The sequence below is a fragment of the Kribbella sp. NPDC049584 genome (genome assembly GCF_040675555.1).
Taxonomy (GTDB): Bacteria; Actinomycetota; Actinomycetes; order Propionibacteriales; family Kribbellaceae; genus Kribbella.
In genome coordinates, this window is record NZ_JBFAPF010000001.1 from 427,523 (window position 1) to 650,834 (window position 223,312).

234 protein-coding genes and 1 tRNA gene (2 of these 235 cut by a window edge) are annotated in these 223,312 nt (G+C 67.8%); 110 read left to right on the forward strand and 125 right to left on the reverse strand.

The window, feature by feature from the left end; all coding sequences use genetic code 11:
* On the reverse strand, positions 1-193 hold the start of the coding sequence (locus tag AB0J62_RS02070) for a sugar ABC transporter permease (RefSeq protein WP_363863217.1). The gene continues 695 nt to the left of window position 1, outside the view; only the first 193 of its 888 coding nucleotides appear in the window; the start codon lies at positions 191-193; the stop codon falls past the left edge of the window.
* 65 nt (positions 194-258) lie between these two features.
* Positions 259-1,620: a sugar ABC transporter substrate-binding protein gene (locus AB0J62_RS02075; RefSeq protein ID WP_363863220.1), complete on the reverse strand. Its 1,362-nt coding sequence runs from the start codon at positions 1,618-1,620 to the stop codon at positions 259-261.
* A gap of 236 nt (positions 1,621-1,856) precedes the next feature.
* Between AB0J62_RS02075 and AB0J62_RS02080 the strand changes: the two genes are divergently transcribed.
* From AB0J62_RS02080 to AB0J62_RS02090, 3 genes are all read left to right on the forward strand, one after another.
* Complete coding sequence (locus AB0J62_RS02080) at positions 1,857-2,519, forward strand: SIS domain-containing protein (RefSeq protein ID WP_363863223.1); 663 nt, start codon at positions 1,857-1,859, stop codon at positions 2,517-2,519.
* A complete protein-coding gene (locus tag AB0J62_RS02085; protein WP_363863226.1) occupies positions 2,516-3,448 on the forward strand; it encodes a ribokinase in 933 nt (310 codons plus the stop codon). The genes AB0J62_RS02080 and AB0J62_RS02085 overlap by 4 nt, the downstream gene beginning before the upstream one ends.
* A gap of 111 nt (positions 3,449-3,559) precedes the next feature.
* Positions 3,560-4,561 carry a LacI family DNA-binding transcriptional regulator gene (locus tag AB0J62_RS02090; RefSeq protein WP_363863229.1) on the forward strand — a complete coding sequence of 334 codons (1,002 nt, stop codon included), beginning with the start codon at positions 3,560-3,562 and terminating at the stop codon, positions 4,559-4,561.
* Between the two features lie 398 nt (positions 4,562-4,959).
* Here AB0J62_RS02090 and AB0J62_RS02095 read toward each other — a convergent pair whose 3' ends face one another.
* From AB0J62_RS02095 to AB0J62_RS02120, 6 genes are all read right to left on the reverse strand, one after another.
* Complete coding sequence (locus AB0J62_RS02095; protein ID WP_363863232.1) at positions 4,960-5,490, reverse strand: hypothetical protein; 531 nt, start codon at positions 5,488-5,490, stop codon at positions 4,960-4,962.
* The gene (locus AB0J62_RS02100) at positions 5,487-14,828 is read right to left on the reverse strand and encodes an RHS repeat-associated core domain-containing protein (protein WP_363863235.1); all 9,342 of its coding nucleotides are present in this window, start codon (positions 14,826-14,828) and stop codon (positions 5,487-5,489) included. The genes AB0J62_RS02095 and AB0J62_RS02100 overlap by 4 nt, the downstream gene beginning before the upstream one ends.
* Before the next feature lie 204 nt (positions 14,829-15,032).
* Positions 15,033-15,422, reverse strand: a complete 390-nt coding sequence (locus tag AB0J62_RS02105; protein ID WP_363863238.1) for a hypothetical protein — start codon at positions 15,420-15,422, stop codon at positions 15,033-15,035.
* Positions 15,423-15,481: 59 nt separating this feature from the next.
* Entirely contained in the window at positions 15,482-15,946 is a 465-nt protein-coding gene (locus AB0J62_RS02110; protein ID WP_363863241.1) for a hypothetical protein, read from the reverse strand.
* A gap of 656 nt (positions 15,947-16,602) precedes the next feature.
* Complete coding sequence (locus AB0J62_RS02115; RefSeq protein WP_363863244.1) at positions 16,603-16,905, reverse strand: hypothetical protein; 303 nt, start codon at positions 16,903-16,905, stop codon at positions 16,603-16,605.
* Positions 16,889-17,506 carry a hypothetical protein gene (locus AB0J62_RS02120; protein WP_363863247.1) on the reverse strand — a complete coding sequence of 206 codons (618 nt, stop codon included), beginning with the start codon at positions 17,504-17,506 and terminating at the stop codon, positions 16,889-16,891. The genes AB0J62_RS02115 and AB0J62_RS02120 overlap by 17 nt, the downstream gene beginning before the upstream one ends.
* A 293-nt stretch (positions 17,507-17,799) precedes the next feature.
* Here AB0J62_RS02120 and AB0J62_RS02125 point away from each other — a divergent pair, with 293 nt between their 5' ends.
* Positions 17,800-18,255: an acyltransferase domain-containing protein gene (locus tag AB0J62_RS02125; protein WP_363863250.1), complete on the forward strand. Its 456-nt coding sequence runs from the start codon at positions 17,800-17,802 to the stop codon at positions 18,253-18,255.
* 42 nt (positions 18,256-18,297) lie between these two features.
* Positions 18,298-18,624, forward strand: a complete 327-nt coding sequence (locus AB0J62_RS02130) for a hypothetical protein (RefSeq protein ID WP_363865130.1) — start codon at positions 18,298-18,300, stop codon at positions 18,622-18,624.
* Here the strand turns inward: AB0J62_RS02130 and AB0J62_RS02135 are convergent.
* Genes AB0J62_RS02135 through AB0J62_RS02145 form a run of 3 tightly spaced genes read right to left on the reverse strand, consistent with a single transcriptional unit; the run spans position 18,621 to position 23,459 of the window.
* Positions 18,621-21,704 (reverse strand): GH92 family glycosyl hydrolase, encoded by a 3,084-nt coding sequence (locus AB0J62_RS02135; RefSeq protein ID WP_363863253.1) that lies wholly within the window; start codon positions 21,702-21,704, stop codon positions 18,621-18,623. The two genes, AB0J62_RS02130 and AB0J62_RS02135, sit on opposite strands and share 4 nt — an antisense overlap.
* Before the next feature lie 16 nt (positions 21,705-21,720).
* Positions 21,721-22,614: an NAD-dependent dehydratase gene (locus tag AB0J62_RS02140; protein WP_363863256.1), complete on the reverse strand. Its 894-nt coding sequence runs from the start codon at positions 22,612-22,614 to the stop codon at positions 21,721-21,723.
* Positions 22,611-23,459, reverse strand: coding sequence for a phosphotransferase (locus AB0J62_RS02145; protein ID WP_363863259.1), 849 nt, complete (start codon positions 23,457-23,459; stop codon positions 22,611-22,613). The genes AB0J62_RS02140 and AB0J62_RS02145 overlap by 4 nt, the downstream gene beginning before the upstream one ends.
* A gap of 53 nt (positions 23,460-23,512) precedes the next feature.
* Between AB0J62_RS02145 and dapD the strand changes: the two genes are divergently transcribed.
* A complete protein-coding gene (gene dapD / locus AB0J62_RS02150; protein ID WP_363863262.1) occupies positions 23,513-24,451 on the forward strand; it encodes a 2,3,4,5-tetrahydropyridine-2,6-dicarboxylate N-succinyltransferase in 939 nt (312 codons plus the stop codon).
* Between the two features lie 137 nt (positions 24,452-24,588).
* Entirely contained in the window at positions 24,589-25,536 is a 948-nt protein-coding gene (locus tag AB0J62_RS02155) for a hypothetical protein (protein WP_363863265.1), read from the forward strand.
* Positions 25,537-25,601: 65 nt separating this feature from the next.
* Here AB0J62_RS02155 and fdxA read toward each other — a convergent pair whose 3' ends face one another.
* Positions 25,602-25,928 (reverse strand): ferredoxin, encoded by a 327-nt coding sequence (fdxA, locus tag AB0J62_RS02160; RefSeq protein ID WP_012923087.1) that lies wholly within the window; start codon positions 25,926-25,928, stop codon positions 25,602-25,604.
* A gap of 117 nt (positions 25,929-26,045) precedes the next feature.
* Between fdxA and AB0J62_RS02165 the strand changes: the two genes are divergently transcribed.
* Positions 26,046-26,972, forward strand: a complete 927-nt coding sequence (locus tag AB0J62_RS02165; protein ID WP_363863268.1) for a GNAT family N-acetyltransferase — start codon at positions 26,046-26,048, stop codon at positions 26,970-26,972.
* On the opposite strand, the gene AB0J62_RS02170 is transcribed toward AB0J62_RS02165, so the two are convergent.
* Entirely contained in the window at positions 26,954-28,330 is a 1,377-nt protein-coding gene (locus AB0J62_RS02170) for an MFS transporter (RefSeq protein ID WP_363863271.1), read from the reverse strand. The genes AB0J62_RS02165 and AB0J62_RS02170 overlap by 19 nt on opposite strands.
* 61 nt (positions 28,331-28,391) lie before the next feature.
* Between AB0J62_RS02170 and AB0J62_RS02175 the strand changes: the two genes are divergently transcribed.
* A complete protein-coding gene (locus AB0J62_RS02175) occupies positions 28,392-28,829 on the forward strand; it encodes a type II toxin-antitoxin system PemK/MazF family toxin (RefSeq protein ID WP_363863274.1) in 438 nt (145 codons plus the stop codon).
* Between the two features lie 24 nt (positions 28,830-28,853).
* Here the strand turns inward: AB0J62_RS02175 and AB0J62_RS02180 are convergent, their stop codons facing one another.
* A complete protein-coding gene (locus AB0J62_RS02180; protein ID WP_363863277.1) occupies positions 28,854-30,626 on the reverse strand; it encodes a VanW family protein in 1,773 nt (590 codons plus the stop codon).
* 111 nt (positions 30,627-30,737) lie between these two features.
* Positions 30,738-31,256 (reverse strand): flavin reductase family protein, encoded by a 519-nt coding sequence (locus AB0J62_RS02185; RefSeq protein ID WP_363863280.1) that lies wholly within the window; start codon positions 31,254-31,256, stop codon positions 30,738-30,740.
* A gap of 82 nt (positions 31,257-31,338) precedes the next feature.
* Between AB0J62_RS02185 and AB0J62_RS02190 the strand changes: the two genes are divergently transcribed.
* A complete protein-coding gene (locus tag AB0J62_RS02190; RefSeq protein ID WP_363863283.1) occupies positions 31,339-32,271 on the forward strand; it encodes a DMT family transporter in 933 nt (310 codons plus the stop codon).
* Here the strand turns inward: AB0J62_RS02190 and mshB are convergent.
* From mshB to AB0J62_RS02205, 3 genes are all read right to left on the reverse strand, one after another.
* Positions 32,210-33,121, reverse strand: a complete 912-nt coding sequence (mshB, locus tag AB0J62_RS02195; protein WP_363863286.1) for an N-acetyl-1-D-myo-inositol-2-amino-2-deoxy-alpha-D-glucopyranoside deacetylase — start codon at positions 33,119-33,121, stop codon at positions 32,210-32,212. The genes AB0J62_RS02190 and mshB overlap by 62 nt on opposite strands.
* A 34-nt stretch (positions 33,122-33,155) precedes the next feature.
* Complete coding sequence (locus AB0J62_RS02200) at positions 33,156-33,452, reverse strand: LuxR C-terminal-related transcriptional regulator (RefSeq protein ID WP_363863289.1); 297 nt, start codon at positions 33,450-33,452, stop codon at positions 33,156-33,158.
* Between the two features lie 141 nt (positions 33,453-33,593).
* On the reverse strand, positions 33,594-33,956 hold the full coding sequence (locus AB0J62_RS02205; protein ID WP_363863292.1) for a (deoxy)nucleoside triphosphate pyrophosphohydrolase: 363 nt from the start codon (positions 33,954-33,956) through the stop codon (positions 33,594-33,596).
* Positions 33,957-34,005: 49 nt separating this feature from the next.
* Between AB0J62_RS02205 and AB0J62_RS02210 the strand changes: the two genes are divergently transcribed.
* The 12 genes from AB0J62_RS02210 to AB0J62_RS02265 all read left to right on the forward strand — a co-directional run bounded on the left by AB0J62_RS02210 (position 34,006) and on the right by AB0J62_RS02265 (position 45,005).
* Positions 34,006-34,638 (forward strand): hypothetical protein, encoded by a 633-nt coding sequence (locus AB0J62_RS02210; RefSeq protein WP_363863295.1) that lies wholly within the window; start codon positions 34,006-34,008, stop codon positions 34,636-34,638.
* Positions 34,639-34,740: 102 nt separating this feature from the next.
* Positions 34,741-35,043 (forward strand): hypothetical protein, encoded by a 303-nt coding sequence (locus AB0J62_RS02215; protein ID WP_134108432.1) that lies wholly within the window; start codon positions 34,741-34,743, stop codon positions 35,041-35,043.
* A complete protein-coding gene (locus AB0J62_RS02220; RefSeq protein ID WP_363863299.1) occupies positions 35,043-35,843 on the forward strand; it encodes a hypothetical protein in 801 nt (266 codons plus the stop codon). The genes AB0J62_RS02215 and AB0J62_RS02220 overlap by 1 nt, the downstream gene beginning before the upstream one ends.
* A 15-nt stretch (positions 35,844-35,858) precedes the next feature.
* Positions 35,859-37,736 carry a fumarate reductase/succinate dehydrogenase flavoprotein subunit gene (locus AB0J62_RS02225; RefSeq protein WP_363863302.1) on the forward strand — a complete coding sequence of 626 codons (1,878 nt, stop codon included), beginning with the start codon at positions 35,859-35,861 and terminating at the stop codon, positions 37,734-37,736.
* Positions 37,733-38,485: a succinate dehydrogenase/fumarate reductase iron-sulfur subunit gene (locus AB0J62_RS02230; protein ID WP_134108425.1), complete on the forward strand. Its 753-nt coding sequence runs from the start codon at positions 37,733-37,735 to the stop codon at positions 38,483-38,485. Before AB0J62_RS02225 ends, AB0J62_RS02230 begins: the two co-directional genes overlap by 4 nt.
* 118 nt (positions 38,486-38,603) lie before the next feature.
* Entirely contained in the window at positions 38,604-39,323 is a 720-nt protein-coding gene (locus AB0J62_RS02235) for a hypothetical protein (RefSeq protein ID WP_363863306.1), read from the forward strand.
* Complete coding sequence (locus tag AB0J62_RS02240; RefSeq protein WP_363865132.1) at positions 39,205-40,575, forward strand: AarF/ABC1/UbiB kinase family protein; 1,371 nt, start codon at positions 39,205-39,207, stop codon at positions 40,573-40,575. The genes AB0J62_RS02235 and AB0J62_RS02240 overlap by 119 nt, the downstream gene beginning before the upstream one ends.
* A gap of 29 nt (positions 40,576-40,604) precedes the next feature.
* On the forward strand, positions 40,605-42,032 hold the full coding sequence (locus tag AB0J62_RS02245; RefSeq protein ID WP_363863309.1) for an MFS transporter: 1,428 nt from the start codon (positions 40,605-40,607) through the stop codon (positions 42,030-42,032).
* Between the two features lie 9 nt (positions 42,033-42,041).
* Positions 42,042-42,329, forward strand: a complete 288-nt coding sequence (locus tag AB0J62_RS02250) for a 4a-hydroxytetrahydrobiopterin dehydratase (protein ID WP_363863312.1) — start codon at positions 42,042-42,044, stop codon at positions 42,327-42,329.
* A gap of 76 nt (positions 42,330-42,405) precedes the next feature.
* Positions 42,406-43,455 (forward strand): hypothetical protein, encoded by a 1,050-nt coding sequence (locus tag AB0J62_RS02255; RefSeq protein ID WP_363863315.1) that lies wholly within the window; start codon positions 42,406-42,408, stop codon positions 43,453-43,455.
* Positions 43,456-43,521: 66 nt separating this feature from the next.
* Complete coding sequence (locus AB0J62_RS02260; protein ID WP_363863318.1) at positions 43,522-44,355, forward strand: helix-turn-helix domain-containing protein; 834 nt, start codon at positions 43,522-43,524, stop codon at positions 44,353-44,355.
* A 68-nt stretch (positions 44,356-44,423) separates the two neighbouring features.
* Positions 44,424-45,005, forward strand: coding sequence for a dihydrofolate reductase family protein (locus AB0J62_RS02265; protein ID WP_363863321.1), 582 nt, complete (start codon positions 44,424-44,426; stop codon positions 45,003-45,005).
* Positions 45,006-45,032: 27 nt separating this feature from the next.
* Here AB0J62_RS02265 and AB0J62_RS02270 read toward each other — a convergent pair whose 3' ends face one another.
* The 3 genes from AB0J62_RS02270 to AB0J62_RS02280 form a co-directional block, all read right to left on the reverse strand.
* A complete protein-coding gene (locus tag AB0J62_RS02270; protein ID WP_363863324.1) occupies positions 45,033-45,659 on the reverse strand; it encodes a VOC family protein in 627 nt (208 codons plus the stop codon).
* A gap of 156 nt (positions 45,660-45,815) precedes the next feature.
* Positions 45,816-46,181, reverse strand: a complete 366-nt coding sequence (locus AB0J62_RS02275) for a VOC family protein (RefSeq protein ID WP_363863327.1) — start codon at positions 46,179-46,181, stop codon at positions 45,816-45,818.
* 11 nt (positions 46,182-46,192) lie between these two features.
* Complete coding sequence (locus AB0J62_RS02280; protein ID WP_363863330.1) at positions 46,193-47,026, reverse strand: AraC family transcriptional regulator; 834 nt, start codon at positions 47,024-47,026, stop codon at positions 46,193-46,195.
* A gap of 49 nt (positions 47,027-47,075) precedes the next feature.
* On the opposite strand from AB0J62_RS02280, the gene AB0J62_RS02285 reads away from it, so the two are divergent.
* Positions 47,076-47,900, forward strand: coding sequence for an acyltransferase domain-containing protein (locus AB0J62_RS02285; protein ID WP_363863333.1), 825 nt, complete (start codon positions 47,076-47,078; stop codon positions 47,898-47,900).
* On the opposite strand, the gene AB0J62_RS02290 is transcribed toward AB0J62_RS02285, so the two are convergent.
* The 4 genes from AB0J62_RS02290 to AB0J62_RS02305 form a co-directional block, all read right to left on the reverse strand.
* Positions 47,895-48,869 carry a hypothetical protein gene (locus AB0J62_RS02290; protein ID WP_363863336.1) on the reverse strand — a complete coding sequence of 325 codons (975 nt, stop codon included), beginning with the start codon at positions 48,867-48,869 and terminating at the stop codon, positions 47,895-47,897. The two genes, AB0J62_RS02285 and AB0J62_RS02290, sit on opposite strands and share 6 nt — an antisense overlap.
* 267 nt (positions 48,870-49,136) lie before the next feature.
* The gene (locus AB0J62_RS02295) at positions 49,137-49,766 is read right to left on the reverse strand and encodes a DedA family protein (protein ID WP_363863339.1); all 630 of its coding nucleotides are present in this window, start codon (positions 49,764-49,766) and stop codon (positions 49,137-49,139) included.
* Between the two features lie 74 nt (positions 49,767-49,840).
* Complete coding sequence (locus tag AB0J62_RS02300) at positions 49,841-51,022, reverse strand: cytochrome P450 (RefSeq protein ID WP_363863342.1); 1,182 nt, start codon at positions 51,020-51,022, stop codon at positions 49,841-49,843.
* 10 nt (positions 51,023-51,032) lie between these two features.
* Positions 51,033-53,726, reverse strand: a complete 2,694-nt coding sequence (locus tag AB0J62_RS02305; RefSeq protein ID WP_363863345.1) for an AAA family ATPase — start codon at positions 53,724-53,726, stop codon at positions 51,033-51,035.
* Positions 53,727-53,822: 96 nt separating this feature from the next.
* Here AB0J62_RS02305 and AB0J62_RS02310 point away from each other — a divergent pair, with 96 nt between their 5' ends.
* The 3 genes from AB0J62_RS02310 to AB0J62_RS02320 are packed head-to-tail and all read left to right on the forward strand — an operon-like array spanning position 53,823 to position 55,676.
* Positions 53,823-54,887: a class I SAM-dependent methyltransferase gene (locus AB0J62_RS02310; protein WP_363863348.1), complete on the forward strand. Its 1,065-nt coding sequence runs from the start codon at positions 53,823-53,825 to the stop codon at positions 54,885-54,887.
* Positions 54,888-54,919: 32 nt separating this feature from the next.
* Positions 54,920-55,237 carry a metalloregulator ArsR/SmtB family transcription factor gene (locus AB0J62_RS02315; protein WP_363863351.1) on the forward strand — a complete coding sequence of 106 codons (318 nt, stop codon included), beginning with the start codon at positions 54,920-54,922 and terminating at the stop codon, positions 55,235-55,237.
* On the forward strand, positions 55,227-55,676 hold the full coding sequence (locus AB0J62_RS02320) for an SRPBCC domain-containing protein (RefSeq protein WP_363863354.1): 450 nt from the start codon (positions 55,227-55,229) through the stop codon (positions 55,674-55,676). Before AB0J62_RS02315 ends, AB0J62_RS02320 begins: the two co-directional genes overlap by 11 nt.
* Here AB0J62_RS02320 and AB0J62_RS02325 read toward each other — a convergent pair.
* The 8 genes from AB0J62_RS02325 to AB0J62_RS02360 form a co-directional block, all read right to left on the reverse strand.
* Positions 55,636-56,427, reverse strand: a complete 792-nt coding sequence (locus AB0J62_RS02325; RefSeq protein ID WP_363863357.1) for an ABC transporter permease subunit — start codon at positions 56,425-56,427, stop codon at positions 55,636-55,638. The two genes, AB0J62_RS02320 and AB0J62_RS02325, sit on opposite strands and share 41 nt — an antisense overlap.
* Positions 56,411-57,226 (reverse strand): 2-aminoethylphosphonate ABC transporter permease subunit, encoded by an 816-nt coding sequence (locus AB0J62_RS02330; RefSeq protein WP_363863360.1) that lies wholly within the window; start codon positions 57,224-57,226, stop codon positions 56,411-56,413. The genes AB0J62_RS02325 and AB0J62_RS02330 overlap by 17 nt, the downstream gene beginning before the upstream one ends.
* Positions 57,226-58,293: an ABC transporter ATP-binding protein gene (locus AB0J62_RS02335; protein WP_363863363.1), complete on the reverse strand. Its 1,068-nt coding sequence runs from the start codon at positions 58,291-58,293 to the stop codon at positions 57,226-57,228. The genes AB0J62_RS02330 and AB0J62_RS02335 overlap by 1 nt, the downstream gene beginning before the upstream one ends.
* Positions 58,290-59,324, reverse strand: a complete 1,035-nt coding sequence (locus AB0J62_RS02340) for a 2-aminoethylphosphonate ABC transporter substrate-binding protein (protein ID WP_363863366.1) — start codon at positions 59,322-59,324, stop codon at positions 58,290-58,292. The genes AB0J62_RS02335 and AB0J62_RS02340 overlap by 4 nt, the downstream gene beginning before the upstream one ends.
* A complete protein-coding gene (locus AB0J62_RS02345; protein ID WP_363863369.1) occupies positions 59,321-59,998 on the reverse strand; it encodes a phosphonatase-like hydrolase in 678 nt (225 codons plus the stop codon). The genes AB0J62_RS02340 and AB0J62_RS02345 overlap by 4 nt, the downstream gene beginning before the upstream one ends.
* Positions 59,995-61,080 (reverse strand): TIGR03364 family FAD-dependent oxidoreductase, encoded by a 1,086-nt coding sequence (locus tag AB0J62_RS02350; RefSeq protein WP_363863372.1) that lies wholly within the window; start codon positions 61,078-61,080, stop codon positions 59,995-59,997. Before AB0J62_RS02350 ends, AB0J62_RS02345 begins: the two co-directional genes overlap by 4 nt.
* Positions 61,081-61,176: 96 nt before the next feature.
* A complete protein-coding gene (locus tag AB0J62_RS02355) occupies positions 61,177-61,878 on the reverse strand; it encodes a GntR family transcriptional regulator (RefSeq protein ID WP_363863375.1) in 702 nt (233 codons plus the stop codon).
* 104 nt (positions 61,879-61,982) lie between these two features.
* Positions 61,983-62,159, reverse strand: a complete 177-nt coding sequence (locus AB0J62_RS02360) for a DUF5302 domain-containing protein (RefSeq protein ID WP_157996243.1) — start codon at positions 62,157-62,159, stop codon at positions 61,983-61,985.
* Positions 62,160-62,316: 157 nt separating this feature from the next.
* Between AB0J62_RS02360 and AB0J62_RS02365 the strand changes: the two genes are divergently transcribed.
* Complete coding sequence (locus tag AB0J62_RS02365; protein ID WP_202871923.1) at positions 62,317-62,967, forward strand: LysE family translocator; 651 nt, start codon at positions 62,317-62,319, stop codon at positions 62,965-62,967.
* A gap of 85 nt (positions 62,968-63,052) precedes the next feature.
* Here the strand turns inward: AB0J62_RS02365 and AB0J62_RS02370 are convergent, their stop codons facing one another.
* From AB0J62_RS02370 to AB0J62_RS02385, 4 genes are read right to left on the reverse strand one after another with little or no spacing between them, the layout of a single operon-like run.
* Positions 63,053-63,778 carry a class I SAM-dependent methyltransferase gene (locus AB0J62_RS02370; protein WP_363863380.1) on the reverse strand — a complete coding sequence of 242 codons (726 nt, stop codon included), beginning with the start codon at positions 63,776-63,778 and terminating at the stop codon, positions 63,053-63,055.
* A 44-nt stretch (positions 63,779-63,822) separates the two neighbouring features.
* On the reverse strand, positions 63,823-64,602 hold the full coding sequence (locus AB0J62_RS02375; RefSeq protein ID WP_363863383.1) for an ABC-2 family transporter protein: 780 nt from the start codon (positions 64,600-64,602) through the stop codon (positions 63,823-63,825).
* Complete coding sequence (locus tag AB0J62_RS02380) at positions 64,599-65,348, reverse strand: ABC-2 family transporter protein (RefSeq protein WP_363863386.1); 750 nt, start codon at positions 65,346-65,348, stop codon at positions 64,599-64,601. The genes AB0J62_RS02375 and AB0J62_RS02380 overlap by 4 nt, the downstream gene beginning before the upstream one ends.
* Positions 65,345-66,313 (reverse strand): ATP-binding cassette domain-containing protein, encoded by a 969-nt coding sequence (locus tag AB0J62_RS02385; RefSeq protein WP_363863389.1) that lies wholly within the window; start codon positions 66,311-66,313, stop codon positions 65,345-65,347. The genes AB0J62_RS02380 and AB0J62_RS02385 overlap by 4 nt, the downstream gene beginning before the upstream one ends.
* A gap of 62 nt (positions 66,314-66,375) precedes the next feature.
* On the opposite strand from AB0J62_RS02385, the gene AB0J62_RS02390 reads away from it, so the two are divergent.
* A complete protein-coding gene (locus tag AB0J62_RS02390) occupies positions 66,376-67,362 on the forward strand; it encodes a WYL domain-containing protein (protein ID WP_363863392.1) in 987 nt (328 codons plus the stop codon).
* Positions 67,363-67,515: 153 nt separating this feature from the next.
* On the opposite strand, the gene AB0J62_RS02395 is transcribed toward AB0J62_RS02390, so the two are convergent.
* The 3 genes from AB0J62_RS02395 to AB0J62_RS02405 are packed head-to-tail and all read right to left on the reverse strand — an operon-like array spanning position 67,516 to position 69,443.
* Positions 67,516-67,782 carry a hypothetical protein gene (locus tag AB0J62_RS02395; RefSeq protein ID WP_363863395.1) on the reverse strand — a complete coding sequence of 89 codons (267 nt, stop codon included), beginning with the start codon at positions 67,780-67,782 and terminating at the stop codon, positions 67,516-67,518.
* Positions 67,783-67,793: 11 nt separating this feature from the next.
* Complete coding sequence (ychF, locus tag AB0J62_RS02400; RefSeq protein WP_363863398.1) at positions 67,794-68,870, reverse strand: redox-regulated ATPase YchF; 1,077 nt, start codon at positions 68,868-68,870, stop codon at positions 67,794-67,796.
* A 42-nt stretch (positions 68,871-68,912) separates the two neighbouring features.
* Complete coding sequence (locus AB0J62_RS02405; RefSeq protein WP_363863401.1) at positions 68,913-69,443, reverse strand: GNAT family N-acetyltransferase; 531 nt, start codon at positions 69,441-69,443, stop codon at positions 68,913-68,915.
* A 67-nt stretch (positions 69,444-69,510) separates the two neighbouring features.
* Here AB0J62_RS02405 and AB0J62_RS02410 point away from each other — a divergent pair, with 67 nt between their 5' ends.
* The 8 genes from AB0J62_RS02410 to AB0J62_RS02445 all read left to right on the forward strand — a co-directional run bounded on the left by AB0J62_RS02410 (position 69,511) and on the right by AB0J62_RS02445 (position 77,437).
* Positions 69,511-70,377 carry a DUF817 domain-containing protein gene (locus AB0J62_RS02410; protein WP_363863404.1) on the forward strand — a complete coding sequence of 289 codons (867 nt, stop codon included), beginning with the start codon at positions 69,511-69,513 and terminating at the stop codon, positions 70,375-70,377.
* A gap of 243 nt (positions 70,378-70,620) precedes the next feature.
* Positions 70,621-71,394: a polysaccharide deacetylase family protein gene (locus tag AB0J62_RS02415; protein WP_363863407.1), complete on the forward strand. Its 774-nt coding sequence runs from the start codon at positions 70,621-70,623 to the stop codon at positions 71,392-71,394.
* Positions 71,395-71,417: 23 nt separating this feature from the next.
* Positions 71,418-72,422 (forward strand): methyltransferase, encoded by a 1,005-nt coding sequence (locus AB0J62_RS02420; protein WP_363863410.1) that lies wholly within the window; start codon positions 71,418-71,420, stop codon positions 72,420-72,422.
* Between the two features lie 40 nt (positions 72,423-72,462).
* Positions 72,463-73,632, forward strand: a complete 1,170-nt coding sequence (locus AB0J62_RS02425) for a DNA recombination protein RmuC (RefSeq protein ID WP_363863413.1) — start codon at positions 72,463-72,465, stop codon at positions 73,630-73,632.
* Between the two features lie 46 nt (positions 73,633-73,678).
* Entirely contained in the window at positions 73,679-74,218 is a 540-nt protein-coding gene (locus AB0J62_RS02430) for a DinB family protein (protein ID WP_363863416.1), read from the forward strand.
* A gap of 97 nt (positions 74,219-74,315) precedes the next feature.
* Entirely contained in the window at positions 74,316-75,488 is a 1,173-nt protein-coding gene (locus tag AB0J62_RS02435; protein ID WP_363863419.1) for a glycoside hydrolase family 64 protein, read from the forward strand.
* A 39-nt stretch (positions 75,489-75,527) separates the two neighbouring features.
* Complete coding sequence (locus AB0J62_RS02440) at positions 75,528-75,866, forward strand: metalloregulator ArsR/SmtB family transcription factor (RefSeq protein WP_363863422.1); 339 nt, start codon at positions 75,528-75,530, stop codon at positions 75,864-75,866.
* Entirely contained in the window at positions 75,863-77,437 is a 1,575-nt protein-coding gene (locus AB0J62_RS02445; protein ID WP_363863425.1) for an SRPBCC family protein, read from the forward strand. Before AB0J62_RS02440 ends, AB0J62_RS02445 begins: the two co-directional genes overlap by 4 nt.
* Here the strand turns inward: AB0J62_RS02445 and AB0J62_RS02450 are convergent.
* Entirely contained in the window at positions 77,421-78,029 is a 609-nt protein-coding gene (locus AB0J62_RS02450; protein WP_363863428.1) for an NAD(P)H-binding protein, read from the reverse strand. The genes AB0J62_RS02445 and AB0J62_RS02450 overlap by 17 nt on opposite strands.
* Positions 78,030-78,104: 75 nt before the next feature.
* On the opposite strand from AB0J62_RS02450, the gene AB0J62_RS02455 reads away from it, so the two are divergent.
* The 3 genes from AB0J62_RS02455 to AB0J62_RS02465 all read left to right on the forward strand — a co-directional run bounded on the left by AB0J62_RS02455 (position 78,105) and on the right by AB0J62_RS02465 (position 79,992).
* The gene (locus AB0J62_RS02455) at positions 78,105-78,464 is read left to right on the forward strand and encodes a helix-turn-helix domain-containing protein (RefSeq protein ID WP_363863431.1); all 360 of its coding nucleotides are present in this window, start codon (positions 78,105-78,107) and stop codon (positions 78,462-78,464) included.
* Between the two features lie 211 nt (positions 78,465-78,675).
* A complete protein-coding gene (locus AB0J62_RS02460; RefSeq protein WP_363863434.1) occupies positions 78,676-79,194 on the forward strand; it encodes a SigE family RNA polymerase sigma factor in 519 nt (172 codons plus the stop codon).
* A 3-nt stretch (positions 79,195-79,197) separates the two neighbouring features.
* Positions 79,198-79,992, forward strand: a complete 795-nt coding sequence (locus tag AB0J62_RS02465) for a hypothetical protein (protein ID WP_363863437.1) — start codon at positions 79,198-79,200, stop codon at positions 79,990-79,992.
* Here the strand turns inward: AB0J62_RS02465 and AB0J62_RS02470 are convergent.
* Both AB0J62_RS02470 and AB0J62_RS02475 read right to left on the reverse strand, forming a co-directional pair.
* Positions 79,985-81,016, reverse strand: coding sequence for a 4-hydroxy-3-methylbut-2-enyl diphosphate reductase (locus AB0J62_RS02470; RefSeq protein ID WP_363863440.1), 1,032 nt, complete (start codon positions 81,014-81,016; stop codon positions 79,985-79,987). The genes AB0J62_RS02465 and AB0J62_RS02470 overlap by 8 nt on opposite strands.
* A 148-nt stretch (positions 81,017-81,164) precedes the next feature.
* Positions 81,165-81,662, reverse strand: a complete 498-nt coding sequence (locus AB0J62_RS02475) for an HAD domain-containing protein (protein ID WP_363863443.1) — start codon at positions 81,660-81,662, stop codon at positions 81,165-81,167.
* Positions 81,663-81,708: 46 nt separating this feature from the next.
* Between AB0J62_RS02475 and xseA the strand changes: the two genes are divergently transcribed.
* From xseA to AB0J62_RS02490, 3 genes are all read left to right on the forward strand, one after another.
* The gene (gene xseA, locus AB0J62_RS02480) at positions 81,709-82,923 is read left to right on the forward strand and encodes an exodeoxyribonuclease VII large subunit (RefSeq protein WP_350862356.1); all 1,215 of its coding nucleotides are present in this window, start codon (positions 81,709-81,711) and stop codon (positions 82,921-82,923) included.
* 17 nt (positions 82,924-82,940) lie between these two features.
* On the forward strand, positions 82,941-83,135 hold the full coding sequence (locus AB0J62_RS02485; RefSeq protein ID WP_238160646.1) for an exodeoxyribonuclease VII small subunit: 195 nt from the start codon (positions 82,941-82,943) through the stop codon (positions 83,133-83,135).
* 62 nt (positions 83,136-83,197) lie between these two features.
* A complete protein-coding gene (locus AB0J62_RS02490; protein WP_363863447.1) occupies positions 83,198-83,692 on the forward strand; it encodes a GNAT family N-acetyltransferase in 495 nt (164 codons plus the stop codon).
* Here the strand turns inward: AB0J62_RS02490 and AB0J62_RS02495 are convergent.
* Entirely contained in the window at positions 83,670-84,296 is a 627-nt protein-coding gene (locus AB0J62_RS02495; protein ID WP_363863450.1) for a TetR/AcrR family transcriptional regulator, read from the reverse strand. The two genes, AB0J62_RS02490 and AB0J62_RS02495, sit on opposite strands and share 23 nt — an antisense overlap.
* Positions 84,297-84,336: 40 nt before the next feature.
* Between AB0J62_RS02495 and AB0J62_RS02500 the strand changes: the two genes are divergently transcribed.
* Positions 84,337-84,942, forward strand: coding sequence for a flavodoxin domain-containing protein (locus tag AB0J62_RS02500; protein ID WP_363863453.1), 606 nt, complete (start codon positions 84,337-84,339; stop codon positions 84,940-84,942).
* Between the two features lie 25 nt (positions 84,943-84,967).
* Positions 84,968-85,288 (forward strand): multidrug efflux SMR transporter, encoded by a 321-nt coding sequence (locus tag AB0J62_RS02505; RefSeq protein WP_134108325.1) that lies wholly within the window; start codon positions 84,968-84,970, stop codon positions 85,286-85,288.
* Positions 85,289-85,310: 22 nt separating this feature from the next.
* On the opposite strand, the gene AB0J62_RS02510 is transcribed toward AB0J62_RS02505, so the two are convergent.
* Together AB0J62_RS02510 and AB0J62_RS02515 are read right to left on the reverse strand one after the other, a co-directional pair.
* Positions 85,311-85,964 carry an NTP transferase domain-containing protein gene (locus AB0J62_RS02510; RefSeq protein ID WP_363863457.1) on the reverse strand — a complete coding sequence of 218 codons (654 nt, stop codon included), beginning with the start codon at positions 85,962-85,964 and terminating at the stop codon, positions 85,311-85,313.
* Positions 85,965-86,130: 166 nt separating this feature from the next.
* The gene (locus tag AB0J62_RS02515; protein WP_363863460.1) at positions 86,131-86,745 is read right to left on the reverse strand and encodes a DUF4245 domain-containing protein; all 615 of its coding nucleotides are present in this window, start codon (positions 86,743-86,745) and stop codon (positions 86,131-86,133) included.
* Between the two features lie 69 nt (positions 86,746-86,814).
* Here AB0J62_RS02515 and glpX point away from each other — a divergent pair, with 69 nt between their 5' ends.
* The 3 genes from glpX to AB0J62_RS02530 are packed head-to-tail and all read left to right on the forward strand — an operon-like array spanning position 86,815 to position 89,274.
* Entirely contained in the window at positions 86,815-87,849 is a 1,035-nt protein-coding gene (gene glpX, locus AB0J62_RS02520; protein ID WP_363863463.1) for a class II fructose-bisphosphatase, read from the forward strand.
* 5 nt (positions 87,850-87,854) lie between these two features.
* Complete coding sequence (locus tag AB0J62_RS02525) at positions 87,855-88,802, forward strand: carbohydrate kinase (RefSeq protein WP_363863466.1); 948 nt, start codon at positions 87,855-87,857, stop codon at positions 88,800-88,802.
* A gap of 1 nt (position 88,803) precedes the next feature.
* Positions 88,804-89,274 carry a hypothetical protein gene (locus tag AB0J62_RS02530; protein WP_363863469.1) on the forward strand — a complete coding sequence of 157 codons (471 nt, stop codon included), beginning with the start codon at positions 88,804-88,806 and terminating at the stop codon, positions 89,272-89,274.
* Here the strand turns inward: AB0J62_RS02530 and AB0J62_RS02535 are convergent.
* Entirely contained in the window at positions 89,271-89,939 is a 669-nt protein-coding gene (locus AB0J62_RS02535; RefSeq protein ID WP_363863472.1) for an FCD domain-containing protein, read from the reverse strand. The genes AB0J62_RS02530 and AB0J62_RS02535 overlap by 4 nt on opposite strands.
* A 182-nt stretch (positions 89,940-90,121) precedes the next feature.
* Here AB0J62_RS02535 and AB0J62_RS02540 point away from each other — a divergent pair, with 182 nt between their 5' ends.
* Genes AB0J62_RS02540 through AB0J62_RS02555 form a run of 4 tightly spaced genes read left to right on the forward strand, consistent with a single transcriptional unit; the run spans position 90,122 to position 93,271 of the window.
* Positions 90,122-91,450, forward strand: a complete 1,329-nt coding sequence (locus AB0J62_RS02540; RefSeq protein WP_363863475.1) for a 2-isopropylmalate synthase — start codon at positions 90,122-90,124, stop codon at positions 91,448-91,450.
* Positions 91,438-92,214: an ATP-binding cassette domain-containing protein gene (locus tag AB0J62_RS02545; protein ID WP_363863478.1), complete on the forward strand. Its 777-nt coding sequence runs from the start codon at positions 91,438-91,440 to the stop codon at positions 92,212-92,214. Before AB0J62_RS02540 ends, AB0J62_RS02545 begins: the two co-directional genes overlap by 13 nt.
* 57 nt (positions 92,215-92,271) lie before the next feature.
* Positions 92,272-92,802: a hypothetical protein gene (locus AB0J62_RS02550; RefSeq protein ID WP_363863481.1), complete on the forward strand. Its 531-nt coding sequence runs from the start codon at positions 92,272-92,274 to the stop codon at positions 92,800-92,802.
* Complete coding sequence (locus tag AB0J62_RS02555) at positions 92,774-93,271, forward strand: hypothetical protein (RefSeq protein ID WP_363863484.1); 498 nt, start codon at positions 92,774-92,776, stop codon at positions 93,269-93,271. Before AB0J62_RS02550 ends, AB0J62_RS02555 begins: the two co-directional genes overlap by 29 nt.
* Here AB0J62_RS02555 and AB0J62_RS02560 read toward each other — a convergent pair.
* Positions 93,264-93,944 carry a DUF1707 domain-containing protein gene (locus AB0J62_RS02560; protein WP_363863487.1) on the reverse strand — a complete coding sequence of 227 codons (681 nt, stop codon included), beginning with the start codon at positions 93,942-93,944 and terminating at the stop codon, positions 93,264-93,266. The two genes, AB0J62_RS02555 and AB0J62_RS02560, sit on opposite strands and share 8 nt — an antisense overlap.
* 120 nt (positions 93,945-94,064) lie before the next feature.
* On the opposite strand from AB0J62_RS02560, the gene AB0J62_RS02565 reads away from it, so the two are divergent.
* Both AB0J62_RS02565 and AB0J62_RS02570 read left to right on the forward strand, forming a co-directional pair.
* The gene (locus AB0J62_RS02565) at positions 94,065-94,388 is read left to right on the forward strand and encodes a hypothetical protein (protein ID WP_363863490.1); all 324 of its coding nucleotides are present in this window, start codon (positions 94,065-94,067) and stop codon (positions 94,386-94,388) included.
* Positions 94,389-94,478: 90 nt separating this feature from the next.
* Positions 94,479-96,143, forward strand: a complete 1,665-nt coding sequence (locus AB0J62_RS02570) for a fumarate hydratase (RefSeq protein WP_363863493.1) — start codon at positions 94,479-94,481, stop codon at positions 96,141-96,143.
* A gap of 211 nt (positions 96,144-96,354) precedes the next feature.
* Here AB0J62_RS02570 and AB0J62_RS02575 read toward each other — a convergent pair whose 3' ends face one another.
* The 5 genes from AB0J62_RS02575 to AB0J62_RS02595 form a co-directional block, all read right to left on the reverse strand.
* Entirely contained in the window at positions 96,355-96,513 is a 159-nt protein-coding gene (locus AB0J62_RS02575) for a hypothetical protein (protein WP_166679636.1), read from the reverse strand.
* A 57-nt stretch (positions 96,514-96,570) separates the two neighbouring features.
* A complete protein-coding gene (locus tag AB0J62_RS02580; protein WP_363863496.1) occupies positions 96,571-97,089 on the reverse strand; it encodes a hypothetical protein in 519 nt (172 codons plus the stop codon).
* Positions 97,089-97,754: a DUF402 domain-containing protein gene (locus AB0J62_RS02585; RefSeq protein ID WP_363863499.1), complete on the reverse strand. Its 666-nt coding sequence runs from the start codon at positions 97,752-97,754 to the stop codon at positions 97,089-97,091. The genes AB0J62_RS02580 and AB0J62_RS02585 overlap by 1 nt, the downstream gene beginning before the upstream one ends.
* 8 nt (positions 97,755-97,762) lie before the next feature.
* Positions 97,763-99,166 (reverse strand): class II fumarate hydratase, encoded by a 1,404-nt coding sequence (locus tag AB0J62_RS02590; protein WP_363863502.1) that lies wholly within the window; start codon positions 99,164-99,166, stop codon positions 97,763-97,765.
* An 82-nt stretch (positions 99,167-99,248) separates the two neighbouring features.
* On the reverse strand, positions 99,249-99,893 hold the full coding sequence (locus AB0J62_RS02595; protein ID WP_363863505.1) for a hypothetical protein: 645 nt from the start codon (positions 99,891-99,893) through the stop codon (positions 99,249-99,251).
* Positions 99,894-99,985: 92 nt separating this feature from the next.
* On the opposite strand from AB0J62_RS02595, the gene AB0J62_RS02600 reads away from it, so the two are divergent.
* Positions 99,986-100,708, forward strand: coding sequence for an SDR family oxidoreductase (locus AB0J62_RS02600; protein WP_363863508.1), 723 nt, complete (start codon positions 99,986-99,988; stop codon positions 100,706-100,708).
* A 1-nt stretch (position 100,709) separates the two neighbouring features.
* Here AB0J62_RS02600 and AB0J62_RS02605 read toward each other — a convergent pair whose 3' ends face one another.
* The 3 genes from AB0J62_RS02605 to AB0J62_RS02615 all read right to left on the reverse strand — a co-directional run bounded on the left by AB0J62_RS02605 (position 100,710) and on the right by AB0J62_RS02615 (position 104,143).
* On the reverse strand, positions 100,710-101,408 hold the full coding sequence (locus AB0J62_RS02605; RefSeq protein ID WP_363863511.1) for a hypothetical protein: 699 nt from the start codon (positions 101,406-101,408) through the stop codon (positions 100,710-100,712).
* 182 nt (positions 101,409-101,590) lie between these two features.
* The gene (locus AB0J62_RS02610; RefSeq protein ID WP_130440316.1) at positions 101,591-102,922 is read right to left on the reverse strand and encodes a PhoH family protein; all 1,332 of its coding nucleotides are present in this window, start codon (positions 102,920-102,922) and stop codon (positions 101,591-101,593) included.
* Positions 102,923-103,363: 441 nt separating this feature from the next.
* Positions 103,364-104,143, reverse strand: coding sequence for an isoprenyl transferase (locus AB0J62_RS02615; RefSeq protein WP_350862406.1), 780 nt, complete (start codon positions 104,141-104,143; stop codon positions 103,364-103,366).
* Positions 104,144-104,403: 260 nt separating this feature from the next.
* Between AB0J62_RS02615 and AB0J62_RS02620 the strand changes: the two genes are divergently transcribed.
* Complete coding sequence (locus tag AB0J62_RS02620; protein ID WP_363863516.1) at positions 104,404-105,099, forward strand: hemolysin III family protein; 696 nt, start codon at positions 104,404-104,406, stop codon at positions 105,097-105,099.
* A gap of 505 nt (positions 105,100-105,604) precedes the next feature.
* Here the strand turns inward: AB0J62_RS02620 and AB0J62_RS02625 are convergent.
* The 3 genes from AB0J62_RS02625 to AB0J62_RS02635 form a co-directional block, all read right to left on the reverse strand.
* On the reverse strand, positions 105,605-105,934 hold the full coding sequence (locus tag AB0J62_RS02625) for a hypothetical protein (RefSeq protein ID WP_363863519.1): 330 nt from the start codon (positions 105,932-105,934) through the stop codon (positions 105,605-105,607).
* A 41-nt stretch (positions 105,935-105,975) separates the two neighbouring features.
* On the reverse strand, positions 105,976-106,899 hold the full coding sequence (locus AB0J62_RS02630) for a phosphotransferase (RefSeq protein ID WP_363863523.1): 924 nt from the start codon (positions 106,897-106,899) through the stop codon (positions 105,976-105,978).
* Positions 106,900-107,770: 871 nt separating this feature from the next.
* Positions 107,771-108,220 (reverse strand): MarR family winged helix-turn-helix transcriptional regulator, encoded by a 450-nt coding sequence (locus AB0J62_RS02635; protein WP_363863526.1) that lies wholly within the window; start codon positions 108,218-108,220, stop codon positions 107,771-107,773.
* Between the two features lie 54 nt (positions 108,221-108,274).
* On the opposite strand from AB0J62_RS02635, the gene AB0J62_RS02640 reads away from it, so the two are divergent.
* Together AB0J62_RS02640 and AB0J62_RS02645 are read left to right on the forward strand one after the other, a co-directional pair.
* Positions 108,275-109,426 carry a phosphotransferase gene (locus AB0J62_RS02640; RefSeq protein WP_363863529.1) on the forward strand — a complete coding sequence of 384 codons (1,152 nt, stop codon included), beginning with the start codon at positions 108,275-108,277 and terminating at the stop codon, positions 109,424-109,426.
* Between the two features lie 100 nt (positions 109,427-109,526).
* Positions 109,527-110,015, forward strand: a complete 489-nt coding sequence (locus AB0J62_RS02645) for a hypothetical protein (protein WP_363863532.1) — start codon at positions 109,527-109,529, stop codon at positions 110,013-110,015.
* Here the strand turns inward: AB0J62_RS02645 and AB0J62_RS02650 are convergent.
* The 3 genes from AB0J62_RS02650 to AB0J62_RS02660 all read right to left on the reverse strand — a co-directional run bounded on the left by AB0J62_RS02650 (position 110,012) and on the right by AB0J62_RS02660 (position 115,762).
* Entirely contained in the window at positions 110,012-111,427 is a 1,416-nt protein-coding gene (locus tag AB0J62_RS02650) for a M28 family peptidase (protein WP_363863535.1), read from the reverse strand. The two genes, AB0J62_RS02645 and AB0J62_RS02650, sit on opposite strands and share 4 nt — an antisense overlap.
* A gap of 75 nt (positions 111,428-111,502) precedes the next feature.
* The gene (locus AB0J62_RS02655; RefSeq protein WP_363863538.1) at positions 111,503-113,557 is read right to left on the reverse strand and encodes a M4 family metallopeptidase; all 2,055 of its coding nucleotides are present in this window, start codon (positions 113,555-113,557) and stop codon (positions 111,503-111,505) included.
* A 252-nt stretch (positions 113,558-113,809) separates the two neighbouring features.
* On the reverse strand, positions 113,810-115,762 hold the full coding sequence (locus AB0J62_RS02660) for a thioredoxin domain-containing protein (protein WP_363863541.1): 1,953 nt from the start codon (positions 115,760-115,762) through the stop codon (positions 113,810-113,812).
* Positions 115,763-115,811: 49 nt separating this feature from the next.
* Here AB0J62_RS02660 and AB0J62_RS02665 point away from each other — a divergent pair, with 49 nt between their 5' ends.
* Positions 115,812-116,339, forward strand: coding sequence for a nitroreductase family protein (locus AB0J62_RS02665; protein WP_363863544.1), 528 nt, complete (start codon positions 115,812-115,814; stop codon positions 116,337-116,339).
* Here the strand turns inward: AB0J62_RS02665 and AB0J62_RS02670 are convergent.
* The 3 genes from AB0J62_RS02670 to mca form a co-directional block, all read right to left on the reverse strand.
* Entirely contained in the window at positions 116,336-117,370 is a 1,035-nt protein-coding gene (locus tag AB0J62_RS02670) for a CopD family protein (protein WP_363863547.1), read from the reverse strand. The two genes, AB0J62_RS02665 and AB0J62_RS02670, sit on opposite strands and share 4 nt — an antisense overlap.
* 138 nt (positions 117,371-117,508) lie before the next feature.
* The gene (locus tag AB0J62_RS02675; protein WP_363863550.1) at positions 117,509-117,874 is read right to left on the reverse strand and encodes a hypothetical protein; all 366 of its coding nucleotides are present in this window, start codon (positions 117,872-117,874) and stop codon (positions 117,509-117,511) included.
* Between the two features lie 31 nt (positions 117,875-117,905).
* Positions 117,906-118,769 carry a mycothiol conjugate amidase Mca gene (gene mca / locus AB0J62_RS02680; protein WP_130440344.1) on the reverse strand — a complete coding sequence of 288 codons (864 nt, stop codon included), beginning with the start codon at positions 118,767-118,769 and terminating at the stop codon, positions 117,906-117,908.
* Between the two features lie 58 nt (positions 118,770-118,827).
* Here mca and AB0J62_RS02685 point away from each other — a divergent pair, with 58 nt between their 5' ends.
* Entirely contained in the window at positions 118,828-119,256 is a 429-nt protein-coding gene (locus AB0J62_RS02685; RefSeq protein WP_363863554.1) for a DUF4307 domain-containing protein, read from the forward strand.
* Between the two features lie 229 nt (positions 119,257-119,485).
* Positions 119,486-119,998, forward strand: a complete 513-nt coding sequence (gene greA / locus AB0J62_RS02690) for a transcription elongation factor GreA (RefSeq protein WP_134108254.1) — start codon at positions 119,486-119,488, stop codon at positions 119,996-119,998.
* Between the two features lie 117 nt (positions 119,999-120,115).
* Here the strand turns inward: greA and AB0J62_RS02695 are convergent, their stop codons facing one another.
* Positions 120,116-120,952, reverse strand: a complete 837-nt coding sequence (locus tag AB0J62_RS02695) for an ABC transporter permease (RefSeq protein ID WP_363863558.1) — start codon at positions 120,950-120,952, stop codon at positions 120,116-120,118.
* Positions 120,949-121,926, reverse strand: a complete 978-nt coding sequence (locus tag AB0J62_RS02700; RefSeq protein WP_363863561.1) for an ATP-binding cassette domain-containing protein — start codon at positions 121,924-121,926, stop codon at positions 120,949-120,951. The genes AB0J62_RS02695 and AB0J62_RS02700 overlap by 4 nt, the downstream gene beginning before the upstream one ends.
* A gap of 148 nt (positions 121,927-122,074) precedes the next feature.
* Here AB0J62_RS02700 and AB0J62_RS02705 point away from each other — a divergent pair, with 148 nt between their 5' ends.
* Entirely contained in the window at positions 122,075-123,310 is a 1,236-nt protein-coding gene (locus AB0J62_RS02705; RefSeq protein WP_363863564.1) for an MFS transporter, read from the forward strand.
* Here the strand turns inward: AB0J62_RS02705 and AB0J62_RS02710 are convergent.
* Together AB0J62_RS02710 and AB0J62_RS02715 are read right to left on the reverse strand one after the other, a co-directional pair.
* Positions 123,292-124,335 (reverse strand): hypothetical protein, encoded by a 1,044-nt coding sequence (locus tag AB0J62_RS02710; RefSeq protein ID WP_363863567.1) that lies wholly within the window; start codon positions 124,333-124,335, stop codon positions 123,292-123,294. The two genes, AB0J62_RS02705 and AB0J62_RS02710, sit on opposite strands and share 19 nt — an antisense overlap.
* 131 nt (positions 124,336-124,466) lie before the next feature.
* Positions 124,467-125,960 (reverse strand): MFS transporter, encoded by a 1,494-nt coding sequence (locus tag AB0J62_RS02715; RefSeq protein ID WP_363863570.1) that lies wholly within the window; start codon positions 125,958-125,960, stop codon positions 124,467-124,469.
* Positions 125,961-126,048: 88 nt separating this feature from the next.
* On the opposite strand from AB0J62_RS02715, the gene AB0J62_RS02720 reads away from it, so the two are divergent.
* Both AB0J62_RS02720 and AB0J62_RS02725 read left to right on the forward strand, forming a co-directional pair.
* Positions 126,049-126,492 (forward strand): MarR family transcriptional regulator, encoded by a 444-nt coding sequence (locus tag AB0J62_RS02720; protein ID WP_363863573.1) that lies wholly within the window; start codon positions 126,049-126,051, stop codon positions 126,490-126,492.
* Positions 126,485-127,504, forward strand: coding sequence for an alpha/beta hydrolase (locus AB0J62_RS02725; protein WP_363863577.1), 1,020 nt, complete (start codon positions 126,485-126,487; stop codon positions 127,502-127,504). The genes AB0J62_RS02720 and AB0J62_RS02725 overlap by 8 nt, the downstream gene beginning before the upstream one ends.
* Here AB0J62_RS02725 and ilvA read toward each other — a convergent pair.
* The gene (gene ilvA / locus AB0J62_RS02730; RefSeq protein WP_363863581.1) at positions 127,489-128,691 is read right to left on the reverse strand and encodes a threonine ammonia-lyase; all 1,203 of its coding nucleotides are present in this window, start codon (positions 128,689-128,691) and stop codon (positions 127,489-127,491) included. The two genes, AB0J62_RS02725 and ilvA, sit on opposite strands and share 16 nt — an antisense overlap.
* Before the next feature lie 43 nt (positions 128,692-128,734).
* Between ilvA and AB0J62_RS02735 the strand changes: the two genes are divergently transcribed.
* Positions 128,735-129,883, forward strand: a complete 1,149-nt coding sequence (locus tag AB0J62_RS02735; protein ID WP_363863584.1) for an aminoglycoside phosphotransferase family protein — start codon at positions 128,735-128,737, stop codon at positions 129,881-129,883.
* Here the strand turns inward: AB0J62_RS02735 and AB0J62_RS02740 are convergent.
* The 7 genes from AB0J62_RS02740 to AB0J62_RS02770 form a co-directional block, all read right to left on the reverse strand.
* Positions 129,880-130,635: a hypothetical protein gene (locus AB0J62_RS02740; RefSeq protein ID WP_363863587.1), complete on the reverse strand. Its 756-nt coding sequence runs from the start codon at positions 130,633-130,635 to the stop codon at positions 129,880-129,882. The two genes, AB0J62_RS02735 and AB0J62_RS02740, sit on opposite strands and share 4 nt — an antisense overlap.
* 68 nt (positions 130,636-130,703) lie before the next feature.
* On the reverse strand, positions 130,704-131,747 hold the full coding sequence (locus AB0J62_RS02745; protein ID WP_363863590.1) for a hypothetical protein: 1,044 nt from the start codon (positions 131,745-131,747) through the stop codon (positions 130,704-130,706).
* A gap of 127 nt (positions 131,748-131,874) precedes the next feature.
* Entirely contained in the window at positions 131,875-132,678 is an 804-nt protein-coding gene (locus tag AB0J62_RS02750; RefSeq protein WP_363863593.1) for an ABC transporter permease, read from the reverse strand.
* A 118-nt stretch (positions 132,679-132,796) separates the two neighbouring features.
* Entirely contained in the window at positions 132,797-133,579 is a 783-nt protein-coding gene (locus tag AB0J62_RS02755; protein WP_363863596.1) for an ABC transporter permease, read from the reverse strand.
* Positions 133,579-134,526 carry an ATP-binding cassette domain-containing protein gene (locus AB0J62_RS02760; RefSeq protein ID WP_363863599.1) on the reverse strand — a complete coding sequence of 316 codons (948 nt, stop codon included), beginning with the start codon at positions 134,524-134,526 and terminating at the stop codon, positions 133,579-133,581. Before AB0J62_RS02760 ends, AB0J62_RS02755 begins: the two co-directional genes overlap by 1 nt.
* 90 nt (positions 134,527-134,616) lie before the next feature.
* Positions 134,617-135,345 (reverse strand): SDR family oxidoreductase, encoded by a 729-nt coding sequence (locus AB0J62_RS02765; protein WP_363863602.1) that lies wholly within the window; start codon positions 135,343-135,345, stop codon positions 134,617-134,619.
* Positions 135,342-136,142, reverse strand: coding sequence for a CPBP family intramembrane glutamic endopeptidase (locus AB0J62_RS02770; protein ID WP_363863605.1), 801 nt, complete (start codon positions 136,140-136,142; stop codon positions 135,342-135,344). The genes AB0J62_RS02765 and AB0J62_RS02770 overlap by 4 nt, the downstream gene beginning before the upstream one ends.
* A 212-nt stretch (positions 136,143-136,354) precedes the next feature.
* Here AB0J62_RS02770 and AB0J62_RS02775 point away from each other — a divergent pair, with 212 nt between their 5' ends.
* The 9 genes from AB0J62_RS02775 (at position 136,355) to AB0J62_RS02815 (ending at position 143,081) form a co-directional block, all read left to right on the forward strand.
* Positions 136,355-136,954, forward strand: coding sequence for a MarR family transcriptional regulator (locus tag AB0J62_RS02775; protein WP_363863608.1), 600 nt, complete (start codon positions 136,355-136,357; stop codon positions 136,952-136,954).
* Positions 136,951-138,564 carry an MDR family MFS transporter gene (locus AB0J62_RS02780; protein ID WP_363863611.1) on the forward strand — a complete coding sequence of 538 codons (1,614 nt, stop codon included), beginning with the start codon at positions 136,951-136,953 and terminating at the stop codon, positions 138,562-138,564. The genes AB0J62_RS02775 and AB0J62_RS02780 overlap by 4 nt, the downstream gene beginning before the upstream one ends.
* A 200-nt stretch (positions 138,565-138,764) precedes the next feature.
* Entirely contained in the window at positions 138,765-139,358 is a 594-nt protein-coding gene (locus AB0J62_RS02785; RefSeq protein WP_363863614.1) for a hypothetical protein, read from the forward strand.
* Complete coding sequence (locus tag AB0J62_RS02790; RefSeq protein WP_363863617.1) at positions 139,355-139,660, forward strand: hypothetical protein; 306 nt, start codon at positions 139,355-139,357, stop codon at positions 139,658-139,660. Before AB0J62_RS02785 ends, AB0J62_RS02790 begins: the two co-directional genes overlap by 4 nt.
* Positions 139,661-139,767: 107 nt before the next feature.
* Positions 139,768-140,349 (forward strand): hypothetical protein, encoded by a 582-nt coding sequence (locus tag AB0J62_RS02795; RefSeq protein WP_363863620.1) that lies wholly within the window; start codon positions 139,768-139,770, stop codon positions 140,347-140,349.
* Between the two features lie 11 nt (positions 140,350-140,360).
* Complete coding sequence (locus AB0J62_RS02800; protein WP_363863622.1) at positions 140,361-141,215, forward strand: hypothetical protein; 855 nt, start codon at positions 140,361-140,363, stop codon at positions 141,213-141,215.
* Positions 141,216-141,300: 85 nt separating this feature from the next.
* The gene (locus AB0J62_RS02805; RefSeq protein WP_363863625.1) at positions 141,301-141,951 is read left to right on the forward strand and encodes a nucleotidyl transferase AbiEii/AbiGii toxin family protein; all 651 of its coding nucleotides are present in this window, start codon (positions 141,301-141,303) and stop codon (positions 141,949-141,951) included.
* A 12-nt stretch (positions 141,952-141,963) separates the two neighbouring features.
* Positions 141,964-142,302: a hypothetical protein gene (locus tag AB0J62_RS02810; RefSeq protein WP_363863628.1), complete on the forward strand. Its 339-nt coding sequence runs from the start codon at positions 141,964-141,966 to the stop codon at positions 142,300-142,302.
* Entirely contained in the window at positions 142,299-143,081 is a 783-nt protein-coding gene (locus tag AB0J62_RS02815) for a nucleotidyl transferase AbiEii/AbiGii toxin family protein (protein WP_363863631.1), read from the forward strand. Before AB0J62_RS02810 ends, AB0J62_RS02815 begins: the two co-directional genes overlap by 4 nt.
* On the opposite strand, the gene AB0J62_RS02820 is transcribed toward AB0J62_RS02815, so the two are convergent.
* The 3 genes from AB0J62_RS02820 to AB0J62_RS02830 are packed head-to-tail and all read right to left on the reverse strand — an operon-like array spanning position 143,078 to position 146,859.
* Positions 143,078-144,307 (reverse strand): AI-2E family transporter, encoded by a 1,230-nt coding sequence (locus tag AB0J62_RS02820; protein ID WP_363863634.1) that lies wholly within the window; start codon positions 144,305-144,307, stop codon positions 143,078-143,080. The genes AB0J62_RS02815 and AB0J62_RS02820 overlap by 4 nt on opposite strands.
* Positions 144,308-144,337: 30 nt before the next feature.
* The gene (locus tag AB0J62_RS02825) at positions 144,338-145,708 is read right to left on the reverse strand and encodes a glutamate mutase L (RefSeq protein WP_363863637.1); all 1,371 of its coding nucleotides are present in this window, start codon (positions 145,706-145,708) and stop codon (positions 144,338-144,340) included.
* Positions 145,705-146,859 carry a cystathionine gamma-synthase gene (locus AB0J62_RS02830; protein WP_363863640.1) on the reverse strand — a complete coding sequence of 385 codons (1,155 nt, stop codon included), beginning with the start codon at positions 146,857-146,859 and terminating at the stop codon, positions 145,705-145,707. Before AB0J62_RS02830 ends, AB0J62_RS02825 begins: the two co-directional genes overlap by 4 nt.
* Positions 146,860-147,053: 194 nt before the next feature.
* Between AB0J62_RS02830 and AB0J62_RS02835 the strand changes: the two genes are divergently transcribed.
* From AB0J62_RS02835 to AB0J62_RS02845, 3 genes are all read left to right on the forward strand, one after another.
* Entirely contained in the window at positions 147,054-147,635 is a 582-nt protein-coding gene (locus AB0J62_RS02835; protein ID WP_363863643.1) for a hypothetical protein, read from the forward strand.
* A gap of 81 nt (positions 147,636-147,716) precedes the next feature.
* Positions 147,717-149,534, forward strand: a complete 1,818-nt coding sequence (locus AB0J62_RS02840) for a hypothetical protein (RefSeq protein WP_363863647.1) — start codon at positions 147,717-147,719, stop codon at positions 149,532-149,534.
* 185 nt (positions 149,535-149,719) lie between these two features.
* Positions 149,720-150,295: a hypothetical protein gene (locus AB0J62_RS02845; protein ID WP_363863650.1), complete on the forward strand. Its 576-nt coding sequence runs from the start codon at positions 149,720-149,722 to the stop codon at positions 150,293-150,295.
* A gap of 165 nt (positions 150,296-150,460) precedes the next feature.
* Here the strand turns inward: AB0J62_RS02845 and AB0J62_RS02850 are convergent, their stop codons facing one another.
* Together AB0J62_RS02850 and AB0J62_RS02855 are read right to left on the reverse strand one after the other, a co-directional pair.
* Positions 150,461-150,757: a DUF1905 domain-containing protein gene (locus tag AB0J62_RS02850; RefSeq protein WP_363863653.1), complete on the reverse strand. Its 297-nt coding sequence runs from the start codon at positions 150,755-150,757 to the stop codon at positions 150,461-150,463.
* Between the two features lie 3 nt (positions 150,758-150,760).
* Positions 150,761-151,417, reverse strand: a complete 657-nt coding sequence (locus tag AB0J62_RS02855) for a hypothetical protein (protein WP_363863656.1) — start codon at positions 151,415-151,417, stop codon at positions 150,761-150,763.
* 63 nt (positions 151,418-151,480) lie between these two features.
* Here AB0J62_RS02855 and AB0J62_RS02860 point away from each other — a divergent pair, with 63 nt between their 5' ends.
* From AB0J62_RS02860 to AB0J62_RS02870, 3 genes are all read left to right on the forward strand, one after another.
* Positions 151,481-152,923: a PLP-dependent aminotransferase family protein gene (locus tag AB0J62_RS02860; RefSeq protein WP_363863659.1), complete on the forward strand. Its 1,443-nt coding sequence runs from the start codon at positions 151,481-151,483 to the stop codon at positions 152,921-152,923.
* 88 nt (positions 152,924-153,011) lie between these two features.
* Positions 153,012-153,650 carry a peptide-methionine (S)-S-oxide reductase MsrA gene (msrA, locus tag AB0J62_RS02865; protein ID WP_363863662.1) on the forward strand — a complete coding sequence of 213 codons (639 nt, stop codon included), beginning with the start codon at positions 153,012-153,014 and terminating at the stop codon, positions 153,648-153,650.
* A gap of 163 nt (positions 153,651-153,813) precedes the next feature.
* On the forward strand, positions 153,814-155,037 hold the full coding sequence (locus AB0J62_RS02870; RefSeq protein ID WP_363863665.1) for a nucleotidyl transferase AbiEii/AbiGii toxin family protein: 1,224 nt from the start codon (positions 153,814-153,816) through the stop codon (positions 155,035-155,037).
* A gap of 279 nt (positions 155,038-155,316) precedes the next feature.
* On the opposite strand, the gene AB0J62_RS02875 is transcribed toward AB0J62_RS02870, so the two are convergent.
* Together AB0J62_RS02875 and AB0J62_RS02880 are read right to left on the reverse strand one after the other, a co-directional pair.
* A complete protein-coding gene (locus tag AB0J62_RS02875) occupies positions 155,317-156,246 on the reverse strand; it encodes a lysylphosphatidylglycerol synthase transmembrane domain-containing protein (protein ID WP_363863668.1) in 930 nt (309 codons plus the stop codon).
* A 91-nt stretch (positions 156,247-156,337) separates the two neighbouring features.
* Positions 156,338-157,372 (reverse strand): glycosyltransferase family 4 protein, encoded by a 1,035-nt coding sequence (locus tag AB0J62_RS02880; RefSeq protein WP_363863672.1) that lies wholly within the window; start codon positions 157,370-157,372, stop codon positions 156,338-156,340.
* A gap of 137 nt (positions 157,373-157,509) precedes the next feature.
* On the opposite strand from AB0J62_RS02880, the gene AB0J62_RS02885 reads away from it, so the two are divergent.
* Positions 157,510-159,807, forward strand: a complete 2,298-nt coding sequence (locus AB0J62_RS02885; protein WP_363863675.1) for a CDP-alcohol phosphatidyltransferase family protein — start codon at positions 157,510-157,512, stop codon at positions 159,805-159,807.
* An 82-nt stretch (positions 159,808-159,889) separates the two neighbouring features.
* On the forward strand, positions 159,890-160,807 hold the full coding sequence (locus tag AB0J62_RS02890) for a hypothetical protein (RefSeq protein WP_363865135.1): 918 nt from the start codon (positions 159,890-159,892) through the stop codon (positions 160,805-160,807).
* 7 nt (positions 160,808-160,814) lie between these two features.
* Here the strand turns inward: AB0J62_RS02890 and bfr are convergent, their stop codons facing one another.
* The 3 genes from bfr to AB0J62_RS02905 are packed head-to-tail and all read right to left on the reverse strand — an operon-like array spanning position 160,815 to position 161,864.
* On the reverse strand, positions 160,815-161,291 hold the full coding sequence (bfr, locus tag AB0J62_RS02895; protein ID WP_363863678.1) for a bacterioferritin: 477 nt from the start codon (positions 161,289-161,291) through the stop codon (positions 160,815-160,817).
* Complete coding sequence (locus AB0J62_RS02900; protein WP_134108188.1) at positions 161,278-161,487, reverse strand: (2Fe-2S)-binding protein; 210 nt, start codon at positions 161,485-161,487, stop codon at positions 161,278-161,280. Before AB0J62_RS02900 ends, bfr begins: the two co-directional genes overlap by 14 nt.
* Before the next feature lie 59 nt (positions 161,488-161,546).
* On the reverse strand, positions 161,547-161,864 hold the full coding sequence (locus AB0J62_RS02905) for a nucleoside triphosphate pyrophosphohydrolase (protein ID WP_363863682.1): 318 nt from the start codon (positions 161,862-161,864) through the stop codon (positions 161,547-161,549).
* 202 nt (positions 161,865-162,066) lie between these two features.
* Here AB0J62_RS02905 and AB0J62_RS02910 point away from each other — a divergent pair, with 202 nt between their 5' ends.
* Complete coding sequence (locus tag AB0J62_RS02910; RefSeq protein ID WP_363863684.1) at positions 162,067-162,447, forward strand: hypothetical protein; 381 nt, start codon at positions 162,067-162,069, stop codon at positions 162,445-162,447.
* 39 nt (positions 162,448-162,486) lie between these two features.
* On the opposite strand, the gene AB0J62_RS02915 is transcribed toward AB0J62_RS02910, so the two are convergent.
* Complete coding sequence (locus AB0J62_RS02915; RefSeq protein ID WP_363863686.1) at positions 162,487-164,445, reverse strand: heparinase II/III family protein; 1,959 nt, start codon at positions 164,443-164,445, stop codon at positions 162,487-162,489.
* 182 nt (positions 164,446-164,627) lie between these two features.
* A complete protein-coding gene (locus AB0J62_RS02920) occupies positions 164,628-165,140 on the reverse strand; it encodes a DinB family protein (protein ID WP_363863689.1) in 513 nt (170 codons plus the stop codon).
* Positions 165,141-165,306: 166 nt separating this feature from the next.
* Between AB0J62_RS02920 and AB0J62_RS02925 the strand changes: the two genes are divergently transcribed.
* From AB0J62_RS02925 to AB0J62_RS02945, 5 genes are all read left to right on the forward strand, one after another.
* On the forward strand, positions 165,307-166,131 hold the full coding sequence (locus AB0J62_RS02925; RefSeq protein WP_363863692.1) for an alpha/beta hydrolase: 825 nt from the start codon (positions 165,307-165,309) through the stop codon (positions 166,129-166,131).
* 81 nt (positions 166,132-166,212) lie between these two features.
* A complete protein-coding gene (locus AB0J62_RS02930; protein ID WP_363863695.1) occupies positions 166,213-167,028 on the forward strand; it encodes an alpha/beta hydrolase in 816 nt (271 codons plus the stop codon).
* Between the two features lie 162 nt (positions 167,029-167,190).
* The gene (locus AB0J62_RS02935) at positions 167,191-168,927 is read left to right on the forward strand and encodes a hypothetical protein (protein ID WP_363863698.1); all 1,737 of its coding nucleotides are present in this window, start codon (positions 167,191-167,193) and stop codon (positions 168,925-168,927) included.
* Positions 168,928-169,011: 84 nt separating this feature from the next.
* Entirely contained in the window at positions 169,012-169,509 is a 498-nt protein-coding gene (locus AB0J62_RS02940) for a GNAT family N-acetyltransferase (protein ID WP_363863701.1), read from the forward strand.
* Positions 169,510-169,519: 10 nt separating this feature from the next.
* Positions 169,520-170,542 carry an NADPH:quinone reductase gene (locus tag AB0J62_RS02945; protein ID WP_363863704.1) on the forward strand — a complete coding sequence of 341 codons (1,023 nt, stop codon included), beginning with the start codon at positions 169,520-169,522 and terminating at the stop codon, positions 170,540-170,542.
* Positions 170,543-170,558: 16 nt separating this feature from the next.
* Here the strand turns inward: AB0J62_RS02945 and AB0J62_RS02950 are convergent, their stop codons facing one another.
* Positions 170,559-171,386, reverse strand: coding sequence for an AAC(3) family N-acetyltransferase (locus AB0J62_RS02950; protein WP_363863707.1), 828 nt, complete (start codon positions 171,384-171,386; stop codon positions 170,559-170,561).
* Positions 171,387-171,561: 175 nt separating this feature from the next.
* Between AB0J62_RS02950 and AB0J62_RS02955 the strand changes: the two genes are divergently transcribed.
* Together AB0J62_RS02955 and AB0J62_RS02960 are read left to right on the forward strand one after the other, a co-directional pair.
* The gene (locus tag AB0J62_RS02955; protein ID WP_363863710.1) at positions 171,562-172,455 is read left to right on the forward strand and encodes an NAD(P)H-binding protein; all 894 of its coding nucleotides are present in this window, start codon (positions 171,562-171,564) and stop codon (positions 172,453-172,455) included.
* Between the two features lie 54 nt (positions 172,456-172,509).
* Positions 172,510-173,259 (forward strand): hypothetical protein, encoded by a 750-nt coding sequence (locus tag AB0J62_RS02960; protein WP_363863713.1) that lies wholly within the window; start codon positions 172,510-172,512, stop codon positions 173,257-173,259.
* On the opposite strand, the gene AB0J62_RS02965 is transcribed toward AB0J62_RS02960, so the two are convergent.
* Positions 173,228-174,580, reverse strand: coding sequence for an FAD-binding oxidoreductase (locus tag AB0J62_RS02965; RefSeq protein ID WP_363863716.1), 1,353 nt, complete (start codon positions 174,578-174,580; stop codon positions 173,228-173,230). The genes AB0J62_RS02960 and AB0J62_RS02965 overlap by 32 nt on opposite strands.
* Positions 174,581-174,659: 79 nt before the next feature.
* On the opposite strand from AB0J62_RS02965, the gene AB0J62_RS02970 reads away from it, so the two are divergent.
* On the forward strand, positions 174,660-175,883 hold the full coding sequence (locus AB0J62_RS02970; RefSeq protein WP_363863719.1) for a lactate racemase domain-containing protein: 1,224 nt from the start codon (positions 174,660-174,662) through the stop codon (positions 175,881-175,883).
* A gap of 22 nt (positions 175,884-175,905) precedes the next feature.
* Positions 175,906-177,357 (forward strand): NAD(P)/FAD-dependent oxidoreductase, encoded by a 1,452-nt coding sequence (locus tag AB0J62_RS02975; RefSeq protein WP_363863722.1) that lies wholly within the window; start codon positions 175,906-175,908, stop codon positions 177,355-177,357.
* 245 nt (positions 177,358-177,602) lie between these two features.
* On the opposite strand, the gene AB0J62_RS02980 is transcribed toward AB0J62_RS02975, so the two are convergent.
* On the reverse strand, positions 177,603-178,976 hold the full coding sequence (locus tag AB0J62_RS02980) for a cystathionine beta-synthase (RefSeq protein ID WP_363863725.1): 1,374 nt from the start codon (positions 178,974-178,976) through the stop codon (positions 177,603-177,605).
* A 78-nt stretch (positions 178,977-179,054) separates the two neighbouring features.
* Here AB0J62_RS02980 and AB0J62_RS02985 point away from each other — a divergent pair, with 78 nt between their 5' ends.
* The gene (locus AB0J62_RS02985; protein ID WP_363863728.1) at positions 179,055-180,083 is read left to right on the forward strand and encodes an SGNH/GDSL hydrolase family protein; all 1,029 of its coding nucleotides are present in this window, start codon (positions 179,055-179,057) and stop codon (positions 180,081-180,083) included.
* Between the two features lie 114 nt (positions 180,084-180,197).
* On the forward strand, positions 180,198-180,428 hold the full coding sequence (locus AB0J62_RS02990) for a DUF4287 domain-containing protein (RefSeq protein WP_134108161.1): 231 nt from the start codon (positions 180,198-180,200) through the stop codon (positions 180,426-180,428).
* Positions 180,429-180,527: 99 nt separating this feature from the next.
* On the opposite strand, the gene AB0J62_RS02995 is transcribed toward AB0J62_RS02990, so the two are convergent.
* From AB0J62_RS02995 to AB0J62_RS03010, 4 genes are all read right to left on the reverse strand, one after another.
* Positions 180,528-181,367: an LLM class F420-dependent oxidoreductase gene (locus AB0J62_RS02995; protein WP_363863732.1), complete on the reverse strand. Its 840-nt coding sequence runs from the start codon at positions 181,365-181,367 to the stop codon at positions 180,528-180,530.
* Between the two features lie 20 nt (positions 181,368-181,387).
* Positions 181,388-182,536, reverse strand: a complete 1,149-nt coding sequence (locus AB0J62_RS03000; RefSeq protein WP_363863735.1) for a VOC family protein — start codon at positions 182,534-182,536, stop codon at positions 181,388-181,390.
* Between the two features lie 109 nt (positions 182,537-182,645).
* Entirely contained in the window at positions 182,646-183,470 is an 825-nt protein-coding gene (locus AB0J62_RS03005) for a Bax inhibitor-1/YccA family protein (RefSeq protein ID WP_363863738.1), read from the reverse strand.
* Positions 183,471-183,611: 141 nt separating this feature from the next.
* Positions 183,612-184,361 (reverse strand): DUF4118 domain-containing protein, encoded by a 750-nt coding sequence (locus tag AB0J62_RS03010; protein WP_363863741.1) that lies wholly within the window; start codon positions 184,359-184,361, stop codon positions 183,612-183,614.
* Between the two features lie 74 nt (positions 184,362-184,435).
* Here AB0J62_RS03010 and AB0J62_RS03015 point away from each other — a divergent pair, with 74 nt between their 5' ends.
* The 3 genes from AB0J62_RS03015 to AB0J62_RS03025 all read left to right on the forward strand — a co-directional run bounded on the left by AB0J62_RS03015 (position 184,436) and on the right by AB0J62_RS03025 (position 187,567).
* On the forward strand, positions 184,436-184,936 hold the full coding sequence (locus AB0J62_RS03015; RefSeq protein ID WP_363863744.1) for a DinB family protein: 501 nt from the start codon (positions 184,436-184,438) through the stop codon (positions 184,934-184,936).
* Positions 184,933-186,132, forward strand: a complete 1,200-nt coding sequence (locus AB0J62_RS03020) for a bifunctional GNAT family N-acetyltransferase/class I SAM-dependent methyltransferase (RefSeq protein WP_363863747.1) — start codon at positions 184,933-184,935, stop codon at positions 186,130-186,132. Before AB0J62_RS03015 ends, AB0J62_RS03020 begins: the two co-directional genes overlap by 4 nt.
* 127 nt (positions 186,133-186,259) lie before the next feature.
* The gene (locus AB0J62_RS03025) at positions 186,260-187,567 is read left to right on the forward strand and encodes an NAD(P)/FAD-dependent oxidoreductase (protein ID WP_363863750.1); all 1,308 of its coding nucleotides are present in this window, start codon (positions 186,260-186,262) and stop codon (positions 187,565-187,567) included.
* A gap of 56 nt (positions 187,568-187,623) precedes the next feature.
* Here AB0J62_RS03025 and AB0J62_RS03030 read toward each other — a convergent pair whose 3' ends face one another.
* Positions 187,624-188,280: a response regulator transcription factor gene (locus AB0J62_RS03030; protein WP_363863753.1), complete on the reverse strand. Its 657-nt coding sequence runs from the start codon at positions 188,278-188,280 to the stop codon at positions 187,624-187,626.
* Complete coding sequence (locus AB0J62_RS03035) at positions 188,277-189,395, reverse strand: histidine kinase (protein ID WP_363863756.1); 1,119 nt, start codon at positions 189,393-189,395, stop codon at positions 188,277-188,279. The genes AB0J62_RS03030 and AB0J62_RS03035 overlap by 4 nt, the downstream gene beginning before the upstream one ends.
* Positions 189,396-189,499: 104 nt before the next feature.
* On the opposite strand from AB0J62_RS03035, the gene AB0J62_RS03040 reads away from it, so the two are divergent.
* The 3 genes from AB0J62_RS03040 (at position 189,500) to AB0J62_RS03050 (ending at position 190,813) form a co-directional block, all read left to right on the forward strand.
* Positions 189,500-190,006, forward strand: a complete 507-nt coding sequence (locus AB0J62_RS03040) for an ACT domain-containing protein (RefSeq protein ID WP_363863759.1) — start codon at positions 189,500-189,502, stop codon at positions 190,004-190,006.
* Between the two features lie 20 nt (positions 190,007-190,026).
* Positions 190,027-190,545: a peptide deformylase gene (locus AB0J62_RS03045; protein WP_363863762.1), complete on the forward strand. Its 519-nt coding sequence runs from the start codon at positions 190,027-190,029 to the stop codon at positions 190,543-190,545.
* 185 nt (positions 190,546-190,730) lie between these two features.
* A tRNA-Leu gene (locus tag AB0J62_RS03050) sits at positions 190,731-190,813 on the forward strand.
* Between the two features lie 52 nt (positions 190,814-190,865).
* Here the strand turns inward: AB0J62_RS03050 and AB0J62_RS03055 are convergent.
* Positions 190,866-191,615, reverse strand: coding sequence for a hypothetical protein (locus tag AB0J62_RS03055; protein ID WP_363863765.1), 750 nt, complete (start codon positions 191,613-191,615; stop codon positions 190,866-190,868).
* 55 nt (positions 191,616-191,670) lie between these two features.
* A complete protein-coding gene (locus AB0J62_RS03060; protein ID WP_363863768.1) occupies positions 191,671-192,525 on the reverse strand; it encodes a uracil-DNA glycosylase in 855 nt (284 codons plus the stop codon).
* Between the two features lie 17 nt (positions 192,526-192,542).
* Here AB0J62_RS03060 and AB0J62_RS03065 point away from each other — a divergent pair, with 17 nt between their 5' ends.
* Positions 192,543-193,067, forward strand: coding sequence for a flavoprotein (locus tag AB0J62_RS03065; protein ID WP_363863771.1), 525 nt, complete (start codon positions 192,543-192,545; stop codon positions 193,065-193,067).
* Here AB0J62_RS03065 and AB0J62_RS03070 read toward each other — a convergent pair.
* Positions 193,056-194,486 (reverse strand): MFS transporter, encoded by a 1,431-nt coding sequence (locus AB0J62_RS03070; protein ID WP_363863774.1) that lies wholly within the window; start codon positions 194,484-194,486, stop codon positions 193,056-193,058. The two genes, AB0J62_RS03065 and AB0J62_RS03070, sit on opposite strands and share 12 nt — an antisense overlap.
* Before the next feature lie 129 nt (positions 194,487-194,615).
* Between AB0J62_RS03070 and AB0J62_RS03075 the strand changes: the two genes are divergently transcribed.
* Positions 194,616-195,191 (forward strand): helix-turn-helix domain-containing protein, encoded by a 576-nt coding sequence (locus AB0J62_RS03075; RefSeq protein ID WP_363863777.1) that lies wholly within the window; start codon positions 194,616-194,618, stop codon positions 195,189-195,191.
* A gap of 9 nt (positions 195,192-195,200) precedes the next feature.
* Here AB0J62_RS03075 and AB0J62_RS03080 read toward each other — a convergent pair whose 3' ends face one another.
* From AB0J62_RS03080 to AB0J62_RS03115, 8 genes are all read right to left on the reverse strand, one after another.
* Positions 195,201-195,602, reverse strand: a complete 402-nt coding sequence (locus AB0J62_RS03080) for a type II toxin-antitoxin system VapC family toxin (RefSeq protein WP_363863780.1) — start codon at positions 195,600-195,602, stop codon at positions 195,201-195,203.
* On the reverse strand, positions 195,599-195,895 hold the full coding sequence (locus tag AB0J62_RS03085; RefSeq protein ID WP_363863783.1) for a type II toxin-antitoxin system prevent-host-death family antitoxin: 297 nt from the start codon (positions 195,893-195,895) through the stop codon (positions 195,599-195,601). The genes AB0J62_RS03080 and AB0J62_RS03085 overlap by 4 nt, the downstream gene beginning before the upstream one ends.
* A 40-nt stretch (positions 195,896-195,935) precedes the next feature.
* Positions 195,936-196,844 carry a Ppx/GppA phosphatase family protein gene (locus tag AB0J62_RS03090; RefSeq protein ID WP_363863786.1) on the reverse strand — a complete coding sequence of 303 codons (909 nt, stop codon included), beginning with the start codon at positions 196,842-196,844 and terminating at the stop codon, positions 195,936-195,938.
* A complete protein-coding gene (locus tag AB0J62_RS03095) occupies positions 196,837-197,319 on the reverse strand; it encodes a DUF501 domain-containing protein (RefSeq protein WP_363863790.1) in 483 nt (160 codons plus the stop codon). The genes AB0J62_RS03090 and AB0J62_RS03095 overlap by 8 nt, the downstream gene beginning before the upstream one ends.
* Positions 197,316-197,921, reverse strand: coding sequence for a septum formation initiator family protein (locus tag AB0J62_RS03100; RefSeq protein WP_363863793.1), 606 nt, complete (start codon positions 197,919-197,921; stop codon positions 197,316-197,318). Before AB0J62_RS03100 ends, AB0J62_RS03095 begins: the two co-directional genes overlap by 4 nt.
* An 18-nt stretch (positions 197,922-197,939) precedes the next feature.
* Entirely contained in the window at positions 197,940-199,220 is a 1,281-nt protein-coding gene (gene eno / locus AB0J62_RS03105) for a phosphopyruvate hydratase (RefSeq protein ID WP_363863796.1), read from the reverse strand.
* Between the two features lie 73 nt (positions 199,221-199,293).
* Entirely contained in the window at positions 199,294-199,839 is a 546-nt protein-coding gene (locus AB0J62_RS03110) for an RNA 2'-phosphotransferase (protein ID WP_363863799.1), read from the reverse strand.
* On the reverse strand, positions 199,836-200,678 hold the full coding sequence (locus AB0J62_RS03115) for a LysR family transcriptional regulator (RefSeq protein WP_363863802.1): 843 nt from the start codon (positions 200,676-200,678) through the stop codon (positions 199,836-199,838). Before AB0J62_RS03115 ends, AB0J62_RS03110 begins: the two co-directional genes overlap by 4 nt.
* 70 nt (positions 200,679-200,748) lie before the next feature.
* Here AB0J62_RS03115 and AB0J62_RS03120 point away from each other — a divergent pair, with 70 nt between their 5' ends.
* Positions 200,749-201,213 carry a hypothetical protein gene (locus AB0J62_RS03120; protein WP_363863805.1) on the forward strand — a complete coding sequence of 155 codons (465 nt, stop codon included), beginning with the start codon at positions 200,749-200,751 and terminating at the stop codon, positions 201,211-201,213.
* 200 nt (positions 201,214-201,413) lie between these two features.
* Here AB0J62_RS03120 and AB0J62_RS03125 read toward each other — a convergent pair whose 3' ends face one another.
* The 9 genes from AB0J62_RS03125 to AB0J62_RS03165 form a co-directional block, all read right to left on the reverse strand.
* Positions 201,414-202,247 carry a phosphotransferase gene (locus tag AB0J62_RS03125; protein WP_363863808.1) on the reverse strand — a complete coding sequence of 278 codons (834 nt, stop codon included), beginning with the start codon at positions 202,245-202,247 and terminating at the stop codon, positions 201,414-201,416.
* Positions 202,248-202,292: 45 nt separating this feature from the next.
* Positions 202,293-203,267, reverse strand: a complete 975-nt coding sequence (locus tag AB0J62_RS03130; RefSeq protein WP_363863811.1) for a MazG family protein — start codon at positions 203,265-203,267, stop codon at positions 202,293-202,295.
* 6 nt (positions 203,268-203,273) lie between these two features.
* Positions 203,274-203,897, reverse strand: a complete 624-nt coding sequence (locus tag AB0J62_RS03135) for a hypothetical protein (protein WP_363863814.1) — start codon at positions 203,895-203,897, stop codon at positions 203,274-203,276.
* 29 nt (positions 203,898-203,926) lie between these two features.
* The gene (mfd, locus tag AB0J62_RS03140) at positions 203,927-207,556 is read right to left on the reverse strand and encodes a transcription-repair coupling factor (RefSeq protein ID WP_363863817.1); all 3,630 of its coding nucleotides are present in this window, start codon (positions 207,554-207,556) and stop codon (positions 203,927-203,929) included.
* A complete protein-coding gene (gene pth, locus AB0J62_RS03145; protein WP_363863820.1) occupies positions 207,553-208,128 on the reverse strand; it encodes an aminoacyl-tRNA hydrolase in 576 nt (191 codons plus the stop codon). Before pth ends, mfd begins: the two co-directional genes overlap by 4 nt.
* Positions 208,129-208,173: 45 nt before the next feature.
* Complete coding sequence (locus AB0J62_RS03150; protein ID WP_134108103.1) at positions 208,174-208,818, reverse strand: 50S ribosomal protein L25/general stress protein Ctc; 645 nt, start codon at positions 208,816-208,818, stop codon at positions 208,174-208,176.
* 336 nt (positions 208,819-209,154) lie between these two features.
* The gene (locus tag AB0J62_RS03155; RefSeq protein WP_363863824.1) at positions 209,155-209,916 is read right to left on the reverse strand and encodes an NAD(P)-binding domain-containing protein; all 762 of its coding nucleotides are present in this window, start codon (positions 209,914-209,916) and stop codon (positions 209,155-209,157) included.
* A gap of 24 nt (positions 209,917-209,940) precedes the next feature.
* On the reverse strand, positions 209,941-210,582 hold the full coding sequence (locus AB0J62_RS03160; RefSeq protein WP_363863827.1) for a response regulator transcription factor: 642 nt from the start codon (positions 210,580-210,582) through the stop codon (positions 209,941-209,943).
* The gene (locus AB0J62_RS03165) at positions 210,570-212,534 is read right to left on the reverse strand and encodes a histidine kinase (protein WP_363863830.1); all 1,965 of its coding nucleotides are present in this window, start codon (positions 212,532-212,534) and stop codon (positions 210,570-210,572) included. Before AB0J62_RS03165 ends, AB0J62_RS03160 begins: the two co-directional genes overlap by 13 nt.
* A 136-nt stretch (positions 212,535-212,670) precedes the next feature.
* Here AB0J62_RS03165 and AB0J62_RS03170 point away from each other — a divergent pair, with 136 nt between their 5' ends.
* Entirely contained in the window at positions 212,671-213,336 is a 666-nt protein-coding gene (locus tag AB0J62_RS03170; RefSeq protein WP_363863833.1) for a hypothetical protein, read from the forward strand.
* 3 nt (positions 213,337-213,339) lie between these two features.
* Here AB0J62_RS03170 and AB0J62_RS03175 read toward each other — a convergent pair whose 3' ends face one another.
* Together AB0J62_RS03175 and glmU are read right to left on the reverse strand one after the other, a co-directional pair.
* A complete protein-coding gene (locus tag AB0J62_RS03175; RefSeq protein ID WP_363863836.1) occupies positions 213,340-214,320 on the reverse strand; it encodes a ribose-phosphate diphosphokinase in 981 nt (326 codons plus the stop codon).
* 26 nt (positions 214,321-214,346) lie between these two features.
* Positions 214,347-215,798 (reverse strand): bifunctional UDP-N-acetylglucosamine diphosphorylase/glucosamine-1-phosphate N-acetyltransferase GlmU, encoded by a 1,452-nt coding sequence (glmU, locus tag AB0J62_RS03180; RefSeq protein ID WP_363863839.1) that lies wholly within the window; start codon positions 215,796-215,798, stop codon positions 214,347-214,349.
* Positions 215,799-216,009: 211 nt separating this feature from the next.
* Between glmU and AB0J62_RS03185 the strand changes: the two genes are divergently transcribed.
* Positions 216,010-216,342 carry a VOC family protein gene (locus AB0J62_RS03185; protein WP_363863842.1) on the forward strand — a complete coding sequence of 111 codons (333 nt, stop codon included), beginning with the start codon at positions 216,010-216,012 and terminating at the stop codon, positions 216,340-216,342.
* Between the two features lie 42 nt (positions 216,343-216,384).
* On the opposite strand, the gene AB0J62_RS03190 is transcribed toward AB0J62_RS03185, so the two are convergent.
* Positions 216,385-216,852, reverse strand: coding sequence for a hypothetical protein (locus AB0J62_RS03190; RefSeq protein ID WP_363863845.1), 468 nt, complete (start codon positions 216,850-216,852; stop codon positions 216,385-216,387).
* A 38-nt stretch (positions 216,853-216,890) separates the two neighbouring features.
* Here AB0J62_RS03190 and AB0J62_RS03195 point away from each other — a divergent pair, with 38 nt between their 5' ends.
* Genes AB0J62_RS03195 through AB0J62_RS03210 form a run of 4 tightly spaced genes read left to right on the forward strand, consistent with a single transcriptional unit; the run spans position 216,891 to position 219,076 of the window.
* On the forward strand, positions 216,891-217,733 hold the full coding sequence (locus AB0J62_RS03195) for an alpha/beta hydrolase (protein WP_363863848.1): 843 nt from the start codon (positions 216,891-216,893) through the stop codon (positions 217,731-217,733).
* Positions 217,734-217,738: 5 nt separating this feature from the next.
* A complete protein-coding gene (locus AB0J62_RS03200) occupies positions 217,739-218,065 on the forward strand; it encodes a hypothetical protein (protein ID WP_363863851.1) in 327 nt (108 codons plus the stop codon).
* Between the two features lie 47 nt (positions 218,066-218,112).
* On the forward strand, positions 218,113-218,562 hold the full coding sequence (locus AB0J62_RS03205) for an NUDIX domain-containing protein (protein WP_363863854.1): 450 nt from the start codon (positions 218,113-218,115) through the stop codon (positions 218,560-218,562).
* Positions 218,552-219,076, forward strand: coding sequence for a DinB family protein (locus AB0J62_RS03210; RefSeq protein WP_363863857.1), 525 nt, complete (start codon positions 218,552-218,554; stop codon positions 219,074-219,076). Before AB0J62_RS03205 ends, AB0J62_RS03210 begins: the two co-directional genes overlap by 11 nt.
* Here the strand turns inward: AB0J62_RS03210 and AB0J62_RS03215 are convergent.
* The 4 genes from AB0J62_RS03215 to AB0J62_RS03230 all read right to left on the reverse strand — a co-directional run bounded on the left by AB0J62_RS03215 (position 219,067) and on the right by AB0J62_RS03230 (position 222,303).
* Entirely contained in the window at positions 219,067-219,507 is a 441-nt protein-coding gene (locus AB0J62_RS03215; RefSeq protein WP_363863859.1) for an AAA family ATPase, read from the reverse strand. The genes AB0J62_RS03210 and AB0J62_RS03215 overlap by 10 nt on opposite strands.
* 72 nt (positions 219,508-219,579) lie before the next feature.
* The gene (locus AB0J62_RS03220) at positions 219,580-220,368 is read right to left on the reverse strand and encodes a hypothetical protein (RefSeq protein ID WP_363863862.1); all 789 of its coding nucleotides are present in this window, start codon (positions 220,366-220,368) and stop codon (positions 219,580-219,582) included.
* 254 nt (positions 220,369-220,622) lie between these two features.
* Positions 220,623-221,801 (reverse strand): sialidase family protein, encoded by a 1,179-nt coding sequence (locus tag AB0J62_RS03225; RefSeq protein WP_363863865.1) that lies wholly within the window; start codon positions 221,799-221,801, stop codon positions 220,623-220,625.
* A complete protein-coding gene (locus AB0J62_RS03230; protein WP_363863868.1) occupies positions 221,794-222,303 on the reverse strand; it encodes an RNA polymerase sigma factor in 510 nt (169 codons plus the stop codon). The genes AB0J62_RS03225 and AB0J62_RS03230 overlap by 8 nt, the downstream gene beginning before the upstream one ends.
* Positions 222,304-222,534: 231 nt before the next feature.
* On the opposite strand from AB0J62_RS03230, the gene AB0J62_RS03235 reads away from it, so the two are divergent.
* Complete coding sequence (locus AB0J62_RS03235; protein ID WP_363863871.1) at positions 222,535-222,846, forward strand: hypothetical protein; 312 nt, start codon at positions 222,535-222,537, stop codon at positions 222,844-222,846.
* Positions 222,847-222,934: 88 nt separating this feature from the next.
* A protein-coding gene (locus AB0J62_RS03240; protein ID WP_363863877.1) for a HEAT repeat domain-containing protein crosses the window boundary here: on the forward strand, positions 222,935-223,312 show its 5' portion. It continues 87 nt past the right edge of the window; the window shows 378 of its 465 coding nt (coding positions 1-378); it begins with the start codon at positions 222,935-222,937; its stop codon lies beyond the right edge, outside the window.

A 223,312-nucleotide genomic window follows, 5' to 3' on the forward strand; every position in this document is an offset into this window, starting at 1 on the left:
AGAGTTGATCGTCCCCGGCCATCAGCTTGTAGTTGGCCAGGCCGACGTACTGATAGTTGCCGAAGCCATCGACCTTGAAGAACGCGACACCGAACGCCAGCACCATCGGGATCGCGACGAAGATCAGCAGACCGATCGTGTCCGGCGCGAGGAAGGCGTACGCCGCCAGCGCCTCGCGCCGTTTCCGCGTCATACCGGCCTTCGGCTTCGCTCGCGCTTTCACGGCGGGCTTGGACGGAGGGGCTGTTGTCGTCACCATCAGCTGATCGGCGCGCCCTGGTAGGTCTTCAGGAACGTGTCGATCTTCTCCGCCGCGTCGGCCGCCGCCTTGGCCGGATCGGCCGCGTTCAACTGGCAGGCCTGGATCGCGTCGGCGATCGGCTGGTACACCTCCGGTGGGAACCGCGGCTCGGGCTTACCGGTCGGGGCGATCTCGCTGACGAACTTCTTCAGCGCGCCGTCGGCGAACGCGCCCTTGGCATCCGCGGCCTCCTGCACCGACTTGCGCGGCGGCAGGTTGGTCTTCACCACGGTGTTCCACTGCCGCTGCCGCTCGACGCCGGCCGCATCGGTCGAGCCGAGCGCCCACGCGATGAACTTCGCCGCGGCCTCAGGATTCTTGCCCTTCGAGTTGGCAACGAACGCCCAGCCGCCGAGGTCGGTGGCCGCCTTTCCGCCGTCCGGAGTGGGCAGCGGGATGATCCCGTACTTGAAGGTCTTCGCCTTGGTCCGCATGTCCGCGACCGCCCAGATCCCGCTCTGCTGCATCGCGGCCGCGCCGGACCCGAGGTTCGAGACGACGTCACCACCGCCGTCACCGAGCGCTTTGCGCGGGGCAACCTTGTTCTTGATCGTGTCGCCCCAGAACTTCAGTGCCTGCACGGCGGCGGGCGAGTCGAACGCGGACTTGCCGTCCTTGATCGCGTTGCCGTCGCCCTGCCACATGAAGGGGTACCAGGTGAAGTTCTGGTAGTAGCCGGGCAGCGTCTCGAACATCACGCCGTACCGCTTGCTGTTGGTCAGCTTCTGCGCGACCGCGATGGTCTGGTCCCAGGTCTTGGGCAGGTCGGCCTCGGACAGGCCGGCCGACTCGAACGCGGCCTCGCTGTAGTACATCGCGAGGGGCTCGATCTCCATCGGCAGGCCGTACACCTTGCCGTCCACGCTGCGCGCCTCGAGCAGACCGGGCAGGTAGTCCTTCTTGGACTCGTCCGGCAGCGCGGAGCCGAGATCCTGCAGTACGCCGCCGTTGTAGTAGCGGAGGAAGTCGCCGGGGCTGATCAGGAAGATGTCGGGGCCCTGTCCCGACTGGAACGCAGTCTGCAGGGTCGTCCCGTTCAGGTAGTCCTTCCCGGGGATGTAGCGCAGCTTGACCTTGACGTCGTTGTTCTTGTTCCACTCCGCGACGGTGTCGACGAACCACTTGCTCTGCGGTCCCTGATCGTCGGACGGGCCGTAGAAGTTCCAGAACGACATCTCCTTGGCGTTGCCGCCGGAGTCGTTGCCGCCACAGGCGGACAGCAGCGGTACGCCGGCAGCCGTCGCGGCGAACGCGCCCAGACCGCCGCGCAGGACGGACCGGCGGCTGAGCTGTCTGGCAGGGAAGGGTGTTGCGGCCATCAGGTGCTCCAGGGTGGTGTGTTTCGGGCGGGGGTTCGGGCGGCCGAGGGGCAATCGATTTCTCGCAATCTACGATCGGCGGCGTGGTCGGTCAAGAGCCGACGGGATGACGATGTGATCAACCGTGCCGATTTCCTACGCCCTGACAAGGGTTTCGACCTGCATGTAGGCGTTGACACGGATCGGCCACGCTGCCTAATCTGCGGAAATCGATTTCTGAGATGAGAGGCGCTGGGATGCCAGTTGTGCCGAACCGTGCGTCCGCCCACCGCACGGCCGACGAGCTGTCCAGGGACCTGGTCGCACGAGGACTACAGGCGGCGCGCGACGCCATCGAGACCGAGGCCGCAGCCGTCTCGGCACTCGCGGACCGCCTGGACGGCGTGTTCCTCGACGTACTGCTCGCGGTCGCCCAATGCGAAGGTCACCTAGTGGTGACCGGTCTCGGGAAGTCCGGTCTGGTCGGCCGGAAGATCGCCGCCACCCTGGCGAGCACGGGTACGCCGGCCACGTTCATCCACTCCGGCGATGCACTGCACGGGGACTCCGGGGCGGTGACGTCGCGCGACATCGTTCTGGCACTCTCTGCCTCGGGCGAGACCGCTGAGGTGTGCGCATTCGCGCGGATGCTGCGGGAGCGGACGATCCCGGTGATCGCGATGACCGGTCGTGAAGAGTCGACCTTGGCTCAGTTGGCGACGTACACGCTCGACACGATGGTGCTGCGCGAGGCGGATCCGTTGAATCTGGCGCCGACCGCGTCGACCACGGCCTCGCTCGCGATGGGCGATGCGTTGGCGTGCGCTCTCGTCGTACTGCGGTCGTTCAGTCATCACGACTTCGCGCAGTTTCATCCATCTGGTGCCTTGGGCAAGCGTCTGGCAGAGGACCAGGCATGAACGATGTCTGCGTGCTGGGATCGTTCATGAAGGATCTGGTCGCGTCGGCGGAGCGGCGGCCGTTGCCGGGTGAGACGTTGCACGGCACCGGGTTCGCGGAGTTCCTCGGCGGCAAGGGCGTGAACCAGGCGATCGCGGCGGCGCGGATGGGTGCGCGGACGGCGATCGTCGGCACGATCGGCGAGGACCGGTACGGCGAGGAGTTCCTTGAACTGCTCTCGTCGAACGGCGTTAACACGTCGTGGATCGTGCGGCATCCGTCTTTGGGAACTGGTGTCGGCCTGCCGCTGGTGCTGCCGGACGGCGGGAACTCGATCATCATCGTCTCGCGTGCCAATGCTGCGATCACCGCGGCGGATGTCGAGGCGGCGGCGGAGGTGCTCGTTTCCAGCAAGGTGCTCAGCGTCCAGCTCGAGCTCCCGGTCGAGGCGAGCCACACCGCCCTCCGGCTCGCCTCGACCGCGGGCGTCACCACGATCCTCACCCCGGCTCCGGTCGGGCCGGTCGATCCGGGATTGGCGTCGTACGTCGACATCCTGGTGCCGAACGAGGTCGAGGCGGCGGCGCTCACCGGGCTGGACTGCGACGACGAATCGCAGGTGCCGATGATCGCGCGCAAGCTCGCCGAGGACTGGGATCTGCGTGGTTGCGTCGTGACGCTCGGCTCGCGGGGTGCTTATGTCCTGGACCGGGCCGCGGGCTACGAGGAACGTGTCGATGCTTATGAAGTTGCGACCGTCGACACCGTCGGTGCGGGCGACGCGTTCTGCGGAACACTGGCCGCATCGCTGGCCGACGGGGCGGGGTTGGTTGACGCCGTACGGCTCGCGAATGCTGCCGGAGCGCTCTCGACCACTGTGAATGGGGCCGCCGATTCGGCCCCGGTTCGTGCCGCTGCCCTGGCCCTGCTGGACTCCGCCGCATCATGAGATCCTTTGGGTCCGCGGGGCGCCGTTGCTCGGAGGTCCGTGGACGCAGCTGTGGGGATCGGAGTTAGAGTGCGATCCAGACGACCATCGGATCTCCAGCGGGGAGCGGGTATGACGACGATCTACGACGTCGCGCGTAGGTCGGGGGTATCTCCGGCGACGGTGTCGCGGGTCCTGAGCGGCCGGCGCAACGTCGACCCCGAGCTGTCCGAGAAGGTGCGGGCCGCAGTTGCGGAGCTCGGCTACCGTCCGAACGGCGTCGCCCGGAATCTGCGCAAGTCGTCCACGAACCTGTGGGCCGTCGTCATCTCCGACATCGAGAACCCGTTCTTCACCTCTTTGGTACGCGGCCTGGAGGATGTTGCGCAGACCGAGGGGTATCACGTCGTACTGTGCAATTCGGACGAGGATCCGGCGAAGGAAGCGGCGTACGCGTCGGCTGTTTTGACCGATCAGATGGCGGGTGTGGTGATCTCGCCTACGTCGACCGCGGAGGGTGTGCAGCTGCTCGCGGACGCCAAGATCCCGCTGGTGATGATCGACCGACGGGTTGAGGGGGTCGAGGCGGACACGGTTCTGGTCGACAACGAGCACGGCGCGTTTGAGGGCGTCAAACACTTGATCGACGGCGGGTATCGGCGGATTGCCTGTATTACCGGGCCGCGCAAGGTGTCGACGGCGATGGATCGGCTCGGTGGGTATCGGTCCGCGTTGCGTGCAGGTGGGATCGGCTATGACAAGGATCTGGTGCGGCATGCGGACTTCCGCGAGGCCGGCGGGTACGCCGCGATGGAGAGCCTGCTCGAACTGGCCGATCCGCCTGAAGCGCTCTTCGCCACCAACAACCTGATGACCGTCGGCGCGCTGGAATGCCTGGCGCGCAAGGGCCTCCGGGCGCCTGACGACATCGCTGTCGTGGGCTTCGACGACATCCCCTGGGCAGACCTCGTCGTACCCAGCCTCACCACCGTCGCCCAACCCACCTACGAACTGGGCCGCACCGCCGGCCAACTCCTCAAAGACCGCACCACCTCCCCCGGCCGCCCACCCTCCACAGTCACCCTCCGCACCGAACTCCACATCCGAGCCACCTCAGCCCCCAAGAAGAAGTAGCCGCACACCACCGAAAACGACACCGCTCCGCGGCGGCAGATTTGTTGGCCGTCTCCGGCGGACAGCAAGATCGATCGTCGAGCGCGCCCCGGCGACCAGCAACTCCGACGAGCGAGTACGCAAATCGGACACCGCTCCGCGACTGTTCTTTGGCCGCCTACGGCGGCGAGCAGACCGACCGCCGAGCGAATGCCCTGCCGCCAGCAACCGCGGTGAAGCGAGGACTGCAGGTCGGACACCGATCCGTGGCGGAGGCCCGGCGATCAGTGAGTGTGGCGAGGTGACGAGCCCAAATCGGACGTCGCTTCGCGGCGCCTGACCGATACGCACTTCCGGCAGCGTGCGGACTGCCCCACCGGGCAAACGCGCTCCCGCAGCAAACTGCAATGAAGATCTCGTCAGCCATCGATTGGCGCTGCGTCGAGGAATACCGCGCTAACAGGCTCGAATATCGATCCCCAACTGGCCACCTCACCGACAACAGCCTCGCGGTCACGACCGGCATAGTCGGGCGGCGCCGCCGACAATCCTGGCACCTCCCCGACGAAGAAGGCAGCGGTCTCGGCCGTTAGCGACAGCTGAGCGCCGGGATGCGGCCACATAACGAGATTCAGGCTGAACAGCTGATTGTCTGCACGCGGAACAGAACTCCCGACGGACCACGCAGTCAGTGCTCTATTCCGAACTGGCCCACGCCAGCTCAGCTCACGGACTCCGTGAGCAACGAGAACTCCCGTGGTCGCCTCCTGAAGCTGAAGTGCTTGCCGGAGCTCAAACAAGATTCCGGCGATCCCCGCGATCACGTCGAAACGGACGTCAAGGACCTGAGCCTCTTGCAGCGCGTCATCCTCGGTCAAGGGGTCCATCTCCGGAAGCGAGGCGTGCTTCCGGAGATCAGGATCCAGGCCAAGGAGATCATCGATCTTCATTGCGACAGAGGAATGTGAGCGAACGGATCTGAGTTCGGGACTGTTTGCCCCGTCAACGGGTTGACGGTCTGCCCGGAAGCGTTCATGTAGACCGCATACCCCCGTGGATATTGGTACTTGCCTGAAGTCACGGGATCCATGATACGGACGCTGGCGACTCTCTCCGAGATCTCGGGCGTTCCTCGCGGGATGGCGTACTCCATCCCCTTTCCCGTATGCGTCAAAGTACCGATCGCACCCTGTGGGACCGCCGGCAACTTGAAGCCGCCGACCCGCAAGACCTGAGGTGTCTTGAGTTCGCTTCCCACAGCAACACGACCCGCGAGGGCGGCGGCCCATTGACCACCAGCTTCGGTTGCTGCAAGTCCCTCGGCGGTTCTCACTCCGATGCCGACGGCCTCGCCGCCACCTGAGAAGCCTAGGGCCGTTAGTGCGAGGCCCGTCTTGCAGTTCTGCAAGTTCGTGGAGTAGTCGCCCTCCGTGTTGACTACGGCCGCACATGCCTTAGCGGTATCAACCACGGGATCGACGAAGAGTTCGTCGCCGACCTTTTGCTGGATCGGCTTGCCGCCTCCGAACCAACCCGCAATCTTCGCTCCAAGTGACGAACCATCTCCACCGTCCCCTGACAGGCTCATGGTGAACGGGTTGTAGCTGCTCGTGACAGAGACGCTGGAGATGACTGAGCCGTACTGGTTAAGGGCGTTCTGGTATTGCTGGTTGGACCAGGCTGTGGTTTCGGTGGTCAGGTCTCCTTGAGCCCCCACGACGGTCGCCGGAGTGGTGGGATCGCCTGGGCAGAGTGGGTTGCCGGTCGCGCAGACCGGATTGCCTGGAGGAGGTTGCTTGTTGGTTTTGGCATCCTGCTCCAGTTGGTCCTTTTCCTTCTTGATCTTCTTGTTGAGCTGGCACTGGGCGTCGCACACCGGCGGGGGTGGTGGCTTGGGCCCGCAATGCGTCTTGCAGATTGTGGGCGGCGTTGGACCACAGTTCCTCTTGCAACCGCCGAGGTCGCCACCACCACCGCCACCACCGCCACCACCGCCGTCAGTGGGCTTCACCGGTGGCTTGACCGGAGGCTTCGGACAGGTATTGGTCAGTGTGCATGGTTTGACGCAGATCATCACCTGGATCGGAATCTCCGGACCCTTGAATCCGATCGTTTTCATGTAGCAATTCCCGCCACCGCCTGGGTCCTTGGAACTGTGGCCGTCGGGGTCGTTGTTGGTGAGGGGATTGCCGCCGGCGTAGGCGTAGAGGTTGAGGACGGAGCTGGCTGCGCCGGCGGCGGTGGTGACTGAGTCCTCGGAGTTGAAGGTGCCGGTTCCGGGGTTGTACCAGCGGGCCCCCTCGTTTACGTCGCCGGAGCGGGGGTCGGTCCAGTCGCCTTGGTAGCCGACTCGGTATTTCAGGCCGGTGGCGCTGGTGGAGTTGCCGAAGGGGTCGTAGGTGCGGGAGTCGGACAGGCCGGCGGACAGGGTGGTGTCGGTGGGGTCGAAGCCGGCGAAGACATCGCCGTGGCGGTCGGCCAGGACGAGGCGTTTGGTGGTGTCGTAACCGACCGACAGCAGGCCGTCGGATGCTGAGCGGCCGAAGAACTGGGTGCCGTCGGACACTGGCTCGTCGCTGAAGCCGTCGTAGCGCATCCGGGCGGTGCCGGCCTGGACGGGGCGGTCGAGAGCGTCATAGGTGAAGTCGCGGGCCGAGCGGGTGATCATCCGGTCGAACGCGTCGAAGGAGAACGCTTCGGTCGTCGTTGTGCCGGCCGTGGTTGTTGCCTGGGTGAGCAGGGCTCCGCGGGGTGAGTAGGTGTAGGTGGAGGTGCCGTCGTCCAGCAGCCTGTTGCGCTCGTCGTACGACGCGAGCTTGGTGCCGACCTTGGTGCGGTTGGAGTTGGCGTCCCACCCGTAGGTTGTGGTGGTTGTTCCCTTCGTCCAGGAGGTGAGTCGGCCGAGTTGGTCGTAGGCGTAGGTGTTGTTTCCGGCGCCCGCGACGCCGGTGGTGTTCTTGGAGGTGATGTTGTTGTCGGCGTCGTACCCGTACGTGATCGACGACACGGTGGTCCCAGGCGTCGTGCCGGCCTTGAGTACGTCGGAGTTCATCCGCCCGTACGCGTCGTACCCGATGGTCCGCACCCGCGAGGAACCGTAGTCGATGGTGGACAGCTGACCGGCGGCGTTGTAGCCGAGGGTCTGCAGGACACGGGTGACTGGATCGGTGACGGTTGTGGGGCGGCCGTTCGTGTAGGTGAAGTCGGCCGTTCCAGCGGCGTCGATGCGCTGCGTCAACTGTCCGTCGGGGTCGTAGCCCTGGGTCGACGTGCCGGACGGGCCGTCGGCGCGCAGGAGCATGCCGCGGTCGTTGTAGCTGTAGGTATTGACGCCATCCAGCGCGCTCGAGGTCGCGAGTCGTCCGTCGAGGTCGTAGGTCAGGTTGCGGGTCGTGGTCGGCGCCTCCGCGTTGGCACCGGTCTCGGTCTGAAGCCGCCCGGCCGCGTCGAACGTACGGGTCCGCTGGACTCCGCCCGGGGACAGCAGCGACACGGCGTTCCCGGCCGCGTCGTACGACGCCGTCCAGGTCCGATCGGCCGGCGCCGGATGAGCCGTGGTCGACGGCTCGATGACCTTCTCCGGCAACCCCAGAACGTTCACCGTGTACGTGGTCGAGTTGCCGCGACCATCGGTGTAGCGGGTCCGGTTGCCCGCCGCGTCGTATCCGTAAGAAACGCCCACCTGATCGGTGGCCGACACCGGATCCACCTGCGCGATCAGCCGGCCGAGAGCGTCGTAGGTGTACGTCGATGCGCGGTTCCCCGACGCGGGCGTCGACGAGACCAGATCGCCGTCCAGGTCATACCCGAGCGCGGTCGTCCCGAGCGCGACGTTCGACGCATTCAGCGTCTTCGAAGAGACCAGCTGCCCAGCCTTGTCGTACGCCGCGACGCTGCTCCGGTTCATCCCGTCGGTCGAAACCACCTGCCGGCCCGCGTAGTCGTAGCCCAGCTGCGTGACCACGTTGTTCGGATCCGTGGACTGGGTCAGCTGACCGAGCGAGTCGTAGCTGCTCAGCGCAACCGCGCCAGATGGCGACTGCGCGCTCGTGACGTTGTCCATGTCGTCGTAGGTCAACCGGGTGACGAAGTTCCCCGCGGTCGGCTTTCGCTCGACATCGGTCGACGTCACGACCCGATCGAGGTCGTCGTAGGTGTACTTCTTGACCGCGCCCAGCGGATCCGTGGTCGACTCGACATCGCCGTTCGGGGTGTAGGTGATCTTGGTGACCGCCCGCTCGTCGTTCGTCGTGCCCAGGGCGTCGACCTGCACCTGCTGGTTCAGGTGGTCGTAGGTGAAGTTGGTCGCGTTGCCGCGCTCGTCGATCTGCTGCAGCAGGTTCCCGACCGCATCGTAGCTGAAGCTGGTCTTCGGCGTCACCGCGCTGCCGCCCGGCGGCGTGTACGATGGCGCACTCACCTCAACCGTGCGACCGAGGTTGTCGAAGCTCGACTTCGTCACGTTCCCGAGTGCGTCCTTCGACGAGGTCGCCTGACCGAACGCGCCGTACCCGACCATCGCAGTCGGCTGCACGTCAGCCGGCGTACCGCCGTCGTGCTCGGCCTTCACCTTCGGAGCGACCGTCTTGATGAGACGTCCGATCTCGTCGTTCACGTACGTCGTCGTGAAGTCCGTCTTCACCGCGCCGCTGGCGTTGCCGCGCGGAGTCGTCATCGACGTCTCCAGCCCCCGCTGGTCGTAGGTCCACGACGTCGTCATCGCACCCGACGTGTTCTGCACGGTCTGCGACACCCGCCGCCCGGCCGCGTCGAACACGAAGTCGGTCACGTCGGTAACCGTCGTCGGCCCGGCCAGGAGCGCATTGGACCAGCCGCCCGTGTCCTGCTCCTGGGTGACGTTACCCGCGAGGTCGTGGGTGTAGGTCGTCGTGCGCTTCAACCCAGCCGGATCGACGATCTGGGTCGCCACCCGTCCCACGGCATCAATCGTGTACTTGGTGATCGACTTGAGGTTGTCCGTGTCCGCCTCGATGCGGTTCCCGGCGCCGTCGTAGGTGTCCTGCTCCAGCACGTAAGGGCGCGTGGACCCGTCGGGGTTGTGGAAACCCTCGAGCTTCTTGGTTTTCAGCGTGTCGTCGAGGTTGTAGTCGTACGTGACCAGTCGGCCCATCGCGTCGACCTCGGCGCGTTTCCGCCCGGCGTCGTCGTATTGCGTCTTCGACCGGACCGCGTAATCGATCCCCTCGCGCGGACCGTCGACCGGTGGGTTGTCCGGATCGGCCGGGAGGTTCATGTCCCAGACCTCGGTCAGCATGTTCAGATCGGAGTACTTGTACTCGAACCGGTTGCCGTTCGCATCTTCCGACCAGGTCCGGTTACCTTGATCGTCGTACCCCTGCTGCGACTCCTTGCCATCGGCATCAACTGTCGACGCCAGCCGGTTCCGGTCGTCGTAGGTCATCGTCGTGACCCGCGGATCATCCGTGGTCTTCAGATCTCGCGCGGTCGTCTTGTTGACGTTGCCGTCGGCGTCGTATTCCAGCTCCGCCTTCTGCTGGTGCTGATCCCCCGTCACGGCGTCGGTGGTCACCGGGCCGGTGATCGCAGCGACACGTGACATGTTGTCGTAGTCGTACGACGTCGTCACGCCACTTGGATAGGTGTCTGAGATCTGGGTCTCGGTCTTCTTCCGGCCGATCTCGTCATAGGTGTACTTCATCACCAGCCCCGACGGGGCCGTCGTCTGCACCAGATCGCCGTACTGGTCATACAGGTACTGCGTCACCGCCGTCGTCGACGCGTTCACCTTGACCGTCTGCGTCTTCAACAGACCCGGCGGCATCACCGTCCCGTCCGGACCGGTCTGCTGACCATCGGTATAGGAGTACGTCTTCAAGCCACCGTCCGGGCTGAACTCCGACGCCACATCGCCGGAAACAGTCAAGTTCCGATTGACCTTGTACGTGTTGTCTGTCGGCCCCGAGGAACGACCGTCCCGGGTCTCCCAGATCTTGTCCCACCGCGGATCCAGCGCCGGCCACGCCGTGTTCGCGAAATAGGTCGTGTACGCCGTGTGGCAGTCGGTCCCGGCACCGTTCGCATCGGAGCCGCGGCAGGTCTTCGTCGACGTCACGTTGCCGCGATCGTCGTACGTCATGCTGACCTCGCCACCCACCTCACTGGTGACCTTCGTCAGCTGACCGGTCTTGTCATGGGTGTAGCTACGAATCGCGTACCCGTCGCCGGTGTCCCAGTTTTGTGTGGTGCCTGCCGTCGGAGGCTGAGCCGTATCCTCGCCGACCGGCCGACCGGTGCGTAGCAGTGCGCCGTTGAGTGCGTCGTACTCATAGGCGTAGTCGGTGTTGTTGGGTGCAGTCACATGGACGGTGCGAAGTGAAGGAGCCCGCAACATGCCGCCTCCGAGCACGGTCTGCGGCGTGCCGACCGTCCAGGCACCTCCGTTTTCGTCGACGTACCGCTGGACCCGGTCGCTGGCCGGGTTGTACTCGACCTCTGCAGTTGTACGGCCGCCCGCCGACGTGATCGACGACAGCTGATCCGCAGCGCTGCGACCCTGCTGGTAGTGCGCGACAACGTCCCTGGTGGTCAGCGGATGCGAGTACAGCGCGACCTCGTCGATCTGACCCGTGAAGTGCGTCAGCGCCTGCGTCCCGTACGACGGCCACGCGGTCGGTGCCGCCGCAACCGCCGAGCCGATCTCGTTCACCACGAACTGCGCGTGGTCTACAACGCTCTGCGTGATCGTCCCGATCGCGGCGCCGTCCAGATACAGCGACTGTCGTGTGCCCATCGAGCTCAGAACGACGTGGTGCCACTGATTGTCGTTCACCAGAGCCGACGAGGACATCGGCGCCGCCGAGCCGTGCCAGAACTGACCACGCAGCTTGCCGTCGGCCCCGACGTACAACACCGGCATGCCGCCGGTCGTCGTACTGCCCAGCCTCTCCTTCTGATAGCCGAGCAGCGGCTGACTGGTCCCACCGCTCGTCTTGAACCACATCTCGACGGCCTCGTCGCGGCTGCGGGTCGCCAGACCATTCGGCAATGAGACCCACGAGTTGCCCGTGAACGAGACCGACTTGTCCGCGTCGCCGACGCCGGCCAACGGACTGCTCTGGTTGTACTGGACGTTCGCATAGGTACCGAAAGCGTCGTTCCGTGCGATGTCGATCTCGTTCGTCGCGTCGTCGTCGCTGCCGTCGTCGGACATCCGGAAGTAGCCGTCTGGCTTGCTGTCGAGAACCGCGCTGCGGTAGTGCGAGCCTTGCGCGGAGCCGTAGGTCGTGCACTTCTGCTCCGCGTCGCACGACTTCGTCAACACGTCGTTGGAGTACTCATACGTCCACGTCAGCGGTGTGCCGTTGACCGGCTGGGTGCTGACCGACGCGACATGCTTGTTGTCGGCGGTCCAGGTGAAGGTCAGCTTGCGGCCCGCACCGTTGAGACTCGCCGCCGACTCCAATGTGCCGTCCGCGCGATAGGCCAGCGCCAGCGGTGGGCCCTGAGTGCCGGAGATCTTGCTCAGCTTGCCGGTGCCCTGGGCGAACTCGTATGTCGTGCCCGGCGCGATCTGCAGTGTCCACGGCCCGGTGGCGGAAGTTGCCGTCAGCACCGACTTGGTTCCGCGCGGCGCCGCGAAAGTCCCGTCCGCGTTGGCCCCGAACCGTACCTGGCGACCGTCCGGATACGTCACCAGCGCGTTGCCGTCGTTCTCGATGATCAGCCGCATGTCGTAGCGACTGGTCCACCCGGCGCCGAACAGGCCGTCGCGCCGCGGATCGAGGCTGTTGTAGGTCCGCGAGACATTCAGCTCCGGGCCAGCGACAGGTACGACGATGTCGAGTGCCGAGGCGGTGTAGTTGCCGACCGCCGGGTCGTACGGCTTGTCCTGGGACTTGCCGTCGTTGTTGGCGATATGACCGGTGATCGCCGGCTGGGAAACGTCGGTGAACATCGTGATCGGCTCGCCGATCGTGTGCTGCCCGTCGTTGTCCTGGACATAGATCTGCCACTGGTACTCGCGGTTCCAGGCGAGCTTCCCCGCAGGCACCACCCACGTCTTCGACGACGAGTACGCGCCGCTGAAGAAGCATCCGACGAGCGGGTTGTCGTCGACGACCTCACACACCCGGAAGCTGTACTGGAGTGTGCTCGGCGGGGCATCCGGGTCGATCCCCGCCGCCCAGACCTGAGGCGTCAGCGTGTTCGCCTCCGCACCGTTCAACGGCCACACGTTGGCCAGATCCACCACAGGTGGAACGTTCTGGATCGTGATCAGCCGCGCGGCCGGTATGACACCCCAATCGGTGTACCAGCGATTGACCGTCGTATCTCGATGCACCATCGAGAACTCGATCTGATAGTCGACCCCGTCCGCCGACCCCGGCAACGCGCCGACGGCGACATCCAGGTTGATCTTGCCGCCATGGGGCACCGACGTAGTCACCGGTGTTGTCAGCACCGCCCAGTTCTGCAGCTTGTTGTCCTTGTAGATCCGGTAGCTCATGTAGTCGTTGCCCGGCTGCCACGTGAACCCGCCGAGGTTCGTGATCGTCATCGGGAACTTGCCGGCTTTGTCCTGCGTGACATAGTCCGCCGACGGCTGCGCCCGGAAGGCGTACGCCGCGTGGTACGGCGAATGCGTGACCGCCAGCTTCGGGGGGTTCGCGGTGCTGATGCCCGCGAGCTTCTTCCACGAATAACGGTCGGTGCGCTGGTTCGCGAACAGCGCGAACCCGAAGTTCGACCGTTGTCCGTCGACGAGACTCTGCAGCCAGGACACGCCCGCTGAGTTGAACGGGAGCGCGTCGTACATCGGCTGGCACGCCGTTGTACCCGTCGTGTTCGACACGTAGCCGCGGGAGAAGCTCTTCGAGGCGACCACCGATGGCGTCGTCTGCGGACCCGGATACTTCAAGCTCGGTAACGGCGTCGACTGCCAGCCGGCCATCACGCCGTACACATCCAGGCCGCGCGACGAGCAGGTGTCGGCCTGGTAGTTGTAGACCTCCAGCTGCGCAGCGACGATCGTGTCGTACCGGAAGGCATCCACCAAGCTCGGGAACGACAGCAGCGACGTGTACGCGTTCCATCCGCTGGTTGACGAGCAGTTCGTCGTACCCGCCGCCGGACGGCACCCGACCTGCAGATCGCTAGCACCACTGATCGAGCCGTCCACGCCTGCGCTCACCGCGTAGTTCGGCGTCACCCGGTCCGTCGGAATGACCGTGGGGTCGATCCGTACCGGGAACACGCGCGCCGGGTCATCGAGCCACGCGCTGTCCGCGGTGACCTTCAGCGCCTGCCGGCCGTCGACCGTGACGAGCTCGTAGGTGACAGCGCTCGAGGTCGCCTGCACCTCGACGGTGTTCGAATCCTCCATCGTGCCGGCGGGGATCCGAGCACGCTCGGTGCCGTGTTCATCGGTCAGGACGACGTCGCGACCCACCAGCGACGCAGTCAGGTTGTCGCTCAGGTCGAGCGGGAACACGAACGAGCGAGGCGCCGTCGCAGACTTGAGAACCAGCGTCTCCTTGATACCGCGCGGCTGCGAGTCCAACTCCAGATCCGTACTCGACAAGGCGTCCGGGAAGACCACCTTGCTGCCTGCCATCTGGCCGTCGACGGCCGCTGCGCCGGCAACACCCCAAGCGATGTTGTGGTCGTCGCCCAGCTGGACGCCCGCGACCGGATCCGCGTTCGCCTGAGCCGCGATCCAGGAGTAGATCTCGGTCGAGATCGTCTCCCAGCCGCCACCGTCCCGCGGCTGCAGGTTCGCGTCGATCTCCGCCCATGAACCATCGGGTTTCTGGAAGTTCAGCGGCGCAGGAGACAGCATGCTGGTCTCGGTACCGTCCGCGTTCGCGAAGGTCTGCGAGAACCGATCCCGCTTCTCCGGCAGCTCACGACTTGTCTGCTTGTCGAACCCCTTCACCGCAGTCGACGTCGATGGCAAGGCCTTCACCGGCTTCGGAGCCGGTTGCTCCGCCGCGGCATTCGCAGGCTTCGCCGCCGTCACCGGGAACATGTCACGCAACGACGGCGGCTGCACCTTGTTCAGACGCGGCGGGAGCGGCGCAGGCAGCTTCCCGGCGCCGACACGCTGCGCCGGAGCTTTCGCCTGGCCCTTTCCCGACATCGCCGCCGGAGGGATCGGTGGCGGCGTACCAGCGGCAGCTGCCGACGTGACCGGCAGGCCCGGCCCAACACCTGCCAGTGGCACCGCCAACGCCACGAAGATCGCCGCCAACTTCGCGATGCGACCGCGACGACGACGTGCACGAGAAGACAGCCCGGACACGGCCATGAAGATCCCCCTGGGGCGTGGATGACCTGATCTGGACTCTGGGGTCCCCCGACCCCACCAGCGCCGAACGGGAAAGTATCAGTCACCAATGCATCCCGGCCACAAAACTGCAGCAACCTGCAACTTCCCGAAATCCTGTAACGCCGCACCACCCCGGCACACCTCGCCGACTCCTTCGGCCGACGTCGATGCGGCGAGTTCGGATTACGGCTGCGGCATGGCCCAGGTGCGGATCGTGGCCGCGAGTGCGAGTGCTGCGATGCGGCCGACTTCTGGCCACCGTGGATCGGCCATGTAGACGCTTGCGCTCACGTCGCCATGTTCGGCCAGCAAGGCGTCCAGGAGTTGCCCGAGACTCCGAAGCCGCTCGATCTCATCTCCCGCTACGAGCACGGTCCCTATCGACTCCGCCGGATCAGGCAGGACGGCGGCATCGTCGTACAGGACGTGAACGTGGTAGCCGAAATCGTCGTACTGCCCGGGCTGGAATCCCTCCCCGCGGATCCATGCCCGTTCCTGATACTCGACGTCAGACAAGACAGCAAGCGAGTCCAGCACATCGCGCCGCATCCGCGGATACCGCACCACATCCATTTCCGACTCCAACAGTTCTCCTCGGCCCCGACCTGGGCCGGATCGAGTAGAGCATGAGTTCAGAAGATGAGTCGTCTGAGGGTGAAGGTACTGGGGAGCTCGCCGGTGTCGTAGTAGTGCGCGAACACGTCGGCTGCCTCCGCGGCGGAGAACACCTCGGATGGGGACACCCGTGCCTCGTGGCCATCCCATGGAATCACGACTTCGTCCGGCGATGCCGACGCCTCGCTTGGCATTCGACCCACGACGTAGTGACCCCACCCTGACTGTTCTGCGCGACGAATCTCGACGGTCATACCGTCTGCTGAGCCAGCCACCTGGACATACTCCTGCGACCAGGTAGCCAGATTGACTCGGTCGAACGGAACCCCTGCGGGGAGCCTCCAGAGGCTCAGCGAGTACCGAACAGTCCCGTCGAGAAGCTCAAGCCGCTGCTCGATCAGCTCGCGTGGCGACAGGTCCGGATCCTTGACTTCGCCATGAAACCGGCCGTTAAGTGTCAGCGCATGGGTGACCTGCTTCACGGGACCCTCACTAGCGTGGTGGATGTGATCGATATAGGGACGCCGTCAAGGCTCGAGGATGCTCCACCAGCCCCATCGTGGGACAGCCCACGCTACGCACACAGACCGCCCAGAGTTCCGAGAACCGACGACGAGGTCGAGCGTCCTCATCCGATTGCTACTCCGACACCTGCGCCAGCCACCCCTGCCACTCCCAGCCGCTGCTCGGTGCGCCTAGTTTTAGACCAGGATCTCGGAGCGGTCAGCGCGAGGTAATCCGTGCAGCACCACCTCCGACCCGGAAACCACCTCGGAAACGCCCGTTGAAACACAATCGATGAATTCTGGGCCGGCAGAAAGGATGTCCAGATTAGATATCGAAAACCTCACCGAGCGGCGTTCCGGGGCGCAACACACGGACGAGGCAATCGCGATGGACAACAAATTCCTGCTTAGCGTCAGTGTCTCTTCGCGACAACGTGAGTAAGAGATAGTCATCTCCTGATGTCATCGTTCCGCTGCATATCGCGTCAGTATAAGTAACCTCTTCGGCCACCCGTCATCCTCCTTGAAGGTCGCACCAACGCGGTTCGCGGTCTGCCTTTCAACCCAGCCGGTCCACAGAATATTCGATGCCGACACCATCGGCTCTCCTGAACATTCTGGTGGCGGTCAGATCAGTCGCCCAGGAAGCGCAACCGCGAGCTGGTGCCCGTGCCGCCCTCGTCGCACAGACCGGCGAGCTTCTCCAAGAAGGTCCCAACACGCACTGGCACCCGAGGTATGAGGTGCCGAACCTCACCTGCCAGTGCGCCAAGCTCCTCCTTCTCGAACACCACATCCCCGTAAGGGTCCACACGCCTCAGCATCGGGAACCCGCCGCCGTCTTCGTCGTCCAAGGAGGCCTCGATGTCGTCCCACCACTCCTCAGCCCCGTCGACCAGCCGGCCGTCCACCCAAAGCTCAATCCTGATAGCCATCGCGGTCATCTCTTGGAGTTGGGACATCCACACCAAGCCGCGTCAACCGATCGGCCATATGGAACCGCCAGTTCGTCCAGGCCGGCGCGAGCAGCTCTGGTTGCTTGGTGGCTGTCAATTCGTACGGAAGGTCTCTACGTCGCTCCACTCCCATTGCAAGCGGTTGGCGGCTTCTTCGCTTTCGAAATAGTCGATCATTCCGCATCGGCGCCTGCAGGCACATCGATCGCCACATGCCGATCGCCACTCTACTCGAACAGCAGTCCCGATTGAGAGATCCTTGCGTCGATTTCTGCTTTGTCGTCTTGATCTGCTCGGCTGTCGCCTCCACAGACAGAGCTCTCAGAGCTCGGTTCCGCGACGGCTTGACGAGTGCAATCACGTAGTCCTCAGCGGAGATCCGAACCGTGTCGCGCAGGCCAAGGCCGTAAGCACGGAACGGAATGCAGCACAGCATGGCGTCGCCGCCAGTCGTCTTACTGAGCCACACCTGCTCGACCTGTCCGTCGAACTCAAAGGGCGCAAGACCAATCCGCGCAATGTAGTTGCACTCGCTGCGGAGAGCGGGCTCAGGATGCACGATGAAGCTCAGCGCGTCCACCGCAGTACCTTAGCGCCTCGGATCGCGGTCGGAGGGTCGAGTGCCCGGGTCTGCTGCGTTTTGAAGGGAAACCCTTAGGATCCCCCCGTTCGAGATGAGTCTGTTGAAGACTCTCGGGTGAGGGAGGCAGGGTTGATGGCTGTTGGTTCAACTGGCGGCTGGCGTGGATTGGGTGCCGCGGAGGTTGGGCGGCGGCTGGAATTGGCTCGCGGCGGGGTGGAGCGGCTTGCGCCTGTTTGTGGGGTGGGTGGGCCGTAGGCGGTGCTGCCGTCTGATGAGGTTGTGGGGCGGCTGTGTGGGAGGTGGCGATCGGGCGGGATGATCGCGACTCGTTGCTGGCTGCTCGGCCAAACGCAGTACGTGAGCCTGAGCTCTGGTGGGTGCTGAATTGCTCCGATCGGCTGTTGCTGGCGCAGATGGGGCAGCGGCGGCGTGGGGATCCTGCTTGGGCGCCGTTGCCGGATGGGACTGGGACGGTCGGGCGGCATTTGTTTGTGTGGGCGTTCCTGGCGGTCGTGCCACATGTGCGGGACTATCACGCGACGATCGGGCTCAGCGACGACGAGTCGTGGGATTCGTTGCAGACGCTCGGCGAGGAGTTGGCGTTGTCGCGGCGGCTCACGCGACGTGTGCCGGCCGGTCGGGAGCCGTTGAGCGAAGCGGCCTCCGATGCGTCGTTCGATCGTGGTGTCGAGGTTGTCGAGCAGTTCCCTGAGCGGGCGACCGCGTCGCGTGTCACTCGTGGCTGATGGATACCCAACTGGCGGATTACCTGCCGGCGTCCTCTAAACATCAGGCGGTTCCAGCGGCGCTTCGGCGGTTTCAGCCAGCGGGTGGAGGCGGACTGGGGGCCGCTCGAGCACGTGTTGCACAGGCGGTACGACGAACCAGTCGTACCGCCGTCGCTACTGGACGAGCTACCTCAGCGGACCACTCTTGAGCGCGCGATCGTCACGCATCTCAAGCGGGGCGGCCACTTGTACAACCAGACCGGCTGGATCCGCCGTCCACGCCCATCGAGTCGTGGCAAATGGCTCGGGGCTCGAATCGCGAGTCGTGGAATGGGGTCGATTTTGGGAGCCAGATTCCACGACTCGGCGAATGGGGGCCGGGGTTAGGACAGGAGCTCGACCTGGGCGAGGGGGGCTTCTTGGGCGAGAGTCAGGCGGTAGTGCTGAAACTCTGCGGGGGTTGGGATGGTGAAGGGGCGGGTTTGGCGGGGCCAGGGGAAGGTTTGGTTGGTGCGGGTGTCGAGGAGGGTCCAGGTGGAGCCGTCTGTTGAGCCTTCGAGGCGCCAGGAGGTGGGAGCGGGTTCGGAGCGGGAGGAGGTCAGGGTGTAGAGGGTTGGGGTGGCGGGGGTCGGGAGGGACCACGTGACTGTGCCGGGTACGACGGTCTCGGTGGTGGAGGTGTCGTCGAAGAGGGGGTTGTCGGGTTGGCGTGGGATCAGGTCGACGAGCGGGGTGGGGACGGCGTCGTCGAGGGTCAGGGCGGGTGGGGAGTCGAGAGTTGCCCAGTCCGAGGGACTAGCGCCGAGGGTGAAGTCGAGTTGGTGGGCGGCGTGAAGGTCGGCAGCGGTTATGGATGCTGTAGGCAACGGTTTGCCATCGACGAGCACATCCTGAACGTAGGGATGGCCAACGTCTGAGGCTGTCACAACCAGCGGCTCCCCGCCCAGAGGCGTGACGACGACGCGGGGGAAGAGCGGTGAACCGATGGCGTACTCCGGAGCACCGACACGCAGCGGATAGATGCCCAAGGCAGCGAACAGGTACCAGGCGGACATCTCGCCGTTGTCCTCGTCGCCGGGATAGCCCTGGCCGATCTGTTCGCCCACGTACAACCGTTCCAACACCTCGCGCACGATGGCTTGAGTCTTGTGCGGGGCGCCGGCGTAGTTGTACATCCAGGCGATGTGGTGGGCGGGCTGGTTGCTGAAACCGAACTGGCCCATCCGGACGGCCTGCGCCTCGAGCATCTCGTGGATGACGATCGAGTACGTGCCCTTCTTCACGGCCAGTTCGGGTGTGGAGAAGAACGCGTCGAGTTTCGCCTCGAGGCCGCGCGGGCCGCCGTACAGGTTGGCCAGACCACGTGGGTCGTGGGCGACGTGGAACGCGAAGTTCCACCCGTCGGTCTCGGTGAAGTCGCCGCCCCACTCCTCCGGGTCGAACTCAGCAGGCCGCTTGGCGAAGGTCCCGTCCGCCAGACGACCCTGGAAGAAGTTCGCCTCAGGGTCGAAGAGCAGGACGTAGTTCAGTGAGCGACGGCGCAGGTACTCCGCCTCCTCCAGCAGTTGCGCCCGACGTTCCCCTGAAGCCTCAGAAGCCAGCTGGGTAGCCATCGCGGCGAGCCCGAAGTCGTTCAGGTACGCCTCGAGCGACCACGACACGCTCTCCTCGGTGTCCGTACTCACGTACCCGGCGAAGAACCCGGTCTCCACGCCCTTCCGCCCGACCTCGGTCGCTTCCGGCGCGACGGTCGCGTTTCGGAGCCCGGCGTCGTACGTCGCCAGCGGGTCCGGCAGCTCGACGCCCTTCAGATAAGCGTCGGCGAACGACACGTCCGAGCTAGTCCCGGTCATGCAGTCGGCGTATCCCGGCGAGGACCACCGCGCGATCCACCCACCGTCGCGGTACTGCTGCACGAACCCGTCGATCAGCTCGCCGGTCAACGCGGGATAGAAGAAGGCGTACGCCGGCCACGCGGTCCGGTACGTGTCCCAGAAGCCACTGTTCACGTACATCTTTCCCGGCTTCACGATCGCATTCGACAAGCGCTCGGTCGCCGCACCCTCAGTTGGCAGCACCGGGCTCGCATACACATAGGACGGCTCGTCAGCAGTCCCCGCGTTCTCGAAGTGCGAGTTCGGGTAGAGGTTGAGCCGGTAGAGGTTGCCGTACACGGTCCGCAGTTGCGGCGGCGTCGCACCCTCCGGCCGGATGACCGCGAGGCGCTCGTTCCACGCGGCGTTGGCCGCGGCCTGGATCTCCTCGAACGTCCCGCCGAGCTCCAACGAGAGGTTGTGCCGCGCCTGGTCGACCCCGATGAAGGACGTTGCCATCCGCAACGTCACCTCAGGTACGTCGAAGCTCGCCGCCCGCGCGTTCGCGCGCCCGCCGGACGCAGGCCCGAAACCGATCGGTGCAGCCGAGAACTCGCCGTAGCAGAACATCCGCGTCCGCCCGAACTCGGACCCGTTCTCGACCCAGCCCGTGAGCGCGGTCCCGTCGTACGAGAAGGCTCCGTTCTCGTCGATCGTGTCGAAGACCAGGTGGCGCCCCGCAGCGTCGGCCGGGAACGTGAAGCGGAAGATCGCGCCATGGTCGGTCGGTGCGAGCTCCGCGCGTACGCCGTTCGCGAGCGCGACCGCGTAGAGATCGGGTCGCGCGACCTCGTCGTCATGGCTGAACGCGACCGCGCGCTCGGCCGGATCACCCAGCGGCGAAGCCGCCGCGACCGGCATGATCGTCAGCTGATCGCGGTCGCCCATCCATGGGCTCGGCTGGTGTGAGAACGTGAGGCCCTGGAGCTCGGGGCGGTTGTCCGCGTTGTTGGCGCGGTGGTACTCGTACGGCCAGCGGTACGTCGACGCATTGGTCACCGGGGTGAGGAAGTTGAACCCGTTCGGCCAGGCGGTGATGGGCAGCGTGTTGCCGCGGGAGAAGTCGTGGCTCGCGTTCGTACCGCGACGGGTGTCGACGTACGCCGCGAGGTCCGTGCCGTCCGGCTCCGCCGGCGCCGGGCCGACCTCCACGTCGTCGATCCACCCGACGAACTCATGTCCCGGCTCAGGCGCATCCACCACGAGCAGCACGTCCGCGATCGTCTTCCCGGCGTACACGGTCAGATCGACCTGTACGTCGTTCCACTGGTCGGCGTACAGAATCTTCGCCGCGCCCTGCCCCGCCGCATCAGCCGGCTTCCCGTACTGATCTAACGCCCCGGCAAGCCGCGTTCCATCAGAGAAGACCAGCTCCACCGCCACATACGTAGCCGAGTAGCTCAGCCCCGCATCAAGCTCCGGATACACCTTGTACCGCAACCGATCACCGGCCTGGACCACTCCCCCAACCCCCGGCAGCCCGACCTCCTGCCTCCCGCCGGAAGTCCCGGAGTACCGAGTCCCCTCCACACTGCTGAACCCAGCCCGCGCACTCGTCGGTCCACCTGGCCCACCACCGGTCTCAATGATCACGGCGCAATGTTACGTATCAGTGCGGCGGGGCGGGAGGAACGTTTCCATCGTGGACCCAGGTGATGTAGTCGCGGGCGGTTTCGGTGGGTGGGCGGAGGTGGAGGCCGGCGGTTAGGGCTCGGGTGTTGGTTAGTTGGAAGGTGCCGTCGTTGGTGCCGTCGTGGGGGAGGTGGAAGCGGTCTTCGGTGGGGTGCCAGTCCATGGGTGGGGGCGTGGGTACGGCGGCGCGCCAGGCGTCGGCCAGGTCCGTCATCGTGTGGGTGGGGCCGACGGCGTTGTAGGGGCCGCTCACGCCCTCGACGGTGAGGTGGAGGAGGAAGGCGGCCAGGTCTCGGGCATCGATGTATTGGATGGGCTGATCGGGGCGGGCCGCGCTTTCCATCGGAAGTCCGTGGGCGAGGGCCCAGCCCCAGTTGCCGAAGTCGGGGTTGTAGGGGCCGACGACGAAGCCGGACCGTACGGCGGCCGTCCGGTCGCCGAAGGTGGCTGCGAGCAACGATTCGCAGCGGACCTTCGACGGACCGTAGAGATCCATCGTGAACTGGTCCTCCGGCGCACCGTCCGGCCACGGCAACAGTTCGGCGTACTCCGTCATCCCGGCCGTCGTCTTGCTGGCATAGACCGCGATCGACGACATGTACGTGTAGAAGCCGCACCGATCCCGCAGTACCGAAGCGCTCAGCGCGACGTCGCGGACCAGGAAGCCGGACATGTCGATCACGCCGTCCCACTCGCCCGTTGCCAGCACATCAGGCGCCGCGCGTTCGCCGACAAGGCGGCGTACAGAAGGAAACAGCTGCGGGTTCGTCCGCCCACGGTTGAACAGTGTGACCTCGTGGCCGGAGGCAAGGGCTGCCTCGACGACGTGACGGCCGAGGTTCTTCGTGCCGCCCAGGACGAGGAGTTTCACGACAGGGCTCCGACGATGTCCGCGAGTTCGGCGAGCAGCCCGTCGATCCAGTTCACCGAGTCGGGGATCGTCCGCAAACCCTCCTCGACGATGAATCGCAATGCCACCAGGTAGAAGCATCCACCACCGACCAGGAGCTGACGTTCGACCAAGGACAGATTGGTGCCTGCAGCATCGATGTAGTGGGCAACGATCGGAGCGCGGTCGTGCCCGAGGGACTCGGCGTCGCGAAGCAGGGTGTAGAGGTCGCTGAGATGCGGCGCCAGATAAGTCCCGGGCCAGTCGATCGCGGTCCAGCGCACCCCGTCGGTCACCAGATTCTTCGGCACGAAGTCGCCATGGACGACCCCCGCAGGAGCATCCCGATGCAGTGCAGCCAGCGCCTCGGTCAGCGGGCTCAGATCGAAGTCGATCCGTCCGATCCGATCCGCCATCTCCTTCACCCGCTCCGGCGGGAACTCACTGGGCTGCGACACCTCCCGCGACCGGATCATCGCCGCCAGCTCCGCAGCCGCAAGAAAGCCCTCCGCACTCGGTTCCTGCTCCAACGTCACCCGGCCGACGTCGGCCAGGACGAGCACGCCCGCTTCCGCCGAGCGATGCCGGTGCAGCAGCGCGGGTGCCGGCAGCTCCAGCGGTACGACGAAACGCTCGTACGCCGCCGCCTCGTCGGCCTGCCCGTCGGTCCCTCTCTTCACGATCACGCTGCGAAGCCCGTACGACAACCGCCACACCTCGGACGACCCCCACTGCCGCAGCAGCTCCCCGTGCAGCTCGCCGATACCCGGCGCCTTCGTAGCCTCGAGAACCGGATCCGACACGACCTCAAGCCAGGCAGGAAGCATCCGAAGAGTAGACCACGCCACGCGCCAGGCCGCCGCCGAATTAGGGTGTAGCCATGACCGAGAACGCCGTGCATGCCTGGGGCTTCGGCCTTGCGACCGTGACGACTGCTGGAGACGTCCTGGACGTCTGGTACCCGGCACCCGCGCTCGGAGCGCGGCCCGAGGACGCCAAGGCGCCGGCCGAGCTGATCGCCGCCGAGGGCCACGACGACCTGCGCCAGGTGCGGCGTGAGGTCGTAGCGATCCAGATCGTGCTGGACGAGGCACCGAACGGTACTGCGGACGCGTATCTCCGCCTGCACCTGCTCAGCCACCGCCTGGTCCGCCCGCACGGGGTCAACCTCGACGGCATCTTCGCCGCCCTGCCGAACAACGCGTGGACGTCTCTCGGCCCCGTCCCGGTCGAGGAGATCGCAAACGTCCGGCTGCGGGCGCGCGCCGCGGGGCAGCACCTCGGCGTGGCCAGCGTGGACAAGTTCCCGCGGATGACGGACTACGTCGTACCGTCGGGTGTCCGGATCGGCGACGCGGACCGCGTCCGGCTGGGTGCGCACCTCGCCGAGGGCACCACGGTCATGCACGAGGGCTTCGTGAACTTCAACGCCGGCACGCTCGGTACGTCGATGGTCGAGGGCCGGATTGTGGCCGGGGTCGTGGTCGACGACGGCAGCGACATCGGTGCGGGGGCGTCGATCATGGGCACGCTGTCCGGCGGCGGCAAGCAGGTCATCTCGATCGGCAAGCGCTGCCTGCTCGGCGCGAACGGCGGGACCGGCATCTCGCTCGGCGACGACTGCGTGGTCGAGGCAGGTCTGTACGTGACCGCCGGCACCAAGGTCACGCTCCCGGACGGCACCACGGTGAAGGCCCGCGACCTGTCCGGCCAGCCCGGCCTGCTCTTCATCCGCAACTCGGTCACCGGCGCGGTCGAGGCCCGGCCGCGCAAGGGCGAGGGCATCACGCTCAACGAGGCGCTGCACGCCAACGCCTGACCTGTACGAAAGTATGACTTTGCCAACAAACGTGAGGCTGCACACGTCAACCAGTTCGTGATGGGCGAACTGGAACCTGTCCCCCGCCCTCGGACGTTGGGAGCGGTATGCCGGTGAAGCGTGGTGCCCTCGTGGCCGTGGGTGCCATTGGCGTGCTCAGCCTTGCCGTCGGCGTCGGCATCGCCTGGCTGGGCGGCAAGCACGTGGGCAACCTTCTGCCGCCGCGCGAGCAGTGCACGGCCACGGTGAACGGCCAGATGGTCGTGCTCGACTTCGAGCAGGCCGAGTCGGCGGCGATCATCGCGGGCACCGCCGTACGCCGCGGGCTGCCGGCACGCGCGGCCACGATCGCGCTGGCCACGGCGTACCAGGAGTCAGACCTGCGCAACCTGGCGCACGGCGACCGCGACTCGCTCGGACTGTTCCAGCAGCGTCCGTCACAGGGCTGGGGTACGGCGACGCAGGTCCAGGACCCGTACTACGCGACCGGGAAGTTCTACGACGCGCTGGTGAAGATCAAGAACTACCAGAAGCTCGCGATCACGGTCGCCGCGGACAAGGTGCAGCGCAGCGCGTTCCCGACGGCGTACGCCGATCACGAGGCGGACGCTCGCGTCCTGGCGTCCGCACTGACCGGACAGTCGAAGAGCGTGTTCAGCTGCACTGTGAACACCGACTCGGCGCCTGCGGAGAAGGTGGGCGCCAACGGGCTGACGCCGCGCGCGGACGCCGTACGGAAGGATCTGGTCCGGACGTTCGGAAAGCTGTCGACCGGTGGGTACGCCGCGGGCGGGGTCTCGACCGGGCACATGGAAGGGTCGGCGCACTACGACGGGCGGGCCGTGGACGTGTTCGTCCGGCCGATCTCGACGGCGAACACGACCAAGGGCTGGGCGATGGCGCAGTACCTGGTCGCGCGGGCCGACCTGCTGAAGATCAAGACGGTGATCTTCAGCGACAAGATCTGGACCGCCGGCGGGCGGTCGGACAGCGGCTGGCGGGACTACACGCCGCCGGAGCGCTCGGGCGACCCCAAGATCCTCCGCCACCTCGACCACGTCCACGTGGACGTGCTGGACCAATAGAAAGCCTGGCCGGACCTACAGAAATGGGACGCCTACTCCAGGCGTCCCACTCTGTATTCAGCTGGTTACTCGTCGTGTTCCTGCGGGGGCAGGGCGGCGATGAACGGGTGGTCCTTGTCGATCTTGCCGAGCTTGGACGCACCTCCGGGCGAGCCGAGGTCGTTGAAGAAGTCGACGTTCGCGGTGTAGTAGTCCTTCCATTGCTCCGGGGTGTCGTCTTCGTAGTAGATCGCCTCTACCGGGCAGACCGGCTCGCACGCTCCGCAGTCGACGCACTCGTCGGGGTGGATGTACAGCATCCGGTTGCCCTCGTAGATGCAGTCGACGGGGCACTCCTCGACACAAGCGAGGTCCTTCAGGTCAACACACGGCTGCGCGATGACGTAGGTCACTGCTACTCCTCCTATGGCAGGCAAGCGCAGCGTCGGATTCGGGGTGCTGCGATGCGGTGATGCTCGTGTCTCTAGTATCACGGTAGTACTTCGCCCACTTTGCCAGGAGTCCGGATCGTGTCAGGCCTCGGCGCCCGTGATATCGGCCACCGTGTCGTCGTCCGGCACCGGATACCGGGCGGTCTGACCGATGTGATCGGCGTACTGCAGGCCTGGGACCCTCACGGCCTGGCCGTCCGGCACGTGGACAGCACGGTGCACGAGATCGCCGCCGTCGACATCACGGCAGCCAAGACCATCCCTGAGATGCCGCTCCGTCCGGTGGACGTCGACCAACTGTTCCTGACCGCGGCGCTGGGTCGCCCGGCGGCGGAGACGGCGTACGTCGGCCACTGGTTGCTGCGGGCATCCTCGGGCTGGACCGGCCGGGCCAATTCGCTTCTCCCGACAGGCAGCCCCGGGATGCCCGTCCCCGATGTCCTCAGACAAGCGGAGAACTTCTACGCCGAGCGCGGCCTTCCTCCGCAGGCCCAGGTCCGCCTCGGCAGTCCAGCAGACGAGGAGATTCGTGCCTGCGGGTGGGTCGACGCGCGGCCGCAACAGTCCGACGTCCTGGTCATGCACACCACGCTCGATCACGTGAACGCCGAGCCGGGGTACGCCGTCGAGCTGACTGAGCGGCCGAATGCCCAGTGGTATGCGGCTGCTTTCGATGGCCCGGTTCCGGAGATAGCACCGAAGGTCCTCGAGGGAGCCGCGAAGGCGATGTTTGCGTCGATCACGCTCGATGCACAGGTCGTGGCGATCGGACGCGGGTCGATGACTGGACACTGGCTCGGTGTGGACGCGATCCGCGTGTGTGACGGCTATCGGCGCCGAGGACTCGGCACGGCGATCGTGCAGGGGCTCGCACGCTGGGCGGGGCCGAACGGCGGGCGGCGTACCTACCTCGAGGTGCTGCTCGAGAACGCCGCCGCCATGGCGACGTACACGCGGCTCGGCTACCGCGAGGCGTACCGGTACCGCTATCTGACCAGTCGGTGAGCCGCAGTGGCCCCGATGAGCGTCAGTACGACGAAGCCCGCCAGCACAACCTCCAGCGCCCGGCTGGGATCCGCAGCCAGCGCAGCGTAGGTAGAGCCGGCCAGCGCGACACCTAGCGCTCCCGAGAGCTGTGCGTTCGTCGCGACCACTCCGGACAGATCCGCGGCGTACTCCGAGGACATCCGCGACGTGACCGCTCCGATGAGCGTGTTGGCGCTGATACCGAGCCCCAGGCCGCCAATTCCCAGCAGCGCGAAGAGGAGCGGACCGGTGTGGCCGCCGAGGAACAGGTAGGCCAGCACAGACAAGTAGCCGGTAGTCAGGACCAGGCAGCCGACCACTGGCATCCAGCGCACTCCCCTGCGCAGCCTCGGCAAGATGGGTCCAGCCAGGCCGAACGCACCGACCCAGACCACCATGGCGAAGCCGGAGTACGCCGGACCCTTGTGCAAACCGCCCTGGAGGTAGAGGGCCAACACGAAGAGCAGAGCGAAGTACGTGCCGCTGGTGCACCCGTGGGCGAGCAGACCGGCGCGGACGGAGCGGTCGGCCAGTACCTGTCGCGCGACGAGCGGCCGCCCACCACGAGCAGCCGTACGCCGTTCGCCGTACTCGAAGAGGGCTAGAGCAGGCAGGCTGAGCAGGAGGCACAGCCAGGACCACGTGGGCCAGCCGCGCTCGGAGCCGAGCAGGAGCGGCACTATGACAAGCAGAACCGTTGTGGACAGTGCGAGTACGCCGGAGAGGTCCAAGCGGTCCCGGCGCGCGACGGAATCGGCAGGCAACAAACGACGACCTGCTACAGCCAGAGCGATGCCGATGGGCACGTTGACCAGGAAGATTGGCCGCCAGCCAGTGCCGAGGATGTCCGCAGCGATCAGCACACCACCGAGCAGTTGGCCGGCCACTGCGCCACCGGACAGCGCGATCGAGAAGTAGCCGAGCGCCTTGAGCCGGTCGCGGCCCTGGAAGTGCAGTTGGATACCGCTGAGCACCTGCGGCACCATCAGCGCCGCACCGGCCCCCTGGACGAAGCGAGCAACCACCAACGGGGCAATGCCGGGAGCGAGGCCGCACAGGGCCGATGCCACGGTGAAGACGGTCAGCCCGAGCAGGAACGTCCGCCGGTACCCGAGCGACGAGCCAAGCCGCGCACCGGTGATCAGCAGTACGGCGAACGCGACGACGTACCCGGAGACGACCAGGCCGACCGCGCCTTCGGAGGCGTGCAGATCGGCGCCGATCGAGGGTCCGGCGACGTTAGCCACCGCGGTGTCGATATTGGCCATGAACTGGCCGGTGAGCAGCACGGCGAGGATCGCGCCGCGGTTGACGGTTCGGGTCTCTGTGGTGAGCACGATGATGGAACGCTGCGAGACCACCGTGATGTGAGGCAGGCATGCTCTAGGCTCCCGTGCCATGGCGGATCACGTGGTGGAGCGTCCGGAGTACCCCGGGGACTTCGAGGGGACCGTGCACGTCGAGTACAAGCCGCACCCGGACGACGGGGTTGCCGACCCGGGCGAGATCGTCTGGACCTGGGTGCCGTTCGAGGAGGACTACCACCGGGGCAAGGACCGGCCCGTGCTCGTGGTCGGCTCCGACGACGTCTACCTGCTGGCGCTGATCCTGACCAGCAAGGACCACGACCGCGACGCCGCCGACGAGGCGCGCTGGGGCCGGGTCTGGCTGGACATCGGCAGCGGGTCCTGGGACAAGGAGCACCGGCGCAGCGAGGTCCGGCTCGACCGGGTGCTACGCATCGACCCACACCAGGTACGCCGCGAAGGCGCCGTGATCGACGAGGAGCTCTTCAACCAGGTGGCCGCCGAGCTCCACCAACTGCACCGAAGCTAGCTCGCCGGACGCATCGACGAGGAGCTAGCTCGCGGGACGCGTCGGCGGCTTGACCCGGCCCGGCGGCGTCGTGGTGCCGGGTGGCGGCGGCGTGGGGGTGGTGCCGGGCTTCGGGCCGCAGCGGATGTCGTTGGCGGCGTTGTACTTCGTGGTGAACTGCTCGGTCTTGACCCGTGCGCCGTTCTTCGCGAAGTACCGGTAGATGGTGATGTCGAAGCCGGGGGTCGGCGCCTGGGCCTCGCAGCCCGGGGCCGGGTTGTACTGGACGACCGGCTGCTTGAAGTTCGACTTCTCCGACTGCCCGGCGGTGACGTCCCAGACCTTGGTGCCCCAGATGATCACCCTGATGCTGCCCGAGTTCCCCGGGGTGGACGGCTTGAAGATCGTCTGCACCAGCACGCCGTGGCCCGAGTCGTTCAGGAACTTCAGGTCGACGTTCGGCCACGCGACGGTCGCCTCCCGCCCGACCGGGTAGCGCGAGATGTAGACGCTGTGCGCCTTGTGCTCGAGGATCTTCAGCCCGGCGAAGAAGGCCGCGTTGAAGGTGGTGGTCGCCGACTGCGAGACACCGCCGCCGAGGTCCTTCTCGAACTTCCCGCCGCTGATGATGTAGCCCTCGGTGAAGCCGTTCTCCTTGGTCCGCTCGCCGACGATCTTGTTCAGACTGAACGTCTCGTTCGGCTTCAGCAGCGTCCCGTTGATCTTGCGCGCGGCCGTCCCGATGTTGGTGTTGCGGTACGGCGCGTGCGGGAACTGGGTGCTGAAATCACCCATCTTCTCGGTGATCCCGAGCGCCGTCGCCTGCTCGGTCGTGAACGCCGCCTTGACCGGCGTCAGCGGTACGGCGGCCCGCCGCTCCCCGGTCGGCTTCGGCAGGATCGCCAGGATCGCCGCCCCGACCTTCGCCCGGTCCACGACCATGCCGTCGACCGCCGGGATCACCTTCGGCCCGGCGCCGACGATCTGCACCGTCGCATCCTTGGGCAGCGTCTCCAGGGTCTTGAACCGCTGCTGGAACAACGGCTCCAGCGACTTCGTCCGCAAGCTCGGGATGACCTGGCCCTCCTGCGCGGTCAGCGTCAGCGCCGGCGCGATCTCGGCCGGTTGCAGCTCGACCGACTTCGAGCCGACCGAGAGCCGGACCGGGCCGGACATGGCCGGCTCGGCGAAGTCCGTGAGCGCCTTCTTGATCGCGTCGTTCCCGGCCTTCGGCTGGGTCACGCCGACCGGAAGGTCCTTCGGGTTCCCGTCCGAGGGGTACGCCGCCACCACGGCCGCGGGCGCCTTCGCGGCGTCCAACTGCAGCCCGGGGGCCGGCTGATGCGTGACCGGCGTGGTGCCCTTGAACGTGATCGTGCCCTCGGTGGCCGGCCGGTTCACCTGGGCCGAGAGCTTGTCGATGGCGGCCTTGAGTCGCGCGTCGTCCTTCTCGACGACCGGCTTGACCGCGTCCCCACCGGTGAGCGCGTGCCAGATCCGGGCCGGGGACAGGCTGCGGCCGGCTCCCGCGGCGGCGACGGTGGCATCCACGTCGACCGTCAGCCCGGCGTCAGCCGGCGCTACGGTGAACTTCGACTCGCCCGCCTTCAGCGCGATCGGAGCCGCGATCCGGTCCTTCAGACCGGCGTCGAGCTTGGACTTCGCGTCGTCCTTGGAGAGACCGCCGATCGGGATCCCGAGCACGGTCGTGTCACCGGGAACCTTGTCGCCGGCGAACGCGAACGCCGCTCCGTACCCCACGACGAGCACACCGAGCCCCGCGGCGGCGATGATCCCCGCGAGCTGCTTTCTCCCCACCGGACAGAGTCCTCCTGCTCGAGCCGTGGTCAAGGCACAAGCGCACATCTTACGGGACGCGAAAGGGTCATCCGACCGCCGGGGCAGCCCCTGAATGCCCCGCGGTAACGCTCAGTTTCCCGGGAGATTCCGGTAGTGACTGGAGTGGTAGATCAGCGCACTCGGGTCGGCCGTCTCGCCGGTGCCGAGGCTCAGCACCTCACCCACCACGATCGTATGGTCGCCCCCGTCGTACGTCGCCCAGGTGCGGCATTCGAGCCAGGACAGCGAGTCGTCGACCACCGGGCACCCCGTCTTCGGGCCGGCCGTCGTACCGATGCCGTCGAACTGGCTGTACAGGTCCCGGCCGGACCGCGCGAACCGCTCCGCGATCTCCCGCTGCGCGCCGGACAGCACCGACGCCGCCCAATACCCGCAGTCGAGTACGGCGGCATGCATCCGCACGCCCTTGTCGACGCAGACGAGCACGAGCGGCGGGTCGAGCGACACCGAGGTGAACGCGTTCGCGGTCATCGCATGCGCCACGCCGTCCTGCAGCGTGCTCATGATCGTGATCCCCGACGCGAACCGCCCGAGCGCAGTACGGAACTCCGCAGGCGGGACGCTCCCACTCGGCTCGGATGAGGACACCCCAGCAGGTTATGCCTGCCGGAAGGTTGATGCCTCAACCGAGCGTGTGGGTCCCATCACGCTCCTGGGTACCGGACGGCCGATGACACCTGACAACGCGCCACCGAGAGCGGCCGCCTGGCTCGCGGCCGGAGCCCTGTTCGTCTCGGTCTCCTCGGTCCTCCTCGACCTCGCGGGTACGACGCCCGGCACCGCGAGCTTCTACCGCTGCGTGCTCTCCGTCCCGTTCCTCGCCGTCGCCGCCTACCTCGAGCGCCGCCGTCGCCGCACCTTGCGGCGGGACGAACTCCTTCTCGGTCTGCTGGCCGGAGCGTTCTTCGCCGGCGACATGCTGCTGTGGACGCGGGCGATCGAGGAGGTGGGCGCCGGGCTTTCGACAGTGGTGGTGAACGTACAGGTGATCGGCGTCCCGCTGCTGGCCTGGGCAATCGACCGTGAGACCGTCCCACGGCGCTTCCTCGCCTGGGTGCCGGTGATGATCCTCGGCGTCGCGCTGACCGCCGGTCTGGTCGACGGCGGTGCGGCCGGCACGGATCCCGTCTGGGGCACCATCCACGCCGTCCTGGCGGCTGCTTTCTACTCGGTGTTCCTCTACCTTCTCCGCCGGACAGGGATGGGCGGACGACCGCTCCAGAACTACTTCGTCGTGATCGCCTCGGCCGGCCTGGTCTCGCTCATCGCCGGCTGGCTGTGGCGAGGGGTCGACCTCGCGCCCGGCTTCCGCGTGATCGGATGGCTGATCGGGGTTGCTCTCGCAGGGACGGTGGTGGGCTGGCTGCTGGTGGCGACATACTCACCGCATCTGCCGAGCCACGTCGGCGCCGCGCTGTTGATGCTGACGCCGGTCGGCGCGCTCGTGCTGAGCTCTGTGGTGCTGCACGAGCGGCCGACCTTGCTCCAACTGTCGGGGTGCGTGCTGATCCTGGTCGGCGCCTACCTGTCCGGGAACCGGCTCAGAGGCCGGCGAACAGGTCGTGCTCCAGGCCGTCGGCGTCCGGCGCGGGAGTGCCCTTGACCAGGCGGTACGGCTCGGAGCTCCAGATCTGGTTGCCGACGTTGTTCGACAGGGCGAAGAACGGGCCGTCGACGGTGATCTGGGTGGCGTGCGCCTTCATCGCGCTCATCTTGCGGTCGACGAACTGCTCGCCGTCGATGATGCAGTCGATCAGCCGGTCGGGGGTGATCATCGGCGGCATCGGGCCGTCGGGGTCCATCCCCTCGAACGTGGTGGTGTCGCCGGCCTCGCGGAGCAGCCGCAACTGCGAGCGCATCCGGGACTCGGCCATCGCGGTCCAGTAGATCTTCGGGATGTCCCACGCCGGGCCGAAGTCCTCCCGGTACGACCGCGCGGCGGCGAGGTCGGCGGCGTAGGTCGCGACGCGGTGGGCCTTGATGTGATCGGGGTGGCCGTAGTTGCCCCACTGGTCGTAGGTCACCAGGACCTGCGGACGGAGCTCGCGGATCAGCGGGACCAGATCATTCGCCGCGGTGACCAGGTCGGCCTGCCAGAAGCTGTCCTTGCGGGTCTCGTGCGGGACGTCGGCGTTGCCCTCGTCGTTGTAGATCATGCCGGTGTCGCGGTACTTGCCCGCGCCGCCGAGGAAGCGGTGGTCGGTGACTCCGAGCTCGGCCATCGCGTTGGCGAGCTCACCGATGCGGTGCTCGCCGAGGGCGTCGTCCTGGTCGGAGGCCAGGTGCGCGAGCTCGGGGACGAGGACCTCACCCTCCTCACCGAGCGTGCACGTGATCAGCGTGACGTGGGCCCCTTCGGCCACGTAGCGCGCCATCGTGGCGCCGTTGTTGATGGTTTCGTCGTCCGGGTGCGCGTGCACCAGCATCAGCCGGCGCTCAGCAAGCTCAACCATGCCGAAAGCCTACGTCGGCCCTCGGACAGTTCGGTCAGCCGAACCGGCGGACGAGCAGGCAACCCGCCTGGAAACGGGACTTCGCGCCGAGCCCGGCGATGAGTGCGCTGATCTCGGCGCGCACGGTCCGCAGCGACAGACCCAGCTCGCGGGCGATCGCGGCGTCCTTCGCGCCGGTCGACATCATCCGGCCGATCGTGACCTGCCGGGTGGACAGCTCCCTGACCGCCACGGGCGTCCGCCGGTGCGACCCGAGCTCGTACACCTCGCAGACGATCTCCGGTGCGAAGTCTTCCCTCCGCACCACCGGAACTGCCGGAAACACCGACATACGTCACTCCTCCCCAGAAGTCCTCAGGGAAGGATTCTCGTTGCCGGATCAGACCACTCACCAGGTACAACCCATACAAACCACCCATACAGTTCCGGTGCGTGAGGTTTCGGTGGCGGACAGCGGTGTGACTTCTGCCACTCAGAATCGGTCGCGCAGCGCCCGGACGAACGGCCGATCCGGCTCCAGCCAGTCCTGCTCGTCGAGCTCGGCCGGCCCGAACCAGCGCAGTTCGGAGTGCTCCCGCAGTACCGGATCTCCGGCGACAGCCGTGGCCAGGTAGACGTGCAGCCGGTAGTCCGGCGAGATGTCCACGCCCGGGCCGAGCGAGTCGCCGACCTTGATCTCCAGGTCGAGTTCCTCGCGGATCTCCCGCACCGCCGCCTGTTCGTCGGTCTCCCCCGGCTCGACCTTCCCGCCCGGGAACTCCCAGCCGCCGCCCACCCGGTACGCCGCCAGCACCAGACCGTCCCGGACGACGGCGACTCCAACAACTGTCTGCATTGTCGCGACTCTGCCAGAAACTGTCCGCCGAGTCCGACATGATGCCCGTATGCCGTTGCAGAACAGGGTTCTGCCCACCCAGGAGATCGTCGCCGACCCGGGCCGCGGTCTGTTGATGGGCAACCGCGGCAGCCTGCACTCGCCCGACCGCCGCCTGGGCACGACCCGCTGGCGCTCGAAGGCGTGGATCTGCTGCGTCCTTGACTGGAAGGGGATCCGGCGCGATCCGATGCCGCCGGGACGCTGGACGGCACTGTTCTTCTTCGACGAGGCCGTCGCTCTCGCCGCGGGACATCGACCGTGTCATTACTGCCGACGCAGGGATTTCCTGCTGTACGCCGGGGCCTGGGCGCGCGGACGCGACCTGCCCGAGCGTCCACGCGCCGCGGAGCTGGACGCAGTACTGCACAGCGAACGGGTCGAATCCCGGACCCGGCGGCAGCGAACGACCATCCAGGACCTCGCCGAACTGCCTGACGGGGCGATGGTCCGGTTCGACGGCCGCCCGGCGCTGGTGCTCGAGCAGCAGGTGCTGCCGTGGACCTGGGAGGGGTACGAACGGCCGCGGCGACCTGCTGGACTGGTGCAGGTCGAGACGCTTACTCCCCCGGCGAATCTTCTTGTGCTGAAGGCCGGATTCGCTCCATTACTCCACCCGTCGGCACGGTCGCAACTGAGGTGACCCTAACCGGAAACACGCCGTACCGATGGGTCTTCCGTTGGGCGCTTCGCGGGGGCAAAGTGTGCCCATACTGACAGCTACATAACCATCACTGGAGTCGGCATGAGTGAAGGCAACAGCGGCCGTGATGCTACCGCCGCAGTCGCTCGCGCGCTCGAGGGGCTACACGGTGCCGTCGGCAAATTGAGCCAGGAGTACGGTGACACCCTCGGCATTCGCCGCCTGGTGTCCGACGTGGCCCGGCTGAACGACGATCTCGCAGAGCTCGGCCCGCCCGACCCCAGGCACAGGCCCGGACCCGTTCCGGAGGAACTCGAGGAGATTCCCGACGTGGAGTATGACGCGTCCATGTGGACAGACGCGGAGCATGAAGGCTTCGGCGCGCCCGACAGGCACGCTCCCTGATGGCTACCGGAGTAGACAGCCCGGGCCGCGCACAGGTCGGCCTCAAGACCGCGAGATCGGATCGATGGTGGCTCGCGCCGTTGCGGATCGGCGTGATCCTGCTGTTCTTCATCGTCTACGCGACGATCCGGATCTTCATGAACAAGTGGTACTGGGTCGGTGACTTCCACTACCTGACACCGCTGTACTCGCCCTGTCTCACCAGCAGCTGTGTCGAAGGCTCCAGCCATCTCGGCACCTGGTTCGGTGCCTTCCCGCGGTTCCTGCCGTTCAGCCTGATCACGTTCGTGATCCTGGCCGGCTTCCGCGGCACCTGCTACTACTACCGCAAGGCGGGCTACCGGTCGCTGTTCTTCGCGCCGGCCGCGTGCGCGGTGCCCGAGCCGCACAAGACCTACACCGGTGAGCGCAAGTTCCCGCTGGTCGCGCTGAACCTGCACCGCTATTTCTTCTACGGCGCGCTGATCTTCGGCCTGCTCAACGTCTACGACGGCATCCAGGCCTTCCACGGCAAGGACGGCGGTTTCGGTATCGGCCTCGGCACGGTGATCATCTGGGTCAACCTGGTCTGCCTGTGGCTGTACACGCTGTCCTGCCACGCCTGCCGGCACATCGTCGGCGGCCGGCTGAAGAACTTCTCCAAACACCCGCTGCGCTACCGGTACTGGACCTTCGTGTCCAAGCTGAACCCGAAGCACGGCACGTTCGCGATGACGTCGCTGTTCACCGTGATCCTGACCGACTTCTACATCATGGCCCTCGCGGCCGGATGGTTCTCCGACCTGCGCATCATCAACTGACCGGGATTTCTGGATATGACTGAGCTGGAACGACACTCCTACGACGTCGTCGTGATCGGGGCCGGCGGCGCCGGCCTGCGCGCGGCGATCGAGGCCCGTGAACAGGGCAAGAAGACCGCGATCATCTGCAAGTCGCTGTTCGGCAAGGCGCACACGGTGATGGCCGAGGGCGGTTGCGCGGCCGCGATGGGCAACGCGAACTCCAACGACAACTGGCAGGTCCACTACCGCGACACGATGCGCGGCGGGAAGTTCCTGAACAACTGGCGGATGGCCGAGCTGCACGCGCAGGAGGCTCCCGACCGGGTCTGGGAGCTGGAGACGTACGGCGCGCTGTTCGACCGCACGCCCGACGGCCGGATCAGCCAGCGCAACTTCGGCGGCCACACCTATCCGCGGCTCGCGCACGTCGGCGACCGCACCGGCCTGGAACTGATCCGCACCCTGCAGCAGAAGATCGTCTCGCTGCAGCAGGAGGACTTCGAGGCCACCGGCGACTACGAGGCCAACCTCAAGGTGTACGCCGAGTGCACGATCACCGAGCTGATGAAGGACGGCGACGCCATCTCCGGTGCCTTCGGGTACTGGCGTGAGTCCGGCCGGTTCATCCTGTTCGACGCGCCGGCCGTCGTGCTGGCGACCGGCGGTGTCGGCAAGTCCTTCAAGGTCACCTCGAACTCCTGGGAGTACACCGGTGACGGGCACGCGCTGGCGATGCGGGCCGGCGCGACCCTGATCAACATGGAGTTCATCCAGTTCCACCCGACCGGGATGGTCTGGCCGCCGTCGGTGAAGGGGATCCTGGTCACGGAGTCGGTCCGCGGCGACGGCGGCGTACTGAAGAACTCCGAGGGCAAGCGGTTCATGTTCGACTACGTGCCGGACGTGTTCCGGGCGCAGTATGCGGACAACGAGGAAGAGGCCGACCGCTGGTACAAGGACGCCGACAACAACCGGCGCCCACCGGAGCTGCTGCCGCGGGACGAGGTCGCGCGCGCGATCAACTCCGAGGTGAAGGCCGGCCGGGGTACGCCGCACGGCGGCGTGTTCCTGGACGTGTCGTCCCGGCTGCCCGCCGAGGAGATCACCCGGCGGCTGCCGTCGATGCACCACCAGTTCAAGGAACTGGCCGACGTCGACATCACCAAGGAGCCGATGGAGGTCGGTCCGACCTGCCACTACGTGATGGGCGGCGTCGAGGTCGACCCGGACACCGCGTCGTCGACGGTGCCCGGTCTGTTCGCGGCCGGTGAGGTTGCCGGCGGCATGCACGGCTCGAACCGGCTCGGCGGCAACTCGCTGTCCGACCTGCTCGTGTTCGGACGCCGGGCCGGCATGGGCGCCGCGACGTACGTCGACCAGCTGCAGGAGCGGCCGAAGATCGACGAGGCCGATGTGGACGCGGCCGCGGCCGAGGCGCTGGCGCCGTTCGAGCTCGAGGGCGGCGAGAACCCGTACTCGATCCACCAGGACCTGCAGCAGTCGATGAACGACCTGGTCGGCATCATCCGCAAGGAAGAGGAGATGGAGCGCGCGCTCGGCCGGCTGGCCGAGTTCCGCGGCCGGATCGCGAAGATGACGGTGGAGGGTCACCGGCAGTTCAACCCGGGCTGGCACCTGGCGCTCGACCTGCGGAACATGCTGACCGTGTCCGAGTGCGTGGCCGGTGCGGCGCTGCTGCGGCAGGAGTCGCGCGGCGGTCACACCCGCGACGACTTCCCGGAGATGTCGCCGGAGTGGCGCAAGAAGCTGCTGGTCTGCAAGCTCGACGCCGAGGGCCACGTGAACGTGACCGAGAAGCAGCAGATCCCGATGCGCGAGGACCTGCTCGAGCTGTTCGAGATCGACGAACTGAAGAAGTACCTGACGGATGAGGAGCTGCCGACCGCATGAGTTACCAGGGCAAATTCCGCGTCTGGCGCGGGGACTCCGAGGGCGGCGAGCTCAAGGACTACGAGGTCGAGGTGAACGAGGGCGAGGTCGTCCTCGACGTCATCCACCGGCTGCAGGCGACCCAGACGCCGGACATGGCGGTCCGGTGGAACTGCAAGGCCGGCAAGTGCGGCTCCTGCAGCGCCGAGATCAACGGCATGCCGAAGCTGATGTGCATGTGCCGGATGAACACGTTCGCCGAGGACGAGGTCGTCACGGTCACGCCGATGCGCACGTTCCCGGTGATCCGGGACCTGGTCACCGACGTCTCGTTCAACTACCAGAAGGCCCGGGAAGTCCCGGCCTTCAAGCCGCCGGCAGACCTCAAGCCGGGCGAGTACCGCATGCAGCAGGTCGACGTGGAACGCTCGCAGGAGTTCCGCAAGTGCATCGAGTGCTTCCTGTGCCAGGACACCTGCCACGTGATCCGGGACCACGAGGAGAACAAGGAGTCGTTCTCCGGTCCCCGGTTCCTGATGCGGGTGGCCGAGCTGGACATGCACCCGCTCGACGCCGCCGACCGGCAGCACGCGGCCCAGGACCAGCACGGCCTCGGCTTCTGCAACATCACCAAGTGCTGCACCGAGGTGTGCCCCGAGCACATCAAGATCACCGACAACGCGCTGATCCCGATGAAGGAGCGCGTCGCCGACCGCAAGTACGACCCGATCGTCTGGCTCGGCAACAAGATCCGCCGCCGCCCGGCCTGAGGTAGCTGACAGCCGGCCCCGGAACCGCATCCTGGTTCCGGGGCCGTTGTCTTTACCGGGGCGGCGTCCCCCATGCGGGGGGGCCGGGCGCCCTGGTCCAGCCCCTATCGTTCCCGGCATGGACGTTGTGGTTGCGGGGTTGTTCAGCCTGGGTGTGTTCCTGGTGGTCTTCGTGCCGGTCGCGCAGCGGTTGCTGGGAGTCCGGTTCGGCGTGGTGCGGATGGTGCTGGCCGCCGCCATCACGCTGAGCCTGTTCAGCCCGATCGCCAACGCGCTGGTCGGCAAACCGCCGTACACCGGGTCGAACGGCGTGGCGATCGCGTTCCTGGTGCTGACGACGCTGTTCTCGATGCTGGCCGGGCTGGTGTTCCTGGTCCTGGCAGAAGCGCTGGTGCCGACCGGATCGTTGCCACGGGCCCGCGATCTGCGCCGGGACCTGAGCGGCCGGATCGCCCGCACCCGGCGGTATCTGCAGATCCTGCGGATCGCGATCAAGCACGGCCTCGCGCCGTACCTGCGCGGCCGCCGGCGCCCCGGCCGGGAGAACGCCGCCGGGCAGGCCGATCTGGCCCGTTCGCTGCGGCTCGCGCTCGACGAGGCCGGCGTCACGTTCGTGAAGCTCGGCCAGGTGCTGTCCACCCGCAGCGACATCATTCCCAGCGCGGTCGCCGCCGAGCTCAGCCGGCTTCAGGACCAGGTCTCCCCAGCTCCCTGGCGGGATAGAGCAGGTCCTCACCGAGGAGCTCGGCGCCCCACCGCGCGAGTTATACGCCGACTTCGACAGCGAGCCGCTGGCCGCCGCCTCGGTCGCGCAGGTCTACACCGCCCGCCTACCTGAAGGCCCGCGCGTTGTGGTGAAGGTCCAGCGCCCCGGTATCGCCGGGATCGTCGACCGGGACCTCGACATCGTCCGCCGCCTCGCCCGCCTGCTCGAGCGGAACACCGACTGGGGCCGTTCGATGGGCGTCCGCGCTCTCGCCGACGGGTTCGCCGATGCGATGCGCGAGGAGCTCGACTTCACCGTCGAGGCCGGCAACATGACCACGGTCGCCGCCGGCCATTCCGTTGCGTCCAGCAACGACCTCGTCGTGCCGCAGTTGTACCCCAACCGGTCCACGCGGCGCGTCCTCACCATGGAGCGGCTGGACGGCATCGGTCTCGGCCACGCACGGCAGGCGATCGCGGAGCGTGGTCTCGATCCCGTCCGTCTCGGCCGCGCGCTCTTCGACTGCCTGCTCGGGCAGGTGGCGATCGACGGCGTCTTCCACGCCGACCCGCACCCCGGCAACTTCCTGCTGCTCACCGACGGCCGGATCGGCATGCTCGATCTCGGTTCGGTCGGCCGTCTCGATCCCGCCACGCGCGATGCCTTGCAGCGCTTCCTGCTGGCGATCGATCACGGCGATCCGGTCTCCGCGACCGATGCGCTGCTCGAGATCGTCGACCGGCCCGACGTCATCGACGAGCGCGCGCTCGAGCGTGCCGTCGGCCAGTTCATGACCCGGCACCTCGCGGCCGGGGTCACGCTCGGGCCGGCCATGTTCAACGACCTGTTCAAGATCATCACGTCGCACGAGCTCGGCGTACCGCCTGAGGTCGCCGCCGTGTTCCGGGCGCTGGCGACGATCGAGGGGACGATCTCGCGCATCTCCCCCGGGTTCGATCTGGTTGCCGCGTCGCGCCAGTTCGCCGCGGGCCACGTCACGGATCGGCTTGCGCCGGAGGCATTACGCCGTACGGCGACCGAGGAACTGGCGACGTTGTTGCCGATGTTGCGACGGCTGCCGCGGCGGATCGACCGGATCGCGGCCGCCGCGGAGAGCGGACGGCTCGGCGTCAACGTCAGGCTCCTCGCCGACGACCGCGACCGCCGGCACATCACCGGCCTGCTCCACCAGGCCTTGCTGGCGATCCTCGGCGCGACCGCCGGCCTGATGGCGGTGCTGCTGCTCGGTACGCCGGGCGGGCCGCAGGTCACGGCCACGATGACGCTCTACCAACTCATCGGCTACAACCTGCTGGTGATCTGCGCGGTGCTCGTGCTCCGCGTGCTGGTGCTGATCTTCCGCCTGCCACGCCACTTGACTTAAACCTAACTTGAACTTCGACCATATCCTTCATGCCCTCCACCACTGAGACCCGTCCCCGGCTGTTCACCGGACAACACCTGCCGCTGGTGCTCGGCGTGATCGGGCTGGTCACGCTCGGCGCGTTCGAGAATCGCGCGGTCGGTACGGCGCTGCCGACGATGGTTCGCGAGTTCGATGCGCTCGGCAGCTTCGGTCTCGCGAACGCGGCGCCGAACGCGAGCTACCTGATCTCGCTCGCGATCGCGGGCCTCTGGTCGGATCGTCGCGGGCCGATCCCGACCCTGCGCGCGGGCGCGATCTCGTTCGCGCTCGCCCAGATCCTGGTCGGGACCGCGACCGCGATGCCGATGGTTATCGCCGGGCGTCTGCTCAGCGGCCTGGCCGAAGGGCTGCTCGACGTGTCGCTGGTCGTGCTCGTGGCCCGCGCGCTTCCCGCCGTACTGCGGCCGCGCATGTTCTCGCTGTTCGCTGCGATGTGGATCCTGCCGTCGGTACTCGGACCTGTGCTGACCGGCGTGGTCACTGAGCAGTTCGGCTGGCGGTGGGTCTTCCTCGGCGCGATCGTCCTACTCGTCCCGAGCTGGCTGCTGCTCGGCCCGGCAATGCGCCAGTCGGCGACCGCAGAGGCACCCGAACGCACCGCTGAAGACGTCGCCGAGCTCGAGGCATGGCGAGCCGCTCTCCCCTGGGCCCTCGCCGCATCCGTCGCGCTCTTCTCCATGACCCTGGCCGGTGACCACCTGCAAGCCCATCCGATCATCTGCGGTACGACGGTCGTCGTGGCGCTCGCCGTTCTCGCGCGAGCCGCCGTCCGTGTGATGCCCGCGGGCACGTTCGTCGCCCGGCGCGGTTTCCCGGCCGTGGTCGCAGTACGCGCACTGGGAGGAGCCGCCTTCGCCGTCTCCGGTGCGTATCTCCCGCTGTTGCTGACGCTGCAGCACCACTTCAGCCCGTCCAAGGCCGGCGTGACGTTGTCGATCACCGGAGTGTGCTGGGCATTCGGCTCGTGGCTGCAGGGCCGCGATCACGGGATCGAGCGAGTCACCGTACTACGTGCCGGCCTGGCCTTCATGGCGATCGGACTGCTCGTCACCTCGTTGCTGGCCTGGACGGACGGGACGACCTGTATCGGCCTGATCGGCTGGGGACTCGCAGGCATCGGCATGGGCCTCAGCTCGTCCAGCCTGTCCGTCCTCACACTGGACCTGTCCGACCACAGCAACTCGGGCCGCAACAGCAGCGCCGGCCAGATGGCCGCGACGATGAGCATCGCGACCGGACTGGCTATCAGCGGGACGCTGCTGGCGTTCAACTCCGACAACCCGCGCCCGTGGGTCTTCGGCTCGATCGTCACCGCCGGCGGCGTACTGGCGCTGCTCGGCTTCCTGGCCGCGCCGCGGTGCCGGCGTGCCCGCGCCCTGGAGTCCAGCGGTCCCAGTGCGGTCGGGCAGGGCTAGAGTGAGCGCATGGCTGAGCTCCTGACCGACGACCAGATCGATCTGGCGATCCGCGACCACCTGCCGCAGTGGAAGGTCGTGGACAAGGAACTGGTCCGCGAGGTCAAGGCGCCTTCCTTCCTGGACGGCATCCGGCTGGTGGCGACCGTCGCACAGTTGGCCGAGTCGATGAACCACCACCCGGACATCGACATCCGCTACACGACGATCACGTTCCGGGTCACCACCCACGACGCGGGTGGCATCACCGACGACGACCTGGTGCTGGCCCGGCACATCGACACCGCCGCCGGCTGACTTGTTCCCGTCATGACGCTTGTCCGCCAGGCCAAGCGCTGGTCCGGCCTGCCTGGAAACGCCTTCAATCTAAGGCATGACCGCCCTAGGTAGTGCTCTCACCGTCCTGCTTGCACTCGTCCCGTCCCAGGCGGACCCCGGCTGGTTCTGGAACGCTCCGCACTGCGACACCGTGTACGGCGACGGCTCCGTGACGATCACCCAGTCCGACGGCGAGACCCTCGCGCCGACGACCGGCACGCTGCGGCCGGTCACGTACGCGAAGGTCGCCGCCCTCGAAGAGCCGAACACGCTGATCACCATCGGCCAGAAGTCCATCCAGCGGTCCAGCGACGCCGGCTGCAGCTGGCAGTTGCTGGACAAGGCACCCGACGACCTCAGCACGTACGACGTACAGCCCGGGCCGGGGGACGCGGCGTACATCTACAGCGTCAACGACCAGCCGATCCATCGCGTGCACGGAGCGAAGGTCAGCACCGTGCTCGGACCGGTCGACGGAGGCGGTCTCGCCGCTCTGGACGCACGGCCTGGTCGGCTGCGCGTTGTTGCCGGTGACGGGCAGTTGTACGACTCGTCGGACGACGGCGTGACGTGGCGGCGCAGCGGCGTACTGCCTGCTCGCGATCTCTTCGTGTACGACGCTGTCGTGGATCCGCACAACCCGGACCACATCGTGGTCGGCGTGATGTCGGACGGCGTTTATAGCACGTACGACGGCGGGCGCAGCTGGATCCGGCCGCGCGCGCTGGAGCGGGTGAATGCGTTCAGTCTGACGATCTCGCCGGCAGATCCGTCGAAGGTCTGGATGGAGGGGTACGACCCGGACCGGGCGACGCGTTTCATCTGGGAGTCGACCGACGGCGGACTGAAGTTCCGCGAGGTCCTGGACCAGAGCCGGGCCGACCTGATCAACGGCAACAAGATGTGGGCGTCGCCGGTCGACCCGGACCTCGTCTACTTCAGCTACGGCACGTCCTTCGCCAACTTCGGGGCCGACCTCTACCGCTTCCGTCCGTCCACCGGCGAACTCACCAAACACCACAACCGCCACGACGGCATCCCGTCCCTCGCCTTCAACCCCTCCGACCCGAAGATCCTCTACCTCGGCCTCGCAGAAGAGCGCTGACAAGATCTTCGGCAAACCAGCGGCGCCGGCGTGCGATGCCGGAGGGAGGTCGGCGATGCTGGGGACGTGGAGTATGTGTCCAGAGTGCCGCGGCCGCCGCTGGACGGGCTGATCGACGACCTCTACTACCTGGAGGGTGCGCCGCCGTACGCCCGGTTCATGCTGCCGCCGGCGCCGGCGGCGCTGCTCATCGTCAACCTCGGAGCGCCGTTCCGCATTCGCGCCGGCAGAGAGACGGCCGAGTACGTCGACGGCTGCGTGGTCACCGTGCCTACCCGCGCGTGGGAGTTCGGCTACCCACCGCGGACCCGGTCCGTCGGCGTGCACGCCAAGCCGTGGGGGCTGGCGCCGTTCCTGCCGATGCCCGCGGCCGAGCTGTGTGACCGGCCGGTGACGGTGGAGCAGGTTTGGGGCCGGGCCGCCGTTGCTGAGCTGCGAGACCGGCTGGCCACGGCGGACGGACCGCACGAGATGCTGACGCTGCTCGAGGAGGAGCTGGTGCGACGGCTGTGCGAGACCGCCGGCCTGGGGCTGGTCCGCCATACGAGCAGCGTCATCTCGGCTACCGGCGGCACGGTGCCAGTCGGCGATCTGAGCGTGGCAGCCGGTGTCAGCAACACTCATCTGGCACAGCAGTTCAAGGCTCTCATCGGCGTCACGCCGAAACGGCTGGCCCGCTCCCAACGCTTCGCCTCGACCATGCTGGCGATCGACCCCGCCGAACCGATCGACTGGGGCGACGTCGCCGCCGGCGCAGGCTACTTCGACCAGGCCCACTTCGGTCATGAGTTCCGGGAGTTCACCGGGCTCACACCGACCCGGTACATCGAAGTCCGGCGGCGGTTCCTGCGTGAGCATCCCGGCAGCGCGCTGGACGGTTGGTCGCTGCCGGCCGATTGATTTCTTACAAGACCGACGGCTCACGAAACCTCACACTTGGAGCCACACCCCGAGTAGAGGAGCACCCTTTGAGCAAAGTAGTCATGAACGCCTCCGTGTCGGTCGACGGCTTCATCGCGGACGAGAACGACGACCCCGGACCGTTGTTCGAGTGGTTGGTCACCGGTGACGTGGCGTTGGACGGCAGCGGCGTGCTGAAGGTGTCGCAGGCGTCCTATGACCACATCCGGCCCTACTGGGACCAGATCGGGGCGACGATCGCCGGTCGCCACGTCTTCGACATCACGGACGGCTGGGACGGGACGCCTCCCGCTGGGGTCGACCACGTCGTCGTCGTGACCCACCGCCCGGCGCCCGAGGGCTGGGACCCCGAGGCGCCGTTCCACTTCGTCGACGGCATCGAGGCCGCGATGGCCAAGGCACAGGAACTCGCGGGAGACCGCGTCGTCGAGGTCGCCGCCGGCGACGTCGGCGGCCAGGCCCTTGCCGCGGGCCTGGTCGACGAGGTGCGCATGGACGTCGTCCCCGTGGTGTTCGGCTCCGGCAAGCGCTACTTCGGGTCGGTCGACGCGCAGCACCTGCTGGAGGATCCCGACGCGGTGATCAAGGGCAACCGCGTCCTTCACCTGCGCTACCGGGTACGCCGTTGACGAACCGAATTCAAGGCAGCGGAAAGCTCAGCCGACGAAAGCGACTGTGTTGCCGTCCAGGTCGCGCACGATGAAGTCCGTGCCGCCCCAGGCTTGTTTGGTGAGCTTCTGGGCCAGCTCCACGCCCGCCGCGAGATACTCGGCGTACAACTCCTTGATGTTTCGAGCTTCGATGAAGGCCATGATGATCCCTTCCTCGCTCGCGGTGTCTGCAACGAGCACCGGCTCATGCACGAGCCGAAAGTGCAAGGTAGCGCGATCGCGCGACACCGAGCCGTAGAAGGGCGGATGCCCGTGCAGAAAGTCGACACGGAACCCGAGGCGATCGCGATAGAACTCGGCAGCCGCCCGTACATTGCGAACGAACAGGACCGGCCGCGCGGCGTCGAGCAGAACGGGCTTCGGAGCCTCGGGTGGCCGTGGCGCGGTGTCCTCGTGGGCCGCCTTCAGCGCGGCCCAACTGTCGTAGCCCGCCTCGAGCGCAATGATCTCCTGCGCCTCCGTAAGTTTGAAGTTCAGCGCGAGCGATTCGCGATCCGTCAGCTCGCGGTAGCGCGGCAGCTGGCGGATGCGGCCACCGACCGAGTCGTTGCCGTCGCGGTGCCAGCGCAGGAGTTGCTTGGCTTGCTTCTTGTACGTTTCGAGTGTGGGCATGGCGTTCCTCCCAGGTTTGAGCTGGAGTAGGTGGGCCTTGCCCTTTCGGCGTCTTACGCCGTTGCGCCCCGGACCAGAGACTGACCTCGCGCTTTCGGATGAATTTAGCACGGACCCCTTGCCTCGCACACCCGATCGAACGAAGCACCGCGGACTCTAGCTAGGGGTGGCGGAAGCGCTTTGGCGAAGGCCGATCAGCACTCCTTCGCTGTCCCGGAGGTAGGTGAGGCGGCCGATGCCGGGTAGTTCCTGGATCTCGCCCGCCGGAGCGCCGCCCGCAGCACGGGCGGCCTCCAGGGTTGCTTCGAGATCGTCGACCTCGATCCACGCGATCGTCGGCTGCGTCTGGTAGCGGCTGCTCATGATCGCGCCGTCGATCCCCTCCCCCGGCCCAGTTTCCGCGAGCAGGTACCCGTCCGGCACCGGCGCGGATGTCACCTGCCAGCCGAATACCTTGCTGTAGAACTCCGCGGCCCGATTGTGGTCCTCGGCAACGATCTCGACATGCACAATGCGTCCCATGCCTGCGATCTTCACGCATCAGGATCGCCCGAGTCTTGGACGGATCTTCCGTGCATCAACGCGGCGATCCCGTTCTGTACGGCGAGGAACGACGTCGCGCTCACGCCGGTGTACCGCTTGAAGTCACGTGCCGCGTGCGCCTGGTCGTAGTACCCGTGCAGCGCCGACAACGTCGCGGCCGCATCCGCCGGACCGCCGAGCAGGCCGCCGACGAAGTGGTAGTACCGGATGATCTCGGCGTACTGCTTCGGCCCGATCCCGACGTTCTGCCGGAACACGCGGTACAAGGTGCTGTACGACGTCGCGCACCGGCGTACGACATCGGCGACGGCAACCTGGCCGCGCAACTCGTCGATCGCCCGTACCGCCTCGGCGACGATCGGCGGAGCGGCGGTGGTCGTCATCCTCGCCGCGAGGAAGCCCGCCAACCGGTCAGCCCGTGCCTGGCCGAACGGCACCGACCGCAACTCAGCCGCCAGCCCGGCCGTGGTCTCCGGCCCCACCCAGTCCGCCAGCTGCCGCACCTCGTCAACCAGAGCGGGCAGGCCAAGCGCGGCAAACCCCCACGGCGTGAACTCGACGCCGGCATAACTAGACACACCAACCTGCCCGATCACCTGCGGCCGGGTCATGATGCCGAACACCGACGCCGCGTTCGGCCACTTGGCCCCACTCACCGGATCGTGCCGGGTACCGGGATCGCCGAGTGCGACCGCGAGCCCGGGGCGACCGTTCGGGATCAGGATCTCCTGCCGTAACGACGGCAGCGGTGCGGAGTCGACCAACCACACGTGGTCGATCACGTCGGTCAGAAGGTCGGGTGCCGGGAAGCGCTGGTAGCCCACGACGCGAATCGTAAGTCTCTGGCCCGTTTACATCGGTTACCGTTGAGAAGTGACGACTGCCGAGGAGTACCGCCTGCTGGGTTTCGCCGATGCCGACCGGGAGGCGGCCGAGGCGTTCACGCCGGATGCGGCGGTGGTGAAGGACCTGGCCGACCAGATCCGGGCCGCGATCGGGAAGCTCGGGAGTGAGCCCGAGTTCCGGATGCCGGAGGACCCGCGGAACTCGGTCCAGGCGTTCCTGGACACCGTGCCGGACATCCGCGCGTACCACTCCGGCCGGGGCATCCCCGACGACATCAGCTGGGCCTCGCTGGCCGACCTCGGACAGCAGCTCAAGGTCAGCCGCCGTACTCACGGCGAGTACAGCCTGGAGACGCATTGGTGGTTGACGAACTTCTGGGTCGGCAACCTCTACACGCTGGGACGGCTGCAGTACATGCTGTTCCAGGTCACCGCGGAGCAGCCCGTCCCGGAGACGGAGACCGGTGAGTGGATCATCGGCGTACACATCCCGGAGACCGGCCCGCTGACCCCGGAGCTGGTCGACGACAGCCTCCAGCAGGCGCGTGAGTTCTTCCCGCGCTACTTCCCGGAGTACCCGGTGAAGATTGCGAACCTGTGGTCCTGGTTGCTCGACCCGTACCTGCTCGACAACCTGCCGCAGGACTCGAACATGGTGAAGTTCGGTCGCCGCTTCACGCCGTACGGGACGCCGAACGACAGTCAGGACAGCGCGATCTTCTTCACCTTCCGCACCCACGGCACCGACCACCTTGACGAGCTCCCGCAGGACACCCGCCTGCAGCGGCTCGTCGTCGGCCGCATCAAGGACGGCGGCACCTGGCAGAGCGCTTACGGCTACCTGAAGCTATGACGGCCGGTTCTGGTTGCTCGGTACGCCGTACTTCGCCAGCCAGCTCGCCAGCTCCATGTTGGACACGCACCGTACGTCGGGCTGCGTACACGTCTGTTTGACGAAGTCGGTCAAGGCATCGGAGTACACGCTGTTGTTCCAGCGGTTGAAGTGGTTGCCGAGGAACAACGGCGGGTTGCCGCTCGCCCGGGACTTCGCCAGCGCCTGCTGGTACGTCGCCAGCACCTGCGCTTTCAGCGCGGGCGCCTGAGCTAACGGAGCCTTGCGCGCCTGGGTCTGGGCGAACCACAGGTTGTAGTCCATCGTCAGAGTCTTCTTGCTGGTACCGGCCAGGGTCACCGACTCGAGGGGGAAGTCCCACAGTCCGTTCTGCTTCTTCGGCCAAGAGATGTAGCCAGGCGCGGACGCGTCGTACAGCATGCCGCGCTGGACCATCGCCTGCCGGTATGCGGGCCGATTGCCCTCCAGGCACGGTGTCCGCATGCCTTTGACCGTTGACGGGTCGAACGGCGGTACGACGGTCTTGCCTGCGGCCAACGTCGGACCGGTCCGCACCATCCGGTCGAACGCGCTGAGCTCGGCGGTCCACTGCGCGGTGGTCCAGCGGCCGATGCCGTTCTTGCCGCAGAAGTGACCGTTCGCGTGGGTGCCGATCTCGTGGCCCTCGGCGATCGCCTCCCGCAGTACCTTCGTACGGGCGAGCACGTTGGCGTCGTCGCCCCAGCCGATGTCGGAGGCGCCGGGCTGGTGGTACGGCGGCTTGTAGTCGGCGCGGTGATCTCCTGGGTAGAGATACGGGCCGGAGAGGAAGAAGGTCATCCGCGCGTTGACCTGCTTCGCTACGGCGCGCCAACGAGCCCAGAGCGCCAGGTCGCCGGCGCCGTCGAACGAGACAACTACGAACAGTGGCGGCTTGCCGTTCGGCAGGCGCGCCGGGAACGACCGAAGAAGGTGCGCTGCGGCCGGCAACTTCGAGGTCGGCGTACTGCTCGGCGTTGGCGTGGGTGTAGGCGTGGGCCTCGCCGTGGGCTTTGGCCTTGGCCTGTGAGAGGGCGACGTACTCGCCGATGGAGCGCCTTCCAGCGGTACGTCGGCACATCCGGCCAGGACCGCCGCGACAACGAGCGCGACGCCCACGAGGTTCGCCCCAGGCCTCACCACGCCTCTACTGACGCACAGGACCCCGTCAGGGTTGGTGCGGAACACGCACCCGGCGGGAAACCGGGGTGGGGATCGTTAAGCGCTCGTGATCTTCACGGCGCGGCGCTTCACCACGATCCGGCGGGTCGTCTCGACGACCAGACCGACCGTGGCCGCCAGGCCGAGGCTGAACGCGAGGCCCTTCAACTGGTCGTGCGCGAACGCGTCACCGCCCAGGTAGCCGAGCAGGGCGACGTACGTGTAGGCGATCGTGACGCCGAAGAACGTGAACACGATGAACTTCTTGAACGAGTACCGCGTCGCGCCCGCGGTCAGCGTGGCGACCATCCGGGCGCCGGGGATGTAGCGGACGGTCATGAGGATCAGCCCGCCGCGCGAGTGCAGGGCGGACGAGACCCGCTCGTAGACCTGCTGGCGGCGCTGCTGGCGCTTCATCCAGCGGTGCAGCGCCGGACCGGAACCACGGCCCATCAGGTAGCAGGTGGACTCACCGATGACCGAGCCGACCATCGCGACCGCGATGACGAGCAGCAGGTTCTGGTGGCCGGCGGCCGCGGCCATGCCGGCGGTGATGACCATGCCCTCGCTCGGAACTACCGGGAACACCGCGTCGACCGCCGCGGCGATGAACAGGATGAGCAGCAGCCAGTGCGAGGCCATCGCGATGCCGAGCAGGTGTCGCGCAACCTCCATCAACTCTGTCACCCGGAAAGGATGCCATCTCTGACCAACATCGCCGCAATCCCATCGATGTGATTCAGCTGCGGTTCACCCGATGTTCAGAGCTGTACCGGCAGTTCGCGGATCGCGTTCATCAACAGTCCGGGCGTGCGGACCGGGTCGCGTTCCGGCTCGGCCAGGCGAAGGTCGGGGAAGCGCTCGAACAGCAGGCCGAGTGCGATCCGGCCCTCCAGCCGGGCCAGCGGCGCGCCGAGACAGTGGTGGATCCCGTGCCCGAAAGCCAGGTGCGCGGAGTCCGGCCGGGTGATGTCCAACTCGTCCGGCCGCTCGACCTTCCGCGGGTCGCGGTTCGCCGGCAGCAGCGCGAACACGATCACCTCACCGGCCTCGATCCGGCTCCCGGCGATGTCGATCGGCGCCTGGGCGATGTACGGGATCGCCGCCTGCAGCGGGCCGTCGTACCTGAGTAGCTCCTCGACCGCCGCCGGCAGCCGGTCCGGCTCGGCCTTCAACAGCTCCAGCTGGTCAGGGTGCCGAAGCAGGGCGTGTACGCCGTTCGTGATCAGGCTGACCGTGGTCTCGTGGCCGGCCGCGAGCAGCAGGAAGATCATCGAGGTCAGTTCGTCCTCGCTGAGCCGGTCGCCGCCGTCGCGGGCCGCGATCAGGCCGGAGAGCAGGTCGTCGGTCGGCGCCTGCTGCTTCTGCGCGATGAGCTCGTGCACGAAGTCGAGCATCAGCGTGGTCGCCTCGATGTACTCCTCCGCGGTGTGCATGGTCGCGTTCACGAACACCGAGGACCACTGGCGGAAGTCCTCGCGGCGGACGGCCGGGATGCCGATCAGCTCGCAGATCACCGTGATCGGCAGCGGGTAGCTGTACGCATCGACCAGATCGACGCGATCTCCCGCGGCCGCCATCTCGTCGAGCAGGCCGGTCGCGATCTCGCGGATCCGCGGCTCCAGCGCGTCGATCCGGCGTCGGGTGAACGCCGCAGTGACCAGTTTGCGGAGCCGGGTGTGGTCGGGCGGGTTCGCACCGAGCATGTGCCGCTCGGTGCGGTTGATCAGGTCGTCCATCATCGTGTCGCGGTGCGGCCCGTCGAGTGGCGAGCGCACTACGTCCGGATGAGCCAACAGCTCGCGCGTCTCGGCGTACCCCGTGATCAGGCAGACCGGGACGCCGGTGAACAGCGTGAGCCGCTGGACGGGTCCTTCGGCCGCGAGATCCTCGAAGCCCCAGTGCCGGGCGATTCCGCTGGTCTCCGTGAACGGCTGCCTCATGCCGGCCAGCCTACGTTCGCCGTTCCAGCTGCTCAGCGAGTTCGGTGCGCGAGTGGATGCCCAGCTTCGTGTAGACCTTGCGGAGGTGGTACTCGACGGTCTTCGGGCTCAGGAAGAGCCGGGCCGCCGCCTCCCGGATGCTGTGCCCGTCCGCGAGCAGTACGGCGATCTGCCGCTCTTGCGGAGTCAGGTCGTCCGCCGTGCTCGGCACGCGACGCCTTGCGGTCTCACCGGTCGCCTTGAGCTCCGCAGCGGCCTGGTCAGCCCACCCGAGCGCACCGAGCGCATCAAAGCCCTCCACCGCGAGCCGGAGCTGCGTACGTGCGTCAACCCGCCGCCGTACCCGCCGCAGCCACGCGCCGTACGCAAGACGCGTCCTGGCGAGCTCGAAGGCGTCCAGCGTCACCTCATGCCGGCTGAGCGCCAGCAGAAAGTCCTCCTCGCTGTCACCGGCCACACCACGCGCCCGCGCTGCGCGCGCCAACGACCATGGCTGCCCTTTCGCCTCAGCCAGAGCGGAGTGCTCGTCCGCCACCCGCTGCGCATCGTCAACACGACCCAGCCGCAGGTACACCTCGACCAGCTCGGGCGCCGGCGACAGGTCCGGGTCCTTCAACCCATACTCGGCCAGTACGTCGACCAGCCGCTCGTACTGCGGCAAGGCCGCCGCCGGATCTCCGCGCCCGAGCTCCAGGTCGCCCAGTGCGAACAAGGACCACAGCGTGCCCAGGTGGATCTCATGCTCTGCACAGATCCGCAGACACTCTGCAGCGAGCTCCTGACACTCGGCTCTGCCCTCGTGCGACCACAGCCACGCCAGACCGGCCAGATTCATCGCGAGTTCGGTCGTCTGCCCGGTCTCACGCGACAGCCGGATCCCCTCGTCGTAAGACGTCTCCGCATCGGCCCAGCGATCTGTGGTCGCGTCATCGCGGGCCAGTACGAACAGGAGGCCGGGTAACGTCCCGAGAGCGACCTGCTCCCGCCGTTCGAGCATCGCCTGCTGCAGCATCGCCCGGCCGGTACCGGTCTCGCGAAGGAACAGCGCGGCCAGCACCATCCAGACCTGGCGGCGGCGGTCGCGGTCCAGCTCGTCCGACGGCTCCAACCCGATCGCCGCACGGATCTGATCCATTCCGCCGTCCCCGGCGAGCACTTTCGCCACACCGCTCGCCAGCATGCCCATGATCTTTGGCCCGGGCCGCTCCAACGCCGGGCGGAGGCGATCGAGCTCGTGCGCGATTTCCAGCCCCGCTGCGGCGTCACAGAGCCGGAAGCACGCCGCGACAGCGTCAGCGAGCAGCCCGGTGGCGACCTCTGGATCCGTGCACTCGGCCGCCGCAGCCACGAGGATGTCGCGCGCCCGGCGCGGCGAGCCACACTTCACCTCGATGTCACCACGGATCTCCTGCGCCCGGAGCTTCACCGACAACGGCGGCTGCAGCATCAACGCCTCAGCGAGCAACGCGTCTGCCCGCTCCGCAAGTCCAGCCGACCAGGCTGCCTCCCCAGCGGACACCAACCTGAGCGCGCGGTCCTGGAGCCCCCGACTCAGTCGCCCAGCACGTTCGTAGGCGGTCGCAGCGACTGCGTGCGCCCCGCGAGCAGCAGCGTGCTCGGCCGCGGCGACCAGTCCGGCCGCCACGTCATCGTCGGCGCCTAGTACTGCCTCCGACAGGTGCCAGGCACGCCGGTCCGCGTCCGGAGTGCTGCGGGCGACCGCGCGATGCGCAGTACGTCGCTCTGCTGGATCGGCATTCGTGTAGATGGCGGAGCGGACCAGAGGATGCCGCCAGACGACCTCACCGTCGCGGATCGCGACCAGGCCGACCGCTTCGGCGTCCTCGAGTGCCGCAACGTCGACGCCCAGCTCTGCGCAGGCTCGCGCCACGGCTGCGAGTTCACAGTCGTCGATCGCCGAGACCAGCAGTGCGGTGCGCGCATCCGCGCTGAGTCGGTTTGCCCTGCTGACAAAGGCTTCTGCGAGCATCGTCGGCACTGGGAGTGGTACGCCGGGCGGCGTACGGTGCAGACGATCCGGGTCGTCCGCGAGCTCTAGCAGGGCCAGCGGGTTACCTGCCACGGTTTGGTAGAGCTGCTCGACCAGATCGGCCGGCAGGTGCTGCACGAGCTGCAGCGCGGCCTCGAGCGTGATGCCGTCCAGGTGCAGCCTCGGGAGATCAGCCTCTAGTGGATGCGGCTCGTGCGCGCGGGCGGCGATCAGCATGACGATCGGATCGGCCACTAGTCGTCGGGCGGCGAACAGCAAGGCTTCCGCGGACGGACGGTCGAGCAGATGGGCGTCGTCGATGATGAGGGCGAGCGGGGCGTCTTCGGCGTACCGGCAGATCAGGCTGAGGGTTGCGGCGCCGACGGCGAAGCGATCCGCCGGAGTACCGGTGTCAGGCCTTAAGGCCAGCGCCGATGCGAGTGCGGACTGCTGCGGACCAGGTATGCGGTCGAGGCTGGAGAGGGCTGGTCGTAGTAGTTGGAGCAGTGCTGCGAAGGGCACCTCACGTTCGGCTTCGGCGCCGCGCGCACGCAGGATGCGCAGTCCGCCGGCGAGCGCGGCGGCTTCGTCCAGCAGGCTGGTTTTGCCGATGCCGGGCTCGCCGGTGACGAGCAGCACCCCAGCGGCTCCGACCCGCGCCCCCGCGACCAGTTGCTCGATCACCCGGCGCTCCGCCTCCCGCCCGATGAGCATGTCTCGCAGTGTGCCCTAGGTGGCCCACCTGATGCGACGGGGCGTCCACGCTGCCTACGTTCTCTCGGGTACGCAAACTACTAGGGGGCAAAGCAAATGACTGTTGCAATCGACGCCGACAAACTGATGGGCTTCGTGTTCAAGGCCGTGGACGAGGTGGGGGCGACGCTGAACGCGGCGCTGGTGGTGATGGGTGATCGCCTCGGGTACTACCAGGCGCTCAGCGATCGGGGCCCGGCCACACCGTCCGAGCTCGCCGAGTGGACCAGCACCGACGAGCACTACACCCGCGAGTGGCTGAACGCCCAGGCCGCGGGCGGAATCGTCGAGTACGACGCGAGCACCGGTCGCTACACGTTGCCACCAGAGCACGCCGTCGCCATGACCGACCCGAGCAGCCCGGCGTACCTGCCTGGGTTCTTCCAGATCGCACTGGGCACGCTGCAGCACGCCACGGACACCATCGAGGCCGCACGCAGCGGTGCTGGGGTCGGGTGGCACGAGCACACGTCGGACGTGCACGTCGGGTGTGAGCGGTTCTTCCGGCCGTCGTACAACACCAATCTGCTGCCCAGCTGGCTTCCCGCGCTCGATGGCGTGGTGGAGAAGCTGCAGCGGGGCGCGACGGTGGCCGACATCGGCTGCGGGCACGGCTCGTCGACCATCCTGATGGCCGAGGCATTCCCGCGGTCGACGTTCATCGGCTCGGACTACCACCAGGCATCGATCGAGACGGCCCGGCTGCGGGCGGCGGAGGCCGGTGTCGCCGATCGGGTGTCGTTCGAGATCTCACCGGCCGACAGCTTCAGCGGATCCAGCTTCGACCTGGTGACGACGTTCGATGCTCTGCACGACATGGGTGACCCGGTCGGCGCGGCCCGGCACGTCCGGGAGGCGCTGGCACCTGACGGCACCTGGATGCTGGTCGAGCCGATGGCCGGCGACCACGTCGAGGACAACCTCAACCCGGTCGGGCGGGCGTACTACGGCTTCTCGACGTTGCTCTGCACGCCGGCGTCGCTGTCCCAGCCGGTGGGGCTCGCGCTCGGTACGCAGGCCGGCCCGGCGCGGATCCAGGACGTGACGAAGGCGGCCGGTTTCAGCCGCTTCCGGACGGTGGCGCAGACACCGTTCAACCTGGTGTTCGAGGTGCGCCCTTGACAAATTAGTTCACCATCCGGTGAAGTGTCAGGGTGTTGGCGAAGACGTTCGGAGCGCTCGCGGACCCGACTCGGCTGGCGATCGTGAGCCGGCTGAGTCGGGGCGACGCGACGATGGGCGAGCTCGCCGAGCCGCACCGGATCACCCCACCCGCGATCACCAAGCACGTCGGCGTGCTGGTGGACGCGGGTTTGGTGCGTCGGCGCCGGGTCGGGCGCACGGTGGTGTGCACGCTCCGGCCGGAGGCCCTGTCCGAGATGGAGCAGTGGCTCGGCGACCTCACGACGTACTGGAACAGCACCGTTGACCGGTTGGAAGAACTCCTGCGAGGGGACGACGATGGACGCTGAGATCCGGATCGAAAGGGTGCTTCCGGCAACGATCGCCCGGGTCTACGACGCCTGGACGCGGGTCGAGCTGCTGGCCCGATGGTACTGCCCGAATCCCGAGCTGGACCTGAAGGTGCAGGCCGACGTCCGCGTCGGCGGCGAGTACGTCGTCGAGATGGGGCCGCACGTGGTGCGCGGAAGCTACCTCGAGGTGCAGCCGCCGCGCCGCCTGGTCTTCAGCTGGAAATGGGACGGCACCGAGGACGAGCCGACCCGGGTCGAGGTGGAGCTGACCGAAGTTGCCGATGGCACCCGGATGGTGCTCAGCCACACCGGCTTCGCCGACGCCGAGGACGCCGCCAACCACCAGCTGGCCTGGGCGCCTGAGCTGCGGCGACTGGCCGAACTGCTCGACTCTGTTAGCGCTCGACAGCCCGGCCCCGCAGCCGATCGAGGATGAGGACCAGGACGACGGTTGTCGCGAGCAGCACCACGGCCTCGGCCGCGGCGACGAACGCCTGACCGCGGTCGGTCAGCGCGAAGATGCTCACCGGCAACGTCCGCCATGACGCCGGATACACCATGATCGTGGCGCCGACCTCACCCATCGACAACGCGACGGACAGACCAGCCGCCGAGGAGATCGCGGGCAGCAGCATCGGCAGCCGGACTCGCCACAGCACCCGGGCCGGCGAGGCACCGAGCGACGCGGCGACCTCGGCGTACGACGGATCGACCCGTTGCAGCGCCGCGGCAACCGTTCCGTAGCTGAAGGCAACCATCAGCACGAGATGTGCGATCACCACGATCCATTTGGTCCCGTTGAGCAGCACGGGCTGCCGCGAGAACGCGACCAGCAGGCCGAGCCCGACCACCACCGAAGGCACCGCGATGGGCAGATGATGCATCGCATCCGCGGCCCGGGCGAACCGGGACCCGTGAGCCGCCATCGCGCCCCAGGTCCCGAAGACCACCGCGAGCAATCCACCCATGAACGCGGTCTGCAAGCTCACGGACAGCGAGGCCAGCTCGTCACCCGACAATGCCTGACGGAGGTGCTCGCCGGTCGGGTCTGACGGCAGTACGCCGTTCCACGAGCCGGCGAACGCGGCCGCGATCACCACCAGGAACGGCAGCAACACGAGCAGCCCGAACACGACGGCGAACGCCGTCCAGACGATTGCCTTCCCGGTTCTAGTCCAGACGAGCACGACGACCTCCTAGTGCCATCCGCAGTACGGCGTACAGCCCGAGCGACAGGGCGATCTGGACGACCGCGATCACGCACGCGCCGGGATAGTCGAACATCACGATGCCTTTGGTGTGCACGAGCATCGGCAAGGTGGTCGTGCCCTTCGCACCGAGGAACAGGACGATGCCGAACTCGTTCAGCGTCAGCAGCAAAGTCAGGCCGCCGCCCGCGACGAGCGCCGGGCGTACTTCGGGCAGCACGACCTGCCGCAGCACACGCCACGGCCCGGCACCGAGACTGGCCGCCACGTCGAGCTGTGCCCGCGGCAACCGACTCATTGCTGCCAGCAACGGTCGCATCACGAACGGGGTGTAGAACGTGACCTCGGCGAGTACGACGGCCCACGGCGAGGTGAGGAAACCACCCGCGCGGAGGATCCCGGTCGTGCCGTAGATGAACGTGAACGACAGCGCGACCAGGAACGACGGCAACGCAAGCATCGTGTCGACAAGTCCGGCGACCACGCGCGCGCCCGGGAACGGCACGAAGCTGATCACCACCGCGAGGAACGTTCCGACGATGAGGCACCCAACCGTCGAACTGACGGCGATCTGCACGGTCCGCACCAGCGCATCCCGGAACTCCGCCGAGCCGACCACATCACCCCACGCGGGGATCGACTCGATCGCCACCAACACCAGCGGATAGACGACGAGAACGCCAATCAGCAACAGCGGCGGCAACACCCACAACCACCGGCCATCCCGCCGCCGGTGAGTGCTCACGACAACGGTGGCTCCCAACGCCTCGACTGCCATCAGCCCACCCCCGCCGGCACCAAACTGCACGCCTCGACCGGCAACACCATCACCACAGCCGCCCCCAGCTCCGGCACCCGCCGATCGGCCGGCACATCAACCCGCACCGACACGTCCGCAAGCCCGTCAACCAAACACGTCACCTGACTGGAAGCCCCCCGCCACTGCGCCGCCACAACCCGCCCCACCAACCTCACCGCCTCCCCCACCCCGCCCAGCGCGGCCGTCGGCGGCTCCAGGCGGATTGCATGCGGGCGGATGCACAGCAGGCTCTTGCCGTCCTCCGGTTTCAAGCCCGGGATCACGGTGCCTGCCACCGTCACGCCACCACCGTCTACAGCCACCGGCAGCAAGTTCGCCCCGCCCAGGAACGAGGCGGTGAAGGCCGACGGCGGAACGGCGTACAACTCGGCAGCCGGCGCAATGTCGACAAGTCGAGCATCGCGCATCACCGCGATCCGGTCGGCCAGCGCCAACGCCTCCGACTGATCGTGGGTCACGTAAACGATCGCAATCTCCGGCACCTCACGACGCAACTTCTGCAGCTCACCGAGCATGTCCGCACGCAACTGCGCGTCAAGCGCCGCAAGCGGCTCATCCAGCAGCAACACCGACGGCTGGATCGCCAGCGCCCGCGCAATGGCAACCCGCTGCTGCTGCCCACCGGACAACTCGCGCGGAAAGCGCCGCCCGTACGACGTCATGCCGACCATCTCGAGCATCTCCCCGACCCGCCGCGCCACCTCGGCCTTCGGCTTGCGTGCAGCGCGCAGGCCGAACGCCACGTTGTCCGCAACCCGCAGATGCGGAAACAACGCGTACTGCTGCACGACCACCCCGATCCCCCGCCGAGCAGGCGGAAGATCGGTGACGTCGTTCCCACCCAGCCGGATCCGCCCGCGCGTCGGCCGGACGAACCCGGCCACCGCCTTCAACGCGGTCGACTTCCCCGACCCGGACGGCCCGAGCAGCGCGACCGTTTCACCGGCCGCGACACTCAGGTCGAACCCTTCCAGCGCGCACGTCCGGCCGAAGTGAACCGTGACGTCCTCGAGCTGAACCGTCATCCCACAGCCTTGGTGTACGCCGCGACGTCGCCGTCCAGGTCGCTCAGCACAGTGGACCAGTCGGGCTGCCACACCTCGACGCCGTCCGTCACCTTCTCGACCGTCTGGAAGTTCGCGTCTGTCGGCTTCACATCGTCCCGCGCCGGGATCCCGAAGGCGTCCTTCGAGACCGTCTGCTGCGCGTCGGTGGAGAGCAGGTAATCCATCAGCTGCTTCCCGCCGTCGGCGTTCGGCGCACCAGCCCCGAGCCCCATGACGTACGGCAGCGCCAGTGTGGTCCGCTTCCCGTCCGCAGCCGCCGGGAAGAAGATGCTGAACGCCGACTTGTCGTTCGCGATCGATGCCGCGTTCATCTGTACGTCGCCGTTCGCGACCAGCAGCTCACCCTTGCTCACCTTCGGCTGCAGCTTGCCGGTCGACGCGGACGGGCCGACGTTGTTCGCCTCGAGCTTCTTCAGGTAGTCGAGCGCGCCCTGCTTGCCGAGCAGGTGCTGGAGCAGCAGCAGTACGGCGGTACCGTCACCGGCCTGACCCGGCGTCGAGTACTGCAGCTTGCCCTTGAACTTCGGGTCGAGCAGGTCGTCGAACGTCTTCGGCGTACCCGCCTGCTGGTTCGCGATGAAGCACAGGTAGTTGTCGACGACGGCGACGTAGTCGTCGCCCTTGACGCCCTTCACCTGGTCGGAGCCAGGCACATCGTACTTCTGGAGCAGACCGTCCTTCGACGCCTTCTGGATGAACGGCGGCAGCGTCACGACGACATCGGCCTGCGGGTTCGACTTCTCCTTCTGCAGCCGCGACACCACCTCACCGGAGCCGGCCTCGACGGTCTGTACCTTGATCCCGGTCTTCTGGGTGAACGCGTCGAACCGGGTCTTGTACCAGTCGGCCAAGCCGTCCGCGGTGTACACGGTGACAGTCTTCTTGGCGCCGTCACCGGTCGACGCGACTCCGGTTCCGCCACAAGCTGTCAGGTTTATGGTTGCTGTGAGCAACACGGTGGCGGCGAGCAGGGTCTTGAGTGCCTTCACTTGTCCAGCCTTCGATCGAGGAGCAGGCCGGGCAGTCCCCGGACCGACTCGAGTACGTGGGTCGCACCCGCGGCGTCGAGCTGTTCCTTGCCGTGGGCACCTGTCAGGACGCCGGCCACGATCCCGGCACCGGCCCGGATCCCCGTCGTCATGTCGTAGGCGGTGTCTCCGGCCACGGCGACGCTCGCCACGCTGTCGGCCTTCAGCTCGAGCAGTGCCTTGAGCACCATGTCCGGATACGGTCTGCCACGGCCCGCCTGAGCCGGACAGAGAGTGAGATCGGCCAGCGTCTGCCAGCCGAGTGCGGTCAGGATTCGGTGTTGGGTGGTCTCGGAGAATCCGGTGGTCAGGCAGACTTTGACCCCGGCGTCCTGGAGTTGCCGGATCGCCTCTTCAGCGCCGTCGATCGGCTTGAGCCCGTCGATCAGGCTGCTATAGGCATCTTCGAACGCCTTGTTCGCTTCCTGCGCCGCGTCCTCATGCTTGAGCAGTGCGCGGAAGACGGTGATCTTCGATTCACCCATCGTCGCCCGGACATGCTCGATCATCCGTTCGTACTGCGGGGTCCCGGGATCGATGCCCTGGGCACCGATCGCGGCGGTGAACGCCTGCTCCACCAGGCCGTCGTCCGCGACCGTCGTACCAGCCATGTCGAGTACCGCGAGCTGGATCACGCGCCGATCCCTTCGAAACTTGCCTCGGCGATCGCCGGCGACATCGTCATCCCACGCCCGCCCGGTCCCGTCACCAATTGCACGCCGCGAGCAACTTCCCGCCGTACGACCACCTCGTCACTGGTGGCCTGCGAATACACCCCGGCCCATCGCTGGGTGATCGCCGGCAGTTCGCGTCCGAGAATGCTTTCGACCGTGTCCCGCAGGTACTCGTACGGCTCGCTGCGCACATCGAACGCGAACGGCTCGTCGTACTCATGGGTGTCGCCAATGGTCAGGCCACCGTGCGCGCGCTGGACCATCAACAGCTGCATCTTGTGCTCCTCGGCAAGGGGAGCCTGCGGCGGCAGCTCGTCGGCCTTGTACGCCGGGTAGTAGCGGAAACTGTCTCCATCGGCGACCGCGGTGGTGAGCGTGTCGTCGAGCGGCGCCGTCTGCATCATCTGCAGGCGCACCCGGCGTACCGGAAGGTCGTCGGTCAGCTCGCGGATCAGCCCGCTGTGCCACGCGCCGGTGCAAAGGAAGACGAAGTCGCCCTCATGCGTCACCCCGTGGTCGTCGACGACCCGGCCGTCCTGAACGTTGCGCACTTCCCGTCCCCCGACGAACTGGTAGCGGTTCGACTTCATCAGCTCGGTACGCAGCGCCGGCAACACCTCACGCGGCTCGACGATCGCATCCCGCGCGCACCACAGCGCACCCTGCAGGTCGCCCTTCAACGCCGGGTTGCGTTCCCGGGTCTGTTCCGCGTCGAGCACCTGAAACCCGCGCGCCGCCGCATCCGGCCGGGCCGCCGCCTCCTTGGCAACCGCCAACTCGGCCTCGCTCCGGCAGACGGTCAACGACCCGGACGCCCGTACGCCGATCGCCGGCAGCTCCGCCCACAGATCCCGCGCCCGCTGTGCCAACTCCACCTCGGCGCCGTCAGCCCGTCCGCTGACCCAGACCAGCCCGAAGTTCCGCACGCTGGCGCCGCGGGCCTCGAGCTCGCGCTCGACCTGGACCACCTCGTGACCTCGCCGTACCGCTTCCCAGGCGTGAAACGTGCCCAGGACACCTCCACCGACCACAACCACCCGCACACCCGCTCCTCTCGTCGGACCATAGATTGGTCCGGACCAATGAAGAGGGCGTGCGAACGGATCAACTGCGGGGTGAACCCGCGGCGAACACCTGGGTCAGGGGCGCAGGGTGGCTCGGAAGCCGACTCGGTCGCCGCGGTAGAGGGAGCGGACGGCCTCGATGGGGCGACCGGTGGTGTCCCGGCTGTTGCGGTGGAGCAGGAGCATGGGCAGGGATTGGGTGGCCTTCAGGAGTTCGGCTTCGCGTGGGGTGGCGATCACGGTCTCGACGAGCTCCTCACCCTCGCCGAAGCGCACGCCGAGCTGATCGGTCAGGCACCGGTAGAGCGAGCCTGTCGGGTCCAGCACCTCTTTCAAGGTCGGGAAGCGTTCAACGGCGAGGTATGTCGTCTCGAGCCCGATCGGCTGCCCATCCGCGAACAGAACCCGCTCCAGCCGGTGGACCGGCTCCCCTTCGGCGATGTCGAGTTGCTCCGCGAGTACGGCGTCAGCGGCGAGCTCATCGAACTCCACGACCTCACGCGCCGGCGTGTGCCCCTGCGCCCGGAGCGCCTCCGTGTAGCTCACCAGCGCGAGCGGCTGCACGAGCTTCGGTGTCGCGACGAACGTGCCCTGCCCCTGCCGCGCCCGCAGCCGCCCATCCGCGATCAGCTCGCGGATCGCCTGCCGCATCGTCCACCGGGAGACCCCGAACTCCTTCGCAAGCACCCGCTCCGGCGGCAACGCCGCCCCCTCGCCCAAGCCCTCGACCACTTCAACCAGCCGGGTCTTCACCACGTAATGCAGCGGAACACTCACCCAACCGACTGTAGTCGAGCTCCGGTCTCACTCCCGGCCACGACAAAAGTCGAGCCCCGGGCGGCAACCCGGGGCTCATGCGGATGGATGGACAGTGGCGGTCTTCAGCTGCCGGACTTGCGCCTGAACTGGCGCTTCTGCTTGTCGTTGTGCGCGTCGCCGACGCCCTGCCCACGCACCCCGGATCCCGGATGCGAGTGCTTCCCGGCGTTCTTCTTCTCGAGCGCTTCCCGGAACTTCTTCTGCAGATCGTCCGCCGGCTCGCTGGACTTGTCGCTCATACCGTCTCCTTCACAAACCGTCAGGCGTACGCACCCACGCTAACCGAGGGTGAAGACGAACCGCGAGTGGAATACCGGCGATCTCACCTGTGGAAAACTCCGGCTGCGCTCCGAGCGGCGCTGTTAGGTTCGGTGTACGCCGACGGAGGGACGCGGAATGCTGGTGAGCAACGAGGCACTGCTGGGGATCGCGCTGGTCGAGCTCGGCCTGGTGATCGTGCCGGGTCCGAACATGATCTACCTGGTGTCCCGCTCGATCGCCCAGGGCCGCCGCGCCGGCCTGATCTCGCTCGCCGGGGTCGGCATCGGCTTCCTCGTCTACCTGCTCGCCGCGAGCGCCGGGCTCGCCACGCTGTTCGCGCTCGTCCCCGAGATCTACCTGACGCTGAAGCTCGCCGGCGCGGCGTACCTGCTCTGGCTCGCCTGGAACGCACTCCGCCCCGGCGGTACGTCGGTCTTCGCCACGCAGGAGCTGGAGCCCGACCGCCCGCGCAAGCTGTTCGGCATGGGTCTGCTGACCTGCCTGCTCAACCCGAAGATCGCGATCCTCTACATCTCGCTGCTCCCGCAGTTCCTCGACCCGTCCCGCGGGCATCTCGGTCTGCAGAGCTTGGTCCTCGGCCTCACGCAACTGACGGTCGGCGTCGTCATGAACGCCGTCTTCGTGATCACCGCCGGCTCCGTCGCCGTGTTCCTCTCCCGCCGCCCGACCTGGATGCGCATCCACCGGTACGTCACGGGCACCGCACTCGCCGTCTTCGCCGTCCGCCTGGCCACCGACCGCGCCCGCCCGCTCGCCTCCCACTGAAGACTGCCCAACCCGGTCGTTAGCGTGCTCGACCCGACGGCGCGCGCCGCCTTCCGTACCGCTCACCACACGCTGACGGCGCTGCTCACCGCCGCCTAGCCACGAAGACCCACTCCTTGCCCGGGCGGTCCGGAGCCTCACGGACGTCGTCCACGACGAATCCGGCCGCGGCCAGCGAATCCTCGACCTCGGCCCGCTCCCGGAACCGCAACGTCGAGTCAGATGTGAGCACGGCGCCATCCGACGAGAACACGTACGTCCCCCGGAACGTCACGAACGGCAGCTCGACGCTGACCAGCTCACTCCAGCACTCCACCGTCCCACCGCCCGGGACCGGCTGCACCTGATGCGTGGGCTCCCGCGTCCACTCCTCCCACTGCCGCCGCGCCGGATCCCGCGTCTCGAACACGAACCGCCCGTCCGGCTTCAGCGCCGCATGTACGCCGTCGAGCGTCGCGGCCCACTCCTCGTCGGTGAGGAACACCTGCGCCACGTTCCCCGTCATCACCGCCAGGTCCACCTGCAGCGGCGGCAACGTCGTCGCATCCCCGTGGATCCACCGCACCCGGTCCGCAAACTCCTTGCCCCGAGCAACCTCCAGAGAGGCCTCCGCCGGATCCACCCCGACGACCTCCACGCCGATGCGAGCCAGCCAGCACGCCAGCTCCCCCGTCCCACACCCCACATCCAGCACCTGCCGCGCCCCGAACTCCCCCACCATCGCGACGTAATGCTCCAGATCCCCCCGATCGGCATCCAGCGAGTCGTAGATCGCCACCAACCGAGGCACCCCGAACAAGGCATCAACCATGCCCGCGACGCTAACCTGCCGCCCACCGTCAGGGCGAACAGATTTCAGGACGTCGCTCCCGTATAGCGCCGGAGTCCCCGTCGCCACGCCAGGCCCGCCAACCCGGCTGCGGCGACCGCCGCCAACAGCCCACCGACCAGCACTCCCACTCGCGGCCCGCGCAGCAACGCGGCTGATGGAACCGAGGCGATCAGCGCCATCGGGAACACATAGGTGAGGATGACGCGGATCGGGCGCGCGAAGACGTCGGTCGGGTAGCGTCCCAGCTGCCACGCGGAGTGGAAGAACACGTCCAACTGCAGCTTCGGCGCCCAGAACGCCAGGCACGCCAGCAGCACACTCAGGGCCCACGTCACGACCAGCCCCGCGATGACGAGCACCAACCAACTGAGCACCCCGGCGACGCTCAGCGACTGACCCGCGATCCCCCACCCCAGCACACCGAGGCCCAACACGAACTGGATCAGTGCGAGCGGCGAGGACAACGACAGGCTGGCCAGGAACAGACTCGAGGCCGGCTGCAGCAAATACCCGTCCAGCTTCCCGTTCCGGATGCCGGTCTCCGGGAACCACGACAGGTTCGGATCGATGAACGTCCCCCGCAATCCGGTGATCAGCTGATACGTCCCGATCAGCACCAGGAACTCCGCCTTCGACCAGCCCGCGAGACTGTCGGCGCGCGTGAACACGATCAGCACGGCCGCCACCGCCGTACCAAGGCCCGTAAACGCCAGCAGTACGTCGAACAGCAGGTTGACCCGGAACGCCACGCTCCGCCGCAGCGCCATCGAGAAACCGACACCCGCCAGCCGGAGCAGCTTCACGATCCCACCGCCGTGTACCGCCGTACGCCGATCCGCCACACGACCGTGACCACAGCCACCAGCACCCCCACCCAGATCAGTTGATATCCCAGCGAACCCTTACTTCCAGAGGCGATCTCGGCCGGCAAACCGATCATGCCGTAGAACGGCAGCACCTCGGCGACCCGGCGCCACGCATCCGGCAGCAGTGCGATCGGCGCCGCCGTACCGCCGAGCAGGAACGTCAGCTGACTCCCGAAGCCGACCACCGCATGCACGCGATCGGTCCAGAACGCGGTCAGCGCGAGCAGAAACGTCCACAAGAACACCAGGACCGCGGCGAGCGCGACGTACGGCGTACTGCGCAACACCGCCGACCAGTCGAAGCCGACCTGCAGCGCGATCCCGGCGAGCAGCACGATCGGTGCCCCGAGCAACGTCAGCCACGCGCGGATGGCGAGGTTCATTCCGATCACGCCGATCACGACCGGTTGCGGACGGAGCAGCTCGTGGCTCAGCGTCCCGTCATAGATCCGCTCGGAGAACGTGTGTTGCTCGAACGACTCCGTCATCAGCGTCACCATGATGACCGCGACGTAGTACCGCGCGATGGACGGATCGTCAGGGTAGACGGCCGACCACACGAACAGCCCGATCAGCGGCGCGACCACCGCCTGCACCACGAGCGTCAGCAGGAACCACCACGCGCCGGACCACTCCAGCACCTCTTGGCGCAGCCGGAATCCCAGCAGTACCGCGGTTCTCATCGCAGTCCCTCGCGATACGCCTGGTCGATGACCTTCTCCAACGGCGGCTCCTCGACGGCGAGATCCACGATCTCCATTGCCTGCAGCAACCGTCCTGTCGTCGCCGCCACCTCGTCCCGCGGCACCCGCAGTACCCACTGCCCGTCGGCTTTCTCGATCACCTCGCCGAACGCGGTCGCATCGCCTTGGGTGGAGATCCGGATCAGCTTGTACGGCGACAACCGGGCGGACAGCTCGGCTAGCGGTCCGTCGTACTGGACCTTGCCGTGGTCGATCAGGATCAGGCGCGGACAGAGGGAGGCGACGTCGGCCATGTAGTGGCTGGTCAGGAGTACGGTCGCGCCGGTCTGCTCGACGTACTCCGAGACGAACTCGCGGATCTGGCTCGCGGCGCTGACGTCGAGACCGATCGTCGGCTCGTCGAGGAACAGGACCTCAGGGCGGTAGATCAGCGCCATCGCCAGGCCGACGCGCATCCGTTCCCCGAGGCTCAGCGCGCGGAGTTGGCGTTCGAGTAGGGGTTCGAGGTCGAGGAGCGCTTCGAGGTCGGTGAGCGTACGGCGGAACGTGGGGCGCGCGACGTCGTACAGCAGGCGCTGGTACTCGAGGGAGTCCATCACGGTCAGCTCCTGCGATCCGCCGACCGGCTGGCTGCCGCGGACGAACGCGATCCGCTTGAGGAATGTCGAGCGGCGTTGCCACGGGATCGCGTCGAGGACCCGGACATCGCCGCCGGTCGGGTGCAAAATCCCGGAGAGGATCTTCATCGTCGTGGTCTTGCCGGCGCCGTTCGGACCGATGAACCCGGACACCTGGCCCGGCGCGATCGTGAACGAGACCTGATCGAGGGCCTGGACGGTCTTGTACTCGCGCTTGACCAGCGAGCCGAGCGCAGCGCGGAGGCCGCCTTTGCGGACGGGCGCCCGGTAGGACATCGAGAGGTTTTCGACTTCGACGGCAGACATGGACCCGACGGTAGGAAGAAAAGACGCCCATTGATGGCTTATTTTCCTGCGATGATCGGGGCATGCGTGCCGAACGGCTCCTCCGCCTGCTCCTGCACCTGCAGACCCGCGGGCAGTCGACGGTCGCGCAACTGTCCGCTGCGCTGGGGGTCTCGCCGCGTACGATCCAGCGCGATCTCGAGGTCTTGAGCCTCGCCGGCGTTCCCGTGTATTCGATCCGCGGGCGTGGCGGTGGGTGGACGCTCCTGCCCGACTACCGCACGCGGATCACTGGGCTCACACCGTCGGAAGTCATGTCCGTCTTCGTCGGCGCGACCGCGCACGTGCTGGCCGACCTGGGCCTCGACGCCTCGAGCGATCAGGCCGTGACCAAGCTGATCGCGTCGCTTCCGGAAGGGACGCGCCGCGAAGCGGAGTACGCCCGCCAGCGTCTCCTCATCGACCACGCCGGCTGGGACGACCGCCGCGAAACCCCACGTTGGCTGGACCTGTGCCGCGAGGCCCTGTGGGAAGAACGGCGCCTGAACATCACGTACGGCGACCCCGAGCCCGCCCAGACGGCCGGCGCCCCGCGCGGCCCGTTCGCCGTCGCGCCGCTCGGGCTGGTCGCCAAGGCCCGCACCTGGTACCTGGTCGCAGCCCGCACCGACGGCCGCCTCCGCACCTACCGCCTCTCCCGCCTCACCTCAGCCACCCTCACCAACACCCCCTTCACCAGACCCGCAGACTTCGACCTGGCCAACTACTGGACCCAATCCCAACGAGAGTTCCAAGCCTCCCGCCCCTCCTACCCCATCACCCTGAAAGTCCGCGACCACGCAGTACGCCGCTTTCGCCCCACCCACCCCATGGTCCCCGCCGACGACGGCTGGTGGATCCTCCACACCGACCTCGAATCCCCCCACGAAGCCCGCGCCGCCGTCCTAGCCCAAGCCGGCGCCGCCGTAGTCCTAGAACCCCCAGACCTAATCACCCTGGTCCACGAAGCCGCCCTGGCCATCTATCAGTCCGGCAGCCATTCAGAGAACCTCTCCCGCAACACGTCCTGATCAGGCGCGAGCACATCAGCACCGCCGTCGTACGGCGCGTAGATCCACCCAAGCCCAGGCCCGACTACGATCAGACTGGTTAGGTCATCCGCGGTCGCAACCAACAACCGATCCAACTCAGCATCCGTCAGCCCGCACTTCACCCAGCGACAACTACTGGCCGAGGTAGGCGGTGTGGATGTCGGACCAGAGTTCGGTGAGGGTTTCGGTGAGGTCGGTCAGGCGGTCGAGTTCTTCGCGGTCTTCGCCGGAGGAGGTTTGGAGGCTGCGGAACGCCTGGGTGTTGAACTCCGCGGCGGCGGCCGAGACTGTGCCGGCTAGGCGGGCCAGCTCCGACCTGGGAAGGCTCGCCTGGAGCGCGCGCAGGTACGCGGCTTCAGCTTGGTCGTAGGCGTCTTCGAACTGTGCCAGGTCTGCCATGCCTGTAGGTCCTACACGTTGAATCTGAACTCCACGACGTCGCCGTCCTGCATGATGTAGTCCTTGCCTTCCATGCGGACCTTGCCGGCGGAGCGGGCGGCGGTCATGGAGCCGGCGGACATGAGGTCGTCGAACGAGACGATCTCGGCCTTGATGAAGCCGCGCTGGAAGTCGGTGTGGATGACGCCCGCGGCTTCGGGGGCGGTGGCGCCGCGCTTGATCGTCCAGGCCCGGGATTCCTTCGGGCCGGCCGTCAGGTATGTCTGCAGGCCGAGCGTGTCGAAACCTACCCGCGCCAGCACGTCCAGGCCCGGCTCGGAGATCCCCATCTCGGACAGCATCTCGCGGGCCTCGTCCTCGTCGCCGAGCTCGACCAGCTCGGCCTCGAACTTCGCGTCGAGGAAGATCGCCTCGGCCGGCGCGACCAGGTCCCGCATCTGCTGCTTCAGCGATTCGTCGGCGAGTTCGTCGGCGTCGCAGTTGAAGACGTACAGGTACGGCTTGGCGGTCATCAGCATCAGCTCGCGGATCGCGTCGCGGTCCACGTCGGTCGCGATGATCGGCGTACCGGCCTCGAGGTGCTTCTGCGCCTCGCGGACCGCGTCGAGGACGGCGACCGACTCCTTCTTCAGCCGGGCTTCCTTCTCGAGCCTCGGGATCGCCTTCTCGACGGTCTGCAGGTCGGCGAGGATCAGCTCGGTCTGGATCGTGGAGATGTCGTCGGACGGCGAGACCTTGCCGTCGACGTGGGTGACGTCGTCGTCGCGGAACACCCGGGTGACCTGGCAGATCGCGTCCGACTCGCGGATGTGGCTGAGGAACTTGTTGCCCAGCCCCTCACCCTCCGACGCACCGCGGACGATGCCGGCGATGTCGACGAACTGGACGGTGGCGGGGATCACCTTCGCGGAGTCGTACAGCTCGGCCAGCTTGCCCAGCCGTGCATCCGGTACGCCGACCACCCCGACGTTCGGCTCGATGGTCGCGAACGGGTAGTTCGCGGCGAGCACGTCGTTCTTGGTCAACGCGTTGAACAGGGTGGACTTGCCCGCATTGGGGAGCCCGACGATTCCGATGGTGAGTGCCACGGGCGTCAAGGTTACGCGGCCAACAGCGAACTACCCCAATCGTCAGAGGACGAAGGTCTCCAGTGAGGCGCCGTACCAGCGGTCCAGGCGGCCCAGCGGACGCATCCCCAACCGCCCGCACACGGCCAGCGATGCGACGTTGTCCGGGCGCACCACCGCGTAGATCTCGCTCAGCCCGGCCTTGAACCCGTGGGAGATCGCGCCGCGCGCCGACTCGGTCGCCAGCCCGCGGCCCCACGCGTCGGGGTGGAAATGCCAGCCGACCTCGACCTCGCCGCGGCTCGCGCTGCCGTCCGACGGCTCGGGCAGCGGCATAAGCAACACGGTCCCCGCGACCGTCGCCGTATCCCGCTCCTCGACCGCCCAGACGCCGTACGTCGCATCGCGGTTGCGCTCGTTCCACCGCTCGATCGTGCGACCGGCCGCATCACGGTCCGCCATCACCCGGGGCGAGGCGCCGAGCCAGCGCGACACCTCCCACCGCCGATAGATGTCGAACACCCGGTCCCCGTCCGTGTCCACCCAATCGCGCACCACAAGCCGGTCGGTCTCGAACACAATCTTCGGATCCATCGCCACACCTCCCCAACCGTTCATTTATCGGTCCCAACCAGCGGCAAGCAAGCGACGTCTCCAGTCTGTGACCACTTGGACGGATCGCATCGGCATCCCCTCACGCTTCGTGTTCGCCTGCCTGCAATTCCTGCGCTTCGGCTGCCTGGAACTGGTGTCCTGCCTGTTCCCGGCGTTCCTGTTCGCGGGCCTGGCGATCTCGAAGTACGTCGACCTGCCGATCGCCCGGTACGACGCCTTGCTGATCTACTGCATCGGCCTGACGTTGCTGTTCTGGGTGGTCCGCCTGGAGACGTGGCGCGAGGTCGCGGTGATCTTCGGATTCCACCTGGTCGGCCTCGGGCTGGAGCTCTTCAAGGTGCGCGTCGGCTCGTGGCAGTACCCGGGCGACGCCGTGACGAAGATCGCCGGCGTACCGCTGTTCGCCGGCTTCATGTACGCCGCCGTCGGCAGCTACCTGTGTCAGGCCTGGCGACGGTTCGATCTTCGCGTCAGCAACTACCGCCCGTTCCTGACCACGATCTTCGCGGTCCTGATCTACGCGAACTTCTTCACTCACCAGTGGCTGCCCGACCTGCGCATCCCGATCGCGCTCGGTCTGCTGGTCGTGCTGCGCCGTACCTGGGTCTTCTTCACGGTCGGCGTACGCCGGTACCGCATGCCGCTGGCCGTCTCGTTCGCGCTGATCGGATTCTTCTTGTGGATCGCCGAGAACGCCGGCACGTTCCTCGACGCGTGGAACTACCCGGACCAGGTCAACGTGTGGCATCTCGTGCATCCGGCGAAGTTCGGAGCGTGGTCGTTGCTGGTCAGCATGAGCTTCGTGCTGGTCGCCAGCGTGAAGTCGCTCGAAGGCCGGCTGTACCACCGTGGCACGCCTGCAACAGTCGAGATCGCACCGCAACATCACAACGCCAACCATGCTGACAGGTAAGGCGTCTTCAGGGGTGTGAGGCTCCCAGGGTAGGTCGCCCGAGCCGGCGCCGTAGCGAGGAGGTGCTCGGTGCGGTGCATCGGCGCGCGGGGGCGAAGGGGTCGATGCGGAGCATCGTCACCTTTGCACCCGTGCGGCGAGGTGCCGTGCCGAGTGCCCCGCAGTAGGCGCCGGCTCGGGTGACCTGCCCTCTGGGGGAGCTGTTGCTGGGGAACAACCGCCCGATTTTGCAAGGGGAGCATGATGTCGCGAAAGCTTGCCGCCTTCGTCGCGACCGGTGTGGCGCTGGCCGTCGTCGTCGGGTCGCTACTGGTCCTGGCGCTCAGCCACCAACGCCAGCCGGAACCGACCGCGGCAACCACGCAGACCTCGACGTCCACCACGCCGTCGCCGACACCGACCGACACACCGACGCTCAACGCACCGCCCTCGACGCCGCGCAAGCCGGCGCCGGACCCGACCGCAGCGTTTGCCACAGGCAACAAAAAGGTGCTGTTCTTCAGCTTCGACGACGGCCCGGATCCGGCCTGGACCCCGAAGGTGCTGCAGGTGCTCGCGAAGTACGGCGCCCACGCGACGTTCTTCGAGCTCGGCGCGATGCAGACCGCGCACCCAGGGCTGCGTGAGCAGGTGCTTGCCGCTGGCAACACGATCGGAAGCCACTCGATCACGCACCCGCAGCTGACCGCGATCACACCGGCCCGGCGGCACCACGAGATCTTCGACGGACCGAAGTCGACCTGCTTCCGCCCGCCGTACGGCGCGTCGAACCCGAAGGTGCGCGCCGACATCAAGGCTGCCGGGATGGTCCAGGTGCTCTGGGACGTCGATCCGCGCGACTGGGCCCGCCCCGGGACGACCGCGATCGTGCACAACATCATGACGCACGCGCACAACCACAACATCATCCTGATGCACGACGGCGGCGGCAACCGCGCCCAGACCGTCGCGGCCCTGGACAAGGTCCTCCCGCTACTGAAGGCCCAGGGCTACAGCTTCCCAGCCATGGACTGCTGACAGCTACCGGCGCAGAATGCGCCATGGATGCTTCCCGGGAACTGCAACGTCTGGCCAGCGGGTACCAGGTGACACAGGCGATCCACGTGGCCGCCCGGCTGGGGATCAGCGACCTGCTCGCGACCGGCCCGAAGAGCCTGACGGAGCTCGCCTCGGCGAGCGGCACGGACGAAGAGTCGCTGGCCCGGCTGATGCACGCGCTCACCGCCCTCGGCCTCTACACGGCCGACGGTGACGCATTCGCCAACACGGAACTGGGCGCGGCGCTGCGGGTCGACGCACCGCACTCGGTTGCCGGCTGGGCTCGGTTCATCGGCACCGGGTCGCACTGGGAGGCGTACACCGGGCTCGAACAGAGCATCCGCACCGGCGAGACGGCCTTCCCCGCCGTGCACGGACAGCCGGTGTGGGAGTATCGCGCCAAGCATCCGGACGAGCAGGCGGCATTCGACGCGGCGATGACGTCCAGGTCGGACGCCGTGGCCGACGCTGTCCCTGCGGCGTACGACTTCAGCCGCTACCGCACCGTCGTCGACATCGGCGGAGGTCGCGGGCAGTTGCTGATCAGGATCCTCGAGCGCAACCCGTCGGTCAGTGGGGTGTTGTTCGACCAGCCCGACGTGGTCGCGGGTTCCGACGATCTGCTCGCGGCATCAGGTGTCGCGGCACGCTGCAAAGTAGTCGGAGGCAACTTCTTCGAGAGCGTTCCGGCCGGTGACGCAATGGTCCTGAAGTCGGTGATCCACGACTGGGCGGATGCCGAGTCGATCCAGATCCTCCGCACCTGCCGCCGTGCATTGCCGCCCGACGGCCGCGTACTCCTCGTGGAGCAACTCCTGGACCGCTCCCCCGACCCCGTCGGTACGGCGTTCTCCGACCTCAACATGCTGGTCATGACAGGCGGGCGGGAGCGCACCACCGATCAGTACGAGGCGTTGTTCGCCGCGGCCGGCCTCGGTCTCAGCGACGTCGTTCCCACGGCCGGCCAGTCGTTCATCATCGAGGCGACACCCCGGCAAGAGGCGTAGTTCTCAGAAACTGTCGGTGGGCTTCGGCACTATCAGTGACATGTCCGGTACGACGGTGTTGTTGGTGCTGCTCTTCCTCGCGGTTGGGCTGCTGCTGGGTGCTGCGTTCGGCATCTTGTGGGTGCGCGGGCGCGACGGAGCCAAGCTGGCGCGGATCACGGCCGAGCGGGATGCGGCCGAGGACCGTGTCGTCGAGCTGACGCAGGAGCGGACGTCTGTCGGCCAGCAGATGGGCGGCCAGGCTGTCGTCAAGGATGCGCTCGATCGCCTGCACGCACAGCTGAATCAGCTCGAGAAGGGGCGCGCCGCCTGGCAGAGCCAGCTGCACCAGCAGGTCAACGAGGTGCGGATGAGCGGCGAGGCACTGCGCCGTGAGACGGCATCGCTGTCGACCGCGCTGCGAAAACCTCAGGTGCGCGGACGATGGGGCGAGCTGCACCTGCGGCGTACGGTCGAGCTGGCCGGCATGGTCGCGCACTGCGACTTCACCGAGCAGACGACGACGTTCGGCGAGGACGGCGTACTGCGGCCTGACCTGGTCGTGAGGCTTGCCGAGGGCAAGAACATCGTCGTCGACTCGAAGGTCCCGCTGGCCGCGTTCCTCGATGCGAGCGAGTCCGACGACGCGTCGTACCGCGAGGATCGACTACGGGCGCATGCTCGCCATCTGCGGACACATGTCGACCAACTCGCGTCGAAGGCGTACTGGACGCGGCTCTCGCCGTCGCCGGAGTTCGTCATCCTTTTCGTGCCAGGCGAGTCGTTCCTTTCCGCAGCGCTCGACACGGAGCCGTCCCTGCTCGAGTACGCCGCTGAGCGCCGCGTGATCCTGGCCACGCCGACGACGTTGATCGCGACGCTGCGCGCGGCGGCGTACGCGTGGAACCAGTCGGCGCTGACCGAGTCGGCGCAGCAGGTGTTCGAGCTCGGCCGCGAGCTGTACGAGCGACTCAGCACGATGGGCGAACACCTCGGCCGGGTCGGTCGATCGCTGACGTCCGCGGTCGAGGCCTACAACGGCACGGTCGGTTCGTTCGAGCGCCGCGTCTTCATCACCGCGCGCAAGCTTCGCGACCTGCATGTCACCGAGTCCGAGCTGACCGCGATGGAGTCGATCGAGGCGTCGGTCCGCCCGCTCACCGCGCCCGAGTTCCTGGCCATCGAGGACCCCGAACCCACCAGACGTTGGCCACCCACTCAGGCCGGATAGATGTTCCGGACGGCGATCGTCCGGAACCATCGATACCCTCCTCGCCATGGACATCCTCACCGGACCACCGGTCGCCGGCTCGGAAGCTGACACACTGCTGGGTGCGCTGGAGCGCAATCGCCGTACCTTCGCGTGGAAATGCGGTGGGTTGGACACAGCCGGACTGACCAAGCAGCACCCGCCGTCGACGGTGACGCTGGGCGGACTGCTCAAGCACCTCGCGCTGGTCGAGGACGAGTACTTCACCCGCCGGTTGCTCGGCCGGGAGCTGGGCGCCCCGTGGGACGCGGTCGACTGGGACGCCGATCCCGACTGGGAGTGGCACAGCGCGGCGGACGACTCGCCCGAGGACCTCATGAACTTGTGGGAGGCGTCCGTCGAGCGCTCCCGCGCCGCTGTCGCCGAAGCGCTCGCCAACGACGGCGTCGACCAACTGGCCCGGTGGACCGGGCGCGACGGGACCTCGCCGAGCCTGCGCTACATCCTGGTCGACCTCATCGAGGAGTACGCCCGTCACACCGGCCACGCCGACCTGATCCGGGAATCCATCGACGGACTCACCGGAGAGGGTGTTCCCGCGTCCTAATTGTCGGAAAGCCGACAGTGGTGGGCCGTTGACAGTCGGTGGTTACCTCACGACACGATGAGAGCGCTCTCTCGGGGGGCCGACGTGAGGAGGAACCATGCGATTCACAACGCGAATGCTGGCCACCGTCGCGGCCGCCGCGACCGTGGCCGGCGTTCTGTCGGCGCACGCGGACCGGCCGGCGGATGCCGCAGTGCCGGCGACGATCCCGTTGACCATCACGAACAACTCGGGCCGCGGCGACGCCGTGTACATCTACAACTTGGGCACGAATCTGGCCACCGGCCAGCAAGGCTGGGCGGACGCGAGTGGCACGTTCCACGCCTGGCCGGCTGGCGGCAACCCGCCGACTCCGGCACCGGACGCGTCTATCGCCGGACCACGCAACGGCCAGTCCGTCACGATCCAGATGCCGAAGTTCTCCGGCCGGGTCTACTTCTCGTACGGTCAGAAGCTCGTCTTCAAACTGACCACGGGCGGCCTGGTGCAGCCCGCCGTACAGAACCCCAGCGACCCCAACCGGAACATCCTGTTCAGCTGGTCGGAGTACACGCTCAACGACGGCGGGCTGTGGATCAACAGCACCCAGGTCGACATGTTCTCCGCGCCGTACGCCGTGAGCGTCAACGGGAATACGACCGGCCATCTGAAGGCGGGCGGCTACAACGCGGTCTACAACGCGCTCAACGCCAGCGGTTGGGGCGGCCTGATCCAGCAGGCGCCCGACGGTTCGGTCCTGCGGGCACTCTCCCCGCTGTACGGCGTCGAGACCGGCGCACTGCCGGCGAGCGCGATGGACAACTACATCAACCGCGTCTGGTCGAAGTACAGCTCGCAGACGTTGACGGTCACGCCGTTCGGCGACCAGCCCAACACGAAGTACTTCGGCCGCGTCTCCGGCAACGTCATGAACTTCACCAACGGCTCCGGCGCGATCGTCACCTCGTTCCAGAAGCCCGACTCGGCCAGCGTGTTCGGCTGCTTCAACCTGCTCGACGCACCGAACGACCAGGTTCGCGGTCCGATCTCCCGCACGCTCTGCGCCGGCTACAACCGCTCCACGCTGCTGACGAACCCGAACCAGCCCGATCCGAACGACGCCGGCTTCTACCAGGATGCCGTCACCAACCAGTACTCGAAGAACATCCACGCCCAGATGGCCGACGGCCGCGCGTACGGGTTCGCCTTCGACGACGTCGGCAACCACGAGGCGCTCGTCCATGACGGCAACCCGCAGCAGGCCGGCCTGATCCTCGATCCGTTCAACTGAGGCTTGACTCCATGCTCCGTTAGTGGCAACTTACCGTTCGTGGGGACTTACGGATCACTCGAAGCGGCAGGCCCGGTGCTGGATGCGCTCGGGGACCCGACGCGCCGGGTGATCCTCGAGACACTGCGGACCGGCGGGCCGTGCTCGGTCGGTGTTCTGGCCGAGCGCGTGACCGTCAGCCGTCCCGCGATCTCGCAGCACCTGAAGGTGCTCGGGGCGGTCGGTCTGGTGCGGCACGAGTCGCGCGGCACCCGGAACATCTACCGGGTCCACCAGTCCGGTCTCGACGAACTCCGCAGCTGGCTCGACCGGTTCTGGGGCGACGCCCTGGATGCGTACGCCGAGCACGTCAGGCGGACCGAGGAGGAACGGACATGAGTGTGGAGCAAGAGATCTCGCCGTTGGTGAAGACCGTTGTGGTGCCGGCCGCCGTCGAGCGGGCGTTCGAGGCGTTCACCGCGGAGACGTCGGCGTGGTGGCCGATGTTCAGCCACTCGGTCGGCGAGGCCGCGACCAAGGAGGTCCGGATGGAAGGCGTCGTCGGCGGCCGGATCGTCGAGTACGGCGCCGAGGGCGAGCTCGCGACCTGGGGCACGGTGTCGGACTGGGATCCGCCGACGACGGTCGGCTTCAGCTGGCACCCGGGCGGCGATCCGAGTGAGGCCGGTCAGGTCACCGTACGTTCACCCCGACCGGCGACGGCACCGAAGTACAGCTTGTGCATTCCGGCTGGGAGCGCCGCGGCGACGGAGGGCGCGCACGCCTCAGCTACGACACGGGATGGGACTACGTGCTGGGCAAGTACGTGGAGTTCGCCCGATAGTTGGCACATGACAGCTCCCGTTGACGCTCGCGCCTTGGAAGCTTCGCTGCGGCCGCATGGCGAATCGGTCATGCTGCCGCGCGAGGCGTACACCGATCCCGCCGTGCTCGCCTGGGAACGCCGGCATTTCTTCGCCGGTACGTGGACCTGCCTCGGCCGCGTCGACGAGTTGTCCGACGGTACGACGTACCGCGAGGTGACTGTCGGCGATATCGCGACGATCGTGACGTTCGGCGAGCGACCGCGGGCGTTCGCGAACACCTGCCGGCATCGCGGCCACGAACTGCTCCAGCGCGGCGAGACGAGTGAGCACCGTGCAGTGGTCTGCCCGTATCACGGCTGGTCGTACGAGCTGGACGGCTCGGTGAAGACCGCGCCCCGGATGGGCGACTCCTTCCATACCAAACCGTATGGTCTGGTCGAGCTGCCGGCCGAGGTGTGGCAGGGCTGGCTGTTCGTGAACGCGACCGGTACGGCGACGTCGTTCGCGGATCACGTCGGCGGCCTGACCGACCTGGTCGCGCCGTACGCGCCGGAATCCCTTGTCCTGAAGGCGCGGCACGCGTACGACGTCGCGTCGAACTGGAAGACGATCGTGGAGAACTACCACGAGTGCTATCACTGCCCGCTGATCCATCCCGAGTTGTGCAAGGTTTCGCCGCCGACGTCGGGCGACAACTGGAATCTCCCCGGCGCCTGGGTCGGCGGGCTGATGGACCTGCGACCGGACGCCGAGACGATGTCGCTCGACGGCCGGTCACATGGCGTACCCCTCGAAGGCGTTGACCCGCGACGGGTCAATTACCTCGGCCTGTTCCCCAACCTGCTGATCTCGCTCCACCCCGACTATGTGATGACGCATCGCCTGGAGCCACGTGCGCCGAGCCTGACTGCGATCGAGTGCTCCTGGTACTTCCGGCCCGAGGTCAAGGATCCGTCGTACGCCGTGGAGTTCTGGGACATCACGAACCGCGAGGATTGGGCGGCGTGCGAATCGGTCCAGCGCGGCGCCGAGTCCCCGCACTTCCGGCCGGGTCCGCTGGCGCCCGCCGAGGACGCCGTCTACCAATGGGTGACGATGCTCGCCCGCGGCTACCTCGGCAAATCTCTCAGTACCCCAGCGTGAAGCGCTGCTTGTTGTGGGTCGGCTGCTCGAGTTCGTTGATCAGGGCAACCGCGTAGTCCTCGGCGGAGATGTGCTCGCCGATCGGCTCGTCCTGGCCGAGGCGGAAGACGCCGGTCCGCTCGCCCGGGGCGATCACGAGAGCCGGCGACAGCATGGTCCAGTTCACATCGCTCGCACGCAGGTTCTCCAGCGCCTGCGACACCGTCAGCGACTCAGCCTTGTACTCCGCCGGGAAGTTCGGGCTGTCCACCACACGGTTGCCGTTGACAACCAAGCTGCCGGCGCCGCCGACCACGACCAACCGGGTTGCCGTGCCCTGTACCGCGGCGATCAGGTTGTCGACCGCGTCCAGGTAATCCTGGTGGTCCCCGCCGGTCCGGCTCGGCCCGATCGCCGCAACCAGCGCGTCCGAGTCCGCCGCAAGTTCCTTGGCCGACGCGACGTCCCCGGCGTTCGCCTGCACCGCGCAGACGTCGGCCGGCAACTCACCGCCCGACCGGGTGACGCCGGTCACCTCATGCCCGCGGCTCACTGCCTCGGCCACAATTCGGCTGCCGACCATGCCACTTGCTCCGTACACCGCGATCTTCATCGTTGTCCTTTCGTCTGCGATCGCGCCAACGGTATCTATTGGTAACTGGCTACTTCAACGTGCTATAAGTACCTTGTGGTAACCAAAGGGAACGTGTTCGACCCGAACTGCCCGACCCGGGTGATCCTCGACCGGATCGGCGACAAATGGACGGTGCTCGTCGTCCTGCTGCTGCGCGACGGCCCGCTCCGCTTCACCGAGCTCCGCAACGGCATCGGCCGGGTCGCGCCGAAGGTCCTGACCCAGACCCTGCGCCGGATGGAGCGCGACGGTCTCGTCAGCCGCGAGGTCTTCGCCGAGATCCCGCCCCGCGTCGTCTACACGCTCACCCCGATGGGCGCGTCCCTGATCGACCCGATCAGCGTCCTCACCACCTGGGCCGAAACCCACATGCCCGCCATCACCAAAGCCCAGACGCAGTACGACGCGGTCTGACCTGCATCTGGACAGGTAGTGCACCGCCGGGACGGCGTACGCGCGGGCGCGTTCACGCTCGCGTGCACTACCGGCTGCCGGACACCTCCTGTCCAGACGCAGATCGCTGGCGCAACATCACAAGCTCCGCACTGTCGGATTACAGCTCAACCTTTCGGATGCGCTCAGGCATCACAAGTCTGACCGAATTGAACGAGATGGGGGGCTGGGAATGGACCCAGGACGCGACAACGAATTCGCCGAGTTCGTGGACGGGAGATTCACCGCACTGCAGCGGTTCGGCTACCTGCTGACCGGTGAGTGGCATCTGGCCGAGGATCTGGTGCAGACAGCGCTGACCAAGGTGTGGTTCCACCGGAACTCCTTGCGGAGCGACAACGCGCTGGAGAGTTACACCCGGACCGTGATGGTGAACACCAGCACACAGTGGTGGCGCCGGAAGTGGCGCGGCGAAACACCCACCGAGCAACTACCCGAGCCGCGGGCGCAGGAACAGTACGGCTCTGTCGACGACCGGGACGTGTTGCTGCGAGCACTCGCCACGCTCCCCCGCCGAACGCGCGCAGCACTGGTCCTGCGGTACTTCGAGGACCTGCCCGAGGCCGAGATCGCCCAGATCATGGGCTGCTCGGTCGGCACCGTGAAGTCGAGCGTCTCCCGCGGACTGGCCAAGCTCCGCGAGCACCACCTCGTCGCCGCCGTTTCCGCTCCGGCCCAGAAGGAGGGCTGACCCATGACCAACGATCTCAAGCAGCAGTTCGAGCGGCTCGTCGCCGATCCGCCGCCACCCACCACACTCCCGAGCGAGTCCGTGTTCGCGCGAGTCCGTTCGGTACGGCGTCGTCGTACGGCCGGCGCGCTGACGCTGGCCGCGGCCGCGGTGATCGCCGTCACCGTTGCCACGAGCAACCTCACGGACCTCGGCAGCGGCCCGCCGGTCACCGGCAGCCCGAGCGCACCGGTGACGATCGCCACCGGGCCCCCGACCGGCACGCAGTCGACGGCGGCCCCGACCACGACCGCACCGACCTCGACCGGAACGACCACGACCACGCAAGGGACGACCGGCACGCCGGGCGCCGGGACCACCCGCAGCACCGAGAAGCCGACGGGCACGACGACAACCGGAGCCGGGACCACGAACACGCCACCGCCGACTCGGCCGATCGAGGTCGGTGTCGTGCTCAAGCCGACCGTCACCGGCCGCACAGTCGCGGTCAAGGTGACTCTCTCGGGCACCGTCATCGTGCCCACGGTCGACGGGAAGAACCTGCCCGCCGACACATCGTTCCTCAACCTGTCCGGCGGCACGAACTACTACTGGGGCGATGGCGAGCAAGGCGGTTCGGACGGCGGTTCGGCCGGATGCGGTGGCACCACGCGGAAGACCGGCCGCGAAACGTATTCGATCGATACGCACACCTACGCAAAGCCGGGCACGTACACGCTGCGCTACGAAGTGCGGTACTGCAACGCCAAGGACAGTGCATTCACTATCACCAAGACCATCAAGGTGACAGTCAGATAGTCCAGGCGTGGTCCGAGGTGCCGGTGGTGGGGAGGCCGGCGGCCTTCAGGTCGGTGCGAAGGTCGCGGGGGAGGGCGAACGTGAGGCTCTCCTCCGCGGTGGTGATTTCCCGTACGTCGCCGTAGCCGCGCTCGGCGAGCCAGCGCAGTACGTCGCGGACCAGCACCTCCGGAACGCTCGCACCGCTGCTGACGCCGACCGAGTCGACGCCTTCGAGCCAGGCCTCGTCGATCTCGTCGGCGTAGTCGACCAGATAGCCGGCCTTCGCGCCGTGCTCGACCGCGACCTCGACCAGGCGCACCGAGTTCGACGAGTTGCGGGAGCCGACGACGATCATCAGGTCGGCCTCGGGGGCGAGCTTCTTCACCGCGGCCTGACGGTTCTGCGTGGCGTAGCAGATGTCGTCGCTCGGCGGGTCCTGCAGGCTCGGGAACCGCTCGCGCAGGCGGCGTACCGTCTCCATCGTCTCGTCGACGGACAGCGTGGTCTGCGACAGCCAGACGACCTTCTCCGGGTCGCGGACCGTGACGTTCGGTACGTCGTCAGGCCCGTCGACGAGGTGCACGTGCTCCGGAGCCTCGCCGGACGTGCCGATGACCTCCTCGTGGCCCTCGTGACCGATCAGCAGGATGTCGTAGTCGGTCGCGGCGAACCGCTTCGCCTCGTGGTGGACCTTGGTCACCAGCGGGCAGGTCGCGTCGATCGTCTTCAACTGCCGCGCGGCCGCCTCCTGGTGCACCACCGGGGCGACACCGTGGGCGGAGAAGATGACCGTCTCCCCCTCCGGCACCTCAGCGGTCTCGTCGACGAAGATCGCGCCACGCTTCTGCAGGGTCTCTACGACGTACTTGTTGTGCACGATCTCCTTGCGCACATACACCGGCGGCCCGTACAGATCGAGCGCCTTCTCCACCGCCACCACGGCCCGATCCACGCCCGCGCAGTACCCCCGCGGCGCCGCAAGCAGCACCCGCTTGGTCTCCACAGCGGTCGTCGTACCAGTGTCCTCAGGCTGGGCAGTCACGCCCCCATCGTACGGGCCGGAACTAACGCCCCAGCCGGGCGTCGAACGCCCGCGCTCCACCCTTGTGAGCAGCATCACGACAACAACCCCAGCAAGGAGCCGCCCGCCCTGTCCGGACGGCTCCCCCGTGGGAGGTGTTACCAGCCCGTCAAGTGTCTGCCCTGGAGCCCTTACCCACAAAGGATTTTCTGTCTGCCCAGGACTGGATCGCGGTGAAGTCCGCTATGGTCAGACCGATGCGAGCATCCACTGGATAGACCAGCTGATGGTCAGCCGTGAACTCCGTCGCATCCGCCTCGTCATCCACCCAGACGAACGGCCGATCGCCCGCCCATTCGGCGATGGAGGGCGCCTTCCAGGAGCCGTGCCGTACCGGTCGGCGATCCGGCCAGATGATCGTCGGCAGCTCGGGCAGACCGAGGCGGGGGCCGAGGAGGCGGTTGGCGCCGTGTTCCCAACTGCTGGCCCAGACCAGGTCGAAGGTGCGTGCCAGCGCATTGAGCTCGACGCCGTGCCGGCTGTTGAGGAGCACACGCCACGTCTTCCCACCTTCGACGATCTCGTGCTGCTGATAGCCCGGAGGGATTTCCTCGGCACGGTGTGGGTTGAGGGGGCCGTCGAAATCCAGTAATAGGAGGGGGCGCATTACTCAACGTTAGGGTTTGTCGGTGGGGGGTCGTAGGGTCTGGGGCGTGGCTTTGGAGACGTCGCCGGAAGCGCCTGCGGCCGTTCGCACGATTGCGAACGGTATTGCCGGCTGGATCAACCAGCTCGGCGCCGTGTGGGTCGAGGGGCAGCTGACGGACGTCTCGATCGGGCGCGGTACGACGACGGTGTTCGGCACGCTGCGGGACACCGACGCGGACATCTCGCTCCGGTTCACCTGCAACCGGCGGGTGTTCGAGACGGTCGAGGTCCACGACGGCTCGCGGGTCCTCGTCCACGCCAAGCCGAACTTCTTCGCCCGCCGCGGCACGCTCGCGCTCGCGGTCAGCGAGATCCGCCACGTCGGCATCGGTGAACTGCTGGCCCGGATCGAGCGGCTGAAACAGCTGCTCGCGGCCGAGGGCCTGTTCGAGCCGTACCGGAAGAAGAAGCTGCCGTTCCTCCCCCACACGATCGGCCTGATCTGCGGGCGCGACTCGGCGGCGGAGCGCGACGTACTCGAGAACGCGAAGCGGCGTTGGCCGGCGGTCGCGTTCCGGATCGAATACGCATCGGTGCAAGGCCCGTCGGCGGCCGGCGAGGTGATGACCGCGCTGCGGAAGCTCGACGCGGACGACTCCGTCGAGGTGATTGTGATCGCGCGCGGCGGCGGCTCACTGGAGGATCTGCTGCCGTTCTCCGACGAGGGGCTGATCCGCGCGGTTTCGAAGACGAGTACGCCGGTGGTGAGCGCGATCGGGCACGAGCCGGACTCGCCGCTGCTCGACCTCGTCGCGGACCTGCGCGCTTCGACGCCGACCGACGCGGCGAAGCGGATTGTGCCTGACGTGCGCGAGGAGCTCGACGGCGTGCGACTGCTGCGCGAGCGCGGCCTGCGGGCGATCACGTCGTGGCTGGACCGCGAGACGCACGCGCTGGCCGCGATCCGTTCGCGTCCGGCGTTGGCGGCGCCTGTCACGGATCTGCAGCGACGCTCCGACGAGGTCGCCGCGCTGATCGAGCGCAGCCGCCGTACGCTGACGCATCGGCTGGATCGCGCGAGCGACGACATCGCGCACCGGCTGGCGAGCGTACGGGCGTTGTCCCCGAAGGCGACGCTGGAGCGCGGGTACTCCGTGCTGCAGCTGGCGGATGGCACCGCCGTACGGGAAGTGGCGCAGGTGGCGCCCGGTGACGTGCTGCAGGCACGCGTCACCGACGGCCGCTTCGCGGTCGAAGTCAAGTCCGAGGAGAACAAGTGAGCGCCGACCGACCCGAGATGACCTACGAGCAGGCCCGCGAGGAACTCGTCGACGTAGTCCGCAAACTGGAAGCCGGCGGCACCAGCCTCGAAGAATCCCTGGCCCTGTGGGAACGCGGCGAAGAACTCGCCACCACCTGCCAACGCTGGCTGGACGGCGCCCGCGAACGCCTCGCCAAAGCCCAAGCCACCCACGAAGAAAAACCCAACTGACCACCTCCGGACCGAGCAGCGAACCGCCCTCGCCCAGCGCGCGCACGCCCGGCGACCAGCTCGTGACGCGGCTCGCTCGCCCTGGCGACCTGCTCGGCGCCGCGCATGCGCGCATAGCCAGTTGGCGGGGTGCGTTCACCGGGTTGGTGCCGCAGGACTTCCTGGACGCGATGGATCCCGCCGCGATCGCCGCCTCGTGGACAGAGAGCATCGCAGCCGGACGCTCGCGCCTGTATGTTGCCGCCGTCAACGATTGGATCGTTGGGTACGCCGGGGTCGGGCCTGAGCGTGATCCGTCGGCACCACCGAAGACGGGCGAGTTGTACGCCCTCTTCGTCCACCCCTCCTACTGGGGCGCCGGAGCGGGGCGAGCGCTTGCCGACGCCGCTTGCAGCGACCTCCGTGAGGCCGGCTGCGTGAACGTGTGGCTGTGGGTGCTGGAGGCGAACGCCCGAGCGCGCCGGTTCTACACGACGTACGGCTTCGTCGAAACCGGTGACCGTACCCACTCCTCGCTCAACGACCTGCCGGAAATCAGGCTGGCAGCAAGGCTTTAGCCACCGCGCGGAGGCCGGACTTCAGGCGGTCGAGGTCGAAGCCCTGGGTGCGAAGGGCGTGGTGGAGGTCAGCGGCTAGCGGGGCCAGCAGGACGTGAGCCGTGTAGTCGGCGTCGAGGGTGGGGTGTGCCGCTTCGATCAGGTGGGAAAGATGGCGGTGCCAGAGGTGGTACGAGCCGATTCGGTAGCGGGCGCCGTCTGAGGCGTTCTCGCTGTCCATGAACAGCTCGACATGGCGGTCCAGGAGATCGAGATAGGCGTCGAGGAACGCCATCACGCGGACGAGCGGCGGCGCACCGGGGCCGAGTGGCGGCGGCCCGGTGAGGATCTTCGCCTGGAGCTCCTGTTCGCGTTCGTCCAGCAGCGCGACCGCCAGGCCGGCGCGGTCGCCGAACCGGCGGAAGACCGTGCCCTTCCCCACGCCTGCCTCCGCAGCGATCGCGTCGAGGGAGACGTTCTTCACCCCGTGCTCGGTGAACAGCCGGTCGGCCGCCTCCAGCACGCGCAGCCGATTGCGCCGGGCGTCCGCCCGTTCCGGGCGTGGTTCGCCCACCACCGGCAGACCCCGTTGTGAAGCGGACTGCGGTCCGGTACTGTCGTTCATAAGACGGACTGTAGTCCGCTAAGCCTTCAGGAGGAAGCACATGAGCACGACACCAAGCACCGCGACCGTCGCGATCGCGTACCACTCGGGTTATGGGCACACCGCGAAGCAGGCGGAGGCGGTTGCTGCCGGGGCGGCGTCGGTCCCCGGGACCGTGACCGATCTCGTTCCCCTCGACGAGCTGACCGAGGACGTGTGGGAGCGGCTGACCGCGGCGGACGCGATCATCTTCGGCGCCCCGACGTACATGGGGAGTCCGAGTTGGGTGTTCAAGAAGTTCGCCGAGGAGAGCGTGCGGATCTGGGCGGCCGACCTCGGCTGGCGGGACAAGATCGCGGCCGGGTTCACCAACTCGAAGGCGATGTCCGGTGACAAGCTCAACAGCCTGGTCGACCTGGCCGTGTTCGCGGCGCAGCACGGCATGATCTGGGTCGGCCTGGACATCTACCCGGGCTGGGCGGAGAGCACCGCGAGCATCGAGGACCTCAACCGCCTCGGCAGTTGGATGGGCGCGATGGCGCAATCCGACGCGGACCTGTCAGCCGAGAAGGCACCCCCGGCCACCGATCTCCGTACTGCGGCCGCCCTCGGCGCTCGCGTCGCGCAGGTGACACACCGACACCTCCGAGGAGCCCTGGCCGCGTGACCAACTACCTGAGTGGGGCTGGCTGATGGCGTGGCTTGTGCTGCTCGCGGCAGCGGCGTTCGAGATTGCGTTCGCGCTCAGTCTGAAGCCGAGCGAAGGTTTCAGCCGGTTGTGGCCGACGGCCGGCGTGCTGGTGTTCGGCGTGATCTCGGTCGTGCTGCTCGCGAAGACGCTCGACCGGCTGCCGGTCGGTACGGCGTACGCGATCTGGACCGGGCTCGGATCGGTCGGCGTGGTGACGCTGGGGATCATCCTGTTCGACGAGCCGGCCACCCCGGCGCGACTCGGCTGCATCGCGCTGATCGTCGCCGGCATCATCGGCCTCCGCCTGGCCGGCGCCGAGTAACCCGCAGGGCCTCGCGGAGGGTTCAGCTGGACGCGTGGCGTCGGCGACGCGGGTGGGAGGCGAGGCGGAGCGGGTGGGTGTCGATCGGGAGTTCGTCGGCGGCGGTCCCGCCCGAGATCATCTGGTGGTACGCCGCCCACGTCGTCGCCCGCGGCGGAATGTTGCCGATGGCATCGACCTTGGTGACGGGATGCGTGCTGTCGTGGATCGGCTTCCACAGGTCGGAGTCGCTGCGCAACTCGCGGAGCTCGCCGAACAGTTCCCGCCCGAACCAGCACGGGTAGCTCTCGCCGTCGTCGTACCGGGTGACACCGATCGGGGTAGCCGCCTCGGCGACCAGTGACCACACGGCCGCCGAGGTGATCCCCGGCTGATCACCGAGCAGTACGACGATGCCGTCCGCGCGCCGGTCGACGGCGTCGAGGGCCGGCACGATCGACGAGCTGTCGGTGTCGGAGTGCGGCGACTCGACCACCCGGACCCCGTCGAGGTCGACCCGGTCGCGAATCTGCGCGGAAGCGCTGCCCAGTGTCACGACCAACTGGTCGAATCCGCAGTCCCGTGCGGAATCCAGCGACGAGCCGAAGAGCGTACCGCCCCGATATGCCAATAATTGCCAGGGAGCGCCAAGATGCGGTGAGCTATTTGCGCCCAGCAAAAGGCCGGTCACGAACATCGCCGGATCAACTCCCCGCCCGGAAACGGCGTGAGCATGGTGGGCATGGCTGCTCGGGCCCTCTCGCTAGTCCCCGAGCGTCAGAAGCCGAGCTTCGATCGAACCCTCTGCCGTGGGCGCGTGTCAACGACCGTCCGGAAAGTGGTCGGGAATGCCCGGAAATTGGTCAGCGTAAGACGGAAGCAAACGTTTCCAGTGCGGGATAACCCGCATTGCCGGTAACGATCGTGGTGACTCCGGAACCGACCAGCACCAACGCGTTCTCGCCCTTGCGGTCCAGCAGGATCTTGCGCTGCCAGGTCACGCCGGCCACCGTCGTCGTCCCGTCGTCGGAGGTCCGGCCGAGTTTCTCGGCCTGGAACTTGCCGCCGGTGACATTGGACTGCTCGAGCCCGACGTACTTCTTCTCGGTAGTGACGACGCCCAGATGCCAGGTCATCGGCTCCTGCTCGGGCTTGAGGAACTCGACGCTGGTCGCGGTCCAGCCGGACGGCATCGGCTCCGGGCCGCGGACCCAGGCGGCGGCCGCCTTCGCGTCTTGCAGCTGCGCGGTGTACTCGACCGCCTTGGGCACCTCGGCCGGCTTCGACCTCCAGGTGACCAGGATCAGGAACGCGACCACCACTAGGCAGATGACCAGCGCGAACACCATGTTCCCGACGGTCTGCGACTTCGCCTTGTCCCGTCGGTACGCCTGGCGGTACTCGTTCGCCTCCGCCTGGATCTGCGCCCGCTCGCGCGCCGCAGCCTCGTTGGAAGCACCCTGACCTGTCGAACTCATACGCACAGTGTCTCGCGAGCCGCAATCCGCCCGAACACCGGTCAGACCCGTTGGCTACGATCCGTTGGCATGAGCGACCCGACCAGCCCACCGGCCCACTTGGAGGTCGAGGCGCATGCGCCCGACCGGAACCTCGCCCTCGAACTGGTCCGGGTCACCGAGGCCGCGGCGATGGCGGCGGGGCGCTGGGTCGGCCGCGGTGACAAGAACGGCGCCGACGGCGCGGCGGTGAACGCGATGCGCACGCTGATCGGCACGGTCGGGATGAACGGCGTGGTGGTGATCGGCGAGGGCGAGAAGGACAACGCCCCGATGCTCTTCAACGGGGAGCAGGTCGGCGCCGGCGAGGGCCCGGAGTGCGATGTCGCGGTCGACCCGGTCGACGGTACGACGCTGGTCGCGAAGGGCATGAACAACGGCATCGCGGTGATGGCGGTCTCCGCGCGGAACTCGATGTACGACCCGTCCGCGGTCTTCTACATGGAGAAGCTCGTCGTCGGACCGGAGGCGGCCGAGGTCGTCGACATCCGGCTCCCGGTCGCGGAGAACATCCGCCGCGTCGCGAAGGCCAAGGGTTCCACGGTCGACGACGTCACCGTCGTACTGCTCGACCGTCCGCGGCACGACGAGCTGGCGACGCAGATCCGGGCGACCGGCGCGCGGATCAAGTTCATCTCCGACGGTGATGTGGCCGGCGCGGTCGAGGCGGCGCGGCCGGACACCGGTCTGGACATGCTGCTCGGCATCGGCGGTACGCCGGAGGGCATCATCGCCGCCTGTGCGATGAAATGCCTCGGTGGGAAGATCCAGGGCAAGCTCTGGCCGCGCGACGACGCCGAGCGGCAGAAGGCGCTCGACGCCGGCCACGACCTGGACCGGGTGCTGGACACCGACGATCTGGTCAGCGGTGACGACTGCTTCTTCGTCGCGACCGGGATCACCGACGGCGAACTCCTCCGCGGCGTCCGGTACGGGCGGTCCACTGCGCGGACCCACTCGCTGGTGATGCGATCGCGCAGCGGCACGATCCGCAGCATCGAGAGCGAGCACCAGCTGTCCAAGCTGCGTGCCTACTCCTCCATCGACTTCGAGCACGCCCGGTGAGCCCCGTGACCGCACCTGTCCTCGTCATCGGTGAAGCGCTGGTCGACATCGTCAACGCCGCGGCAAAGACCACTCGCAACGGGAACGGGAAGGGCAAGGCGATCCCGGGCGGGTTCGCGGCGAACGTTGCCGTCGGACTGGCCAGGATGGGCGTGCCGACCGAGTTGGTGGCGCGCTTCGGCACCGACCAGTACGGCGACCTGCTCGGCGCGCACCTGTTCGGCAACGGGGTTCAGCTCGCTCCTGGGACGGTCGATCCCGGGTTCCGGACCAGCACCGCGACCGCAACGCTGGACGCCGAGGGCGTGGCGACGTACCAGTTCGACATGACCTGGGATCCGCCGGCGTTGTCGCTGCGGCGCGGTTGCCCGGCGATCCACACCGGCTCGATCGCGACCATGCTCGAGCCCGGCGCGACGGCGATCCACCGGTTCCTGGAATCGGTGGTCGACCAGCCCGTCACGGTCACGCTGGACCCGAACGCGCGTCCGGCGATCACGCCGGACCCGGTGGTCGCGTGGGCCGCCGTACGGAAGCTGGCCGCGCTGTCCGACCTGGTCAAGCTGAGCGACGAGGACTGCGCGTTCTTCCGCCCCGGGGTGTCGCTCGACGAGATTGCCACGGAGCTGCTGACCGAGGAGCGGACGCAGTGCGTGGTCATCACGCGCGGCGGCGAGGGCGCGATCGGCATCGGCCGCGACGTGCAGGTCGAGGTGAAGGCGCCGGCGATCGAGGTGGTCGACACCGTGGGAGCCGGCGATTCGCTGATGGCGGCGCTCATCACCGGTCTACTCAAGCGTGACTTGCTCGGCGAGCGTCGGCTGGCCGGGCTGACCTCCGAGGCCCTGCACGACGTCGTGGACTATGCGGTGAAGGCTGCCGCGATCACCTGCACGCGGCACGGCGCGGACCCGCCGACCGCGGCCGAGCACGCTGCGCGGTGGGGCGCCTGACATGTCGGCGGAGACGTGGACGTCCGAGCTGGAGTCCAAGGGCAGCGTGGTGTTCCCGCCACGTCGCGGCCGGCTGGCGGTCCGGCTGATCGGGTTCGCGCTGCTGATGGTGCTGTCCGCCTGGACGAACGTCGACCATCTGCGCGCTGACGGCGTGTCCGGGGCGCTCGGCGTACTGCGGCTCACAGCGCTCGCGGCCTTCGTCTACGGTACGGCGCTGACCGCGTGGCAGCTGATCACGAACCGTCCGGTCGTCACGATCGACGCCGAAGGCATCACCCGCGGCCGCAACCTGCCCTGGTCCGGCATCACCAGCATCGACGCGCCGACCGGTCTCCCGCTCGCCCGGACGGTGCAGGTCAACCCGGCGGACCGCCGTACCCGCCCGATCTCGATCCCGCAGGACAACGTCGAGGACCTCGAAGCGCTCACGCCCTGGCTGCGGTCACTCCTGGATCAGCACCGCGACTAGGTGAGGGTGTTGCGGACCGCGCTGAGGTGCGCGCGGGAGCGGGCCGCGGCGAGCTCGGGATCCTGGAGGCGGATGGCTTCGGCGATCGCCGCGTGGGCAGCCTGGTCGTGCCGGTGGCGGTGCTGGTCGTCGAGCTTGAGCATGTCGATCATCGCCCGGCGGATCCGCGGCGCGAACGAGTCGAACAGCTCCGTGAGCACGGCGTTGTGTGCGGCAGCCACGACCGCGCGATGGAACGCCATATCGGCCTCGATGTACCAGTCGTCCGGCGCGCTCAGCGCCGCGCGCTTGCGGTCGGTCAGCGTATAGCGGAAGTTCTTCAGGTCGGCCGGAGTACGACGGGATGCCGCGAGCCGGGCGCCTTCGGTCTCGATCGCGAGCCGGCCCTCGAGTACGTCGGTGATGTCGGCCTTCCGCAGCACCTTGTCCCAGTCCTCAGCAGCCTGTAGCGCGATGACGAACACGCCCGCGCCCTGACGGCTCTCGAGCACACGGCGGCCGGCGAGCTCCCGCACGGCCTCGCGGATCGTCGACCTGCCGACTCCCAGCTGCGCGGCCAGCGTGGTCTCGCCGGGCAGTTTCTCGCCGAGCGTCCACTCACCGCTCCCGATCCGGCGCAACAGCTCCTCGGCGGCCTGCTCGGCCAGCGGGTGACGGCGAATCATTAGGTCATTCTACGAGACCTCAGGTTGTCAGCTTGTCTGAGGAGTTGATAGCGTGCTCGGCATGCGCAAGCTTTCGGGTCTTCTCCTTCTTCGCCGCCACGGCGGGAGCTGAGACGACCGGCGCTCCCTCCGTGGAGTGCACTCGCCTGCCGGTCCTCCCATCGCTCCGGAAGGACCACCCCATGAACCGCCAACAGCCCTCCCCCATGCCGAGCCACCGCTACCGCGACATCTTCGCGAAGGTCCCGGTCGCGCCGGTCGACCGGACCTGGCCGGACCGCCGGATCACCACCGCGCCGCTGTGGGTGCCGGTCGACCTCCGCGACGGCAACCAGGCGCTGGCCGAGCCGATGGATCCGGCCCGCAAGCGGAAGTTCTTCGAGCTGATGGTTGCCATCGGCTACAAAGAGATCGAGGTCGGGTACCCGTCCGCGTCGCAGACCGACTTCGACTTCGTCCGGTTGCTGGCCGAGTCGGATCTCGTGCCCGCTGATGTCACCATCGTCGTATTCACCCCGGCCCGGGCGGATCTGATCACCCGGACGGTCGAGTCCGTCGCCGGAATGCGTGGCGACGTGGTGATCCACATGTACGCCGCGACCGCGCCGACGTGGCGGGACGTCGTACTGCGTCGTACCCGGGACGAACTGGCGTCGATGATCTACGCCGGATCCGAGGAGATCCTGCGGTTGGCCGGCGATTCCGTGCGGTTCCAGTTCTCGCCCGAGGTGTACAACCTGACCGAGCCGGACTACGTGCTCGAGCTGGCGGATCACCTCACCAAGCAGTGGGACGCGACGCCGGAGCGGCCGGTGATCATGAACCTGCCGGCGACGGTCGAGGTTGCGACGCCGAACGTGTACGCCGACCAGATCGAGTACATGCACCAGAACCTGCCTCGGCGCGACGGTGTGATCCTGTCGGTGCATCCGCACAACGACCGCGGCACCGGGATCGCCTGCGCCGAGCTCGCCGTCCTCGCGGGCGCGCAGCGGGTCGAGGGCTGCATCTTCGGGAACGGCGAACGCACCGGGAACGTGGACATCGCGACGCTCGCGCTCAACCTGCACGCGCAGGGCGTGGACCCGATGGTCGACTTCTCGGACATCGACCGGATCCGTTCAGTTGTGGAGCATTGCACGCGGATGCCGATCCACCCTCGACACCCGTACGTCGGGGAGCTCGTCTACACGGCCTTCTCCGGGACGCATCAGGACGCGATCCGGAAGGGTTTCGCCGTACAGGACGATGGCTTCTGGGACGTGCCGTACCTACCGATCGATCCGGCGGATGTCGGGCGCGGCTACGAGGCCGTCGTCCGGGTCAACAGCCAGTCGGGCAAGGGTGGGATCGCCCACGTACTGGAGTCCGTGTACGGCGTACGGCTCTCGGCCGCACAGGAACGGGAGTTCGCGCAGCATGTGCAGCGGCGTACGGACGAGACCGGGCGCGAAGCGAGCGCGGAGGAGCTGAAGGCGTTGTACGAGGAGGTTTACGGGTGCTCGAACTGAAAGATGTCGACTTCGTCCGGGACGGCAAACTGTTGCTGTCCGGGGTCTCGCTGACGGTCGGCGAAGGTGAGCGGTGGGCTCTGCTCGGCCCGAACGGCGCGGGCAAGAGCACGATGCTCAGCCTCTGCGGCGCGGTCACGCACCCCACCCGCGGCACGGTCGAGATCCTCGGGAAGCGACTCGGGACGGTCGACATCCGCACCCTGCGAGAATCCATCGGGCACGTCAACCCGCGGCACCCGCTGCGCTCGCCGCTGTCCATCGTCGACGTCGTCCTCACCGGTCTGACCGGCACAGTCGAACGCATGCCGCGCTGGGAACCGACGCCTGAACAGACGTCCCGTGCTCTCGAGCTGATCGATCTGCTGGGCGTCGGCAACTTGGCCCACTCCCCCTGGACCACCCTCTCCCAAGGCGAACGCGGACGAGCCCTGATCGCCCGAGCTCTGATCGCCGATCCTCGACTGCTGCTCCTGGACGAGCCGTCCACCGGCCTCGACGTAGCCGCACGCGAACAACTCCTCGAAACCCTCAACCACATCCACACCACTCACCCCCACCTGGCCTGGCTCCTGGTAACGCACCACCTGGAGGAACTCCCGACCTGCACCACTCACGCGGCCCTCCTTCGCGAGGGCCGCGTGCTGGCGGCCGGCGACGCTCACGACGTCCTCACCACCTCGCTGATCTCATCGACCTTCAACCACCCAATAGCCATCACCCACCACGCCGGCCGCTGGACGGCAACCGCGGGACGCCGCTGACCGCTTGCACTACAGTGGTTCCGCTCCGGGGGCGGAGGCACGACGCTGGGGGTCGGCATGGCGGTCATGGGTGAGCGGCTGCCAGAGGCATGGATCGTGGAGCTGCACCGGAACGGGCGGGTGGAGTTCCCGCTACGCCGCTGGTCGTTCGTGCAGTTCCCGCTCTCTCTGGCGCTGGGGCCGTCGCTGCTGTTGATGAGCCGGCTGCCGGACATGCTCGACGACGGCGCCTGGCGATACCTCGGCTATTTGGCCATCGTCGGGTATGCAGGCGTCGCGATCGCCCTCACCTGGCAGTTCATCACCCAACGCCCGTACGTCGTCGTGGACCGACGCGGTGTCCGTTCCGGCCGTCGCTTCATGCCGTGGACCGACGTCGGTTCCATCGGCCTGATCCGCGGCCAGAACCCGGTCCGCCAACTACCGATCCATTCGAGGAACGTCTGGGCCAAGGACCTCGTCCTCAGCCGGCAACACATCAACGACCTCCAGTCGTTCCGCGCCTGGCTCGAAGAGGTGCTCGAGGAGCAGCGCCGTACACAAACCACGCAGGACAACGATGGCAGCGATCGGCGACGGGCCGACTGAGGTCTGGACCGCCGAACTGCGGCGGACCGGACGAGTCGTGTTCCCCCTGCGGCGCCAACCGCTGCTCCGGCAGACCCGGTCTGCCTTCATTCTCTTGATCTTGCTGGCGATCGCCGACCTACCCCACGCCCTGAAGACCGGCGGCGCGCTGCGCATCGTGGCCATCGTCGTCACGACCGCGGTCCTGATCGGGCTGTCCGTCAGCGGCTGGAAATTAGTGACCCGCCGCCCGACACTGACAGTCGACACCACCGGCGTCCGGCGCGGACGCAGACGGTTCGTGTCATGGAGCGAGGTCGACACCATCGACGAGTTGGACGGACCACCAGGCGACCGCTCATTCGCCGTCGTATCCAACGCCCGCCGGAGGAAACTCCGCCTCGACCAGCAGCATGTACGCAATGTGGTCGCGTTCCGGAACTGGCTGGTCGACCTGCTCGAGGAACACCGCCGTACGGCGCCTAGGTGAGGCCCAGGCGCTTGCTCAGGCGGGGACCTCGTTTGATTTTGATCTCGCCGAGGATGGCGGTGCCGCGGATGTGGAAGCGTTTCGGGGCGGTGGGCTGCGAGTTCGGGTCCGGAACCGCTTTGAGGCCGGCTTCCTGTTCGGAGACGGAGCCCAGGATCGGGTTGCTGTCGAGCAGGACGATCGCGTTCGCGGGCACGCGGATCTTCACGTCGGCGAGGATCGACTTCACGTCGACCTGGATGTCGTCGTACGGGATCTGCGCCTCGGTGTAGTCCAGCGTGACGTCGCCGAGGACCGCGTTCACCTCCTGCCGCTGCGGGACGAGCCAGTTGCCCATCCGCTTGGTCTCGGACATGAACACGTTGATCACGGGCCCGGTCTCGACCATCGCGCCGCTGTACTGCGGGCTGACCGACGGGACGCCCGCCGTACCCGGAGCGCGCGGACCGTTCGGCAGGTCGGCGGTCAGCTGGACGAGTTCGCCGTACGTCTTGGAGCCGTACAGCGTCTCGAGCCGCTCCTCCAGCTCGCCGTACGACAACCGGCCTTCGCCCGCGGCCTCCCGCAGTACGTCGGCGACCTCCTCCCGCTCGAGGTCGGACACCCGCCGCCGCAACGCCAGTTCGTCACCGGTCGCCGCCTGCGAGGGCACGGCATCCTGCGGTCGGTTCACCTGGGGAACGTCATCCTGAGCCACCCCAAAACCATACGCGCGCAGCGCCCCACCCGCCGCCAGGTTTCTCCCCCGATTCACCCCTGACCAGAACCCTGATCCGGCCTCATACTGACGACCATGACCTGGCCTGAAGGAGCCTTGGGGCGTGCGCTGGCCGCCACGTATCTGATCGCCCTGCCGACGACCTACGTGGGTGTCCTGTGGCTCTTCATCCTGGAATGGACCAGCGACGGGTCCTGGGGCGGCGCTCCCCTCGTCATCTTCGCCGTCGGCATACTCACGATCACCACGCTGTCGCTGGCGCTCCGGGATCGTGTTCCCGAGCAGCCGAACCGACTGACCAAGAACTGGAGCGGATACCAGCGGGCGTATCACCGCCTGGCACTCGGGTTCGAGGTGAAGGGTGCCTGGCGGGTGGTGCGTGGGATAAGGGTTGCCTGACAGCAGGGTGAGACGGAGGTCGCGTCGGCAAGTCGGGCGGGGAGAACTAGGCTTTGGCCGTTCAGTCCACTCCTCCTGGAGGTATGTGCGGTGTCTGCCGACTTCAACTACTCCGATCTGTTGCCGTTGGGTGTTGACGAGACGGAGTATCGGCTGCTGACGACGGAAGGTGTCAGCACTTTCACGGCGGGCGACCGGACGTTCCTGCAGGTGCAGCCCGAGGTGCTGCAGGCGTTGACCGCGGAGGCGATGCACGACATCTCGCACTACCTGCGGACCGCGCACCTGGCCCAGCTGCGGCGGATCATCGACGACCCGGAGGCGTCCGGGAACGACCGGTTCGTCGCGCTCGACCTGTTGAAGAACGCGAACATCTCGGCCGGCGGCGTACTCCCGATGTGTCAGGACACCGGCACCGCGATCGTGATGGGCAAGAAGTCCGAGGGCGTGCTGACCGGCGCGGTCGACGAGGAGTGGATCAGCCGCGGCGTGTACGACGCGTACACCAAGCTGAACCTGCGCTACTCGCAGATGGCTCCGCTGACCATGTGGGACGAGAAGAACACCGGCTCGAACCTGCCGGCCCAGATCGAGCTGTACTCCACGCCGGGCGGCGGCGACCCGGCGTACAAGTTCCTGTTCATGGCCAAGGGCGGCGGCTCGGCCAACAAGTCGTTCCTGTACCAGGAGACGAAAGCGGTCCTGAACCCGTCGCGGATGATGGAGTTCCTGGACGAGAAGATCCGCTCGCTCGGTACGGCGGCCTGCCCGCCGTACCACCTCGCGGTCGTGGTCGGCGGTACGTCGGCGGAGTACGCGCTGAAGACCGCGAAGTACGCCTCCGCGCACTACCTCGACACGCTGCCGACCACGGGATCGCCGCTGGGACACGGGTTCCGGGACGTGGAGCTGGAGGAGGAGGTCTTCAAGCTGACGCAGGAGTTCGGGATCGGCGCGCAGTTCGGCGGGAAGTACTTCTGCCACGACGTCCGCGTGATCCGCCTCCCGCGGCACGGCGCGTCCTGCCCGGTCGCGATCGCGGTGTCGTGCTCGGCGGACCGGCAGGCGCTGGCGAAGATCACGCCGGAGGGTGTGTTCCTGGAGCAGCTCGAGCGCGACCCGGCGCGGTTCCTGCCGGACACCACCGACGAGCACCTCGACGACGCGAGTGACGTCGTACGGATCGATCTGAACCGGCCGATGAGCGAGATCCGCGCGGAGCTGTCCAAGCTGCCGGTGAAGACGCGGCTGTCACTGAGCGGGCCGCTGGTGGTGGCGCGCGACATCGCGCACGCGAAGATCAAAGAGCGGCTGGACGCGGGCGAGGAGATGCCGCAGTACCTGCGCGATCACGCGGTGTACTACGCGGGGCCGGCGAAAACCCCCGAGGGATACGCGTCCGGGTCGTTCGGGCCGACGACGGCGGGGCGGATGGACGCCTACGTCGACCAGTTCCAGGCGGCCGGCGGGTCTTTCGTGATGCTTGCCAAGGGCAACCGGTCGGCGAAGGTGACGGCGGCGTGCAAGGAGCACGGCGGCTTCTACCTCGGCTCCATCGGCGGCCCGGCGGCGCGGTTGGCCCAGGACTGCATCAAGTCCGTCGATGTCTTGGAGTACGCCGAGCTCGGGATGGAAGCCGTGTGGAAGATCCAGGTCGAGGACTTCCCAGCCTTCATCGTGGTCGACGACAAGGGCAACGACTTCTTCACCGACACCCGCAAGCCGATCCCCCTGACCGCGCGTCCCCGCAGCTGAAAGAAACAATCAGTTGGTGGAAGCACACCCGCAAGCCGGACCCGCTGACCGTGCGTCCGCGGAGCTGAGCTACTGAGCTGACCGCTCCACCCTCGGGATCGGGGTGGAGCGGATCTGCGGGTCGGGAATCGGATCCGGGCGCGGGCCGGTTCGCGACGGAGGCACGGCGTACGGGCCCCGTCGCCGTGCTGGAACCGCTGGAGGAGTGACCTCAGCCGGCCTTGGTCTCGATCTGCTCGGGGAGCTTTGCCAGCAGGACGCGGGTGGCTTTGACGAGATCTGCTTCGTTGTGGCCGAACGCCTGCAGGTAGGACCCAAGCGCCGCGCGGACGAGCTGCAGCTCCTCAGCCTCCAATTCGATGGTGTACATACTCCCAAGCTAAGCCCATCCGCCCGAGTTGCAACCGCTCGTGACCCACCTGTGTTGTCAGCCTCCCGGCCAACCCACCAGCCTGAGGATCTCGGCCGCCGTGTCCGCCACCTCGCCGTCGTTGCGGACGGCGAAGTCCTCGATCGGCTGATGGGTCTCGGCAAAGGCAAGGGCCGTGGCGAGATCCCACTCCGGACCGCGGGTACTGCGGGTGCGAGCGTCGATCAGCTCGGGCGCCGTGACGATCCGCACCACCTGCACCGCACAGTCGGGCAGCGCAGCGGTGTAGGCGGCGCGGAGTTGAGCCGAGAAGACCGGGCCGCTGACGATCAGGAAGTCGGCGCCCGCCGCTCGGTACGTTCGCCAGACCGCGGCCAGGTTATCGATGCGCAGGTGGTCGCTGAAGCGCAGGCCGGAATCCGGCGTGGGTCGTCGAGGACCGCCGAACTGCGCGACGGCGTCCAGGTCCAGTACGCCGGTGGTGTGGCCGGCACCCGTCAGCACACCACCGATCGCCTGGGCGGTGGTGGTCTTGCCGACACCACTGCCTCCGGTGAGGAGCAAGGCCCGGGGCATCAGCTGTGTAGCTCCTCCGCGATCAAGGTCGGCTGGTGGGTCGTCGGCGCGGCCGGCACGCGCCAGGTGGGCGGTGGAGTCCAGAACTGCCAGTCGTCGGAGAACGGGGACGTCCAGGCCTCGATGTCGCGGATAGCGGCGTGGGCGTCACCAACGATGCGCTCCGCATCGGCCGCCGTGAAGCGTCCGGCGGTGACCGCTCCCTCCAGCTCGTCCTCGTCCTTCCACTCGATGGTGCGGTCGGGCTTCATCCACAGGTCGAGCACGTGATCGACAGTGCTGATATGGCGGGCTGCCCAGTCGCGGACATGCTTCCGCTCGAGGTTCACGTACCACCCGTGGAACGTCCCGTCGTCGCCCCAGAAGTACCAGACCGACCAGGGCTTCCCGGACGGCGAGACCTTGAGGATCCCGGTGCCGCGCCAGACGTCGAGCTTCAGCACCCGCTCCTCGGTGAACATCCCGACGGGACCGGCGTGCCGTGTCTCGCGCCCGTCGAGGAGGACCGGTTTGAGCAACGGCGTACCCGGCGCGAGCCAGGAGACCAGCCCGTCCGCGTCGTCACGCACGACCGTCATCGGCCGCACGTTCGGCTTGTCCGCGTGCCTCCCGGTCCCTTCGTACACCCACTCGATCGTTGTCCCCGGCTCCCAGAACTGTGTCATCTCCTGGGTCACGACTCGGCCGGGCGGGTCATGGAGAGTACGTCGAGGGCCGCGTCCAGCTGCTCCTCGGTCAGGTCTCCCTTCTCGACGTGACCGTTCTCGATCACGACCTCGCGGATCGTTTTCCCTTGTTTCAAAGCACTCTTGGCCACAGCGGCGGCGTTCTCGTAGCCGATGTAGCGGTTGAGTGGCGTCACGATCGACGGCGACGACTCGGCCAGCGCGCGGGCGTGGTCGACGTTCGCGGTGATGCCGTCGACGCAACGGTCCGCGAGCAGGCGTGAGCTGTTCGCCAGCAGGGTGATGGATTCGAGCAGGTTGCGTGCGATCACCGGGAGCATCACGTTGAGCTCGAAGTTGCCTCCGGCACCGGCCACGGTGATCGCGGTGTCGTTGCCGATCACCTGGGCGGCGACCATCAGCGTCGCCTCGCAGATCACCGGATTCACCTTGCCGGGCATGATGCTCGAGCCCGGCTGCAGGTCGGGCAGCGAGATCTCGCCGAGGCCGGCGCGCGGGCCGGATCCCATCCAGCGCAGGTCGTTGCAGATCTTCGTCAGGCTGACGGCGACCGTCTTCAGTTGCCCTGACAGCTCAACGAGTCCGTCGCGAGCACCCTGCGCCTCGAAGTGGTCCTCGGCCTCGGTCAACTCCAGACCGGTCCGCCGGTTGAGCTCGGTGATGACCGCGGCGGCGAACCCGGGCGGCGTGTTGATGCCGGTGCCGACCGCCGTCCCGCCCAGCGGCAACTCGGCGACCCTCGGCAGGGTCGCCCGCACCCGCGCGGCCCCCCGGCGAATCTGCTGCGCATACCCGTTGAACTCCTGGCCGAGCGTCACCGGCGTCGCGTCCATCAGGTGCGTCCGCCCGGACTTCACCACGTCGGCGAACTCAGATCCCTTACGAGACAGGGAATCCGCGAGGTGTTCGAGCGCCGGCAACAGCTCCTGCACGACGCCTGCGGTCGCGGCGACGTGGATCGCCGACGGGAACGTGTCGTTGCTCGACTGGGACGCATTGACGTCGTCGTTCGGGTGCACGTCGTCGCCGAGCGAGCGGGTGGCGAGGGTGGCCAGGACCTCGTTGGCGTTCATGTTCGTCGACGTACCCGAGCCGGTCTGGAAGACGTCGATCGGGAACTCGTTGTCGAACTCCCCCGCGGCGACCTTGTCCGCCGCGGCAACGATCGCGTCCGCCCGGTCCGCGTCGATCACGCCGAGTGAGGCGTTCACCACCGCGGCCGAAGCCTTGATCTGTGCCAGCGCGTGCACGAGCGCCGGCGCGAGCGGCCGCCCGGAGATCGGGAAGTTCTCCACCGCGCGCTGCGTCTGCGCTCGCCACAACGCGTCGCGAGGAACCTTGACCTCGCCCATCGTGTCGTGCTCGATCCTGAATTCCACGTCATCACCCATACCTGCAGAGTACGTCGCTGAGCGTCGCCGGAACGCCCTGATCGACAAGCTGTGGACAACGACACAGGCGGAATGCGTTGGACTACGAGCTACCCTGATAGACGTAATAGGTCTCGTCCCGGTCCTGCAGGCGGACCGGGACGGCAGTGACCTGACACTTGCCGAAGACCGTTGTGACGGCCGACTCCAAGGCAGCAGATGAGGACGACGACCAGACGGTGAGGACGCCCTCGGCGCGCAGCTTCGCCTGGCAGGTGGCGAGGAAGCCAGAGGTGTAGATGGCCGAATTCTCGTTGTACACAAGGAAGTCCGGCCCGTTGTCGACATCGAGCAGGATCGCGTCGACGGACGCGTCGGGCAGCTCCGTGACGACCGTGCGCACGTCGCCGACCACCACGCCGACCCGAGAGTCATCGAGGACCGACGGGATCAGCCCCGAGCGCATCCAGGACACCAGGTCCGGCTCGATCTCGGCGACGATCACCTGGCCGAGACGCGAGTCCGCCAGCAGCGCGCGGACCGTGTAACCGAGTCCCAGCCCGCCGACGAGCACCCGCTCAGGCCGCCGTACCGCCTCCAGCGCAGCCGAAGCCAGCAATTCCTCGCTGGAGGTCTCCTGGTCGTCCATCACGAAGACGCCATTCACGCGCAACTCCAGCGCCCCGTCGTCACGGCGCCGCAGTACGAGCTCACCCCGCTCACTGCTGGCCCGAGCGATCTCCGCCACCTCAAACACCGTCGCAGTCGATGGTAAAAATGGTGTCCTCCTTCGCGCCGGCCTCCCGGACGCGGACCAACACCCTACGCCGAGGGACGCGCGTGACAGACAGCGGCAAGGTTGCACTGGTTACCGGCGGCAACAAAGGCATCGGCTTCGAGGTCGCCCGGCAGTTGACCCAACTGGATCACTGCGTGGTCCTCGGTTCGCGCGACGAGGACCGCGGCCGTATCGCAGCGGAGAAGCTCCGCTCCGACGGGGCACAGGCGTCGTACGTCGTCATGGACGTCGGCGATCCGGACAGCGTCGCGGCCGGGATCCGCCTGATCGATCAGCAGCACGGACGGCTCGACGTGCTCGTCAACAACGCCGGTATCGCCTTGCCCGAAGGTCCGCCGAGTGAAGTGCCGGTCGACGTACTGCGGCGTGTCTACGAGACCAACGTGTTCGGCCTGGTCGCGGTCACGCAAGCAGCGTTGCCGTTGCTGCGCAGGGCTGAGGCCGGCCGGATCGTGAACCTCTCGTCCGGCGCCGGATCCCTTGCCCTGGTCAGTGGACCGGACTGGCGGCCGGAGTGGAACGGACTCGCATACAACACGTCAAAATCGGCGGTCAACGCTGTGACGGTCGCTTTCGCGAGCGAACTGCGGGAGACACCGATCAAGGTCAACGCAGTCAATCCAGGCTTCACCAAGACCGACATGTCCCCCAGCGCTGAGCGTACGGCGGCGCAGGGCGCTGCCGTCGTCGTCAGGTACGCGACTCTCACCGCCGACGGCCCCACCGGAGGCTTCTACGACGAGAACGGCCCGATCGCCTGGTAGCTCAGTACCAGCCCCTGGCCTGGGAGTGACCCCAAGCGGAGCACGGGGATCCGTAGGTGGCCTCGATGTAGTCCAGGCCCCACTTGATCTGGGTGACCGGGTTGGTGCGCCAGTCCTTGCCGTACGCCGCCATCCGGTTGCCGGGCAACGCCTGCGGAATGCCGTACGCCGTCGACGACGGGTTGTCGGCGTTGACCTTCCAGCGCGACTCCTTGTTCCAGAGCTTCTCCAGGCAGCTGAACTGGCTCTGGCTCCAGCCGTGGTCGGGCAGGAGGTTCATCGCGACCTCCTTGGGCGTGCCCTCGTACTTCTTCCGCTCGGCGTCGCGGCTGGCCCGCTCCTCCTGGACCGAGCGGTCGGCCTTCGCCAGCGCTTCGTACCGGCGCAGTGCGGCGTTCTTGGCCTTCATCTTGACGTCGGCCGCATCCTGGGCTGCGGTGATCAACTCGACCTGGTTCCGCATCCGGATCGCGTCGGCGGCCTCGTCCGCGGCAGAGCTGGTCGACTTCGGGGCGGCCGACGGCGTGGCGGCGCTGGAGAGCACCTTCCCGCTGTTGATGACGGCCATCTCAGCTCGCCCTGAGACCTTCTCCGACGCACTGCTGCTCCCGGGGGAGCTGAAGAGGTCGATACCCGCGACAACGGAGACGACGGCGACTCCTGTTACTGCGAGAGCCGCGACGGAGCGCTTCGCTTTCATCTGTCCTTCCGAGAAAACCCGACCCCCGTCGGCTGCAACGAGAACATACTCTGACGTAAACCGTGCGTGATCACAAGCAGGTCACAAACGAACGGTGCGGCCGCCAGCGTGGCGACCGCACCGAGCGCGGAATCCTTACCTCCGCTTTACAGAAAGTTATGACCCAATAACGCGAACACTCCTTACAGCTGCAGATCGTCGAGCATCTCGGTGACGAGAGCCGCGATCGGCGAGCGCTCCGAGCGGGTCAGGGTGACGTGTGCGAACAGCGGGTGACCCTTCAGCTGCTCGACCACCGCGACCACGCCGTCGTGCCGGCCGACCCGCAGGTTGTCCCGCTGGGCGACGTCGTGGGTCAGCACGACCCGCGAGTTCGCCCCGACCCGCGACAGCACGGTCAGGAGCACGTTCCGCTCCAGCGACTGGGCCTCGTCCACGATCACGAACGCGTCGTGCAGCGACCGGCCACGGATGTGGGTCAGCGGCAGCACCTCGAGCATGCCGCGGTCCATCACCTCGTCGATCACATCACCGCTGGTCAGCGCGCCGAGCGTGTCGTAGACGGCCTGCGCCCACGGCCCCATCTTCTCGGACTCGGTGCCCGGCAGGTACCCGAGCTCCTGCCCGCCGACCGCGAACAGCGGCCGGAACACGATGACCTTCTTGTGCTGCCTGCGCTCCATCACCGACTCCAGGCCGGCGCACAGGGCCAGCGCGGACTTACCGGTACCGGCGCGGCCGCCGAGCGAGATGATCCCGACATCGGGGTCCAGCAGCAGGTCGAGCGCGACCCGCTGCTCGGCGGACCGCCCGCGGATCCCGAACGCCTCCCGGTCGCCGCGGACCAGCCGGATCCGCTTGTCCGGCATCACCCGGCCGAGCGCACTGCCACGGTCTGACAGCATCACCAGACCGGTGTGCGTCGGGAACTCGCCCGCCTGCGGCAGCTCCACGGAGCCGTTCTCGTAAAGGTCGTCCACGACGTGCGTCTCGACCTCGAGCTCGGCCATCCCGGTCCAGCCGGACTCCAGGGTCAGCTCAGCGCGGTACTCCTCGGCCTGCAGCCCGCACGCCGACGCCTTCACCCGCATCGGCAGGTCCTTCGAGACCAGCGTCACATCCTTGCCCTCGGCCATGAAGTTGCAGGCCACGGCCAGGATCCGGCTGTCGTTGTCACCGAGCCGGAAACCGGCCGGCAGCGTCTCCGGGTCGGTGTGGTTCAACTCGACCCGGAGAGTTCCACCCTTCTCCCCCACTGGCAGGGGCGCGTCCAGACGTCCGTGCAGGATCCGGAGCTCGTCGAGCAGTCGCAGCGCGGTGCGGGCGAAGTAGCCGAGTTCCGGGTGATGCCGTTTGGCCTCCAATTCGGTGACAACGACCACCGGAACGACCACTTCGTGCTCGTCGAACCGCAGCATCGCGTGCGGGTCCGACAGAAGCACCGAGGTGTCCAGCACGAAGGTGCGCTGGTCCGGTGTTGATGAGGTACTTGACGCCTTGGCGTGGATGGCCATGTCGCACGTCCTCTTCTAGGCCGTGACGTACACCCTCGCCCCGGCCCGCCAGTGGTTAGGTGATGGGTCGGGTGCCGCCCTCGGGGTCCGGTGTTGACCCCGTCCGCGCCGCCGCAGGAGCGGCAACGGCGATCAGTGAGTTCGAGACCTCAGGTCTCGGGGACTCCGTTCGGCCCCTCATGGGGCAACCGGCTGGAACGAGATTCTCAAACTGATCGGGCCTCCCGTGACAGCCGGCTTCCCCTCCGACCGTCTCTGCCAGAGTAGGAGCCCCCCGCAAACGGCGCAGCCCGACACGCCCGGCCACGGGGTTAACACGGCGTTACACGCCTTCAACCACCCGAGGGAGCACGCTCGGTACATGAGGAGCGGCGCTCGGTACGGCGACGTACGCCTACTTCCGGTGCCGCCGTACGACGTGTGCGGGCTGCGGACGGGGCGTCACGTGCCGAAGCGGCGCTCTCGCTGGGCGTAGCTCCGGATGGCGCGGAGGAAGTCGACGTGCCGGAAGTCCGGCCAGAGCGCTTCGCAGAAGTAGAACTCGCTCAGCGCGCTCTGCCAGAGCAGGAAACCACCGAGACGCTGCTCACCCGACGTACGAATGACCAGGTCCGGGTCCGGCTGACCCTTCGTGTACAGGTGCCGGGCGATGTGCTCGACGTCGACGCGGTCGGCCAGCTCCTCGATCGACATGCCCTTCGCGGCTTCCTCGAGAAGCAGCGAGCGGACGGCGTCAGCGAGCTCGCGACGTCCGCCGTACCCGACGGCGACGTTGACGAACAGGCCCTCGTTGTCGTGCGTCGCGGTCTCGGCGGCCTTCAGGACCTCCGCAGTACTGCCGGGGAGCAGGTCGAGCGCGCCGACCGGGTGGATCCGCCAGCGGCCGATCGCGGTCAGCTCCTCGACGGTCTGCTCGATGATCCGCAGCAGCGGCTCCAGCTCGTCGGCCGGGCGGGTCAGGTTGTCGGTGGACAGCATCCACACCGTGACGACCTTGACGCCGACGTCGTCGCACCACTCGAGGAACTCGGAGATCTTGTTCGCCCCGGCCTCGTGGCCGCGTGACACCGGGTCGCCGACCTGACGGGCCCAGCGGCGGTTGCCGTCGATGATGACGCCGATATGCCGCGGGATCCGGTCCGGCGACAGCGATCGCATCAGCCGGCGTTCATACAGACCGTAGACCGCGTCGCGCAGCTTCTGCTTGCCAGGTGTCCGCATGGGCAGGTTGCTCTCCTCAAAGACTCTCGGTCACGAGGCTAGCCCACATCACGGTGCGGGTGAGAGCCCTCGGAGTGCCTCACAGGAAGCTGTCAGGAAGGCCGAACTATCCTCGCGGTTCGTGCGTCGAACCCCCGGGTACTGGTGCGCCGACGGCGTGACGTCGCCTACATTTCATCCTTCCGACCCATACAACCTACGGTTCCGTAGGTTACGGTTGCGTAGGTACAACCCGCCCGGCAACTCTCGAAAGGACGGCGATGACCGCTACCGGAGCCCAGCCCCAGGAACTCGGTCACCGGCTCTCCGGCCGGCTCGGACCACTCAAACCGAAGCTCCGCGGATGGCTGCACGCCGGAACGTTCCCCGTCGCCACCGCCGCCGGCATCGTCCTGATCTGCCTGGCCCCGCATGCGAACGCGCGCTTGGCTGCCGCGGTCTATACCGCCGCCGCGATGCTGCTGTTCGGCATCTCCGCCCTGTACCACCGTTTCTACTGGGGTCCGACCGGCGAGGCGGTCCTGCGCCGCCTTGATCACAGCAACATCTTTCTGCTGATCGCCGGCACCTACACCCCGCTCGGGATGGTTCTCCTGCACGGCAAGGACCGCGTCCTGATGCTCGGCCTCGTCTGGGGCGGCGCCGCCCTCGGCATCCTGTTCCGCATCTTCTGGCTGAGCGCACCCCGCTGGATCTACACGCCGATCTACCTAGCACTCGGCTGGGTCGCCATCTTCTGGATGGGCGACATCTACCACGCCGGCGGCGCCGCGGTCGTCACACTGATCGCTGTCGGCGGCGGGCTGTACTCCCTCGGCGCAGTCGTCTACGCCACCAAGCGCCCGAACCCCTCACCCCGCTGGTTCGGCTTCCACGAAATCTTCCACGCCTTCACCGTGGCCGCCTTCATCTGCCACTACATAGCCGTCAGCATCGCGACGTACCACGCCGGCTAGTAAATCGGACACGCCTCCGGTGGAGGAACAAGCCGAAAGGACACGCCTCCGGCGCGACTGACCTATTGCCGGCTCCGCCGGGGCGCAGGATCGTCCCGTCAAAATGGTGCTCCAGCAAGCGAGCCGCAACGACAGGCCAACGCACATCGGACACGCCTCCGGCGCGGCTGACTTGTTGGCCGGCTCCGCCGGCGCGCAGATCCCAGCGTGCGGCTGACGCGTTCGGCGGGGCTATGTGTAGCCGAGATGAGCGTCGTGGCCTGAGCCGTCGTGAGCTGAGCCGTCGTGAGCTGAGCCGTCGCGAGCTGAGCGTCGTGGGGGCAGCTGAGTGAACTCGGCCAGGGGCGGGCTTGCTGGCTCGTGGACTGTCGTGGCGGGGTGGCGTGCTCTGCTCGGAGGAGCGTGGTGCCGCGTGCGCTGGTATGTCGCCGAGGAAGACCTGCGCGGCTACGCAACCGCGCGTTCTTCGATCGAGCTATCGGCTCAGCCGACGCGCGGGAAACTTCTAGAGCCTGTGGCTGAAGGCCGCCAGGAGTACGACGAGCGCGACCCCGGCGCCTGCACGAAACGCGGCGCGGGGAGGTGCCTTCAGTACTTCGCGATCGCCGTCGCTGCTCAGCAACGACCAGCGGGAGCGGGCTGAGAGTGCTGAACCGACGGAGAGCACCGAGCCGGCAGAGAAGGCGGACAGAGTCGATCCGACTGACGCGACCGACAGCGCAGAGCCGACCGAGCCGATGCTCAGCACCGACCCGACCGAACCGATCGACAGGATCGATCCGCGGCTCGCGATCGAAAGAAACGAGTCTTCAGACCGCAACGACAATCCACCCATGCCCGGCATTCTGACACGAGCAGACGGACTTTGGCGGACGGTCAGACGAGCAGCGTCTCGAGCTCTGGTAGACGGCTGAACATGTCGGGCAGACCGTGCAGGCCATTGCGTACGGACTCGTGTGACAGCGCGAGATCGGGGCCTGTACCCACCTCGACACCGGCCAGGCAGCGGAGGACGTTCCACCTCGTGTGCCCCAGCCAGCCGCTGAGCATGAACACGAACCAACTCGGGCCCGACGGCGGCAGCGCTCCACCCCCTGCGACATAGCCGTCGAGGACCGAACGGAAGATGGTCGGCTGGATGTCGTCGAAGCCCGGTCCCTTCGACAGGCTCAGAGCGGTTGAGCCGAGCTCACCGGCCAGATCGAGCCTCCCCGAGAGCTCCCAGTCCAGCAGTACCGGCCGACCGTCGCGAGCGAGCAGATTCCACGGTTGGATGTCCTTGTGGGTCAGTACGACGGGGCCCGGCCGTTCGCAGGTGTCGACGAAGTACGCGATTGCGAGAAACGTCTCGACCTGGCAGGCGAGTTCCTCGGCCCACGGCTGCCCGGTCGCCGCGGCCCGCTCTGCGAGCTCGGGCCAGTCCCGTGGCATCGGATCCTCGGTCGACATGTCAGTCCACTCGACGTCCAGCCCGTGGAGGCGAGCGAGGATCTCACCGATCTCGAACGCGTACGCCGCCGACACCGGCGCTTCGGGAACATTCTCCCCGTCGACCCACCGGTGCACGAGCACATGCTGGCCGGCCGAGATCGGCTCCGGCATCGGAACGCCGGCGGCGAAGGCTGCCCGCTCGAACCTGAACACGTCCTCGATCCGATACACCCAGCGGCGGTCGACCAGGTTCAACTCCTTCACCGCGAACGACCCCTGGTCGGTGTCGAGCCGGTACATCCGGTTGGCGAACCCACCGTGGACACGGATCATCGGCCCGGTCGGCGTACCGAGATGCGAAAGATCCACCCGACGCACTCTAGGCCGCGGAGCTCACCGATGCACCGGGATTGTCCGACGCGCGACCGGAGGGACCCACTCAGCCCGCCGGCGAAGCCGGCCAACAAGACAGCCGCACCGAACGCGCGTCCTCTGCCCGACCTGCACGCGTGTCGCCAACACACGTAACCACACCCCGCATGTGCGCCACCTCGCCAAAAGCGCTCAGCACCCCACCCGCTCAGTACGCCGGCGAAGCCGGCCAACAAGACAGCCGCACCGAAGGCGCGTCCTTTGCCCGAGCTGCAGGCCCGTCGTCAACGCGCGTAACCACACCCCGCATGTGCGCCACCTCGCCAAAAGCGCTCAGCACCCCACCCGCTCAGTACGCCGGCGAAGCCGGCCAACAAGACAGCCGCACCGAAGGCGCGTCCTTTGCCCGAGCTGCAGGCCCGTCGTCAACGCGCGTAACCACACCCCGCATGTGCGCCACCTCGCCAAAAGCGCTCAGCACCCCACCCGCTCAGTACGCCGGCGAAGCCGGCCAACAAGACAGCCGCGCCGAAGGCGCGTCCTTTCCGCGGCGAACCAGGCGAGCTCGCTGACCAGCTCGTACGCCGGCGAAGCCGGCCTACAAGACAGCCGCGCCGAAGGCGCGTCCTTTGCCCGAGCCGCAGGCCTGTCGTCAACGCGCGTGACCACACCCCGGACGTGCGCCACCTCGCCGAATGCGCTCAGCACCCGACCAGCTCAGCGCGCCGGCGGAGCCGGCCAGAAGAACAGCCGCGCCGAAGGCGTGTCCTTTCCGCGGCGAACCAGGCGAGCCAACTGCCCAGCTCGTACGTCGGCGGAGCCGGCTAATAAGACAGCCGCGCCGAAGGTGCGTCCTTTGCCGGGCGAGTTAGCTGCCGAGTTCGCGGAGGGTGTCTCGTAGGGCTTCGTAGCGGGCGGGGCCCAGGCGGGCCGACCAGATTTGTTCGACTCGTTCGATGGCGGCTTGGCTGTAGGCGGCTGCTTCGTCGCCTTTCGGGGTGCGGCGGACGAGGCGGACGCGGCGGTCGGCGCGGAGGCGGTCGGATTCGACGTAGCCGAGGCGTTGGAGGTAGTCGACGTGTTGGCCGAGGCCTTGTTTGGTCATGACCGCAACCTCGGCCAGGTCGGTGATGCGGGCGCCGTCGGGCGGGATCATCTCGAGCAGGCGGTAGTGCGAGACCCGGAGGCCCGGGTAGAGCTCCTCCGAGCTGGCCAGGATCTCCTCCCGGATGCGCTTCAGGGCGGCTCCGAGCAGGCCGGCGATGTGTCCGGACCACGGTCCCTGCACCCGGCCCGGAACGTCGTTGACGGAAGTCATAAAGCCACTTTACTATGCCGTTGGTAAGGGGGCTTTACTTCTTTGGGGGGAATCATGATCACCGCACTCGAACCGCTGGGGCGAGATGCCCTGCCCGACGACGAATTCACCGCCCTGGTCCGGACGATCACGGGCGATCCACAGGCCGTGCCCGCCGACGTCCGCGTCGAGCCGGTCGACTACCCGATCGGTACGCCGAGCACCGAGTCCCTCAACCGGGTCTTCGGTAGGTCCAACGGTGTCGAGTGGTCCTGCTTCGTGAAGAAGTTCCAGTCGGTGCGGTACTGGCCGATGATGCACCTGCTGCCCGAGGAGTTCCGCGCTCTCTTCATCCACAACCTGCCGTGGCAGCTCGAGATCGCCGTCCACCGGAGCGACATCGCCGACCTCCTCCCCGAGGGCATGCGGCTGCCGGCGGCGTACCGGATCGACGTGTACGACGACGATCGCGCCACCCTGTGGATGGAGAACGTCGTACAGGAGTGGGGTCCGTGGCCGATCGACCGGTTCGAGCGCGCGGCGTACCTGCTGGGCCGACTCTCCGCGCGCCGTCAGCCGCACCTGGTCGAGCCGTTCCTCCCCCGCGACCACGTCACCACTCCGGGCATCGGACTGCGCTTCTACTCCGAAGGCCGGGTACGCCGTGCCGCACTGCCCGCGCTGGCGGACCCCCAGACGTGGAAGCAGCCACTGCTGAGTGCAGCGGTCTGCAACCTGGGCGAGCACGGCCTACGCGACGATCTGCTCGAGCTGGGCGAGCGCCTCCCCGCAGTACTCGATGCGCTCGAGGCATTGCCGCAGTGCTACCAGCACGGAGACGCGAGCCCGCAGAACCTGCTCGTGCCGCGGGACAAGCCGGACGAGTTCGTGGTGATCGACTGGGGCTTCGACTGCCCGCAGGCCGTCGGGTTCGACCTGGGACAGCTGTTGATCGGGCTGGCGCACGCCGGCGAGCTGGCACCGGAGGCGCTGCCCGCGGTGCACAAAGTCATCCTCAAGTCGTTCCAGGACGGGCTCAAGGCCGAGGGGATGCAGGTGTCCGAGGAAGAGGTGCTGTACGGGTACCTGGGCTCGCTCCTCGTCCGTGCAGCGTTCACCGCACTGCCGCTGGAGCTGCTCGGCAAGTCCGACGCGTCGAAGGAGCTGTTCGAGCAGCGTGTCCAGCTGACCCGCGCAATGGTCGACCTGGTCTCACCTGTGGTCTGAAAGCGGAACATTTCAGTCGTGTCACAGCTGCAACGAACGCCGCGCCTCCGGGTATCCATAGTGCGTGACGAACCTGAGCAGATACGCAGCAGTGGCAGCCATGACAGTGACGGCCGGACTCGTGCTGAGCGGGTGCGGTAACGAGTCCGGTTCCGCCGGCTCCCCCACAACCCCGACTCCGTCAGCGCCGACGCTGCCGACCGCGAGCGTGACACAGTCCACGCCGGTCGGCGCCGGCCTGCCGTTGACCGTAAGCCGCACCGGCGGATTCGCGGGTTTCGACGACCGGGTGCAGATCAGCCCCGACGGCGTCGCGACGGTGAGCGGGCGCGGCAAGGAAACGATCCGGTGCAAGCTGGACCCGAGCTTGCTGGCGACCATCACCGCGGCCGCTCAGCAGGTCGACTGGGCCAGTCTGGTCGCGACCAAGCCGACGACCAAGCACCCCGACGACATGATCCTTGCGGTCACGGCGAACGGGAAAACTGCCCGGATCGAGGATCCGAAGGTCAAGCCGCTGGCGGCCCCGGTGAACAAGCTGCTCACCGAAGCCGCCATCCCACCGGGCAAGCTCTGCACGAAGATCTAGGACGCGGTCACCGCGACATCGTCGATCACGAAGCTTGTCTGCAAGGACGAATCCTCCTGGCCGACGAACTTCACCGTGACCGTCTTTCCCTTGTACGGCGAGAGATCGAGCGTCTTCTGCACGTACGACGTACTCTTGTTCAGATTCGAGTACGTCGCGAGCGTGGTCGTCGTCGAGCCGTTGACGACCTGCACCTTGACCGTGTCGTACACGGTCGACGACGTGGTCTCGGCGGAGTCGATCCGGATCCACAACGACAACGCGGACGCCGTCGCCGAGGCCGGGATCGTCACCGCTTGGCCGATGTTCTCGGTGCTGCTGCGGCCGTTCCCCTGCAGCCAGGCCTTCCAGGTCCCGGTGCGGGCCGGGCGACCAGTGTTGCTGGTGATCACGCCGCTCGTCCCCGTCCAGTTCGCCGTACCGGACTCGAAGCCTGGGTTCTGCAGGAGGTTGTCACCGGCCGGCGGCGGGCCGCCGGTGTAGTCCTTCTGCGCGTACGTCCAGATCATGTAGCCGATGGCATCGATCTGGCGGTCCAGCGAGGTCAGGTCCAGGTTGCTGATCGTGTCGCAGGACCTGTGGTAGCACGGGTCGAACGCCTGCCCCGCAGTACCTCCCCACTTCGCCGCCTGGGCGGACGTCTTCGTCTCCTCGGCGCCGGAGAACGTCCCTGCCGTTGGAATCCCCAACGAACGGAACGCCGCGTGGTCGGAGCGGCCCTGTACGTCGATGAACTCGGTCTGCACGCTCTTGCCGGTGAAGTACGAGACCAGGTCGTCACGAGCGCCGTTGCCGGCCGGGTTGTCGTCGTACACGAAGTACCCCGGGTTCGGCGACGCGATCATGTCGAAGTTCAGGTACAACTCGATCTTGTCCCGCTCGGCGGCCGGCAGGTTGTTCACGTAGTACTTCGAACCGAGCAGCCCGAGCTCCTCGGAACCCCAGAACCCGAAACGCAGGCGATTCCTGGGGGTTTGGCCGCTGGCAGCGTAAGCGAGGGCGGTTTCTAGTACGCCGGCGCTGCCTGAGCCGTTGTCGTTGATCCCCGGACCGGCGCTGACGCTGTCCAGGTGCGAGCCGGTCATCACCACGTGGTTCGCGTCGCCGTGCGGCCACTCCGCGATCACGTTGTACGACGTACCCGCCGAAGTGCTGAACGACTGCAGTGTTGTGGTGTAGCCGGCCGCGTCGAGCTTGGCCTTCACATAGTCGGCCGACGCCTTGTATCCGGGCCGGCCCGTGTACCGGTTACCACCGTTGCTGGTGGCAATCGACTGCAGCTGGTCGAGGTGAGCCTTGGTGTTGGTGACCGAAATGTCCGGTGACTCCGCCGCGGTAGCGACGTTGCCTTGGGCAATCAGCGCGCCGGCCGCCAGTGCGGTGCCTAGCGCGGCGACGAGGAGTTTCTGCATGGACCGATCTCCTTCGGCCAAAGGGATCCGGGGCGCGGACCCGGGCGGTGGACCCGCGCCCCGGACGTCGGGGTGTCAGCTCGCGGTCAGCGAGGTGTCGTCGATGACGAAGCTGGTCTGCGCGGAGGAGTCCTCCTGGCCGACGAACTTCACCGTGACAGTCTTGCCCTTGTACGCCGAGAGGTTCAGCGTCTTCTGCACGTACGACGTGTTCTTGTTCAGGTTCGAGTACGTCGCCAGCGTGGTCGTGGTCGACCCGTCGACGACCTGGACCTTCACCGTGTCGTACGCCGTCGAGGTGGTGGTCTCGGCGGTGTCGATCCGGATCCAGAACGACAGGCTCGCGGTCGTCGCCGACGCCGGGATCGCGACCGACTGGCCGACGTTCTCGGTGGTGGCGCGGCCGTTGCCCTGCAGCCACAGCTTCCAGCTACCGGTGCGCGCCGGACGGCCGGTGTCATTGGTGATCGGGCCGGAGGTGCCGGTCCAGTTCACCGCGCCGGACTCGAAGCCCGGGTTCTGCAGCAGGTTGTCGCCGGTGGGCGGCGGCGTGGTGCCACCACCGCAGGCGGCCGAACCAGCCGGGACCGCGATACCGTTGAAGGCGGCCTCGATGCCCTTGCACTGTGCGGAATCCGCGCCGTACAGCTCCTTCGCGGAGTTGATCGCGCCCTCACGAGCGTCCTTGTATGTGCTGCCCGAGCTGAGCTTGGTGCTCAGCGTGCGGTACCAGACCTTCGACGCCACGTCGCGGCCTACGCCGGCGAACGTCGTGCCGTTGCACGCGGTGCTGTTGTAGGTCACGCCGTTGATGGTCTTGCTGCCGGTGCCCTCGGACGCCAGGTAGAACCAGTGGTTCAGCGGGCCGGACGAGTAGTGCGGGTCGAGTCCACCGGTGCTGGTCGACCAGCAGTCCACGCTGGCGCCGTCCTTCGACGGCTTGTCCATGTAGCGCAGCGGCGTACCGTTGCCGTTGATGTTGATCTTCTCGCCGATCAGGTAGTCACCTGGGTCGCTCGAGTTGTTCGCGTACCACTCGACCATCGTGCCGAAGATGTCGCTGGTGGCCTCGTTCAGACCGCCCGCGTCACCGGAGTAGTTCAGGTTGGCGGTTGCCTCGGTGACACCGTGGCTCATCTCGTGGCCGGCCACATCGATGGCGGTCAGCGGGTGGGTGTTGCTGATTCCGTCGCCGTACGTCATCTGGGTGCCGTCCCAGAACGCGTTCACGTACGCGTTGCCGTAGTGCACGCGGGAGCGGGCACCCTGGCCGTTGTTGAAGATGCCGTTCCGGCCGTGGACGTTCTTGTAGTAGTCCCACGTCAACTGGGCGCCGTAGTGCGCGTCCACACCGGCGGTCTGGCGGTTCGACGCGGCGCCGGTTCCCCAGGTGTCATCGGCGTCGGTGAACGTGGTGCCGTTGCCGGAGGTCGAGCCGTTCAGGTCGGTGGTGTAGTTGCCACCGCGGTTCGGGTCGGTCATGGAGAAGTTGCCGGACGAGCCCGACGTGCCGATGGAGACCGTGCCGGCGTACATCGAGTTGCCGGTGCCGGTCTTGACCTCGTCGTCCTGGTCGAGAACGGCCCCGGTCTTGGCATCGATGAACGAGTGCAGCACCGACGGGGTCTGGTCGGGCTTCACACCGGTGGTGACGACTTCGTAGGCAAGCACGGGCTTGGTCGGCGTCACGAAGACGACCAGTTGGCCCTTGTTGCCCGAAGCCTTGAATTTCGCTGCCTGCGCGCCCTTCGCGAGCGCCGCCGACTGGGACAGAGTCGGCTTGGTGGAAACCTCGACGGCCTTCGCGCCGCGGTTGTACGTGACCTGACCGATCGATTCGCCCTGCTGCTTGACGATCAGGTCACCGCCGACGACCTTCAGGCCGTTGTACGTGCGGTCGTAGCGGACGTACTCCGTACCGTCCGCATCCTTGACCACGTCGTGAACCTTGAGCTGTTCGCCCTTGCCGAGCCCGAGAGCGGCGGCGGTCTGCGGGGCCAGCGCCTGCTCGGCCTTGACGGCGGCCGGTTGGTTGAAGCCGGACGGCGGAAGCGGCACCGCCCGGTCGGCGGCACCCGCGGTCGAAGCGGTGAACGTCGTGGCAAGACCCGCTGCCGCGACGATGGCCACCGCCCCTGCTGATGTCAGTCGTCTCAAGACAACATCTCCTCACGTGTGGTCGCTGTTTGGGCGCAGCGACCGAATTCAGTTGGGGACGCGCCGGATGCTGACCCAGCAGTGCCACTGCCTCATTTGTGACACTGCGTGTCGAATCATGCGATTTCTGTTACATCCGACGTGAGCACCGACTGTTGCGGCCCGGTCGCCGTGAGTCAAGAGATTTGGCCGAAACGAAGGGGAAAACCTGCGTACCGCGAGCTGTCAGTCCGCAGGGCGCAACTCGCGCCGAAGGTGTTCCGGCAACGTGACCGGCAAGCGGCAGGTGAATTTCTGACAGACGTACGCCGCGCGCCGGTCGCGACCCTCCATCAGCGGTACGGCGAGACCGGGCTCGCCCGCGACGATCGCCGTACCCCACGGCGCGTCCGTGAACGCGGTCCTGATCAACTCGGGCTGCATGCCGACGATCGCGATCTCGAGGGGGCCACCGGCAATCGTTTCGGCAACGGCGAGCGCCCGGCCGGCGAACCGCGGCGCCCGCTCGGCGATGGCCGCCGAGGCGTTCAGTGCTTCAAGAGCTGCGGTCTCGTACCGGACCGATCCGGTCAGACTCGCCAGCGTCGTGAACGCCTCCGCGGCCAAGCTGACCCCCGACGGCGTGGCGTTGTCCGTCGGATCCTGCGGCCGCCAGACCAGCTCCTCCGCGTCCGCCGCAGTGTCAAAATAGGAGCCGTCAGCAACAAACTGCTCCAGAATCCTGTCCAGCAAGGACTCTGCGGTCTCGAACCACTCGACCTCACCCGTCGCACCCAGCAACGTCATACATGCTTCGGCAAACGCCGCATAGTCCTCGAGTACGCCGTCCGCACTCCCCCGCACACTGTCCCGCGACGTCCGATACAACCGCCCGTCGAGATGCACGTCCCGGATCAATCGAGCCGCGGCGACGGCGGCCTCGACGTACTGCGGTTTGCCGAACACCACACCCGCGCGGGTGAGGGCCGTGATCGCGAGACCGTTCCACGCGGCAACTACCTTGTCGTCGCGGCCCGGGTAGGTACGGCTGCTCCGGGCGTGCTTCAGCGCTTGCCGAATGCGCTGCCAGCGGTCGGCGTCGTCGGGGTCCTGCCTGAACTGGAGAACCGAGGTGCCGTGCTCGAAGGTGCCGGTCACGTCGCAGAGGTCGATGACCCAGTCGGCATCTTCCGCGCTCAACACCTCATGCAGCTGCGCCGGCGTCCACGCGTAGTACTTGCCCTCTTCACCGTCGGTGTCGGCGTCGAGCGCCGACGCGAACCCACCCTCCGGCGTGCGGAGTTCGTCGAGCAGGAAGTCCGCGGTCTCCTCGGCGATGCGCTGCGCGAGCGGATCGGCGGAGACGGTCCACCACTGCGTGTAGACGTCGAGGAGGAGCGCGTTGTCGTACAGCATCTTCTCGAAGTGCGGCACGATCCACTGACGGTCGACCGAGTACCGCGCGAACCCGCCGGCCAGCTGGTCGTACATCCCGCCGCGTGCCATCCGGTCGCAGGTGTGCGCAACCATCGCGAGCGCGTCCTCGTCGCCGGTCCGCCGGTGGTGGCGGAGCAGGAAGTCGAGCACCATCGACGGCGGGAATTTCGGCGCCTGCCCGAACCCGGCGTCGACCGGATCAAAGTCGGTCTTCAGCAGCTGCACGGCCCGGTCCAGGTCGACGTCTCCCCCGGCCGGCTGCTGCTGTGCGCCGAGCTGCTCGACCACCCGTTTCCCGATCCCGTCGATCTGCTCGCGCCGGTTCGTCCACGCGTCGGTGATTGCCTCCAGCACCTGCCGGAACGACGCCATGCCACCGCGCGCGTCCTTCGGGAAGTACGTCCCGCAGAAGAACGGCTCGCCCGCGGGCGTGAGGAACGCCGACATCGGCCAGCCGCCCTGCCCGGTCATCGCCACCGTCGCCGCCATATAGATCGCGTCTACGTCCGGCCGCTCCTCCCGATCCACCTTCACGCTCACGAAGTGCTCGCTCAGGTAGGCCGCCGTGTCCGCGTCCTCGAACGACTCATGCGCCATCACATGACACCAGTGACACGCGGAGTACCCGACCGACAAGAAGACCGGCACGTCCCGCTCCCGTGCCTCCGCGAACGCCCGGTCCGACCACTCCCGCCACTCGACCGGGTTCTCCGCGTGCTGCCGCAGATACGGACTGGTCGATCGCCCGAGCTCGTTCGCCATACCCCAACCGTACGGAATGGACCGCTGCACGCAGCAGTTGGACTGGTGCATGCCCGTACACCCGTTGCTCGCCAGCCGTTTCAGCCCGCTGTGGTTCGATTCCGGCTGGACCGTCACCGAGGACGACGTCGAACTCCTCCTCGACGCGGCCCGCTGGGCGCCGTCCGCGGGCAACTCCCAGCCCTGGGCGTACTTCGTCGCGCGCCGCGGCGAGCCGGAGCACGATCGCGTCGTCAAGCACCTCGCCCGCAGCTCAGCTCGCTGGGCACCGAGCGCATCCCTGCTGATCGTGACCATCGCCCATCGGTACGTCGAAGACACCGACTGGGCCTACTCCGACTTCGCCGACTACGACCTCGGCCAATCCGTCGCCCACCTGACTCTCCAGGCGCACGCCATGGACCTCGCCTGCCGCCAGTTCCGGGCCTTCAACCTCGAGACCCTGACCGACGACCTGAAGCCGGGCGCCGGCTGGCACATCGTCTCGATGATCGCGATCGGCCGCGCCGGCCAAGATCGCCCGGCAGACCGCGAGCGACGCAGTACCGAGGAACTCCGGACCGCGCCCTGGGACTAGATCGTCTGCGAGAGGGCGATCGACAGCCCCAGAGCCAGGGCCATCACGAAGAGTTCGACGCCGACGATCCGCCAGAACGGCTGGCCGCCGTCGACGAGGTCGCCGTGTGCGCGGCTGCGGTGGACGGCCGACAGGACGATCAGGAGCAGGAACGCGGCGGTCTTGACGATCAGCAATGCGCCGTACGCGTCGCCGGTGAGCGGGTCGAGGATCGAACCCCAGCCGCCGCCCTTCGCGGCCAGCCGCCCGGCGGCGCTGATCAGACCGCTGAGCAGCACCGCGATCGACGAGATCGTTGCGACCTGCCCGTAGCGCTCCAGCACGATCGGCAGCCCGTTGCGGCTCGCCCGCCCGTACCGGACCAGGCCCGCGAGCCCGCCGACCCAGGTGGTCGCGGCGATCACGTGGATCACCAGCGCCGCGCCGGCCAGTACGACGTACGACTCGTTCCGTGGGAACGCCGTGACCGCGGTCGGGACCAATGCGGCGATCGCGACCAGTACGCCGAGCCCCGCCGCCGATGAGGTCTGCACGCGGCGGATGCCGATCGCCAGCGCGAGCACCAGGATGCCCGTTATGAGCAGCGCCTTCACCTCGGGTACGCCGAGCGCGTCATCGAGCCGCATCCGCAGCAGAGCGACCGGGGTGTCGAGCAGGATCGCCGCCGTGACGACCGCGTTGGCGAACGCGCAGACCGCCCAGATGGTCGCCGAGTTGCTCGCGTCGCGGACGGCACGCCGGCCCTGGACGCCGAGCGGACCGCCGTCGATCCGCAGCAGCACGACCGCCGCGAGCAGCGCGCCGGCGCAGCCGACCGTCGCCAGCGTGGAGATCAGCTTCAGCAGTGGCAGCAGCCAGGAGATGAAGAGGTCCGGACCGCCGATCCCGCCGAGGTTACGCGGCTGGCTGCCGGCCGCGAACAGCGCGACCACCAGAGCCACCGAGGCGATGACGACAGCACCGACCCCGGCCGCGACCAGCCGTCCGGGCATGCGATGCCGGGCGGCGCGGGTAGCGCGAGTCGCGCTCACCGAGCGGACCGGGGAGGGGCACCATTCAGCACCCGGCTCACTATAGGGTCACGCAGAGGTGGGCAGCCCAGTCCGACACCATCTCGTGACCAGGGTGTAGCCGAGCTCCGAGGATTCGGTTACCGCACTGACATCGAATCAGTGCTGAGAGTGTTCCTTCGACTCCTTCGCGGCCTCGGTCGCCGGGTCAGTCCCCGCGCCGGCCGCCGGGTCACTCGCAGCCGAGGTCTCCGTCGGAGTCTGCGTCGGTGTCCGGTCCGAAGTCGTCGGCGCTGCATCGCCATCCTGGGACGGCGAGCTGTCCGGACTCGCTGGGTCGCCGGACGGTGCTGGGTCGTCCGCACCATCGCGGTCCACGTCGATGCGCTTCAACTGCTTGCCCATGTTGCGCCACAGGAGCACCGTGGCGGCACCGAGAGCGAGCACGATCAACAGCGCGACCCAACCGGGTTTCACCGTATTCGGGTCGATCTCGGCCGTCAGAAGGGAGGTCGTCGCTGTCACGCCACCAGTCTCTCACTGTCCAGCCCGCCCGTCAGCGCAGCCCCGCGAACAGGTCATTCTCAGGCAGCTCCGACTCGACCAGACTCCGAGCCAGCTCGTAGTCCTCGGTCGGCCAGGCCGCCTGATGCACCTCGAGCGGCACGGTGAACCAGCCACCGTCCGGGTCGATCTGCGTGGCGTGCGCGAGCAGTGCCCGGTCCCGGACCGAGAAGTACTCGGCACACTCGACCCGGGTGGTGATCCGGCGCTCGTTCTCCGGGTCCGGCTTCCAGTCCTTCAGGCGTTCGGCGTACGGCGACTCGAGGCCGCGCGCGACCATCGCGTCGTGCAGCGCCTTCATCCGCTCGTAGTGGAACGTGTGGTGGTAGTACAGCTTCAGCGGCTGGAACGGCTCGCCGAGCTCCGGGTACGCGTCCTTGTCACCGGCCGCCTCGAAGGCAGCGACGGTGATCTGGTGGCACATGACGTGATCGGGGTGCGGGTAGCCGCCGTTCTCGTCGTACGTCGTGACGACCTGCGGGCGGAACTCGCGGATCAGCTTCACCAGCGGCGCAGCTGCATCCTCGACCTTCAGTGCGCCGAAGCAGCCTTCGGGCAGCGGCGGCAGCGGATCGCCCTCCGGGAAACCCGAGTCGACCCAGCCCAGCCACTCCTGCCGGATACCGAGGATCTCGCGGGCCGCGTCCATCTCCTTGCGGCGGATCTCGGTGATGTTCGCCAGCACTTCCGGGCGGTCCATCTTCGGATTCAGGATCGATCCGCGTTCGCCGCCGGTACAGGTGGCGACCATCACCTCGACGCCCTCGGCGACGTACCTGGCCGTCGACGCGGCTCCCTTGCTCGACTCGTCATCCGGGTGGGCGTGCACATGCAACAACCGAAGATCTCCACTCACAAGACACAATGGTCCTCCAACCTCCGGCAAAACCCACGACCGACCCCCTGGACTACCTGTGACCGAGTCATCTGCCGCCACCCCGACCTCCGACCTGAACACGCGGTACGGCAGGCGCGGCCGGTCCCGGCGGCCGCTCGTGATCGGCGTTCTGGGGGTCGTGATCCTGGCCGGCCTGGTCTGGCTGCTGTGGGCGGCCTGGGTGCAGTCGAATCCGCCGGTCACCTCGCAGCTGAACGGTTTCGAGATCGTCTCGCCGACGAGCGCCAAAGCCACGATGCAGGTGGACCGGACCAAATCGGTGGAAGCCAACTGCCGGCTGCAGGCGAAGGCGGCCGACTTCTCGATCGTCGGCGAGGTGACCGTGACGGTGAAGGCGGATTCACCCCGCCATCAGGTGGTTCCGGTCACGCTGACAACGCAACGCTCCGCAACCGCCGTCGTACTCGTCGGCTGTACGACGGCCGACCAGCACCGCCCGCACTGAGCCCCACCGGCCCGCGATCGCGCCGGCCAACCTGACACGGCAACCGATTACCGCGACTCTGGCCACACGACGGCGAAAACCTTCCGAGCAAACGTTTTCCAAGCGTTTGCCTCGCCCTGGAACCCCTGCTTTATCGGCGGTCTCTTGCTACGCTCGTTGGATTGGTCGCCGTCGACGACGGCGGCCAGCAGTATTTTCCTGCCCATCCCACCGACACAAGGAGCAGCCCGTGACGCAGAAGATCGATGAGGACAGCGTTGTCTGGCTGACGCAGGACGGTTACGACCAGTTGAAGTCGGAGCTCGAGCACCTCAAGGGCCCGGCCCGCGCGGAGATCACGCAGCGGATCAGCGAGGCCAGGGACGAGGGCGACCTCAAGGAGAACGGCGGCTACCACGCCGCGAAGGACGAGCAGGGCAAGATCGAGGCCCGGATCCGGCAGCTCGAGGACATGCTCCGTCGCGCCCGGGTCGGCGAGACCCCGAAGGCCGGCGGCAAGATCGAGCCCGGCATGAAGGTGTCGATCACCTTCGCCGGCGACGACGACGTCGAGACCTTCCTGCTCGGCTCCCGCGAGTTGCTCGCGCTGGACGCGTCGGTCGACATCGACGTGTACTCGCCGCAGTCCCCCCTCGGCGCCGCGATCCTCGGCAAGAAGAAGGGCGACAAGGCCACCTACGAGGCGCCCAACGGCAAGCCCGTAACGGTCCAGATCGTCGCCGCGGAGCCCTTCACCGGCTGACCCACCAAAGCTCGCAAGCGCCCCGGTGGACACCCCACCGGGGCGCTTGCTTGTGAGGGTCAGTGCACGGCCGGCGCGGTCGGCTGATCCCGGCGCGCTCGGCCGGCTCGAATGCTGTCAGTGCCCGGTGGCACTCCGGTACTTGCGGACGGCAAGTGGGGCGAAGACGGCGATGATCGCCGCGCACCAGATCAGCGAGAGCCAGACCGGGTGCTGGGCGGGGAAACCGTCCGGGCTGGCGAACGGCGACGGATTGCCGAACAGGTGCCGGCAGGCAGCAACGATCGACGAGATCGGGTTCCACTCGGCGATCGGCTGCAGGGCCTCCGGGAGTTGCGGCGTCGGGACGAACGCGTTCGAGAGGAACGTCAACGGGAACAGCCAGATCAGCCCCGCCGACGATGCCACCTCGGGTCCGCCGACGGACAGCCCGATCAGCGCGCCCACCCAGAGCATCGCGAATGCGAACAGCAGCAGGATCGCGAACGCCGCCAGCGCCTGACCGAACCCGTTGTGCCAGCGCCAGCCGACGATGAATCCGCAGAGCACCATGATCAGCATCACGAACGCGTTGAAGACCAGGTCGCCGACCACCCGGCCGGCGATCACTCCGGACCTTGCCATTGGCAACGACCTGAACCGGTCGATCAGTCCTTTCGACATGTCGTCGGCCAGCCCGACGCTCGCCGACGCGACCGCGAACGCCATCGTCTGCGCGAAGATCCCGGCCATCAGGAACTCCCGGTACGCGCGCGGTCCGGGGAAGCCGGGGATCGGGATCGCGTTCCCGAACACGTACGCGAACAGCAGCACGAACATGATCGGCTGGATCGTCGCGTAGATCAGCATGTCCGGCGTCCGCGGGATCCGCTTCAGGCTCCGCCATGCCAGGATCCCGGCATCGGACAACGCCCGCGCGAACGGATTCACCCGGGCCGGCACCTCGATACTCACAACGACTCCTTCTGCTCGGCCTCGTGCCCGGTGAGGGTGAGGAACACGTCGTCCAGCGTCGGCCGCCGCAGGCCGATATCGGCGATCCGGATGTCCGCGGCGTCAAGTGTCCGGATCACCTCGACCAGCGCACTCGAACCTCCCGGCGCCGGCACCGTGATCCGGCGCGCATGCTCGTCGAGTGAAGTCGCTTCCGGATCGGCGATCCCGAGCGCGCGGGTGAGCAGCTCCAGCGCTCGGGCCAGATCGGGCGGGTCGTGCACGACGACCTCGATCCGCTCGCCGCCGACCTTCGCCTTGAGTTCGTCCGCGGTACCGCGGGCGATCACCGAGCCGTGGTCGACCACCGCGATGCTGTCGGCAAGCTCGTCGGCCTCCTCCAGGTACTGCGTGGTGAGCAGGATCGTCACGCCCTCGCGGACCCGGTCGCGGATGATCTGCCACAGATCGAGCCGGGAGCGCGGGTCGAGCCCGGTCGTCGGCTCGTCGAGGAACAGCACCTTCGGGTGCGCGATCAGCGAGCCGGCCAGGTCGAGCCTGCGGCGCATGCCGCCGGAGTACGTCTTCAGGATCCGGTCCGCGGCGTCGGTCAGATCGAACGTGGTCAGCAGCTCCTCCGCCCGGCGCTTGGCCTGGTCGCTCGGCAGTCGGTAGAGCCGGCCGAACATCCACAGGTTCTCCCGGCCGGTCAGCAGTTCGTCGACCGCGGCGTACTGCCCGGAGAGGCCGACGAGCCCACGGACCGTGTCCGCTTCCTTGACCACGTCGTGCCCGAGCACGTGGGCTGTGCCCGCGTCCGGTCGGAGCAGCGTGGTCAGCACCCGGACCGCCGTGGTCTTGCCCGCCCCGTTCGGCCCGAGGAGGCCGAGCACTGTCCCCTTCGGCACGTCGAGATCGATCCCGTCGAGTGCCTTGACCGTCGATTTCCTGCCTTTGAATGTCTTCACGAGGCCGGTTGCCTCGATTGCAGCCATCCGCACGTCCCCCTTCTGGATGTGACGCAGGCCACCATCCTGCCGGAGAACGCCGACAATTTCACCCGGGAATTATATTGAGTCCCCTCGACTCAACTTTGTTGATACTTGAGTCGACAGGACTCAACTCAGGCTCTACGGTCGCGGAATGGGCATCCTCCGTCACCCGGATTTCCGCCGGCTGTGGGCCGCTGACCTGCTCAGTCAGCTCGGTTCCCGCCTGAGCATGAGCGCGATCCCGCTGCTCGCCGTACTCACGCTGGACGCGTCGACGCTGCAGGTCTCGCTGCTGCGGACCTGCGAGACCGCCGCGTGGCTCGTCCTCGGCCTGTTCGCAGGCGCGTGGGCCGACCGGATCCGCTGCCGCCCGGTCCTGGTGTACGCCGACCTGCTCCGGGCGCTGCTCTACGCGTCGATCCCGATCGCGTGGTGGTTCGACGTACTCACGCTCACGCAGGTGTACGCCGTACTCGTGCCGGCCGGGATCCTCACGGTGCTGTTCGACGTGGCGCACAACTCGTACCTGCCGCGGCTGCTCGAGCGGGATCGCCTGCTGCCGGGCAACGCGAAGCTCGCGGCCAACCACTCGATCGCCGCGGTGGTCGGCGCAGGCGCGAGCGGCATCCTCGTCCAGTGGCTCGGCGCCGCGCTGACGATCGGCCTCGACGCGCTCAGCTTCCTGTGGTCAGCGCTGTGGCTGCGCTCGATCCGTACGCCGGAGGCCGAGCCGGTCAAGCCCGAACGGCCGGATCTGCGGGGCGAGATCGCGGACGGCATGCGGCACGTCTTCCATCACCCGCTGCTGCGACCGCTCGCGCTCAACACGATGGTGACGATGCTCTTCCAGGCAGCAGCCGGCGCGATCATGGTCGTCTACCTCGTCCGCGCGGTTCACTTGCAGCCGGCAACCATCGGCGTACTGAGCATGATCGGCCTCGGCGGCGCGATCGTCGCCTCGATGGTCACCGAAAGGCTCAGCGCCCGGTACGGCGAGGTGCGCACGCTGCTGGTGTCGTCGACGGGGATCGGTGTCGCGTTCACCGTGCAGGCGATGACCGCGCCGGGCTGGCAGGTCAGCTGGTTCGTGGCCGGCACGCTGCTCGCCGGCTTCTGCATCATCGTCAGCTACATCCTGCAGGTCAGCGCACGGCAACGGCTGTGCCCACCCGAGCTGCAGGGCCGGGTGAGCGCCACCATGAGCTTCGTCAGCTGGGGCGCCGCACCCGTCGGCAGCCTGCTCGGCGGGGCACTGGGCACAGCGTTCGGCCTGCACCCCACACTGTGGATCGCAGGCCTCGGCACCCTCGCCGGGAACGCTGTCCTCTACTTCTCCCCACTTCGCACATTACGTACGATCCCGGTCGCTCAGTCAGACGCGATCTGAGCCGTGCCGACGAGGACCTCTACGTCCAGGGCGGCGCGGCCCCGGCCGATCTCGACGTCCTTGGACTGGCCGGAGACGGCGCCGGACCAGGTGACGCGGCCGAGCTGGGCCTCGGTGTGGACGTGGACGTCGGAGCCGCGGCGGAGCGCGACCTGCGCCGTACCGGACTCGACGCGGACGCGGGAGCGGCCCTTGGTGATCTGGGCGTCCAGGTTGGCCGAGCCGGCCTGGACGAGTACGTCGATCGGGCCGTCGACGTCCGCGACCTTCGCCGTACCGGCGGTGACGCGGACGCGGGTCAGACCGGGCAGGCGCTCGGCGTTGACGCTGCCGCCGGTGACCTCGACCTCGACCTGCAGGCTCGGGTTGACGCGCACCGACAGCTCCCTGGCGAGACCGTTGACGTGCGCCTTCAGGTCGGTCGGGTTGCGCAGCATGCTGAACCCGTCGATCGAGACGCCCATGTCGCCTTCACTGCTGATGGCGAGCGTGTCCCCGTCGCGCTTGATCACATGCGGACCGTCGACGGCCACGCCGTTCACGGCCGGCTCACCGATCAGCCGCACCCGGCGTCCGATCGCCCGCACGGTAACCCGCTGCACCCCCGCCGGAACCGGCACGTTGCTGTGCTCCTCTTCAACCGGCTCAGCCTCGTCTTCGGCATCCACAACGTCCTGGACCGGCGACCGCTCGGTCGCGAGGCGCCCTGTGGCCGGCTCGCTGGTGGGCTCGGGAGACGGCTCGGGAGACGGCGGTGTCGCGACATGCGCCGGGTCCGCGGTCGGCGAATCGACCGCTTCGGCCCAAACGGCCGAGGTCGGTACGTCGTCGCCCGTCGGCCACGGCGGCTTGCCGTTCGCGTTCTCGCTGTCGGCAACCGGAGCTTCTGCCGCCGGAGCCTCAGGCTCGGATGGGGTGGTCTTGATAGCGGCGATCAGGGTGGCGGCCTCCTCGGTGGAGAGGTGGCCCTTGGCGACCCGGTCGAGGATGTCCTTGACCTGCTGGTCGTAGCTCTGGTTGCTCATGCCCCCAGTGCAGCACCCCGACGGGTCGAAACCAATCGGGGAATCCCCCGAAAAGCAGTGGTGCGGACCCCCGAGAGAAGCCCGCACCACTCATCTATAACCTCACAGCCCCGCGCGGGAGCTGGTTGTTGTCACGCGGCCGGCGTCATCTCCTCCGACGCCAGCTCGTCCTGTACGGCGGTCAGCTCGGCCGCCTCCTCCTCTTCGAGGGCCCGGCGAGCCTTCAGCCCGCGCAGACCGGTCAGTGCGATCACCAGTCCGAGCGCAGCGATCCCCGTCACGACCCCCAGCCCGGACTTGTACGCCGGCAGCACCCCGGCCGCCGTGGTGACACCGACCGACTGGCCGCTGATCACCGCGGTCACGATCGCGAGAACCACCGCGCCGCCGACCTGGTTCGAGGTGTTGAACAGCCCGGACGCGAGCCCCTGCTCGTGGTCCGGGACCCCGGACACCGCCTGGATGTTCAGCGACGGGAACCCGATCGCGAACCCGAGCCCGAGCAGCATGATCGTCGGGAACACGGTCGAGAAGTACGCCGACTCCGGGCCGATCCGCAGGCTCAGCGCATACCCGGCGACGAACAGCCCCATCGCCAGGATGATCATCTTCTCGGTGCCGACCCGGTCCACGATCTTGCCGACGTTCGGCGAGAGCGTGGCGACTAGCAGGCCGGCCGGGAGGAAGCCCAGCGCGGTCTGGAAGGACGACCAGCCGAGCAGGTTCTGGAAGTACATGGTGCCGATCAGCTGGAAGGCGACGTACGAACCGAAGACGGTCAGGATGGCCAGGTTCGCCCGCCGCAGCGAGGGGCTGCGCAGGATGCCGAGCCGGACCAGCGGGTGCTTGGTGCGCAGCTCGATCACGACGAAGCTCGCCAGCAGCACGATCGCCAGCGCGAACAGCCCGAAGGTCTGCACCGATACCCATCCGGCGTGTTCGGCGCCGACAACGGCGTACACCAGGGACAGCATGCCGCCGGTGACGGTGACGGCACCCGGTACGTCGTACCCGCCGGCGGCGTCGTCACGCGGGCTGTTCGGGATCAGCTTGAGGCCGAACAGCAGCACGATCAGGGCGACCGGGCCGGGCATCAGGAAGGTCCAGCGCCAGCCGACCTCGGTCAGCGCGCCGCCGAGGATCAGGCCCATCGAGAAGCCGCTGGCGGCGCAGGTGGTGAAGATGCTGAGGGCGCGGTTGCGATCCGGGCCCTCGTGGAAGGTCGTGGTGATGATCGAGAGCGCGGCCGGGGCTGTGAACGCCGCGGCGACACCCTTCACGAACCGCGCCGCGATGAGCAGTTCGGGGTTGCTCGCCAGCGAGCTCAGCATCGAGACGAGGGCGAACACGGCCAGCGCGATCAGGAAGACGCGACGCCGGCCGAGCAGATCGGCGGTCCGCCCGCCGAGAAGCAGCAGGCCGCCGTACCCGAGCACGTAGCCGGTCACGACCCACTGGATAGAAGAAAGGGAGACGCCCAGGTCGGCGCCGATGGACGGCAGTGACATGCCGACCATGGACACGTCCAGGCCGTCGAGGAAGATCACGCCGCAGACCACCAAGAGTGCACCCCACAGGCGCGCGTCCCAGGTCATACGGGCTGGAGATGTGGTTTGCGTAGTCACGAGGAGAGACTATTGCATGCATATGCATCTAATGTCTAGGCATTAAATGCGTTTGCATTGAATGCGCGTGCATGCTATGGTCGCCCTCATGGCCGCTACGAAGGTCAGCGTTGGGACTGGTGAGACCAACGCCGATGTGCGCGAATGGCGCGAGCTCCTGGCTCGCCACGCCGACCTGACCTGTGCCCTCGACCGGGCGCTGCAGGCCGGCCACTCGCTGGGCATGAGTGAGTATGAGGTGCTCGAGCGGCTCGCGGAGCTGCCGGAGCAGTCCGCGAAGGTGGCGACGATCGCCAAGTCGGTGCATCTGAGCCAGAGTGCTCTGTCCCGCGTGATCGGCCGCCTCGAGGTCGCCGGTCTGGTCGAGCGTCACATGTGCGCGGAGGATCGCCGCGCGATCAACGTCCGGCTGACCGACGAGGGTCTGCGGCTTCAGGGCGAGGCCCAGCCAACCCAGCGTCGTGTTCTCGCCGAGCGCTTGCACGCACCTCTCGTGAAGAGCTGCGAGCCTCTACCCTCAACGGGTGACTGAGACCTTCGACGACGCCCGCGAGGTCATCGCGGACCTGCATCGCATCGTGACGCCGTCCGGTGTCCAGGAGAGCTACGAACTCACGGCCGGTGGCATCGACCACTGCGTCTACGCCCGCGGCAGGGATCGCTCGAACCCCGTCATCTTCTTCATCCACGGCGGCCCGGCGTCGCCGCTCGCCCCAGCGGCCTGGCAGTTCCAGCGCCCGGTCGAGGAGTACTTCACCGTCGTCACCTACGACCAGCGCGGGGCGGGCCGCACCCTGCGCACGGTCGACCCGAGCACGATTTCGGACACGCTCACGGTCGCGCGGTACGCGGCAGACGCGATCGAACTCGCCGAGCAGGTCAAGGACCGGTACGGCGTCGAGAAGTTGATCCTCCTCGGCCACAGCTGGGGCAGCATCGTCGCCCTGCAGGCCGCGCTGACCCGCCCCGATCTGTTCCACGCGTACGTCGGGATCGGCCAGATCGTCGACGGGCGCGCCAACGAGGGCCTGTGTTTCGAGTACGCGATGCAGCAGGCCCGCGAGCACGATCACGCCGAGGCGCTCGAGCAGCTCGCCTCGATCGCGCCGTACCCCGGTGACGAGCCGGTGACCCGCGAGCGGATCATCATCGCGCGGCAATGGGCGCAGTACCGCGGCGGCCTGTCGGCGTACCGCGAGGACTCGCTGTACTACTTCCAGGCGCCGCTGCTCTCGCCGGAGTACACCGTCGAGGAGAGCGAGACGATTGGCGAGGGCAACGAATTCACGTTGGGCCGCGTGCTGGACGAGATGCTCACGGTCGACTACAGCGCGGTGACCGAGTTCCCGATCCCGGTGCTGATGTTCTTCGGGCGGCACGACTACACGACACCGACGAAACCCGTGGAGGCCTGGCTCGAGGTGGTCGAAGCGCCTTATAAACAAGCGGTTTGGTTCGAGCACGCGGCGCATCTCGCACCGTGGGAGGAGCCGGGCAAGTTCCTGATGAGCCTGGTCGACCACGTCCGTCAGTTCAGCGTGTAGCTGTAGCCGTTGGCAACGAGTCCGGCGAGGACACGTTCGCGATGGTCCTCGCCGCGGAGCTCCAGCTGCAGCGCTACCTCGACCTCTTCCAGGCTCAACGTCTCCGAGATCCGCTCGTGCAGGATCTCGATGATGTTCGCGTCCAGCGCGGCGAGCTGGTTCAGCAAGGTGGCCAGTCCGCCGGGCGTGTCCGGGATCCGCACGCGCAGCGACAAATAGCGGCCAGCTGCCGCCATACCGTGCCGGATCACCCGCATCAGTAGCAGCGGGTCGATGTTGCCGCCGGACAGTACGACGACGACCGGCGGCTTGAACCGTTTCGGCTCGTCGAGTACGGCGGCAACCGCGGCCGCGCCGGCCGGTTCGACCACGAGCTTCGCACGTTCGAGGACGAGCAAGAGGGCCTTGGACAACGAATCCTCGTCGACGGTCCGCACCTCACCGACATAGCTCTGCACCGCCTCGAACGGCACCTTCCCCGGCAGCCCGACAGCGATCCCGTCCGCCATCGTGGCCATCTGCTCGAGCTGCACCGGCTCCCCCGCCACGAGCGACGCCGGGTACGCCGCCGCGCCGGCCGCCTGTACGCCGACAACCTCGATCGGCAGCCCGTCGCGCTGCATCGCGGACGCGATCCCGGCCAGCAACCCGCCGCCACCGGTCGGTACGACGACGGTCCGCACCTGCGGGCACTGCTCGACGATCTCGAGCCCCGCGGTCGCCTGACCCGCCACGATGTCGGGATGGTCGAACGGATGGATCAGCACCGCACCCGTCTCGTCCGCGAACGCGCGAGCCGCGATCAGGCAGTCGTCGATCGACGTGCCGACGAAACGGATCTCCGCGCCGTACGCCCGGGTCGCCTTCTCCTTCGGGATCGGCGCGCCGTGCGGCATGAAGACGGTCGACTTGATGCCGAGCAACTGCGCGGCGAGCGCGACGCCCTGCGCATGGTTGCCCGCGCTGGCCGCGACCACGCCCCGGCTGCGCTCGGCCTTCGACAGGCGGGCCATCCGCACGTACGCGCCGCGCAGCTTGAACGAGCCGGTCCGCTGCAGGTTCTCGCACTTCAGGAACACGTCGCCGCCGACGAGTTCACTCAACCACCGCGAGTACTCCAACGGAGTCGGCGCCACCACGTCGTGCAACAGATCGGCCGCCCGTGCAATGTCCCTGGCATCGATCACAAAATCACTTTACGTTTCGCGGTGGGCACATACGCTGCACCACATGAGAGTCGCGGTTGTCGGCGTGTCAGACACCTCCGTCGAGATCCCGGACGGGACGTGGTTCCCCGACGTCGAGCCGACGATCCTCGCGTTGCGCTCCCAAGGCATCGACACCGCCGTACTGACCTGCCTCTCCGAGGACCCGCTCACGTACGACGTGCTCCCTGGCTCCGGCAACTCGGACCTCCCCGCCTGGACGAAGCCGGAGTGGTACGACGAGGCGCTCCCGTGGATCGCTGAGCACATAAAACCGACCGGTCCGTGGACTCAGGTCCGCTCCTGGGGTCTCTCGAACGTGCTGCGCATCCCAACCTCTGACGGCGACGTGTACTTCAAGGCAATCGCCCACTCCACCACCATCGAGCCGACCCGCCCGGATGCGCTGCCGCTCCTGTTCGCCCACGAGCCCCTGTTCCTCCAGCAAGCCTCGTCGGACCACCCGGGCGAGGTCCCTGCTCCGATCGCGATCGACGCGAAGCGCGCGTGGATGCTCCTACCCGACCTGGGCACGCCGCTGGCCGCCGAGACCGACCTCGACGTGTGGATCGACGCCGTACGCCGGCACGCCCGCCTGCAACGTGGTTACGCCGATCAGCCGGAACGCTTGGTGGACATCACCTGCGTCGACCGCCGCCTCGCCGTACTCGACGCCGAGCTGGACAGGTTGCTTGGCCCGAACCCGATGACCGACCAGCTCGGGCCTGATGAGCGCGGCTTGCTCCCGGACCGCGCGAAACAGTTGCGCGGGGCAATCAACGAACTAGCAGCGATCGGCATCCCGGAGACGCTCCTCCACGGCGACCTCCACCCCCGGAACATCGCCGTCCGCGGCGATCAGATCCTCGCCTTCGACTGGACGGATGCAGCGTTGTCCCATCCGTTCCTGGACCTGGTGACGTTCGCGGAGGAGGAGCGGTCACCTTTGTCGGCCGACCAGCGGGTGTTGGACGCCTACTTGAGCGAGTGGGAGGAGTTCGCGACTCCCACAGAGCTACGCCGAGCCCTCGCCCTGGCGTCGGATCTCGGCGCCCTCCACCAAACCATGACCTACGCCCACTTCACCGACCACCTGACCGGCCCCAGCAAAGCCTCCATGACTCGCGGTGGCGTCTGGTGGCTACGAAAACTTCTCAGTAGCTCCTCTGCTTAGCGGTGGAGGATGGCTAGTTGGTTGCGCATGCCTCGGCGTACGGGTGGATCCAGGTAGCGGTCCCAGTCCGGGTGGCGTTCGCCGCGGAGCATGGCGTAGTAGGCGAGGGCCTCAGCCAGCGCGGCCTCGCGCAGGTATCCGCGGGCGACCGGCTGCTTACCACGCCCGTTCGGCCGCGGACGACGTTCGTACGCCGCGTTCGCGGTGAAGATCCCGAGCCCGTAGAAGACGGTGATGAGGTCGGTGAGCGGCTCATGGTCAGGGCGGCGTGTCAGCGTGATCCGCTCGCCGCCGAGCAGCAGCTCATGCCCGACCTCATGTGCGTAGATCGCGATCAGCGCGACCGGATCTGCGGCCAGGGTGGGCGAGAGCTCGATCTGGTTCTGGCCAACCCCTCGGCTCCAGCGGCCGTGCTGTTCCTTCACCACCACAGTCGTCCCGCGGTTCGACGGACGACGCACACCGTTCAGTTCGAAGCTCAGCCGACACTGCCCCGGCCGCAGATCCATCCGGCCATCAACCCGACCGCAAAGCTCGGCGGCCGCGGTCCGGCTCCCGTCGTACCCGTCCGGAATGACCTCGGCCGGCAGCGCGATTGGCCGAAAGATGATGTCCCGACCGAATTCCGCGACCAGCCAGTCCATCGACGACCGAATCCAGCGGCGACTGCCACCGGGCAACCGTTCGCGCGGCGCCTTCAGCTGGGACCGCACTTGCTGGCTTCGTCGCATCATCCCGATCGGATTCCTCACCCGCCGGATCATGCCTGCCCGGCGTCACGCCAAACCTTCCGGGGTCGTTCCGTCACCGTCGGTTGACATCAGGCCAGCGGCGCACCCTCCTGGATCGATGCGAGCTCGGCGTCCTTCACCATCGCCGCGAGCCGCGCGAACGTACGCATCCGCACCGACCGGTCGAGTTCCGCCGGCATCACCGGCAGCATCGACACGGGCCACAACTCATGCCGCCGGAAGCAGTACGCCGCCAGCGCCTCCGACGCCCCGCGCTCCCCCAGATAACCGAGCGTCTGCAGCGCCGAACGGCGACCGGGCATCGGCTCGACCGCCTGGTTCGCGAGGAAGATCCCGAACCCGTGGAAGATCGCGAACAGATCGGTCACCGCCTCGGCATCCGGCCGCTGCCGGTCGATCAGGTGATATCCCCAGAGCACCTCATGCCCCAGCTCATGAGCCGTCGCAGCCACCACCGCGGACGGGTCCGCAAGCACGTCGGCCGACAACATCACCGCAGTACCGTCGAGGTCGCCGCTGCGCAGGTCCAACCAGCATGCGCGCGATCCGCTGCCCGGCGGCTTGGACCAAAGGACCTCGGCGCGATCGCACAGCTCGGCCCGCCGGTCGAGGTCGGTCTCCTGGACGATCGCCGTACAGCGATTCAGCTCCGCCTGCAGCTCGCGCTCGGCAAGCACCGCGATCTCCGGCGCGAAACCCTCTGCGGTGAGGGCATCTACCTCGGCTGTCGTCATTGTTGCCCGCAGCCCCGATACCGCCGCGATGTTCGCGCGCTGCTCCGCGCGAAGACGGCGAACGGCCGTGCTGCGGGCGGCGGCGCGGACCTCCTCCATCCGGAAGCTGAACCGGATCCGGTCGTCCGGCACCTCCATCCACGCGCAGACCTTGAGGCAGAGTTCACGGGCCGCTCGCTCGGAACCGTCGTACCCGCGGGGCACGAACTCGCTCGGCAGCACCGGCGGACGACGCAGCGGCTCAACCCCGAACCGTGCCGTCAACCAGTCCAGCGTGTCTTCGATCCATTGTTCGGGTCCCCCGGACAGCATGACCTTCGGCCCGTACAGCAGCCCCCGATCCCGTTGCCGGCGCCGCCACGCACCGATCAGCTTCATACCCGAACTGACGCGACCCGACGGTCGCCCGTTCCCTCGCGAATCTTGCGGTTGGATCACCACCCGACGCGCGACGAAGGCATCGGCGAGAGTTGCCCCCCGGCACGACGGCGGGCCGCGGTTCCGGCTACTTGAGGAGGAGTTTGCCGAGGCGGCGGGAGGCGACGTACATGCCGAGGGTTCCCATGGCGGCCAGGTAGAAGGCGTGGACGAGGAGGAACCAGCTGACGGTGCCGGTGGCGAAGGCGCGTTCGAGGACGACGCCCTGGTAGAGCGGGGTGATCTCGACCAACCAGCGGATCGCCTCCGGATACGTCTCGACCGGATAGAACGTGGCCGAGAACAGGAACATCGGCATGATCGCGAGCTGGACGAACTCGAAGTCCTGCCAGCTGCGCATGAAGGTGGTCAGCGCCATCCCCGCACCGGCGAACGCGAACCCGATCAGCACCGCGGCCGGGAGCGCGAGCAGCGCCCACCACGACGAGACCAGGCCCATGACCAGCATCACCAGGATGAACATCGCCGAGTAGATGGCCCCGCGCAGCAGCGCCCAGGTGATCTCGCCGGTCGCCACGTCCCACGGTCGCAACGGCGTCGCGAGCATCGAGTCGTAGAGCTTCGCGTACTTCATCCGGAAGAAGATGTTGTACGTCGAGTCGAAGATCGCGCCGTTCATCGCGGAGCTGGCCAGCATCGCGGGCGCGACGAACGCGGCGTACGCGATCTTCGTCCCGTCGGACAACGTGAAGTCGCCGACGAGGTGAGCGACACCGATGCCGATCGAGAGCAGGTAGAACACCGGCTCGAAGAACCCCGACAGGAACACGACCCACGACCGCCGGTAGAGCAGGAAGTTCCGCTCGACGATATGCCGGCCCCCACCGAGCCGAACCGGAACCGGGACAACCCGGGCAGCGATCGTGGTCATGGGGCCTCCCGGCCTGGACTGAGGAGCGGAGGGAGCGAAGCGACCGGAGCGACGAGGGAAGGCCGGGAGTCACAGCCCCATGACCAGCCGCGACGGAGTCGTGGCATCAGCAGAGCCATTAGCGGATGAGCCTTCGGGTGAAGCCGCGGACGGCTAGCCAGGTGCCGGCGATGAACCACGCCAGCAGGTAGACGACGTTGACGAGCGCCAGCCACGGGTTCACCGTGCCGAGGCTCAGGTTGCGGGACAGGTCGACCGCGTGCCACAGCGGACTCACATACGCGAGCCACTCGATCCAGTCGGGCAGCTGAGAGACCGGGAAGAACGCACCGGAGAACAGGAACGCCGGAACCACACCGAACCGGAAGACCATCGCGAAGCCCGAGTCGTTCTCCAAGGTCGTCGCGTACGCCGCGATCGGTCCGGCGACCGCCATCCCGACGAGCAGCGCGACCGGCAGACCGAGGATCCCGAGTGGCGACTTCAACCCGCCGAACAACGCGATGATCACCAGGAACACCGCACACGAGCTCAACACCCGGAACGCGATGAACGCCAGCTGCCCGTACACCACATCGGCCGGCCGCAGCGGCGTCGCGATCATCGAGTGGAAGAACTTCTGCCACTTCAGCCCGGACATCACCGGGTACGTCGACTCGCCGACGGCGATCTGCAGCGCCGTCGAGGCGAGCAGCCCCGGCGCGATGAACTGCAGATAGCTGACCCCGCCGAGCGCGCCCGTCCCGTTGCTGTCGACGAACGAGCCGAGGCCGATCCCCATCGCGGCCAGGTAGAGCATCGGCAGCAGGAAGCTGCTGATCATCGTGCCCTTCCAGGTCCGCTTGTAGACGGTCAGCCAGTAGTCGAACATGCGGCGACCGTTCTCGAGTGCGAGCGACATCAGTCCACCAACGTCCGGCCGGTGAGGCGCAGGAACACGTCCTCCAGCGTGGAGCGGCGCACCAGAACCGCAGCCGGCCGCAGGCCGCGCTCGTGCACGGCGGCGACCGCGCGCTCACCGTCGTCGGTGTAGAGCAGCAGACGGTCCGGCAGCACTTCGATGCGCTGGGCAAGGTCCTCGACCTTGCCGGCCAGGGCGTCATGGTCGGCCAGCATCACGTCCGGCCCGAACCGCAGCTCGGTCACCTCACGCGTCGAATAGTCCCGGATCAGGTCCGACGGCGAACCCTCGGCCGCGATCAGACCGCCGTCCATCACCACGAGCCGGTCGCACAACTGCTCGGCCTCGTCCATGTAATGCGTGGTGATGATCAGCGTGACGCCGGCCTGTTTGAGCCGGAACAGCTTGTCCCACAACAGGTGCCGCGCCTGCGGGTCGAGGCCGGTGGTCGGCTCGTCGAGGAGCAGCAGGTCGGGCTTGCTGACCAGGGAGCGCGCGATCGTCAGCCGGCGCTTCATCCCGCCGGACAGCTCGTCGACCTTGACCTTCGCCTTCTCGGTCAGCGCCACGAACTCGAGCAGCTCGTCGGCCCGCTCGCGGCACTCCGCCCGGCTGAGACCGAAGTACCGCCCGTAGATCGTGAGGTTCTCCCTGACTGTGAGCTCGGTGTCGAGGGTGTCGTCCTGTGGGCAGACCCCGAGCCGGGCGCGGATCGCCGGGCCGTCGGTGGCCGGGTCGAGGCCGAGGATGCGCAGGGTGCCGCCGCTGGTCGGGGAGACCGCGCCGATCATCCGCATCGTCGACGACTTGCCCGCGCCGTTCGGCCCGAGGAACCCGAAGGCCTCGCCGCGCCACACGTCCAGGTCGATCCCGCGAACCGCTTCGAAGTCGCCGTACGACTTCCGCAGGTCGCGGACATGGACCAAGGACTCCCGCTGCTCACTCACCTGCCCGACACTAGACGGCTCGCCCGACACTTTTCTTGTCGTTTCGAGCGGCTCCATCCAGCGACGGTAGAACCTCAACAGCGCTGGAGGTCAACCGCGGCCGACGTACGGCATGCCGGCGGCCATCACGGTCAGGGTCGGTACGGCGACGGTGGTCGGGAGCTTCGCGATCTGGACGACGAAGTCCGCGACGATCTTCGGGTCGAACGTCGGCTCGACCGCGATCGAACCGTCCGGCTGGAGTACGCCCTGCTCCATCCGCGCGGTCATCGCGGTCGCGGCGTTGCCGATGTCGATCTGGCAGGCGGTGATGCCGTGCGCACGGCCTTCCAGCTCGAGGCCTTTGGTCAGACCGGTGATCGCGTGCTTGCTCGCGGTGTACGCAATCCCCCGCGGCCGCGGCACATGCGCCGAGATCGATCCGTTGTTGATGATCCGTCCACCCTTGGGCTCCTGCCGAAGCATCAACTCGAACGCCGCCTGCGCACACAAGAACGACCCGGTCAGATTGGTATCCACCACCCGCCGCCAATCCTCCTCCCGCACATCCTGCACCCCCGCCGCCGGCGCCCCGATCCCCGCGTTGTTCACCAACACATCAACCCGCGCCAGCCCCCCAAAGAACCGCCGCACCCCCTCACCATCAGCCACATCCAGCACAGCTGCACCGATCCGGCCGCTCCCGAGGCTCACCGTCTCCTGCAACTTCTCCTCGGTGCGCCCAGTCACCAACACCTCGAAACCAGCCGTCGCAAGAGCCAGCGCTATCTCCCGTCCCAGCCCGGATCCGCCGCCGGTCACCACGGCTACCTGCGTCATCGCGCCACCCTTCTGCCTGTTCTGACTGGCGTCCAGGATCGCAGCAACGCGGCAGCCACCGCGGTCATGACCAGCAACTCCACCCAGACCCCCTGGCCCAGCGGCGGCACCAGCTCCTCGGTCAGGTTCCACGCGGCGTGCACGAGGATCGCCCCCGGCACCCCGCCCCGCAGCTTCTCGCTCACGAACAACATCAGGAACGTCAGCGGGAACAGCTCCAGGAAGAACGTCACCCCCGCCGCCGTGAACAGCCCGTCATCGTGCTGCCCGGTGCCGTTCAGGAAGTACAGCGGCACATGCCACAACCCCCACGCCGCTCCGAGCACCACAGTCGTCCCCAGCGGACCGAAGTACTCCCGCAACCGAGGCTGCACGTAGCCGCGCCACCCGAACTCCTCCGAAACCGGCCCTGCCAGGAACGTGTACGCCGCCGCGCCGAGCACCCCTCCGGCTCCCGCGACGACCGAGGCGGCGTGGCCGGGCAACTCGGGCAGCTGCCCGCAGATCACGCACGCCCCCATCGGACCGATCGCTCCGAGTACGACGGCAACCACCGGCCAGCCGGGCGACCAGCGGACAACCCGCCGGCGCTCGCGGTACCGCAGCCACATCACCAGAGCACCCAACGACGGACCGGACGCCGCCAGCGAGAACACGAGCATGCCCGCGCCTTCGTCCAGATTCACCCCGAGTACGCCGAGTACCGCCCACGGCACCCACGTCAGAACAAGACAGATGACCCCGAACTCCACCAGCCGCCGCTTGATCACCGACCCAGCCTCCGGTGGCCGCAGCACCCGGACCAGGGTGCTGGACCGACCTCCGAAAGAGGTCCAGGACTACCTCGCGTCACAAAACACCCCCTTCCACCGTCGAAAGAGTGAAGGAACTGCGCACTTCACTGCGGACAGTGACCATCCTGCGACGGAGAGCAAATAAAGTGGCGACCCACTTGAACTTCTTGGAAACTCATTTGCGTGTATCACGCAAGCATGTATATGCTTGCAGCATGCAAGTAAACGACGCGTACTCTCCGCAGACCCCCATCGAGGGCGTCATGCACGCGTTCACCCGGATCGGACGCCGGCTGAAGGCCAAGCAGCCCGGCGACACGATCGACCACAGCGCGCACATCGTGCTGTTCGCACTGCGGTGCAACGGCGCACTGCGACTGTCCGACCTCGCCGGGCGCCTCGAGCTCGACGCCTCGACCACCAGCCGGCACGTCCGGTCCCTGGAGCAGCTGGGCCTGGTCCGCCGCTCCCCCGACCCCGACGACGGCCGCGCCTTCCGGGTCGAGCTGACCGACGAGGGCATCGAGCAGTGGGAAGCCAGCGCCCGTCACCGGATGGAGCTGCTGAGCGCCGCGATGGAGGGCTGGTCCGACGAGGACGTGCAGACCTTCGAGCGCCTGATGACCCGCTTCGCGGACGGCGTCGCCGCCCGGACCGAAGCACCTTCCAGCGCCGCCTGGGCCGAGAAGGGGTGGGCCGCCGTGGCCCCGAGACCTTCCTCCCGCGCAGAGCGCAGTACAGACCAAGACTTCGCGGCCAGCGGCGATCCCGCACCCCGCGAGAACACCGACAAGAACCTGGAGAGCACCAAATGAGCACCACAGAGCCTGCCACCGCCGGCGGCGCTGCGCCTGATAGCGGTCCCAGCTACCTGTCCCACAAGCAGATCCTGGTGATTCTCGGCGGCCTGATGGCCGGGATGTTCCTGGCTGCGCTCGACCAGAGCATCGTGGGAACGGCGCTGCCGCGTATCGTCAGCGAGTTCAACAGCCTCGACAAGTTGTCCTGGGTGGTCACGGCGTACCTGCTGACCTCGACCGCCTCGACCCCCCTGTGGGGAAAGATCTCCGACCTCTACGGCCGCCGCCCGCTGTTCATCGCGGCGATCGTCACCTTCCTCGCCGGTTCCGTGCTGTCCGCGCTGTCGCAGAACATCGAGCAGCTGATCGGCTTCCGCGCCGTCCAGGGTCTGGGCGCCGGCGGTCTGATGTCACTCGCGTTCGCCACCATCGGCGACGTGATCCCGCCGCGCGAGCGCGGTAAGTACATGGGGTACTTCGGTGCCGTCTTCGGCCTGTCCTCGGTGGCCGGCCCGCTGCTCGGCGGTCTGCTCACCGACGGTCCCGGCTGGCGCTGGATCTTCTGGATCAACCTGCCGATCGGACTCGTTGCCCTGGGCATCGTCGCCGCCGTGCTGAAGCTCCCGCACGTGAAGCGTTCGCACAAGATCGACTACCTGGGCGCCTCGACGGTCGCCGCCGCGGTCACCACCTTGCTGCTCGCGATCTCCTGGAGCGGCCCGACCAACGGCTGGGGCAACGGCACCACCATCGCCCTGCTGGCCGCTTCTGTCGTACTGGCCGTCGCCTTCGTCCTGATCGAGCTGCGGGTGGCGGAGCCGATCATCCCGATGGACCTGTTCAAGGGCCGGATCTTCTCCGGGTACGCGGGGTACGCGTTCCTGCTGGGCTTCGCGATGTTCGGTGCGCTGATCTTCCTGCCGCTGTACCTGCAGGCGGTCAAGGACCTGTCGCCGACCCGCTCCGGCCTGGCGTTGCTGCCGATGATCGTCGGTATCTTCTCCGCGTCGATCCCGAGCGGTCAGATGATGAGCAAGAGCGGCCGGTACAAGCACTTCCCGATCATCTCCGCGGTCCTGGTCAGCGGCGCGATGGTGCTGCTGTCCACGCTGAGCCTGACCACGCCGTACTGGCAGCTGGCGATCTACATGTTCGTGATGGGCGCCGGTCTGGGTCTGTCGATGCAGATCACCGTCACCGCCGCGCAGAACAGCGTTCCCCGGCTGCACATGGGAAGCGCGACGTCGACGATGACGTTCTTCCGCTCGATGGGCGGCGCGATCGGTACGGCCGTCTACGGCGCCGTACTGACCAGCCGGCTGAAGGACCACCTGGGCGACATCATTCCGAACGCCACGCAGTCGATGGTCGACGGACTGGCCAAGGCGGCCAACAGCGTCCAGGCGCTGCACGCGCTGAAGGAGCCGATGAAGGGCTTCGCTCTGCACGGGCTCGTCGACGCGATGGACGACGTCTTCCTGGTCTCGCTGCCGTTCCTGGCGATCGCGCTGATCATCGCGATCATCACGCCGGAGCAGCGGCTGGCCGGCCGTAACGACGGCCCGAAGACAGAGGGCGAGAGCCCGGAGTCGCTGGAGTCCTCGGCCGCCGCGGCGATGCACTGACACGCCACTGATCCGGCACTCAGGTTTACCGCACTGAGACCAAACTCCGGTTGACCTACCCGACAGCCGCCCTGGGAAGCTTCCCAGGGCGGCTGTTCTTCTGCTCTGGGTGAGACGAACGGCCCGCCTGACCCCGCCGGGGTCTTAGTTTCGACAGCAGAGTGATGCACCGCAGTCATAGGACAGGAACAGCCTCACGGATGAAGACTCTTGACCGGCCGTTGGACGACGACGACCGCGCGATGGCGGACCTCGCCGAGGTCCGCGACTGGCGACGTCTCGGCGGACCGCAGGCGGGCGCTACCGGTCCCGACCCGGTGCGTCGCTTGATCCGCAGGGTCAAGTCCGCGACCAATTGGAAGCCGTGGCCGATCACCCGCAGGACCGTGATCGACGACCAGTTGGACGGTTGGGGTTTCCTGACCCGCCGCAAGACCGAGCTCGCGGTCTACGACGACCAGGTCCTGCCGCACAGCCCGTTCAGCGGCTGGGTCGCGTTCGCGATCGAGCCCACCGACATCGACGCGGCGATCGCCGGACTCGACGAACACTGGCCGGCGAAGTTCGACCTCGCCTGCCGGCACTGGGGACAACCGGCGTACGTCGGGATCGACAGCAAGACGGGATTCGTCGACGACTGGTCCCCGGGCGCCGGCGCCGGCCGTCGCCACCTCGCCGTGTGGACGCCGCCCGGTGCAGAGATCCACCTGTACAGCAACAAGCCGACAGCGCGCCCGTTGTCGGTATCGGTCGGAATCAACTACACGGTCTACCTCAACGAGGAGGGGACATGAGGACACCACGGCACGCGGCCCGCGAAGGGCAGCGCGACGATCTGTTTGCGAACGTCGGGAACCCGCCGCCCACCGGAGCCGTCGACAGCAGTGTGTCCCAGACCTCGCTCACCGCGCTCGCCCACGACCGCCTCGCGGCCGCGGGCGGTCCGGCGGGCAGGTCACCGGAGCTGGATGCGAGCCTTCGGGCCGGGCTGCTGCCGCCGGGCAGCCCGACTCGAGCGGCCGGCAACACGGGGGCACGCCCGCAGACCGGCGGTCCGGCCGCGCGCGGCACCGACCGGAACGGCCCCACCCGCTGACTCCGGAGCAGACCAGGAACGATCTGTTTCTCAGTACATTCCCTGACCCGACGCCGCCGTACGGTTCTGCCGACGGCTTGGGCACCAACGGAAGGAACAAGCCCGGAATGAAGACGCAGGACAGGCCCCTCGACGAGGACGACCGGGCGATCGCCGATCTCGCGGAGATCGGCGACTGGAAGCCGATCTCCGGACCGGACGGCGACCAGACCGGTCCCGCCGTGGTGCGCGCGATCGTGCAGCGGGTCACGTCGGCCACCGACTGGCAGCCGTGGCCGCTGAACCCGGGCGAGCAGATCGACGACGTGCTGGCCTCGTGGGGTTTCACCACCAAGCGCGGCAGCACCATCGTCGTGTTCCCCGGGCTGGCCTTCGCAGACACGCGGAACAGCGGCTGGTCGGCGTACGAGATCGGCCCGGACGACATCCCGGCGGCCGAGGCCGGCCTGGACGCCAACTGGCCGGCGATGTTCGACCTGACCCGCAAACACCTCGGTGAGCCCGACTACGTCGGCAACGACAGCAGCCCCACCTTCCTCGACGAGTGGGCGCCGGGTGCGGGGGCCGACCGGCGTCACCTGGCCGTCTGGGTCCGCCCGGGCGCGCAGTTCCACCTGTTCAGCAGCAAGCCGACGCGGGATCCGCTGACCGAAGCGGTGGGCGTCACCTATGCGGTCTACATCGACTAGGAGAGCCAGACATGTCGCAGCCCACCGAAAGCCCCCAGCGCAACTGGGGCGAAGCCCTCGATCGGATCGGCTCGCTGTCTCCGGAGAGCTGGGAGAACCTCGCGGCCATCGCGCAGCTGCAGAAGAGCGAGGTCGACCGACTGATCCAGCGGGCTCAGAAGGTGCCGATGAAGGACCAGCTGAACCAGAAGGTGCAGAACATCACCGGCCGGGTGCAGGCGGTCTACGCCCAGCAGACGAAACGGCTGAGCGAGTCCGCGGTGGTCACCAAGGGCCGCCAGTGGGGGAACAGCACGCTCGACACCGGAGCCGATCTCGCCACCGGTGCGGTCGGTCTCTACCAGGCGGGCGCCGAGAAGGCGAAGGCGTTCGGCACCGCGGCCAAGGAAGAAGCCCAGCTCTTCGGCCGCGACATGAAGGAGATGGGGCGGGACATCAAAGCCGGTGCGAAGGAGATCCCAGGCGACCTGAAGGCCCTCGGCAAGGGCGTGGCCGACCGGGCCTCGCGCTGGTTCAAGACCCAGAAGAGCCGGGTCACGCTCGCCTCCGAAGGCGCTCGCGCGACCATCGCCGCGATGAAGTTCGACAAGAACATGCCGCAGCAGACGACCACCCGGGACGCGACCCAGCTCAGCCAGCGGTTCAGCGCCGTCTACTCGACCGACCCGGCGGTCCGCCTGCAGCAGGCTCAGGAGATCGCCCGCGAGGCCCAGGCCCAGATCGAGGCCCAGGGCGCCAACGCCGCCCTCAGCGGCATGGCGCCGGCGGGGCAGGCTCCGGCCGCGCCCAGCGCGACGCAGGCCCAGTCGCCGAGGGAGGAGCACGGCCAGCAGAAGAACCCTGACAGGGGCGTCGGCAAGGGCTGACACCGCACTCGCAGCTGCAGGAGGACGCCGCCGAGCCGCGCTCGGCGGCGTCTTCGCGTACGGCGGAACAGGCAGACTGAGCGTCGTGAATCCGCTGCAAACCAAGCTGGCCACCATCGGACTGGAGGCCCTGGCCGACTACGGTTTCGTCCTGGCCGGCGGCTACGCCCTCCAGGCGCACGGCTACGGCACTCGCGAATCCGACGACATCGACCTGTTCACCAACGTCCTCGACACCGAGAACTTCGCCCGCGCCGTCGACGACCTCGTCGCCGCCTACGAAGCCGCCAACCTCACCGTCGAGCTCGCCAGGCGGGCACCGCAGTTCGCACGGCTCGTCGTCGATTCGGCAGCCAAAGTCGACCTTGGGGTGGACCATCGGCAGCGCCCACCGGTGCTGACGGAGGTCGGGGCGGTGCTGTCGGAGGCCGACTCGATCGGCAGCAAGGTCGGCGCTGTGTACTCCAGGCTCGAACCACGTGACTTCATCGACGTCCAGTCTGTGCTGGACAGCGGACGGCACCACCCGGATGCGCTGCTCGCACTCGCAGATCAGCGGGAAGCCCTCCCTCTCGACCGCCAGATGTTCGCAGCCCAACTCCGGGCCGGTGCCCGGCTCCCGGACACCGGATTCACCCGGTACGGCGCTATGCCCGAGCAGATCGCGCGCATCCGTCGTACGGCGACGGAGTGGGCCCAGCAACTCGATCGGCAGTCCGATGGGCCTGCGCTCTGAGACGATGGTCAGATGAGCGACAAGCACGAGGCCCAGCCCGGCGACACCTATGCCTCGATGATCCCGTACATCGTTCCGGAGTCGCTGGACCTCCTTCAGGGTCCGACGAGCGGTGTCGTGGACCTGCCGAGCCGCCTCGACTGGGGCCCGCACCGGACGTACGACCTCGCGAGCGTCGACGACACGATCGCGCTGTACAGCAAGGTGATCAGCGAAGCCTCGACCGAGGACGACCTGACCGAGTTCCTCAACCGGGACGTCCTGATTGCCGTCTGGCAGCGCCTCCGGCTCCCCCGCCGCTGCGCCGACCTGTGGAACAAGGCCTTCCCGCAGCTCACCACGGCCGGATGAAGCCGGAACATGAACGTGCAACGCGAATCGCGTTGTCCTCGCTCCAGAACAAGGGCTTCGCGTTGGCCGGGGGCAATGCGCTGTCGATGCACGGCATCGGAAGCCGCGAATCCGACGACATCGACCTGTTCACGAACGACCTGAACCAGGACGTCGGCGAGTCGGTCGAGGGCCTGAAATCGGCTTTCGAGGAGCAGGGGTACACCGCGGAGGTCACCCGCCGGTATCCGGCGCACGCGCGCATCGAGGTGGCGAAAGGCGACGAGAAGACCCACATCGACCTCGGTCAGGACTACCGCAGCAAGCCCGCGGTGGAGACCGGCGTCGGCCCGGTGATCTCGGTGGAGGACGCGGTCGGCTCCAAGGTCGGCTCGATCTACACCCGTGGCGAAGCCAAGGACTTCGTGGATGTCAACGCCGCCATGGAGGCCGGGTACTCCACCGATCACCTGCTCCAGCTGGCCGACGCCCGCGAGGCATCCCCGATGGATCGGCCGATGTTCGCGCAGCTACTCGACGACGCCCAGCGGATACCGGACGCGGAGTACGCCAAGTACGGTCTCGGGCCCGAGGAGACAGCCGGTCTGAAGGAGCGGATGAGCGCCTGGGCGAACCAGATCCGCGCCCGCGAGGCGAACCCCGACATAGACAAGTCGGTCGGCCTGCTGAACTCCGGCCAGGCGATGCCCGGACAGGTCCACGCCGCCGGCTCGAGCGGCACGGCCGAGCGCAGGTCGTCGCTGAGCCAGGAGCGGTCGAAGGGCGAACGGGGAAGCTAGGGCTGGTCCTCCGCGGGAGTCGGGCGGGGGCGGCGTCTGGGGAGGGGGCGTGGGGGTTCGGGGTCCTGGTCGTTGCCGGCCAGGTGGTTGACGATGGCGTTGAGTACGGCGGCGGTGGGGACGGCTACCAGGGCACCGACGATGCCGGCGATGACTACTCCGGTGGCGATCGCGAGGATGACGGCCAGGGGGTGGACGCTGACCGCGCGGCCGAGGAGGAACGGCTGCAGGACGTGGGCCTCCAGCTGCTGTACGCCGATCACGACCGCGAGCATGACGATCGCAACAATGGGGCCTTTGGCAACCAACGCGACGAGGACGGCGACCACGCCGCTGACCAGCGCGCCGACGACCGGTACGAACGCGCCGACGAACACCAGGATGCCGATCGCGCTCACCAGCGGCAGGCCGAGGATCGCGGCGCCGAGCGAGATGCCGATCGCATCCACGGCGGCGACCACGATCGTCGCGCGGACGAACGCGGTCAGCGAGACCCAGGCCCGGCGCCCGGACGAGTCCGCCTTGTCGCGCGCGCGGCGCGGGAACAGCCGGACCAGCCACGCCCAGATCTGATCGCCCTGGTACAGGAAGAAGAACAGGCAGAACAGCGAGATGAACAGCCCCGCGACGACATGCGTGGCCGTCGTACCGACCGCTGCTGCCTGCTGGCCGATCGCGCCGCCGGAGGTGATCTGTTCGCGCAGTGTCTTGATCGCGTTGGTGACGTCCTGGTCGGTCAGGCCGAAGTTGATCCGGCCCAGCTCGCGGAGCTTCTGCACACCTTCGCCGACCTGGGTCGACAGGCTGTCGAACTGGCCTGCGATCTGCGTGCCGACCAGGGTGAGGAGGCCGGCCACCAGCACGACCGTCGCGATCACAGTGATTCCGGCCGCGGGGCCGCGCGGGAGACGAAGCTTCTGCAGGCCGTTGGTGATGGGCACGAGCAGTGCGGTCAGGAGGACACCGACAGTCACCGGTACGACGACCTCGGACAGGTACCGGATGCCGTACCCGATCACAACCACGGCAGCCACGACCGCCAGGAACCGCCACGCCCAGGTGCTGGCGATGTACATCCCACGCGTCACGCCGGCGTCATCGACCGGCGCGACGTCATCGGGAAGCTTCTGCTCCTCCGGCTCGCCGGCCTCCTCGAGGACCTCGTTGTCCGCCACCGGACTCCGGTCCTCGGAGACCTCCACGCCGTCCCGCCCCGCCTCGCTCATGACACCTCCACAGCTCGGTTGCTGCTGAGACTAGTGCCCGCGCGCACCGGTTCCATGAATGTGGGCCGCCAGCCCCTCCGCGGCCTTCGGCTCGTCATCCGCGAGCAGACCGACGGCAGCGAGCACGTAGTCCGAGTCCACGCACACCTCCGCCCGCTGCGGGACGAGCCAGCCCTCCTCCTGCGCGTTCATTTCGATCGAGCCCAGGATCCGGGCGGCGACCTCCGGCGGGTTGTGCCGCAGTACTCCTCCGGATCCGACCAGCAGATCCACCTCCCGCAGGTCCTTCCCGGAGCGCTCGATCACCCGCCCGCCGGGCCCGAAGACGATCCGCTGCCGTCCCGCATGCCGCCTCAGCGCGACCGTCGCGGCGACGCTCGCCAGTGTCTCGTCGTACGACGCTTCCTGCTGGTCGTGTGGCAGGAAGGAAGGATCGTCATGCCGACGCTCGGCAGCCGCTCGAACTGCGTCGACGTTCGCGATGAGCCCGGCCTCGGCGCCCGCGGCGACCACAGGTACGGCGCTCCAGCGCATGCCGAGATCGCCCTCGACCGTCCGGGTGACCGGATGGGTGGCGACGACCTCCCGGCCGAGGTTCGCGTCCTCCGGGTCGAGCTCGATCACCGAATGCACGTCGGTGGTCGCGCCGCCGATGTCGACGACCGCCACATCGCCGTGCAGGCCCGCGAGCACCTCGACGCCCCGCAGTACGACGTCCGGCGTCGCGGCGCGGATCATGCTCGCGAACGCCGGATCGCGGGACAGGTTCTTCCCGCCGATCACATGCGCGAGGAACATCTCGCGGATCGCCGCCCGCGCGCTGTCCGGCGCGAACACCCCGATCTCCGGTACGACGTTGTCCGCCAGCACGTGCGGTACGGCGGCCTCGGTGAGGATCTCGCGGATCTCATCCCAGGCGTCGATGTTGCCTGCGACAACGACCGGTTTCCGCCAGGTGTACTTCGCCAGCGTCTGGGCCGCCTTCAGCAGCACCGCCGAGTTGCCGCCGTCGGTCCCGCCGAGCAGCAGCACGACGTCCGGGCGATCCTTGCGCAGCTCCTTCTGAGTGGTTGCCGTCAGCCCACCGTTGACGACGGCAACTACCCGGCCGCCGCTGGACAACGCGACCCGCTTGCCCGCCTCCGCGGTGACGAGCTCCTCGTTGCCCACGACACCGATCCGCAGCCCGCCGCCCGCACTCGAACAGGCCAGCACCTCGGCCTTCTTCACGCTACGATCGACGTCCTCGAGCGCGACCCGGCAGGCATTCCACCCGTCCATCACGTCGGTGTCGATCGTCGTACGGTGCTCGGCCCGGGCGACCAACTCACCCGAGCCGATGTCCACGGCAACCGCCTTCGTGAACGTCGACCCGAAGTCGACGGCCACTACCAGGGTCATGCCATCGCGCGGTCGAGATCGAGCAGCAGGTCGTCGATTGTCTCGATGCCGACGCTCAGGCGGATCAGGTCGGCCGGCACCTCCAGCGGCGTACCGGCAACCGAGGCGTGGGTCATCTTGCCCGGGTGCTCGATCAGCGACTCGACGCCGCCGAGGGACTCGCCCAGCGTGAAGACCTCGGCCTTGTTGCAGATGTCCAGCGCGTGCTTCTCGCCACCGGTCACGCGGAAGCTCACGATCCCGCCGTACCGCTTCATCTGCTTGGCGGCGGTCTCGTGGCCCGGGTGACCGTCGATGCCGGGGTACAGCACCTGGCTGACCGAGTTGTGCCGCTGCAGGAACTCGACGACCTTCTCGGCGTTGTCGCTGTGCCGGTCCATCCTGACGCCGAGCGTCTTGATGCCGCGCAGGACCAGCCACGAGTCGAACGGCCCGGCGACGGCGCCGATGGCGTTCTGGTGGAAGGCGATCTTCTCGGCCAGCTCGGCGTCGCGGACGACGAGCGCACCGCCGACCACGTCGGAGTGGCCGCCCATGTACTTCGTGGTCGAGTGGACGACCACGTCCGCGCCGAGCTCCAGCGGCTGCTGCAGGTACGGCGAGGCGAACGTGTTGTCGACGACCAGCAGGGCGCCGGCATCGTGCGCGATCTGGGCGACGATCGCGATGTCCGCGACGTTCAGCAAGGGGTTGGTGGGGGTCTCGAGCCAGACGACCTTGGTCCTGCCGGGCTGGATCGCGGCGCGGATCGCCTCCGGGTGGGTGACCGCGGCCGGGGTCATCTCGACGCCCCAGTTGCCGAGCACCTTGGAGAACAGCCGGAACGTGCCGCCGTACGCGTCGTCGGGGAACACCACGTGGTCACCGGGCACGCACAGCGAGCGGATCAGGGTGTCCTCGGCGGCCAGCCCGCTGGCGAACGCGAAGCCGCGGTTGCCCGCCTCGATCGCGGCCAGGCACTCCTCGAGCGCCGTCCGGGTCGGATTCGCGGAGCGGGAGTACTCGTAGCCGTTGCGCAGCCCGCCGACGCCGTCCTGCTTGTAGGTGCTGGTGGCATAGATCGGCGGGACCACCGAGCCGGTGGTCGGATCAGGCTCGTTCCCGGCGTGGATGGCGAGCGTCTCGAAGCCGTAGTGGTGTTCCGTGTTCACCGGACCAGCGTACGGCCTGGTCTGATCCGGCCGTGCAGGCCGTCCACAGGCGGGGCACGGCGCCCTCGGATCATTGCCGGGATCCAGGTTGTCCACAGGCGCGTCGAACCGGCTGGCGAATGACCCACTGCGCCACCTACGGTTGCGGTCAGTGGTTGCCGCCGGGGACTGATCAGGAAGGACGACGGGGCCGGATGAAGACGCAGGACAGGCCGCTCGACCAGGACGACCTGGCGATGGCGGACCTCGCCGAGATCCCGGACTGGGGCACGATCGCCGGTCCCGACGGTGACGAAGCCGGTCCCGAGGTCGTGCGCGCCCTGGTGAACCGGGTGATGAGCCAGACGACCTGGCAGCCGTGGCCGCTCGAGGCCGGCGAGGTCATCGGCGACGAGATGGTCTCCTGGGGTTTCACCACCCGGCGCGGGACGACGATGATCGTGTTCGACGGGCTCGCGTTCCCGGACTGCCCGGACAGCGGCTGGTCGGCGTACGACATCGGCCCGGACGACATCGCCGCGGCCGAGGCCGGGCTGGACGAGCACTGGCCGGCCCACCTGGCGCTCGCCACCAGACACTGGGGACAGCCGGACTACATCGGTGATGAGAGCAGCGTCACCTTTGTCGACGAGTGGGAGCCAGGTGCCGGCACCGGCCGCCGGCACCTCGCCGTCTGGCTGCGCCCGGGCGCCCAGATCCACCTGTACAGCAACAAGCCCAGCAAGGACCCGCTGACGACGTCGGTCGGGGTCAACTACGCCGTGTACATCGACTAGGAGACCTGCCATGAGCGAGCGGATCAGTGGAACAGCCGGGCAACGCGCTCATGCCGGAACCGGGCGTAGCGAGGTGGAGGCATGAGCGAGCCTTCCGCTGAGCCTCGGCAGGGGCGGATCTCCCGGTGGCGTGCGCGGTCGCGCGGCACCAAGACGATGAAGGCCGGGTACGCACTGGCCGCGCGCGACGTGAAGAACTGGGACAGGGACGTCCTGGCGCGCATCGGCAGCTCCCGGATGACGCCGGCGCATCTGGCACGGCTGGCGCAGGTGGGCGTCAACGGGCAGGTTCGCCCGGACCTGCACGCCGGCACGTCGCAGACGATGAGCCAGCGCGCGACCAACCGCATGCAGCGGACCCAGCGCCAGCAGAGCCCGACCAGGAACCCGCTCCGCCAGGCAGCGCGACGGTACTCACGCTGGCAGGACGTCCGGCACGGGACCAAGATGGTCAAGGCCGCGATGGTCCTGGCCGGCAAAGAGGCGAAGAACGCCGATCCCAACGTCAGACTGGCGATGGGCAACGACCCGGCCATGACCAAGACCCAGATCTCCAACATGGTCCAGGGCCAGCTGGAGACGGCGTTCAAACCCGAGGTGTACGCGCCACGACCGGGACAGCAACAGGGTGCTCAGCAGCAGGGTGTTGGTCAGCAGCAGGGTGCCGGGCAACAGCAGGGCGGCGGGCAGCGGCAGGTTCAGGGCCAAGGGCAACAGGTTCAAGGTCAGGGCCAGAGGCAACAGATCCAGGGCGGGCGGGTGCAGCCGCAGCGCGGAGCGGCGGTGATGCAGCAGCTCGTGGCTGCAGCCGGCGGCCAGGCAGCCGGGGAGACCGAACAGGCACTGGTCCAGGCGCTGGCCGAGTTCCAGCGGCTGCAGGGCGAGATCAAGCAGCTGATCGAGACCCGAATGGCCCAGATCCAGCAGGAGAACGCCAACCTCGCCGCCCTACTGAACCAGGTCGACCGCTCAGGCCAGCAGCTCAACCAACAGCCCAACCAGCAGCCCGGCCAGCAGGTCAACCAACAGGCGGGTCAGCAGCCGGAGATCGACCCGAACCTTCACAACGTAGGCCAACACCCGATCGTCCAGACCGAAGAGACAGGCCGGCAGCAGCCCACCGACCCGCAGCCCGAAGGCCAACAAGCCACCGATGGCCAGCAGGTTGACGAGGGTCAACAGGTCGGCGAGGGCCAGCAGGTCGGCGAAGGCCAGCAGGTCGGCGAAGGGCAGCAAGTCGGCAGTCAGCAAGTTGGCGACGGCCAGCAGGTCGGCGACGGTCAGCAGGTCGGCGACGGTCAGCAGGTCGGCGAGGGCCAGCAAGTCGGCGAGGGCCAGCAAGTCGGCGAAGGGCAGCAAGTTGCCGGAGGCCCGCAAGTGGCTGAGGGGCAGCGGGTTGAGGGTGGTGAGCAGGAGCTCGGCGAGGGAACTCAGCCGTCGGTCGCGGCGAGCGGGCAGCAGGTCGTCCAAGGCCGGCAGGAAGGCGCTCAGCAGCAGGCCGAGACCGCCGCACAACCGGTGAGCCGGAGCGAGGACTGGACCAGGACCGCCGAGGCACCCGACGCCCACGCCGAACGGCCCGTCGAAACCCCCGCCCAGGGACAGAGCCAAGTGCAGGGACAGCCCCAGATCCAAGGACAACCGCAGGGACAGCGGGCCCAGGGGCAGCCACAAGTCCAGGGGCAGGGTCAGGTTGAGGCCGGGGGCGACCCCAAAGAGGTTCGTGCGAAGGAAGAGGCCGCGAGGGCCGCGGCGGCGGCAGGGGATGTCGCGCCGATCCGCAACTCGACCCAGGCGGCAGCCACCAAGACGGCGGAGTCCGCCAGACAAGACACCGGAACGCGAGCCGCCGGCCAGACCGCGAACAGGAATCCGCAGCAGACCGGCCCCAGCAAGTGATCACCAGCACCTGATCACCAGCACCTGATCACCAGCACCTGATCGCCAGCACCCACTGACACCACGAACGCCGCCGTTCCCCCGGCGGCGTTCGTCGTACCCCGCACACGCCGTACCCCGCACACTCCGTACCCCGCACACGCCGTACCCCGCACTCGTCGTACCCCGCACTCGGCGCACGCGCCGTGCCGGCGTCCGCCGCACCCTCGCGGCGCTCGTCGGCGCTCTCCGCGCCCCATCAACCTGTCCGTACTCCGGCCGCGCTCGCCGTACCCGCGTCCGCCGTACCCGCACTCGTCGTACGCCGCACTCGTCGTACGCCGCACTCGTCGTACCCCGCACTCGTCGTACCCCGCACTCGTCGTACCCCGCACTCGGCGCACTCGGCGCACTCGGTGCACTCGGCGTGCCGGCGTCCGCCGCACCCCCGCGGCGCTCGTCGGCGCTCTCCGCGCCCCATCAACCTGTCTGGTACTCCGGCCGCGCTCGCCGTACTCGCGTCCGCCGTACCCGCGTCCGCCGTACTCGCGTCCGCCGTGCCCGCGCTCGCCGTAGCCCGCACTCGTCGCACGCCGCACTCGGCGCACCCCGCACTCGGCGCACTCGCCGTGCCGGCGTCCGCCGCACCCCCGCGGCGCTCGTCGGCGCTCTCCGCGCCCCATCAACCCTGCCGCGTGCGCCGTACCCGCGTGCGCCGTACCCGCGCTCGCCGTACCCGCGCTCGCCGTACCCGCGCCGCGTTTGCCCTAGCCTGGCGCTAGTCGCACTCCAGCGCTCGTCAGTGCTCGTCGCACTGCATCGGCTTCCGTCGTATTCCGGCCGCGGCCGCCGTATCACGCGGTTGCCGCAGCTGCCGCCCGTCGTACGCCGCGCTCGTCGTACCCGCGCGCGGCGGACGGTCGGCTGCGGTGGGCGGCCGAGCGGGCCTAGGAGTCGGCGAGGTTCAGCTGGGTCTCGACCGGCGTGCCTTCGGCTAGACCCTCGGCGACGCGCACCGGCTTCTTCACGGGCAGTAGGTAGGTGCCGGACTTGCTGGGGAACAGCGATGTCTGCCACGTGCTTTCGCCGACCGTCACGCTGACGCGCACCGACCCGAATCCGTTGCGCCGGCCCGCGGTCAGGTCCGCAATGTCGTCGCTGATCTCCTCCGGGACCGCGACGAAGTACCAACCACCCTCGCCGGGGTACTGCCACAGCGGCGCCGAGAACCGATAAGTGCTCACGCCTCAGGATTTCAGGCGGACGGTGAAGATCGGTAGCAGGAAGTGGACGAGCGGGCCGATCGCGAGGGCGTACACGACGGTGCCGACGCCGATCGATCCGCCGAGGAGGAAGCCTGTCGCGAGGACGGTGAGCTCGATCGACGTACGGACGAGCCGGACGCTCAGGCCGGTACGACGTACCAGCCCCGTCATCAGCCCGTCGCGCGGACCGGGGCCGAACTGCGCGCCGATGTAGAGCGCGCCGGCGAGCGCGTTGACGACGACACCAGCCAGCATGAAGACGATCCGGAGCCAGAGCGCGTCCGGGCGGTCGACCGTGGCCAGGGTGAGGTCGGTGACCAGGCCGATCACGATCGCGTTGCTGATCGTGCCGAGGCCGGGCCACTGCCGCAGCGGGACCCAGGCCAGCAGTACGACGAAGCTGACCGCGATCACCACGGTGCCGAAGCTGAACGGGAAATGCCTCGTGATGCCGGAGTGGAACACGTCCCACGGGTCCAGGCCGAGGTTGCCCTGGATCATCAGACCCATCGAGGCGCCGTACAGCGTCAGTCCGACGTACAGCTGGACCAGGCGTCGCGGCAGGTGGCCTGCCTTCAGCTGCTGGATCGGATTGATGGGCGCGAGCTGACGCGGCGGGGCATCGGGAGTGGCAGTCACGTTCTCCAGTGTCGGCGCTAAGTGGCCTGGTATTCGATAGCCAATTGCGTCATAGTGGACTGCATGAAGGGACAGTATCTCCCGGCCAGCACCCTCGTCGGCCTGCTCGGCGCCTGGGCCGACGGCACCGGTCCGGCGTACTGGCTGCTCGCCGAACGGCTCCGCTTGCTGATCGCAGACGGCCGGATCACGCCCGGATCGCGGCTGCCGAGCGAGCGCGAGCTGACCGAGAGTCTCGGCGTGAGCAGGACGACGGTCGCATCGGCGTATCGGGAACTGCGCGACCGCGGGTACGTGATCAGCCGCCGCGGTTCGGGCAGCGTCACTGCTCTCCCGGGCCGGATCCAACCGTCACTCAGCCGGCATCACGCGCCGACGTTCGAGACCGACGGACACTACGACTTCACCGCCGCCGCCCCCGCCGCCATCCCGGGGATCAGCGCGGCGGTCGCGTCGGCCATGGACGACCTCCCGGCGCAGCTCGCCACCCCTGGCTATCACCCACAGGGCTTGCCGGAGCTGCGCGCGGAGGTCGCGGCCGTGTACGCCGAACGCGGGCTGCCGACTTCGCCCGACCAGATCATCATTACCGCCGGCGCACTGGCCGCGACGTCGATCGCGATCCGTGCGATGACGCAGATCGGCGACCGGGTGCTGACCGAGAGCCCCACGCACCCCAACTCCGTCGACGCGATCCGGCACAGCGGATGCCGGATCGTCGCCACCCCGATGGGTCCGGACGGCTGGGACCTTCCGTTGCTGGAGGCAACCATCAGGCAGACCGCGCCGCGGGCCGCGTGGATGGTTGTGGATTTCCAGAACCCGACCGGGTGGTTGATGCCGGCAACGGACCGCAAGCAGCTGGCCGCCGCGTTCGCGCGCAGCCGGACGACGGTGATCGTCGACGAGACGCTGTACGGCTTGTCGCTCGACGGACAGGAGATGCCGCCACCGTTCGCGTCGTACAACCCCGACGGCGTGATCACGGTCGGTTCGGCGAGCAAGCTGTTCTGGGGCGGACTGCGGATCGGCTGGATGCGGGTGCCCCAGGCGCTGGTCGCCCAGGTGCTCGACGCCCGCGCGTCGCTGGATCTCGGCGCACCCGTGCTCGAGCAACTAGTTGCAGCGCAACTACTCCGGGAGCCGGAACCGTTGCTACCCGACCGGCGGTTGACGATCGCCCGGCAGCGCGACGCCTTGGCCCAGGTCGTGTCCGAAGAGCTGCCATCGTGGCGATTCCGGCTCCCGGGCGGCGGGCTCTCGTTGTGGTGCGAGCTGCCGGAGCCCGTCGGGTCGAGCCTGGTCGGCCTGGCCGAGCGGAACGGCGTACTGCTGGTGGCCGGCGCGCGGTTCTCCCCCGACGGCGGCCTGGAGTCGTTCATCCGGTTGCCATACACGCTGCCCGTGGATGCGCTGCGTGACGGAGTACGCCGACTTGCGGCGTCGTACGCCGCTCTCACCAGCGGCATGCCCCATGCCCGGCGCTCGGCCGCGATGATCGCGTGACGTCATCGCGCCGTAAGGGGTGCGGGGAAGGTTCGCCTTACAGCGGGCGTTGACAGACTATGAGAGTCACTCTGCGAGAGGCGTGAGAATGTCGTTCTTCACCCGCAACACCGCCATGGTCGAGCCGTCGGCCGCCCTGCCCGGGCGGGAGACCCCCGGATTCGCCGTACCGGACGAGAACATCGTCCTGCACACGCCGCAGACCGCCGCCGCGCCCGAGGGGTTCGAGGAGGTCTGGTTCGGCACCGGATGCTTCTGGGGCACCGAGGAGATCTTCTGGCAGCAGCCCGGCGTGTACACCACGGCCGTGGGCTACGCGGGCGGTTACACCCCCAACCCTACGTACGAAGAGGTCTGCACCGGCCGCACCGGCCAGACCGAGGCCGTCCGTGTCGTGTACGACCCCACCAAGACCACCTTCACGGATCTGCTGAAGGTCTTCTGGGAGACCCACGACCCGACACAGGGCATGCGCCAGGGCAATGACCTCGGTTCGCAGTACCGCTCGGCGATCTACTACACCACCGACGCCCAGCGCGCCGAGGCCGAGCGCACCCGCGACCTGTACGCCCCCGTCATCAAGCCCCTCGGCTACGGCGACATCACCACCGAAATCGCCCCCGCCACCACCTTCTACTACGCCGAGGGCTACCACCAGCAGTACCTCTACAAGAACCCCAACGGCTACCGCTGCCACAGCAACACTGGCGCGAAGTTCCCGGGCTGATCACTTGGCTGAAGAGGGCACCACCGCGGCGGTGGTGCCCTCTCAGCTCCCCACCCGCCAATCGCGGGAAGGTAGTATCCCCGGCGACGTCAGGGCAAATGGGTCGAAAGCATGTTCGGCATGGTGCAGAATGACATTTTGCCGGGAACTGGAGGTGTGCGCATTGATCAGCCGCGAGGAGTTCCTCGTGCAAGCCGACGCGTTCGACCTGAACGAATCCGACGTGCAGCGTGACTACGCGTTCGGCTGGCTCATCAGCGGCCTGTTCACGCAGTCGTCACTGCGGGAGACGACGGTTCTGAAGGGTGGCAACGCGCTCCGCAAGGGCTATCTGCCGATGACGCGATTTTCCGATGATCTCGACTTCTCCAGCCCGCACGTACTCGACCCTGACGCTGTGCTTTCCGAGTTGAACCTCGTCTGTGATTATGCTCGCGCCGAGGCTGGAATCGACTTCGACATCGACCGCAACAGACTCGCGGGAGAACAACAAGTCGACTCGTCGAGGCACGTCTACAAGTACCGGTTGTACTTCAAGGATCTCATCGGCGGTCAGGACCATGTCCGCGTCTCGGTGCGGGTCGACATGACCGAATTTGACCGACTGCAGTTGCCGGTGCAGGAACGACGCCTCATCCATCCGTACTCTGACGCTGATGCCTGCTCCGCAGTACTGAGGTGCGTATCGCTGGAGGAAGCGCTCGCCGACAAGATGAAGTGTCTCCTCCAACGCCGCTACTGCTACGACCTGTTCGACCTCATCTACGGCGCATTCATCAGCCAGGATGTCAGCGTAGATAGGAGCGAGGTGATGAAGGTCTTCTTGCGCAAGACCCTTTTCGGTCGCAGCCCGGCTGCCGCCCGTTCCTTGTTGCTCGGTCTGCCGCTCGACCTCTTTCGAGGCTATTGGCATAAGGTTCTCGTCCCCGCCGCCACCCGACTGTCATTCGATTCGGCAGTCGAAACGCTTCGTTCTGGCATCGCTGAAATGTTCTTGCCGTACGAGAACTATCGCGGTGGCGAGTTCGCCTTCTACCCATCGCATTTACGGAATCTCATCCTTGATGCCGGAGCGCGGCGAATGCTGATGGCGCTGACTTACCACGGCGTCCGCAGGGTCGTCGAGCCGTACTCACTAGTCTTTAAGACGCGCAAGAGCGACGGCGTCGGCCAGGAGTACTTCTTCGTGTACGACCGCACGGGCGGACGTTCTCGGCCAAGCATCAAGACGTTGTTTCACCACCAGATCGAGGATCTGGAGGTTCTCGACGAGCGGTTCGAACCTCGCTACGAGGTCACCTTGGCGAAAGCCGGCGACGCCAGTCAGACAGGGGTTTTCACGGGCAACCGTGGACGCCGGTCGATACAACGGGCATCCCAAACCTGAGACCCGGACGGCGTCTACGCGGCCGAGCTGATAGCAACGGAACCAACTGCGCCATTCCGCCGGATCGGGGAGGAGGTTAGGTCGCCGCGGCGCGTCGTCGCGAACCCCGCGCTCGCGCAGGCTGCAGTGTTCTATCGCTGGAACAGCACCGATACCACCAGCAGTACCTCCACAATAACTCGAACGGTACCGCTGCTACGCAGCACCGGCGCGAAGTTCCCGCCTGAGCGCGACGCCCCTGGACTCTCTGAGTTCGGGGGCATCGTGCGTATTTGGCGGTCAGGTGTTTAGGGCACTCCCGATCCGTTCCGGCGCCTCGGTCGAGTCGGGTGCAATGGGCCGGGCGCGCCGGCGCGCGAGGACCAGGACGACGGCTCCGGGCAGCGTGGCGACCAGCGCGAGTACGCCGTACACCACCGCGACGGTGACGCCCAGCGCGGCGCCGAGGCCGAGTGAGCTGAACGCCCACGCGGCCGCGCCCTCGCGTGGGCCCCAGCCTGCGATGTTGGTCGGTACGGCGGAGGCCGTCAGCACAACCAGTGCCAGAGGCAACAATCGAGCCGGGGACACGTCGGTCCCGGTCGCCTGTACGGCGATCAGGAACACAGCCGCGTGGCCGAGCACGGCGACGACGGAGGCGAGCACGATGCCCGGCCAGGCGCGCGGTGCGAGGATCGCGTTGCGGAGGTCGCTCGTAAAGGCGCGTCCGATCCGCGAGGAGAGGCGACGTCGGTTCAGGCACAGGAGTACGACGATCAGCGCCACACCGGCGACGACAACGGCCGTCACGGCGACTGAGGGGACAAAGGTGCCCGCGGGCAGTAGAAACAGCACGCCGACCGTCAGCACGACCTGCACCGCAAATCCCGACGCCCGCTCCCACGCGACGGCCCGGAGGCTCCTACCCAGGTCGCCGGCCTCACGCCCGTGGCGTACGGCGCGGTGTACGTCGCCGACCACCCCGCCAGGCAGCGTGGCGTTGAGGAACTGGGACCGGTAGTACGCAGCTACCGCGGTCCACAGCGGCAGCTCAACGCCGAGTCCGCGGGCGACGAGCCTCCACCTCCATGCACAGCACAGCGTGGTCAGCGACGTGATCGCGAACGCTGCGGCGATCGGCCAGCCGGTCGTCAGCCGGAGCCCGTCCACCAGCGGGCCCGTGCCGACCCGCCACACAAGAACGGCGAGGATCGCGGCGCCGCCCGCCAAGCGCGCCCAGGTCCAGATGCTTCGGCTGATGGCGGTTCCGATCTCGTAGTTGGGTCTCGTACCACTAACACGGCTGTCACCTCCCGCTGGTTCACCCCGCGACGTCGGCCAGCACGGCCGACAACTCGCCTGAGGTCTGTGCCCAGTCGGACAGTGTCAGGCGCCGCGATCTGGCCGCCGCGCGCAGCCGGGCGCGCTCCAGTGGGTCACCCAGCCACCGACGCAGCGCCTGCGCGAGAGCGTGTGGGTCGCGCGGCGCAACCAGCAGGCCCGGCCGGCTGCCGTCGGACGCGTGGCCGAGAGCCTCCGGTACGCCGCCGACCTCTGTAGCCACGACCGGCAGCCCGCGGGCCAGTGCCTCGGTGACGACCATGCCGTAGGTCTCGAACTGGGAGGCCAGCACCAATGCGTCCGCCTCTGCGTAGGCACTCTCGAGTTCGGCACCCGTGAGCGGGCCGGCGAAGCACACCCGGTCGGCCAGACGCCGGTCCTTGGCCTGCCGGCGCAGTCCGTCGACAAACTCCAGATCAAGTTCCAGCGAGCTAACGAAGACGCACCGCCACGCCGGATCGTCCACCATGGCCAGCGCCTCGAGCAGGACGTCGGGCCCTTTGGCCGGCGTGATCGCTCCGACGCAAAGCAGCCGCCCGCCGGACACCGAACCCGCTGCCACCTCGGCCATGTCAGCCCCGGGGCGTACGACGTACACCTGATCCCTGGGCAGGTCGTAATGGTCGAGCAGCCACCGCTGGGTCCATTCACTGGTGGCCACAATCGCGGATGCCGCCGACAGCGCCGCCACCTCGCGCGCGTCGTCCCGCGGCATGTGCAGGAGTACGACGAGCCGCAGGCGGTCGGCCTCGGGCTCCAGCACCTCCGGGATCACGGACGCCAGCAGGCCATCGACCAACACCACTCCGCCATCCGGGACCTGGGCCAGCGCCGCTGCCGCGGCAAAGCGGGCCGCCGCGTCAGGACGGGGCCACTGGCCAGCCACGGCGTGCTCGTGAACCGACCAGCCGAGTGCCATGAGCCCGCGACAGACCCGGCGGTCGTAGACGTTGCCGCCGCTCGGCCGCAGCGGATCGTCGATCCCATCCGGGACCAGGACGTGCACCTGCCTCACAACGGCCCCTCGTTGACCGCCTGAGGTTCGCCGAGCGCGCGTACTTCGGCCGGCACCGCAGCCTCCTTCGCCCGCTCCGATGAACCGGTGCGACGCTGTTCTCGTATGAGTCTCGTACGCCTAGATACGGAGGCATTGTGCGCCTGGTTCAGGGTCGAGTGCGCAGCCGCATCCTGACCGGCCCGCTCGCCGGCTTCGCTGGTCTGCTCGTACTCCTCGGCGTGCTCGCAGCAGTCAGCGGCCTCGACGTCGCCGGCTGGGTGACCGGCGTCGTCTCCGGAGCCGGCCTTGCCACGCTGCTCGCCCGCGCGATGGCGCATCACCGTCGTGACGGGCTGGGGCCCGCGGACAGAGTGACACTGGCCCGCGCGGTCCTCGCCTGCGGGGTCGCGGCGCTCACGGCGTACTCCTTTGTCGGGCAGGCGCCGGTGGCGATCCTCGTGACGCTCTCGACGATCGCGCTGGTCCTCGATGGGGTGGACGGCCAGATCGCTCGGCGTACCGGCACCGCTTCGGCGTTCGGCGCACGTTTCGACATGGAAGTCGACGCGTTCCTGATCCTGGTTCTGAGCGTGTACGTCGGCCGTACGGCGGGTTGGTGGGTGCTTGCGATCGGTGCGGCTCGCTACCTGTTCGTGGCCGCCAGTTGGGCATTGCCGTGGCTGCGCGGCTCGCTCCGGCCTCGCTACTGGGCCAAGGTCGTCGCGGCGATCCAGGGCATCGCCCTCACCGTCGCCGCGGCCGGCATCTTGCCCGACGCCGTGACCACAGTGGTGCTGCTGATCGCGCTGGGACTGCTGGCCGAGTCGTTCGGCCGTCAGATCTGGGGGCTGTGGCGCCAGGCCGGAAGCCCGCGCGGCACTCGTGCCACCCTGGCGTCGGCGGTCGCGGTGCTCCTGCTCTGGGCCGCGCTCGTCGTGCCGGACCACACCGGCAGTCTGTCGCCGGCTGCCTTCCTCCGGATCCCGCTCGAGGGCCTGGTGTTCGTCCTTCTCGTCTGCGTACTGCCGTCGAGACTCGCCCGCGTCCTCGCGCTGATCGACGGGCTGCTCGTCGGGGTGCTGCTGGTTCTGAGGCTGCTCGACAGAGGCTTCTACTTGGCTTTCGACCGCGCCTTCCACCCCGTGTACGACGCGGCGTACGTCGGCTCCGCGCTGGGCCTGCTCAGCGACTCGATCGGCCGAGTCGGCGCCATCGCAGTGTTCGTCGTGGCCGGACTCCTCGGTGTGGGACTGCTTGCCCTGCTGCCGCTGTCGGCACTGCGGGTGACCCGGCTGGTGGCGAGACACCGGCGGCCGACGCTCCGGATCGTCGCCGTACTAGCCGTGATCTCGATCGTGCCCGTGCTGACCGGCGTCGGGCCGGAGCCCGTGCGACCTGCCTCGGCCTCCGCGGCGCGGCTGGCCACGCAGGTCCGCGAGGACCTCCGCGACCAGCGGGAGTTCGTACAGGCGCTCAAGCAGGATCCCTTCCGTGACACCCCGGGCAACGACCTGCTCACCGGCCTCAAAGGCAAGGACGTGCTCCTGGTCTTCGTCGAGAGCTATGGACGCACGGCGCTCGACTCTCCTGTCGTCGGGTCGGCGCTCGAGGCCGGCGACCGGCGGCTGCAGCAGGCCGGTTTCTCCTCACGCAGCGGCTTCCTCACCTCGCCGACCTTCGGCGGCATCAGCTGGCTGGCGCACTCCACCCTGCAGTCCGGGCTGTGGGTGAACAACCAGCAGCGGTACGACCACCTCGTCACCCTTGACCGCTTCACCCTCGCCGGCGCGTTCGGCCGGGCCGGCTGGCGGACGGTGGCCGACGTACCGTCCAACAACGAGGACTGGCCGGTGGCGAAGAGCTACTACCACTACGACATGGTTTACGACCGGCGGAACGTCGGGTACGCCGGGCCGGCGTTCAGCTATGCCTCGATGCCTGACCAGTACACCCTGGCCGCATTCCAGCGGCTGGAGCTGGACAAGCCGAACCGCGCTCCCGTCATGGCCGAGCTCGACCTGGTTTCCAGCCACACGCCCTGGGCGCCGCTCCCCCGGATGGTCGACTGGAGCCAGCTGGGTGACGGCTCGGTCTTCGACCCGATGCCGGCCGAGGGCGATTCTCCTGAAGACGTCTGGCGCCAGCCGGACCGTGTGAAGGCCGCCTACGCACAGTCCATCGCCTACTCGCTCGACGCGCTGACCTCGTTCGTACAGCAACTCCACGACCGCAACCTGGTGCTCGTCGTCCTCGGCGACCATCAGCCGGCCAGCATCGTGTCGGGCAACGGGGCGAGTCACGACGTACCGATCAGCATCATCGCCGCCGACCCAGCCATAACGGATCGCACGACAGCTTGGGGCTGGCAACCCGGCCTACGCCCGGCCTCCAACGGACCGGTCGCGCCGATGGACACCTTCCGCGACCGCTTCCTCACCGCGTACAGCCACTAGACCCTTCTCATTGCACATAGTGGCAATTTGTGCGCGTTTGTCCGGAGGTGCCGCTATCGTCTGCTGTTCGGGGTTGGCGAACGTGGAGGGGCTGGGGCGGATGAAGGTACGGCGGCTTGGGCTGGTGCTGGCGAGCGTCGGGGCGTTGGTGACGGCTGCGTTGCCGGGGCAGGCGAGCGCTGGGACTCGGGCCCTCCCCAGTTCAGTGCCGTGCATCAACCGGTTCCTCTGGACCGACAGCGCGAACGCCGTGCAGGAGGCTGATGTCCTCGCAGCGAAGCCGCCGCGGATGCTCGTCGGCGTCTACCAGCTCGCGCAGTTCGTGCCGGTCCGGGCGATGACGACCTGGTACATGTCCATCACCCGTCAGGGCGAGCAGTACTCCTACGGGCTGCTGTTGCAGGGCGGAAACCTGTACCGCCACTCGACCATCACCCCGGCGAACAGCCGGGCCCGGGTGACCGCGACCAAGCTCGGGGGCGGATGGACGAGCTTCAAGTCGATCGCCACGTCGAACTACAACGACCCGGGGAATGTCCCGCACACCTTCCTCTACGGACTCAACACCAATGGCAGCCTCTACCGGTACGCGGCGAGCGGCACCGGCTACCGGGCGTACGGCTCGTTCGCCGGGTTCAAGAGCTTCAAGGCGATGGCGATGATCAGCCAGCGGCCGACGTACGACACGCTGCTGATGACGACCACCGCGGGGGCGCTCTACACGATCCACATCCCGACCGCCGCCAAGACGAAGCCGGTCGTCAAGCTGATCCGCAAGTCCGGCTGGTCCTCGTTCGAGTCGCTGCTGATCGAGCACTGCGGCAACAACGACGGGTCCGTTGTGATCGGCATCGACCACAACACCGACTCCGGCTACCAGTACGCGTTCAGCAAGGCGAACGGCACGGCTACCGCGATCACGTCGTACGGCAAGATCCCCGTCACCTTCACCGGCACGGTCTACGCCTCCCGCACCAGCGCCTGGCTGTACGGCGAGTAGCCGGGCGTTACTTGGAGGTGAGTTGCTGGGCCAGGTATTGCTGGGGGCCGATGCGGTTGATGGCGTCGAGTTGGCTTTCGAACCAGTCGACGTGGTTCTCCTCGTCGCGGACCATTTCCTCGAAGACTGCCGCGGAGCCGTGGTCGCCGAGGTCGTGGCACTCCTTCGCGGCGGCGTTGAACTGGGCGACCGCGGCGAGCTCGCCTTCCAGACCGAGGCAGAGCATCTCCTGGGCGTCCTCGCCGACGGCGATCGCTCCGAGCTTCTGAAGGTTCGGGTGGCCGTCGAACAGCAGGATGCGGCTGATCAGTGCGTCGGCGTCCTTCATCTCGTCGATGGACAGGTCGTAGAACGCCTTGCCCAGCCGGCCGAAGCCCCAGTTGTCGAGCATCCTGGCTTCCAGGAAGTACCCGTTGATCACCGTCAGTTCGAGCGTCAGCGCCTCGTTGAGCAGCACCACGACGCGTGGATCAACCGGTTGCACTTGCCACCTCCGTGAGCGAGTGTGCCGCGACAGGCCTCCCATGCTGGCACAACAACCGCTTCACGGAGAACACACACCCACCGCAATTCCGCCCCGCCCCCGTCGCCCCACACACCTGCGCAAGCGTCCGAGCGCCGTCGTCAATGCTCCGACGGACGTCCCGGTCACTGACGACCTCACAGTGGCAGACGATCACAGAGGAAAGGCTACCCTAACTACACGCGACTAGGCACGGTCGCGTCCGTCACATATCAGCTAGCGGACACCGGTCCAGATGACTCGGTTGCTGAAGGTCCCGCGCTCGGCGGCCTTGGTGGCGCGAGTTGCTTCGAGGTCTTCCTTGGTCGTGCCCAGGTCAGCTGCCAAGGCATAGACAACCTCAAGAATGTCCGCAAGCTCCTCGACGGCAGTCGCTCTATCGGCAGCAAGGAACTCGTCGACCTCCTCCATCAGCTTCCCCCACAGCCGCCGTCGGTACTCCGCAGCCCCGGCCCGGTAGGTGATCGGCTCAGCACCACTCGCGCTGATGATCTCCGGGATGCGATCCCTCACGAGCTTGCCGTCAACGTCCACCTGCTCCTCCGTCCACCCGGGGCGACCGACGCCCAACCCTAGGTCAGCGCAATGGGCAAGCCTGTCCAGCGGAGTTGAGCGGTGAGATGTCGCATGTCGTGTACATGAGGACGGAGACGACGGGCGACCAGGCGTGTTTCGACGTACGGTGAGCGCTGCGTTGCAGTGGTTCAGACTGAGCCACCGCCAGCACGGTGCGTGCATGGCATGTCGTACGAGCCAGCCGACCAGAGTTCCGTACGTCCCCGTCCGCCTCGCGTCGGCCAACGACTACAGCCGGCTCCCGGATGACAAGCCGGGTATCTCGGGCGCGCTCGTGGTCGCCGATCCGGTCGCCACCGGCGCGGTGCGGATCAATCCGCGCAACGGGTACCCGGAGTACGTCGAACACGGCCGGCTGGCGTTGTACAACGACGTGACGACCGAGGAGTACACCGTCCCGCCGGCGTTGCAGGACCGGATGATCCTGGAGGCTGACGCGGCGACTCCGCACAACAAGTTCGTCGTACACACTCTGCCGTCCAGTCACTCCTCGTTCGCCTCGATGCCCGACCGGCTAGTGAGCACGTTGCTCCAGGGCTGATGTGAGGGGCGCCTCCCGCGGGAGGCGCCCCCGCATGTGTCAGCCGGCGCGGTAGAGGGAGCCGCCGCCGGAGATGGCGATGCTGGTGGCTTTGCCGCCGACGTTGAGGTTGACGATGAACGTCGTACCGGACTGGCGGACGCTGTAGGTGACCGAGCCGGTGGAGCGGACCGGGACGACGAACGACAGGATCGACGCGGTCTTACCGGAGCGGGCCAGCATGAGGGTCGGCGCGGACTTGCGGACGAAGCTGCTCGGGTAGACCCAGCCCTGGATCGGGTTGGTCTGGGCCTGCTTGACCAGGATCGCGCCCGCCGGCAGCGCCTGCTTGAACGGGATCTGGAACAGGATCGTCTTCGTCGTGTCACGAGGTGCGGCCGCGACCGCGGTGGTCCGCGAGTACACACTGGCGCGCTGATCGGACGGCAGATGCCACAGCGTCTGGAACGCCTGGGCCGTCTTCGCCGACGCACGGTCCCACGTCACCAGCAGATCCGGGTCCTTCAGCACCAGGACCGAACGCACGCGACTGATCCCACTCCCAGGGGCATCGCTGAACACATAAGCCTCGGAATTCGTCTTCACCGAGGACGCGGTCAGCCGGGTCGTCGGATTCAGGTACGTCGACATCGGCGTCGTCATGTCACTGTGCGCGCTGGGACTCACGGCCCAGGTTCGATAAGCGCCGGCGTTGTACGCCGCATACCCGCCGTCGACGATGATGTCCCGCCCGCGCGCCGTGTACGTGATGCTCGTGTGGTCCAAGTGCCCGTGGAACGCCCGTGGCGGACCGAACCTGATGCTGTACGACGACTCGCCCGTGAACCCGCGCGTCGCGTCGGTGCCCCAGCCGGTCCGCCCGAACACGTATCCGGCCGAGTAGATCCCGACCCGCCACGGCGGCACCGCACCCTTCGTACCGAACGATCCGGCGTACTCAAGCGGTGTACCGACCCAGGGGTACGTCGACTGCACCTCGGTGTCGCCGAGCTGATGAAGCTTGCCGAGCGAATTGGTTGCCAAGGTCAAGAACTTCGCCAGCAACGCGCGCCGCGTGGAGATCGTCGTACCGGGATTGACGCCGCAGTTCTGCATCACCGCGATCGCGCGACCCCAGAGCGAATAGTTGAACGAGGCGTACCCGGTCGACTGTTCGTTGGTCGCACCCTGGGAATCGATCGATGTCGTGATGCCGGCCGCGAACCGTTGCTGTGCAAGGTTCTTGTAGTCGGTGCGGTTGAGCGTGCAGCCGACCCCGAACAGCGCGATGCTCTCGTCGGTTCCGTGGTTCCACGCGCCGCTCCAGTAGTTCGTCAAGAACCTCGCGTGACTCAGCAACGCGGTGTCCAGCCAGGCGTAGCGAGTCGGCAACGTGGTGACCTTCAGCCCGGACAGGATCGCCTGACGCAGGCAGATGAGCACGTTCGTCCGGTGCATGGTGGACTCCCATGCGCCGACGTTCGCCTTCCAGGAGTACGGGTTGTCGCGGTACCAGTCGTACGCGATCGTGTTGACCCGCGTCAGCGCGGTCAGGTTGCCCTGGCCGGCCGCAACGATTCCTTGGCCGAGCCAACGCAGCGAGTGGAACCACATGTACCAACTGGCGTTCTTGTACGGATTCGACGCCCAGTTGATGTTTCCGCCGCCGTTGCCGACCTTGTACGCCGCATAGGGTCCCCACTGGAACTTGTCGGCGTACAAGTTCGCCAGCGGGTTGGTCTTCTCGATCCCGCTGAACCCCGGGCACGCGTAGAACGGCGCCGCGAGCGACTGGACCTTGTTGTTGTTCACACCGATGTCCGTGGCCGGCGGCGCAGTCGGCGGTACGACGTTGGTTGCCCCCGGCACGAACTGCGCCTCGAGCGGATCCTCCGGCCCCGGCACGATCTGGATGCCGGGCGAGGCGCCCGGCGTACGTGTCTCGCCTGTTGCCGTTCCCGCGCCCAGCACGACAACGGCCATCGCCGCGGCCAAGCCGGCCGCTCCCCTGAATCGCATGAAGTTGTACCTCTCCCCCGCCGCCACCGGGTGCCGGTGCCGGCCCGCACTGCGGACTGGCGCACCTGACCCGCAGGTACGCCGTACCGTCGGCAAGCACGCGAGGTTCCGCGGGTCACTTGCCGAGGTTTGGTAGCTCCCCTCTACCTGCCTCGATGCACCCGCAGCACAGAATGTTTCGGTCAGCCCATGGTTTTCTGGCCGTCGATCGATTCGCGGATGATGTCGGCATGGCCGGCGTGTTGGGCGGTTTCGGCGGTGATGTGGAGGAAGACGCGGCGGACGGACCAGAAGACGCCCGGGGGCTGCCACGGGGCGGCGGGGAGTTCGTAGGACGTGTCGAGGTCGAGCGTGCGGACCAGCTCGTCGGTAACAGCGGCGACCTTCTCGTACTCCGCGAGCACGCCGGCCAGCGTCTCGCCCTCGACGAGCCGGAACTGGTTCTCCCAGGCCGCGATCACCTCGGGCGTGTACTCCGTCGGCGTCGCCTCGCCCCTGCCCTGGGCGAAGTCGGCCCAGTGCTGCTCGACCGAGGCGACATGCTTGATCAGCCCACCGACCGTCAGCGCGCTGACCGTACTGCGGGTGTTCGCCTGCTCGTCCGTGAGGCCGTGCGCGGTCTGCCGCAGGAAGTTCCGGTGCTTGTCCAGGAAGTCGAGGAGGTCTTGCCGCTCACCGCTCTGGTTCGTCGTCATACTCCGACCTTAAGGACGAAAGCGGCCAGCTACTGACCTCTACCCAAAGAAGATGTCAGCGTCCAGGATCGGTGGCACCGGCCCGTCGTCGCGAGTATCGTGACCCGAGGCTGGCTGGGGGACATCCTTTGTATACAAGGGTTTTCGAGCTGAGGGGGTCCGCACCATGGGAACGATCACTACCAGCGACGGCACCGAGATCTTCTTCAAGGACTGGGGCGAGGGACAGCCGATCGTCTTCAGCCACGGCTGGCCGTTGTCGGCCGACGACTGGGACAACCAACTGCTGTTCTTCCTCTCCAAGGGGTACCGCGTCGTCGCGCACGACCGCCGCGGACACGGCCGCTCGACGCAGACCGGCGACGGGCACGACATGGATCACTACGCCGACGACCTGAAGGCGGTCGTCGACCACCTCGACCTGCGCGACTGCATCCACGTCGGTCACTCGACCGGCGGCGGCGAGGTCGTCCACTACCTGGCCCGGCACGGCGAGGACCGGGCCGCCAAGGCAGCGCTGCTCTGCGCGGTCCCGCCGTTGATGGTGAAGACCGACGCGAACCCCGAGGGCCTGCCCAAGGAGGTCTTCGACGGTTTCCAGGCCTCGCTCGCCGCGAACCGTTCGCAGTTCTATCGCGACCTCCCGGAAGGGCCGTTCTACGGTTACAACCGGCCCGGCGCGACACCGTCCGAGGCGAACATCTCGAACTGGTGGCGGCAAGGAATGATGGGCGGGGCGAAGGCCCACTACGACGGCATCGTCGCGTTCTCCCAGACCGACTTCACCGCCGACCTGCAGCAGATCACGATCCCGGTCCTCGTGATCCACAGCGAGGACGACCAGATCGTCCCGTACGCCGACTCCGGTCCCAAGTCAGCCGCACTGCTCAAGAACGGGGTCCTCAAGACGTACAAGGACCTCCCGCACGGCCTGCCCACGACGCACGCCGACGTGGTCAACGCCGACCTGCTCGAGTTCTTCCAGTCCTAGTCCAGCAGTTCCGGGCACCACAGGCTTCGTCACGCTCCCGCGCGCCCTCCCGGCGACAGTCGCTTGACGAAAGGCTCATCCATGCATCACCACCGCACGCGAGTACTCGCGGTCCTGGTCGCAGTACTCGCCCTCGTGCTTGCCGCCGTGACGCCGGCGGCGGCATCCCATCCGAGCGGTCCCAAACCCACCATCGTCCTGGTCCACGGCGCGTGGGCCGACGGCTCCAGCTGGCAGAAGGTCACCAACAGACTCCTCGACGACGGCTACACGGTCCGCGTCCCACCGAACCCACTCCGCAACCTCACGACGGACGCGGCAACGATCCGCGACTTCCTGTCGACGCTGTCCGGCCCGATCGTGCTCGTCGGTCACTCGTACGGCGGTGCCGTGATCACCAATGCGGCGACCGGCAACTCGAACGTCAAGGCACTCGTGTACGTCGACGCCTTCGCCCCGGCAGAGAACGAAACGGTCCTCCCGCTGGCCGGCGCCGGCTCCGCGCTCGCCGTACCCGATCCGACGACAGTGTTCGACTTCGTCCCGTACCCCGGTGCGCCGGCCGGTGACGTGGACCTGTACCTCAAGCACGACACCTTCGTGAACTCGTTCGCCTCCGGGTTGTCGCGCAAGGCCGCGGAGAGGCTTTACCCGTCGCAGCGGCCGCTGACCTTCAGCGCCGGCAACGTCCCCTCCGGCCCGCCGGCCTGGGCCACGATCCGGTCCTGGTACGTCCTCGGCACCAAGGACCTGATCATCACCCCGGCGTCGCAGAACATGATGGCGACCCGGAGTCACTCGATCATCACCCGCATCCCGACCGGCCACCTCGGACTGATCTCCGACCCCGGCCCGATCACGAAGGTCATCGAAACCGCAGCACGCTCCACCCGCTGACGCACCAACCATCGAGGCCGCGACGGCTTGTGTTCGCAGGAGCGCGAGCCGTCACGGCCGGTTTCGAGGTGTTGTGCGTCCCTGGCCGTAGGTGCAAGGTCGAGACGTCCAGGCGGGTCGGGAAACGGTCCCGGACCGATGGTCGGGTCCCGGGGAGGGATCATGGGCAGACCACGTCTCATCATCGCTTCCGTCGCTGCCTTCGCAGCCGCAGTCTTCGGCGCCGCCGTCGCTGCCTACGCGGCACCGGACACCGAGGTCACGGTCGGCAGCCCACCGACGCCGTTCTCGCAGAACAAGCAGAACGAACCCGCCGTCGCGATCGACGCGCATGATCCGTCGGTGGTCGTCGCCGGGGTGAACGACGAGATCGACATGGAGTCGTGCGCGGCCGGCGACCCGAGTACGTGCCCGTTCACCGACGGCGTCGGGGTGTCCGGCGTGTACTTCTCCTTCAACGGCGGCGCGAGCTGGACGCAGCCGACGTACAGCGGATGGACCGCACGGGACTGCCTGGGCCCCGCGCCATGCACTCCGCACGTGGGGCCGATCGGCACCTTGCCGGGCTACTACGAGGCCGGGCTGGTCTCCGACGGCGATCCCGCGGTCGCGTTCGGGCCACGGCCGGCACCTGACGGCACGTTCTCGTGGGCCAACGGCTCCCGGTTGTACTACGCCAACCTCACGTCGAACTTCTCCGCGAACAGGAAGCTGGAGACGTTCCGCGGCGCGGAGGCCATCGCGGTGTCGACCACGGACGATGTCCGCGCCGCGGCAGCCAGCAGCGCTTCGGCCTGGACCGCGCCGGTCATCATCTCCAGGCAGTCCTCGACGACCTTCTCCGACAAGGAGCAGATCTACGCCGACAACGCGTCGAGCAGCCGGTTCTTCGGTCACGTGTACACCTGCTGGGCCAGCTTCCGCAGCAACAGCCACGGGCAGGCGTTCCCGACACCACTCATGGTGGCGCGATCCGCCGACGGCGGTCGTACCTGGGTCACCAAGCAGGTCGGACCGGCCACCAGCAACGGCATCAACCAGCAGCCCGACGGCTGCGTCGTACGGACCGACAGCGTGGGCAACGTGTACGTCTTCGGCGTCGGTGCGCGCGGCGGCACGAGCCTGCAGTTGATGTACAAGTCGACCGACGGTGGCGCGCACTGGGTCGGTCCGACCGCAGTGGCGCCGGTGGTCGAGCCCGGCGTGTTCGACCCGGTCGAGGGGCGTCCGGTGATGGACGGGATCGCCGGCGCGCGCGTCGACCTGGCCGGCGGGCCGAACGTCGACATCGCCAACGGCCGGCCGACAGGAGCCGGCGCGACCAACGAGATCTTCATGACCTGGTCCGACGGCCGGCTCGGACTGAACAACGAGCAGTTGATGCTGACCTGGTCCCGCAACGGTGGTACTTCGTGGGCGACTCCGGCACCGCTCGCCCTCACCACCGGCGACCGGCCGGTCTATACCGCGCCGGCGGTGTCCCCGGACGGAAGCGACCTGTACATCGTCCACAACTCCTTCACGACGCCGTACCGCAACGACACGAGCAGTCCACGCGGTCTGATCGGCGAGGTCAGGCACGCGAACGTGACGGCCGGCGTACCCTCCGGCTGGTCCACGCTGGAGCGTGCGACGGCCGGTGATCCGCGCGGGAGCAGTGCGAACGCGCTGACGTCGGAGTTCCTCGGCGACTACGTGTACGCCGCCGCGACGAACGACTACGCCGTCGCCGTCTGGAACGACTCCCGCGATGCGGCCGTCTGCCAGTCGATCAACGACTACCGCGCGTCGCTCTACACCGCCACCCCATTGCCGGCGCCGAACGTCCTCGGCACCTGCCCGCCCACCTTCGGCAACACCGACATCTTCGGAGGCACCTACCCGGATCCAACTCCGTAACACCCCGCCGGGGCGCCATCCCTGTGATGGCGCCCCACGCCTAAACCGATTGCGTCGCGATCAGCTCTCCACCAGCCTGGGCCCGTGACGGGATTGGAGATTCGACCGCTGCGGCCGGACGATCCGCCGGTGATCGCGGCGGCTATGGCTGCGTTGGGGTGGGCCAAGCCGGACAGTCAGTACCGGCGCTACCTGGCGGAGCAGGCCGCCGGAACGCGGGACGTCCTGGTCGCGACCGTCGACGGAGCGTACGTCGGGTACGTGACTGTCTGCTGGACTTCGCCGTACTTCGGGACCATCCCGGAGATCTCGGACTTCAACGTGCTGCCGTCGTACCGGCGGCGTGGGATCGGGTCGGCGTTGATGGACGCCGCCGAGGCCACGGTGGCGGAGCGGTCCCCGGTGGTCGGGATCGGCGTCGGACTGTACCCGGACTACGGGCAGGCACAGCGGATGTACGTACGGCGCGGATACCTGCCGGACGGCCGCGGCCTGATCTACGACAACCGGCAGGTCGCACCGATGGAAACGATCCGCAACGACGACAGCGCCTGCCTGATGTTCACCAAACAACTGAGGTAGCGTCTGTGGGGTGCGTGCGATCGAGTACTCGCGGACCGGTGAACCTGATGTCCTGACGCTTGTGGATCGGCCGCTGACCGATCCGGGGCCGGGAGAAGTGCGGGTGCGGATCCACCGGTCGGGTGTCAACCCGACCGACTGGAAGTCGCGCCGAGGCAATGAGGCCGGTACGCCGGTCGACCCGCCCCAGGTGCCGAACCAGGACGGCTCCGGCGAGGTTGACGCTGTCGGCCAGGGCGTGGACGTAGGCCTCGTCGGCCGCCGCGTCTGGATCTGGGAGGCCGCGTACCAGCGCCCGTCCGGAGGCACGGCCCAGGAGTACGCCGTGGTGCCGGTCCGTCATGTGGTGGAACTGCCGGACGAGGCGTCGTACGACCTCGGCGCGAGTCTCGGCGTGCCGTTCCTGACCGCGCATCGCTGCCTGACGGTGACGGAAGACGGGCCGGATCACCTCGGCCCGGGCAGGCTGGCTGGGCGGACGGTGCTGGTTGCCGGTGGCGCCGGCGCGGTCGGTAACGCCGCGATCCAGCTGGCGCGCTGGTCCGACGCGACCGTGATCACGACCGTGAGCAGCCCGGAGAAGGCCAACCTTGCCGCGCTCGCGGGCGCCGACCACGTCATCAACTACAAGCAGCAGGACGTGATCGAGGAAGTCCGCGAGATCGTGCCGCACGGGGTCAACACGATCGTCGAGGTGTCGCCCGCGGCGAACGCGGCGATCGATGCCGCGATCATCGCGATGCACGGTTCGGTCGCGATCTACGCGACCGACGGCGGCAACACGTTCGAGCTGCCGGTGCGCCCGTCGATGGTGCCGAACGCCCGCTGGCAGTTCGTCCTGCTCTACAACGCGCCCGAGTCGTGGCGCCCGCGTGCACTGGGCGATGTCGAGGCCGCGGTCCGCGCCGGCGCCGTCCGGGTCGGACCCGAGGCCGGGCTCCCGTTGCACCACTATCCGCTGGAGCAGGCCGCCGAGGCACACGCCGCCGTCGAGCAGAGCATCGTCGGCAAGGTCCTCATCGACGTACGCTGACCAGGTCCTGTCTGGATCACCAGACAGGACCTAACTGCTGCAGGGCGGCTGCGCAGCGGCACTCAGGGTTGTCGGTGCACAGCAGTGCGGCCGGGTCGGCCTGGATCAGTTGCCGCGTTGCCGCGAGTACGGCGTCCTTCGGGATCCGGCGTACGCGCGCCTGCCCGATGCGGAGCTCCTTCGTCGCAGGACGCAGTACCGGCTCGATGTCGTCGAAGTGATGGCTCTCGCCGGGGATGTTCGGGAGCTCGATCCACAGGCCGTCGGCGTTCTTCGCATAGCGGTAGAACAGCGAACGGCCGAGCTGCTGCTCGGCGAGATGGATCGTCGTGTTGGACGTGTGGGTTACGCCGAGCAGGAGTACGTCGCCGTCGAGCGCCTCGATCGGCCCGAGCGGCCGGTCGGGGCGCTGCGCCTCGAGGATCCGCTCGGCCGCGTAGCCTGCGGCCTGATATGCGAACAGCGGATGCGAGGTGCGCAGCGGTGAGCAGGTCTGCCGGAACATCTCCGGCACCCGCCCGAGCCAGCGATCGACCGGTAGATCGGAACGGAAACTGGTTGCCTCCGACAACTTCTCGTCGAACTCGGACCAGTCGGCCGCATTCCAGTAGGCATTGTCCGGTCGGACGAGCCCCGGCGGCGCCGGGATCCCGGTGAGATCCCATGTCCCACCAGGCATCAACACAGTCCCGCACACCTCGGTCAACGCCGCACAAACCGCCTCCGCCCCACCGTCGACGTACCCGAACGAACTGAGCGACGAGTGCACGATCACCTCGGACGTCCGGTCCAGCCCGAGCTGCTGCAGCCCGTCGACGAGATCTGCTGCGGTCACTGTGTGCATGCGGGAAATATCCCATGCCGGCCACCGATCTCGCCTGGCATTTACGGCCGTCCGGTGACGGTGCGTAGCTGCGGCAGGCACTCCGCGACCAGCCCGGCTGAGGCGGGATTGTGCTCCCTGGTGGGCGGCAAGCGGCGGTGGGACGATCAGGACGAGGGGAGAGAAGGTGGGTCACATGTTGCTGATCGTTGGTGGAACAGGCGACCTGGGGGGCCGCGTCGTACGGCGGTTGATCGGGCAGGGGGCGGAGGTCCGCTGCCTGGTGCGGCCGCAGACGGATGCAGAGGAGCTCGCGCGGATCGGAGTGAAGGTGGTCAGGGGAGATCTCACCGATCCCGCGAGCCTGGCTGCGGCGTGTGCGGGTGTCGAGACTGTCGTCGCGACGGCGACGGTGATCGGGCGGCGGCTGGCCGGCGTACCCGGGCCGTCGATCCGCGCGGCCGACGAGGCGGGGATGGCCGATCTGGTCAGCGCGGCTGAGGTGGCCGATGTACGGCGGTTCGTCTATGTCTCGTTCGCCGGTCTGGACGGGGCCTTCGGTACGCCGATGGAGAACGCCAAGCTGGCGATCGAGAAGCGGCTGTCGGAGTCGCCGCTGCGGAGCGTGCGGGTGCGGCCCGACGCGTTCCAGGACATCCATCTCGGGCCGATGGGACGATTCGACGTGCGCGCCGGGAAGGTCGCGGTGATCGGGAAGGGCGACACCAGACGCCGGTGGGTGAGCACCGACGATGTGGCGGCGCTCGTCGCCGCGGTGGCGCTCGAACCCGACCCGCCCGCCGTGGTCACGTTCGGCGGTCCGGAGGCGATCAGCAAGAACGAGGCGATCGCGATCGCGGAGAGCCTGACCGCTCACAAGATCAAGACGCAGCGCATGCCGCGCCCGGTCGCCCGCCTCGCGATCCGCCTGCTCAGCCGGCGCAACGACGCGCTGGCCTCCGCCTTCGGCGCCGGCCTGCACCAGGACCTCAACGCGGCCGACTGGGACGACGAGCCCTTACGCCAAAGGGGAATCACCCCACGCTCCACCACGGAGTTCCTCCGCGAGCAGGTGAGCCGGCTCCCCTGACCGAACCACGACGTTGCGACGGAGCTGGAGTGCACCAATGAGAGGGTAGGGCCCGTGGAACGGGTGAGGCGGCGTGCCGGGTGGGTGCTGGGGCTGGGGCTGATCGGAGGCCTGGTGTGGACGGCAGTCGTCACCTTGTCGCAGCCAGGTTGGTACGACCCGACCAGGGACTGCTCGCGCAAGCTCGGCCCCGACTCGACCGGCGTTCACACCTCGTGGTTCCCGCCGACGGCGAGCTGCCTGTACGGCGACGAGTCTCGCGCCTACATGTCGACCTCGCGAACCGTCGTCCTCTCGATCGTCGCCGTACCGCTCCTGATCATCATCGTGACCGGCCTGATCCTGACCGTACGGCGGCTCACCGGCGACCCCGGCCCGCTCCGCCCGGCAGGTGACCTCGACCTCCGCAAGCGGTGGATCAAGCACCTGACTTTCGGGGCGGCGGACATCGCCATCGTCTTCGCGCCGCTGACCTTCCTCAACGCGGTCGCGATCGTGTTCGGGGCGATCCCCGGCGGCATCCTGTTCATCGTGACGTCACTCGTTGCCCTCAGCGCGATCTGCACCGCCCTCGACCGGCACCTCGGCCCGCTCCCGAGCAGCGCGCTGGACAGCCGCCGACGCGGCACGATCGCCGGTGTCACGACGTACGCCGTCGTCTTCGCCGCCACCGCCATCACCGGCGGGCTGCCGTTCTTCCGGCTCTGGTCGGTTCCGCTCGGCGGGATCGCGTACGCCGTGACCGTCGCCGTCCAATGGCGTCGCGCGACCGCTAGCGCCAACCAGGTTCAATATTCTGGTTGAGGTGGAACACGTTCTCGGGGTCGTACTCGCACTTGACCCGGGCCAGCCGGTCGTAGTTCGCCGCGCCGAATCCGGCGATCACGCGGTCCTGTCCTTCGTATCCGATGAAGTTCAGGTACACCTGCCCGGTTGACCACGGCTCCAGGTCCGCGCACACGTCCCGCACCCACCGGATCGCCTGTGCGTCGGCACACGGATCCGCCCACGCCCCGAACGGGTGCGCCACCCACTCCGCGTCCCGGTACGCCTGCGGCCAGTCCCCGGCAGACCGTCGTACGGCGCCACCCCACGGCAGGACGACCTGCTGCGAGGGTGACGGCGTGATCATCTCCCGAGCACGATCACAGAACGCGAGTACGGCGGGATCCGGGAAGGCCCACAGGTGCTCCGCGGAGCAGTAGTTCCGGAACCCGGCCGGACTGTCCAGGGCGGTCTGCAGGTCGGCGTACGGCAGTCCCGCGATGAACTGGCCCTCCGGCGCCAAGGCGTACATCGGTGCGAACGCCTCGCGTGCCTCGTCCACCCCACCGGCGTACACCGCGAGTGCGAGCACAGCGGGCTGTCCCCGCAGGCCCTCCGGCACATACGGAGCCCGAGGCGCGGTCAGGAACACCACCCCGCCGCCAAGCTCTTCCGGCGCATCCTGCAGGAGATCGCGGTACGCACGCAGTACCGAAGGCCCGGCCGCCATCGGCCAGATCAGCAACGCCAGCGTCGTCGTCACCACCTGCGTGAGCCGGAACGTCAGCGCGGTCGCCACCCCGAAGTTTCCGCCGCCGCCGTGCAGCGCCCAGAACAGCTCGGTGTTCTTGGTCTCGTCCGCGATCAGCAACCGCCCGTCCGCGGTGACGAGCTCGACCGAGACCAACGCGTCCGACGACAACCCGAGCTTCCGTTCAAGCCACCCTGAGCCGCCGCCGAGCGTCACCCCGGCGACCCCGGCCGACGGCACGCGCGCACCGGTCGTCAGCAGGCAGTACCGCTGTCCGGCGCGGTCCAGATCCCGCCAGGTCGCGCCGCCGCCGACCCGCGCGAGCCGCGAGAACGGATCGATCTGCACGCTGTTCATCCGCCGCAGATCCAGGACCAGACCGCTGTCCGAGACTCCGGCTCCGGTCACTGCATGACCACCGGCGCGGACGGCCAGTTCGAGCTCGTTCTCGACGCCGTACCGCACCGCCGCCTGCACGTCCGCGACCGACTCGCACCGCGCAATCATCGCCGGCTTCCGGTCGACCATCGCGTTGAACACCGTGCGGGCCGCGTCGTACTCCGTGTCCCCGGCCTGCAACAGAACGCCACCGAACCCCGTTGGTCTCATCCCCATTCCCCCACTCCCCCCGTGATCGTGCGCCGAGACCTTTGCCCCGGTCAACATCGGAGATGGGTAGGGTCGGAGGGTGACCAATGCGGCGGTGATCGGTGGTGCGGGCCAGGTCCTGACCGAGGACGAGGTGACGGCGTTCGTCGGCGGGGCGCTGGCCGGAGCGGGGCTGGAGGGGCGCAGCGTCTGCGTGATCGTCCCCGACGCGACCCGGAGTTGCCCGCTACCGCTGCTGCTCAGGGCCGTCACGGAGGCCTTGAAGGACAGCCAGGTCACGATCTTGGTTGCCCTGGGCACCCATGCGGAGATGACCCCGGAGCAGCTGCGCGAACACCTCGGCGGTGACTACCCGAACGTGATCAACCACGAGTGGTGGAAGCCGGACACGTTCGTGGACCTCGGCACGATCAGCTCCGACCGGGTCGGCGAGATCTCCGACGAGATGCTCCGCGACGAGGTGCCGGTCCGGCTGAACCGCGCCGTCGTCGAGCACGACGTCGCGCTGGTCGTCGGCCCGGTGTTCCCGCACGAGGTGGTCGGCTTCTCCGGCGGCAACAAGTACTTCTTCCCGGGCGTTGCCGGCCAGGAGGTGATCGACTTCTCGCACTGGCTCGGCGCCCTCATCACCAGCGCGCACATCATCGGTACGCCGGGCATCACGCCCGTCCGCGCCCTGATCAACGAGGCCGCGGCGCTGATCCCGGCCGAGAAGCTCGCGCTGTCCGTGGTCGCGCAGTCGGGGACGGACGCCCTGCACGCGGTCGCCTTCGGCGACACCCAGTCCTCCTGGCAGGCGGCCGCCGAGATCTCCGCGCAGACCCACGTCCGCTACCTCGACCATCCGGTTCAGCGGATCGTGTCGGTGATGCCACCGAAGTACGCCGATATCTGGACCGCGGCCAAGGGCTTCTACAAGGTCGAGCCGATCGTCGCGGACGGCGGCGAGGTCATCCTCTACGCGCCGCATGTGACCAAGCTGGCGGCGATGCACCCGGAGATCGAGCAGATCGGGTACCACTGCCGCGACTACTTCCTCGGCCAGTGGGACCACTTCCGCGACCTGCACTGGGGCGTCCTCGCGCACTCCACCCACCTCCGCGGCGCGGGCACCTGGGATCCGGTCAGCGGCGAGCACCTCCGCGTCCAGGTCACGCTCGCGACAGGCATCCCGGAGGACGTCGTACTCGCGGCCAACCTCGCTTACCTGGACCCCGCCGAGTTCGATCTCGCCGCGTACGAGGCCGACCCGGACACGTTCGTCGTACCGAATGCCGGAGAGACCCTCTACCGGCTTCAGTGACCCGCCGGTAACCTCAGGCGGTATGGCTGAGGTCGTCATCATCGGGTCCGGGTTCGCCGGGCTGTGCATGGGAATCAAGCTGCAGCAGGCCGGGTGTGAGGACTTCGTCATCCTCGAGAAGGCGGACGACCTCGGCGGCACCTGGCGGGACAACACGTATCCGGGCTGCGCCTGCGACATCCCGTCGTACCTGTACTCGTTCTCGTTCGAGCAGAACCCGCGCTGGACGCGGATGTTCGCGCCCTGGGACGAGATCCTCGCCTACCTGCGGTACTGCGCGGACAAGTACGGCATCGCCGGCAAGATCCGGTACGGCGCGGAGGTCACCGAAGCCGTCTTCGACGAGGCGACCGGTCACTGGACCGTCACGGTGAACGGCGACGAGACCATCGAGACCCAGGCGCTGGTCGCCGGTGTCGGCAGCCTGCACGAGCCGAAGCTGCCGGACATCCCCGGCCTCGACTCCTTCGGGGGTACGACGTTCCACTCAGCACTTTGGGATCACTCGGCAGACCTGCGTGGGCGCAACGTCGCGGTGATCGGGACCGGTGCGTCGGCGATCCAGTTCGTACCGCAGCTCGCCGGCGAGGTCGCGCAACTGGACCTGTACCAGCGGACGCCGCCGTGGATCACGCCGAAGCCGGACCGTGCCATCGGCCGCTGGGAACGCAAGCTGCACGAGCGCTTCCCCGCCGGGCAGCGGACGATCCGCAACGCCATCTACTGGGGTCTCGAAGGCCGCGGCGCCGGGTTCGCCGGCAACCCGAAGTTGATGAAAGGCCTTGAAATACAGGCGAAACGGCACCTGCGCAAGCAGGTCACCGATCCCGAACTACGCGCCAAGCTGACGCCGGACTACCAGATCGGCTGCAAGCGCGTCCTGATCTCGAACGACTACTACCCCGCGCTGACCCGGCCGAACGTCGACGTCGTCACCACGCCGATCGCGCGGATCACCCCGACCGGCGTGGTCACCGCGGACGGGACCGAGCGGGCCTGCGACGCGATCGTGCACGGCACCGGGTTCGCGGTCTCGGCCAACCTGACCCGGATGCCGATCCTCGGCAAGGACGGCGTCGACCTGGCCGACCACTGGAAACGCAACGGCATCGGCGCGCACCTCGGCATCACGGTCGCCGGGTACCCGAACCTGTTCCTGCTGGTCGGCCCGAACACGCTCCTCGGGCATTCCTCGATGATCTTCATGATCGAGGCCCAGGTCCGGTACGTGATGCAGGCCCTGCACCTCCTGCGCCGGCGCAACGCGACGTACGTCGAGGTCCGCGAGGAGGCGCAGGAACAGTTCGTCGCCGGGGTTCAGGGCGAGCTCGGCGACACCGTGTGGAACGCCGGCTGCACCAGCTGGTACCTGGACGCGTCCGGGCGGAACTCGACCATCTGGCCGGAGTGGACGATGTCGTACTGGCGCCGCACCCGGCGACTCGATCCGAGCGACTTCGCCGTCGTCCATTAGGGCGGCGTCCATCAGGGGCGCGTCCCTTAGGTGATGGCCCGGACTCCTCAAGTAGGAGTCCGGGGGTCACGACGTACGACCTTGGGATGAAGGAAAGACCGATCCGGAGGCCGATGTTTCCGGCGTCAGGCTGAAGGACTCTTGAGACATGGAAATCCTTCAGATCGCAGGAGCGGCGGTGATCGTGATCGGCATCGTGATCACGGCACTGATCGCCATCATCCCGTCAGTCGTCGACCGCTGACTCAATCGGCGGACAGGTGGACCAGCAGGTCCTGCCGGGTCAGCACGCCCACCGGCTTGCCGTCGTCCAGGACCATCAGGGCGTCCCGATCCTCGAGCAGCTCGACCGCCTTGGTCACCGGCTCGCCGGCGCCCAGGGAGGGCAGCGCCGGATCCATGTGCACCTCGACCATGTCGGCCAGCCGCGCCTTGCCGGAGTACAACGCGTCCATCAGCGTCCGCTCCGACACCGCGCCGGCCACCTCGGCCGCCATCACCGGCGGCTCGGCGCGGACGACAGGCATCTGCGAGACGCCGTACTCGCGCAGGATCGCGACCGCCTCGGCGATCGTCTCGTGCGGGTGGGTGTGCACGAGCGGCGGCAGACTGCCATCCTTGCCGGCCAGCACGTCACCGAGCGTCTTGCCCTGACGAGCCTGCGCCAGGAAGCCGTACTGCGCCAGCCAGTCGTCGTTGAACACCTTGGTGAGGTAACCGCGACCACCGTCGGGCAGCAGTACGACGATGACGGCGTCGGGGTCGTCGAGCTCGTGCGCGAGCCGGATCGCGGCCGCGGCGGCCATGCCCGCGGAGCCGCCGACCAGCATGGCCTCTTCGCGAGCGAGCCGCCGGGTCAGCGCGAACGAGTCCGCATCCGAGACCTCGATGATGCGGTCGCAGATGTCACGGTCGTAGGTCTCCGGCCAGAAGTCCTCGCCGACGCCCTCGACCAGGTACGGCCGGCCGGTGCCGCCGGAGTACACCGAGCCCTCCGGGTCGGCGCCGACGATCTGGACACGGCCTCCGGAGACCTCCTTGAGGTACCTGCCGGTGCCGGTGATCGTGCCGCCGGTGCCGACTCCCGCGACGAAGTGGGTGATCTTGCCCTCGGTCTGCTCCCACAGCTCGGGACCGGTGGTCTCGTAGTGCGAGCGCGGGTTGTTCTGGTTCGCGTACTGGTTCGGCTTCCAGGCGCCCTCGATCTCGCGAACGAGACGGTCGGAGACGTTGTAGTACGAATCGGGGTGCTCGGGCGCGACCGCGGTCGGGCAGACCACGACCTCGGCGCCGTACGCCTTGAGCACGTTGCGCTTGTCCTCGCTGACCTTGTCCGGGCAGACGAAGACGCACTTGTAGCCCTTCTGCTGGGCAACCATCGCCAGGCCCACCCCGGTGTTGCCGGAGGTCGGCTCGACGATCGTGCCACCGGGCTTCAGCTCGCCGGAGGCCTCCGCGGCCTCGATCATCCGGACCGCGATCCGGTCCTTCACCGAGCCGCCGGGGTTGAAGTACTCGACCTTGGCGAGCACGAGCGGCCTCGCGCCGTCTGTTGTCTTCGACAACCGCACCAGCGGGGTGTTGCCGATCAGGTCCAGGAGTGATTCTGCGTAGCGCACGATCTTTACTCTAGTGATATCGACGCCGTTGCCCTATTTTCACTTGCATCGACGTAACTGCGTGTAATCCTTGTCCTTATGAGTAGAGCCAGGGCAGCCAAGAAGCTGGCCCAGGCCGCAGCCTTCGGGGGCGGGGGACTCGGACTCATCGGTGCCACGTTCTACGGCGTACTGACCGCTGAGGCCGAGTACGCGAAGCGCGTGATCGGACCGACGAGGTACTACCCCACTCCGGGCGACGGTCTGTACGGCCGGTATCCAGGACATCCGATCACCTTCGCCATGATCGGCGACTCGAGCGCGGCCGGCTACGGCACCGAGTCGCCCGAGGAGACTCCCGGGGTGCTGCTCGCCTCCGGTCTGGCCGAACTGGCCAAACGCCCGGTGCGGCTGGTCGACGTGTCGAAGACCGGTGCCAAGTCCAGCGATCTGGCCGGCCAGGTCGACGCCGCGCTGCAGGCCGGGCCGCATATCGCGGTCATCCTGATCGGCGTCAACGACGTGAAGGCCAAGATGCCGCCGTCGACCTCGGTCCGGTTGCTGTCCACCGCCGTACGCCGCCTGCGCGCCGCGAACTGTGAGGTGGTGGTGGGGACCTGCCCCGACCTGGGTGTGGTCCGGACGATCATGCCGCCACTGCGGCAGGTCGCCCGGTCCTGGAGCCACCGGCTGGCCGCCGCTCAGACCATCGCAGTGGTCGAAGCAGGCGGCCGGTCCGTGTCACTGGGCTCGCTGCTCGGCGAGGTGTTCCGGACCAACCCGTCGATGTGGGGCCGCGACAACTTCCACCCGTCCGCCACCGGGTACGCCGCCGCGTCGGCCGCGTTGCTGCCGTCGGTGGCGGCTGCGATGGGAGTCGGACCCGAGTCGTTCGTCCACCCCGAGCCGTTCCGCGGAGAGGCGATCCTGCCGATCGCGGAAGCCGCCGTACAGGCCGTGCGGAAGGCGGGCACCGAGGTGGCTGCCACCGAGGTCGCCGGCCGGGAACGCGGTCCGCGCGGTCGCTGGGCGGCGCTGCGGCATCGCCGCCGGCACCCGAAGGCCGACGTCGACCGAGTGGACGAGCAAGCAGACGAACAAGCCGAGACAGTGCCTGTCGGCCAATAGTTGTTGGGTTGTGCGTCCGCTGAGCGACACCTTTCATGTCGAGAGTCTTGCCTCCGGGCGGCCGAGTGGTGCACAGTCGATAACTACGCGGTACCCCGATGACGGGAGGCGAAGATGGGCTTGAACCACTCCGAGGAGACACACCAGCGTTTGGTGGAGGCCGTGCCCAGGTGCACCGGACGCCAGATGACCGAGTGGTTCCAGCTGATGAACGACGGACCGTCGTTCCTGCGCTTCGACGACAGAGTGCGATGGCTCTCCAGCGAGTACGAACTCGCGCACGGGCACGCGACCGCCATCGTCCACGAGTTCGACCTGGTCAAAGCGCACCGGCGAATGGGCTGAGCCGCAAAGGAGACAACGAGAAGACCTGCCCTTTCAGGTGGAGGGGCAGGTCTTTCACGTTCCCTGGCTTGTTTCCGCGGCCTGCTGCAGCGGCTTGTTTCAGCGCAGTGGTTCGAGGGCCTTCGCGAGCGGCTCGAGGACGGCCGGGGTGTGCGGCGGCGGCAGGTACACGATCGCGAGGTCGAGGCCGACCTCGCCGAGAGCCGCCGCCTGCTCGGCGACCTTCGCGTAGTCGCCGTCAGGCCCCAGCCGGACGTGTGACGACAGCGTGATCTCGGTCGGAACCCGGCCGACGTCCTCGCAGTGGGCGTACAGCACGTCGCGCTTGCGGGCGAACTCCTCGGGCGTCCCGCCGACGAAATTCCAGTGCTGGGCGTACTTCGCCGTCGTCCGGAGCGTCCGCTTCTCGCCGCTGCCGCCGATACAGATCGGCGGATGCGGCTTCTGCACGCCCTTCGGCTCGCAGCGGGCCTCCGTCAACTCGTAGTGCTCGCCCCGGAACGTCGTGGTCTCCTGCGTCAGCAGACCGACGAGCACCTCGCAGGCCTCCTCGAACCGGTCGCTGCGCTCCTTCAGCGAGCCGAGCCGCATGCCGTACGCACCCGACTCCTCTTCGTTCCAGCCTGCGCCGATGCCGATCTCCAGGCGGCCGCCGGAGACGATGTCGAGGGTGGCCGCCATGTTCGCGAGCAGCGCGGGGTGCCGGTAGTGGATGCCGCTCACCAGCGTGCCGATCCGGAGCCGCTTGGTCGCCTGCGCGAGCGCGGTCAGCGTCACCCAGCCTTCCAGGCACGGGCCACTCGAGTCGGAGAAGATCGGATAGAAGTGATCGAAGGTCCAGCCGGACTCGAACAGTTCGATGTCGTCGGCGGCCTGCCAGACGGCGAGCATGTCGGCCCATTCGGTGTTCTGGGGCGAGGTCTTGATCGCGAATCGCATGATCCCGATCGTATGCCTGCCTAATGAACCGCGAGGATGTCGATCTCGTTGCCCTCCGGGTCGCTGAGGAGACAGTGCTGATCGCTCCGGTCGAGGACTCGCCCGCCTGCGGACAGAGCTGTCGCGATCCGGCCCTGCGCCTGGTCCTGCGGTACGACGAGCTCGAAGTGGATGCGATTGCGCTGCTTCGTCCGCTGGTCGTTCTTGTCCAACTGCTGGAAGAACAGAACCGGATTCAACCGGCGAGGATCGTAGATGTCGGACACCTGCTCCCGCGGATCCGGCTGATAGCCGAGCAGCGTGCGCCAGAACGTGCTCAGTACGTCGGCGTCGACCGCATCGATGCCGAACTGGACGAAGCGCAGCGGCCGCGGGTCCGGTGCGAGTCCCAGCTCATGTGCTGCGTCCTGGATGCGCCGGGCCAGCTCGATGAAGGCCGCGCCCCCTTTCGGCGCGTCGTCCTCCCACTGGTCTTTGCTGCCGTCGATCATCACGCCTGCCGGTCGCAGGTCGATCTCCAGCGGAGTGCTTACGTCGTCGGCCAGCTTCGCGACGGCGGAGGCCAGCCGGCTCGCCTGAGTTGACGATGTCGTCGGGTAGAAGACCATCGCGGCGAAGTTGGCCCACCAGTCAGCGGCCTCCGGCGACAGTTGGTCACCTGGGACGACATCGACCTCGTTGCCGTCGGGATCCGCGAGTGCGACGCCCCACGCGCCGTACGGCTCCTGCCCGGTTGTGGCCCGGACCGCGTCCACTGCGTCGGACGGCCGTACGACGTCGACGTGGATGCGGTTGCGGAGTGGCCGGGGCTCGGTGAGCGGGTGGACGGAGACCGCTGGGTCGCGGCGGAGCGGATCCTGGAGGTCGTCGGACGTGGCCTCGTAGCCGAGCGCCGTACGCCAGAAGGTCGTCACAGCGGGCGGGTCGGATGCCTCGAAGGCCAGGCGGACCTCCTGCAGCACGCTCGGATCCGCGGTCAGGCCGAGGTCGTGCGCTGCTTTCGAGATCTCAGCGGCGGACTCTTCATCGCGGGTGCGCAGCCGTATCCCGTTCGCGCGGAGGTCGACGTCGGTAGCTGCGGTGCGCTCGACCAGTGCCGCGCCGGCGGCGTGCGAGGGAGCGTCGTACCACGTGGTCAGGGTGCCGTCGATGAGCCGCCATTCGGTCATGGGCCCACAGTAGGACCCGAACCGGACGGACTGCGTCCGGAATGCCAGAAGGGCCGGTCCACCTGAACCGGCCCTTCCGAAGTCACTGCGGGTGTCGCGCCGCGGCGGTTCAGTCGCCGCCGCGGAGGATCGCGAGGATGCGCAGGATGTTCCAGTACAGCCAGACCAGGGTGACGGTCAGGCCGAACGCGGCGCGCCAGGCCTCGTTCTGCGGGGCGCCCTGGCGGACGCCTTGCTCGATCATGTCGAAGTCGAGGATCAGGTTGAAGACCGCCAGACCCGCACCGATCGCGGCGAAGATCAGGCCCATCGCGCCGAAGCCGCCGATCCCGGTCTGCACACCGAACAGGCTCAGCAGCAGGTTGATGACCACCACGCCGGCGAAGCCCATCGTGCCGATGATCACCATTCTGGTGAACTTCGGCGTCACCTTGATCGCGAAGTACTTGTACGTCGCCAGCGTCAGGCCGGCCGTCACCATCGTGGCCAGCACGGCCTGCACGATGATGCCGGGGTCACCGACCCAGTTGGCGATGAACTTGGAGCCGATTCCGAGGAACACGCCCTCGGCCGCGGCGTACACCATCACCAGCGCCGGGTTCACCCTGCGGGCGAACGACAGCACCAGCCCGATCGCGAGCGCCGCCAGCATGCCGGCGAAGAACACCGGGGTGACGATGGTGTCCGGGATCGTCTTCCAGGCGATCGCCGCCACGACGGTGACGACACCCAGGGTGGCGGCGGTGCGGACGATCACGTCGTCCATCGTCATGGGGCGGCTCGCGGCCGGAGCACCTTGGTACTGCGGCGGCATACCCGAGCCGCCGTAGCCCTGGGGCCCGGGCTGACCGTACGGAGCGGCGCCCGGATAGGCCTGGCCGTGGCCAGGCGCAAATGCACTCGACCGGTTCAGGACCGGGTTACTGCTCTGCATCATTTCCTCCTGATGGCCCACTTCCGGGGCCGTATCGAGATACTACGGCCCCATCCTGAACAACATCTGAGAATCGGGCTGCCGAAAGCCCTGTATTTGCAGGCTGTTGCACAACTCAATCAGTTGTCGATACACCTGCCGTCAGACGTGCGGGTGGAGGGCTTCCTGGCTGGAGAGGGCGGCGCCGACCTGGTCGGCCAGGGCCACGGCCACCAGGCGCTGTTCGAGGTCGGGGCGGGCGATGCGGCTGGCGGCGGTGAGGAGGAAGCGGCCGCGGGTCTCGCCGGCGTGCTGGACGGTCAGCTCGATCTCGGCGTTGGTCGGCAGGCCGTCGCGTTCGACCTTCAGGACGTGGGATCCGCGGGTGACCGAGCCGTCCGCGTTCAGCCGCGGGCCGGTGGTCTGCTTGCTGCCGGCAACGAACTTGGCGCCGTCGATCCCCAGCAGTGCGGTCAGTTCGGTGCGCACCTGGTCGATCAGGTCGTCGGTGGACCCGCCGGCGGCGACCGCCTGCGAGGTGGTGATCACGCCGTCCAGGTAGCCGCGCCGGCGGGACGCGTTGGCTTGTTGCCTTCGGCCCCAGATCGCGATCTGGGTGACCGCGATCCCGATCACCAGCAGCAGCACGGCCTGCTCGACGTCGTTGCTGCTGTCGATCGTGAAGCTGTTGTACGGAACGGTCAGGAAGAAGTCGAACCACACCGCGCTCGACACAGCGGCGAGCACCCCGGCCAGCCGGATGCCGAACACCGCGACGGCGACGATCACGACGACCAGCAGCAACGCCGCGTTCGCGTTGTCGAAATGCTCGCGGAACGGGGTCAGCAACGCGCAAACCGCCGGGGGCGCGAGCAGCGAGGCCGTCAGGACCGGCGTGCGGTAACTCTCCACACCCCTATTCACGCGCACTACACCTGTCCCGATCAACCCTTCTCGCGGAACTCTCTCGCGCCTACCGTTGGCGGATGCCCGAGATCACTCGCACCCGGCCACCTGAGGACGCCGACGAACGCAGTACGCTCACCGGCCTGCTCGACTTCCTCCGCTCGACGGTCGAACTCAAGCTCAGCGGTCTGACCGAGGGTCAAGCGTTCGCCCGGCCCGTCGATCCATCCGTGCTGACGCCGGCCGGCATCGTCAAACACCTCACCGCGGTCGAACGTTTCTGGTTCTCCATCGACTTCGCCGGCCTGGACCTCGAATGGCCGTGGTCCGAGGACGACCCACACGGCTGCTTCCCGATCGCACCCGACGACACCGTCGAAGGCATCCTGACGGCGTACCGGACCGAATGCGCCCGCTCCCGCGAGATCACCGCCGCCGCGTCCTTCGACGACCGGGCCCGCTCGGAGGGTATGACGTTCAACCTCCGGTACGCCGTGGCCCACATCATCGAGGAAACCGCCCGCCACCTCGGCCAACTGGACCTCCTCCGCGAAGCAACCGACGGCGAGGTCGGCGAGTGACCACCCCGCCGTACCGCATCCGTCCGGCGGACCCCGGCGACGTCGCGTTCCTCGCCGACGTCAGCCTCACCGCAACTCGCGCTCAGGGCCGGTTGCCCGCGGACTTCGACGAGGCCGACTGGCGCGGCGGCTTCGAGGAGTGGAGCCTCGAGTCGATCGACGACCCGACAACCGACCTCAACGTCATCGAACTCGACGGCCGGCCCATCGGCCGCCTGCGCGTCAGCCGTACGCCGGAATCCGTCGAGCTGAACGGCATCCAGCTCCACCCCGACGCCCAGAACCGCGGAATCGGCACAGCGATCATCACCGAACTGCAGTCCGAGGCCGCAGCCCGCGGCGTACCGCTCGAACTGCACGTCGAACGCGACAACCTCGACGCCCGCCGCCTCTACGACCGCCTCGGCTTCACCAAGACCGCCGAAGACGGCGCCGAGGATGTCATGCAGTGGACCAAAGGTTCACAGCTCTGGAACGCCGAGGTCGCTCGGCGGTACGACACGCCCGGCACCGGGATGTTCGTACCCGACATCCTCGGGCCCACTGTGGACCGCTTGGCCGAGCTCGCGGACGGTGGGCGGGCACTCGAGTTCGCGATCGGCACCGGGCGAGTCGCCGTACCGCTGTCGGAGCGGGGCGTGCAGGTGAGCGGGATCGAGCTGTCCACCGCCATGATCGTGGAACTCCGCACGAAGGTCGACGAGGCTGCGATTCCGGTGGTTCTGGGTGACATGTCCATCGTCCGCGCGACCGGTGAGTTCAGCCTCGTGTACTTGGTGTTCAACACGATCTCGAACCTGCTCACCCAGGAAGAGCAGGTCGCGTGCTTCCGCAACGCCGCCCGGCACCTCACGCCCGGCGGCTGCTTCGTCATCGAGCTCTGGGTCCCCGAACTCCGTCGACTTCCACCCGGTACGCCGGCCACAGTCGGCATTGCGGAGCCCGGCTACATCCTGCTGGACACGTACGACGTACTGAACCAGCACGTCGTCTCGCACCACTTCCACTTCGGCGAAGGGTCCCAAGCAGAGCTCGGCCGGACCCCGCACCGCTACATCTGGCCGTCCGAACTCGACCTGATGGCCCAACTCGCCGGCTTCACGCTGGAATCCCGCCACGCCGACTGGACCGGCACGCCGTTCACCGCCGACTCCCCTTCCCATATCTCCGTATACCGCCTCACCATGAGGGGATGAGAGGTCCCTCGGGTGGGGGATGTTCGGTGGGTGAGATCACTCGCGGGAGGGTTTGTGAAATGTTTCACGAGCGCTTAGGGTTGAAGTGAACATGAAGTCGGAGAACCACTCAGGAGGAGTGAACCGCATGACAGCCCAGGTACCGCACATCCTCGTCGTCGGAGGCGGTTACGTCGGGATGTACACCGCGTACGGCCTGCGTCGCGCCGCCCGCAAGGGCCGGATCCGCGTGACGGTGGTCGACCCGCGGTCGGTGATGACCTACCAGCCGTTCCTGCCCGAGGCGGCGGCCGGCTCGGTGGAGCCGCGGCACGTCGTCGTACCGCTGCGCAAGACCCTCAAGGGCTGCCGGGTGGTGACCGGCCGCGTGACCGGTATCGACCACGCGCACAAGGTCGCCAAGGTGATGCCCGAGGAGGGCCCGGAGTACGAGCTCGCCTACGACCAGATCGTGGTCGCGCTCGGCTCGATCGCCCGGACCCTGCCGATCCCCGGCCTGGCCGACGAGGCCACCGGGTTCAAGAACGTCGAGGAAGCGATCGCGCTGCGCAACAAGGTCCTCGACCGGCTCGACGTCGCGTCGTCCCAGCCCGACCCGGTGCTGCGCAAGTCCGCGCTGACGTTCGTCTTCATCGGCGGTGGGTACGCCGGTGTGGAGGCGTTCGCGGAGCTCGAGGACATGGCCCGCTACGCCACCCGCTACTACGACAACATCGAGCCCGAGGACATGCGCTGGGTCCTGGTCGAGGCCACCGGGCGGATCCTGCCCGAGGTCGGTGAGGACCTCGGCCGGTACACGGTGGACCAGCTCCGCAAGCGCAACATGGACATCAAGCTGGAGACCCGGCTGGAGTCCTGCGAGAAGGGCCACGTGATCCTCAGCGACGGCGAGGAGTTCGACGCGGACACGATCGTCTGGACCGCCGGCGTGAAGGCGAACCCGGCGCTGGCCGCGACCGACTTCCCGCTGGACGAGAAGGGCCGGATCAAGACGCTGGCGAACCTGCGGATCGAAGGCGTCGACGACGCCTGGACCGCCGGCGACAACGCCGCCGTACCGGACCTGACCAGCGACACCGGTGCGTACTGCGCCCCGAACGCGCAGCACGCCGTCCGCCAGGCGCACCAGCTCGCCGCGAACATCCTCCGGGTGATCGACGGGCAGCCGCCGCAGGACTACCGGCACAAGTACGTCGGCTCGGTCGCGAGCCTCGGCCTGCACAAGGGCGTCGCCCAGCTGTACGGCGTGAAGGTGAAGGGCTGGCTGGCCTGGTTCCTGCACCGGACGTACCACGTGTCCCGCGTCCCCACCCTGAACCGGAAGGCCCGCGTCATCCTCGACTGGACGCTGGCTCTGTTCTTCCGCCGCGAGGTCACCAGCCTCGGCAGCCTGCAGACCCCGCACGACGAGTTCCGCAGGGCGACCCAGTCGTAACCACCTGATCGGCCGGCCCTCGACTCGCCGGGGGCCGGCCTTATCAATGCAGCTGCTCAGTGCAGCAGGTCCGCGTCGTGGACCAGCAGCGCGATCTGGACGCGGTTGTTCAGGTCGAGCTTGGTGAGGATGCGGGAGACGTGTGTCTTCACGGTCGGGACGCTGAGGTAGAGCGTCGCGCTGATCTCGGCGTTCGACTTCCCCTCCCCCACGGCGACGGCGATCTCGCGTTCGCGGTCGTTCAGGCCGGCGAGCCGGGCGACGGCCTTGGCCTTGCGACTGTCCTGGCCCGAGTCGGCGACGCGCGTGATGAGGCGTTTGGTGACGGCCGGTGAGAGTACGGGCTGGCCGGCCGCGACCCGGCGTACCGATTCGACGATCTCGCCGGGTGGGGTGTCCTTCAGGACGAACCCGGCCGCGCCGGCGCGGAGCGCCCGGAGTACGTGCTCGTCGGCGTCGAAGGTGGTGAGGATGACGACCTCGGGCGCGCCCGGACGTCGTCGTACCGTCTCGGTCGCGGTCAGGCCGTCGGTGCCGGGCATCCGGATGTCCATCAGGATCACGTCCGGCGCGAGCCGATCGATCAGCCCTTGTACGCCGGAACCGTCGCCGGCCTCGCCAACCACGCGGATGTCCTGAGCGCCACCCAGCATCAGCTTCAGCCCGGCCCGCAACAACGGATCGTCGTCGACGATCAGCACGCGTATGGTCATGCCGGCCACGGTAGCCAGGCGTAGAGGCGGAAATCGCCTTCGGGCGTGCGGCCGTGTTCGATCCGGCCTTCGACCAGCGCGGCGCGTTCGCTGAGTCCCTTCAAACCTTGGCCGTCTCCGCGTCTGCGGTCGGGCGCGGGATTGCGCAGCTCGACCGACAATCCGTTGCCGGGGGCACCGGTCACGCTGATCGTCACCGGCTCACCGGGCGCGTGCTTGACCGCGTTCGTGAGGCCTTCCTGCACGATGCGGTACGCCGTACGCCCGACGTGCTCGGGCATCGCGCCCGGTGCGTCGAGGGTCAGGTCGACGGGGATGCCCGCCTCGCGGGAGCCGTCGACGAGGGCCGGCAGATCGGAGAACGCCGGCTGCGGGAGCTCGCCGACGGGAGCCCGCAGTACGCCGATCACCTCGCGGAGATCCTGCAGCGCCTGGTGCGCGCTGGCCCGGATGATCTCGGCCGCGCCGGCGACCTCGCCCGCCGACGCGTCCGGGCGGTACGCGAGCGCGCCGGCATGCACGCTGAGCAGCGAGAGCCGATGCCCGAGTACGTCGTGCATCTCGCGGGCGATCTCCTCGCGGGCCCGGAGCTGGCCCTGTTCGGCCTCGAGTCTCGCGACGGTCTCGGCGCGATCGGCACGGTCCCGCAGCGTCTGCAGGAGCTGGCGGCGCGATCGGATGTAGAGACCCCAGCCGGCCACGGCGGCGTACAGAGCGACCGCGGCGATCACGATGGCCGCCGGGTCGTCCGGCTTGTCCCGGATCTTGATGTAGGCGGCCAGGCTGATCGCGTTCACTCCGAAGATCAGCATGGTCGTCCGCAGCGGGCGATGGATCGCCACAGTGAGGATCAGGATCAGGGCGGCTGTCCCGGCCGTGTCCGAGAACGTCGACACGGCGGCGCCGACGATCGCGAGCTGGACCGGCCAGCGCCGGCGGAACCAGAGCGTGACGCACAGCGCCATCCCGACCCAGAAGTCGATCGCGAGTAGACCCGGGCTGATCGGGTCCTTGCTGCCCGCCTCGTACAGCAGGAACCCCGTCAGCACCGCCACCACGAAGACGAGACTGTCCACGATCCAGTCGCGTGTACTCCGGCGGAAGAGCTCCTTCATGGTCCGAATGTAGCGGTGCGTAAGCGTTTTCCGCGGCCGTTGGGGTTGTCCGGATACCGAAGTCGCTTTCTTGCGGTACTTAGGTCAACGGTAGGTTGCCGGGCATGAGTCAGCTCGCTGTCACCGTCATCGGCCCGGACCGCCCGGGCATCATCGCGGACGTCACCGGGGCCCTGGTCGGCACCGGGGTCAACCTCGAGGACTCCACGATGACGCTGCTGCGCGGCCATTTCGCGATGATGATCGTCTGCGCGGGGCCAATCGACGAGGTGGAGGCGGCGCTCGAGCCGCTGCAGAGCGAGCTGGTCATCACGGTGCGGACGATGGGGCCCGAGCACGAGCACGCGCCGATCGGCGCGCCGTACATGCTGAGTGTGCACGGTGCCGACCGGCCCGGGATCGTCGCCGCGGTGACGCGGATGATCGCGGCGGCCGGCGGGACGATCACGGATCTCGCGACGCGGCTGAGCGGTGGGCTGTACGTGCTGACCGCGGAGGTCGAGCTGCCGCCGTCCGCCGAGCTGGAGATGCTGGACCGGGCGCTCGAGATCACCGCTGAGGAGCTCGGGGTCGGCGTCACCCTGCGCCCGGCGGAGAGCGACGACCTGTGATCTCCTCCTGGTCCCCTAAGTTGCTGGACGTCGAGGGCGCTGTTTTGGACGTGGTCCGGGCGCCGCATCCGGTGCTGGCCGCTGAAGGCGCCTCGGTGGACCCGCTCGACCCGTTCGTGATCCAGTTGGCGGCCGACCTGGTCGCGACGATGCGGGTCTCCCCCGGGTGCGTCGGGCTGGCCGCGCCGCAGGTCGGAGTGGCGGCGCAGATGTTCTCGCTGGATGTGAGCGATCACCCGAAGACTCGTACTTGTCATGGGGTGTTCGTCCTCTGCAACGCCGTCGTCCTCGAGGCTTCTCGCAACGAGAAGGCGCGTGAGGGGTGCATGTCCGTCCCCGACTTCACCGGCGACGTCAAAAGGGCGACCCGGCTGACCGTACGCGGCGTACTGCCCGGGACCACTGACTCGGTGACCATCACCACCGACGCCTTCGAAGCTCGAGCCCTCCAGCACGAGATAGACCACTGCAACGGCAAACTCTTCCTCGACCGGGTGGCCGGCGCCCACGCCGTCTACCCCCGGAAGAACTACCAGTAACCGGGCCTGCCTCCTCGTCCCACGCCGTAGCGAGCAGGTTCTCGGCGGAGTGCCTCGGTGTGCTGGAGCGGAGGGGTCGATGCGGTGTTCATCGTTCCCTTCGCTCCAGCACGGCGAGGTGCCCGCCGAGTGCCGCGCAGTAGGCGTGGGACGAGGAGGCGGGCCCCTAGTACTCTCGTCCCGACGCCCGGGTGGCGGAACGGCAGACGCAGCGAGCTTAAACCTCGCGGCCCTAACAGGCATACGGGTTCGAATCCCGTCCCGGGCACCTCATCGGCTTGCGGTTGGCGTGGGCCGGACTGCTCGGTGGCAGACGCTGGTCAGTGGGCTATTTCTGCTTGGTAGCAGGTTAGGTGCCAGGTGGCTTGGGTTGGGGGTGTGCCTGGGGGGCGGGTGCAGTGGCCTGAGGCGAAGGTGACTGTGTGGGTGCCGGCCAGGTAGCACCAGGCGTCGTAGTCCTCGTCGGTGCCGTAGGCGTACGAGAGGTAGTGCTTGACGGGTTGAGTGCCCAGGAACGGGGTTTGGAGGCGGTGTTGGGCTTCTAAGGGGAGGTTGCCCAGGAAGCCGCGCATGTCTTGGGTGAGGTTCAGTTGTGGGGGTGGCGCGGCGGCGGGCTCGGGGGTGGTGCCGGCTCGGCCTGGGACGAGGTTGCGTAGGGCGCCGCGTGGCTTGGTTGGTTGTTGTTGTACGACGGCGTGCTTGAGGCTGGCCGGGACGAACTGGTTCAGGCGGACGCTCTGGGTGCGCTGGCCTTGCGCATTTACGCGTGGAGTCGTCACAGCTAGACCATTCGGGCCGAGTACGACGGCGTACGGGCGGTCGCGTTCGCGTTTGTGGCGGTCGGCCCACCAGTCGATCCTCGGCCCTACCTTGCGCTCGACGTACGCCTTGACGTCGTCGTGGAGCTCGTCCCAGAAGTGGAACCGGTCCGGGGACGGGACGAAGTTCATATCCGCTGCCTCATGGGCTCCGGGCATCTGCGGCGTGGCGGTCGAACGCTCCACACCGCCCGCCTCGCGACGCGTGGCGGGACGTCCGCGGGACTGCTCGGGCAGATTCCCACCACTCATCTGAACACCCGCTTCGGAGGCATGCCGGGAGCTTCCACCACCTTCATCATCCGGGTCAACCTCGTTCCAGCGGCTCTGTGGATAACCCGGCCAGCGACTTGGCGCGGATCAGGACGGCGTCGAGCATGGGTTCGGTGAGTTTGCCGGTGAACGTGTTCTGCTGGCTGGGGTGGAAGGAGCCGAGGACGGTGATTTCGCCTTGTGGGGTTGGGATTTGGTGCTCCACGGCGTGACCGAACTTGGGACGCGGTCGTGGAATGGTTGCGCCCAGCGAGGCCAGACCGTTGAGCAGGGCGTCGTACCCGAACTTGCCCAGGCACACGATCGCTCGCGTGGTGGCGAGAGACAGCTCCAGCTCGCGACGGAACCACGGAGCACAGTTGTCGCGTTCCTCAGGTGTGGGTTTGTTGGCGGGCGGCGCGCAGCGGACGGCGGCGATCATGCGGGCGCCGGTCAGGCGGAGGCCGTCGCCGGCGTGTTCACTGGTGGGCTGGTTGGCGAGACCTACCCGATAGAGCGAGGCGAACAGCCAGTCGCCGGAGCGGTCGCCGGTGAAGACGCGGCCGGTACGGTTGCCGCCGTTCGCCGCGGGCGCGAGTCCGGCGATGAGGATGCGCGGGGCCGGGTCTCCCCACCCGGGGATCGGCCGGCCCCAGTACGGCTGGTCGGCGAACGACTTCCGCTTGCCGACAGCAACATCTTCGCGCCATTCCACGAGCCGCGGACAAGCACGGCAGACAGACACTCGCGCTTCCAGCTCGTGCAGGTCGTCGGTCGCCGCGAGCCGCACGACCTCCCCCGGGTCATGCGCCACCGGAGTACGCCGCACGGCAGCATCCTCCGGCCACCCGGTCCCCGGCGGCACCGGACTCTCAAACAACTGCCCCGTCAACGGATGCGGAAGCTTCATCCCCTCAGACTAAAGACATGAGCGTCATCGGAGTCGTCGCGTCCGCCACCGGCGGGGTCGAGCAGCTGCGGCAGGGATTGGTCATGCCTCTCGTCGACCGCGGACACCAGGTCGCGATTACCCTCACGCCAGCGGCAGCGGAGTGGCTGGCGCCGGCCGAGCGGTGGGAGCTGGAGCGCATCACTGGCCTCCCGGTGCGCTCGCAACCCCGGCGACCTGGCGAGCCGCGGCCGCACCCGCCGATCGACGTGTTGGTCGCCACTCCCGCCAGTGCCAACACCGTCGCCAAGCTGGCGCTCGGGATCGGGGACAACCAGGCGCTGTCCGTCCTGTCCGAGGGTCTCGGGAGTACGCCGATGGTGGTGTTCCCGCGCGTGAACGCGGCCCACGCGAGGCATCCCGCGTGGGCCGGTCATCTGGCGACGCTGCGCGCGGCAGGCGTCGTACTCATCGAATGGGAAGTACGCGAGCCGCGAGAACCCGGCGGGCAGGAGTTGCCTTGGGCCCGCATTCTCGCTGCCGTCGACGAACTAGGCGGCTAGTTTCTCGAGCGGCTGGGGTTCGGTTGTCTGAATGGCCCGGTTGCGGCGAGGGCTGGGGATTGCCAGGGCGAGTACGACGGCTGCGGCGGCGAAGGCTGACAGCAGGAGGAATGTGTCGGTGAAGCCGGACTCGGCGGGGAGGCCTGAGGGCTGGAGGTGGCCGGTGATGATGGAGCTGGCCAGCGCCGTACCGATCGAGCCGCCGATGGTGCGGATGTTGGTGTTCATGCCGGTGGCCGCACCGGTCTGCTCGCGTGGGACGTTCTGGACGATCAGGCTGGTCATCGACGCGTAGGCGAGCCCGAGCCCGATACCGAAGAGGGCCGTCGACACCGCGACCTGCCACTGCTGGTCGTGGAACTCCGCGAAGATCAGTGCCGCGACCAAGCTGAGCGCGGAACCGGAAACGACCTGTGCCTTCACGTTGAACCGCGGTGCCAGCGGACCGCTCAGCGACCCGGTGACCGCCATCGTCACCAGCATCGGCAGCATCAGCAGGCCGGCCTGGGTCACGCTCGCTCCGAAGCCGAACCCAGCGGCCTTCGGGATCTGCAGGAACTGCGGCACGAACGCGTACACCGCGAACATCGCCGCGCCGAACAGCAGCGCCACGAGGTTCGTCGTCCACACCGCCGGGCGGCGCATCATCCGCATGTCGATCAGCGGGTTCCGTGAGCGCAGCTCAACGGCGATCCAGCCGACGAGCAGTACGACGGCCAGTGCGAACAGGCCGACGGTGCGGAACGATCCCCAGCCCCAGGTGCGGCCGGTGCTCAGCGGGAGTAGCAGGGCGATCAGCCAGCCGGACAGGAAGGCGGCGGCAAGCCAGTCGATTCGGCCGGCGACGCGGTTCGGCGACTCCGGGACGTACCGGCGTACAAGCAGCGTCGACACGGTGACGACCGCCATCGGGATCCAGAACAGCCAGCGCCAGCCGAGCCACTCCACGATCGGGCCGGCCAGCACGATGCCCAGCCCGCCGCCGGCGGCGATGATCGCGGAGACCACACCGACCACTGACGGCACGCGCTCGGCCGGGAACTCGTCCCGGATGATCCCGAACGCCAAGGGGAATACGGCTCCGCCGACGCCCTGGAAGACGCGGGCGGCGATCAGTACGCCGATGTTCGGCGCGAGGGCCGCGATCAGACAGCCGACGGCGAGCGCGCCGAGGGCGATGAACAGCGTGCGCTCCTTGCCGACCATGTCGCCGATGCGGCCGAGGAGCGGCGTTGCGACCGAGACGGACAGCAGGAGCGCGGTGAAGACCCAGGTGACCGTGCTCGGGGTGGTGTGCAGGTCGTGCTGGATGACGGGCAGCGCCGGGCTCACCAGCGACTGCAGCATCGAGAACGATGCGACGACCGTGGCGAGGACCGCCAAGGTCAGTCGGGGGTTTCCAGACCTGATGACAGGCATGCAGAAGTCCTTCGAAAGGGGTGTGATCGCGCCGTACGACGGCGCGGGAGTCCCCGGCCTGGTAAAGTCGAGGTGTGCCTCCACTATAGCGGAGGTATGCCTCCGGTAACAACTGGCTAAGGTGATCGAATGGTGAGCGAGCAGAGCAGGCCGGCTTTGCAGGTCGACGTACGGCGGCCGCAGCGGGCGGACGCGCGGCGGAATTTCGACGCCCTGCTCGCCGCCGCCCGGGACGCGTTCGCCTCCAAGGGCGTCGATGCGTCGCTCGAGGACATCGCCCGCCAGGCCGGCGTCGGCATCGGCACGCTGTACCGCAACTTCCCGAACCGTCAGGATCTGCTCAACGCGGTGTACTTCGGCGAGATCGAGGAGCTGTGCATCGCCGCGGAGAAGGTGGCCGATCTACCGCCGTGGGACGCACTGACGACGTGGCTGCACCGCTTCGTCGAGTACGCCGCGACCAAGCGCGCGATCTGGGAGTCCCTGAACCGCGAGACCGAGAGCTTCAAGGCGGCGCGAGCGGCGATGTATGCCGCCGGGACGCCACTGTTCGAGCGAGCCCAGGAGGCCGGCGAGGCCCGCAAGGACGTCTCCTTCGACGACCTCCTCCGCATGGTCAGCGGCCTCACCGCCGCCGGCTTCGTAGACCAGGCCCAACGCGACCGAGTCCTCACCATCGCCCTCGACGGCGTCCGCGTCAGGTGAACGAACGCCTCACCCGCGAGGGCTGACGATCTCGAAGCCCGCGTCCCTGCCCGCCTCAGCCAGTCGGTCGTCGTACGTGGCCAAACCCGTCAGGTCCGCTCCAAGCACCCGGGCGGTCGCGAGATGAATCGCATCCAAAGACCGCAGCATCCGATCCGGTTCGTTCATCGCGGCGTCCACGATGTCGTCGTCGATACTGATGAAGTCGAAGGCAAGAAGTAGATCGCGCGCATCCGGGAGCACGGCAGGAAAGACCCGCGTCACCGCCCTCATGACCTCGATCCGCAGCAACGCCGAACTCACCCAGGCTGCGCCGACAGCCTGATCGTAGAAGTCTGCGAATGCCTTGGAATGACTCTCTTCCACCAGCAACTTGAGCGCCGCCGACGTGTCGAGGTAGTACAGGCTCACCAGGATTCCTCGTCGCGCAGTGCGGCGAGCGCATCACTCAGCCGATCGCTGCCGTCGCCGGCACGCATCCTCGGCCTGAACCCCGGCCGCACTGCAGTGCGCACCCTGCCTTGCTCGGTGAGCCGATCCAGCACCGGTGTCGCCGCCCGCTCTTCCACGGGCACGATCCGTGCGACCAGCCGACCGTACTCGGTCACATCGATCGTCTCGCCATGCCGGACGCGAGCCAGCACCTCGCTCGTCCGGTGGCGCAGTTCCCGCAGCCCCACGGCGTGTTCGTTCGGAGTAACCATGCCACGAAGGTAGCACAATTTTGTGACACAACCCCGCGATCTAGGCGAGGGTGAGCGCGACTCCGTCGAGGATGTCGTGTTCGGAGACTGTTAGGGCGTTGACGGGCAGGCGGTCGAAGAGGCGTTGGAGGATTAGTGCGCCGGCACCGATGACGTCGACTCGGCCGGGGTGGATCGAGTGGAGGGCGGCGCGGTCGGCGCGGGTTGAGGTGGTGAGCCAGGTGGTGGCTTGGCGCAGTTCGTCCGCGGAGAGGCGCGCGTGGTGGACGGCCGTGCGGTCGTACTGCGGGAGGCCCAGGGCGACCGCCGCGACGGTGGTGCAGGTGCCGGCTACGCCGATGAAGGCGCGGGCCTGAGCCAGCGGGACCGTGGTGCTGTCGAGGAGGGCGTCTACGTCGCGCGTGATGACGGCAAGTTCGGCGGGGCTGGTCGGGTCGGTAGTGATGTGGCGTTCGGTGAGGCGGACGGAGCCCATGTCGAGCGATTCGGCCGCTTGTACGCCGTTCGCGTCGCCCAGGACCAGCTCGGTGGAGCCGCCGCCGATGTCGGCTACGAGGTACGGCGCGGGGAGGTCGAGCGAGGTCGTGGCGCCGCGGAAGCTGAGCTCGGCTTCTTCGGTGCCGGAGATGATCTCGGGGTCTACGTCCAGCCGGGCCCGGACGCCTGCGAAGAACTCGTCGCGGTTGCTGACGTCGCGGGCGGCGGAGGTCGCCACGAAGCGGATCCGGCTGGCACCCCTGGACCGGATGACGGATGCGAAGTCCTCACAGGCCTTGAAGACGCGGGCGAGGGCTTCGGGAGCGAAGGCTCCGGTGGCGTCTACCCCCTGACCGAGGCGGACGATCGTCATCCGGCGATCGACCTCGACCAGTTGCCCGTCCACAAGGTCGGCAATCAACAGCCGGATCGAGTTGGTCCCACAATCGATCGCCGCAACCCGCTCAGACACACGGGCCCCGGCGGCCCCAGTCGTCCAAAGCTTCCAATGCCTCGTCGCCCAGCGGGTTCACGCCGGGACCGGCGGCCAGCGAGTGACCCACGAGCACGTGCAAGCACTTCACCCGTGTCGGCATGCCGCCGGCGGTGATGCCGGCGATTTCCTCGACGTGTTCGATCGACTCGCGGTGGGCGAGGTACGACTCGTGGGCGGCGCGGTACCGGGCGGCCAGGTCCTCGTCCTCCGCCAGGCGGTCCGTCATTTCCTTCATCATGCCGGAGGCCTCGAGCGTCCCGATCGCGGACGCGAGGCGCGGGCACGTCACGTAGTACGTGGTGGGGAACGGGGTGCCGTCCGGCAATCGCGGCTCGGTTTCGACCACGTCCGGGAGGCCGCAGGTGCAGCGGTGCGCGATCGAGCGGATGCCGCGCGCAGTACGGCCGAGCTGTTTGCTGACTGCTTCTTCGTCGGCGGGGCTGACGCTCACCTGGTTTCCTTAGGTGACGGCGTGATGATCGGCTTCGGGGTGGGCTTAGCCGGCGTCGGCGTCGCGGCCACCGGCGGTTTGCCGGCGCCCTCGACGCTGCCCCACAGCTTCGTGTACCAGGTCGGCTTCTGCGTGTCCGTCGCGCCATCCGACGGTGTCGACGGCTCCGGCGGGGCGCCGACCGGCTTCCCGTCCGCGCCGATCACGCGGTACCCGACCTCACCCGGCATCACCCAGCCGAGCCGCTGCCGCGCCTGCGCCTTCACGTACGCGTCGTCGTCCCAGCGGGCGATCTCGTCGTTCAGCTCGCCGACCCGCTTCTCCCGGTCGCGGATCTCCTGCTGCAGCGCGCTGACCTGCTGGTGCTGGTCGAACCACACCCGCAGGCTCTGCGCGTACGACACGATCAACGCCCCGAGGACGAGCAGTACGACGGCCGCCCGCCCGGTCAGGTTGCGCGAACCCCTGGTCCGCGCCGGTTCCGGCTGGGTTCCCGCAGTACGGCGTTTGGGCTGGTCGCCCCGTCGGGCCGGTGGACGCGACTGGGTCCGGCTCGACGGACGCGAGCCGGGGCGTGCACCGGATTCCCGACGGGACGGCATACCTGAACCTCCGAAACGTCAGCCCTGGAACCGCGGGAAGGCCGAGCGACCGGCGTACGTCGCCGCGTCGTCGAGCTCCTCCTCGATCCGGAGCAGCTGGTTGTACTTCGCGGTGCGGTCGGACCGGGCCGGGGCGCCGGACTTGATCTGGCCGCAGTTGGTCGCGACCGCGAGGTCGGCGATCGTGGTGTCCTCGGTCTCGCCGGAGCGGTGGCTCATCATGCAGGTGAAGCCGCTGCGGTGGGCCAGGTCGACGGCGTCCAGGGTCTCGCTCAGCGAGCCGATCTGGTTCACCTTGACCAGCAGGCTGTTCGCCGCCTTCTCGGTGATGCCGCGCTGCAGCCGCTCGACGTTGGTGACGAACAGGTCGTCGCCGACGATCTGGATCTTGTCGCCGAGCTGACCGGTCAGGCTCTTCCAGCCGTCCCAGTCCTCCTCGTTCAGCGGGTCCTCGATCGAGACGATCGGGTACGACGCGACCAGGTCGGCGTAGTAGGCGATCATCTCGTCCGCGGACTTCTTGCCGCCCTCGAACGCGTACACGCCGTCGGTGTGGAACTCGCTCGCCGCGACGTCCATCGCCAGGGCGATGTCCTTGCCGAGCTGCAGACCGGCCTTGTCGATCGCGACCGCGATCAGGTCGAGGGCCTCACGGTTGCTGGCCAGGTTCGGCGCGAAACCGCCCTCGTCGCCGAGACCGGTGGACAGGCCCCGCTCCTTCAGCACCGCCTTCAGCGCGTGGTAGACGGTCGCGCCCTGCATCAGCGCCTCGCCGTACGTCGCGGCGCCGATCGGGGCGATCATGAACTCCTGCACGTCGACGTTGCTGTCCGCGTGCGCGCCGCCGTTCAGGATGTTCATCATCGGCACCGGCAGGACGTGCGCGTTCGGGCCGCCGACGTAGCGGAACAGCGGCAGGCCGGAGCTGTCCGCCGCCGCCTTGGCGACCGCGAGGCTGACGCCGAGGATGGCGTTCGCGCCGAGCTTGGCCTTGTTCGGGGTGCCGTCCAGGTCCAGCAGGGCCTGGTCGATCAGCCGCTGCTCGTGGACGTCGTACCCGACGATCTCCTTGTCGATGTCCTCCAGGATCGCGGTGATCGCCTTCTGGACACCCTTGCCGCCGTACCGCTCCTTGTCGCCGTCACGCAGCTCGACGGCCTCGAACTGACCGGTGGACGCGCCCGACGGGACGGCCGCCCGGGCGACGGTGTCGTCGTCGAGCAGAACCTCGACCTCGACAGTGGGGTTGCCGCGCGAGTCGAGGATCTCGCGGGCGCCGACGGCCTCGATGGTGGCCACATTGACTCCCAAGTTCTCGATGACGAATCGGTCCCGAGCCTAGCCTCCAGACCACCAGCCTCAGTGGACTGTGTCATGTCGGCCCCGCCCCACCGCCCCGGTCAGGGTCGGTCCTAACGATCGCATCCACAGGTATCTCCCGCGTCAGTAACACTCCGTTGGGCGCCCGAAAGACCGCGAGATCGCCGGAATCCACACCCAGCAAGACTTCTACGCGCGATCTTCTCCCGACGTGGCTGTCCTTCGACGGCGCCAGGTGGACATGCGTACGACGTCCCGGCCGCAAGCCCTCCCGCTCGATCGCAGCCAGCGCAGCCCGCGTCGTACCGTGCCAGAGCAGGTCCGTGGGGTGCACCCGTTCCCAACTGTTCTCCAAGGCTTCACGTGTCACCGGCATCCCCACCAACGAATGCCCCTGACATGCGCGGATCCGGTCGCCGTCCACCTGCAACCGCTGCTTGTCGTTCTCCTCGACCGCCCTGTCCAGGGCGGCGCGGTCCATGGCGAGTTCTTGCAGGACGTCGTCGATGGCCGCCCAGCCGTCCGCACTCATCGTGAGGCCACGCTCACCCGCGGCGTGGCGGAGCAGCTTGGAGATCGCTCGGCTGTTGCGACTCACGTCAACATCCTCATCAGCTCCTCCACCCGCTCATCCCGGCCCGGCCGCGACACGACGTAGTACCGGACCGGCGGCAGATCCTTGACCGGGATCTTCCGCACGGCTGCCGTCGTACGCACGGAGCCGTTGACGACGGCCGGTCCGATGCCGAGACGGACGAAGTGGACCAGCAGTTCCCACCCTTCCGCCTCAACCGCGACGGACCACCGGATCCCCTGGTCGAGCATGCTCCGCTCCAACTGCTGCCGATGCGGACGGTCCTTCGGCGGTACGACGAGCGCTTCGTCCTGCAGGTCCTTCAGGCGCACGGTACGACGCTCCGAGAGCCGGTGACCCTTCGGAACGATCAGCACCTGTGGGACCTGCACCAGCAGCCTGCATTCCAGGTCGTCAGGCGGGATGCCGAGCGCGGTAACGCCGACGTCCGCGGACCCGTCCCGGATCGCAGCCAACGTTTCGCCCGCGTCCGCAGTACGCAGCCGAAGTTCACGTCCGCGGGTCAGGTAGCGCCGGAGTGAGTCGCCGAGCAGGTAGAGGTATGTGCCTGAGCCGGCGATCACGACCAGCGGGCGCGCCGGAGCTGCACCCAAGGTGCGCAGGAAGTCTGCCGTCCGGTCCTTCGTGTCATGTGCGAAGGCGGCCAGCATTTCCCCGGCTTCGGTCAGCAACAGCTGCCGGCCCTGCTTCACATACAGCCGCTCCCCAAGCCGGCCTTCCAGCTTCCGGATGCGCGTATGCAGCGCGGGCTGACTGACGTGCAGGACATCGGCCGCGCGCGTGAAGTTGCGGTGCTCCGCGAACACCGCGAACGCCTGCAGATCCTCCGCTACCAACTCCATCAACAGAAACTATAGCTATGTCGATAAGAAGTAGTTCTGCTGGATAGCTACCGCAGCCGACGCTGGAGACATGAACAGATTGGGAATCGATATCGGACGGGTGATCATCAACGGACCATCCGGGCCCGGTGACACGTCGTTCTTCTCCGGGGACACAGCAGCCATGCTGCGTACTCCCGCAGTACCAGGTGCTTTCGAGGCGATCGCGCGGCTGGTGCCGCTGTTCGACGAGACCTGGTTGGTGTCGAAGTGCGGACCGCGGATCCAGCAACGCTCATTGGAGTGGCTCGCGCACCATCGCTTCTGGGAGCGCACCGGGGTTGCCGAAGGCAACGTCCGCTTCTGCCTGCGGCGCCCGCAGAAGGCGATCCACTGCGCCGAGCTCGGCATTACGCACTTCATCGACGACAAGCCGGACGTGATCCGCGCGATCACGCCGGTCGTCGCGAACCGCTACCTCTTCAAGAACTGGAAAACGACCGAGGCAGCCGTACTACGAGACCTGCACGCCGAGCGCGCGGGGCGCGTCGGTTAGGTCTCGCTGGTCAGCGGGCGTCAGCACCACTGGACGAGGACCGAGCAGTCCGGGCCGGCGGCAGCGGCAGGCGTGGCGACGCCGGCTACGGCCAGAACGGCGAGTCCGGCCAGTGCGATCAGCTTCTTCATCGTGTCTCCATCCCCAGGGATTCGTACCATTCTCTCTGACGAGAGTAGATCTGATCCAGGCCACAATGCCTACCTGCCGAACGAGCGACGTGCGTCAGCCAGGCCCTTGAGGTTGTCGGCGGGGCCGGAGATGCCGGTCAGGACATCGTTGGTGATACGCCAGGCGAAGTACGCTGCCTGGACAGCCCAGCGGACCCGCAGGAAGGTGCCCAGACCGCGGTCCAGCTCGGCGGACAGCTCGGGGCGTTGGCGCAGGTACGCCGGGACTACCTGGTCGCCGGTGTACATGACGGCGGATGCGACGTCGTACAGGATCGGACCCTGCATGGCGCTCCCCCAGTCGATCAGCGCCACCTCGCCGTCGGGCCGCCGCCGGAACGCCTCGGCGGCCGGATCACCGTGCAGCCAGGCCCACGAGAGCTGACCGAGCGCGATCGCTTCGGTCACCGCGCCCTCGACCGCCGGCCGGATCCAGGGCTCGAGATCCAGACTCGCCTCGAGCGGCAGCATGAAATGCAGCCAGTCGGCCGTATCGCCGGATTCCACGCCTGCGGCCGCGTGCACCCGCCCGAGGAACTCGCCGATCTCGGCCTGATCGGTCTCGACCAGCTCCAGCCCGTCGACGTACTCGAGAAGCGCAACCTGCCGCCCGTCGACCCGCTCCACGAGCCGCCCGTGATTGTTGGGCGTCGGCCGGCCGGTGGTGAGCCCGGCGTCGTCCAGTCGCGCAGCGAGCGCGAGGCCTGGCTCGAAGGCGGTGTCGTCCGCATCAACAGCCTTCAGCACCAGCCGCCGGCCATCACCCGAGACCAGGTACGCCGCGGAGTTCATCCCGCCAGTGAGCGGCTCGACGGCATCGGGCTTCAGGTTCCAGTGCTCCCGCAGTACCTCGGTGATATCCACGCCTTCAGCTTGTCAGCCGTCAGCCCGTCCCGCCGGTGAATTAAATTAGGCGGTCTCGGCCGCGCGGACCTGGTCGGCCAACTCGCCGACGGCCTGCCGTAGCGCCTGCTCGGCGTCGACGCCGAGGCGGCGGGCTTCGCGCACGATGGCGAGGAGCTCCGGGCCGATCTGGTCCGCGGAGGTGACCGACGGGGTCGCGGCGTCCGACGGGAGGACCTTCGCGGAACGACCCAGGACCTTGTCGGCGAGGGCTAGCGCAGGCAGGGCGAGGGGGATGCCTTCGAGGACCGATGAGCGCTGCTTCTCGGCGGCCTTGATGGTCTCCCAGTTGGCCTCGACGGCGGCGGCGTCCGCGGCGTCGACGGTGCCGAAGACGTGCGGGTGGCGGCGGACGAGTTTCTCGACGATGCCGCCGGCGACATCGTCGATCGTGAAGGCCTCGTCGGGGTTGTCCTCGGCGATCCGCGAGTGGAACGCGACCTGCAGCAGCAGATCGCCCAGCTCCTCCTGCAGGTGCGAGAGGTCGCCGGTGTCGATGGCCTCGAGGGTTTCGTAGGTTTCCTCGAGCAGGTACTTCGCGAGGCTCTCGTGGGTCTGCTCCTGGTCCCACGGGCAGTTGCGCCGGAGCCGGTCCATCACCCGCACGAGGTCGATCAGCCGGGCTCCAGGCACGTCGTACGAGCCGTGAATGATCTCAACCTGGTACGACGGCTCGCGGACAAGCTCGTCGGACACGGCCCGGAGTAGCCCCGGCTCGCCGTCGTCCCCGGTGAGCCAGACGACCTGTCGACCGTCGGCGGCCGCGGACGACAGCCAGGTCCAGGCGCCGGACACGCCGGCCTCGACCTGGGTGACGACCAGCCCCGAGCCGATCACGGCCTGCACATCGGGCCGGTCCGGACCGCCCGCGGCGCCGATCTCGTCGGCAGCCTCGAGCGCCTGCCAGGTCGCGCGGGTCAGCAGGCCCGGCGCGACCCGGGGACTGGTGAGTACGACCGTGATCGTCCCACCGCTACTCATGAACCGTCAGCCCTGGGGTTGGGCCTGCTGGGCCGCGTCGGCGGCGGCTTTGCGCTTGGCGGCGGTCTGGTCGGACTCGACCGACAGCGAGCCGGAGACCGTCGTGTCGAGCTTGCCGTCGGTCCACTGGCCGAAGCGGGGCGCGACCGAGACCTTGATGTCCTTGGAGGCGTCCTTGACCGCCAGCAGGCCCTGCTGCAGCTTGGCCTGGTCCTGCAGGTCCTTGATCGTGCCGCCGCCGAGCTTGATCGTGACGACCGCGGCCGTCGCGACCTCGTTCAGGAAGTCGCGCGAGACCGTGTCGGTCTGGAACTTCTGGTACGTCGCGTCGTCTTCGCCGACCGCGCTCCTGGCCGCCACGGCGGTCTCCGCGGGGGTCACCGAGATCGACTTGTCCTGCTTGAGCTGCCCGAGGATCGCGTTGTTCACCAGGTCGCTGAGCGCGGCGGCGGTGTTGTAGTTCTGCCCGAGCGCCGTGGTCACCGCCTGCGAGGTCTTGTCGACGTCACCGATGCTGATCTCGGTGTTGCCGACAACGGCCGCCGCGCCGGGGTGTGTGCCCGCCGCGCAACCACCGGTCAGCAGCACGATCGCCGCCACCGCACCGAGAGCCCGTAGCCGTGTGCTCACCGAATCTCCTCGTATCCCACTCGTAAGTTTCACGCCGGCACCACAATAGGTTCGCCGATCACGTCGTCGATCAACCGGGTGCACCATTGCAGCAACTCCTGGTCGCGGAGCGGCTGACCGCCGACCGGCCTGGTGGCCGGTCTCGGCACCAGAATGGTATGCAGTTGCGGCTTCACCAGACTCTTCGGGTACAGCCTGTTGAGCCGGAGCACCTTGGAATCGGGCAGCTCGACCGGCCCGAACCGGATCAGGTTCCCCTGCAGGGTGACGTCGTGTAGCCCCGCCCGGCGGGCGTGGTTGCGGAACTTCGCCACCTCGATCAGGTTCAGCACGGCCTGCGGGATCTCGCCGTACCGGTCGTGCAGCTCCTCGACCAGCTCGGCGATGCCCTCCTCGTCGCGGACCGCCGCCAGCCGCTGGTACATCTCCAACCGCAGCCGCTGCGACGGGATGTAGTCGTGCGGCAGGTGCGCGTCGATCGGGAGCTCGATCTTGACCTCGGGCTCCTCGGCCTGCGTGTCGCCGCGGTACTCCGCGACCGCCTCGCCGACGAGCCGGACATACAGGTCGAAGCCGACGTCCGCGATGTGCCCGGACTGCTCGCCGCCGAGCAGGTTGCCCGCGCCGCGGATCTCGAGGTCCTTCATCGCGACCGCCATACCGCCGCCCAGATCGGCATGCTGCGCGATCGTGGCCAGCCGGTCGTGCGCCGTCTCCGTGAGCGGCTTCTCCGGCGGGAAGAAGAAGTACGCGTACGCACGCTCGCGGCCTCGGCCGACGCGACCGCGGAGCTGGTGCAGCTGCGACAGCCCGAGCAGGTCGGAGCGCTCGACGATCATCGTGTTCGCGTTCGAGATGTCGATCCCGGACTCGACGATCGTCGTACAGACGATGACGTCGGACTGCTTCTCCCAGAAGCCTTGGATGACCTGCTCGAGCGTGTGCTCGTTCATCTGGCCGTGCGCGACCGACACCCGCGCCTCGGGCACCAGTTGACGGATCCGCGCGGCGGCCTTCTCGATCGTGTTCACCCGGTTGTGGACGACGAAGACCTGCCCCTCCCGGAGCAGCTCGCGCCGGATCGCGGCGGTGACCTGGTGCTCGTCGTACGCGCCGACGAATGTCAGCACCGGGTGCCGTTCCTCCGGCGGGGTCGCGATCGTCGACATCTCGCGAATGCCGGTGATCGACATCTCCAGCGTCCGCGGGATAGGCGTCGCGGACATCGTCAGTACGTCGACGGCCGTCCGCAGCCGCTTCAGCTGCTCCTTGTGCTCGACGCCGAACCGCTGCTCCTCGTCGACCACGACCAGGCCGAGATCCTTGAACGCCACCTCGCCGCTGAACAACCGGTGCGTCCCGATCACCACGTCGACCGACCCGTCGGCGAGGCCGTCGATCGTCGCCTTCGCGTCCTTGTCGGTCTGGAACCGCGACAGCGGCGCCACATTGACGGGGAACGCGGCGTACCGCTCGGCGAAGGTCGCATAGTGCTGCTGCACGAGCAGCGTGGTCGGCACGAGTACGGCGACCTGCTTGCCGTCCTGCACTGCCTTGAAAGCGGCCCGTACGGCGATCTCGGTCTTGCCGTAGCCGACGTCACCGCACACGATCCGGTCCATGGGCATGACGCGTTCCATGTCGCGCTTGACGTCCTCGATCGTGGCCAGCTGGTCCGGCGTCTCCACGAACGGGAACGCGTCCTCGAGCTCGCGCTGCCACGGGGTGTCCTTGGCGAAGGCATGCCCCTTGGTCGCCTGGCGCGCGGCGTACAGCTTGATCAGCTCGCCGGCGATCTGGCGGACGGCCTTGCGGGCGCGGCCCTTGCGCTTGGCCCAGTCGCCGCCGCCCATCTTGTCCAGCGTCGGCTGCTCGCCGCCGACGTACCGCGTGACCTGGTCGAGCTGGTCGGTCGGCACGTACAGCCGGTCGCCCGGTTGACCGCGCTTGCTCGGCGCGAACTCGATCACGACGTACTCGCGGGTGGCCTTTTGTGAGCCCGAGCCGACGGTCCGCTGCATCATCTCGACGTACCGGCCGACGCCGTGCTGCTCGTGCACGACGTAGTCGCCCGGCTGCAGCTCCAGCGGGTCGATCGTCTTCTTCCGCCGCGACGGCATCCGTTGCTGCGAACGGCGTTCGGCCGCGGATCGCTGGCCGGCCAGGTCGTTCTCGGTGAGGACGGCGAACTTGATGCCGTCGGCAATGAAGCCGTGGTCCAGCTGCCCCTGCGAGATCAGTACGACGCCGGGCTCGGGGATCTCCTCGATCCCTTCGACCACACGGGCCGGCAGCTCGGCCTCGGAGAACACCTCGGCCAGACGTTGCGCGGGACCGTGTCCTTCGGTGACGCAGACGACGCGCCAGCCGTCCCGCAGCCAGCCGCGGATGTCCTCGGTCGCGGCCGCCGTCTCACCGCGGTACGGATCGACTTCGTGGACCGCGAGGATCTTGCTCGTGACCGCACCGGCCTCGGCGTCGATGTCGAACGAGACGCGCTCGCCCATCGAGTCGCGCAGCTCCGGCGTGTCCGTCGGCGCTGCCGCGAACGGCGAGAGGCTCCACCAGGCCAGGCCCTTGCCCAGGGCATGTGCCCGGACGTCACCCAGCGACATGTACGCCGCCGCGCCGAGGTCGATCGGGGCCTCGCCACCACCGGCGGCCGCGGCCCACGACGCCTCCAGGAACTCCTGGCTGGTCGCGACCAGATCGTGCGCCCGGGCGCGAACACGCTCGGGATCGCTGACGATGACGTGCGCACCGGCGGGCATCAGGTCGACGAGCAGCTCCATGTCGTCCACGAGCACCGGAGCCAGCGACTCCATGCCCTCGACGGCATGCCCCTCGGCGAGCTTCTCGAACAGCTCGGCCAGCTCGGGGTGTTCCTTGGCCAGTACGGCGGCGCGCGAACGGACCTCGTCCGTCAGCAGCAGCTCGCGGCACGGCGGCGCCCACAGACCGTGCTCGGCGATCTCCAGCGAGCGCTGATCCGCGACCGCGAAGTACCGGATCTCTTCCACGTCGTCGCCGAAGAAGTCGACCCGCAGCGGGTGCTCCTCGGTCGGCGGGAACACGTCGATGATGCCGCCGCGGACCGCGAACTCTCCGCGGCGCTCGACCAGATCGACCCGGTGGTACGCCGCTCCCGCGAGCCGCTCGACAACGTCCTCGAGCTCGACCGAGTCGCCGACGTGCAGCTGCACCGGCTTCAGATCGGCCAGGCCGGCCACCTGCGGTTGCAGCACGGATCGCACCGGCGCGACCAGGATCTTGATCGGCCCGGTGGTCTCGTCGGACGGATCGGGGTGCACGAGACGCCGCAGTACGGCGAGACGCCGGCCGACCGTGTCGGAACGGGGCGAGAGTCGCTCGTGCGGGAGCGTCTCCCACGCCGGGTAGTAGGCGACGGTGCCGGGCTCCTCGACGAGGCACTGCAGCTCCTCGGTGAGCTCCTCCGCCTCGCGGAAGGTGGCGGTGACCGCGAGGACCGGGCGGTCGGCGCCGTTCTGGGCCGCCGCGATCGCGGCGAGCAGGACCGGGCGCACGGGGCCGGGTGCGCTCAGGTCGAGGGTCGTGACACCGTCACTGCGGGCGTCACGAACGGCCTCGGACACCACCGGATCGGTGATCAGGGTGTCGACCAGACCGCTCAGTTTCACGAGTTGTACTTCCCTTGGGTGGCGTCGAGGCCGTCGGTGAGCAGGCACTCGACGGCGTCCGCGGTCCGGTCGACGGCGAACGGAAGATCCTTGCGTTCGGCCGAGGAGAACTCGTTGAGGACGAAGTCGGCTGGCGCCTGCCGGCCCGGCGGACGACCCACACCGAACCGCACTCGATAGTACTCACCGGTGCCAAGCGATTTCCGCAGCGACCTGAGCCCGTTGTGGCCGTTGTCCCCGCCGCCGAACTTGCACCGCAGTACGCCGAAGTCGATGTCGAGCTCGTCGTGGACGACGAGCAGGTTGGCCGGGTCGAGCTTGAAGAACTTCAGCAGGCCGGAGACCGGACCGCCGGACTCGTTCACGTACGCGCGGGGCTTGGCCAGCACCACCCGCAGGCCGCTGATCCGGGTCTCGATCACCTCGGCCTTGACCTGCTTGCTCTGCTTCCACTTCCCGCCGGTCCGGGCGGCCAGCTCGTCGGCCACCAGCTGACCGATGTTGTGCCGGGTGCGGGCATAGGAAGGGCCGGGATTCCCCAGTCCGACGACCAACCACACGTCGTCCGCCACGGATCCCGGCCCTCCTGAAGTTCGGCTGCTGATGCCGAGTGCAGACTACTCGGCCGCGGCGGCCACCGGCTCCTCGGCAGCGGTCGGCTCGTCGCGCTGCACGCCGGCCTCGGCCTCGGCCTCGGCCATCTCGGCGTCGACCTGCTCGGCGGTCGGCTGGGCGGTGACGTTCACGACCAGGGTGTCCGGCTCGATGGCCAGCGTGGTGCCGGTCGGGAGCTTCAGGTCGGAGGCGTGGATCTGGGCGCCGATCTCCAGGCCCTCGATCGACACGGTGACACCGTCGGGGATGTGCGTCGCCTCGGCCTCGACCAGGATGCTCGGCGCCTCCAGGACGACCAGCGCGTCGCTGACGGCCTCGCCCTCGAGGTGGACGGCGATGTCGACCTGGACCTTCTCACCGCGGCGCACGATGACCAGGTCGACGTGCTCGATGAAGCCCTTCAGCGGGTCGCGCTGGACCTGCTTCGGCAGCGCGAGGTGGGACTCTCCGCCCTCGACCTCGATCATCAGCAGGGCGTTGGCGGTCTTCAGGGCCAGCATGGTGTCGTGACCGGGCAGCGTGATGTGCACCGGGTCACTGCCGTGGCCGTAGAGGACGGCGGGAACCTTGTTGTCCCGGCGGATTCGGCGGGCAGCCCCCTTGCCGAACTCCGTACGCGATTCGGCTTGGATCTTGACCTCGGCCACGAGATGAACTCCTAAAAGCGTTGCGGTGATCAGTTGTCTGTATGGAACTCGGCTGCGGCCTCAGCGGGCGCCTGCTGACCCCGGAGAAGGCGTCAGGCAACGAACCACCGCGTCGATCACGGAGCCGCGCCCTGCACTTCTCGGGGGGCGTCCCTCGCCGAGGCAACCAAAACAGTCTACCCACCACTCCGCCCAGACGGGAAATCGTCCTACCGTGGCACTTTGCTCCCCACGCGCCGTGGGTTCCCGTGACCCGTTTCCGGCCGCACATCGGAACGTTTGCGGGCGACGTACCTGGTCGCCATATGTGCGCCATTGACTACGGGCGGCCGGTGTTCAGGTGAGTTTGGTCCAGACCTGGCGGAGGGCGCGGGCTGCGTCGCCTTCGAGGCCGGCGTTGTCCAGGGTTTCGGCGAGTTCGTCGAATTCGGGGCCCCAGCGCCACGCGACGCTGCGGAGCTGCTCCGGGAGCGCCGGGTCCTTCAGCGAACCTCCGTCGGCGCGGGTCTGCTGAGCGACGAGTGCCTCGGTCACGCCGTGCTTCTCGGCGAGCTGGAACGCCAGTACTGCCAGCGCCGCCTTGCCCTTGTTGTAGAGCGCGTACGACGACTTCGCCGCGCTGGCCGCACCCGGCTCCGTGCCGACCACCATCGGGGTGACCGCGGTCCCGTCCCACAACGCGGCGACCTCGCCGGCCGCAGCACCGGACAGCATCAGGTGGGTCGGGCTCGGTCCCCCGGTCGGCGGCGGCCCGACCACGCCGGCGTCGACGAAGGTCGCATCGGGTACGGCGGACTGGGCCTCGCGGAGCGACGTCGGCGACAGCGGATTCGCCTCGACGTACAGACCGCTGAATCCCTGACTGCCGACCTGCTTGGCAACGTCCACGGCACCCTGCGGTGCGCACGAACACAGGACGACCTCGGCACGTTCAATGGCCTGGGCGAACGGCGTACTGATCAGACCGGCTTCCTCGGCCCGCGCCCTGGACGCCTCGCTGCGACCCTCCGGGACCCAGTGCACCTCATGGCCCGCAGCGACCAACTGTCCGGCCAGCTTCGATCCCATCGCACCGGGATGGAACACAGCGATCCGCATGGCGGCATCCTTCGGGGAGAGCGGTCAGTGGTCCCCAAGATAGGCCAGTACGGCGAGCACGCGGCGGTGCTGCTCGTCGTTGGTAAGCAGCCCGAGCTTGGCGAGGATGCTGCCGACGTGGGTCTCCACGGTCCGTTCGGTCAGGAACAGCCGCCGGCTGATACCGACGTTCGTGCAGCCTTCGGCCATCAGGGTGAGCACCTCACGCTCGCGCGGCGTCAACGGCGCGAGGCGGTCGTCGGCGCGCTGTCGCCCGATCAACCGGGCGACCACCTCGGGGTCGAGCGCGGATCCGCCGGCGGCGACCCGGTCGAGCGCGTCGAGGAACTGGTCTACGGCGAGAACGCGGTCCTTCAGCAGGTACCCGAACCGGCCGGTCGCGACGAGCTCGACGGAGTGCCGCGTCTCGACGTGCTGGGACAGCAGCACGATGCCGAGCTCGGGGTTCTGCATCCGCAGCCGGCGGGCGGCCCGGGCGCCGTCATCGGTGTGGTCCGGCGGCATCCGGATGTCGATCAGCGCCAGATCCGGCGCGGTCTGAGCGACCGTCGTCATCAGGCTCGGCGCGTCGACGGCCAGTCCGGCGATCTCGTGCCCGGCATCAGCCAGCAACCGCGCAAGCCCTTCGCGGAACAACGCCGAATCCTCCCCGATCACGATCCGCACGGAAGCACCACTTCCACCGTCGTACCGCGGCCGGCCGGGCTGCGGAGCTCCAGCGAACCACCCACCGCGGCGACCCGATCGAGCAACCCACTCAGACCCGAGCCGGGCCGGGGTGACGCTCCCCCACACCCGTCGTCCTCGATCCGCACCGTCACCTCGTCGCCCGCCCGCGCCACCCGGACCGCGATCGCAGTCGCGTTCGCGTACTTCGCCGCGTTCGTGACGGCCTCGGCCGCGACGAAGTACGCCGTCGTCGCCAACTCCTCCGGCAGATCGGACGGGATCTGCAGCCGGACCGGAATCGGCAACGACTGCGTGATCGCACTCAGCGCAGCGTGCAGTCCGTCGTCCAGGCTGGTCGGACGCAAACCGTGCGCGATCTGCCGCAGCTCGGCGACGGCCGTCGCCAGCTCCGCGACCCCCTGGTCGAGCAGCCCGTCGACGTCGACCGTGCCGTCGTCCAGGTGCCGCTGCGCCAACCGCATCGCCATACCGAGCGATACCAGCCGTTGCTGGGCTCCGTCATGCAGATCCCGCTCCAGCCGCCGCCGTTCGGCATCACCCGCCTGGACGAGCCGCGTCCGGCTCGCCTCGACTTCACGCAGCGCCCTGGCCAGCTCTGCGCGCAACCGCGTCACCTCGACCAGACTGGCTGCCCCAGCCGCCACAGCCTTCAGTACTGCGGGATTCAGCACGTCAGACGCCAATACGCCGATCTGCGCACCACCCAGCATCACCGGCACGAGCTGGGGTCCGCGGACCGGCGTACCAGCGGCGTCTACGAAGCCGGACGCTCCTGGGACGAGCAGACCGACTCGGAGGCCCGGATCGCGGAGCGCGGCGCGCAGAGCGGTCTCCAGCTCCTCCGGCTGCGCCTGCTCGGTGTGGATCCGCCGCTGCAGATCTTCGATCGCCAGCAGGGCCGCACGACGTGGCGGGTAGAGCCGCCGGTCGACCCAGCGCTGCAGCCGGGAACGCAGTGGAGACAGGAGCAGCGCGCACACGGCAGTGGCCGCAGCAGCTACGACTGCCGAGTCGCTGATCACCAGCCCGAGCGCGACGGCTGCAACGGCGTACGTCGTCAGCAGGGCGACTGTGACGATGCCGTAGGTGACGGTGTCGGCCAGCACGCGGTCGACGTCGTACAACTCGTGCCGCAGCATCGCGATAGCCACCGACACCGGGAGGCTCACCAACGCGATCACGCCGAAGACAGTGGCGACGACGCCCGTGTGGCCGGTGATGATCAGCTCGGCCCCGCAGACGAACGGATAGAGCACAGCAGCCAGACCGGCCAACGACAGCCACTTGACCTGCGCACGCATCCTGCTGTCGGCTCGCCGGTACCGCAGGACCACGGAGACTGCGACCGCGACCAGAGCAACGAGCAGCGCACCGAAAGTGGCTCCGCTGAGGATCTTGAGCGGCAACGGCATCGGGGCATACGGCCTGGGCAGATCTTGGAGAGGCTCGAGGAACGGCGTCGAGTTGAAGGCACCGAAGACCTGCTGTGCAGCGCCGAGCAGCACCAGCAGCGGCGGGAGCACTCGCCAGCGCCGACCGGGTAGCCGGCCGTCCGGCAAGTACAGCAGCAACAGTCCGACCGCGACGAACAACCACCAGCCGCTCTCGTCGAACCACGCGACCACCCGGCTGTCCAGCGGCAGTCTGCCTGGATCACCCACCACAGCGCTGAAGTAGACGTCCCGCGAAGCCAGGAAGACCGCTGTCGCACCAACCCAGGTGAGAAGCGCCCCGACAGCATTACGCGGGACCCGCACGCTGATCACGAGTCCGAGGACCGCAGTCGCCGTCGCGACACCGCCCAGGCCGACGTAATTCCGCAGCGTGTGCGGACCGGTGCGGTAGACGATCAGGAGCCAACTGCTCCCCACGACCATCGCCAGGACGAGCAGGGAGAGACCGAGCGCGACCCACCGCGGCCACCGCATGTCGTCAGGGTAAGGCCGCGATCCGCCTCCACGGCTCCGAGCCAGCACGGAGATCTGCCTCCGTGGCCGCTCCGATGTGCCCACGGGGTGTTGACCGGTTCTCTGAACTGTCAGAACTCATCAAGGGGGTCCACACATGTCCACGGAAACCAGCAGGCAGTCCGCCGTACCGACTGTCGATCCGATCACCCGCCGGCGCATCGGGATCGCCGGCCTGGTCCTCGCGACCACCGCCGTCCTCGCCCTGCCAGGCGGGGTCCTCTGGCCGGAGCCCTCCGGCGGCGGCGATACCTACGCGTACGGCGACATCCAGCCACTCCGTGACCGCTGGTGGGGACTGCTCGTCTTCCTCAGCGCAAACCTGGTGCTGAACGTCCTGGCCCAGGCACTGCTGATCGTGTACCTCGTCCGCCGCCGCGGCGCCGCCTGGGCGACGGTCGGCGGCCTCATCATGTGGATCGGTACGGCGCTGTACGCCGTCGGCGTGGGCGGATGGGCAGCGGCGTACTACTTCGCAACCGCTCCCGGCGTGGATCCGTCGGCGATGGACCGCATCGGCGACGACACCCTGCATCTGCTGGGCCCGCTGATGATCGGGTCGCTGCTGGTCGCACTCGGCACGGTCGTCCAGGCGGTCGGGCTGTTCCGGTCCCACGCCGTACCGCGGTGGATCCCGGTGCTGTGGCTGACGATCGTGCTGACCTTCGTGATCCCCGGCAACGGCTGGGTCGGCCTGCTCACCGCCGTACCGATGTGTGCGGCGTCCATCGGTACGGCGTACTACGCCTGGCGGAAGGCCTGAGTTTCAGGCGCGGCCCTCGAACAGGCTGGTGACCGAGCCGTCCTCGAAGACCTCGCGGATGGCTCGGCTGATCAGCGGGGCGATCGACAGCTCGGTGAGCTTGTCGAAGCGGCGGTCCTCCGCGATCGGGAGCGTGTTCGTGACGATGACCTCGCTGGCCTGGCAGTTCTTCAGCCGGTCCACCGCGGGGCCGGACAGGATCGCGTGGGTCGCGGCGATCACCACGCCGGCGGCGCCCTCGGCGTACAGGGCGTCGGCGGCCTTGGTGATCGTGCCGGCGGTGTCGATCATGTCGTCGACCAGGATGCAGACCCGGCCCTTGACCTCGCCGACGACCCGGTTGGCGACCGTCTCGTTCGGGCGGTCGATGTCGCGGGTCTTGTGGATGAACGCCAGCGGCGCCCCGCCGAGCCGGGCCGACCACTGCTCGGCCACCTTGATCCGGCCGGCGTCCGGCGAGACCACGGCCAGCTGCTGGTCGCCGTACTTCTCCCCGACATAGTCACTCAGGATCGGCAGCGCCATCAGGTGGTCCACCGGGCCGTCGAAGAAGCCCTGGATCTGCGAGGTGTGCAGGTCGACGCAGATCAGCCGGTTCGCGCCCGCGGTCTTGAACAGGTCGGCCATCAGCCGGGCCGAGATCGGTTCGCGGCCGCGGTGCTTCTTGTCCTGCCGCGCATAGCCGTAGAACGGGAGTACGACGGTGATCCGCTTGGCCGACGCCCGCTTCAGCGCGTCGACCATGATCAGCTGCTCCATGATCCACTCGTTGATCGGCGAGGTGTGGCTCTGGATCACGAACGCGTCGCTGCCCCGGACCGACTCCTCGAACCGGACGTAGATCTCGCCGTTGGCGAAGTCGTACGCCTGCGTCGGAACCAGGCCGCTGCCGAGCTCCTCGGCGACTTGCGCGGCCAGCGCGGGATGCGCCCGGCCGGAGAAGACCATCAGGTTCTTCTCGGTGGTTCGTTTCATCCCGCTCATCGCCGCGCCTCCCGTTGTTCTGCTGTTCAGGACTGCTCGTCGCCGGCCTGTTCGGCCAGCGCCGCTTCGGCCGCCTGAGCGGTCTTGGTGCCGGCCCGCTTCCGCGCGACCCAGCCCTTGATGTTGCGCTGCCGCCCGCGTGCGACCGCGATCTCGCCCGGGCCGACGTCCTCGGTCAGCGCCGTGCCGGCCGCCAGGTAGGCGCCGTCAGCGATCGTCCGCGGGGCGACGATGACCGAGTTGCTGCCGATGAACGAGTGCTTGCCGACGTGGGTCGGGTGCTTCGCGACGCCGTCGTAGTTCGCGAAGATCGTGCCGGCGCCGATGTTCGCGCCGTCGCCGATCGTCGCGTCCCCGGCGTACGTCAGGTGCGGGACCTTGGCGCCGTCGCCGATGGTGGAGTTCTTGGTCTCGACGAACGTGCCGATCTTGCCCTTCACGCCGAGCTTGGTGTTCGGCCGCAGGTACGCGAACGGGCCGACCGACGCGCCGTCGCCGATCACCGACAGCGAGCCGTGGGTGCGGATGATCGTGGCGTTCGCGCCGATCTCCATATCCGTCAGCGTGGTGTCCGGGCCGATCGTCGTACCGCTGCCGACCGTGGTGGCGCCGTGCAGCTGGATGTTCGGCAGCAGGGTGACGTCGGGGGCCAGCTCGACGGTCGAGTCGATCCAGGTGGTGTTCGGGTCGACGATCGTGACGCCCTCGACCATGTGCTTGAGCAGCGTCCGGCGGTTCAGCTCCGCGCCGAGCGTGGCCAGCTGGACGCGGTTGTTGACGCCCTCGGTCTGCATCGCGTCGTCGGTGACGTGCGCGCCGACGCGCTTGCCGTCGTTCCGGGCGATCGAGATGACGTCGGTCAGGTACAGCTCGCCCTGGGCGTTGTCCGTGGTCAGTCGGCTGAGGCCGTCACGGAGTGTGATCGCGTCGAAGACGTAGATGCCGGCGTTGATCACGCGGATCTCGCGCTGCTCGGCGGTGGCATCCTTGTGCTCGACGATCGCGTCCACCGCGCCGTCCTCGCCCTGGACGATCCGCCCGTACCCGGTCGGGTCCGGCACCTCCGCGGTCAGCACGGTGACCGCGTTCCCCTGCTTGTCGTGGTCGGCGATCAGGTCGTGCAGCGTCTCCGCCTCGAGCAGCGGGACGTCACCCGACGTGACGATCACGGAACCATCGAAGTCGGCCGGTACGGCGGTCAGCCCGGCGCGGACCGCGTCGCCGGTGCCGAGCTGCTGCTCCTGGACGGCCGTCCGTACGTCGGGGTCGACACCCTTCAGGTGTGCCTCGACCAGTTCGCGGCCGCTGCCGACCACGACGACCAGGTGTTCGGGGGCGAGTGCCCGGGCGGTGACGACGGCGTGCCCGACGAGGCTGCGCCCGCCGATCTCGTGCAGCACCTTCGGCGTCGCCGATTTCATCCGGGTTCCGAGCCCGGCGGCCATGATCACGACCGCCGCGGGGCGATGGGAAGTCACGCGGTCTTCTCCTCGAGTTCCCTGCGAGTTTCTTTCAACAAGTATCAGCATGGGCACCCGATGCAGTGCCCGCGCAAGCCTACTTGCTCTCCGGCACCCCCCACACCCGGCCTCGACGAGACCGATCTCACCCTCCGTCGTCCCCGGGACGCTCAGTGACCGATCAGGGGCTGTAGGCGGCCGTACACCCCAGAATCTGCCACTCTGGAGCATGGCCCTCACCATCGGAGCAATCATCCTGAACGTCCCGAAAACCGGCCCCGCGGCCGAGTTCTGGAGTCAGGCTCTCGGTTTCACCACCGATGGCAACCCCGACTTCCTCATCCCGCCCCCGTCGACCCCGCCGACCCGCCTCCACTTCGACGAGACCGACCGCACCCATCTGGACCTGTGGTTCGACCACGAATCCTCAACCCTGGAAGCCGAAGTGGACCGCCTCATCTCCCTCGGCGCCGAACGAGTAGAAGACTGGCCCTACCCGCCGAACCCCGACTTCGTCGTCCTCAAGTCCCCCGACGGCACGATCTTCTGCATCATCGATTGACCAGCTTCGCGCCCGCTCCTGTCCGACAGCGGCATACACACCTCAGGTGAAGGATTGTTCGGCGAAGCTCAGGCCGCCGCGTTCGGGTTGGGTCAGGTATTGGGCTGCGGCGCTGTGGATAGGGGGTTTGCGGAGGTACTGCGTGTACGCCGGCGCGCGCAGGCGGAGGTCGAAGTTCTGGCCTTCGACGTGCCACAACGGATCCGGCTTGTCGTCGGGTGAGTCGAGTCGATGAAGGTCGGCGATCTCGAGGAGGTCGTTCGTCGGGTCGAGCTGGCCGGTGACGTCCCACGCCTCGTCGAACACCAGCGTCGCGGGCGTGATCCAGAAGCTGAAACGGCCCGCCTTCGGCTTCACCCATTCCACGATGTAGTCGAGATCAAGCAGCACCCTGATCCACGGGAAGCCATCCTCGGCTACACCGATGCTGACGGCGTGGACGCGGCAGTCGTGCCAGCCCATGACCTCGAAGTCGGCCTCCGTCCACGTCGCCTTCTCCAGCTCCCGCATCGGCCAAGTATGTCGGAGGGGACTGCCATCCTCGGCGCATGCGTGATTCGTTGGTGGATGTCGGCGACGTGACGCTGTTCGTGCGCGAGCTCGGGCAGCGGAGCGAGAAACCTTCACTGGTGGTGATGCACGGCGGGCCGGACGTCGGCCACGGGTACCTCCTGCCCGGCTTCGAGCCGCTGGCCCGCGATCACCACGTCGTACTGTTCGACTTCCGCGGTTGCGGGCGGAGCAGCCGCGGCCTGTCCGATGACGAGCTGCAACCGGAGTACGTCGTACGCGACACCCATCGCCTGATCGAGCAACTCAATCTCGGACAGGTCGATCTGCTCGGTTTCTCCACGGGCGGTCGCGCCGCGATTGGCTTCGTGGACAAGCATCCCGACCAGGTACGCCGGTTGGTGCTCGCCTCCACATCGGCGTACCCATCCGCGGACAACGCCCCATATCTAGCGGACTGGGCCGAATACCACCGCCGTCAACGCATCGAGGACGAAGCTCATGGGGCCTTGCGCAACGCCACGATCTTCGTCTGGGACCTGGACCTCGCACCGGCGTACCTCGAACTCCTCAACTCCCTCGGCACCGACGAAGGCGACTGGTCTCTCGAACGCGCGATCAAAGGCCTGACACACCCGTGGTTCCACGGCGATCCCGAACACATCCTCCGCACCTTCAACAAACCCATCCTCATCCTCCACGGCGAGCAAGACATGGGCTTCCCCGTCCAACTAGCCCACCGCCTCCACACCGCCGTCCCCAGCAACCTCATCGTCATCCCCAACACAGCCCACATGTCCCACTTCGAAAACCCCGAGCTCTGGTCGAACCACATCCGCGAATTCTTGGATGCGCCCAGCCCGGACAGCCCGACATACTGACTGCCATGACGGTCTCGGAGGTGCAGGGCTGGATCTGGCCCCCGAACGTCCGCACGGCCCTCGAACACATCTCCGCGTTGGTCGGCTACTCCTTCGACGACTGGGACTGGACGGCCGTAGAGACAGCCCTCCCCCACACCAGCTGGGATCCCCCGGAGCGGTGGTACGACTACCCGATCGTCGGCACCCAAACTCTCACCGTCCACCTGGCCAACGACGATTTCGCCCATCCGGTCGCCATCCGGGTCCACGGGGAGCTCGACGAAGTCCTCGCCGCCAGAATCGACACCATCATCCGCCTGCTCTCCGACGTCATCGTCGCCGAGAGCTGACCGAATCATCGCGGTGGTGCTTGGAAGATGGGGATCAAGTAGGGGTCATGCCGAGGCTAGCGGTGAAGCTGATTCTGCTCGACGCCGACGACCGCGTACTGCTCATCCACGCCATGGATCCGAAGTCACGCGCCGAGTGCTGGTACCCGGTCGGCGGCGGCGTCGAGCCAGGCGAGTCCCTGCAAGCGGCCGCAGCACGCGAGGCGTACGAGGAGACTGGGTTGGTTGATCTTCCGGTTGGCGCGCCGATCTGGCGCCGCGATCACCGCTACGAGTTCAACGGCAAAGCCTTCGACGTACACGAAGAATGGCTACTGCACCGCGTCGAACACTTCACGCCCCAGCCAGCAAACCTCAGCGCCTACGAGACCCGCACCATCCTCGGCTTCCATTGGTGGCGCGCCCAGGACCTCCTCACCACAACAGACACCATCTTCCCACCAGAACTCGGTCACTTGCTGACCGAACTATTGGTCGAGGTGCGGCATGAAGGATGAGCTGTTGAAGGCCCTGCAGGGCAGTCGGGGTGTGATGCTTGGGAAGTTGGACGGGGTGTCGGAGTACGACCGGCGGCGGCCGCTGACTCCGAGTGGTACGAATCTGCTCGGGCTGGTGAAGCATCTGGCCGGCATGGAGTACGGGTACCTCGGGGAGGCGCTCGGTCGCCCGCCGATCGAGCGACCGTCGTGGTTCCGCGACGACCCGTCCACCGAGATCGACATGTGGGCGACGCCGGATGAGTCGAGCGAGTACGTCGTTCGCATGTACCGGCAGGCCTGTTCTCACTCGGACACCACCGTCAACGAGCTGGACCTGGACAGCCCGGCCCACGTGGCGCATTGGGCCGAGGGCGGCCGGCACACGACCCTGGGCGTCCTGCTGATCCGCATGGTCAACGAAACGGCCCAGCACGCCGGCCACGCCGACATCATCCGCGAACTGATCGACGACGATCCGCGCTGGCACGACCGCCGAAACACAGTGCAGCGGGCCGCCGACCACTACCGCTGAAGTTCTTCAATCACGTCAGCCAACTCCGCCACCGGCCTCCGCCCGTCCAACTCCACCGTCGCCCCACTCCGAAGCAGCGGCTCCACAGTCTCGACGTACGACGCAATCTCAGCCTGCTCCTCAGCAGTCCTGCCATACGGATTGTTGGTCCGCGTACTAACCCGCTCAATCAGCACCTCAACCGGCGCACTGATCAACACCACCTGCTCGAACCGATCGTAAAACCGCCCCTGATTCTCAACCGTCCCCGAAACAACAACATCCGGCTCATCGGCCAGTAGCTGATCCATCCGGCGCTCGTCCCAACGGCCGTCAGCCAGCACCCACCCGTCGTAGTCGGTGTCGACCGTCAGCCACCCCCGCCGCCCCAACTCCTCAAGCACAGTCGTCTTCCCAACCCCCGACATCCCCGTCACCAACACCCGCACCATGCGACGGGACCGTAGCAACAAACCACGCGTACGACGGACCCTCGCCTGTCAGACGGCCCCAGAGGTGGGCGATCACTCTTCCGCTGCTCGTGCAGCCGCGTCGAGGATCGCGTGCGTCGACTCGCGTGAATCATCCAGGTCGAGTACGCCGACGACGAAGGCGATCACCGTCTCCGTGAACAGACTGGCTTCGGCCGACCTGGCCTCGTTCATCTCCTCGGACTGAATGCGAGACCGGAACAGGAACCCGTCCAGCATCGCCTGCAGCGCCAGGCCTACTCGCTCGATCGTCCACCCGGGCCTGAGCTTGAGCCGGAGTGCCGCGAGCAACCTGGCGTACCCCTCGAACCAGGGTTCTCGGGTGCGGACGATGTCCTCGATGATCGCCGTCCTCAGATCCGGGTACTGATCGAGCAGAGGTCCGATGTGGTGCAGCAGGTACGAGCGCGGCCGGGCCTGCAGCGCCTCCAGCAGCCCATCGCAGAGCCCGATCACGGAGTCCGCCAGACTCGCGGCATCGGTGCTGACCGGCAGCTTCGCCACATGGAGCGCCGGGTTGGCCTCAGGCGCATCGCGGTACAGCATCGTGTGGATGATCGCCGCCTTGACGAACGTATTGCGATCGGGCCACCGGTTGCGGAAGGCCTTCTCGCTCGCTCCGCCACCGTGGCGTTCCTGCGCGAGCTCGACAACATCACTGACGCGCATCCACTCCAGCGCGGCCGGAAAATGGATGCCGCGGAGCCGATGTGGGCGTTCCCGGATAGCGTGGTCGAACATCGCGTCGATCAGCTCGGCGGCCGCGTCCAGGAAGTACCCGGCGCTGGCGTCGTCTCGTGATGCCGGTGGCCGTGGCGTCATCTCGAAGTCCTCCCCGCCAGTACATCGGGCAGAACAATCGTCACGTTACGTGGCGATCTGTAGGGAGTCAGTTGTCTGCCCCTACGCCGCATCCGATGGACGACCCGGAACAGCTCGCTTAGCGTAATTGAACTGCCGCGCGTCCGACGGCATCGCCGAGAGGGGGATCGAACGCGCGGCAGTTCATCACCAAAGTGGATTCACGATGACCACCTCGGCCGGGCTCGGCGCGAGGTTGCTGCAGTACGCGCCGGTTAGCGAGGGTCGACGTACTTCCAGGTTTTGCCGCGGTCGCTGCTGGTGATGGCGTGGTTGCCGTTGTATTGCATGCCGTAGACGAAGTCGCCTACTGCTATCAGGTTGCCCAGGTCGGTCGGCGGTGTGAACGGCTTGCCGGCGCCGGGTCGGAGGAGTTCGCGGTCCTTTCCCCCTTGGTAGAGCGCGAGGCCCGTCCCGTTGTCGAAGGCAACGGGCGACTGCAGGTACGGCGCATCCCGGGTTGCCACTGTGGTCCAGTGTTCGCCCCGGTCGGTGGACAACCGCAGCGGTACCACGTCACCGTCATCCGTCCGGGCAGGCTTCCTGCCCGGGATCGCCACGAGGGTGCGGCCGTCCGGACTCACTCCGAGGTCGCCGCCCATTCGGCCCTGGCTGATGACGGAGTGGCCCCAGGTCTTGCCGTGGTCATCGGTCCAGTAGATGTTGCCGACGCCGCTGTTCCTGGCGGCGACCACCCACCACCGTCCGGTGCTGTCGCGTTGCGGCTGGCCGGCGTTGTCGATCCCGGGAATCTTCACCTCCCGTAGAGTGCCGGTTTCCGGATTCAGCGCCCGTAGGGTGCCGGACGCCAGCAGTACGTCGTCGGCTCCGAACTCGGTCGTCGGCGGAGCCCAGTGCAGCTTCTTCTCGATCCGGCCCTGATCCGTCAGACGGACCATGACGGCCTGCGCCCAGGTCGGATCGCTCCCCTTCATGCTCGTCGGCATCGACAGTGCCAGCACCTCGTCCCCGGCCCGCACCACGGAGTAGTCGTTCTTACGCACCGGGGCGGTGGCCCGCACCCCGTCGCGGCTCAGCACCGCGGCGGACTTCCAGGTGGATCCCGGCTGCATTATCGACCACACCGCGGCCCACCGCGTCGGTGTGGCGAACGCGACGCCGAACATTGCCGCCTTCTTGTCGTGGATCACCTTTTCGGCCGCTTGGTCGACCGGGATCGACGTCTGGCCGGCTGACGGTTTCTCAGTGCCGGTCAGGTTCCCGAGCGGCAGGACGGCAGCCAGTACTGCGATCGTCACCGCCGCGGCGACACCGGCCCCGGTCAGCGCCTGCCGACGGTGCCGGCGGCGGATACCGCGGCGCTCCAGAGCCTCGAAGGGCAACGGCTGAACCGTTTCCTGCACGTCCCAGGACAGTTCTTTCAACTCAGACATGGTTAACCTCCTCGGCGTCGTCGGCGAACTCGTGGACCAGCGGGGCCAGGCGCGCCCTGCCTCGGGCAAGGCGAGCTTTCACCGTCCCTTCAGGGACGCGCAGCTGTACGGCGATCTCACGCACCGGCAGGTCGACGATGTGGTGCAGCACGATCGCCTCGCGCTGCTCGTACGGGAGCTGTCGCAGCGCCTCGACCAACGCGACCCGATCCGCGGACATCCCGGTCACCGTCGTCTCGGGAACCCCTGCACGCGACAGCAGCCCGTGGAATCGGGTCGCGCGCCGGTACCTCCGACGTACGGCGTTCAACGCGACCGCCCGCAGCCACGCCTCCGGGTTCTCGAGCTGCGCGAACCGCCGGGGCTTCTCGACCGCCCGGACGAATGCCTCCTGTACGGCGTCCTCGGCCTCGCCCAGGTTCCCGCAGATCGCGAACAGTTGCCCGACCAGGCGCCGGTAGCACCCCTCGTACAGCTCGCGCACCGTGTCGCCGTCAGCCATCACCACTCCCCAGCTCGAACCCTTTCCCCACACGAGTCCCGACAGAAGGATCCGGTTGCACGCCCAAGGCACTATGCCCGATCTTCGGAGGCATTTCGCCTAACTGGTCCTGGACGGCCTCCGCAAAACTAAACCTTCACGCGGACCACTCGGCCGGCGATCGCCCGAGCCTCACCTCGTGTGGTGCGGTACTCCGAGGCCCGCAGCGTCTGTCGCATCTACGATGCGGGCATGTCATCCGAGTCGCAGATCTTTCCTCCACGTGCGGCGATCATGCGGAAGTTCTGGCGTGCGTTCGCGGTGGCAGCTGCGACGACGGTCGGTGTGGCTGCGCTCGTTGCCTTCGCCGGAGCCGCGCAGGGTTGGCTTCGGTGGACGATTGGTTTGGCGGGTCTCGCATCCGTCGTCTTCTGTCAGCTCAGGTGGTCCGACGCCGCGGAGTACCTGGCAAAGGCGAAGGGCATCTACCACCCGATGTACGGCGTCCTCGGCCCCCTCGGCCTGCTCATGGTCGTGCTCACCAGGCCGACCCAAAAGACTTGATCGAGCGATATGCACACGTGTCCGATTCCCCGATCTGCGCGGCAGATTTCGGTTGCCAGATTGATGGGGCATCGATTCAACTGGGCGTGTGGACGAAGCGGATCCGGATGGGCCTGACGAGTTCCGCATTGGACCGATCGTCATCCCGATCATCGAAGACGGTGACCCGCGGTTCGTGGAAGATCGGTTGCTCTGGTCGTCCGCAAGGGCCACGGCGCAAGCCCTGCACACGTGGGAAGAACTGCGCCAAGGATTGAGTCACGAGGACTGGCGAGTCCGTCACGAGAGCGTCATTCGCATCTCCGCGCGCTGGCGAAACGACCCGCGAACGCTGCCCGCGATTCTCCAGATGGCCGTCGAAGACCCGATCCCCGAAGCTCGAGACTCGGCAGTCATGTGTCTGACCGACCACCCCGGCGAGGCAGTCCGCGCAACCCTGGAGCGCGCCGCACACGACCGCGACGCC

Bases quoted from the DNA above. Each gene is read 5' to 3' on its own strand.
- AB0J62_RS02835 (WP_363863643.1), top strand. From the start codon at position 147,054: ATGAAGACGCAGGACAGGCCGCTCGACCAGGACGACCTGGCGATGGCG.
- AB0J62_RS03040 (WP_363863759.1), top strand. From the start codon at position 189,500: ATGAGTCAGCTCGCTGTCACCGTCATCGGCCCGGACCGCCCGGGCATC.
- AB0J62_RS02495 (WP_363863450.1), bottom strand. From the start codon at position 84,296: ATGAACGACAGTACCGGACCGCAGTCCGCTTCACAACGGGGTCTGCCG.
- AB0J62_RS02840 (WP_363863647.1), top strand. From the start codon at position 147,717: ATGAGCGAGCCTTCCGCTGAGCCTCGGCAGGGGCGGATCTCCCGGTGG.
- AB0J62_RS02310 (WP_363863348.1), top strand. From the start codon at position 53,823: ATGACTGTTGCAATCGACGCCGACAAACTGATGGGCTTCGTGTTCAAG.
- AB0J62_RS02615 (WP_350862406.1), bottom strand. From the start codon at position 104,143: ATGCGGACACCTGGCAAGCAGAAGCTGCGCGACGCGGTCTACGGTCTG.
- AB0J62_RS02300 (WP_363863342.1), bottom strand. From the start codon at position 51,022: ATGAGGCAGCCGTTCACGGAGACCAGCGGAATCGCCCGGCACTGGGGC.
- AB0J62_RS02635 (WP_363863526.1), bottom strand. From the start codon at position 108,220: ATGACTTCCGTCAACGACGTTCCGGGCCGGGTGCAGGGACCGTGGTCC.
- AB0J62_RS02365 (WP_202871923.1), top strand. From the start codon at position 62,317: ATGCTGGTGAGCAACGAGGCACTGCTGGGGATCGCGCTGGTCGAGCTC.
- AB0J62_RS03155 (WP_363863824.1), bottom strand. From the start codon at position 209,916: ATGCGGATCGCTGTGTTCCATCCCGGTGCGATGGGATCGAAGCTGGCC.
- AB0J62_RS02995 (WP_363863732.1), bottom strand. From the start codon at position 181,367: ATGCGATTCGCGATCAAGACCTCGCCCCAGAACACCGAATGGGCCGAC.
- AB0J62_RS03015 (WP_363863744.1), top strand. From the start codon at position 184,436: ATGCCCGAGATCACTCGCACCCGGCCACCTGAGGACGCCGACGAACGC.
- AB0J62_RS02145 (WP_363863259.1), bottom strand. From the start codon at position 23,459: ATGCTTCCTGCCTGGCTTGAGGTCGTGTCGGATCCGGTTCTCGAGGCT.
- AB0J62_RS03185 (WP_363863842.1), top strand. From the start codon at position 216,010: ATGGCCCTCACCATCGGAGCAATCATCCTGAACGTCCCGAAAACCGGC.
- AB0J62_RS02460 (WP_363863434.1), top strand. From the start codon at position 78,676: ATGGACCCAGGACGCGACAACGAATTCGCCGAGTTCGTGGACGGGAGA.
- AB0J62_RS02785 (WP_363863614.1), top strand. From the start codon at position 138,765: ATGAAGACTCTTGACCGGCCGTTGGACGACGACGACCGCGCGATGGCG.
- AB0J62_RS02505 (WP_134108325.1), top strand. From the start codon at position 84,968: ATGGCGTGGCTTGTGCTGCTCGCGGCAGCGGCGTTCGAGATTGCGTTC.
- AB0J62_RS02255 (WP_363863315.1), top strand. From the start codon at position 42,406: ATGACCGCCCTAGGTAGTGCTCTCACCGTCCTGCTTGCACTCGTCCCG.
- AB0J62_RS02915 (WP_363863686.1), bottom strand. From the start codon at position 164,445: ATGCGATTCAGGGGAGCGGCCGGCTTGGCCGCGGCGATGGCCGTTGTC.
- AB0J62_RS02510 (WP_363863457.1), bottom strand. From the start codon at position 85,964: ATGTTCGTGACCGGCCTTTTGCTGGGCGCAAATAGCTCACCGCATCTT.
- AB0J62_RS02230 (WP_134108425.1), top strand. From the start codon at position 37,733: ATGAGTTACCAGGGCAAATTCCGCGTCTGGCGCGGGGACTCCGAGGGC.
- AB0J62_RS02090 (WP_363863229.1), top strand. From the start codon at position 3,560: ATGACGACGATCTACGACGTCGCGCGTAGGTCGGGGGTATCTCCGGCG.
- AB0J62_RS03215 (WP_363863859.1), bottom strand. From the start codon at position 219,507: ATGGTGCGGGTGTTGGTGACGGGGATGTCGGGGGTTGGGAAGACGACT.
- AB0J62_RS02540 (WP_363863475.1), top strand. From the start codon at position 90,122: ATGAACCGCCAACAGCCCTCCCCCATGCCGAGCCACCGCTACCGCGAC.
- AB0J62_RS03175 (WP_363863836.1), bottom strand. From the start codon at position 214,320: ATGAGCGGGATGAAACGAACCACCGAGAAGAACCTGATGGTCTTCTCC.
- AB0J62_RS02515 (WP_363863460.1), bottom strand. From the start codon at position 86,745: ATGAGTTCGACAGGTCAGGGTGCTTCCAACGAGGCTGCGGCGCGCGAG.
- AB0J62_RS03065 (WP_363863771.1), top strand. From the start codon at position 192,543: ATGAGCGTCATCGGAGTCGTCGCGTCCGCCACCGGCGGGGTCGAGCAG.
- AB0J62_RS03030 (WP_363863753.1), bottom strand. From the start codon at position 188,280: ATGACCATACGCGTGCTGATCGTCGACGACGATCCGTTGTTGCGGGCC.
- AB0J62_RS02580 (WP_363863496.1), bottom strand. From the start codon at position 97,089: ATGCCCCGGGCCTTGCTCCTCACCGGAGGCAGTGGTGTCGGCAAGACC.
- AB0J62_RS03055 (WP_363863765.1), bottom strand. From the start codon at position 191,615: ATGAGTGGTGGGAATCTGCCCGAGCAGTCCCGCGGACGTCCCGCCACG.
- AB0J62_RS02435 (WP_363863419.1), top strand. From the start codon at position 74,316: ATGCGATTCACAACGCGAATGCTGGCCACCGTCGCGGCCGCCGCGACC.
- AB0J62_RS02415 (WP_363863407.1), top strand. From the start codon at position 70,621: ATGTCGCGAAAGCTTGCCGCCTTCGTCGCGACCGGTGTGGCGCTGGCC.
- AB0J62_RS03120 (WP_363863805.1), top strand. From the start codon at position 200,749: ATGAACAGATTGGGAATCGATATCGGACGGGTGATCATCAACGGACCA.
- AB0J62_RS02780 (WP_363863611.1), top strand. From the start codon at position 136,951: ATGAGCACCACAGAGCCTGCCACCGCCGGCGGCGCTGCGCCTGATAGC.
- AB0J62_RS02250 (WP_363863312.1), top strand. From the start codon at position 42,042: ATGGCTGAGCTCCTGACCGACGACCAGATCGATCTGGCGATCCGCGAC.
- AB0J62_RS02790 (WP_363863617.1), top strand. From the start codon at position 139,355: ATGAGGACACCACGGCACGCGGCCCGCGAAGGGCAGCGCGACGATCTG.
- AB0J62_RS03085 (WP_363863783.1), bottom strand. From the start codon at position 195,895: ATGGTTACTCCGAACGAACACGCCGTGGGGCTGCGGGAACTGCGCCAC.
- AB0J62_RS02085 (WP_363863226.1), top strand. From the start codon at position 2,516: ATGAACGATGTCTGCGTGCTGGGATCGTTCATGAAGGATCTGGTCGCG.
- AB0J62_RS03035 (WP_363863756.1), bottom strand. From the start codon at position 189,395: ATGAAGGAGCTCTTCCGCCGGAGTACACGCGACTGGATCGTGGACAGT.
- AB0J62_RS02745 (WP_363863590.1), bottom strand. From the start codon at position 131,747: ATGAAGCTGATCGGTGCGTGGCGGCGCCGGCAACGGGATCGGGGGCTG.
- AB0J62_RS02735 (WP_363863584.1), top strand. From the start codon at position 128,735: ATGAGAGTCGCGGTTGTCGGCGTGTCAGACACCTCCGTCGAGATCCCG.
- AB0J62_RS02755 (WP_363863596.1), bottom strand. From the start codon at position 133,579: ATGTCGCTCGCACTCGAGAACGGTCGCCGCATGTTCGACTACTGGCTG.
- AB0J62_RS02565 (WP_363863490.1), top strand. From the start codon at position 94,065: ATGACCTGGCCTGAAGGAGCCTTGGGGCGTGCGCTGGCCGCCACGTAT.
- AB0J62_RS02475 (WP_363863443.1), bottom strand. From the start codon at position 81,662: ATGCGCCCCCTCCTATTACTGGATTTCGACGGCCCCCTCAACCCACAC.
- AB0J62_RS02860 (WP_363863659.1), top strand. From the start codon at position 151,481: ATGAAGGGACAGTATCTCCCGGCCAGCACCCTCGTCGGCCTGCTCGGC.
- AB0J62_RS02910 (WP_363863684.1), top strand. From the start codon at position 162,067: ATGGCATGTCGTACGAGCCAGCCGACCAGAGTTCCGTACGTCCCCGTC.
- msrA (WP_363863662.1), top strand. From the start codon at position 153,012: ATGTCGTTCTTCACCCGCAACACCGCCATGGTCGAGCCGTCGGCCGCC.
- AB0J62_RS02765 (WP_363863602.1), bottom strand. From the start codon at position 135,345: ATGACGCAGGTAGCCGTGGTGACCGGCGGCGGATCCGGGCTGGGACGG.
- AB0J62_RS02700 (WP_363863561.1), bottom strand. From the start codon at position 121,926: ATGGCTGCAATCGAGGCAACCGGCCTCGTGAAGACATTCAAAGGCAGG.
- AB0J62_RS03005 (WP_363863738.1), bottom strand. From the start codon at position 183,470: ATGCAGAGCAGTAACCCGGTCCTGAACCGGTCGAGTGCATTTGCGCCT.
- AB0J62_RS02225 (WP_363863302.1), top strand. From the start codon at position 35,859: ATGACTGAGCTGGAACGACACTCCTACGACGTCGTCGTGATCGGGGCC.
- AB0J62_RS02075 (WP_363863220.1), bottom strand. From the start codon at position 1,620: ATGGCCGCAACACCCTTCCCTGCCAGACAGCTCAGCCGCCGGTCCGTC.
- AB0J62_RS03000 (WP_363863735.1), bottom strand. From the start codon at position 182,536: ATGACCGAATGGCGGCTCATCGACGGCACCCTGACCACGTGGTACGAC.
- AB0J62_RS02555 (WP_363863484.1), top strand. From the start codon at position 92,774: ATGGCAGCGATCGGCGACGGGCCGACTGAGGTCTGGACCGCCGAACTG.
- AB0J62_RS02605 (WP_363863511.1), bottom strand. From the start codon at position 101,408: ATGAAAGCGAAGCGCTCCGTCGCGGCTCTCGCAGTAACAGGAGTCGCC.
- AB0J62_RS03115 (WP_363863802.1), bottom strand. From the start codon at position 200,678: ATGGAGTTGGTAGCGGAGGATCTGCAGGCGTTCGCGGTGTTCGCGGAG.
- AB0J62_RS02380 (WP_363863386.1), bottom strand. From the start codon at position 65,348: ATGAGAACCGCGGTACTGCTGGGATTCCGGCTGCGCCAAGAGGTGCTG.
- AB0J62_RS02175 (WP_363863274.1), top strand. From the start codon at position 28,392: ATGGCGGATCACGTGGTGGAGCGTCCGGAGTACCCCGGGGACTTCGAG.
- AB0J62_RS02200 (WP_363863289.1), bottom strand. From the start codon at position 33,452: ATGTCGGTGTTTCCGGCAGTTCCGGTGGTGCGGAGGGAAGACTTCGCA.
- AB0J62_RS02385 (WP_363863389.1), bottom strand. From the start codon at position 66,313: ATGTCTGCCGTCGAAGTCGAAAACCTCTCGATGTCCTACCGGGCGCCC.
- AB0J62_RS02335 (WP_363863363.1), bottom strand. From the start codon at position 58,293: ATGACGGTTCAGCTCGAGGACGTCACGGTTCACTTCGGCCGGACGTGC.
- AB0J62_RS02190 (WP_363863283.1), top strand. From the start codon at position 31,339: ATGACACCTGACAACGCGCCACCGAGAGCGGCCGCCTGGCTCGCGGCC.
- AB0J62_RS02660 (WP_363863541.1), bottom strand. From the start codon at position 115,762: ATGGCGAACGAGCTCGGGCGATCGACCAGTCCGTATCTGCGGCAGCAC.
- AB0J62_RS02975 (WP_363863722.1), top strand. From the start codon at position 175,906: ATGGCTGAGGTCGTCATCATCGGGTCCGGGTTCGCCGGGCTGTGCATG.
- AB0J62_RS02955 (WP_363863710.1), top strand. From the start codon at position 171,562: ATGTTGCTGATCGTTGGTGGAACAGGCGACCTGGGGGGCCGCGTCGTA.
- AB0J62_RS02795 (WP_363863620.1), top strand. From the start codon at position 139,768: ATGAAGACGCAGGACAGGCCCCTCGACGAGGACGACCGGGCGATCGCC.
- AB0J62_RS02775 (WP_363863608.1), top strand. From the start codon at position 136,355: ATGCAAGTAAACGACGCGTACTCTCCGCAGACCCCCATCGAGGGCGTC.
- AB0J62_RS03170 (WP_363863833.1), top strand. From the start codon at position 212,671: ATGTCCACGGAAACCAGCAGGCAGTCCGCCGTACCGACTGTCGATCCG.
- AB0J62_RS02215 (WP_134108432.1), top strand. From the start codon at position 34,741: ATGAGTGAAGGCAACAGCGGCCGTGATGCTACCGCCGCAGTCGCTCGC.
- AB0J62_RS03195 (WP_363863848.1), top strand. From the start codon at position 216,891: ATGCGTGATTCGTTGGTGGATGTCGGCGACGTGACGCTGTTCGTGCGC.
- AB0J62_RS02445 (WP_363863425.1), top strand. From the start codon at position 75,863: ATGAGTGTGGAGCAAGAGATCTCGCCGTTGGTGAAGACCGTTGTGGTG.
- AB0J62_RS03200 (WP_363863851.1), top strand. From the start codon at position 217,739: ATGACGGTCTCGGAGGTGCAGGGCTGGATCTGGCCCCCGAACGTCCGC.
- AB0J62_RS02450 (WP_363863428.1), bottom strand. From the start codon at position 78,029: ATGAAGATCGCGGTGTACGGAGCAAGTGGCATGGTCGGCAGCCGAATT.
- AB0J62_RS02390 (WP_363863392.1), top strand. From the start codon at position 66,376: ATGCGTGCCGAACGGCTCCTCCGCCTGCTCCTGCACCTGCAGACCCGC.
- AB0J62_RS02590 (WP_363863502.1), bottom strand. From the start codon at position 99,166: ATGGGTGATGACGTGGAATTCAGGATCGAGCACGACACGATGGGCGAG.
- AB0J62_RS03210 (WP_363863857.1), top strand. From the start codon at position 218,552: ATGAAGGATGAGCTGTTGAAGGCCCTGCAGGGCAGTCGGGGTGTGATG.
- AB0J62_RS02625 (WP_363863519.1), bottom strand. From the start codon at position 105,934: ATGGGTGGATTGTCGTTGCGGTCTGAAGACTCGTTTCTTTCGATCGCG.
- AB0J62_RS02965 (WP_363863716.1), bottom strand. From the start codon at position 174,580: ATGAGACCAACGGGGTTCGGTGGCGTTCTGTTGCAGGCCGGGGACACG.
- AB0J62_RS02360 (WP_157996243.1), bottom strand. From the start codon at position 62,159: ATGAGCGACAAGTCCAGCGAGCCGGCGGACGATCTGCAGAAGAAGTTC.
- AB0J62_RS02610 (WP_130440316.1), bottom strand. From the start codon at position 102,922: ATGGCCATCCACGCCAAGGCGTCAAGTACCTCATCAACACCGGACCAG.
- AB0J62_RS02575 (WP_166679636.1), bottom strand. From the start codon at position 96,513: ATGTACACCATCGAATTGGAGGCTGAGGAGCTGCAGCTCGTCCGCGCG.
- AB0J62_RS02395 (WP_363863395.1), bottom strand. From the start codon at position 67,782: ATGGCAGACCTGGCACAGTTCGAAGACGCCTACGACCAAGCTGAAGCC.
- AB0J62_RS03025 (WP_363863750.1), top strand. From the start codon at position 186,260: ATGACAGCCCAGGTACCGCACATCCTCGTCGTCGGAGGCGGTTACGTC.
- AB0J62_RS03070 (WP_363863774.1), bottom strand. From the start codon at position 194,486: ATGCCTGTCATCAGGTCTGGAAACCCCCGACTGACCTTGGCGGTCCTC.
- AB0J62_RS03100 (WP_363863793.1), bottom strand. From the start codon at position 197,921: ATGCCGTCCCGTCGGGAATCCGGTGCACGCCCCGGCTCGCGTCCGTCG.
- AB0J62_RS03190 (WP_363863845.1), bottom strand. From the start codon at position 216,852: ATGCGGGAGCTGGAGAAGGCGACGTGGACGGAGGCCGACTTCGAGGTC.
- AB0J62_RS02550 (WP_363863481.1), top strand. From the start codon at position 92,272: ATGGCGGTCATGGGTGAGCGGCTGCCAGAGGCATGGATCGTGGAGCTG.
- AB0J62_RS02270 (WP_363863324.1), bottom strand. From the start codon at position 45,659: ATGCCCACACTCGAAACGTACAAGAAGCAAGCCAAGCAACTCCTGCGC.
- AB0J62_RS02990 (WP_134108161.1), top strand. From the start codon at position 180,198: ATGGGCTTGAACCACTCCGAGGAGACACACCAGCGTTTGGTGGAGGCC.
- AB0J62_RS02500 (WP_363863453.1), top strand. From the start codon at position 84,337: ATGAGCACGACACCAAGCACCGCGACCGTCGCGATCGCGTACCACTCG.
- AB0J62_RS02585 (WP_363863499.1), bottom strand. From the start codon at position 97,754: ATGACACAGTTCTGGGAGCCGGGGACAACGATCGAGTGGGTGTACGAA.
- AB0J62_RS03060 (WP_363863768.1), bottom strand. From the start codon at position 192,525: ATGAAGCTTCCGCATCCGTTGACGGGGCAGTTGTTTGAGAGTCCGGTG.
- AB0J62_RS02080 (WP_363863223.1), top strand. From the start codon at position 1,857: ATGCCAGTTGTGCCGAACCGTGCGTCCGCCCACCGCACGGCCGACGAG.
- AB0J62_RS02705 (WP_363863564.1), top strand. From the start codon at position 122,075: ATGGGCATCCTCCGTCACCCGGATTTCCGCCGGCTGTGGGCCGCTGAC.
- AB0J62_RS02645 (WP_363863532.1), top strand. From the start codon at position 109,527: ATGACAGTGACGGCCGGACTCGTGCTGAGCGGGTGCGGTAACGAGTCC.
- AB0J62_RS03225 (WP_363863865.1), bottom strand. From the start codon at position 221,801: ATGTCTGAGTTGAAAGAACTGTCCTGGGACGTGCAGGAAACGGTTCAG.
- AB0J62_RS03165 (WP_363863830.1), bottom strand. From the start codon at position 212,534: ATGCGGTGGCCGCGGTGGGTCGCGCTCGGTCTCTCCCTGCTCGTCCTG.
- AB0J62_RS03220 (WP_363863862.1), bottom strand. From the start codon at position 220,368: ATGACGCCACGGCCACCGGCATCACGAGACGACGCCAGCGCCGGGTAC.
- AB0J62_RS02485 (WP_238160646.1), top strand. From the start codon at position 82,941: ATGACCTACGAGCAGGCCCGCGAGGAACTCGTCGACGTAGTCCGCAAA.
- AB0J62_RS02245 (WP_363863309.1), top strand. From the start codon at position 40,605: ATGCCCTCCACCACTGAGACCCGTCCCCGGCTGTTCACCGGACAACAC.
- AB0J62_RS02815 (WP_363863631.1), top strand. From the start codon at position 142,299: ATGAAGCCGGAACATGAACGTGCAACGCGAATCGCGTTGTCCTCGCTC.
- AB0J62_RS02220 (WP_363863299.1), top strand. From the start codon at position 35,043: ATGGCTACCGGAGTAGACAGCCCGGGCCGCGCACAGGTCGGCCTCAAG.
- AB0J62_RS02330 (WP_363863360.1), bottom strand. From the start codon at position 57,226: ATGGCAGTCGAGGCGTTGGGAGCCACCGTTGTCGTGAGCACTCACCGG.
- AB0J62_RS02985 (WP_363863728.1), top strand. From the start codon at position 179,055: ATGAGTAGAGCCAGGGCAGCCAAGAAGCTGGCCCAGGCCGCAGCCTTC.
- AB0J62_RS02640 (WP_363863529.1), top strand. From the start codon at position 108,275: ATGATCACCGCACTCGAACCGCTGGGGCGAGATGCCCTGCCCGACGAC.
- AB0J62_RS02825 (WP_363863637.1), bottom strand. From the start codon at position 145,708: ATGACCCTGGTAGTGGCCGTCGACTTCGGGTCGACGTTCACGAAGGCG.
- AB0J62_RS02530 (WP_363863469.1), top strand. From the start codon at position 88,804: ATGTCGGCGGAGACGTGGACGTCCGAGCTGGAGTCCAAGGGCAGCGTG.
- AB0J62_RS03205 (WP_363863854.1), top strand. From the start codon at position 218,113: ATGCCGAGGCTAGCGGTGAAGCTGATTCTGCTCGACGCCGACGACCGC.
- AB0J62_RS02810 (WP_363863628.1), top strand. From the start codon at position 141,964: ATGAGCGACAAGCACGAGGCCCAGCCCGGCGACACCTATGCCTCGATG.
- AB0J62_RS02925 (WP_363863692.1), top strand. From the start codon at position 165,307: ATGGGAACGATCACTACCAGCGACGGCACCGAGATCTTCTTCAAGGAC.
- AB0J62_RS02820 (WP_363863634.1), bottom strand. From the start codon at position 144,307: ATGAGCGAGGCGGGGCGGGACGGCGTGGAGGTCTCCGAGGACCGGAGT.
- AB0J62_RS02275 (WP_363863327.1), bottom strand. From the start codon at position 46,181: ATGGGACGCATTGTGCATGTCGAGATCGTTGCCGAGGACCACAATCGG.
- AB0J62_RS02210 (WP_363863295.1), top strand. From the start codon at position 34,006: ATGCCGTTGCAGAACAGGGTTCTGCCCACCCAGGAGATCGTCGCCGAC.
- AB0J62_RS02405 (WP_363863401.1), bottom strand. From the start codon at position 69,443: ATGGATCCGAAGATTGTGTTCGAGACCGACCGGCTTGTGGTGCGCGAT.
- AB0J62_RS02920 (WP_363863689.1), bottom strand. From the start codon at position 165,140: ATGACGACGAACCAGAGCGGTGAGCGGCAAGACCTCCTCGACTTCCTG.
- AB0J62_RS02425 (WP_363863413.1), top strand. From the start codon at position 72,463: ATGTCCGGTACGACGGTGTTGTTGGTGCTGCTCTTCCTCGCGGTTGGG.
- glpX (WP_363863463.1), top strand. From the start codon at position 86,815: ATGAGCGACCCGACCAGCCCACCGGCCCACTTGGAGGTCGAGGCGCAT.
- AB0J62_RS02205 (WP_363863292.1), bottom strand. From the start codon at position 33,956: ATGCAGACAGTTGTTGGAGTCGCCGTCGTCCGGGACGGTCTGGTGCTG.
- AB0J62_RS03235 (WP_363863871.1), top strand. From the start codon at position 222,535: ATGTCATCCGAGTCGCAGATCTTTCCTCCACGTGCGGCGATCATGCGG.
- AB0J62_RS02095 (WP_363863232.1), bottom strand. From the start codon at position 5,490: ATGAAGATCGATGATCTCCTTGGCCTGGATCCTGATCTCCGGAAGCAC.
- AB0J62_RS02535 (WP_363863472.1), bottom strand. From the start codon at position 89,939: ATGATTCGCCGTCACCCGCTGGCCGAGCAGGCCGCCGAGGAGCTGTTG.
- AB0J62_RS02620 (WP_363863516.1), top strand. From the start codon at position 104,404: ATGACCGCTACCGGAGCCCAGCCCCAGGAACTCGGTCACCGGCTCTCC.
- AB0J62_RS02115 (WP_363863244.1), bottom strand. From the start codon at position 16,905: ATGGCTATCAGGATTGAGCTTTGGGTGGACGGCCGGCTGGTCGACGGG.
- mshB (WP_363863286.1), bottom strand. From the start codon at position 33,121: ATGGTTGAGCTTGCTGAGCGCCGGCTGATGCTGGTGCACGCGCACCCG.
- AB0J62_RS02100 (WP_363863235.1), bottom strand. From the start codon at position 14,828: ATGGCCGTGTCCGGGCTGTCTTCTCGTGCACGTCGTCGTCGCGGTCGC.
- AB0J62_RS02930 (WP_363863695.1), top strand. From the start codon at position 166,213: ATGCATCACCACCGCACGCGAGTACTCGCGGTCCTGGTCGCAGTACTC.
- AB0J62_RS03230 (WP_363863868.1), bottom strand. From the start codon at position 222,303: ATGGCTGACGGCGACACGGTGCGCGAGCTGTACGAGGGGTGCTACCGG.
- AB0J62_RS02950 (WP_363863707.1), bottom strand. From the start codon at position 171,386: ATGCACACAGTGACCGCAGCAGATCTCGTCGACGGGCTGCAGCAGCTC.
- AB0J62_RS02800 (WP_363863622.1), top strand. From the start codon at position 140,361: ATGTCGCAGCCCACCGAAAGCCCCCAGCGCAACTGGGGCGAAGCCCTC.
- AB0J62_RS03075 (WP_363863777.1), top strand. From the start codon at position 194,616: ATGGTGAGCGAGCAGAGCAGGCCGGCTTTGCAGGTCGACGTACGGCGG.
- AB0J62_RS02665 (WP_363863544.1), top strand. From the start codon at position 115,812: ATGCCCGTACACCCGTTGCTCGCCAGCCGTTTCAGCCCGCTGTGGTTC.
- AB0J62_RS02430 (WP_363863416.1), top strand. From the start codon at position 73,679: ATGGACATCCTCACCGGACCACCGGTCGCCGGCTCGGAAGCTGACACA.
- AB0J62_RS02650 (WP_363863535.1), bottom strand. From the start codon at position 111,427: ATGCAGAAACTCCTCGTCGCCGCGCTAGGCACCGCACTGGCGGCCGGC.
- AB0J62_RS02935 (WP_363863698.1), top strand. From the start codon at position 167,191: ATGGGCAGACCACGTCTCATCATCGCTTCCGTCGCTGCCTTCGCAGCC.
- AB0J62_RS02105 (WP_363863238.1), bottom strand. From the start codon at position 15,422: ATGGATGTGGTGCGGTATCCGCGGATGCGGCGCGATGTGCTGGACTCG.
- AB0J62_RS02465 (WP_363863437.1), top strand. From the start codon at position 79,198: ATGACCAACGATCTCAAGCAGCAGTTCGAGCGGCTCGTCGCCGATCCG.
- AB0J62_RS02370 (WP_363863380.1), bottom strand. From the start codon at position 63,778: ATGGTTGATGCCTTGTTCGGGGTGCCTCGGTTGGTGGCGATCTACGAC.
- AB0J62_RS02420 (WP_363863410.1), top strand. From the start codon at position 71,418: ATGGATGCTTCCCGGGAACTGCAACGTCTGGCCAGCGGGTACCAGGTG.
- AB0J62_RS02720 (WP_363863573.1), top strand. From the start codon at position 126,049: ATGGCCGCTACGAAGGTCAGCGTTGGGACTGGTGAGACCAACGCCGAT.
- AB0J62_RS03130 (WP_363863811.1), bottom strand. From the start codon at position 203,267: ATGAGTAGCGGTGGGACGATCACGGTCGTACTCACCAGTCCCCGGGTC.
- AB0J62_RS02710 (WP_363863567.1), bottom strand. From the start codon at position 124,335: ATGAGCAACCAGAGCTACGACCAGCAGGTCAAGGACATCCTCGACCGG.
- AB0J62_RS02235 (WP_363863306.1), top strand. From the start codon at position 38,604: ATGGACGTTGTGGTTGCGGGGTTGTTCAGCCTGGGTGTGTTCCTGGTG.
- AB0J62_RS02320 (WP_363863354.1), top strand. From the start codon at position 55,227: ATGGACGCTGAGATCCGGATCGAAAGGGTGCTTCCGGCAACGATCGCC.
- dapD (WP_363863262.1), top strand. From the start codon at position 23,513: ATGACCGAGAACGCCGTGCATGCCTGGGGCTTCGGCCTTGCGACCGTG.
- AB0J62_RS02750 (WP_363863593.1), bottom strand. From the start codon at position 132,678: ATGACCACGATCGCTGCCCGGGTTGTCCCGGTTCCGGTTCGGCTCGGT.
- AB0J62_RS02305 (WP_363863345.1), bottom strand. From the start codon at position 53,726: ATGCTCATCGGGCGGGAGGCGGAGCGCCGGGTGATCGAGCAACTGGTC.